Genomic DNA, 230,686 nt, shown 5'->3' with positions numbered 1-230,686 from the left:
TCGCTACTTGGGGCAGGACCTATGCAAACGGCTTCGTCCGCAAAACGCACATGTAGGCTTTCCTCATCCGCTTTGGAATATACCGCTACCGTTTTTATACCCATTTCCTTACAGGTCCTAATAATACGTAGCGCTATCTCCCCCCTATTTGCAATAAGTATTTTCTTAAACATCTTTTGAAATTTTAAATTTGTATTCTAAATTTTAAATGATTCGAAATGACCATATTAAATCGTCATCCGACATTTAGCATTTAAAACTTCTTATGATGGATCTACCAAAAATAATGGCTGATCGAATTCTACGGGTGAACTATCATCTACAAGAACTTTCACAATGGTACCGGAAACTTCGGATTCAATATCATTAAATAGTTTCATTGCCTCTATGACGCAAAGCACATCTCCTTTTGCTATAGTATCCCCTACCTCAACGAATGATGGTTTATCAGGAGAGGGTTTTCTATAAAAAGTTCCAATTATTGGTGATTTTATGGTAATATATTTTGAATTTTCATCAGCTTCCTTTTTTACCTCCACTTCAACAGAAGGAGAACTAGCAGGAGCAGCAGCCATCTGTTGTGGCATATGGCCTCCCATAGGAATTTGTTGTACATAAGTTGGTTCTGCAGTATGACCAGCTGCACCGGTTCGGATGGTGATCTTTATATCTTCCATCTCCAATTTTACTTCACTAGCCCCAGATTTGGCTACAAATTTAATTAAGCTTTGAATTTCTTTAATATCCATAGAGTTCGTATTAGTTTATAGGTTGCTTCAAATTTATGAATTGTATGCCCATTTTAAATATATGGAGCCCCAGGTGAAACCACCACCAAAGGCTGCAAAAACCAAATTATCACCTTTTTTAAGCTGGCTTTCATAGTCGCTCAGCAAAAGTGGGAGGGTCGCGGAAGTAGTGTTTCCGTACCTCTGTATATTCATCATTACCTTGGAATCGTCCAGTCCCATTCTATTGGAAGTGGCATCGATAATTCTTTTGTTGGCTTGATGGGGTACTAACCAACTTACATCATTATGAGACAAATTATTTCGCTCCATTATCTTGGCGGCAGAATCGGCCATATTGGTAACCGCAAATTTAAAGACCGACTTCCCATCCTGATAAATAAAATGTTGTCTATTCTTAACGGTTTCCTCGGAGGCGGGAAGCAAGGAGCCTCCGGCATCCATTTTAAGGAAATTTCTTCCTACACCATCCGATCTTAAATATTCGTCCTGTAGACCTAGACCTTCGTTATTTGGCTCAAAAAGCGCCGCGCCGGCACCATCCCCAAAAATTATACAGGTGGTTCTATCGGTATAGTCTATAATAGAGGACATTTTATCGGCCCCGATAAGCAATACCTTTTTATATCTCCCGGATTCTATATAACTGGCCGCAGTGGACATTCCATACAAAAAACTGGAACATGCCGCTTGCAAATCATAGGCGAAAGCATTAGTTGCCCCAATTTCCGAAGCCACATAGGCAGCTGTTGCGGCAACCATCATATCTGGAGTTGCAGTTGCAACAATAATCAATTCGATCTCCTTGGGATCCAATTTCCGTTTTTCCAGAAGTTGCTCCGCAGCTTTTATGGCAAGATATGATGTTCCCAGGCCCTCACCCTTTAGGATTCTCCTTTCCTTGATACCCGTCCTTGTCGTAATCCACTCATCATTGGTATCTACCAAAGTCTCCAAAATCTTATTCGTCATTACAAAGTCTGGTACATAAGACCCTACAGCGGTAATTGCAGCCGTTGTTTTGCTCATCTAAATTTGATTTTTATCAATAAACCTCCAAAAACAATTGAAAATTTGTGAAAATTAGTGATTTTATATGACTTTAAGTCCAAAAATACCTTGTTTTTGAAATTTACATCGCCTTCATAAAAAAACTCCCACTCTTAAGAAGTGGGAGTCCAAATTATATTGTTCTAGCCTAAATTATGCTACTGCTTCTTCAGTTTTGTCAATCAAAACCTCTCCACGGTAGTATAATTTACCTTCATGCCAATGAGCTCTGTGAAACAAATGCATTTCTCCAGTAGTTGGATCTTGTGCTACAGTAGGAGCTACCGCCTTATAATGCGTTCTTCTCTTGTCTCTTCTGGTTTTGGAAATTTTTCTTTTAGGATGTGCCATTATGAAACTTATTTATCCGTTAATAATTTTTTTAAAGCGTCCCATCTGGGATCAATATCTTCTTTGTTTTCCTTTGTATCTTTTGGTTGGAGTTCTTCCAGCTTGTCCAACACCTCTGATTTTAAACTGCCGTCCAATACCCCAGGGTGAACCTTTTTAAGAGGTACGGCCAACACCAACATCTCATAGACATATTGGGCAATATTGATTTGGTATTCACTGTGTGGAATAATCAATATCTCATCATTGTCGTTGTTGTACTCATCACCAAACTTAACCACCAATTCCAAATCGGCCTTTATTTTTTGGTCATAAGGTTCGCTGGTGAGGTCACAATTAACATTTACTGTTCCCCGTGCCTTCATTTCCAACTCCATCATGGTACTCATTTTATTCAAGGTAACGTCCAATTTAATATTCGCACCGCTGAACTCATCATACTCAAAAGATTCAAAGAACTTATTCTCTATGGTATACTCAAACTCGTGTTTTCCCTGTTTCAGTCCCGAAAAAGGAATAATAAACTCCTTATGCTGCATCATGATCCACACTGGTTTTAACGTACCCGCCGCAATAAAGGCGGGTGCAAAGATACTATTATTTTGTAAAAAGCCAACAAATAGAACGAAATAAATATATTCCGGTAAAATTCACTTAATTCAATGATCCAAAGCCGAGTAGCTACCTAATATTATGGAAACGCTATCCCTGTCTTTTTAGCTTATGTTTTTTTAAAGGATTCCCTGTTAATTCCTTATATTCCTTTCTATTTTTAAATATATGTAGGGCGGTAAATACGGCCTCTTTAAAGGAACTATTGTCCGCAACCCCCTTACCTGCAATTTCATAGGCCGTACCATGGTCTGGCGAAGTGCGCACCTTACTAAGGCCTGCGGTAAAGTTTACCCCTTTCCCAAAGGACAAAGTTTTAAAAGGTATAAGTCCCTGGTCATGATAGGCCGCCAAAATAGCATCGAAATTCTTGTAATTGTCAGACCCAAAAAAACTATCCGCAGAATAAGGCCCAAAAACCAAATGTCCCTTTTCGGACATTTCCTTGATTACCGGCTTTAAAATCTCGTCATCTTCTTTCCCAATTACGCCATTATCACCGCTGTGCGGATTAATTCCCAAAAGTGCAATTTTTGGTTTCCTAATACCAAAATCCATCTTTAAGGAGTTGGAAATAGTGGTAATCTTAGAGCGTATCAATTGAGGTGTAATATGGGCTGCAACATCCTTTACCGCTACATGATCGGTAAGCAAGCCCACCCTTAAACCATCTGTCACCATAAACATTAGGCTTTCCCCTTCCAATTCCTGGGCCAGATAATCTGTATGTCCCGGAAATTTAAAATCCTCCGCCTGTATGTTGTTCTTATTAATCGGTGCCGTAACCAAAACGTCTATCTCGTTATTCTTAAGTGCCGAGACCGCAGCCCTTAAGGACTGTATGGCGTATTTTCCACTCTCTGGAGTTGGCTCCCCAAAATTAACATTGGGGGTTTCCCTCCAAACGTTTACCACGTTTATCTTGCCATCTATGGCCTTGGAGGCATCTTGGATACCATTATAATTTATATCCAATCCCAACTCCGATTTTTGGTGGGAGATGGTTTTGTTGGATGCAAAAATAACTGGTGTGCAGAAATCCAACATTCGGGAATCTTCAAATGTCTTAAGCACCACTTCGCACCCAATCCCATTTAAATCCCCAATGGATATCCCCAATTTTATATTTCCAGTTTCCTGCATTTTGTCTTTTCGTTTAATATGAAATAAACCCCTAAATTTACAACACAAAACTACTTAATTAAAACGAGACATGTTTACTGGGATTATTGAAACTTTGGGAGAAGTAAAAAAATTGGAAAAAGAGGGAGGCAATCTTCATATTACCTTAAGATCTAAGATTACCCAAGAACTAAAAATAGACCAAAGTGTTGCACATAATGGCGTATGTCTTACAGTCGTAAAAATTGCCGATGATCAGTATACCGTAACCGCCATAGAGGAAACCTTGGAAAAAACCAATTTAAACGATCTTAATGAAGGAGATCTTGTAAACTTGGAACGTGCCATGGTGCTTGGAGCCAGGTTGGACGGGCATATTGTACAGGGCCATGTGGACCAAACAGGGGAATGTATCGATATTAAAGAAAAGGATGGTAGTTGGGTTTTTACTTTTAGCTATGATCCGAAACAAAACAACGTTACCATAGAAAAAGGATCCATAACCATAGACGGAACCAGTTTAACGGTCGTGGATTCCCAAAAAAACAGTTTTAGTGTAGCCATAATCCCCTACACTTATGAACATACCCGATTTGGAAGTTACACTATAGGGACAAGGGTTAATCTAGAGTTTGATGTAATTGGCAAGTACGTTTCCAGATTGTTGGAAATCAGACGTTAATAATGCTGTTATTATTTTTAGAATTTCCCGTTTACCAAGACCTATTATTATAAAAATTGTGCTAATTTAATCAACTAGAACACTATAGGGTTTAAAACTTATGCTTTATATAATCATTGGAACTGGCCTGCTATTTATAGCCATGGCATTCCTCGTAACGGAAAACAATTCGAAATATCTTCTTTCTGGCTACAACACCATGAGTGAAGCCGAAAGAACAAAGGTGGATATAAAATCTTACATCCCCTATTTTAAAAAGTTCCACCTGTTTTTGGGAGTTAGCTTTATTGCCATAGGCCTCTTATTGCACTTTGCCATTGGGGAAAGCGCAAGCGGAATTTTCATAGGTGTTTATCCCATTCTAGCCTACATTTATTTCATGAGGGAAAGCAATAAATACTGGAAAGGATCCAGTAGCAAATGGAATAAAATTGGTCTTTATGTTCTAGTGGCGACCTTAATTCTTGTATTTGGGCTCCTAGCCATGGGTTTTAAGGAAAATCAAATAGTCATTGCACCGGATTCTGTCCAATTTCAGGGCAGTTATGGGGAAATCCTAAATGCATCGGAAATACAAACGGTAGCCCTAGTGGACCATTTACCTAAAATAACATCAAAAACCAATGGATTTGCCCTTGGAAGTGTCAAGAAGGGATATTTTAAAACCAAGGAAGGGGAGAAAGTGAAATTGATATTGAACTCGGAAAGTAAAGCATACCTCCTTTTTACAAAAACGAATGGAGAAAAAATTTACTTCTCGGCCAAGGAAAAACCTAGTATTGACCTCTATAATGAGATTAAAAATGTCCACCCAAAAGGACCTGAATAGTAGAAGTATCCCATCAGTGGTTCCTGTATAAACATTGCCAGCGTGATTAAATCCCTATTTACAGCACAATATTATTTTCAAGAATCGTTATACTTGCAAGATTTGAAGTTTTATATATGCAGTTTACGAGCGATTATATTAGTTTAAAAGGCAGTGTTTTTTCCTTCAATTTAGAGAGAAGCGTGGCCTTTAGACTGGTTGCACCTCCAAACTACAGGGAGTCCCAAACGCCATTTTCTGTACTGTTAATGAATGATGGCCAGGATTATGTGGGATTAAATTTAGAAAAAACATTGTCCGATGCCTATAAGGACAAGGAAACCAATCCGTTTATTTTTGTAGGTATAGAAGCCGATCACAATAGACTTTATGAGTATGGCACTTCTATTTCTCCTGATTTTAAAGGTAGGGGCAATAGGGCCCTGCAATATTCCAAATTTATCATAGAGGAATTGATTCCCTTCTTAGGCAAGGAATTTAAGGTTTCCCCTCCCGTACAAAACTGGGTCTATTGTGGCTTTTCCTTAGGAGGCCTTTCCGCCTTTGACATTGCATTCAACAATTCCAAGTTTTTCGGTAAAGTGGGGGTATTTAGCGGTTCCTTTTGGTGGCGCAGAAAAGCATACCAAAAACACGATATGGAGGATAGGAGCAGGATTACTTTGGACATGATCAAGAATTCAAAGCACCGTGCACCCCTGCAATACTTTTTTCAATGCGGTACAGAGGAAGAAACCGATGACCGAAACAACAATGGTGTTATAGATGTAATAGATGACACCTTGGATGTAATAAACGAATTACAGTTAAAAGGGTATTCCTATCCCGGGGACATTTGCTATAAAGAAATTGAAGGAGGAAAGCATGATTTATCCACTTGGGGCTCGGCGCTGCCACAATTTATTAAATGGGCATTCCAAAAGGACTGAATTAGACCTTTATAAATATCTTTTTTCTGTAAAGAATATACCCCAGTAACACATAAAAAGAAACCAATGAGAGCCCATACAACAATGAAGAGGTTTCCATTGCCAAAAAATCCTGTACATAAACAGTATTAAAAAGCCAGGCTTTTAGGGAAGTATCCCCATCTACCTTTACCAAACCCATGATCTTACTGATAAAACTGGAAAGAAAATATAGGACAATGGCATTTGCCCCTGCATATTTAAATATACTGCCAAACTTAATTCCCTTTACATCTGAAAAATAATATATTAGGCCCAAAATAATATTGGCCCAACCAGCTGTTACCATTACAAAACTACTACTCCATAACGCCTTGTTTATGGGGAAAAACAGATCCCAAACATAACCTACGACCAACATTGAAAATCCCATCCCAATAAGCAGCATTTCCTTTTTAGCTCTTTTGGAGCGTAAGATAAGACCTGTAAAAATCCCTAGCAATGCTGTGGCTATCGAAGGCAAGGTACTTAACAAGCCTTCTGGATCATAATCTGCTTTATAGCTGTGGCTCCCAAATACAAGGACATCCAAATAATTGGCCATATTGTTGGGTGCACGCTCAAAGGTAGGTGCCATACCGTTGACCGGCACAAAGCCCATTAACAACCAATACCCAATCAAAAGAAAAGCACAAATACCAACCAGTGTTTTCCAATTGAAATTGATAAATAAAATTGAGGCAAAGAAAAACACTACACCAATACGCTGTAGCACCCCTGGAAATCGAATGTTTTCGAAATCCTTAAAGAACGGAAAGTGAATGGTAAAAGCCCCCAAGAAAAGACCCAGGCCTATTAATTTCAAGGCCCTTATGGCGATTTTTTTATAGGTACTGGCATCTACTGGTTTGTGCTGATACGCAAAAACAATGGAACAGCCCACGATGAACAAGAAAAAGGGAAACACAAGATCTGTTGGGGTATATCCGTGCCAGGGAGCATGTAAAAAAGGAGCGTATACATGAGACCAGGTACCGGGATTATTTACCAAAATCATAAGGACAATGGTAAGTCCCCTAAAGATATCCACGGAAACTATTCTGTTCTGTATATTCATTCCTAGTTTTGCGCCTAGTTACTTTTATAAGACCTTCACCTACAGAATATGATCCTTCATCTTATTCCAAGCCCGGGCCAACAAAAATCCGGACACTGTGGCGACAGCTGTTAGAATTAGTGCACTGGTGGTTTTTCCATAAATCCAATACCCAGTGGCAAACATACATGAGTAGATCAGCACACAACCTAGCAACATGGCGGTGATACCGGCAGGAACACTCCATTTTTCTTTGGTATTCACAATCTCTACGTTTTCATCTTTCGCCTCCTTGATCACTTTGGACCAACCTGGCCCACCCGGCTGAATTTTTTTGTAAAAATCCTGCAATACCTGTTTCGATTCTGGCTGGGTCATATATGTTGCCGTCAACCAAATAACCGTAGTAACCACGACCACAAAGGGATATTCCGCCCAATCTGGGAATACACCAGTTTCAGCAGCAAATAAGAAAGGTCCCACAGCTGTTAATTTTAAGATAATAGAGACAATTCCCGAAGCAAACATGGCTGTAATCTCACTCCATGCGTTAATGCGCCACCAGAACCATCTCAAAATAAAGATCAGTCCAGTTCCCGCACCAAATACCAACAGCACTTCAAACAACTGCAAGGCATTTTGCAAAAGCAGAGCCAAGGCTGCACTGAATACCATTAACACCACCGTGGACAATCTACCAACGGCCACCAACCTTTTCTCGGAGGCATTGGGGTTTATCTGTTGTTTGTAAAAGTCATAAACTATATAGGAAGATCCCCAATTTAATTGGGTAGAAATGGTACTCATATAAGCCGCAATAAGGGAAGCCAATACCAATCCCAATAATCCACTGGGTAATTTGGTCAACATAGCCGAATATGCCAAATCATGACCTAATTTATCTACCGCAACATTTGGGAAGGCCTCATGTATACTGGCAATGTCAGGGTATACTACCAAGGATGCCAAGGCTACCAAAATCCATGGCCATGGACGCAAGGCATAGTGCATAATGTTAAAAAAGAAAGTAGCACCTATGGCATGATTTTCATTTTTAGCCGCCAACATACGCTGGGCAATGTAGCCCCCTCCACCTGGTTCCGCACCGGGATACCAAGAACTCCACCATTGAACTGCCAAAGGGATTATAAATAGTGTGATCAAAGCATTGGTATTGCTAAAGTCTGGCACAATAGCAAGTTTATCCACAACATGTTCATTGGCCATCAATGCCGTTATACCGCCTACTTCTGGAATATTTACCAAATAGTAGGCCGCTCCAATAGCACCGCCCATAGCTACAAAGAACAGTAGAAAATCTGTATAAACCACTCCTTTAAATCCGCCCAAGGCGCTAAAGGTCACGGTAATCAACCCAGCACTTACCACGGTTACCCATGGTTCCAAGCCCAACATAATACCACCTATCTTAATTGCTGCCAAAGTAACGGCAGACATGGTAATCACATTAAATATCACTCCTAAATAAACGGCTCTAAATTTTCTTAAAAAGCTTGCCGGTTTACCACCATAGCGCAGTTCATAAAATTCCAAATCCGTATTTACATTGGATTTCCTCCAAAGTTTGGCATATACAAAGACGGTAAGTAAACCTGTCAATAGAAAAGCCCACCAAACCCAGTTTCCGGAAACTCCGTTGGTACGAACAATATCCGTCACCAAATTGGGCGTATCCGTAGAAAAGGTCGTGGCCACCATAGAGAGGCCCAACAGCCACCAAGGCATGGTTCTACCCGAAAGAAAATATTCCGAAGAACTGGCCCCGGATTTCTTGGATACATAAATTCCGATAAATAAAACAATTGAGAAAAAAACGACAATAAAACTGTAATCGAGGGTACTTAATTCCATCAGTTTGGCTTAGGTTTGAGAATTAAGATCTAAAGATAAATTTTTTTGGGATACTTTTGCCCTTTGTTCGCCAAATGTAACGTATGATACTCTTAACAACACCAGATTTAACCATAACGGCATGGGTACTTGCCTTAACTGCCGCATTTGTGATAGGAATTTCGAAAGCTGGGATTAAGGGAATCGCTATAATCAATGTTACTTTAATGGCATTGGCCTTTGGGGCCAAGGAATCGACTGGATTGATAGTACCCCTACTTGTTGTGGGTGATGCCTTTGCCGTGATTTATTACAACAGACATGCCCAGTGGAAGTATATAGTTGCCTTTTTACCTTGGATGATCCTTGGCATACTCATTGGCACGGCCGTAGGAAAGGATTTGCCGGAAACCAACTTTAAGATTAGCATGTCCGTTATAATTTTGGGAACGGTTATAATGATGTATTGGTGGGACAGAAAAAAATCCAAAAACGTACCTACCCATTGGGCATTTGCCGGATTTATCGGAACCATGGCGGGTATTACCACCATGATAGGTAATTTGGCCGGAGCCTTTTCCAACATTTATTTTTTGGCCATGAGGCTGCCAAAGAACGAATTTATAGGTACGGCAGCATGGCTGTTTTTTATAGTAAATATTTTTAAATTACCCTTTCATATTTTTATATGGAAGACCATTACCCCTGAGACTTTGCTCATAAATTTAAAATTGGTTCCCGGAATTGTTCTCGGAATTATAGTAGGGGTACGTTTGGTGAAAATCATAAAGGAACAATTCTATCGTAAGATGATTTTGGTCCTTACCGCTATTGGGGCCTTCTTAATTCTTTTCAGATAATAAGTAAATAAAAAGCTGGTGCAATGCACCAGCTCTTCAACTAGACTAACTCAAACTAATACTAACTCAAACTTTTCGAGACAAAAATCGTATTAAAAACCCGTCCAGAGGTTAACTAAACTTCAAGCTAACATTACCAAAAATAAAAGCTTAGATACATTACGAAAAGCCGCATCTCCAAACCCTTGGATACCAGGGATATATTTTATCCATTTCCTGATAATTATCATATTCTAAGAACTCATTTCGCCTAAAATTTGTCGATTCATATTTGGACTATACCATTATAAGTAGTTATTCCATAAACGGATACCTCCTGTGTAAATTAGAGAAGTAACACTCTAAGGGTCCAACAAAAAATGAAAAATGAAAAAACATAGCTTTCACATACCGGTTATGGGAATTGGGTTCACCATAGACACACCTCTAAAAGTTTCCCACCTAGGAATAGATTCGGTCATTTCTTTGGTAGATGATATCCTGATTGAAAAATTAAGGAAAATGTACTGCGGAAGATTTGAACTTCCCTACCAGGAAATTTCAGATAAACTTGAAGATTTTAGGGCCAAAAGAATTACAAGTTATCTCAACTTGATCAATGATGTTGCACACATAAAATTTGAGGAATTGATTAATTCTGCCCATAACACTGGTAAAGAGATAAAAGAATACTTAAGTCTCCTGCCAAATGCTTCCCATTTAAAGGAAGAATTTGAAAAACTTACTTCCAACGATCTCAAATCTGCCGAAATTAAAAAATGGTTAAAGGAAAATTTGTCCATGGGCAGCATCGACGTCAATATTATGACCAAAGTGGACAAGGACAATTATACAAAAAATGACAAATTGCCCACCGAATTTAATGATGCACATGCCGCCTTGCGTGGATATGCCAACAGCGAATTAAATTCCTCCGTGATTCTTTCTGCCGGGATGAATCCCCGATTATATAGTTATATGGAAAATTTTGATGATTTTTTTCCTGATGAAAATGGCAATATTAAAAAGAAAATAGTTTTAAAGGTCAGCGATTATAGGTCTGCATTGATCCAAGGCAAATTTTTGGCCAAGAAAGGAATTTGGGTATCAGAGTACAGGATAGAATCTGGGCTAAATTGTGGCGGACATGCCTTTGCTACAGATGGTTATTTAATGGGGCCTATTATGGCAGAGTTTAGGGACAACAGACAGTCCTATATCAATGAAATCCACGAAATTTTAATTCCGGCACTTGCCAACAAGGGCCGCGAGGTACCCAAACAAAATCTATCCTTAAAAATTACTGCCCAGGGAGGTGTTGGTACCGCTGAGGAACACCAATTTCTAATGGATCACTACAAAGTGGATTCTGTAGGCTGGGGGACCCCATTTCTCTTGGTTCCAGAGGCTACTACCGTAGATAAGGCCACCTTGGAGAAATTGGTCGCCGCAAAAGAAGAGGATTTGTACTTGAGCGATATATCCCCATTAGGAGTACCATTCCACAACCTTCGTGGAAACACCAAGGATATGGAAAAACAAAAAAACATAGATAAGGATCGGCCAGGAAGCTCCTGTCCAAAGAAATTTGTAGCCTTAAACAAGGACTATTCGGAAAAAGGGCTATGTACTGCCTCAAGGCAATACCAACATTTAAAAATAAAGGAACTGGATGATCTGGATCTATCCGAAAAGGAATATACCGGAAGATTGAATAAAATAACAGAGAAATCATGTACCTGTGTAGGTTTAGGTACGTCTGCCTTATTGGCCTATGGCCTGGATACTAAAACAGAAGGCAGTGGAGTTTCTATCTGCCCTGGACCCAATATGGCCTATTATCCCAAAATAATGACCTTAAAGGAAATGGTAGACCACATTTACGGGCGTGGCAATGTTATTGTGAGAACCGATAGACCCCATATGTTTATTAAGGAATTGGGGATTTACCTTGATTATCTGAAAAATAAGATTGAGGAATCCAGGGAATCCATGAATAAAAAGCAGGAGAAATACCTATTGACATTTACCCATAATCTAAATGAGGGCATCGCCTATTACCAACAATTATTTGGCAGCCTCAAAGGACAATTTGAAAACGTAAAGGACTCTGTTGTAACAGAATTGACACAAGGATTAAAAACACTGGAAGGTTTTAAAATGGAGATAGAAACGCTTTCTTTATCGGAGGTGTAATCTTACTCTTTTATAAATTATTACACTAGAGTTTGGAATATCAAAGGGCCTTCTCTTGCCGATTGTCCTTCATCGCTATAACCGTTACGCTCTCTTTGTTAAAAATATAATAAACAGTTGTATATTTATGAATAACTGCTCGCCTTAAAAGTTTTTGACTTTTTGATTCAGGATATAATGTAGGGAAATTCGAAACCGTTAATTCAAATTGCCGAAGTAAACCTTCAAATTTGGCGACCTCCTTTACAGTGAACTTTTGAATTAGGTAATGTTTAATGGAAATGGCATTGTGCAATGACCTTTTTGTCCATTCTACCTTATAAGGTTTATCCATTATTTAGACCTTCCCAGAATTCACTGGATTCCATACTTTCACCTTGCTGATAATCCTTGATGCCCCTTAGGATATTAATCCTATCCGTTTCTGTAAGTTCCTCCCACCAGTCCGCAGATTTGTCCTCACTAGACAATTTAACAGAATTAAGGAGACTTAAAATAGAATCATCGGTTAACGATTGAATCCATCCTACAAGCTCTTTTTTGGTTTTGTTTAATTCTGCCGTTCCCATAAAATCATTTTACAATAAAGTTACAAAAACTATGCAATTATGAATTAACTCAAATACCAATAATTTTTTTCTTCGGGTTTGTGACCTAATTTATCCTTAATTTGAAATTTGATCTAAAAAGATAGTCCTAAAATACTCGGTTTTAACATTAATTAGTCTCAAATGTAGCGGTAGTTGACCAGTCGCTCCAATTTAAATTTTGATCCCGGTAACGGACCCTCCAGTAATAGGTAGTGTTGGGTTTTAACCTATTGGTTTTTTCATCGGTAAGGTCATCATCCTTTTGCCTGTTTTCCTTGTAGTACCAATTTTCGAATTGTTTCCAGCTATCAAAAATTGGCTTTTCAAAGTCGTTGCTCTCTGCAATCTGCCATTGGGAGGCTGCATGGAATGCATTGCTGAAGCTGCTATTAAAATCCCCTGCTTTTAGTGTAGTTCCTGTAAAATCAACCTTTTCGTTATTGGGCGAGATAACACTGGGCGCTCCAGGCTTTCTTTCGTTTTTATAAATGACCAGACTGTCCCTAAGTTCATTTTTACGCTCCAACTCTTCGTTCCCCTGACTAATTCGCTTAATGGTAAACTTAGGGTCTTCCTGACTGGCATCAACTTCCACCATCACAAAACCATACTCGTCCTGGGTTACCGTAAATTCATCGTAATCCCTGCCTTCAAATTCCCCCCAATTGTCAATGGCCCCTCCGGCAGAGGCAACATTGATCCATAAGTGCTTATGATCTTTGGACTGACCTCTGGAATAACCGTGGGTATGTCCAAAAAAGTGGATACTGGGCTTCCCCGTCTTAGTGGTAAAGGCTTCCAAAAGCGCTACCACCTTTCCTGTAAAATCCTCTTCTCCGGGAATCCAAAGTTCCGATTTGTGGGGATGGTGCAATTGAGCAAAAACAAAATCTACCTCATCGTTCTGTGCAGTTTCATCCAATAGCTTTTGCAACCACTCATACTGATCCCTACTATTGTTGTATCCATCGTTGGAATTGAGCCCTATAATCCTGGTATTCCCATAGTCCTTATACCACCAGTGTTCCGCAAAGGCTGGCGTGCCGTTTTCCGGCAGACTGAAGTACTTAAAATAAAATACCGAATTTTTTTCGTGGTTCCCCAATACTGGGTAGACCGGTACCTCCGCAAATAATTTTTCGGCGGGATTAAAAAAATGTTCTTTCCACTGGTAATATTTGGTGCCATTCTCCACTAAATCGCCAGGTATCATCACCATGGCCAAATTATTGGGAAGTTTGCCCCCAAACTCCTTTTCCAAATATTGCAATATGCCATCATTGACTACTTCCGAAAACTTATTGGGATTATTATGGTCGATTTGCATATCGCTCATAGCCACAATTTTAAAGGACTCGTGGTCACTGGCAAAGGGTGGGGTCTTAAATTGGAATATGTCCGACACTATCTTTCCCGTTTTCACACGGTAGTAGTATTGCGTAAAACGTTTTAATCCTTCCAATTTAACTTCGTGAATTCTAGATTCACTAAAATTGATATCATAGGCAATGCCCTCGGTCTTTTTACCCAGTTTTGGCGTTAATCCCCATTCCACCATACTTTCCTCCCCCATCGAAGTTTCCCACATAATCTTTATGGAATTGGGCTCTGCATCCTGAAGATAGGGTTGAATTAAAATCTCTCCCGTCACATTTTGGGCACTTCCTACTAAATGAAATGCCATGACAAAAAACAATACTGCTTTAATCCTAATTTTCATTTTTTGATCTATGTATTTTTAATTACGAATGTACAATGGCCAAACTTTCATCCAGAATATTTAGGGCCGAATCCAATTCCTTTCTACTTATGGTTAATGCCGGTGATAATTGAAGTACATTGCCCGCGGAAACCTTATAACTAAGGCCCCTCTTTAGGCATTCGTACATAACCACTTCGGCCTCATTGACAGCCTTTTCCTTTGTTTTTTTATCCAATACCAATTCCACTCCCCAAAGTAATCCCATACCCCTAACATCGCCAATTAAAGGATATTTTAACTGTAAGGCGGCTAGGGAAGATCTTAGGTATTTTTCATCTGCCTTGACCTTGTCCAATATTTTTTCATTTTCCAAAAAGGCAATAGTACCAAGCCCTGCTACGGCGCCCAACGGACTTTTTTCATGGGTATAGTGCCCAAGGGAGATATCCCCAAATTTGTTGTATTCATCCCTGGTAATTATTGCGGCCTGCGGAAAGATACCGCCGCCTAATCCTTTGCCTATACACAATATATCGGGTTCAATATCATAATGTTCAAAAACGAACATTTTACCAGTTCTACCCAAGGCTATCGGAATTTCATCCAAAATCAACAATACCCCGTATTTGTTGCAAAGTTGCCTTGCTTTCTTCCAAAATGTTTTGGAGGGCAATTGTACATCCGTATTCCGGATGGTTTCGGCAATAAATGCCCCTATATCGCCTTCCTTGGAAAACACATATTCCAAATATTCCAAACATTTATCCTCATTGTCCTCAAATATTCCGCGGTAGGTTACTGGCGGTGGAATGCGCTCCACTCCAGGCATTAAAGGCCCCATAGATTCCCTAAAAACGGCTTCCCCACCTACGCTAATGGCATCCAAGGAGGCCCCATGAAAAGAATCCCAGAAGGAAACCACTTTAAATCTTCCTGTAACAGCCCTGGCCAACTTTAAAGCAATCCCTATAGAAGAGCTGCCATTTGGTGTAAGGAGAACCCTATTCAGGTCCGATGGCATCAAAGAGGCCAGTTTTTCGGCAAAATCAATGGCAGGGATGTTGGTATAACGTCTTGGGGAAAAAGGCAAAACCTTTAATTGTTCAATAATTTTTTCTATTAATTGTGGATTGGCGTAGCCCACTTGGTGCACATTATTGCCATGGAAGTCCAGGTATTTCTTTCCCGATATATTTTCAATATAAGGACCCTCGCAACCTTTTAGGACATCCAAACAGGGTGTGGACATGGACTGGTGCAGAAAAAATCTGGCATCCCTTTCCAATAGCTCCTTGGTCTCCTCGTTAATCTGTGAGTCCATCCAGGCAGCCCTTGCCGGAGTAAAATTTATATCCCCTTCGGTCTTTTTGTTTTGGGCATCCGCGCCTAAATTATCGTGCTTCATAAGGTCCATATTTTGCTATTATAAATCGCTTGGGAGGAACCAGAAGATTGAATACTTGGCTTCATTGAAAATCTTCTATCCAACACTACAGATTACTTTAATATTGATGTAGGTAGCACTTGCTTAGGAATGGTATTGGTTTTATAATCCACATTCAACCATCCACTACCACCCCCATTAAACCAAATTACCTCTAAAGGATAGGTCCCTGGTTTTAGGGAAATACTACCATTCTTTTCAATGACACCATGGTCCCCATCATTGTCCACTACCAATTCATTATTTACCCATAATTTACTGCCATCGTCAGAATTGGTATAAAAGGTAAATCTATCCTCGTTTTCAACCTGTAGGGTGGTCCTAAATCTTACTACGGTATTGCTTTTAATTTCTTCCTTTACCTCATCTGATGTAATTTCAAAACAAGTACCCTTGGCATCCGGTCTTTTATTTTCCAAACTAGGAATGCTGGTCAAGTTTTCCAAATAAAACACCTCATAAGAAATGGGTGGGGCCATTGTCTTATTTTTTATTCTAAAAAACGCTTCCGAAACGGTACTGACAATTTTTCCTTTGTTAAAAATAGCGCTTTTAACAACCCCATTTTCGGAAGTCGTAACTGCTTTTGTATATAATTTAGAATTTGCATTGGGCATGGAACCGTCCATGGTGTACCTTATTTCTCCCAAGGTATTGGGGCTCTCCATAACAATAGTCGCAGATTCATCAAATAATCCTCCGGCCCTTTTGTTCAATTCCGCTGCAGGTAATATAACAGGTCCCTTTACCCTTACAGTAGTGGGATAGTCATCGTTAAGATCAAAACCTTCAAAGGCATTTTTTACAGGTTTGCCAATCCAAGCCATAGGTGTTTTTATTCCCAAAGCAAAAGCGACTGTGGCTGCATTGTCGTACTGATAAACCGGATAATTTAGTAAATGGTTCTTCTTGACCAATTTTCCCCATAGGATAAAAGGAATTTCTATTTCCTCTAAAGATTCACCTCCATGACCTTTTCCCAGTCCACCATGATCTGCGCTTATGATAACCAAGGTTTCATCGGCCATTCCAGATGCCTTAATAGCTGCCATGACTTCAGCGAGCAAGGCGTCCGCCTTTTCAACGGATTTAAAGTATTCCGGACTCCCATGACCGTACTCGTGCCCGCCGTGATCCACATGATCAAAATGGATAAAGGTAAAGGTTGGTTTTTTCTCTTTAATATAGGCACTGGCCAAAGCTGCAGTTTCATCTTCGGACTCTGGATTTATATCATAGTCCACCGCCCCTTTTTCAAACAACCTGCCAAATCCCGACCAATGATAAATAGCGCCTATTTCCGCACTTTCCTTTTGGTCATCTATCAATTGAAAGATGCTTGGAAAAAGAAAATCCTCACTCTGAGTAACCGTAGGCAATACAAAATTGTCTTTCTCCCAGCTGTTGGAAGTAATCCCATGCTGCTCCGGACCCGCACCCATAATCATGGAAGCCCAATTGGTACTGGAACTTGTAGGCAGCACCGCTCTGGCATGCATGCTGTAAGCCCCTTCACTCATTACCTTATCGAAGGTTGGGGTTATTGCATTTTTCAATCCGTTGGGACTTAATCCGTCAAAACCAATAACCACCACATGCTTTACAATGGGGGTATTATCATGCCCGCTTTTGGCACAGGACCAAAATGACCCCAAAATAATCATAAATACAATTGTCTTATGCAATAGCTCTCTAGTGAAAACTTTTTGTAGAATGCCCGAATTAGCCGAAAACAAGGTGTTTTTAAGTACAAAATTGGCTGTGTTCATTTTGATTGGTTTTAATTTTTGATTAATGAAGAAGTGCAAATATCATGTGACTAAGTTAAGTTAAAAAGTTAATAATATTAAATTTTTGTAACTATAACTATAATTTATATGTAAAAGTTTAGAATTGCCGACACCGTACAACGCCCATTCACTTTTCTTATACTTGCAGCTACTTAGTTAAATAAAAAGACAAGGCCACAGCAGAAGTTTGCTATGGCCTTGGACAAATTATTGAAGAGATTATGTTTTTATTGCCAAATCAATATTGGCATTTTGCTTCTATGACCTTATTGATGTTGAAAATTATTCCAACCACCAAGTTATTTCACGAATCTTATCGTTCCCAGCTCCAAACTGTCTTTCAATGGCCGCAGCTACATTTGCAGTATTGTTGTTGTACTCAGAATTAGGGTAGATCCATCGGGTTGGAGGCGTGGCTCCCGGTAATTGTGCAAATGCCGGATAACCCGTCCTTAAATGATCAAAATATGCCCTCCACCCTGTTTGCAAAAAGGAAGTAAAATATTTCTGGGTCAGAATGAGCTCCATTTTCTCTGCTGTGGTCAAGCTGTTATCAAAGGCCACCTCCGATCCCAAAAGATAGGTGTCGGCATCCGTTGGCTCTACATAGGTTTCAAAATTCTTGGCATAGGTATTATAAAAATCGAAAGATGATTTTACCCCATTTTCATAATGTTCCTTGGCATCGGTAGCGATCCATCCACGAACAGATGCTTCAGCCAAAATAAACTCCAATTCCCAATACCCCATTAGGTTGTGCGGCTCGGTTGTAGGGTCTGTAGTATATCTCAGGTTTACCTTGGAGACATCACCTGCAGCCGCCTTATCGTTAACCTCGGCATAAGGCGCCAAGGGATCTCCCCCTTCGTAGGCCATAAAATCATCAATGGCCAATCCTGCTTCCTTGGCATTTTTGGTCTGTCCGCAATAAATGAACAGCCTAGGATCCTGTCTGTCCTGAAGCCTTTCAATGAAGGTTGAGGACATGTACATTCCCGACCCGTAACCGCTAGAGTTGAATTCTGTATACCTACTTCCTTCCTCGTCCAAAAAGACCAACTGGCCATTGTCCTCGTTAGACACCATTATAGGTTCATTATTGTAAATACTGGCAAAGGAACTTATTATGTTCAAGTCCGCATCGCCCACCTTTTTGGAAAGGGTCATAAGCACCTTTAATCTAAAGGAATTGACCAATTTTTGCCATTTGGTGGTATTCCCGCCAAAAATTATATCCCCTGCAATTATGTTGGTATTTCCTTCCAAAAGTTCATTGGCTTCCGACAATTCCTTTAATATCCCAACAAAAACTTCTTTTTGGGTATCATACTTGGGCAGATACTGCTCCTCAGTCTCCCCTTTAAGGGCTTCGCTATAAGGTATATCGCCAAATGTAAGGGTCAGGTTATAGAAGTAATATGCCCTAAAAAATTTGGACAAGGCAATATATTCATCGCTTTCTATACGCTCTGCCTCCTGCATCATTTTGGTAACCTCCCCCAACATATTATAGTCATCGAAACTAGCACGGTCCCAGTTATAGTATTGATTGTTGTTTTCCCCATCGGTCTGCACCAAAATACGGGATGCGTACAAGGCCCCGGTACCATCGACCTGAAAAGCATTGCTTGCAATATTGGTCAATAATAATTGTGGGTGTGTTTCACTGACATTATTTGGGTTGTCGTTTAATTCCGTCAGATCTTGACAGCCTGTAAGGGCTATCAATACTGTTAGGCCAAATAAAATTCCTATTTTTTTCATTATGTGTCTTTTACTAAAATTTAACATTAACGCCTATACCAATGTACCTAGTGGAAGGATCCTGTAAATTATTGTCGTTCCCAAAATCCGGATCAATGATATCCGCCTTCTTCCATACCAATAAGTTGTAGCCGCTAAGGGTTACATCAAGATTTTTTACACCGTTGATATTGGCCAGTTCGGTGATATCATATTTAAAGGAAAGGGTCCTCAATTTAAAGAAGCTTCGATCGAAAATATTGGCAAACTTCTCACTTTCCTTGTAGGTCACCGCTGCCCTGTACGGATAGTTCTGCGACCAGGTCTGCCAGCTCACCGCTGTGGTATTCTGGGTGTATGTACGGGTATCGGAAATAACATCCCCATTTACGTCCTGTATCAGGTCACCGCCCGTAACCTGTACCCCGTCCGGCACATATACCGGAACTCCGGCCGCATATTCCGCATCCCTATATTCGGTAGAATTGGGGTGCTTACCGCCCCACCACATTTTCTCAACGGTCAAGGAACGGATCAGACCGCCCCATCCGCCGTCTATTCCAACATTTACGGTAAGGTTCTTATATTTAAAACTATTCTGAAGACCCAGGGTCCAATCTTGATCGTTATGTCCCAAAAGTTGTGGGAAATTATCCCTGATCGGCAATCCATTGGCACCCAAGATTAGATCGCCATCCGCAGACTTCTGCCACACCGTTGCATAGTAGCTATCTGCCCTATCGTTCAACCTTAAATTGTTGTAAGTGGCATTATCCCCGTATATTTCCGTAATTCTCTGAACCTTTCTGCTCCAGTTGGCAGTTAGGTTCCAAATAAAGTCTTCTGTAAGAATCGGTTTGGCATTAAGTACCACTTCCAGACCATTGGTAGTATATTCATTGCCATTTACCTTTCTGTTTTCAAATCCAGATGTGTTTGAAATTGGCAAGTCTATGATCTGGTTGGTGTCCACCACGTTATAATAAGTAAGATCCAATGCCAGCCTGTTCTTTAGAAAAGCAGAACTTAGACCAAGTTCGAACGAGTTGGAACTTTCGGGCTCTATGTTGGAATTTACCAAGCCATTAGGATATTGCAATTTTATATTTCCTCCAAAAACACCACTATTGGTATAATAAGATTCCGTGCTATAAGGATCCAGATCACTGGAAACCTGTGCCCATGATCCATAAAGCTTTAAATAATCCACAGCTTTTGGCATGGTAACAAAATTGGAGACCACCGTACTTAAGGACACGGATGGATAGAAATAGGAGCGGTTCTCCTTGGGAAGTGTTGAAGACCAGTCATTTCTTGCCGCAGCTGTTAAAAACACCGCATTGTATAGGTCCAGTCCCAAAGTGGCATAGACACTATTGGTTGCCCTTTCTTGAAAATATGTACTCGCAGCCACATTGCCACTAGTGTTGTTAAGGCTATACACAAAAGGAACTACAAGGCCATCGGTTGAGTTATATTCCTGTTGATATTTTCTATAAAAAGTAGAAGCACCTGCATTGACGTCGAAGGAGATATCCTCTGTCAGGGATTTGGTATAGGAGGCCAGAATATCATAATCTACTGTTAACCTTTTGGAGTTCCAGGTCTTATAGTCCCCCTCCCTGGCATCGCCATAATTTAAATAGGTCTTAGGACTTTGTCTGTCCTCAAAAATATCCTGTATAACGGCCGAGCCCCTTCCTTGAAGGTTTAAACCCTCGGCTATATTATACTTCAGCACCATCTGTGCATTGATTAGATCGGCATCGTATTTTTGGTTCAATTCATTGGCTGCAAAATACACGTTGTTGTACCAGGCATAGTTAAAGTTGGCCTGTCTATAACCTTCCTGTCCCGGAACGTACATATGTTCTTTTAAATCCTGGCCATCAACATCGTCCCCCATCCAAATTAGAATGGTATACATGTGGTTCTTTGGTCCGTACCCGTGTCTTGGGTAATTGGGAGAATACACCTTATTATAGGAAAGTTTGCTATCCAAAGTAAGTGATTTGGAAAGGTTGGTGGTAGATTTAAAAGTTAAACCCCCTGTTTTAAGACCGGAATTGGGTACCCTATCCTTTTGGTCGGAATAATTTCCTGATAAACGGAAGGAGCCTTTTTCGGATTTACTGGATACAGAGAAATCCGTACTGGAAATATATCCGGTTTCCATGAAATCCTTTAAGTTATTATGATATTCCCAAGGCGTTGGCACTCTGGAATAACGGGATTTATCGTCGTATTGGGTACCATAAACATCTCCCCACCAAGGAATGGTTTCCCCAGTAACGTTATCTAATATAGGACTGTTCCATTGGGAGACCATAACCCCAGGTTCAAACTTGGGACCCCAGATCATATCCCCATCGGAAATACCTCCGTCCTTACCGTCCCAGAATTCATACTTTCCATTGGATCCGTTACCATATTCTGTCTGGGTTTCCGGAAATACGGTAAAGCCTGCGGATACCATAGTATTATGGGACACTGAAATTTCCAATCCGTCTACATTGGCGTTCTTGGTAGTGATCAAAATGGCACCGTTTCTACCCCTAGATCCATAAAGCGCAGAAGCCGTTGTTCCCTTTAGCACGTTTACATTGGCTATGTTATTGGCGGAAACATCATAAAAATCGGTCTCGACAGGAATCCCATCAATTACGATCAATGGCGATTTTCCACGTAGGGAAAATGAAGGCTTTTGAAATAGTCCGGTGGGATTGCTTACACTTAGTCCAGCTACCTGCCCGGTAAATAGATTCCCCACATTGGGGGCATTTATTTCCTCGATTATCTCCACATCCATTTTTTGGGTGGCATAACCAATCTTCTTCTCCGCCCTAGTAATCCCCAAGGCCGTTACCACCACCTCATTCAATTTTTCAGAATCGGGAAGAAGTACTATTTCCGCTGATGTTTTTCCAGAGGTAGTAATTTCGGTTGGAATATATCCTAAATAGGTAACGAGTAGAATATCGTTTGCCGAATTTAATTCAATTTGAAAATTTCCATCAAAATCGGTAGCTACCCCTTTGGAACTACCTTTAATGACCACCGATGCCCCTGGCAAAGGCGCATTGTTTTCATCCAAAACCTTTCCCGTAAATACTCCTTGGGAATGGCCCATGATAAATGCAAAAAAGGCAAATACCATAACAATACTTGTTTTGTTCATTCTTTTTAGTTTGTGATTTTTTAATTATTTAGTGAGCGCAAATATCCTAGGCATAGGTTAACTAAACCCTCAATTAATATTAAAAGATTGCAATGAAATCTGCCTATTTGTTAAAGCAACGTTAACAAAACTATTAGGACAAAAGAATGAGCGCAAAAGTATTTAAGACAAGCCTAAAAAGGCTGATCTCTAGAAGTAGTGAGTAGATGAATGAGGAATAAGCGGGGAATAAATTATGCTTCCGCCAATTGTATTTCCGACTTTTCCACTAATAAATTCTTCTTGTATTTCCTTTTAAAGTAGAAAAGTGAAACTAAAGTAATAATAGACCCCAAAACGGCGATTAAATAAGTGCTGGCCATAAAGAAATTGAGCCAAGAAAGGGTACTCTGACCAAAATTCTTATAAAGCAGTACTCCCATACTGCCCAAATAACCAAAGGCATCCGCAATATATATAAGGTAACCTGCATTGCCCTTAATTCGGAAAGTAGCGATCATGCGATCGAAAAAAATGCAATTAAAAGGTACATAACATATATAGAGTCCAAAGCCAACACTGATCATCCAAAGAATAGGTGAAATTAAAGCCAATTGAAACAACAAGGTAGAAAGTCCAATGGCAATAGTACCAAAAAGCAATAGGTAGTGATAGGAAACAAAGGCCTTATAATTATTTTTGATCACTCCCAAAAATCCTATGATGAGCAATACCAATATGGCGATAGGCAATTCCGAGATGGTATATATGGCAGCATCACCCTCGAAACCTAGGGCATCCCAAATTTCCCTGGAAAAATTATCCCTGAAATCGCGCAAAGCAGTTAAGAAAGTGTAGAAAAAAACCAAAATTATTATTGGAAACAGAAACGTAAGAAAAACCCTTTTTCTGTCCTTCCCTGTCATAGGTTTCCGTTCTGTTCTAAGTTCCTTATCCTCCTCTGTAGGTTGGGGCATCTTATTCAACAACCAGGCAAATAATACAAAAGGAGCCAAAAAAATGCCGCCAGTAACGGATGGCATCCAAAATTGGGATACCTGCCAATTTTCCATAACCAAAAGACCCACCGATTTTACAGCGCCACTGGATACTATAAAGCTGGAACACAAAGCCACTCCCAAAAATTCTGTAAACTTTCTACCTTCCAAATATGAAAAAACAATTCCCCATACCATCCCCAATGGCAGGCCATTTAAAAACATGAATACTATATTATAAGGAGCGGGAGTAAGGGCGAACAAAAGAAGACTTGCCTCAGCGGCAAGAATAAGCCCCAGCAAATAAAATATGCGTTGGTTGGGCTTTAGTTCCGAAATTACCTTAATCCCAATAAATTTTGAAAGCATGTACCCAAGTACTTGGGCAATGATCAAAATTATCTTGTAATCTACCCCCGCAAATGAAAGATCTTCAAATGTAGCTACCGTAAACGGTTTGCGAAATGCATACATGCAGAAATAAGTGCCAAAGGAGGCAAATGCCCCATATAGCAAAAACGAAATATCTTTTTTTACTAGCTTCAAAAGTGTTGGCAGTTTGGTGTAAAATTTCTCAAAAGATAAATATTAATAGACAATATTCACCCCTTTTTATGTTGAAATGAATTATTTAAAGTTATTAGATCGTTATGTAAAGATTAAAATAATAAACCAAGCCATATTTTGTCAATTTTCAAGAAATGCCCAGGTCATGAAATATCGGCATTTCTTAATCTAAGGGCATTTGCAATTACGGAAACCGAACTAAAACTCATGGCCAATGCGGCGATCATAGGTGATAGTAGTAGCCCAAAAAATGGATAGAGCACACCTGCTGCTATAGGTACCCCAAGGGTATTGTAAATAAGTGCAAAAAATAAATTTTGTTTAATATTTCCCATCACTTTTACACTTAGGTTCCTAGCTTTTACAATTCCTTGTAAATCTCCTTTTACCAAAGTAATGGAGGCACTTTCAATAGCTACATCGGTACCTGTTCCCATGGCGATTCCAACCTCACTCTTCGCCAATGCCGGAGCATCGTTTATGCCATCTCCTGCCACCGCAACTTTTTTGCCCTGTTCTTGCAAGCTTTCCACTTCATTCAGCTTGTCCTGGGGAAGCATCCCCGCCTTAAAATCGGTAAGTTCAAGTTCCTCCGCCACAGCCTTTGCCGTATCATAATTATCACCAGTCAACATGATTACGGATATTCCCAAAGATTGCAATGCCGAAATGGCCTTTTTGCTGGTTTCTTTTATTTTATCGGTAATCACAACAAATCCAACAACAGTGCTATCTACAGAAATCATGGAAACCGTTTTGCCAAGCTGCTGTTCAATTTTTACTTTATTCATTAGCCCATTGGACATGGTAGCCTTGACTTCCTCCATCATCCTATCGTTCCCCAATGCCAGTTTAATCTCATTGACAATTCCTGATACACCTTTCCCTGTAACCGAATTAAATTCCGACACCTTCAAAATTTCCGCGCCTTGTTCCTTCCCGTATGCAACCGTTGCCTCCGCTAACGGATGTTTGCTCATTTGATTGAGGGATACAATGTATTGCAACACTTTTTCCTCAGGATAATCATCTGAGGTAACCACCACTTTTTCTACGGATGGCTTTCCCGCAGTAATTGTTCCTGTCTTATCTATAATTAGAGTATCAATTTTATTCATTTTTTCCAAAGCCTCCGCATTTTTGACCAATACCCCGGATTGCGCCCCTTTCCCTATTCCGACCATGACAGACATAGGTGTGGCCAAACCCAAGGCACAAGGACAGGCTATGATCAATACGGCAATAGCATTTACCAAGGCATAGACATATTTGGGTTCGGGACCAAAAATAGCCCAAACGATGAAGGTAATAACAGAGACCAATACCACCACGGGAACAAAATATCCGGAAATCCTATCCGCCAATTTCTGAATGGGAGCCTGACTGCGACTGGCCTTATTGACCATCTCTATAATTTGCGCCAGCAAAGTGTCCGAACCCACCTTTTCTGCCTTCATTACAAAGGATTGGTTTCCATTAATAGTTCCGGAACTCACTTGGTCACCTTCCTTTTTATCTACCGGGATGGGTTCTCCCGTAATCATGGATTCATCCAAGGAGCTCTCCCCTTCATGAATAATGCCATCGACAGGAATTTTATCACCGGGCTTAACCCTCAGCAAATCCCCTATTTTAATTTTATCGATAGCAATGACTTCTTCTTTCCCGTCCACCAGTTTAACAGCCTTATTGGGTGCCAATTTTAACAGCTCCTTCACCGCGTTGTTCGTCTTGCTATGGGCCCGGGCCTCCAAAAGTTGTCCCAATAATACTAGTGTCAGTATTACTGTAGCCGCCTCAAAATACACATGTACGGTACCGTGATGGGTTTTGAACTGGGCCGGGAAAATATCTGGAAAAAGCATTCCGAACACACTAAATAGCCAAGCAACTCCAGATCCGATACCAATAAGGGTAAACATGTTTAAATTCCATGTCTTTATAGAGCGATATGCCCTTTCAAAAAACATCCAAGTAGCATGGAATACCACGGGAAGGGAAAGTCCAAACTGGATCCAGTTCCAATATTTCATACCCAAAATAGTATACAATGGGTTATTGGGCACCATTTCTGACATGGCAATAAGAAAAATAGGCAGCGTAAAGGCAAGGGCTATCCAAAATTTCTTCAATAGCTTTTTATAGTTTTTCTCCTCTGCCGAAATATCTGTCTTTAACGGTACCAGGTCCATTCCACAGATGGGACAGGAACCTGGTTCATCCTGGATAATTTCAGGGTGCATTGGACAGGTATATTGGGTATTACCACCAATATTTGCCTTTACCTCTTCCACCAAATCCATTCCACAAACCGGACAATCTCCCGGCTGATCATAGGTTTTATCCACCTCACAATGCATAGGGCAATAAAAGGTCCCTGTACCCTTACCTCTGGGCTTTTGTTTCTTAGGTCGATGATGCTCGTGTTCTTCTCCTGGCATAGAAATGCCATAGGCGCCGCCATCATCTTCCAAGGCCTTTTTAAAAGCAGAAAGAGGTATATGCCCGTCCATGTCAATTACAGCTTCGGCTTTTTCCAAATCTACAGTTGCATGGGCAACGCCTTCCACTGCATTTAAGGTATGCTCTACATGCGACCTACAACCGTTGCAGGTCATACCGTGTATCTTATAGGTGTGTCTCATATCCATGCATTTTTAATTCGTAAGTAAAAATAGTCATATTGACACGGAACACTTTTTACAATTATGGAGAATCCTTACATAATTTTGTCCAGCGGTTTTCTATCCCATTGTTGTAATTTTTTATATTCTCCCATAGACATGCCAGTGACCGACTTAAACTGTGAGGCCAAATGACTACTGTTCCTGTAATTTAAGGCATATCCTATTTCAGAAAAATTGAGTTCGTTCATTTGGATGAGTTCCTTTGCCCATTCAATTTTTAGATCGATGTAGTATTTCTCAATGGTTACACCTTCCTTTTTACTGAACATTTTACTTAGGATGGAGTAATCTTTATTTAGTTTTTTGGACAAGTAGGAGGACATGTTGCCTGCTATATCATTTTCTCCATTGTTGATTGTATTGATTAATTGGATCTTAATGTTTTCAATGATCATATCAGCTGTATCCTTAACCAATTCGAAGCCGTTATTTTTCAATATGCCTTCTATTATACCTTCCTCATTATCGGCATTTTCCTCATATACGATCTCCCCTAATTTTATAGATGTAATTACAATCCCAGCCTTGGCAAACTCTTGTGCCAAAAGGGTTTTACATCTATCGCAAACCATATTTTTGATTAGGAGCTTTTTCATCTGTTACAGAATTGAATTTTGGGTATAGCCCAACCTTGGTTACGGACTTTACCACAAAACTATCATAAATAAAAATAACAATATTCCCCTTCACAGCTTTGGAAGGGGAATTCATCAACATTCATTGCTCCTTGGTTACATAAGGATTATTACCTGCTACTCTATCATGGAAATCCAATAGCTGTTGACCAGCGCCCTCGGCAGTTTATTATTTGATAGTAGACAAGAAGGAATATTCAATATTTGGCATCAAATTCAATCTGGCATTACCTCTACGATCATTTCGATCTCTACGGCGATATTTCCCGGAAGGGACCCCATACCTACGGCAGCGCGCGCATGTTTTCCCCTTTCTCCAAATACGGCTACCATTAAATCTGAATATCCATTGATCACCTTGGGATGATCGGGAAAATCCGGTCCTGCATTTACCATACCTAAGACCTTGACCACCCTAACTACCTTATTTAAATTTCCCAATTCAGATTTTAAAACGGATAATTGATTAATACCCGTAATTTTGGCGGCCTCATAACCCTCCTCAATGGTTAGCTCTGACCCTACCTTGCCCTCAATATTTTCGCCATTACTCTGAAGTGGCCCTTTTCCAGATAGAAAAATTAGATTTCCAGAGCGAACGGCATTTACGTAATTGGCTACCGGAGCACTGGCTTCCGTTAAGGTTATGCCCAGTTCCTTAAGTTTTTTTTCTGGATCATAGTCGGCTGGAACTACTGGTGTTTCCTTTTTAACAGATGTTCCTACATCTTCCTTTTTTGTGTTGCATGAAATGGTCATTACCACCATTAATGGGATTAAAAAATACTTGAAATTCATACGCTTGCTATTAAAACTAATTCTTATTTATTACTAATTACACATTCTCCAACACTTCCTTAAGGCGTTTGGCCACTATTCTTTCCTGACCCGGATCCATCATCCAGGTAGTTATACCTATAGTTTCCTTGTCACCTACCGTAGCTATGGCAGGATGGCCTTCCATTAACTTTTTCCTGGCGTCCTCTGGACTTATCTTAACCAAATTACTGTCCCATTTAATACGTAGGGAAGGGACATGGTTGGCATAGGGCGGTACATGTATTTCTGTCTGCACCCCTTTTACGGATAAGGCACTATCGCTAATTAATTTAATTTGATTTTCCCAAAGTTCCCATTCCTTTTGATGATCCTTGGCCAAATACATTTCCAAGGCCACCAGAATCCCTAGAACTTCCTCCTTATTTACTTTCATACCCCTTCCAATAGTGCTTCCACGAGGCGGGGTATGTATTCTTGCCGCTTTTATCAGGTCCCTTCTGCCCAACAATAATCCAGCGCTTTGGGGCCCTCTAATTCCTTTTCCTCCAGAAAATGCCACTAAATCGAACCCCATTTTAGTAAATTTAAACAAGTTCTCCACTGGGGGTACATCAGCTGCACAATCTATAAAAGTTGGAATGTTGTGTTTTTTTCCAATAGCGATAAACTCGTCATACTTAATTTCACCATTGTCCGTATTGGCATTTAAAAACCATAGCATGGCCGTATTTTTGTTAATGGCCTTTTCCATTTCCTTCTTTGTTTTTACGGTGACTATTTTGGCGCCGACGTTCAATAGGGCATGGGTATAACCAATATTATGGCCTTCCTGTATTATTACTTCGTGCTTCAATCCTGTGGTATCCGGAAGTTGGGCGGCTATTTCGGAGTCCATTCCAGAAATTACCCCGGCAAGCCCAATGGACATGGCCCCGAAAGCTCCAGAGGATACCGTGGCATATTCGCACTCCAACAATTCTGCTATTCTTTCACCGACCTTATCCTGTAGGTCGTCCAAATCTACATATTCCGTAGCTCCGAATACAATTGCCGAGGTAACCTCCTCGGACATTAAGGAACCTGTCATGGAAGTATAGGTTCCGGCAGCATTGATAAATGTACGTATGCCCAGCTCCTTGAAAAAATTCCGCTTTGCCGGTTGGCTTACTGTAGCACCAAGCAATTGAGGCGTTAATAATCCAGTACCTACCAATCCGCCCACCACTGGTACACTGGATAAGGTTTTTAATAATTTTCTCCTACTTAACATAATTAATTTTTTATAGATTAATCCAATTCAATGCACTTCCCATAGACTATTTTCAATAAACGGGATTACTTTGCATTCCACATAGGTCTGGAAATACCGTTTAGATCCCAAACCACATCTCCCTCCCTTAGGGTTAGCTCACATTCCAATTTTTGGTCGCCCATCATTTTTTTCCCTTGTGTATCAATAAACCCAAAATTCCCTTTTCTAAGGTTCAGAATAGTTAGGTCTGCCACGGCCCCAACAGTCAGGTGTCCTAAATCCGTGCGTTTAATATACTGGGCAGGATTCCAAGTTGCAGTTTCAATTACCTGTTTTACCGGCATGCCCATATTGATGAATTTTGACATTATATTGAGGATATCCTTCATTCCCCCGTTCATACTTCCCGTGTGCAGGTCCGTGCTTATGGAATTAGGTAAAAACCCTTGTTTTATGGCCGGAATGGCTTGCTCGAAGACAAAGCTGCCACCACCATGTCCAACATCAAAAATGATCCCTCGTTTTTGGGCATCAAAGACATATTTCCTAACCTTGCCACTTTCATCCACTACAGGAGTTCTTCCTTTTACATGGGCATAGGCATGGGTAAAGATGTCACCGGGACGAAGTTTTTCCATGAGCAATGTTTCCAATGACAACTCCGGTTCGCTGCCTCCAAAATCGATCATAACCGGGATATCGGCCATAGTCCCCGCTGCAACCACCCTATTTACAGGTTCCCAATCAAAACCACTATAATGGGCCAATTTTACCCCTACTATGGTCCCTTTGTTCTGTGAGGCAACATAGGCCGTTAATTTAGGATTCATATCCTCTATATTCTGCTCAATGGCACCTCCCTTCATGCCCGACCCAATAATATTTAAGAAAGACAATACCCTTGTTTTTGAATTATCTATCGTCTGCGCCTTAAAGGTTTTAAAATTCTTCCACCCAGCACCACCTACATCAACAATAGTGGTAACGCCACTTCTAAAGGTAAAACCATCAGGGGGCAGGGCACTAAAACTGTTACTTAAATACGCATCCTCCTCGGTCCCAAAAAAATTGTGCCCATGTATATCCAAGAGTCCGGGAGCTACAATAAACCCCTTGGCATCTATTACCTTTTTAGCCTGATTTTCGGGAATTTTGGAATCGACTTTTGCAATTTTCCCATCCTTTATGGCTACATCCATTACTTGGTCCAAATTGTTTTTAGTGTCTATCACATGTCCCCCTTTAACCAAGATGTCATAGTCCTGTGCGGTCAAGGAAATAGTTGCCGCTAGCATTAAAATAATAGCCCAATTCCGTTTTTTTAGCATATTTTTCATTTTTAAAAAGTATTAGTTGATCTAAACACCTAGTATGTAAATTTTATAAACTGCTTCTTAGCTTCCTTACTTCTTCTGGTTTTATCTCCCCCGCATCATTCCCAAAATTGGTCCTGATATAGGTCAGGACATCGGCCACTTCCTCATCACTTAAAAAACTATGCTGTGGCATTACCCCGTTGTAAACCTCCCCGTTCACCTCCATGGAGCCTTCCATTCCATTTAAAACAATATTGATCAATCTCTCCTTGTCACCAATTACCCATTCCGTTCCGGTCAAAGGTGGAAATCTACCCGTTGCTCCCCTACCATCCTGTTGATGACAGGTGCTGCAATAGGTATAATAAATCTTTTCACCTCCGGTAAATGCACCTGCCATAAGATTATCCTTGGTTTCATCGGGTGTCCTAATATGGGACAATAGTTTTCTTTTTTCCATTTCCGCCAATTGATCCTGGCCAAAATTATTTTTGTCGCCATGGAATACTATCTTCCATATCCTTCCCTTTACCGAATCTGAAATGTACATACTATCGTCTGCACCGAAAGCAATACCCATAGGCCTATATTCGGCGTCTTTAACACTTACGATGGGGTCTACCCCTGCAAAACCATCCGCAAAAACCTCCCAATCGCCGGAAGGCTTTCCGTCCTTAAAGGGAACAAATCCAACAAAATACCCCGATTGCGGATATGGAGCTCTATTAGTTGATCCATGGAAGGCTATAAAAGCCCCATTTTTATATCGATTTGGCAGCTTATCCCCATCGTAAAAAACCAAATCGTTCGGAGCCCAGTGCCCAGGGAATCCCATTATAGGATCATCAAATTCCTGACATCTCCCGGTTATATTCCCATCACCCCCGTATTCAGGGGCGAGGACCTTTTTTTCCTGTATTTGGTCATAGTAACAATAGGGCCAGCCAAAATTTGAACCTTCGGTTACCCTAATAAATTCTTCCGAGGGGAGCAAGGCACTTTCCCAACCGGAATAGATATTGGGAAATAGTCTCAGCAAATCATCCCGTCCGTGCATTACAATATACAGATTCTCATCCTCAGAATTCCAATCCATTGCCACCACACTGCGTATCCCCGAAGCATATTTGTAACCGTCCTTTTGGGTCTGACCAAGTTTATTGGCCTCGAAACGCCAAACACCGCCATGGTCCTCCAATTGTGGACATGGATCCATGCCCGGAGCCCCAGGGGTTCTTTTAGGGTTTTGACAAGCATTGGAAGGGGCACCAAAGGGAACATACATATACCCCTTGTTATCAAAAGCAATGGGCTTGCCTATATGTTCGTGCTTGCCATGCTCATGATCATCGGTCATGACAATTTCCATTTCCCCTTCAGGTATTAGAGTTCCCGGTTTTAATTTATAGCGATAAATGACCAATTCAGAACTAAAATACAGATAGCCATTATAGATCCTCATGGCTGTGGAATAACTCCATTTTTGAAGGGAACGATACGCTCCAAATTTTTGCATTATCTCTGCCCTGCCATCTTTGTTTTTATCCTGTAGTGCAACTATGCCTCCATTTTCATTGGAATTTCTAAGTTTGCCATACACTATTCCATCGTTGGTCACGGCCAAATGCCGAACCCTTTCCTCTATGCTATCCACGACCACGACTGCCTTGAAACCTTCTGGTAAATAAAGACCTGCGTTAGGTTGTTGTACCTCACAATTCAACAGAGTCCAAACGGGCACTACACCAAAAAGTAATTTTTTGATTCGCGGGGAAATGGGCATTGATCGTATATTAAATAAACCTATAATTGACTCTCCACCATGGGCAATTTTCACCAATACCAATTATTCCCCAAAATATGATTTGGATTGGAATTGTTGTATTACCCTATAATAATATCCTCAGCATGCATGTAGTTCCTGCCTTAAACTTTCTAAGATGTGTTCGAACACATCTTAAATTTAATAATACTTTGGGGAATCTGCCTATTTTATTTCCAATATTTAACAATTATATTGTTCAATTAAAATAAAAGCGCGATTTCTATTGAAAGATTATAAAAAATATCCCTTCAAAATATCTTGTTCCCGAAGTGACTTGGAATCACCCTGTTGTTTATTGAAAAATAAGTTTGCCAAAATATTCCGGCCTGTGATAATCGGGCTTTTCGGTTCCAACCGGATTCCAGGTTAAATAATGACGTTGCGAAGTAGCGTCGCCACACTTATAAAAATTTGCAGTACTCTTTAGGCCCTTTAATTTTATTTCAGGATTATGGGTCAGGATCCCAGCAGGTATTATAATGGTCATTTCCCAAGAAAAATCGCCCGTTCTTTCTGTGAATGTTTGTGATCCTAAAGTACTTTGTACCTCGATCAAATTCCTAATGGTATTTGGGTCAACAAATTGACGCTGCCCTCTTCCAGGTCCATAAGCCAAATGGACGGTGCCAATACAATTGAATTCAAAATTATAATAATTCCCGTTCCCTAAGGGGTCTAAAAAAAATTCCACACAACTATCACGGGCCACTGGGCCATTGGTGTCCCCAACACTGGCCAGAATGTTTTTTTCCTGGACATAATATTTTATCCAAATGGCATTATTGCTGTGCGCAATCCTAAAAGATACATTTGGCCGATAAGAAAATTGACCCCAATTTATTAAGTCGATTGCATGTAATTCAGTATGTTCCTCCAAAAGTTGGGATACCTCTTCCAAATCGGCTTGTCCCTCAAATTCTATTTCTTTTACCTTTAACATTTTCTCCTGACTATGTATTTCAGTGTTACAAGCCATCATAATCCCGCATAGGCACAATATTAAATATTTCCTCTTACTCATATATGGCAAATCTATATAAGTACAAATTAACCAAAATTTGTTATCCAGAATCCATGATACCAAAAATATGACTTTAACAAAGGTAATTTTACTCCTATTTAAGAAGGCCACTCAAAATTTCATAGGAACTTAAACGATCCTGATGATCAAAAATATGGGATACTGCCATTATTTCATTGACCCTCGTTGCTTCAATAAAATTTGTAAGTTGTGCTTTTATGGTTTCCTGGGATCCTACAAAACTATAGTGCATCATCTTTTGTATTTGGACTTTTTCCACCTCATGCCATAATCCGTCCATACTCTTCACAGGTGGTGGTAAAGGTTTTCTAGTATTCCTTATAATTCCCAAAGCCAATTGCTGAAGGCTGGTCTCCAAATACTTGGCCTTTTCATCTGTTTCTGCGGCAATTATATTTACACAGGCAATAGTATAGGGAGCTGTACTTTGTTCCGAAGCTTGAAAATTTTGATGGTACAATCTAAGGGCTTCATGTAAATGGGTTGGTGCAAAATGACTGGCAAAAGCATATGGCAATCCCTTTGCTCCGGCCAATTGGGCACTAAATGTGCTTGAACCCAGTAAATACAAGGGAATATTCAAGCCTTCTCCCGGTATGGCCCGTACTGCAGCATGACTATTTTCTTTAGAGAAATAGGTCTGCAATTCTACTATATCCTTTGGGAAATCGTGCACAGTTTCCGTACGATCCCGTCTTAATGCCTTGGCCGTTAGTTGATCTGTTCCTGGAGCCCTTCCCAAACCCAAGTCAATTCTCCCTGGATAAAGTGTCTCCAAGGTACCAAATTGTTCCGCTACAATTAAAGGGGCGTGGTTGGGCAACATAATTCCACCGGAGCCTACCCTAATGGTCTTGGTGCCTTGGGCAATATGTCCTATTAAAATTGGTGTAGCCGAACTCACCAAACTTTCCATATTATGGTGTTCGGAAATCCAAAATCGTTCAAAGCCCAAAGTTTCTACGTGTTGTGCCAATTCCAGGCTCTTTTGTATAGACTGTAAAGGGGTTGAGCCCTGAGCTACAGGCACCAAATCCAAAACTGAGAATTTGGTATTCTTAATATTACTGTTGATGTTATCCTCCATTTTTTCGATATTTTCTTAATCTGATAATATGGTTTAGTCGAAAAATGATATCTATACTTAAAACAAAAAACAATTATAAATCAGAACTATTATTCCGCTAAAACATTACCAAAATTTAAATATAGCCAGATTAATCTTCTTAGGGAGGTAAGTGATAAAACCAGTAACTCTCCCAATAACTATCGGGAATACAAAAAAAGGCCTAGGTCCATATGACCAGGCAAGTCATTTCAACCTTAAGAGAGAAATCATAACAATGAAACTGCCAAATACGGGCGGTCACCCCTTCCGTCTCCTCAGCCGATAGCTGAAGATCCACCTTCCCCTAGCTAGGGGAAGGAGCCTTTTCTTAAACCTTGTTCCTAAAAATTGAGACATTAAAGATTAGGGATTACCCCTAAAATTGACATACCATGTGCCACCTCATCCATATTGTTCATTGTGAAAATGTATTATCCAATCAGCTTCCAAACTACCAACTCAACCTGGCCAAGATCAGCCTAAAACCATTATATGTGACAATTCTCCCAATAACTATCGGGATTACTAAAAAAGGCCAATGTCCATATGACTGGGCAAGTCATTTCAACCTTAATTAAGAGAGAAATCATAACAATGAAACTGCAAAATACGGGCGGTCACCCCTTCCGTCTCCTCAGCCGATAGCTGAAAAGGCTCCTTCCCCTAGCTAGGGGAAGGAGCCTTTTCTTAAACCTTGTTCCTAAAATTGAGACATTAAAGATTAGGGATTACCCCTAAAATTGACATACTATGTGCCACATCATCCATATTGTTCATTGTGAAAATGTATTATCCAATCAGCTTCCAAACTACCAACTCAACCTGGTCAAGATCTGCCTAAAACCATTATATGCGTCGTCTCTCCCAATAACTATCGGGATTACTAAAAAAGGCCAATGTTCAAATGACTGGGCAAGTCATTTCAACCTTAAGAGAGAAATCATAACAATGAAACTGCTAAATAAGGGCGGTCACCCCTTCCGTCTCCTCAGCCGATAGCTGAAGATCCACCTACCCCTAGCTAGGGGAAGGAGCCATTTCTTAGACCTTGAGCCTAAAAATTGAAACTTTAAATATTTAGGAATTACCCCTAAAATGAATACGGCATAAGCTAAATCGCACAAATAGCTCAAAAACGTTTTGAAAGCCAAGCGTGAAGCAACCACTTCATTAAAAACACAAGCCCCATCATCTATGTTTGGATTAAAGCAAATCCCTTAAATCGGAAATTTTATTTATGTTATGATCTGGATTAGGCACATCGCCAAATCCGTATTTGGCAAAAATAAAAGGGATTTGGTTCCCTATGGCCGCAGTATAGTCCCCCATAGTATCCCCAATATAAATGGGTTTGGAGAGATTGTTTCTTTCAATGACCATTTTTACATTTTCGGTCTTGGACAGTCCGGTATTTCCAGAACATTCGTAATCTTTAAAATACTCCCCCAAACCGTGGTATTCAAAAAAGGCCTCTATATAACCGGCCTGACAATTACTTACTATATATAGATTGTACTTACCCTCTAAGATCTTCAAGGTATCTTCCAATCCATGATACAAAACCCCTCCAGACTCCTTAATGTCGTTCACCTCCTGTACATAGCAACTGTTCATGACCTCGTCTTGCTGTTCTTTGGAAAGATATGGAAACAGTTTTTTTCCTACCAGGTCGTGCTGCATTCCCAGAATACCCTGTATATCTTCCTCTGAAATAGGATTTTTAATACAATCGAAACCATTCAAAGCAGTATGCCAAGCCTTGATACTCATGGGCATAGGATCCCAAAGGGTACCATCCAGGTCAAAAATAATGTTTTCAATATGATGCCTTAATTCACTCAGAGCCATTTTTAAAAGTTTTGAATAGTGCCAGTACTACATTAAATTGACCACTTCTCCTGTTTTGGCCGATTCATAGGCTGCATCTACAATGTCCAGCACCATTTGTCCTTCCATTAAGCCCGGAACAGGTTGTTGCCTGGTTTTGATACAATCCACAAAATACTCCATTTGACGGGTGTAAATAATTTGGTCGCAGTGATCTTCCCTTTTAGGAAGCTCTGGTACTGTTGTTACCGTACCTTCACCTTCCTTCATTTTCAAAAATGTAGGAAACAGATTGGCATAACCCTTTGTTCCAAACAAACTTGTACTGGCTTCCGGCCCGTCCATATGGGGATGCCACCATCCACTTTCAATGATGCTTTCCGTACCATTGTCCCAGGTAATGACCAAGATTCCCGTATCGTCTACATCATAATCTCCAAACTCTGTAGAAATTCTGGCATATACCTTGGCAGGTTTTGGGTCTCCCAAAATATATCTTACGGCGTCAATGGCGTGTACCCCCATATCTGCCAAGGCCCCGCCCCCTGCCAATTCCTTTTTGGTAAACCAGCCAGAGGGACCCCAATTTTCATGTATTCCGTAGCCTTTGGTCTTAAATACACGTCCTATCTTTCCCGAGGCCACGGTATCCTTTATATAACGGGTATCGGTATCAAAACGCCACATATGACCTACCATCACCAATTGGTTATGTTTGTTTGCCACCTCAGCTATTTGTCTTCCTTCATCCCCGCTCATTCCCATAGGTTTTTCAAGAAAAACATCTTTTCCATTTTTCAAAAACTCTATGGCATAGGGAGCGTGAAATTGATTGGGAGTACTTATAATTACGCCGTCCAGATCATCACTTTTTACAAGGGACGAAATATCATTCAAGGCCTCTTTTATATTGTACTTAAGGGCAAATTTTTGGGCATTTTCAAGGTTCTTAGACACCACGGCCACAATTTCAACATCGGTTAAGGTTTGTAGTCCACGAGCATGATAATCCGATATAAATCCTGCACCTATAAGGGCTATTCTGGTTTTCATCTGTTTAATATTTTATAATTGATTAAATAGAAGTAATTACAAAATTTACATAGGGATGTAACCACTTCGTTTTACTCACGTCCTTATTATTTTTTGTGGTCGTGAACCTTTCGGTTTCACATAAACTTAATCATATGCGTATGCTATGCTTAAAAAAGTTTATGTCCATTTCATAATTACTTTTTTATTAAAAGTTCATCAACAATTTCTCCGTCCTGATTGTAGGTTGTGTATTTCAAAGATTTATCGGTCAATGTCATATACTGGTAAAACTGACCGTCCTTGAACCTCTTTTCAGCATAAGGCTCTTCCCCTATATCATCATGATTACCATTTGTCCCAATAGACACTACATACACGGTCCCATCTTTAAACGAGTCCACCACCTTGCCATTATTCATCGGCTTTGAGCGCATGTAATAATGAATATGCCCGGACATGACCATGTCAACATGGTAGGTATCAAAAAGACCTCCCCATTCTTGTTGAATATCCAAATAAGGTTCTTCAAAATTAAAGGGCGGAAAATGAAACATGACGAATTTCCAAGTGGCATTGGAATTTTTCAATTGATTCTCTATCCATTGGGTCTGTGCTTCGTTGGGTTGGGTTGAATCTATCATCAAAAATAAAGCGTTTCCATATTTGAAAGCGTAAGTGCTTTCCGGATCCACTTTTTCAGGTCCGTTTGTGGGCAAACTAAATAATTGATAATACATCCAGGCTCCCAAACCATCCTGCCGATCATGATTTCCAGGAACGGGCATTAAGGGCTTATTGGAGAACACATCTTTTGAATATCCAAAAAACATGTCCCATTCTGTACGGTAAAGTCCCGTAGTCACAATATCGCCTGCAATTGAATAAAATGCAGTTTCCGGATGTCGGAGGTTGGCATCGTTGAGCATTTCTGCCCATTTGGGATCCCTATGCGTATCTCCGAACCAAATAAACGAGAACTCCTTTGTATCCTTCGCTTCGGTTTTAAAATTTTTAACAGAAGACCATGATCCATCTTCCACTGAACCCACGCGATATTCATAAGAGCTTCCAGCCTCCAAGTTGGTCAGATTAGAGGTAAATCGATTTATATATCTATCATTGAACAACATTCTATCTTCCATGCCGGATACCGAGGCATTTAAGGAAATGGTGTCGGATGTATTTTTCTTCCAATACTGAACAGTTCCATCTTTTACGGTAGTATTGGTTCTCCATTGTACATCCATGGAATTTGTGGGATCCGCACTCCAGGTAAGCATAATCTGATCGGGTCGACTGGAAGATGGAAATATCGTTTCCCGAAAAGCTCCTTCTACATGTGCTTCCCGGGCCCTTCCCCTGACGGTAGTGAACAATACCTGACCCTCAAGTTCTTTGGGAAGGTCCGTAATTTTAAGGTCGGACCAGTCATGGTATGTAAAAGCCCCTTTTTTAAACACTTCCAAAGAATATTCCTCAGGATAGCGTTCGCTAATTGTTAATTCCTCATTGGAATTCTGTGGGCCTACCGATATAAAATAGACGACTCTATCCATGTCGAACCCCGGGATACCGAGATTAACCCAACCCGCATCAAAATCCTTTTGCCATACTTCATATTCATAGACTTCATTTTTTACGAGTTCATTAGTCTTTACAAAACCACTTTCCTTAAGCCAAAACGGTACTTCATGATCCAAATGTCTCATCAAAGAAACCGTTACGGGCACATTTACCTTAAAATATTGGTAACGGGTTGCCAGTGTTGTTTTCTCGCTATCGGTCAGAAACTGGAGCATAAAAGTATCGTCAATGGAATCGTAGTCCTTGGGATCCACTTTTTCATACAATCTGGTAATTACACTATCCATTACTCCTTTTACAGAGCCTTGGGTATGTTCTACTTCCTTTTTGGTTTCGGAACAGGAAAAAATTAAAAACAAGATGGAAACTATTAAGTATTTTCTCATTTAATTAGAATGTATTTATTCTTTGGATTTTACCATATTCTGTGATTACTGTTGGGGTGCTTTACCAAGGTGATTAATTCGCTCTTGAAAAAGCATCCAGCATTTTGGACAAACGATCTGTCAAAATAAAATCGACCCCTGCATCCAATAATTCCTTCACACGACCTGCTTCTTCGGAATGAAAATAATTAATGCGAATCCCATTTTCCTTCAGCTTCTTCAAATCTGCCAACATATTTTCATCGTCCCTACTACTTTTTATTTGAAGAAATGTGAAGCCTTTTTCGATGGTTTCATCAATATATTCAGCGCGAGTGGATAATCGCTCCATGTTGCACATCATAATATTGGGATTTACCTGCCTTACCCCTTTGGCAGCCTCATTATTACAAGCAATAACAGCCTGGTGGATTCTGTCTGCAGAAATCACAGCTTCCGCTGTTGCCGCACCCAATTTTTCATCCCCTTTTAAATGGATATTAAGCCAGATGTTTTTCGGCATAATATCCAAGGCCTCCTTTAAGGTGGGAACCCTTTCTTTCTTAAACTCTTTGGATTTCCATTTGCCCGCATCCAACCTTTTTATTTTCCTCAATGTAAGATTCTTTACCAGTCCGCGGCCATTGGTGGTCCTATTTACCTTATCATCGTGCATAATAACCAATTGATTGTCCTTGGTCATCTGAACATCCAACTCTATCATCTGTGCGCCCAATCGAATTGCCTCCTCAAATGCTGCCAAAGTATTCTCCGGATGGGTTTCATTGGCTCCCCTATGCGCACAAATGCCCTTTAAGGGCATACTATAATTTTCCTTGACCAACATGGAATCTTGCCCAACAACAAGATTGGACCAAGTGAAAATAGAAATTAGGCCTATAAGTAATTTCATCTGTTCAAAATAATATTCTGCATAAGTTGCCTAAGTGATGCAACCGATACTTCCTTAGTCCATCAATTCCCCCGCCTGGGTATAAATCTTTTTTATGGCCGTGGCCACCAAATCCATATCCGCTTTTGTTCCCATTAACACCTTGTGATGTACACAAACCGATTCTTCCTTAAAAATACGTTCACAGACCGGTAACGAAAATCTTTTTGGGTCAATGGCCTTCCAATAGGCATCATTTAATTTGTGTCTGGAAGGTTTTGTGTGCGGCACATACAATGAGCAATTATTTAAAGGCTCATAACAAGCATCCACTATTATGCCCAATTCCGCCTCCAGGGCAGACCGGAACTTCTCTATCGGCAAATTCTTGAACTTGCTAGAATCATATCGAAAAGCAAAATTGAAATAAGCCTTTTTAGTTTCCCGATCATCTCTTTTTAAAGGGGTCACCCCTTCTATTTCCTTTAAAAGCGTATTTAAATAAACCCCATTAGCGTCTCTATTTGCATTTTGTTCTGGCAACCTTTTTAAACCCTCTACCAGTATGGCTGCTTGAAATTCGGTAATCCGATAGTTACCGGACTGAATAAAATTACCGTCATCACCATAATCCCCTATCCCTTTGTCCGCACCAATAAGCGAATCTCCTTCAGGTCTGCGACCCACATTTCTTAGGGCATCCATTTTCTCGGCTAAATCGGTATCATTTGTAGTAATAGACCCCCCTTCACCAGCAGTTAAATGTTTTGATAATTGAAAACTGAAACTACCGGCATTACCGATACTTCCCGCTTTTTTACCTTTCCATTCACCTCCGTGCTTATGGGCACAATCCTCTATTACATAAAGATTATGTTTTTTGGCAATGGCCATTATCGCATCCATATCCGCAAAAGCACCGTACAAATGTACTGGCATAATAGCCTTTGTTCTTGGAGTTATGGCCTTTTCAATTTCTTTTGGATCTATACACCAGGTATCCTCACAAATATCTACCAATATGGGAGTAGCATTTACGTCGATTACGGTGGCAGCAGTAGCTTGCCAGGTTAGGCCAGGGACAATAACCTCATCACCAACCCCTATACCCAAGGCTTCCAGCGCAATTTGCATGGTTATGGTACCATTTACAACACAAATAGAATGTTTTGTCCCTGTATATTCCGCAAATAGTTTATTGAACTCCATTTCCTTTGGCCCATTATAGGACCAAACTCCACTATTCAGGACCTCTATGAGAGCAACTTCCTCTTCTTTCCCCCAAACCGGCCATTTAGGCCAGGGATTCTTATTGGTATCGCGACTAGGTATGCCGCCATTTATTGCTAGTTTTTTCATTGTCAATGGTTGTTATAAAGTGATTTCGTTTATAATTTTTCAGGGTCCAATACTACGTGTTTCACGGTCTTTCTATTCCATGTATACACTATATGTATCATTCCGTCAGGGTTTTGAATCAGGGTGGGGTACGAATATTCCTCTCCCTTTTTGTCTGTTGTTGCCGTTAAGGGTTCCAAATCCAACACTCTCTTCCATGTTTTACCGTCCTGGGATAGGCCTACGCTCAAGGGAACCCTATCCTCGGATTCAATGGTGGTAGGATTATAGATCAATACATGCCGACCATCTTTTAGGGTAAGGGCATCAATCCCCGAGTCAGGATTGGGAAGATCCGTAGCAGTCATTTCGCTCCAGCTAAGTCCCCCGTCATAAGACCAATTTTGCCCAATAGTTCCCTGATAGGTTCTACTTAATAATTGGATGGTATCCTTACCGTGATCTAGAATAGCCGGTTGTATGGCCTTAAATGTCTTACCATCGTTCAAAGGGGCCGTTTTGGTCCATGTTTTGCCAAAATCCACACTTCTTTCCAAATGAATTTTATGGCCCTCCGTCTCGCTTTCGGTACTGGAGGGAGATAAAATATCCCCATTGGACAAGGTAACGGGCCTATTCTTTATTGGTCCCAAAATACTGTCTGCCAATCTGCTAGGGGCAGACCAACTAAGCCCATCATCCTCAGAGGTCTTATACATTCCCCACCAATATAATGGATCAGGGCCAACTTTGTAAAAGAGTATCAAAGGCTTATTTTCTGGTTTAAAAAGAACAGGGTTCCAACACGGATATCTAATTCCGTCTTCCTCCACGCCATTGGCTACTTCAACCGGGGTTGTCCATTTATCCTCAATTTTTCTAGAAACCCAAATACCCACGTCATTATTTTTTTCCTCCGTTCCTCCGAACCAGGAAGCTACCAGTGTGCCATTGCTGACATCTATGGTTGGGGCATGACATTGTGGTGTTAGCCCTTGGCCTATGGGGTAAATGTACTCTTCAAGGGTTATGGCAGCATGCTTATCAGCCGTTTCAGATCCATTTACCTTTAGCTGTTCCTTACAGGATCCGACCGATATTAGAAGGGGTATAGCTAGTAAATATTTTGTCCAAATTAGCATAGTGACACTGATTAAATATTAAGTAATCCAAACTAGGAAATGGACAATTAATAAGGGTATTAAATATTCCATCCCTCCACCTTCAATTCTGCCTCGGAAGTCCCTTTAAAATTAGCGCAAACCATGCGTTCTTCCCCTGGTAACAAGTTTATGAAATTATCCTCCCAGAATATGGGCAGTATAAGTTCTCCAGTCTTTTTATCCACTACCTTAAGGTTGATTAAAAATGCTATATGCTCACTGTTGTTCTTAAGTTCTACCTTGATATTTTGTTGTTCTCCGTCCTGCTCAAAATAATGTGACTGCTGCAACTGGGTTTTAGGCAATTCATTCAACTGTGTGAAGTCCGCATATACCTTGCTGGGGGTGTGAAAGGCGAATGGCCCTAAATCGGCCTCATAGTCCAACACCTCTTCTTTGGTGGATAGCCAATAAAAATTATTGGCTATTTCTTCCCCTTTTTTATCCAACAAACGAAGATCTACAAAATAGGTAGTTGTTAGCCCTTTCAGTTCCCCCAATGCCAAAATAGATTTTGATGAATCTGGATCCATGGTAAAATTGACCCTATCTTCAAACAATATTTCGGACCCAATGGAATAAACTCTAATATGGGCAGATAAATTTTCTACCGACCTAAGGTGGTCATTAATGGCATAAATATGTTTGTCACCATAATTGTAAATAAGGCTTAATGGCAAACAAGCCTTTTGGGTAGCATAAAAAGCAGCTGTTGGGTTTAGGTAATAGTCGTACAACTGCCAATACATCTTTGGCCATGCCGCATTCAGCATCCATTGGACAATACCCGTAGATTTCTTTTTATTTACCTGAAAAGCCTCGAACATAGGCCGCATAAGCTCATAGTTCATGGCCTGGGCCTTTTTATCGAACTCTTCCAAAGATTTTGGAGCCCCATATTTTTCCTCAATAGCCTTGTTAAATCTACTGAGATCGGCAAACTCATACCGTCCGCAATGGTAGTTCCAAGCATCCCCCATAGGCCATAATTGCTCCTGAGGAATCATTTTTTTTAAACTTTCCAGTTGTGGTACCTGAGCTCCAGGACCAGTTTCCGTATTGAATCCATAGGCACCACCAAATTTGGTATCGGTAAACCAATAGACCGGGGCAGTATAGGCATAAGGACCCAACATTTTTACGCCGGAAGATCCACTGATCTCACTAATGACATCCTCGCTGCCTATAACATGTTGATCACTTCCCACTCCACCTGTAGAATTTAAATAAGGCCTTGTGGGGTCATATTTTGCGAAAGTATCTATATATTTTTGTTCCAATTCCGTAATCGGCACCTTGTCACTGGCAACGGTCCAAACAAATATACTGGGATGGTTGCGCAACCATATCACCTGATCCTCCCAAGCTTGGGCAACATGGGAAATATGCTCTGGCTTGTATACACCACCGAAACGCTCATTGACGGGTACCCCCATATGGATCTCGTGTTCCCAATGACAGCTCCATCCTACCATTAACAAAATGCCATGTTCATCACAGAGGTCGTAGAGTTTGTGGTCCTTGCCCCAGAAGCCTTCCAAACGAATACAGTTCAGATTCATTTGTTTTACATACTTCACTTGGGCTTCAATGCTTTCATCGGTATCCATTAAAAGCAAATCATCCGTCCAGCCAGCACCTTTAATCAATACCTTTTGCCCGTTTACCTTATATCCTCGATGTATTTCATTTAACCAATAATCCTGTATATCGCGAATTCCAAATCTCAGCTGTGCAGTATCCAAAACCTCCTCCTTGGCCACAAATTTCAAACCCAGATCATACAGATCGGGATTCCCCAAATTAATGGGCCACCAAAGTTTTGGCTCCTTAAAATTAAGACCCACAAACTCCGTACTATCAAAGGTGATCAGCTCTTTCTTCTTTGGCGCTAAGTTTATGCTTTTCTTGAATACTGCAGCACCTATGGTGCCTATTAAATCTCCAGTAATTGCAGTGTTGGAATAATTGATCAATTCTGCCGAAACAGTTATATCGGCCTCTTTCAAGGTTTCAAGATTTACCTTGGTCTGCACAAAGGGTTTTTCAATTTGCACGCCACCATGTAGATGAAGGGTTACAGGCCTAAAAATACCCATATCCCCATCTGGTGGGGAAGGATTCCAATCTACAAAGCCTATACTAAAATCGCCAGGTTGGGGCGGAATTACCTCTATGGCCAAAATATTGGATCCACTTTTGATATTTGTACTTACATCAAAAGAGGTAATACGAAAGGCCCCATCTATAACGGAGGCATCGGCAATGAGTTGTCCATTTAACCAAACATTGGCCTTGTAGTTTATACCATCAAATTTTAGAGTGCCAAACCCGTTGGATTGCTCCTTTGTTAGTTCAAAACTAGTAGTATACCACCAGGATACTTTAAACTGTTCTGTTGGAATGGTCTTTAAATTCTCACCAAAATAGGGGTTTTCGTAAACCTTATTGGCTACCAAAGTGCTCAAAACGGTTGAAGGAACCACTGCAGGAAACCAATTTTCTGAAATTGTGGCCTTAGTGGAGATTTCACTCCCCTTTTCCGAAACTTTATTTGAACTCTGGATTCTCCAATTATCCGATAACTTTATTTGGAAAGACTTCTGCATTCTTTATCTTTTTTATTCCTTCTTGGATTTTAATTTCTTAATGGTACTTTTTGCCTTCCACATCATTCCTCCTCCGATAGATATTAGTATTAATCCTGCAACCATATCGGTCATATGTTCTACAAATGTTTCCGTAAAGATCATGGCAAAAAGTACGATAACCCCAAAAGCCATAATGAAAAATCCAAGAGCATTGTTAATTTGAGCGGCCTTTAATGCCGCATTTATTTCATTTGTCTCCATACTTGTTTTTTAAGGGGTTAAAAATGATTATAGATCGATGCCAAAATACAAAGTACGGCTATAGACCATAGTTTTAAATTATTCCACCAGTGCCGATCTTCCTTGGCAATACCTTGGTAAACATACTCTGTAGGCAATAACAGCACCAATAGACCTATTAAGGCATACAGAGAAAGAAATATCATTTTTGCAGTTTCTTGCGAAACACCGGAAAGCCAGTCAAAATTGAACATATTACAGTTTTTTATTTTCCACTAAAATTTTAGAACTAAACACCAAGCCTTTAAGTTGTTCTTCGGTGTGCTTCTTGGTAAGCAAACTAACTACCACATTAATTATAAATCCTAATAGGAAGGACCACCAGGAAATATAGAGAAAAGGATCTTCTATGGTAAAGAATTGCTCCTTAAATACATTTAGATAAATAGCAAAACCAATACCTATGACCAATGCCGAAAGCCCTCCCCATTCCGTAGTTCGTTTCCAAAAAATACCCAATAGTAGGATGGCGAATATTGGACCTTGGAAATAGGACATAAAGGTTTGTATGGCCACATAAATCCCGGGGAAATCACTGCTAATGGGCGAGGTAGCAACTCCGATGAGCAACAACACCAAGGTCGTGATCTGTCCAACCTTTAAATAATGTTTGTCATCGGCCCCTTTTTTAATAAACGGCTCGTAAATATCCTTTGTAAATAAAGTTGCCGTGGAGTTCAACAAAGAATCCACACTGGACATTAGCCCTGCAAAAAATGCAGCGAACATAAGTCCGACCAAACCAGGAGGCAGAATGGATTTGATCATCATGGGAAGTGCCTGATCCCCATCTTCCAATCCAGGATGTACCACCACTGCCATAAGCCCTGGAAACAACACCAAAATTGGAATAAACATTTTAAGGGCAGATCCAAAAATCATACTCGCCTTGGCGTGCCATTCGTTCTTGGCAGTAAGGCAGCGCTGCACTATAGACTGGTTTCCTATCATATAAGCATTGGCCATAACAAATGTTAGGCCGAACAAAATTCCAGTCCATGGGAAGGGCGATTTAGTATCCTGCGGTTGAATAATATCAAAATGGTTACGATACTCTGGTCCCATTGTGGCGATTTTATCTACCATATTATCCCAACCTCCCACTTCGTAAAGACTAAGAAAAACTAGGGCAAAACCTCCTATGAACATTATAATGAACTGTACCACATCGGTCATAATTACGGCGGTAATACCCCCAAAATAGGTATAAAGACCAACCACGCCCGCTGTTGCAACTATAGAAATCCAGATGGGCCACCCCATAAGTACATTTAATAGCACCGCACTGGCCCAAAAAAGAACTCCCAAATCCAAGGCAAAAAACAGGATCCAGGTAACCGAGGCTATGGTCCTTACCTTTTGGTTATATCTTCTTCCAAGGTATTCCGGTATAGTATACATACCACCTCGCCAGAAATAGGGAATAAAAATAAATGCGGCCAACAACATGGCAGGGACGGAACCTACCCAATCAAAGTTGCCGACAGAAATACCATATCGATAAGCTTGACCGGACACCCCTACAAAATCCAATGCCCCTATATCCGATACAACAATAGACATACCAATAGCCCAAAAGGGTAAGCTTTTGCCTCCTAGAAAATAGTCTTCGGAACTATTGACAAATTTTTTGAAATATAGCCCTAATAACAACATTCCTATTATATAAGCTATTACTATAAAATAATCTATACCTGCTAACATCGTTTGGCATTTTGGTTAATTACCTACAAATTAAATTCAAATAGAGATGATTGAATAAGTAAATCTTATTGCATTTGCATGGTATATTGACATAAGACCAAGTTTTTTAACTTAATTCTTGATAATTAAGTTAAAATTATAGCAGTTTGGACAATAAATAAATATCCCCCAATGAATATAGATAGTACCTAACCATACCTATATATATTATGCTACTACCCATTTAACCCTAAAATAGGTCTCCAGATAATTAAGATCCAATAAGTGAATTTTACGTTAAAGAAACATTCTTGCCCGAAATCAAACATATCTTAACCTAAAATTATCATTATTATAATATTGACCCCTATAGAGGTAATATTCCATAAGTATCTAATAAAATACTATGCTTTTTGTCGATTATTTTACAATAGATTTGTTAACGAAATGCTAATTACTCAACCAATTAATAAAAATGAATATGAAAAAAAGCAGCTTGAAATTTTTGACTTTCCTTTTGTTCAGCATGGTTTCCGGAATCATGTTGGCACAACAAGGTGTAACCGGAGTCGTCAGCAGTGATGATGGCGAATTACTCCCAGGAGTGTCCGTGGTGGTTAAGGGAACTACCACTGGTGTAACCACCGATTTTGATGGAATATACAGTATTACTGTTCCGAACAGTAGTGCTGTTTTGGTATTTTCCTATTTGGGAATGGAAACAAAGGAAGTAGCAGTTGGCAACCAATCTACCCTAAACGTTACCATGGCAACCTCATCCGAACAATTGGAAGAAGTTGTAGTAACCGCTCTTGGTATTTCAAGGGAAAAGAAATCCTTGGGGTATTCTGTAAGTGAAGTAGGTGGTGATGCTCTGGACAATGTTCCCCAAGAGAACGTTTTAAACGCTCTTTCCGGTAAAGTGTCTGGGGTGAATATCAACTCTACCGGTGTTGCAGGTTCTACTGTAAACATTAACGTTAGGGGTGCAGCTTCATTATCCAGTGACAACCAACCATTATTTGTAATCGATGGTTCTCCAGTAATTAATACCGCCAACAACATTACAGAGATAGGTAGGGATAACAAAGTGGATTACGGTAATGCCATTTCTGATATCAATGCAGACGATATTGCCAGTGTCACTGTTCTAAAAGGGGCCAGTGCAGCAGCGCTTTATGGTTCCAGGGCAGGTAACGGGGTTATATTAATTACAACCAAGTCTGGTAAATCTAAAAAAGGATTGGGAGTAACAATTAATTCCAGTACTGTTTTTGATATTCCCAGTCGTTTCTTAGATACCCATACTAGGTTTGCGACAGGTTCTAGACCTTATACCGAAGATAATTTCCCAGCGAATTCTTATGGAGCCATAATCATTGGTGAAACTGCTTCAGCATGGGCAGGTCCTGAGCTGGACAAAGGCATCATGGCAATCCAATGGCCTTATAGCGCAGAGGAAATTGCTAGTGGTGTTCCTGTCCCAAGGGAATTGAAGTCGTACAACAATCCTAAGAATTTCTTTCAAACTGCCATTACAACAACCAATAATATCTCTATCCAAGACAATACGGAAAAGATTAATTACAGGTTGTCCTATTCGGATATGAAAAATAAGGGAAACATCCCAAATACCGATTTAAACAGACATAGCATCAGCCTAAATTCTTCATTAAAGTTAAACGATAAATTTACAGTTAGTACTAGTCTTAACTATACCAAATCTGGTGCGGACAACAGACCTGTTGGTAACCGTGGTGCCAACGCAATGCAGGCAGTTTACGAATTGAACCCGCATATTGATGTGCGCCAAATGAAGGATTACTGGTTGCCAGGTTACGAAGGTATCTTCCAAAATTCGCCTTATAATTTTGGGGACGATCCAACAGAAACCGAATGGAACAACCCTTATTTCCTAGCTTACGAGAATAACAATGGTTTTGAAAGAAACAGGTTTTATGGTAATGTAAAAGGAGAGTACAAGATCACCGACGATCTTACGGCAATGGTTCGTTATAACATGGATGAAATTAACGAAGTAAGAGAAACCAAATTGTCCAAAGGCTACACTGGGGATATGAATGGAGCCTACGGTATCAACAAAATCTTTACAAATGAAACAAATGTCGATTTCCTATTAACTTATGCCAAAAGATTGGAAGGATGGGATTTCTCCATATCTGGAGGAGGTAATAAAAGGGTTTTAAAAGGAAACAATTTGCTAAATTCCACAATAAGTAGAGGATCAGGTCTTTTAACACCAGGATTGTTCACCTTATCCAATATTGCCAACGACAATTTAGTTTATTCTTATAACAGTTACGAAAAACAAGTAAACAGTTTGTACGGAATGGCTAGTATTGGTATTAAAGATATGTTCTATGTAGACGTTACAGGAAGAAATGATTGGTCCAGTACCTTGCCAGATAATAACAATTCCTATTTTTACCCTTCTGTATCCACTAGTTTATTGGTTAATAAACTTCTTGGTTTTGGCAATGGGGTATCCTTACTTAAACTGCGTGCAGGTTATGCCGAAGTAGGTAACGATACTGGAGCATACAACCTACAACCTACTTTAAATGGAGGTACCTCTTGGGGATCAGGATCTTTGCTATCCGTACCTTCTACACTGCTTAACCCAGATTTGAAACCAGAAAGTATTTCATCTTGGGAAGGAGGAGCCGATTTGGCCTTCTTTAACAATAGGTTAAGTATGGATTTCACTTATTATACTGCCGATAACGAAAATCAAATTTTTGGAATTGCTCTTCCTATCTCCTCAGGATATAGTTCCAAGAACACCAATGCCGGTCTATTGAGAAGTACTGGTGTAGAGGCTGGTTTAAATGCTAACATTATAAACTCCAATGATTGGCGTTGGGATATGGGCTTCGTATTTAACAGAAACAGAACCAAAGTAATTGAATTGGCCGAAGGTATGAATTCCATTACCTTTTGGACAGATGCCCGTGGTGGTGCTATAACTTGGGTTGGTGAAGAAATAGGAAATATTTTTGACGCTGCCCTAGTGCGTGTTGAAGATCCAAACTCACCTTATTTTGGCTGGCCTATTATTGATGATTCTGGTTTCGAGAGTAGCGACAGAACTAGAGAAGACGCTGACGGAAATAGAGTTGCCCCAATAATTGGCAACTTTAACCCAGATTTCAATTTAGGGATGACCACATCGGCCTCCTATAAGAACTGGAGCATCTCCATGAATTTTGACTGGAGAAAAGGTGGACAGTTTGTTTCACAAACCCACAGATACGGGGAATCTGATTTACATACCCAAAGATGGATAGATAAGTTGCATAATTTTAATGATATTTCCGATGTTCCTACCTATTTAAGAGAGAATGCAGACCGATTCTTATCGGAAGATGGTGAATTCTATGTATTGGTAGGTGGGCCTACAGCAGCAGATGGTGGTCTTCCTTATACCGAAGGTGGAATTACATTGAACGATGGTGTATTTATGCCAGGTGTACAAGGAGATTATGACGATGATGGCAACTTTATAGCTACAGCGGAAAACCTTGGTGGTCCTGGAACCGTTGTTACTAGATACCAAGATCACTACGGATGGGACTTTACTAGAAATGCAACCTTTGATTCCGATTTCGTAAAATTAAGGGAAATTTCACTTACCTATTCCGTGCCAAGTAAACATATTAAGCGAGTTGGTCTTCAAAATCTAAATATATCCTTATTTAGCCGAAACATTATCCTATGGACCAAGGCGGATATAGGAATCGACCCTGAGATGGCTTTCCAGCACGAATCAAGTACTCAAGGAGGAAGTGGAATCCAATTTAAACAAGGTATAGAGCGATTCAACATTAATCCCTTTACCATTCCAATAGGTTTCAAACTTAACGTAAGTTTCTAATTAGGCACTAAATAAAAAACAAAAGATCATGAGTATAATAAATAAGATATTTAAACTATTTCTCGTAGTTTGTCTACTGTCCGCTACTTCGTGCGACAATGAACTAACAGAAATTAACCAAAACCCCAACGGGGTAGATCCTAGCCAAGGCAATCCAAGTTTTCTATTAACGCAAGTAATGGTAAATACTGCTTTGGACGTAGGTAGTAAGGGCTATAGTGGAGAACTATCTGCCTTTGTTCAATACACCCAAAAAGATTCTTGGGGAAACAACAATTACGATTGGGATGGTAGTGGATGGAACACCTACTACGGAAACCTGCGTAGTGCTAAATTGGCACTACAACGGTCTCAAGAATTAGGTTATACCTTACATGAAGCTATTGCCCAAATATTAATGGCGCAGAACTTTGTTTCTTTGGCAGATTACTATGGAGACGTACCTTATACTGATGCGGTACAAGCTGATGAGGATGTTATTCTACCTACATACGATTCCCAGGAAGCAGTTTATAAAGGGGCTATAGCTGATTTTGTGGCTGCTGCTGCTTCAATATCCAACAATATGGGTAATCTAGAGGCTTTTGGTGCCAGCCAAGATATTTTCTTTGAAGGCGATGCCGAAAAATGGATGAAATATGCCAACTCCATGGCCCTAAGGTATTATATGAGATTGTCCGAAAAAGACCCATCTTATGCCCAAGCTGGGGTAACTGCCACATTGGCGAAACCTTTGATCAGCAGTGTTGATGAGGAGTGCGCTTTGGCCTATATAGGTACATCTGATGCAACTGCCCAGCCAAGTAACAGTTCTACAGGAGGAGCATCTGCCTTCAATCGTGTTAAGCCTTGTACTACTTTTACCGATAGATTACGTGAACTTGATGACCCAAGGGCCAACGTTTGGTTTGCACCTGTTGCAATTCCAATTAAAGTTGTGGCTGCCGCAGACGTTCCTGGTGGAGAAGATGACGTAGTTGTAGATGGAGTACGTTATATCAATGAAGAAACTCTTGCAGATAATGGTTTAAAGATATATGACAAAAATACCTGGAAAGCCGATCGTTTGGCTGGATTAAGTCTAGTAGATACCAGTAGTACCTATGTGGGTATCCCAGTATCGTATCAAGGATCAGAGCCATATACTTATAACCTGAACCCTAACCCTGTACAAGGTGGAGGCAATGTACATGTTTCATTAATGAACGATCAGTTTAAAGAAGCAAGTGGTGAGTTTTTAAAAGCCCGGGTTATGTCCTATGCAGAAGTTTGTTTCTTAAAAGCAGAAGCTGCTCTAAAAGGTTGGGGATCAGATGCTGAAGGAAATTATAACAAAGGAGTACAAGCATCTTTGGACACATGGGGAATTGGTGATGAATATGCAGATTATATAGATAATGCCGAAGTTGCCTATAACGGAACACTGGCCCAGATCATGGAACAAAAATGGATTGCCAACTTTGCTACCGCTTCTGAAGCCTATTTGGATTGGAGAAGAACTGGCTTACCTGATCTTCAGACAGGTCCATTCGCCCTATCTTCAGTAATCCCGGTTCGTTTTCAGTATCCTGATGAAGAAAGGAATATTAATGAGGCCAATTACAATGCAGCATTATCCTCATTGGAAACAACCAGCCATACCAACGATGTGCCTGGAAAATACGAAAACGATACGCCTTGGTCCAAACCATGGATACTACAAGGAGTTACTAAGCCTTGGTAAAAAAGATTGAGTTTTATTTATTGAGTTTTGAGTTAGTTTTAGAATGCCCCGGTTTCCCGGGGCATTTTTTTATATTATAGTTATGGCTAAGCCCACTACGCTGTATGACCCTTATACGGTACAGCTATCCCCTTCCTTTTTTACTCCCAATTTGAACAAAATCTTTTCCATAAGGCACCATTGGGTAAATGCAGATTGGAAAAGGTTTACCCCAACAAAAACGGTAAACCACAACCAATTTATGTTTACGTATACTGCCAAAACAACACTAATAACTACAAAAGCCCCGGCAATTGCCCTGATATATCTATTAATCATAATACTATTTTTTAAAGGTTATTAAATATACTTTTCTATGGGAACCACCGCTGCCCTTATAGGATTGTTGGTTTCCAATTTATTATTGAACGATAAAATGAGTTCAAATAAAATATCAATATTTTCCTCGGAGGTAAAGGAAAAAAACATGGCAGATTCCACACCTCCCTTTTCACTGGGGAACCAGTTTGAAGCCATGAGCACTTGGGCAGGATTTTTATATCCATCAATATCGGAGCCGCTAAAGCTCTCTATATTGGCTTTTTTAAAGAGTTGTAGCGTTTCCTTAGCGTATTCCTCCACAACGGTTACTATGAGTAGTTTCATTACTTTATATTTTAAAATTCAGTTATTAGAATTAGGCCTTTATCCCCAAATACGGTATTGACTAAATTAATCCCCTAGAGGGCTCTCTTCGACTCCGATCAGAGACCCGTCCTTATTTATAGTTCTTCCTTTCTATCATATAATACACCAAAGGCACTACCAACAATGTTAGCACCGTGGATACAATAGTACCTCCCATCAAAGAAATGGCCAGTCCTTGGAAAATGGGGTCGAATAGGATTACAAACGCCCCAATTACAACGGTTCCCGCTGTTAATAGGATAGGGGTAGTCCTTACGGCACCGGCCTCGATGACGGCCAACTTTAAAGGAATACCTTCCTCCAAACGCAGATTAATAAAATCGATCAACAACACCGAATTCCGAACCATAATCCCCGCTAGGGCAATCATTCCTATGAAGGAAGTTGCTGTAAAAAACGCATCCAACATCCAATGGCCCAATACAATTCCGATCAGGGAAAGGGGTATGGCCACCATCATGACCACCGGGGCCTTAAAATTCTGGAACCACCCTACGATCAATATGTATATGATGAAAATTACTCCTAGGAAGGCCAATCCAAGATCCCGGAATACCTCCAAGGTAATCTGCCATTCCCCATCCCATTTTACGGTGTAATTATCCTCAAAATCGGGTTGCTTTATATACAGTTCATCAATGGAATAACCCTTTGGCAAATTCATGGCCTTTAACTTATCGGTCATTCCTAAAATAGCATAGACCGGACTTTCCAAATCCCCTGCCATATCGGCCAGTACATAGACCACCCTCTTTTGGTTTTTTCTATAAATGCTCTTGGCCCTGGTGGTTTGCTCTATAGTGACCAAATCTGCAATAGGAACCATATTGCCATTTCCTTGTTGGGATTTTACCTTCAATTGGGCAATATCCTGAATAGTGGATTTCTCCTTTTCCTCCAAAGCCAATATTAAACCTATTTGATTGGAAGCATTTTCATCATATAGATTGGTCACCGCCCTTTCCGATAGGGCCATGTTCATAGTATGGGCAATTTGTTGTGGTGCCACACCGTAAAGCATTGCCTTTTCCTTGTCTATGATAAATTGATATTCCACTTGATCAGCTTCTACCATCCAATCCACATCCACTACATCCGGAGTGTTTTTAAGAATCTGCTGTACCTGGTCCGCAATATCCATCTGTGTATCGTAATCAGGGCCATATATTTCCCCAACAATGGTAGATAGCACTGGAGGTCCAGGTGGCACCTCTACAATCTTGACATTGGCATTAAATTTCTCCCCAATACGTTGGATCTCTGGACGTAATAAACTGGCAATCTCGTGACTTTGGGCACTTCTATCGCCCTTGTCCAATAAATTCACCTGAATATCTGCCATATTACTTCCGCCCCTCATATCGTAATGACGTACAAGACCGTTGAACGTTATTGGAGCCGAAGTACCTACATAACTTTGGTAGTTTACCACTTCCGGACGGGTGTTCAAGTATTGGGCAATCTCCCTGGCCACTACTCCCGTACGTTCCAAGGTAGTACCTTCGGGCATGTCTATGACCACCTGAAACTCGTTCTTATTGTCGAACGGTAACATTTTTACAGCCACCGATTTGGTAAAGAACATTCCTATGGAACCCAATAGCAACAAGAAGGTAATTCCCAAGAACAGCCAACGTTTCTTTTTGTTTTCTATCAAAGGGTTTTCAAACTTATGGTACATCTTGTAGATAAAGGTACTCTCCAAAGGTTTCTCTACCTTTTCCTCTCCTTTTTTATCCTTCTCCCTAAGAAATATATACCCTAAATAAGGTGTAATCGTCAAGGCAACAAAAAGGGACAACAACATCGCAATAGAAGCTCCAATAGGCATTGGCGACATATAGGGCCCCATTAGACCGGAGACAAAAGCCATGGGCAATACGGAAGCAATTACCGTAAAAGTGGCCAATATAGTTGGGTTGCCCACCTCATTAATGGCATACAATGCAGCCTGTTTAAACGGCAGGCGTTTCATTTTAAAATGCCGGTGCATATTTTCAGCAATAATAATGGAGTCGTCCACCACAATACCCGTTACAAAAACCAAAGCAAACAAGGTGATACGGTTCAGGGTATAGTCCAGTAAATAATAACTCAACAGGGTCAAGGCAAAGGTGATGGGTACCGATAGAAACACCACCAATCCTCCACGCCATCCCATGGCCAACATTACTACAAAGGTTACCGCTATTATGGCGCCAATAAGGTGCATCAATAATTCCGATACCTTATGGGAAGCTGTTTCCCCGTAGTTTCGGGTCACCTCCACATGCACATCATCCGGAATTAGATTCTTTTTTAAATGATCTACTTTATCCAAAATAATATCCGAAATATTCATGGCGTCCGCACCTTTGCGCTTGGCTATGGAAATGGTAACGGCAGGATATTCGGACTTATAGGTTTCCCCCTTTTCACTCCCCTTCCCAAAACCAAGGGATACGTATTCCTTGGGAATTTCGGGTCCGTCCTGTATGCTGGCAATTTGCTTTAAATAAATGGGACGGTTCTGTTGTACGCCTACCACCAAATTTTCCACATCCGTAGCAGTTTCCAGAAACTTACCAGTGGTCACCATAAATTCGGTATCGTTCTTATCAAAAGTACCTCCACTAATTTGTTGGTTATTGGCCTTGATCATTTCGGCAACGGTAAGAAAATCCAATCCGCTTTCCGCCAATTTATCCTTGTCCAATACCACCCTCAATTGACGGTTACGGCCACCTATTCTCTGGGTGGCGGACACATCGTTTACCTTTTCAATTTCATCCGTAAGTTCCTGGGCAATTTGCTTTAATTGGTAATCGTCGTATTTCTCGCTCCATAAGGTAAGTCCCAACATAGGAACATCATCTATGGCCCTGGTTTTTATTAAAGGGAAGGTAACGCCTTGCGGCATTTCGTCCATATGCTTATTGATCTCGTTCTGGAGTTTAACAAACGAACGTTCAATGTCCTCACCTACATAAAACTGCACTATAACCATTCCCTGCTCCTCCATGGAAGTGGAATACACATATTCTACCCCCTTAATATTGGAAATTAACTTTTCAAGGGGTTTGGTTACCCTGCTTTCCACTTCGGTGGGACTTGCCCCGGGGTAACCCACAAAGATATCGGCCATGGGCACATCTATCTGAGGCTCTTCCTCCCGTGGAATCAGGAACGAACTGTACACCCCAATGACCATGAACACGATCATTAAAAGGACCGTTAACTTGGATCCTATAAATGCTTTGGCAATTTTGCCTGCTAATCCTTCTTTCATCTTTATCTTTTATTTTTTATTTGGGCGTTACCTTCGCCAATTCTTGTCTTTGTCTTGAATGTTCTTTATACTTTTAACGTCTTTTTTATACCTACAAGGTCTTGGAGACCTTGCAGGAAAATCATTCAAGAATGCTCAGGTTGGGCTTTCCACTTTTACGCCAGCTACATTTTAGCCTAAATCAGCTAAAAAGATCTGTGGTAATCACTGCAATCCCCGCATACCTGCAGGCAGGCTTAACGCAAATCCGTTTTTTAAAACTTCAGTTATTGGATACTTATTTTGGCTCCATTGAACAACTTCCCCTCGGCCGATACTATATATTGTTCCTCGCTGGAAAGTCCTGACAATACCTCTACACTGTCGCCATAAGTCCTGCCCAATCGCAGCCAGCGTAAAAGTGCCGTACTGCTTTCACTTACCGTATACACCCCGGATAATTGTCCATTGTGCACCAGAGCTTCTTTAGGAATAAGCACTCTATTGGTACCCGTATTTTTAGCGGTTGGAAACTGCACAGTGGCGTACATTCCAGAAAGTAGATTAGACTTGGACTCGTTCAACATTACTTTAACCATATATTGTCCACCAGTATTTTTGGCCGATGTACTCACTTCGGCTACTGTTCCCTTAAAGGATTCGTCCAAAGTCTTGATCAAAACTTCTACTTCCGATCCCGATTGGATCTGAAGGATTTCCGATTCCGGTACCATGGCCAATACCTGAAAATTGCCCGGGCTTTCTACTTCCATTAAGGGCATTCCTGGATTTGCCATATCCCCAACCTTTATAAATTTGTTGGTGACCACTCCGTTAAAGGGAGCACGTATATTGCTATAGGAAAATTGGGCGTTCACCTCGTTCTTCATTTGTTTGGCCCCTTCCAATCTGGCCTTGGCCATGTTGTAGTTGGCCGTAATATCGTCCAGTTCCTTTTGGGAAGCACTGTTCTCGTTAAACAAGGCTGTATACCTTTTATAATCCTTTTCTGCATTTGTAAAAGCAGCCGTTGCTTCAGTAATACCGGCATTTACCTGGGCCAATTTGGCGGATATATCTGCATTGTTAATACTTATCAATTGCTGCCCCTTACTAACTTTATCCCCGACCTGTACATAAATTTTATCAACATATCCCATCATTCGCGTACTGATATTGGCACTGTTCACCGCCTCTATCTTTCCGCTGGCGGAAAGGAACGGACTGCCGTTCTCTTCGGAAACCGTGCTCACTTCAACGGCCACGGCATGGGAATTGTCCGCCACATTTTTTTTATCATCGCTCCCACAACTGGAAATAGTTATGACTAGGGTGATGAGTGCTGCTATGTATAATTTTGTTTGCATGTTTTCTTTTAATTTTTAGTACTGGATGTAAATATTCCTTTTTATGGTTTCCTATAATGATTAACTGTATGCTATTATTCCTTGGTTAAAAACTTAACATAGGCCAAGGCGTAATTATAATTGAAAATAGTGGTGTAATATTCCAATTTCTTCTGTGAAAATTGGGTTTCGGTATTTAATAGGTCGGTCGTTTTCTCCAAGCCTTGTTTAAACCTATTGGTACGTATGCGGAGGGATTCTTCCGACTGTTGCAATGCCAAGGACGTAAGCTCCAAATTGTTTTTGGCATCTTGAAGCAAACGCATGGCCCTATTCAACTCTACCTGACTCTCTGCCTTATACTGATTCAGTTCCAATTTGGATTTTTCAAATTCGGCCCTACTTTTCTGGACCTTTCCAAAACGTTTGCTGCCTTCAAAAATGTTCCATTTTAATTCTGCCCCGATCAGATATCCATTGGCGTTTCCCTGAAAAACTTGATCATCATGCAATTCATAGGTTCCAAAGGCATTTAAGCTTGGAAGGAAACTCATTTTATCTGCCCTGTACATTTGTTGGTATGCCTCACTGGACAAGGACATGGCTTGTAGGTCCTTTCTATTCTCTGGCAATCCTTCCGTATAAATGTCACTGACCACTAGGGTCAAGGAGTCCGATGGTTGTAAAACAGCATAGCTGTTATCATTCATCAAGACGGATAAGTAATTAGAGACATTATGGATATTGCTCTTGGCATACTGTAACTGATTGTCTATTTCCGTTAGCCTAACCTCCACGGCCAAGACATCCGATTTTTGCAGATACCCCTGCTTAAAACTATTATCGGCCAAACGTTTATTTTCCATAGCCGCCTTTTTTGCCTCTTGCAAAACATTTACGGCCTTATAGGCCAATTGTAATTGCATATAGGCCTTTTCCACCTCCAAGTCCATATAATCATTGGTCCTATCCGCTTTTAACTCCACAGCATTTAATTTGGCCTTTGCTGCCTTGCGCTGAAAAATTCCATCCAGATTTACCAAAGGCTGCTGCACTACTATACGCGTGGCATAATCCTCGATCTGACTGGGATTGTTTAATAAAAGGGGGTCAAAATCCGACTGGGTCAAAATTTCCTGGTTTAATTTGGAACCAAATGCCATAAGGGGGTTAGTAGTGGCCATGGCCGTATGGGAGACGCTTATATTGGGCAAAATCACTGCATTGGACTGATTAAAATCTCCTTTGGCGGCCAACACATCCTGTTGTGACATTTTTAGGGTATTGTTGTTCTCCTTCACTTTGGTCAACACTTCCTCCTTGCTGATCAACACCCTTTCCTGAGCGTACATAAAGGACAAGGTTCCCAAAAAAGACAGTATATAAATGATATTCTTCATCGTTCAAATTATTTAAGACAAAATTAGGGGGAGTAAAAGGATTGCACAGTAACTAATGTTACCAACGTAAAGGAGCGTCAGTTGTTCGAAAAACTTGGGTTAGCGCCCACATTGTTCCTGACTATCATTGATCATTAGGGTATAGTCTTCCAGGGTTAAATACTGGGGCTCATAGGTGTTTCCTGAAACTTCAATGGCAGTGACAATGCTCCTGAGGTGGTTTCGGCTACCACATTGTAGACTTTCAAAAACTTTTATCATGGCGCTGTTGGTAGTGGCATCAATAAAGTTGGCCAAATCCACAATATCCAGATCTTCAATATTGGCACCAACCTCCAAGGCATTTGCCCTATTCTCGCTGCCGTAATCTATAAACTGATCATAAAGCGTTTGAATGTCCGGGTTATTAAACTCCCCATAGGATAAAAGGGTATAGGCAATATTATATTGGTCCAAAAGGCCAATAACGGCATCCATATGACTTTGTTCACTTTTCTTAATGTTTGAAAACTGATTTATTTCCCATAAATCCTCCAAATAGGTATAGGTATCCCTTGCCAGCTTTTCCTCTTCCAACATAAACAGTAATGCAGCACTGTCTTCATTAGTGAGGTTTGTATTATCCAGATCCGTAACGTATGAATCATCATTGTTACAGGAGAACACTGCCAAAAGGAACGGTAAACCAAAAATGAATAAATTGGCTCTTATTTGTCTAAAAAGTTTCATTGCTAGTAGTTTTACGTTACATAAGCAATTTCCAACATATTAAACACCTACACAGCCACTTAAGTTACACAGGCCATGGGTTTTGAAACATAAGGAAGACTAAATTGTTTTGGTAGATGCTCTTAATTCCTATCAATAGTTAAGGGGATTATAATAATCTGAGCTTTATCGGAGAGATTTTGGTAAAAATGAGGAACCTTCTTATTCTTCCCCAAACCACCAACTAGGACGCTGCGGTTTTTTAACTAATTTAAACCTTTGAATAGCATGGGTTTTAATGTGTTCTACCATCTCCACCACAGAATCGGTTACGAACAACAACTCCATGTCTTTTGGGCTTATACTTTCGTTCTCCGCCATAATCCTTATGTGTTCACAGAGCTCCTTATGGTATTCAGACCCAAAAATGACCACGGGGAAATTTTGGATCATCTTCGTTTGAATCAAAGTAATGGATTCAAAAAGCTCATCCAAGGTGCCCATGCCACCGGGCATAACCACAAAGGCGTAGGAGTACTTTATCAACAGGAACTTCCGGACAAAAAAATATCTTATGTTGATCCATTTATGTAGATAGGGGTTTGGTTTTTGTTCAAAGGGCAAAATTATATTACATCCTACAGAATAACCACCCGCTTCATAAGCGCCTTTATTGGCAGCTTCCATAATACCTGGACCTCCGCCCGTCATCACCGTAAAGCCCATATTGGCCAAAGCGGCACCTACCTCTTCTGCCTTTTTGTAAAAAGGATTGGTAACGTCAAATCTGGCCGATCCAAAAACCGTTACGCAGGGACCTATAAAGTGCATTTTCCGAAAAGCCCTAATAAAGCTGTATTGTACCTTAAAGGTGAAAAGCAGTTCTTTAAACCTGGAACGAGGCCCACTTAGAAAACGTGACTCTTCTGGTTGTAAATGGTTGTTATGGTGGTTGTTTTCCATTGGCTAATTTTTTATTACGAATAGCTGCCAGGACATTCAATTAGATAGTAAACACCAAGTTTTTTGTTAGCTGTGTATAAATATCCGAAATACCAGCGCCATTAAGCAGTACCACTCTCGTAAACTCCACAAATCAATTGACAGGTTTAAATTTCACTATAACTTGATAGCCCTAGGGCATTCTTTCAATCGAACAAAAAGAACTACTACTTGTTTTTATCAAAAACCACACTCCATATTCCACGAACCTCATTTACATCGTAACCAACGGCCTTATCTTCCGGGTATAATTTTCTTAAAGTGGCCATAGTAGTAGGCTTCACCTGGTCTTTGGGTTTCCCATGGCATTGGAGGCACATGGCATTTGTAGTTATAGGATAATATACCGTTACTTCTTCGTTACCGGGAATTACTATGGGATCAACTTCCAAACCGGATGCAACCTGCTCCTTAAAAGTAGCAATATATCCCAGTTCCTCTCCATTGGCCTTATTGATTGGGTTTCTGGGTTTATCGGAAACCCGCTTGATCTGGGCATTGTTCATCACTGAAATACTATCCGTCAATTCTATGGCCCGGAGGTTACAAAATGCTACCGCCCCATCCGTTCCTTTTTCCTGTATGGCCTTCATTAGATTTTTCCCCAGCGAAGCTTTTGTAGCCAAGGCATAACCAAGTCCTATATCCCCATAATCCGTTTGTACTCCATGTTTGGGACCATTGCCCATTCCTTTTCCTTTGCCCAGTCTTATACCATGCTCCCTCTGAAAGTGATCATCGAACCATTCTGGTTGTGCAATTTCATAGTCATACATGTATTCGGCAATCAGGCTAATGGTTTCTTCGGGATAGGGTTGATAGGGCATTATCCCAAATCGATTTAGTGCTCCAGGCATTTTGGATTTTTCTTCTTGCGGATCATTAATCCAATCTACCATAGCTTTTATGAATTGTTCCTTGGTAGTGGTTGAATCTATATAGTGCTTTTTTATGGCCACCATGGGAGGCGCAATCATACTGACTTCCGATGCCTTAGGATTGTGACATAAATAGCACTCTGTCTCAATAATCTTCTTGCCTGGATGTATCTTTTCCTGTTCAGAAGATGCGCTTTCTAGCTTTGTGTCCACAGGTTTAGTTTCTGCATTTTTAGCCTCCTTACAGCTTACTAGGGTCATTAAAAGGATGGTAAAGAAAGATAGATACTTCATAAAGCTAATATTTTTGGATTTATTCCTTCATCATCCTTCCGGCTGCACAGCTAAGAAAGGATTTGGCCCTATCTCCCAAGCCGTTTTTGGCATCAACCGTAGGATAGCCCATAGCTTTAAGAGAGTCCCTTAGTCTTTGGGTGGACTCAACGTTCTTGGATTCAAAAGAAACCGTTCCGGAATTTACATCCACCATAACCTCTTTAATATTATCCAATTCCGATAATTTGGTGGTAATTGTTTTAGCACAACCCGCACATTTAATATTTTGAACAATTAGGGATAATTTCATAGCGTTTACATAGCGCTTATTTAAAGCTAATTTATAAATTCCTGTTATCTACGAAATTATCTCCAAGACATGTAGCCACCTTTCAGGTCATATACTTTTTCAAAACCCATGCCGATCAATTTACGTGCTGCTTTCTGACTCCTGGCACCCGAACGACAATATAGGTACACGGGTTTATCCTTGGACATTTTTTCGCAATATTTTTCAAAGCCCGATGTATTAAAAAAATCAACATTTACGGCATTTTTTATGTGCCCACCACCATATTCATTAGGTGTACGAACATCTATAAGCTGTACTTTTTTACCAGCTATGGCCGCTGAATAGTCAGCTTTATTCAATATTTCAATTTTATCCGATTTCTCTTGGCTTGTTCCGAAAAGTGTACTAAAAATAGACATAATAATTCTTTTTTGAGTTATTCCAAGGTAGTTGTTTAAAAAAGGAAACCGCCACCTTTTACAATGACCGTTTCCTTATACAACCAACCAAAACATTTATAGTGTAAAGATAGGACAGGCTTTTAATGTCTACAGCAACTTTTGTTACACTTGGCCTTTTTCCATCAAAAATATTCCATTCTTAATACATTAACTTCCAGATAGTTTAAAACCAAAAAAGCCTCCGGGGAACAACAAAGGGGTTCAAAATATAAACTCCAAATGGGAGCCGAAATTTCCACGGTTCCACAGTCCTAGGCTTATTAGAAGTACACTTTGCAATTGTCATATAATATATATTACTTAATATACATTATATATTACCCCAATCTAATATTTAATTGGTTTTATTGATTAAAATGAGTTAATATTATTGCATTAATGGAATGAAAAAAGAATAAATGCGCTTAATGCCCCTTATTAATGAACAACCTAGGGAATAGAGGGCCGTATGGAATTCAGGATAAAATCAATTTAAACCAAAAACATAAATACTCACAAATAGGAACTAGCCATGTTTAAATATTCTTTATTGCCCTTGGTTTCGGTTTTCATTTTTATAAACCATGGCCTGCTTGCCCAAAAAGTAAATGAATTTCCAAAGAAAACAGACCCCCTGTACAAAAAGGTGGAAATGTTTGACAGGTTGATGCTTGGAAACCATTGGAACGAAGGCGCCATAATGCAACACGTCATTTTCCCCCCTGCCGGACTGGAGCGGCCCATTGTAGGTTCCCAGGCCGATTGCCTTGATCCCACTTCCGAAATGCTGGCTGCCTACTCCCATAAGTATGCTATCACCGGAGACCCAAAGGACAGGAAAATAGCCAATGACATCTTCGAGGCTATATTAAAACTGGAAAAAGTAACCGGTGTTGAAGGATTGGTAGCCCGCAGTTTCAATAGGACCAACGAACCCCTTTGGCACGAAGAAGTTTTTTGGTACCATGAATGGCACCAATCGTCATCCATGCCCGGTTACCGATGGCTGGGCGATTTAAGCGCCGATAAGTTTACTTCCATCTTCTATGGTGTGGGAACTTTCTGGGAGCTATGTGCGGATGACGAGTATAAGAAGAAAGCAGCAGGCCTCCTGGATAGATTTATAGGACGGGTAGTAGACAACAATTTTAAACTTACGGACCTAGATGGAAAAATGACCTTGTGGGGCAACTTTTGCCCCAACCTTCCGCACCAAGAACTCAACTCATTGGAAATGTTGGCCGCGCTTAAGGTAACCCATCATATTACGGGAAAGGAACGTTACAATGCCGCCTACCATATGCTCATAGACCGCTATCATTATGACGACCACCAGATTAATTCCAAAATACTATTCCCTAAAGAATGGCGGAATGTAGGGGACGACTACCACGCGGCCCGTTCCCTCTATATGATTATGCGTTTAGAGACCGATCCCAATCTACTCAACAAATACCGAATGAACCTAAACAGACATTGGTACGATTGGAAGGATTTGGAATTTACTTGGGAAAGTAATATCTGGTTTTTAATGGTCTATAAGGTACTCACTGGGGAGGACATTTTTACCGAAGAGAAAAAGCAGGGCATTAAGGACATGTGGGGATTTGAACGCAATACCAGGGAATTCAAAATTCCCCAGAAAGATGGCAGTTTTAAATTGGTTCGTTCAGAGGAAGAGCGAACTGCCGCCGCCATGATCCGAAATTACTGGTTTGGTAGGTATTACGGTATTATTGATGAAAAATGGTAATAACAAATAATAGGAAGCGAATGAAATCTGGTTTAACACTCCTAACTTTTTTTGTACATATTCTTTATCTAACAGGGCAAGAAACACCAACTCCCCCCGAGGGAATGGTTTATGTTCCCGCCGGCGAATTCATTATGGGCAGTACCTATGGCGATCCGGATGAACGGCCCCGACAAATTGCAAGTACAAAAGCATACTTTATAGACAAATACGAGGTGAGCAATTCAGAGTTTGCCAAATTTGATCCTACTTTTAAATTTCCTCCGGAAAAAAAGAACAATGCCGCGGTAGTAACATGGTCTAAAGCGGATGCCTATGCTAAATGGGCAGGTAAACGTTTGCCCACGGAAAAAGAATGGGAAAAGGCGGCTCGCGGTATCGACGGCCGCGTATTTCCTTGGGGAGATACCTATGACAACACCTATGTTGTGTGGGACCAAAAAGAAACTCGCGGAACTTCCATTGCCAAACCTGCGAGTCCCTACGGTTGCTATGATATGGCCGGGAGTGTGTGGGAATGGACATCGGACTGGTATAAACCCTACCCCGGCAACGAGGTGCCTATGGAACAATATGGCGAAACCTACAAGGTAATGCGGGGCGGATCCAATTTTAACAACCACTCCTTTATTCGTACCTCACAACGCTATTATGTGTTACCGGAAAAAATACACGTTTATCCCGTGGGAATACGATGTGTAAAGGACATAGATTAGCACAACGCCCCTATAAAAATTATTATTATAAAAATGTCGTACAAGATGAAAAGACAATTAAGATTTTGGCTGGTATTGATTGGAATTGGCAGTATGCTGTCTTGCGAAAAGGAACAGCCTAAAACCTTGGACCTTTCCCAAGCAAACATTGTGATATCGGCCCAGATTAAATCTCCGATCCAAGAAACGGCGGCTAACATCCTAATCGAAGAAATTAAAAAACGAACCGATCTTCAACTTGGATTAAACAATAATTGGGATTCCAATACTACCATTGCCTTGGCCTTGGCCAATGAAAAGGAATTGTTCGGAACAAAAGTACCCACACCTGAGGGTGATAATGCCTCCGAATTAAAAAAAGAAGGCTATCGTATTTTCCATGAACACCAAGGGGACAAGAATACTCTTTGGGTTATTGGTGCGGACACTAGGGGCATTCTTTTTGGCATTGGCAAACTATTACGAACGGCCAAAATGGAAAATGGCAAAATTACGCTGAACCCCAATATTGATTTTTCGGAATCCCCGGAATATGCGCTTCGCGGACACCAGTTCGGCTACAGGAATACCGCCAATTCCTGGGACGCTTGGACCGTGGAGCAGTTTGATCAACATTTTAGGGAACAAGTGCTTTTTGGGGCCAACAGTTTTGAAAATATTCCATTTCAGGAAGCAAATTCCAGTCCCCACTTTAAGGTAGATCCCCAGATCATGGAAGTGGAACTAAGCAAAATATGTGAAAAATACGACGCCGATTATTGGGTCTGGACACCGGCACCGCATGACCTGACCATAAAAAATGCGCATGAGGACGGACTTGCAGAACAAGAGGCCTTTTATGCAAAATGTCCAAGATTGGACGGAGTGTTTGTTCCGGGCGGAGATCCAGGGGAAAACCATCCTGCCCAGCTCATACCCTATTTAAACGCCTTATCGGAAATACTGCACAAATACCATCCAAATGCTGGCATATGGGTTTCACTCCAAGGTTTTAATAAGGAAAAAGTAGACTATTTTTTTAATTACCTAGACAAAGAAAGTCCGGATTGGCTTAAAGGTGTGGTTTACGGACCAAGTAGCCCCCCTATTGACCTGGAGCGCGAAATGTTACCGAAAAAATATCTGCACCGCTTTTATCCAGACATAACCCACACTGTTAGATGTCATTATCCAGTAGATAACTGGGATCAAGCCTATGCATTGACCTTGGGAAGGGAGCCTATCAATCCACAACCACTTATGTACACCCAACTTTTTAACAGGGATACCAAATATACCGATGGATTTATTACCTATTCCGATGGTTCACATGACGATGTTAATAAAGTATTATGGAGCCAATTGGGTTGGGATTCCAAGAAAAATCCCAAAGATATTATCTATGAATACGCGCAATTCTTCTTTGGCCCTAAGGTGGCCGAAGATGCGGCCCAAGGCATATTCGCCTTGGAAAAAAATTGGTTTGGGCCTATTTTGGAAAATAATTCCATAAAAGAGACCTTGGCTTTATGGAAAGGCTTGGAAGAAAACAACCCCGATCTGGCAAATAATTGGAGGTGGCAGCAATTAATTATGCGGGCCTATTACGACGCTTATATTCAAGACCGACTTGCCTATGAAAAAAGGCTGGAGGCCGAGGCATATGAAATACTGGCCAAGGCCAATACCATTGGGGCGGATAAGGCTATGAACGATGCCCTTCAACACATTAATAAAGCAGATGCCGAATTGGTTTCCCAGGACCTAAAGGAAAAGGTTTTTGAATATGGCGAAAAACTATTTCAATCTATAGGAGCACAGACCAGCGTGGAAAAATATCAGGCACGTAGTGCTGAACGAGGGGCCATTTTGGATTTTATAGATTACCCCTTGAACAATAGATGGTGGCTGGAAGACGAATTTAATAAAATTGGCGAATTTAAGTCGGAAGCCGAAAAGCTAGCGCGATTGGAATTTATTAAAAATTATGAATCTCCCGGAGAAGGCAGTTTTTATGACAATATTTCCAGTGCCGATGCCAAGCATGTCACCTCAAAAACCGATGATGCCATAGATTTTCTATGGGAAAATGATGGTATAAGCAGAAAGCGGCTCTCTACCCAATTGTTCCAATTTACCCCTACCTTGGAATACAATGATCTGGATCCCGATTCCAATTATTTAATTCGTGTTTCAGGTTATGGAGAGGCCCTATTAAGAGCCAATGGAGAACGCCTAAAACCTACCAAATATGAAAAAGGTTTTGAGGAGTTTAAGGAATTTCCCCTACCTAAAAATCTGATCAAGGATGGCAAATTAAATATCAGCTTTGACAAGCCCGATGAGGAACACCTCAACTGGAGAAAACAATCACGGGTAACCGATGTCTGGCTTATTAAACAAAAATAGCATGTTGGCCCAAAAAAAGCTCTTCCCACTAAAAGGAATTGTTACCGTGCTCAATACGCCCTTTACCAAAGAGGATACCATTGACCATAAAGCCCTAAAGAACAATGTTGAAGAAGCATTAAAGGCCGGAGTTGCGGGTATATTGGTGCCGGCAATGGCCGCAGAAGTATATAAATTATCCCATTCGGAAAGATTGGAAATGCTATCGACAGTATTGGAAACCGTAGGGGATAGGATCCCAGTTATTGGAGGTGCAGGGGAAACGGATCTAAATAAAAGCAAGGAACTTCTAAAGGCCTATATACAACTGGGCTGTAAGAATGTTCTATTCCAGATTCCTTATATAGAGGAGAACCAGTTCAAGAATCATTTTATGGAATTGGCGGCGCTTGATCCAGAAGTGATTATGCTACAAGATTGGGATGCTACCGGTTATGGCCTGTCGGATGAACTTATAGTAGATTTATTTGAAAAAGTGGCTACATTCCAATGTTTAAAAATTGAAACCGTCCCAGCGGGTCCGAAATATTCAAGAATTTTAGAACTTACCCAAGGGAAATTGAACGTTAGCGGGGGCTGGGCCGTTACCCAAATGATGGAAGGACTCCAAAGAGGTGTACATGCCTTTATGCCCACTGGAATGCATTTCATTTACACCAGCATCTACCGTATGTATATAGAAGGTAGGACGGAGGATGCCGAGGCCCTTTTCGGGAAAATTATTCCTGTGCTGACCTTTTCCAATCAACACCTGGATATTTCCATACATTTCTTTAAACGCCTATTGTATCGACAAGGAATATACAACACGCCCAATGTTCGCCATCCTATCCTTCACTTTGATGCCGTACATAAAAAATTGGCGGACCAACACATAGATACAATAATTAAGCTCGAAAACCAGCTTAAGGCCCAAAGGTCCAACATTTATTGACCTTGATAAATGCGGCCTAAACAATTTCTGACAAAACTTTGGGATAAAAGACACAAGGGTCAATATATTATCTGTTTTAAATAATATAGTTGTGGTACACCCTTGCCTTTTAAATTTACTTTGTTCCAACTAAAGAAAATATATGGCATTAGAATTAAAAGGGATCATTCCCCCAATGGTCACCCCTCTCAACGCAGACGGTGGTTTAGATGAAAAAGGATTGGAAAAGCTTATAGAGCACCTTATTACTGGCGGTATACACGGCATATTCCTTTTAGGCACCAACGGGGAAGCTCCCAGTCTTAGTTATGCATTGCGCAAAGAGCTAATTACAAAGGCTTGTAAATATATCCGTGGTAGGGTTCCTGTACTGGTTGGAATAACCGATACCTCCTTTAACGGTTCCCTGGACATTGCAGCCCACTCCAAAGACGCTGGTGCAGATGCAGTGGTGGTAGCCCCTCCGTATTATCTTCCCATTTCCCAAGAAGAAATGATCGACTATTTGGAGCGTTTAATTCCACAATTGTCTTTGCCGGTTATGATGTACAATATGCCAAGCTGTACCAAACTTCACCTTTCCCTGGAAACGGTAAAAAGGGCTAAGGAATTAGGTGCCATAGGTATCAAGGACAGCTCGGGTGATATGTCCTATTTCTACTCGCTTATTGAAGCTTTTAAGGAAACTCCAGAATTTTCCATCATTGTAGGTACAGAATTGTTTTTACCGGAAACTATAATTTATGGTGGTCATGGAGCCGTAGCGGGAGGAGCAAATTTCCTACCAGAGTTATTTGTTGATCTATATAATGCCTCTGTGGCAAACAATTTAGAAGATATAAAAATACTTCGCAATAAGGTGGCCTTTGTTAACAGTAGTATTTATTGCGTGGGCAAGAATGCTTCTAGAATAACCAAGGGCATCAAATGTGCCCTTTCGGTAATGGATATCTGCGAGGACCATATGGCCCTTCCATTAAGAAAATTTGAAAATAGGGAAAGGGAAAAGGTGAAGGAATATTTAGACCAGTTCGCAGGGTCACAGGTCGCATAAAAAAGTATGGGCAAAAAACTTAAATGGGGAATTTTGGGCACTGCCCATATTGCAACGGAGCACGTAATACCGGCTATGCTCAACTGCCAATATGGTGAGGTTTATGCTATTGCATCCAGAAATTTGGAAAAGGCCAAAGCCATATCCAAGCCATTTAAAATAGAAAAACCATACGGTTCCTATGAGGAATTATTGGCCAATAAGGAAGTAGATGCCGTCTATATACCATTGCCCAATCATCTGCACGTGCAATGGGCCATTAAGGCTTTGGAGGCGAACAAACATGTTCTAGTTGAAAAACCTATTGGTCTATCTAGCCAAGAAGCCCAAAAATTGTTGCAGGAAGCCAAAAAGTACCCGCACTTAAAGGTTATGGAAGCCTTTATGTATAGACATCATCCCCAATGGATAAAGGTTAAGGAATTAGTGGACCAAAAAGTTATTGGTGACATTAAAACCATTCAATCTTCTTTCTCCTTTTATGAAGATGACCCCAATAGCATTGTAAACAATAAGGAGTTCGGGGGTGGTAGTTTAATGGATATTGGATGCTATCCAATTTCCCTCTCCCGTTTTTTGTTCAATTCGGAACCTAAAAGCATTTCTTCGGTAATCGAATACCATCCCGAATTTAAGGTAGATGTCCTAGCCTCCGGAATACTGGAGTTTGAAGCTGGTACATCGGTATTTTTTAGCGCTACACAATTGGCGGACAATCAACAAGCACAAATTTTCGGCACCAAAGGAAATATAAAATTTGAACTGCCCTTTAATCCGCCCATAGACAGGCCTTCCAAAATATGGGTCACTATAGGCGAAGAATGCCAAACCATTGAATTTGAGACCTGCAATCAATACACCATTCAGGCCGATCTTTTCGCCTTGGCCGCAAAAGATAACACCCCAGTACCTACCCCCTTGGAGGATGCCGTTAAAAATATGATCGTTATAGAAAAATTGGAGGAAAGTAATTTAAAGGGGCAACGGATACTTATGTAGCCTCCTTTTGCCCCTTTTATACTAGTTCAATAATTCCTTTAATGTCCAATAGTTTTTCCTGTCCGAATTTTTTGCCCTTATCTCACCTACTTCTTTTCCGCGGACCATAGAAGCACTGTTCATGGCACGGATGTAAGTAGCTACTTGACCGATCCACTCATCGTCATTGGAGCCCATTGGAAGCATAATGCCATATTCCTTACCTTCTATTGGACCCGTTAATCCGTTCAATAGGATACTTACAAGTACATCCTTATCACCCGTTACCCTAGGTGACCCTATTAATGGCGGTGCTATCAAGGAATTTTCACCATTTGGAACCCCTTTTAAATCAGGACCATGACAGGTAACACAGGTCTGCCTGTAAATGTCATATCCGGCCAAGGCCGTTATTTTATGAATTCTACTACTGTTGGCAATTCTTTCCTTGAATTTTAGAAAATCTGAATCCTTGGCCTTTATTCCCAGGCCAATGGAAGCCGTGACCATTTCATTGTCCTCGTATTGCTTTCCTATGGAGCTGGATAGTTCTTCGGCTTCCGCACTTTTGGAATATCGTAAACTTAGTGCCAACTGATTTACCACATTAATATCCTCATCATTTTGCAAAGGGGCCAATGCCTTCAAAATTCCTTGATCGTCCTTCTTCAAAAATTCCTCGCTCAAGCGGACAGCTGCTATACGGACCCTGTAATCCTCATCGTTGAACTTTTCGAGTACCAAGTTTCTGTCTACAACTCCGAGCCCCTCCAATGTCCAAAGAGCATGAACCCTTTGGAGTGCATAATCCTGGTCCCCAAAGTTATTTGTCCAAAAGGACTCGTTATCCAGGGCTATTTCCTTTAGTTTGGGAACAACCCCCATATCTCCTTTTATTATAATTAGCTTTTGTGCCGTATTCCTATACCATCCGTTGGGATGTCCTAAATAATCCACTAGTTCAGCTGCGGATTTATCCAAAAGATTTGGTTTTCCTGCCGGTTTAATGTCTTCATGGACTATACGGTATATTCTTCCCCTACCTATGTTCTTGTCCAATCCTTTGCGAAGAATAACCGGTCTTAAATGACTTCCTTCCCTGGTCCAATTTCCTTCCTGGATTATGCCACGGTACATATCCACAATATAAAGACTCCCATCCGGTCCTGTTTGTGCCTGTACAGGTCTAAAGTTCAAATCTGTAGATGCCAAGAACTCGGCCTCGTCATATGCATTGTACAGCACTTTTTTCCCGTTCTCATTTTTTACTTTCGCCCTACGTACCAATCTGCCCACAGGTTCCGGAATAAAAAGGTCCCCATAGGTTGAAGGAGGCAATTTATCGCCCCTAAATATCTCTTGTCCGGCAACCCCGGTAAATTTATTAAGGGTGCCATCTGGCTTTAACCTTAATTCTGCACCTCCTTGAACATCAGGTGTACCAACCACTGGCCAAGGCTCCATAAATCCCTCTGAAATCTGTCCCTCAGGGTTTAAATCACCATATATTGGAGGTATTTGAAAATTATATGCTGCTATTTCGGATCCAGCGGAAGAATAATACATATTCCCCAAATCGTCCTGGGTTAGGCCCCATTGTCCGCTAGAACCGCCTACCAAGGAATCCACTTGAACACCGTCTTTGTTAAACCTGAACCGCAGGGGGTTATAGGTCGTGTACACCCAATTATCCAAGTTCCAAACCAAACCACTCTGTTGGTGTTCCAGGTTGCCTCCCCTTCTCTTTGGATTTTCATAAACCCTGATCTTTTCGTCCGCCACACCATCGTTATCGGTATCCCTATAACTCCATAGATCATAGGAGTAGGTTTCATTTACAATAAGTCGGTCATCGAGGGGCAAAATCATCCTGGGTAATAAAAGACTGTCGATAAAGACGGTACTCTTGTCCATTTTTCCATCCCCATCCAGGTCTACCAGAAGTTTTATCTGACTGATAGGTTCATCTTCACCAATGGCATCCACATTTTGCATATAGGTGTCCATTTGGGCCACATACATCTTGCCGTTTCCGTCCCAAGCTATAGCCACCGGTTCGTTTACCATAGGTTCGGATGCCACCAGTTCTATCTTATATCCTTCGGGCAGATAAAACTTTTCAAGACTTTCCTCGGGAGAAAGAAAATCTGACGGAGCTTCCCTTACAATTTCTGGTTTTACATAAATCTTATCCTTGTATTCCTTCTTACCACAACCAACTATCACCAATAGTAGTAAGCACCCATAAATTTTACTCATAATCAATCAACTTGTAATTCAAATATTTCTAGTTGGGCCAAATTTAACTTTAATATTTGAATCAATGTCCCTCTTTTGGAGGTCTCTTGTGCCAGTAGGAAGCTAAAATAGATCCGGTTATATTCATTAGTGGTCCAAATACCGCCGGTGCCAGACCCATTGTGGCTATCTTACCCAATGAATTTGCGATGCCCGAAGCAAGGCCTCCGTTCTGCATCCCCACCTCCAAAGCAATGGTTCGTGAATCCTGCTCATTCAATCTCAATAGTCGGGCATACCAATACCCTAGCATATAGCCGAATAAATTATGGATCAGTACCAATAACATTAAGATTCCGCCAATATCCAAAAGGCTATCCCTTCCCGCTGCCGTTATTACCACAATTATAAGACCGATCCCCAACATAGAAATTACGGGAAGAGCCTTGTCCAACCATTTCCCCTTATCCCCCCTCAAACGGTTTAGCAGAAGTCCGGCACCCAAGGGCAGTATAATCATCTTTACAATACTCCACATCATGTCCAGTACATCAATTTCTATAAATTCGCCTGCCAACAATTTCATTAATAGCGGGGTAACAAAGGGGGCTAAAAGTGTTGAGATAGAGGTTATAGTGATGGAGAGGGCCAGGTTGGCCTTGGCCAAATAGGCCATTACATTGGACGCTACCCCACTGGGGGAACACCCTATCAACACAATTCCAGCGGCTATCTCCGGTGGAAAATTGCTAAATTTAGCCAGTGCAAAGCCCATAATCGGCATAATCCCCAACTGTGCGGTGACCCCGACCATAACGCCTTTGGGAGACTTGATAACTTCCGCAAAATCACTAATCCTCATGGAGGTTCCCATGCCGAACATGATCAGCTGGATCAAGGGTATAATTAAGGCCGTGAGCTTAAAATCGCCTATTTGCAGAAAGTATTGTGGATAATATAGGGCAAGGGCTACCCCAGCAAATATGGAGGCAGTAAAAACATAACTGTTCAAAGATTTATAACCACTGAAGCCAACGGCCAGAAGTGCAAAAAAGGCCATTATTAAAAGACCTGCATTTTCTAGGTTATGTGTAAGGATCATGCCCAGAACAACTAGCAGCAATATAGCAGCCACGCCAAGGCATATGGAATAAATAGTTGGTTTTTTCAAAATTGGTCGGTTTAGGTAGTTTAGTTAGTTTGGCAATTTATAGGCCTGTCTGGCCAAAAGCTTAAGTTTACCCTGCTTGTCTTTTTGGTATACCTGTACATTGCCTATACGGACATCCGCAGCCTCCCCGGCATTGGTGCCCTTGGCCAGGAAAATATGGCGGACTATGGCTGTATTGCCCGAAATGTGGATCGACTGATCTGCAGCTTCCAATGACAAAAAATCGAATGGCCCGTTAACAATATCGTCTATAAATTCTGCCTTGTTCTGGATAAGTCCACTGGAATGCCCGTAAGTAAGCTCGTCCGCACATAGGCCGTCCATGAGTTCCACCGTAGGATTCACCATAGCTTCATTAAAAATGGACACGGCCTGTTGAACTTCATCGATGGTAATTTGAACTTGTTCCTCCCCCATAACCTTAGTTGGGCTTTGATCCACTTTTTGCTTACAGCCAATCAAAACTATCAAGGGGATAACGGCCATGATACAGCAGCTCTTAATACTTATGATTAAATTGCGTGCTTGGACTACCATGTTCTTTTACTTAAAATCTTGTTCAAAGTCTCCTTGGACATTTTTATCAATTCCGGGTGTTTGTCCAACCATTCAAAGAATTCCGCTTTTAGCTTTTCGTTCCAATCACTATCTATCTCTCCTGTAGAATATTTCTTAGTCTTTACCATTTCAAAACCAAACTGGTCCTTAAGGGCCACAAATTCGGCGGTACCCACTACCTGTTCGGCCAAATGGGCAGGAATGAAGAGTACGCCTTCCCTCTTTGCCAAAACAAGGTCTCCCGGCAAAACCATTACCTGACCAATACGTATTGGGGTATTGAGACCCATAAGTACTTCTTCCTCCAAAAAAGACGGGTGAAAATCGCGGACAAAGGCATTAAATCCTTTGATCTGGCTTATACTTTCCAAATCCCTTGCGCTACCGTTAAAAACTACTCCATTGCCGGACTTACTGTAAATGGAAGTTGCCAGGGTAGCACCAATGAGGGTACCCGCATCGATCTTGCCAAAACTATCTGCCACATAAACGTCTCCTTTGGTAAGTACCTCTATAGGCCATGAATTGGTGTTGCCCTTCCTCCCTTGGGAATTTATTCCTCTTTCCTTGATGTTCTTCTCCACATCGGGCCTGCTGGGCATAAACAGGGCAGTAAGTGCCCTGCCTACCACAGGAACCTCATCATGCACCATTTTCCAATTGCCTTCGAACTGATTTTTATATCCTTCGTTTTCCAGGACGGTCCATGCATCATCTATCCCAATTTTTTTTGCCCGTTCCAAAAGATCGTCCGGAATTTTTGGGCGACCGTCATCAAAGCGTTCCCCTTTCCATTCGGAGGTCAGAAAAATTAGTTCCTCCTTGGGAAGGGTCTGTCCGAAAACGACGGAATTCAAAGCAAAAAAACAAAGGAACCGTAAAATAAAATTGAACTTCATAATCCTTATATGTTTATACATCTTTTAGTCCAAGGCAGCTATACAGTCCATTTCAACCAAAGAATTTCCAGGTACGCCCCCATAGGTAGCCACGGTGGTCCTTACAGGAGGATTTGGTCCAAAACGCCCCCTGAATACTTCGTTCATTCCCTTATAATCGGCCAAATCTGCCAAATACACATTTACTTTGAGCACCTTTTCCATGGAAGAGCCATGCTTTTTCAGCTCTTTTTCCAACTCCTGTAAAACAATCTCGGTATGTGCCTTGATCTCAAAAGGTTCCACATGTGCGCCTTTACCCGCTATATATAGGGTATTTCCATGTTTTACCCCACCGGAAAACAAAGGGATGTCCTGATCCATAACGATGTCTCCCACTACCTCCTTTTTTGGTTTTGAACCTCCTTCCATTGCCCTAGAAGCCGTGCCTATTCCAAATATAGCAGCCAAGCCCATTCCTAATTTTTTAAATGATGCCCTTCTTGATGTTGTTTTGTTTTCCATGGTTTAAAAATTTATGATTATCTGTGTTCTAAATTGAAATTCTGATTTGCGGCCAATGATACTCGAAACCTTCTAAAAGCTTGTTTTTTAACTGTCTATTGCCGGAAACATGAATATATGAAAATTTCTCCATCCTAAAATAGTTGCCCATACAATTGTTGAACCAACTATAGGAAACCGGAATTCTAGAGCCTTGGCAGAAACTGCCAAAACAATTTTACATTGGTATTACTGTATATTGAATGCCTAAAATCTACTTATTCATTACAAATTCCCTTCCTGGATGTTCTGTGTCGAAAGTTTCAAAATTACCATTGTCTTGAAGTGTTACAAAGGCCATAGTACCATCTTTACCTCCAAAGGCAATATTGGAAGAGGTTTTGCCCTTTAATTGCACTTCCTTTAGAATTTCACCTTTGGGCGACACCTTTACCACTGTCCCTTTTCCATGCCTTGTGATGTACAGATTACCTTGCACATCGGTGCGCATGCCATCCATTCCGAAATCCTCAAATTTGATCAGTAGGCGTTTTTTGCTTATATCCCCAGTTGGTGAAAGATCGTAGGCCCATACATTGCGTTGCACCGATTCGTTAACGTAAAGTGTTTTGTTGTCTGGACTAACTTCTATCCCATTGGTGGTTCCCATATTCCCTTCTAACAGACTTATTGTACCATCGGTGTCTATCCTCCATATTTGTCCCTTCGAATTTTTCCAATCGGGATCACTGGCGAAAAGTATATCATTGTCCATTATGGCAACATCATTCGGCTGGTTCATATCAGCGTTATGGGCAAACACGCTTATTTCTTTGGTATCCATATCCACCTTTAAAATATTGTGCATGGTATAATCGGCTATAAACATATCTCCCTTGCTATTAAAACGGATCCCATTACCAATACTACCCTCGGGGAGATTAACAAATAAGGAAGCTTTGCCATTGGAATCAACTTTGCCAATGGTTCCAGTACTGTCAAAATTAACGGCATACAAAATTCCGTTGGCATCCACCGCAGGTCCCTCTATTCCAGACGGAAAGAGGGCAGGTTTGGTAAATTCCGTACTTTGGTACAATCCTTTTTTTTGCTCAATACTAATATCCTCGGATCCATTTATATCGGTATTTTCCCGCTTTTCCTTACATCCTACTATACTTAGTACTAAGCCAAGGCCTATTAGTTGACATTTAAACAATGAACTTGTCTTATAATTCATGCCCATTTAATTAAAGAATGACTATTGCTTTTATATATTCCTTTAAACAAAATCCTTCACCAAAAAAGCAAGGAAATGAAAGTCCATAAAAGTTGGAGGCCACATTCCCAAATGCAAAACCAGCATTGATCCCAGAAAATATACTTTTAAATATACATATTAAATTTAGATTGTACCTCTCTGCAAATAGCTTAAAAAAAATGCCGTAAATTTAACCGGTGGTAGTGCCTTTTCCGTTTTGCATACTGGTAGGAGGGAATAGTTAAGTAGTTATAAATGATCTCAAATGAAACTCTAAACGTTCATATTTTAGGACTGGTTTGTTGCCCCAAAGGAAACCCCTAAATTTGACCATGCCCTTTAATCCTTTGTTTTGAACAATGCCATTGTAATAAAACAGTATGTTCGTTTAATATAGGTATATTTAATTGTGCTTATATTGTAGCCTGGAACTTGTAGTACACCCCCTTGTAATTACGATACAAATATCTCAAATTCATAGGTCTTGACCAGTAGTTTTAAACAATCAATTGTAAGCAATGATCCTACGCGTATATGCAATTATTTTGGCTTGTTTTTTATCCCATTCCTTAGTGGGCCAATTCAACAATCTCAAATTTGAAAATCTAAATACTATAGATGGACTTTCCAGCAGTACCTGTGCGGCCATTTTTCAGGATAGCGACGGATTTATGTGGTTCGGAACCATTGATGGTCTAAATAAATATGACGGTTATGGGTTTGAAATTTACCGGTCTGTCTTAAACGATTCCACCTCAATAAGTAATAATAGAATTAATGCCATAAGCGAGGACAAATTTGGGAATCTTTGGGTGGGTACGAGCAACGGTCTCAATTACTTGGATAAAAAGACCAATAGGTTTCATCGTATCAACTTATACGGTGAACAATCACTGTCCAAAAGCCCTAGAAAAATAATAAACGATCTCTGGTATGAATTGGCCACCAATACCCTGTGGGTAGCCACCAATAATGGGGTCATTAAAATTGATTTACAGGATAACCCGAGTGATGGCAAGAAGTTGAGTTTCTCCTATTATTCCAATATAGCCTCTAACCCTAACTCCCTGGACAACAACAGTGTAAATTTCATAATAAAGGATAGACAAAATGCCCTATGGTTTGTGACCAACGGGCAATATCTAAATCGATACGATCCAGAAACGGATAATTTTAATAGAACCTACATCAATGTCCCCGAGCCCTATGAGCTAAACCATTTACCCAAAAATGTATACATAGACTCCAATAACGATTTTTGGATCGGCAATAACTTATCCAACATAATACTTTGGACCAAAAAGGATAATCAATTTACTCCTCTCTCCTTGGTGGAAGGTGATGTTCCCATTAGGGATTTTTACCAAGATAAAAACGGGATTGTATGGGTATCAACGGACGGTCATGGAATATTCCTTTTTGAAAAGGGCAATATAAACCCCATCCAAAATATTTTAAACGATCCTTTTGATCCATTTTCGATACCCAATGATAAACCCTCGGTTATCTACGAAGACAAGAATGATATTTTATGGATAGGAAGTTATGACAAGGGGGTTAGCAAATTAGACCCCACAAAATATTTCTTCGGCCATTATTATTATCAGCCAAATAACCCTAAGGGGCTCAACGAAAAGATAATCCAAGCAGTATTACAGGATTCGAAGGAAAGAATTTGGCTCAGCGCCTATAACGGCGGACTTAACCTATTTGATGAGAAGAATTTAACCTATACCCACTATAGCCATGAGCCCAAGAATCCCAATTCCCTAAGCTCCAATAAAATACTGTATACTTTTGAATCGTCCAGCGGCCATATTTGGGTATGTACCTTGGATGGGGGGGTAAATAAATTTGATCCTGAACTCAAGACTTTCAAACAGTATCTCCATAATTCATCGGACCCCAATTCTATTGGCGAAAGCTCTGTTTGGACAGGGGTCGAGGACAACAGACATAGACTTTGGTTTGGACTCAGAACAGAGGGCTTAAGTTTGTTGGACCCCAGTACCGGACAATTTAAGAACTATAAAAATACGGCATATATAGAGAATGGACTTGCCAGTAATTTTGTGTTTTGTCTCTTTATCGATTCTAAAAATCGTTTGCTGATTGGTACATCTCTTGGATTAAATTATTTAGAGCTGGATAAACTGGAAGAATTAGCTCCAGATGAAATGGAATTCTCGGTAATAAAAGAAAATGGTATTGAAGGAACTGGAATAAATTATATAACCGAGGACCATTTGGGAAATATTTGGTTGGGAACGGACAATGGAATCTTTAAACTTGATGAAGATCTAAAAACAATAAGGCCTTATACTACCCAAAACGAACTCCCTAATAATTTGGTTGTAGGAATCAAGGAAGATAACAACCATAATTTTTGGATAACCACAAAAAGTGGGCTGTCCTTATTGAATCCCATTACGCATCAATTTAGAAATTTTAACGAACACGATGGTCTTCAGGGCTTGGAATACCAAAGTAAATCCATAGAAAAGACCAAGGACGGGCGCATTATAATTGGAGGCATTAACGGTTTTAATATTTTCGATCCCAACAATTTTGAGCTACAATCGGTAACAAAGCTTAGTCCGTACATAACGAGTTTTAAGCTTAATAACACAAAAATCTATCCAAGCGATTCCGTGAACGGAAGGGTGCTCCTTAACAAAGCGATCAACGAAGTGGGGGAAATCACTTTGAAGTACGATGAAAATTATATTTCCTTCGAGTTTGTTGCGCTCAATTATGAAAATCCAGAATTGGTACAATATGCCTATAAAATGGATGGATTGGATGATGATTTTATAGATACAGGGAACAACAGGGTAGTAAACCTCTCCAATCTAAAACCCGGGGATTATTCCTTTGAGGTGAAAGCTTCATTGGACGGCCAATGGGAAAATGCCGAATCCTCGAGAATTGATATCAAAATCTTGCCTCCTTTTTGGCAGACTTGGTGGATGAAAATTATTTACATCATTGCTGGGGGACTCCTATTTTGGACACTTATTAATTTTTATACGTTAAGGGTAAAGGCCTCCCAGAGAAGGGAACTTGATAAAACCAAACTGGAATTCTTCGTAAATGTCTCCCACGAGTTTAGAACGCCATTAACATTGATCTTAAATCCGGTAGATAAAATTCTATCCAGTGTTCCAGATTCCGATGCCGTTAAATCTTCGGCATTGACCATTCAACGTAGTGCCCGGAGACTATTACACCTTGTAAACCAATTATTGGATTATAGAAAAATGGATGTGGGCATGTCCCCCTTGCAATTGGAAAAAGGTAATATTGCCAAATTCTGCGAAGACATTTTCTCCCTTTTCGAAACATTGGCTACGAGAAAAGACTTGAACTATAGTTTTGAGGCCGATTCCCCAAATTTGACTACCCTATTTGATTTTGACAAAGTAGAAAAAATAATTACCAATTTAATTTCCAATGCTATAAAATTTACGGAAAGAGGAGGCTCCATTAAGGTTTCGGTAAACAAAAGATCATCCACGGATAAAAGAAAGCAAAGGTTTTGGTCCAAAAAGGAGAGTCTGGAAGAATATGTTGAGATAATTATTTCCGACAGTGGGGTGGGCTTGGACAAGGAACAGCTAAAAAATATTTTTAGTAGGTTCTATCACCCGGATAGTACAACATCTGGCACCGGAATAGGATTGAATTTTACCAAGGCTTTGGTTGGTATCCACAAAGGTGAAATAACGGTGGAAAGTCAACGTAAGAAGGGAACCAAATTCACCGTAAAACTGCCTTTAAACTATGATTTGGAACCGGAAAACGTTGAGAATATAAAAAACGAATTCCTTATCAACTCTATGAATGCGGTGGAATATGAAATGAGTATTGCTGGTAGTGACCCAACCCCAATAACAAAAAAAGTTAAGGACAAAAATACAAAATTGCCTACCGTGCTAATCGTAGAGGACAATAATGAATTGCGTAGGCACCTTGCTTCCGATCTACAGGATGAATACGACATTAAAGAAGCGGAAAATGGTAGAAAAGGGTTGAAAATTGCCAAAAAAATCTTTCCAGATCTAATTATTAGCGATGTCATGATGCCCAAAATGGATGGCTTTGAACTATGTAAGGAAATAAAAAAGGATTTCGATACCTGCCATATTCCTGTACTTCTGCTAACGGCAAGAAGCTTGGACAACGATCGGATAGAAGGATATGAAAGTGGTGCCGATGGCTATCTGGCCAAACCCTTTGTAACCAGTGTGTTGAAGGCCAGGATCAGCAATTTACTGGCGACCAAAAATAGGTTAAGGGAACGTTTTGCGGAAATTGGAGGTTTGTTTCCATCTTCGGAGGTAACATCAAATAATATAGACGAGGTGTTTTTGGACAAGGCCACGAAGACCATCATCAAGAATATCAGTAACATGGATTTTAAGCAAGAAGACCTCTCCAAAGAATTGGGTGTTGGCAGATCCCAACTCTACCGAAAAATAAATTCGCTAACGGGTAATAACCCCAGCCACTTTATACGTACCATAAGATTAAGGTACGCCTCCGAATTATTACAGAACAACCAATACTCCATAAAGGAGGTGACCTATATGAGCGGTTTTAATTCCACGGCCTATTTTAGCAAGACCTTTCGGGAACTGTTTAACATGACCCCTACCGAATTTATGGAACAGAAATCCAACGTTAGGCAAAATTAAGGAAGGCACAGTGCTTGGTTTAGGCCCCTTCACCCTTCTTGGACGAAAAGCTTTTTCAAACCAATGTATTCCAAAAAAGAGCAGCCATAACATAATGCTATGGCTGCCTTCAACAAACTAACTAAAACTACTATTTTTTAATATCCGGGGTTTTGAAGTAACTTATCATTTAAACCGGTCTGGGATGTAGGTATTGGGAATAAATAATTATCCCTGGAAAAGTTACGAATTGATGATGGCTGTACTATAAGACATCTTCTTTCCCCAACCCCTGTTGTGGTGGTTGCTTCTCCAAAACCATATGCTCCCGGATTATACAAAGCAGGGTTTCCTTCATAAGCAGTACCTTCTATAACTGCGCCATAAATGGTCTCCCCTAATTCATCTTCGGCAATACCCCATCTTTTTAGGTCGTTAAACCTTGTTGCACTCTCCGCATAAAGCTCAATGGTACGTTCTCTACGAATTTCGGTTCCTATATCCATGCCGTGAGTCGTTAGAAAAGTATTGCTAATAGGTGGTAATCCAGCCCTGGCCTTAACCAAGTTGATCGACTCGTTCATTTCCGCGTCCGTTAGACTTCCATTTAACTCATACAAACCTTCGGCATACATTAAATATACTTCGGCAAGGCGTATAAAAGGCATGTCATAGGCTTCGGTCGTTGTTGCCCTATAAGCAATATCCGTTCCCCAATTCCAGCTCATAAACTTAGAGTTGAAGTAACCAAAGTTATTTGTCCCGTTTAAAAGCACGTCTCCAGTTTCAGGAATTTCACCAAGATTTTTATGATAGGTAAAATAAGCTCTCATTCTTAAATCCCTGTTTTGAAACTCATCTTGTGTATTTGCATATCCCCTAAACCTTAAAGACTGATTTATTGGTAAACCGTCATCGCATAAAAACATATCCATCATTTTTCTACTGGGTTTTACCCTACCTTCGAAAACGTGACTTACCAGTGTCCCAGCCTGTCTAAAAGTAAAATCATATTTGTTGTAAAAAATAAACTCCTTGTTAGACGCCTTGTCCAGTCCGCCTGGATTGGATCCACCGTCTTCCAGGTTGAACAAGAAATTGGAACTCAAATTATCCAGGGCATCGTTATAATTCCAAAGCTCGTAACCGCCTTGATCCATAACCGTTTTTGTTAAAGTAACAACCTGCTGTAAATAGGTATTTATTTTACCTGTATCATATCCGGCGCTTCCAGCTCCAGAACTAATGCCATCACCATCTGTACTATCACCCACATATTTCATCCAGGTTGCCTCATGTAACAAAACTTCAGCTTTAAAAGCCATGGCAGCCCATTTGCTTATTTTTCCCTTATCAGAAGAGCTAATTTCCTGCTCTGTAGGTAACCCAGCAATAGCATCATCCAAGTCTGCAATAATTTGGGCAACAACTTCATATCTACTATTACGTGGCCCATATAATTCTTCAGAATCAACATCTAAAGGTTCGGTTACCAAAGTAACACCTCCAAAGCGTTGTACTAAAAAGAAATATTGCCAAGCTCTATGAAATTTAGTTGCGGCTACATATGCTTCAATACTTCCTTCTCCATCATAAGTCTCAGCTCTTGCAAGTAAAAGGTTCATGTCTCTAATAGCCGAATAGGCGTTGGTATAATAAGCATCAGCTTCAGGTGCTTGAGTATCCCCTCTACTGTATTCCTGCATCCCACCATCTTCCGTATATCCTACCAAATCGGAACCGTGATCTGCGTAAATACCTTGATCGCTCCATCCTATTAAGTTTGTATAAAACCTATTGGAGCCTGTTAAAAAATGCTCCGCCTCGGTATAATAAACCTCGTCCGTGATTGATGCCGGAGGTGTTAAGTCTATAAATTCGTCTGCACAAGAGGCAAAGAGTACCATAACACATGGCAATACTTTATATATTACTTTTTTCATTTGAATGTTTTTTAATTTAAATATTAAATATCTATACCCTACAGCGATACCTTTAAGCCCAATGCCCAAGTACGCATAAATGGATAGGCACTGTTATTTGTACTACGCTGAAATTCTGGATCGTAACCATCCTTTACACTTGTAAACTCAAACAAATCATTTCCTGAAAAATAAATACGCACTGTATTAATAGGTGTATTCCCAATTTGTAATCCTTTAAAATTATAGCCAACAATCAGGGATTTTAATCTAACGTATTTATTATTTTGTAAAATGTGGTCCTTACTTCTATAGTTCCAAGCAGATAGCCCTCGTTGGGTGGTCAACCTAGGGAACTCTGCATTGCGGTTATCCTCTGTCCATGTTCTACCCAACCAAGTATTGGATTGGTTCTGCCATTCTGCTTGAAAAGGCTGCGCGAAATAACCTTCCCTATATATTTGATGGTCTAGAGCACCTTGAAAAAAGGCACTTACATCAAAATTCTTGTATTTTAAATCAAAATTAAATCCATAAACATAATGTACGGCAGCATCTCCTTGGTAGGTTAAATCTTCGTTATCAAGGTTGCCATCCCCATTGGAATCCACAACAATCATATCTCCTGGTCGCAAAGCATCGTTTGAGCTTTGTGATGGCAATATACCTCCTGGATTAAGACTGGCATAATAGGCATCTACTTCGGCTTGGGAGTCAAAATAACCATCCGTTTCCCATAGATAAAACGAGTTGATTGGTTTGCCCAAAATGTTTCGGGACCTATCAGTATCATTTAGGTTTTCATAAATTGTTTGAGCTCCTTCATATTTTGTAATTTCATTTCTGGAATCACTCATATTGGCACTTAAGCTAAAGTCCAATTCCCCAACTTTACCTTGCCAACCCAACATTGCTTCCCAACCTTTAGTCTCTAAAGTACCTATATTGGTAAACGGAGTTGCCGTTCCTAGAACATCTGGGGTAATCCCTCTAACAAGCATTCCCACATTGTCTTTCTGATAAAGATCCAATGAACCGAATACCTTGTTATTAAATAGTCTAAAGTCTAAACCAATCTCTTTTGAAATAATACGTTCCCATGTTGTAGTACTACTAAATAAACTACTGGCTCTTGAAGTTGCTTGCTGATTTGCATTTGTTTCACCAAAAACGGTAGTACCAAAACCAACAGTTGATAAATATCCGAAGTTACCGATACCAGAGGTACTTCCTACTTCCCCATAACCCCCTCGCAATTTTAAAAATGATATAAAATTGCTGTCTAAAAGAAATTCTTCCGAACTTAAAACCCAACCACCGGAAACACTACCGTAGTTAGACCATTTAGCGCCATCTGCAAATCTTGAAGATCCATCACGTCTACCTTGGAACTCTAATAAATATTTCCCCTTATAGTCGTAATTTAAACGTCCAATATATCCAAAGAAGCCCCAAGCATTACCCCCTCCAGCGGTTGTCACCAGTTGGTCGGTAGCACCTAGGTCAATATCGTATACGCCATAATCTACAAAGCCATTTCTTCTAATTCTATATTCATTTAATTCATTTTTCTCTGCTTCTATTGCCAATAATCCAGAAATATTATGATTCCCAAAGCTATTGGTATAATTTAAAGCTCCTTTGTAATTCTTATAGGTAATGTTACCATCATTACTGTCCGGTCCTGTTCCTTCTTCAATATAACTTGTATTATTTATATTATTGGAGAAACCGCCATCCCAACTATATAGTGGTACAGAAACGGCATACGCCTGATATTCACTGTTTTGCCTACTAATAGCATAAGATCCGGTAAAGTTTAAATGGTCTGTAAATTTATAGGTAGCCTGTGCAGCTATTTTAAACTGCTCAACAGCTTTATTTTCACGACCACCATCTTTTACTTGTGCTACTGCGTTTCTATCGCCTGTAATATTAACACCCCCAAAATTTGCATAATATTGTCCATCGGGGTTATAAGTCGGGAATAAAGGTGCATCCCATGTAGCGGCCTCCCTAGCCAATCCTGAGGTTGGTCCGGAAAATTTATTATGTAAATAACTGATATTTGTATTAAGGCTTAGTTTATCACTTATATCTACACCATAATTTATAGAGAAATTATATCTATCGGCACTGTCATCCGCTACCTTTAAACCACCAACATTTTCGTCATAGCCGGCAGAAATACGGAAATTACTTTTTTCAGTACCCCCGGATACACTTATGTTATGTTGGCTAGAATAAGAATTGCCGAACATTTCATCAAATCTAGGAGCATTACCAAGCCATATTCTACCATTTATAGGTAAATCGTAATATCCTTCTTCCCCCGCAGCTATTCTATCTACGGTTTCAAGATCGTTCCAAAAGAAATAACGAGGTGGTTTTCCAGAAGCTAAATCTTCACGAGCTGCCGCTGCATATAGTTGTCCATATTGAGACATCGTTGGTGATGGTGGGCGAATGCCTATGGTACCCATACGGGTTATAGTACTTATATCTACCTTAACATCTCCTTTTCCTTTTTTAGTGGTTACCAAAATTACCCCACCAGCGGCCCGAGAACCGTATACGGATGCAGACCCACCTTTTAAAACACTTATGTTTTCAATATCATTTGGGTTCATATCATTAAAAGAGGACGAATTTATAGCAGGAATACCGTCTATTACAATAAGAGGCTCTATACCATTTATAGAAGAGGCACCTCTAATAAGAAAATTAACACCTTCTTCACCTGGTCTTGAAGAGGTACGGGTCACAACCAGACCAGGAGTTCTTCCCTGTAGTGCCAAAGCCGGACTACCTACAGCCAAATCTTCAAAGGCTTCAGCCTTTACCTGCTCAATAGAACCTGTAAGTGTTTCCTTTTTTGCTGAACCATAACCTACCACCACTACCTCATCAAGAGCACTTACATCGGTATCCAATGACACGTTTATTACCCTATTGGACCCTACCACAACTTCTTTGGTAGCATAACCCACAGAGGAAAATACAAGGACACTGTTGCTCGAAGGAACGTTAATGGCATAATTTCCATCAAAATCCGAGGTGGTACCAGTATTGGTACCCTTCAAAATTACATTGACAGCCGGAATTGGCATTCCGTCTTCGGAACTGGTCACCGTTCCAGTGATGGTCAAATCCTGGTCCTCGTCCAATTCTAATATTGGCACTCCGAAAACACTATTTGTGCCGGCTGCCATTAACCCAGTTGACCCACCGAGCAATAACCCTACTATTACCATTAATGCGGTAACATACTTTAAACTAAATTGTTTGTTTTTTTGAGTAATCATAAAAGTTTCATTTAAATGGTTGTTTATTGGTTAATCGTGATTGAATTTGCCAACAAATTAATACCTCGTATTCGGCGTTAATATTTGTTAAGGCAATGTTAAAAAGAATTCCAGGCCCAAGGTTTAAATTATGATTCAAAGGGTATAAATTATCACTCCTTTGCCGCCCAAAATGGTAAAATCTGTCCCTAAAAGCCTTCAATAATGAATAAGCCCCCTACATTTTTAAGCTCTATAATGTCCCCATAGCAAGCATAGATTTTCCTTTAACAATGCAGATATCCCTTACTGGACCGTAAAGGGACCGCGTTAGTGTAGTTCTTATAGGTCTTCCTGGAGAATCCCTGAGCTTGGAACGGTCTTTTTTAAGAGCATTCCAGTGATTCTGAAAATTGATAAGTTTATGGGGAAATAACTATTGCATATAGTAGAATGGCCGTAGACAGGAGAAAAAAGCCCCTAAAGGATCATAATTTATACCCTTTGAACCATGCTTTATGCTTACTTTTTAAAACTCTATCTAAAATTGTATGACAAGAAAGTCCAGTGCTTTTAGGAAAAGAACAGGGTACAAATAAGTCGCCGTTAAACAACGGATTTTTGCCTTTAGCGCCATTGGGTATTGGACAGGAAACATTTAATATGAGGCTCCCAACTATGGAGTAATTGAAATATTATTATATGAGAATTTTTGTATTTGCCTTGGGGATTTTTTCCTTAATAATAACATCTTGCAAATCTACCCCAAATTCCGTGAAGGTAGTTGACAAGTCCAGGCCCAACATTATTGTGCTGCTTTGCGACGACCTAGGTTATGGAGACCTTTCCTCCTATGGCCACCCCATTATTAAAACCCCCAATCTGGATAAATTGGCCGAGACTGGTATAAAGCTTACCAATTTTTATTCTGCAGCACCCGTTTGCTCCCCTTCCAGGGTGGGATTATTAACAGGTAGAAATCCAAATAGGGCCGGCCTGTACGATTTTATTGTTGGCGGCAATAAGCAAAGGGACGATTTAAAGGATCTGGTGCATTTGCAAGCCGATGAGGAAACCATACCGCAACTCCTTAAATCTGCTGGTTACAGCACTTGTTTGGTGGGTAAATGGCACGGCAGTTCTATGTTCAATTCCGAAGAACAGCCACAACCGGACCACTTTGGATTCCAGCATTGGTTTGCTACCCATAACAATGCTTCTCCAAGTCATAAAAACCCAAAAAACTTTGTGCGCAATGGAACCGAAGTGGGTAAATTGGAAGGATATAGCAGTCAGCTTATTGTTGATGAAGCTATGCAGTGGCTCGATAGAAAAGAGGGGGGAAATCCTTTCTTTTTGGAAGTTGCCTTTCATGAGCCCCACGAACCTATCGCATCTCCGGAAGCCTTGGTAGAAAAATACCTTCAATTTACCAATACGCTGGAAGAAGCTGAATATTTTGCAAACGTAGAAAACGTAGATATTGCTATTGGCCGATTGCTGACCTATTTAAAAAATAACAGCTTGGATAAAAACACCCTCGTAGTATTTACTTCGGACAACGGACCTGAAACCCTGTTGAGGTATAGCCGTGCAAAACGTTCCTATGGTTCCCCAGGCAATTTAAAAGGAATGAAATTATGGACCAACGAAGCCGGCATTAGAGTGCCTTGTATCATAAATTGGTTGGGCAAGGAGACCTATATCGGAACTTCGGATGCGGTAGTTTCCGCTTTGGATTTTCTACCCACTTTTTCGGAACTGGCAAGGGCCGGTCTACCCCATAAGGAATTGGATGGTCAATCTATAACCACATTCTTAAGCACGGGAACTGTTGCACGTAACAAACCCTTGTTATGGGGTTTTTACAATGCCCTGAACCAACATGTAATCGCCATGCGCAGTGGTGATTGGAAAATTATGGCCCGATTGAAGAACGAAGATGGATATCTCCCGAAAATCCTAAATGTTCATCGCGGCAACGAGGCTTTGGTGAAAAATGCCATCCTTACGGATTTCGTGCTGTATAACCTTAAGCAGGATGTAGCGGAAACACAGGAACTATCTACAAAACATCCTGAGGTTCTGGAAAGGTTGAAAAAAGAACTTCAGCAAGAATATAATTCCCTATTAAACGATAGTCACATTTGGGAAAGAAAACAGGACAGCAAATAAAATATATGGGAAATAGAATTTTTGTTTTAGCTACGATCGTCTTCCTATGCAATTGTGAATTGGCATTTGCACAATTCCTGTTTCCCGATTCCATAGAAAGGGCGCATCCACGCATGTTGGCCCCACATTTAAACAGGGACAATATCCTAGGGAAAATTGAAAATTCTGAAGAAATTAGGTCCGACTACAAGGCATTTAAAAATAGAATTATAAAATATGTGGACCAATACAAGACGGACCCGGAGTGGTTGTCTTCCCGGCTTCAAATGTATTGGAAGTCGCATGCCACCGATGTGTTCGTGGATGGGGAGTTTTATTCCCATGCTAAAGGTCGTGCCCCAGTTCCCACTGTAAGGTTTACCGGGCAAAGAGATTATGTTACGGCCTATAAAACTCCGGAACTACAGGATATAAAACCCTATTTGGAAGACGAAAGAGGCTTGTTTTTACAAAACAAGAATACCGACGAATGGGAATGGGTACCCCCCTCCAAAACGGGTAGGATCATTGAGAACACCAATGAGAAAATCATGAAAATAGCCCGCGATGCGGCCATAGTATACTTTATTGAACGCGATGAAGCGTATGCACAATTAGCGGCCCATCTCTTTGATGTATACATGAAAGGGCTGTATTATAGGAATGAGGTTATAGATCTTCAGCATGGGAATGTACAGCGAATCATTGGTCTCACATCTTTCCAGGTCATCAAAGAAAACATTGTAGACGAACTGGCGGAAACCTATGAATTTCTCTATGATTTTATTCAGGCGAAGAAAAAATCTATGGTTCCCATATATACGGGGTCTTTAAAAAAATTGGCGGAAATAATCATAAAAAATGGGGTGCCAGACAATAACTGGAACCTCCATCAGGCCAATTTTGTAATACAACTGGCCCTAGCTTTGGATAATGATAAGGATTATGAAGACGGCAAGGGCTGTCAATACTACCTGCATCGTGTATTTAACGAGACAGAAGCCAGACAATGGTCGGTTTCCGATGTATTGGCCTATGGTTATGATCAGGATAATGGGGTTTGGAATGAAAGTGCGGGCTATGGCCTAAGTGTCGCCAAAGGGTATACCCATATGGCTAGGGTGATTCAAGAAGCCCTTGGGGTAGATATTATGCTGGCCATGCCCATAATTCCCAATGCTGTAGAGGTAATGCCGCAGTATTTGTTCCCCAACAAACATATAGCGGCCTTTGGCGACTCGCACTATGGGACCTTGGAAATTGAGCCTTTCCTAGATCTGGTGGCCAATGCCCAAATGTTTGGCAAACCACAGCAAGAGGAAAAATTTACTTCCATGCTGTATATGCTTAACGGCAAGCAGGACAAGTTGAAGGAAAAAAGAATAAAAGATCCGTTTTTAGATTTTCTATTTAACACGGAAGTGGTGCTGGATTCGGGCATCGCCGCTGCAAAACAAGACAATTTTATGACCCAAACCTTTTATGCACCTACCGTTAGTTGGCTGGCCATGAGAAACGGCCATGACACCGAAAACGGCCTTATGATATCACAGGTAGCATCCTTGGGCAACCATGCGCACTCCAACGGTTTGGCCATGGAACTTTATGGCAAAGGGTATATCCTGGCACCTGAAAGCGGTAGGGGCTCCAGTTATTTTCAGCCCGACTATCGCGAATACTATTCCCAATTTCCTGCGCATAACACGGTTTCCGTAAATGGGAAATCGCAATACGAAAAAATGCGGAGCTATTACCCTTTTCAGGTGAATGACCTATACCCAAAAAGCGGGAGAAAAACGGGGTACTACCCCAATATTAGCTTTTCCGATCTCTATTTCAATGAACCCAGTACCAATTCTGATCAAAACCGGGTAATGGCTATTGTGCGGACAGGGGAAAAGACAGGATACTACGTAGATATTTTCAGATCTAGAACCAAAACCAATAATGCCGATTATCACGACTATTTTTACCATAATTTAGGGCAGGAATTACATTATACCACCTTAGATAATCAACCCTTAACATTAAAGGCTTCATCAAAACTTAACTCAAAGTCGGGCAACATAAAAGCATATGACTATCTGTATGATGAGGCATCCTTAAGAATGGACAATTCATTTAAAGCGACATATAATTTATCTATCAACAATGAAATGGTAAAGATGAATATGTGGATGAACGGGAATGATAATCGTGAACTTTTTACGGTAAAATCGCCCCACTCCGAGGCCTTCAGGAACATACTTCCAGAAAAAATAGAAAAAGCACCATTGCTGACTACCGTGGTTAGGCAATATGGCGAAGCTTGGAAAAGACCTTTTGTTGCGGTTTACGAACCTTCTACAGGCAAAGAGCCGGCAACCATTACAGCAATAAAACCATTTGCAGTCGCCAATGATAGGGCAAGTTTTGTAGGCCTACAAATTAATAGTAAAACTGCTAGAACGGATTATGTGTTTTCTTCCGATGTTTTGGATTCCTATCAACATAACGGCATTGAATTTACTGGAACTTTTGGGATGTTGACCCAAGAGGGTAATTCTACCACACTTTTTATTGGAGCTGGCAAAGAAATGAGGTTTAAAGGCTATTCCATTGAAATATTAGGAAAAAAATCGAGCTCGGCCACCTTGGTTACAGGCCAGCAATTGAAGTTAACTTGTAACGACCCAATTTTTTTGACCGTACCAGACAATCATAAGGAAGGCGAGGTGGTTCTAAATATCGGTTTTAAGGAGTTGCGAGGCGCAAGAAAAAATATAAAGGGTAAAAAAGTAGTACAATTTAAAATACCACCAACAAATTTTCAAAATATTTCAATTGAACTAAAACCATAAATTAATGAACCAATTTTTAAAAAAATGTAGGGTTGTACTCTTACTAATATTAAGTTTCAGTAGTTGTAAACAAACAGAAGTTATTGCATTGACCTCACCGGACGGATCTAAAAAAATAGTGTTTTTGGACGATGAGAATCAAAACTCCCTTACTTTTTCGGTCTATTATGATAACAAGGAAGTCATTCAAACCTCAGTTTTGGAATTACTTTCAGAAGAATTGCATTTTTCGGGAAACGTCACTGTAGAAAAAATAGAATATACTACGGAAAATGCCACTTGGAACTCAAAATTTAGTGAATTGAGTACCATTCCAAATCATTACAATCAAACAAAAATATACTTACAGCAGGGAGAGGCGAAACTTAATATAATTGCAAGGGCTTTTGATGAAGGGATTGCCTTTGCCTATGAAGTTCCTGAGCAAATGGGATTGGAAGAAATAGGTTTAAGTGAAAATATTCACTACAATTTTTCTGAAGATTATCCGGTTTGGTCCACCCCAAAACGTGAAAAAGGAGTACTTACCGCGCAAGGGGAATATAGAAAAATTCCAATAACTGAATTACAAGAAGGGGCAGAACGTCCTTTGTTGATTGAAATTAGTGATAGTGTAAAAATTGCCTTGGCGGAAGCACGTTTGGTGGATTATGGTCGATTGAGTTTTAATAAAGGTAGTTCATCCAAATACAGTATAGTGTCTTCGCTTGATGGTAAGACAGGAGAGCAAAAACAAGACACCATAACGGGAGCTGTGATTGCCGAAAGTAAAATTGAAGGCGCTAAAGTGCATAAAAAACTACCTTTTCAATCACCATGGCGCGTGGTCATGATGGGAAGTAGTTATGGACAATTACTTGAAAATAATTACATAATTCAAAATTTAAATCCCCCGTCGGAGATAGAAGATGAAACTTGGATTACCCCAGGAAAGGTTCTTCGTGAAAGCACCTTAACCACTCAAGGTGGTTTGGCAGCCATCGATTTTGTAGCCAGCCATAATATGCAATATGTGCATTTTGATGCCGGATGGTATGGCAACGAGATGGACACTGCTTCCGATGCCACAACGGTTACTTTAGACCCCAAACGTTCCAAAGGTCCGTTTGACATTGAGGCCATCTGTAAATATGCCAAAGAAAAAGGAGTTAAGGTTATGCTGTATGTAAACCGTAGAGCTTTGGAAAAACAATTGGACGAAATTTTACCATTGTTTAAGGAATGGGGTGTTTCCGGGATTAAATTTGGCTTTGTACGAGTGGGCGACCAAGATGCAACGACCTGGATGCATGAAGCCATAAAAAAAGCGGCCGAATTTGAAATGGTTGTAGATGTGCACGATGAATATAGACCCACGGGCTTTTCTAGAACCTATCCCAATCTGCTGACCCAGGAAGGTATTCGTGGCGACGAGGAAACCGTACCCAATGAACACACGTTAATTACTATGTTTACCAGAATGTTGGCAGGAGCAGCGGATAATACAGTGTGCTATTATAATACACGTGTCTATAAAATGGGCTCGCACGCCTCTCAATTAGCGAAAACGGTTTGCATTTTTAGTCCACTACAGTTTTTATACTGGTACGATAAAGCTCCGTCAGCTCCTATTAAAGACGATGGGCTTTGGGGCGATACCAAGACCATTGGAAATGAACCAGAGTTGGAGTTCTTCAATAATGTACCAACCACTTGGGACGAAACCAAAGTATTACAAGCTGAAATCGGACAAATTGGTGTGATAGCCCGGAGAAAAGGAAACAATTGGTTCGTGGGAGGCATCAATGGCAATACCACAAGGCAAATAGAAATAGATTTCTCATTTTTAGAATCCGGTGCCACATATAATGCAAAAGTGTACACAGATGATGAAATGGTAAAAACCAGAACTCAAGTTAAAATTGAAGCAATAGAAGTTAGCAACGATTCTAAATTACACCTAGACCTGAAAAGCAACAATGGATTTGTGATGCATATTACTAAGTTATAATCAAAACTAAAGCGATGAATAATATTTCACCAATGTAATTAATGACCCCCCTTTCCAAGCAATAGGAATGGTCTGTTGAAAATGAATGGAAGCACAGAAAAAGGAGCAAGAAGGCACCCCGAAAGGACCATTTTTATATAAGTAAGGGAGAAATACCTGGCCACTTAATTAAATGACCCCTAAAGAATCATAATTTATACCCTTTGAATCATATTTTATGCCTTCTATGATGCAATCTAGGTAAACTTGTAACGGAATATTTATTTGATCGTAAACAACAGGTATCCATCCTGCAAAGCACAAAAATTATAAACAATTTAACCATAGGGACTGAGTTCCAAGATAAAAAACCAAGAAAACGCATGATATTAAATGGTCCTGCAGTCCTAATCAGGAGCTATGTATTAATAGCCCTAGTAGCCATTTCCTGTAATGGTAAAACCGCTGATAAACAATTGGTAGTTCAGGTAAAAAACGAACTGGATTTTTCCAGATCCGAAGTAGTTACATTATCTACCCAACAATTGAAAAATTTTCTAGAGAACCATAAAAAGGAAGAACTTAGAATACGTAAGGAAGGTAACGCCAATTATCTTAGAACCCAATGGATCGATTACGACCAGGATGGGCATGATGACGAACTATTGTTTCAGGCAGACGCGGAGCCCAATTCGGTATCCACCTACCTAATAGTCATGGACAGCAGCGTGGTGGTCCCGGAAAGTGAGGTGGTAGCCTACTCCCGATTGGTACCGGAGCGTACGGACGACTATACCTGGGAAAACGATAAAGTAGCTTTCCGTACTTACGGCCCTACCGGCCAAAAAGAGGCCTTGGAAGGGGTGCCGGGCAGTACACTTTCCAGCGGTATAGACCTATGGCTAAAGCGAACGGATAAATCAATCATTAACAAATGGTATGCGGAGCATTTAAAAACTCCTGGCTACTACCACATTGATCATGGGGAAGGCTATGATCCCTATCATGTAGGTGGAAGTAGAGGTACTGGTGGTATAGGTATATTTGAAAACGACAGCCTATATGTTTCCCAAAACTTTATGTCAGCAAGAACCATAGCTGCTGGGCCACCACGTACTGTATTTGAACTGGACTATGCTTCTTGGAGCGATTATGGATTAAAGGAAACAAAAAGAATAACCCTGGATCTGGGCAGCAATTTTTCAAAATTTGAAATCGTATTTTCATCTGAAAGGGAAGTACCCAATATTGCCGTAGGCATTACGCTTCATGAAAACAAAGGGGACGCCAAACTCAACGGGCAAGAGGGCTGGTTCCGGCATTGGGAAACCATGGACAGCACTAATTTGGGGGAAGGTTTAGTCCTGAACCCTACTGATATAGTCACTGCACTTGTACACAAAACTGAAATACGCGATCAAAGCAATTTGTTGGTCATCACCAAACCCAAGAACAATTTAACCTATTACGCAGGTTTTGCATGGGAATTGAGCGGGCAGATTACAGGCATTAATGATTGGGATGCCATGCTCTCCCAGCAAGCTAAAATAATTGCCAACCCAATGTTGGTCTCCATAAAGAAATAACCAAAAAACCTGCCGATTAATTATGCAATAAAAAAATGAAACCAATAATTACAGTATACAATTCATATCCCATTATTGATCCCGCTGTACCACATGAATAACAATAGAATATCAAAAATGATTAACCCTTAAATAATGACCAATAAAATACCAATATTAGCATCCTTAATTTTGTTGTGCCTTACCCTAGGTTGCGGCAATAAGAACTCTAAAAAAAGCAATACTTATATCTTCGATATAGATAAGGAACTAGCTTATTGTGAGCAACAAGCTACCAAGACCTTAACACTCATCCCCGAAGATGGCAAGAGCCTTCCCAGAAACATAGCCCCAGATAGCCAGGAATGGCGATTTATAAATTACAAGGATTGGACCAGTGGGTTTTGGCCTGGAACACTCTGGTACCTATATGAAGGTACGGGCAAAAAAAAATGGATAGCATCGGCCAATACCTATAGCAGGTATCTCACCCCTCTTTCGGTTACTCCAGCACTGGACCATGATCTTGGTTTTCAGGTCTTCAACAGCTTTGGAAATGGGTATAGACTTACTGGAAATCCCGAATACAAGGAAATTATACTTAAAACCGCGGATACCTTGGCTACCTTGTTCAACCCCAATGTAGGTACTATCCTATCCTGGCCCCGTGAGGTACCCAATATGGAATGGCCCCAGCACAATACCATTATAGATAACATGATCAATCTGGAACTTTTGTTTTGGGCCTCAAAAAATGGTGGGGACAAGTCCCTATATGATATTGCGGTGAGTCATGCCGATGTAACTATGAAAAATCATTTTAGACCAGATTACACCTCTTATCATGCGGTGGTTTACGACCGGGAAACCGGCCAAAAAATTAAAGGGGTTACCCATCAAGGTTTTGCCGACGATAGTATGTGGGCAAGGGGACAGGGATGGGCCATATATGGCTATACCATGGTATATAGGGAAACAAACGATCCCAAGTATCTGGACTTTGCCCAAAAGACCGCAAAGATATATCTGGATAAGCTGCCCGAAGATTTAATTCCCTACTGGGATTTTAATGCTCCCAACATCCCCGATGAACCTAGGGATGCCTCAGCTGCGGCATTGGTGGCATCAGCACTTATTGAGCTTTCTACCTTTGCCAAAGATTCCAATCTTTCTAAAAATTATGTGGACAACGCAGAAAAAATGCTTGCGGAACTATCCCAAAACTATCAAAGCAGAGATGCCAATTCTGCCTTTTTACTGCACTCTACAGGCCATAAACCCAATGGCAGCGAAATTGACTACTCCATTAATTATGCAGATTATTACTATTTGGAAGCATTGCTAAGGCTAAAAAAGCTTAAGGCTGGTATTCCTTTTACCAAACCTCTACCAGCCACCATCAAACAAAAAGATTAAAATACAAAACCAAACATATGAACCGTAAACTAATATATACTTCCTTTGTGGTGGCCATGGCCGGGTTTCTTTTTGGCTTTGACACCGTTGTTATTTCAGGTGCCGACCAACAATTACAAGAGTTATGGAAAACATCGGATTTGTTCCATGGTACCTTTGTGATGTCCATGGCCCTATGGGGAACTGTAATAGGCGCCATATTTGCACACATACCCTGTAATGGGATCGGAAGAAAAAAAACCCTGTTCTGGATCGGGGTTCTCTATTTGATCTCGGCTTTGGGTTCCGGTCTTGCAACCGACCCCTATACTTTTTCAATCTTTCGCTTTTTGGGAGGCCTAGGGGTCGGAGCCTCAACAGTAGCAGCACCCACCTATGTTTCAGAAATTGCTCCAGCCAAAAATCGTGGTAAATTGGTAGTACTTTACCAATTAAACATAGTGCTGGGAATCTTAATTGCATTTATATCCAATTATTTGCTGCAAAATACCGGGGCACAACCATGGCGTTGGATGGTAGGAATAGAGGCGCTCCCAGCTTTTATCTATGTTTTGGCCATTAGCAGCATTCCAGAAAGTCCAAGGTGGCTTTTGGATAAAAAAGGAGAGGTGGAAAAGGCAAAGGAAATATATCTGGAGCTCACAGGTACGGAAATGGATCTAAGCCTGTGGTCAGCCACCGAGCCCACCCAAAAACCGAAGAAACCACTTTTCGATAAAAAGTACCGATTTCCTTTAATCCTGGCCTTTCTTATTGCATTTTTCAACCAACTTTCAGGCATAAATGCATTCCTATACTATGCCCCTAGAATATTTGAGTCCGCCGGTTTGGAGGCAAGTGCTTCCTTATTGAGCAGTATAGGAATTGGTGTTACCAATCTATTGTTTACCCTTTTAGGTCTGTACTTAATTGATAGGTTAGGCAGAAAAACACTTATGTATATCGGTTCCTTTGGATATATCATCTCCTTGTTCCTGGTTGCAATGGCATTTTTACTGGAATGGGAAGGAATAATGGTGCCTATTTTCCTATTTCTGTTTATAGCTGCCCATGCTATTGGCCAAGGCTCCGTAATCTGGGTATTCATATCAGAGATATTTCCAACGGAAGTCAGGGCCCAAGGTCAGTCCTTTGGAAGTTCAACCCACTGGGTTCTGGCCGCCCTGATTACCCTGTTTATGCCAGTGGCTATGGCTGGCCTTTCCAGTCCTGGCTATGTATTCTTATTTTTTGCGGCAATGATGTTCCTACAATTATTGTTCGTAATTTTTATGATGCCGGAAACCAAAGGCAAAACCTTGGAGGAGCTACAAGAAAGCATATTGAAATAACACATAATATTAAAACACTGAAAATGAAAACTATAAAAAATATATTGATCGCTACCATCATATTTATGGCGGTAATTAACCTAAGCTATTCCCAGAATGCAACCGAAACAAAAAAGTTATCCGATGATGAACGGATGGCTTGGTGGCGTGAAGCTAAGTTTGGAATGTTTATTCACTGGGGTGCATATTCCATAATAGGTGGTGAACGAGGAGAACAAATTGCCGGTGGCGGCGCCGAATGGGCCATGGATAAATTGGACTACACCATAGAAGAATATGAAAAATTCCCTAAAATGTTCAACCCTGAATTGTTCAATGCGGATGATTGGGTAAAAATGGCCAAGGATGCCGGTATGAAGTATATCGTTATCACCTCTAAACATCATGATGGCTTTTGTCTTTGGGATTCAGAAGTTACAGACTACGACATCATGGACACCGCTCCATTTAAGCGTGATATTATAAGGGAATTGGCAGAAGCGTCAAGAAAACAGGGGATTAAATTTGGAGTATATCATTCTATAGTAGATTGGCACCACCCCCAGGCACAGGGGAATTTATTTCCGAATTACAATGCCGGACAAAAAGACCAGACGGTGGTTAATCCTGAATTTCCCGAATATTATAAAAACTACCTAAAACCACAGGTAAAGGAGTTGCTTACCAACTATGGGGATATTGATGTGGTTTGGTTCGATGGGGATTGGATTGCCGATTATACCACCGAAATGGGAAAGGATATGTATAGTTTTATTCGAGATATCCAACCTAATACAATCGTTAACAATCGTGTAGATAAAGGACGAAAGGGAATGGAAGGTATGGATATGGAAGGCAATTTTGCCGGAGATTTTGGTACTCCCGAACAAGAAATTCCGGCTACGGGAATCGATGAAGATTGGGAATCCTGTATGACCATGAACGGTACTTGGGGATATAAACCGGACGACACCAAGTGGAAAAGTAGCGAAGACCTTACTCAAAAATTGGTGGATATTGTATCCAAAGGCGGTAATTTTTTATTGAATATAGGTCCCGACGGATATGGTAGGTTTCCTGCTCAAAGTATTAGAAGGTTAAAAGCTATGGGAGAATGGACCAAGGCCAATTCAGAAGCAATTTATGGCGCCACGGCCAGTCCATACGATATGCCCGAATGGGGAAGATATACCAAAAAGGATGGTGTAGTTTATGCCCATGTTTTCGATTGGCCAATAGATGGGAAATTATTGATCAACAAGAATATTAAGTTGAAGAAAGCCTCTCTCTTGATGGCTTCCGACAAGGAAATCAGTTCCAGAAATTCAGCAAATGGTACTGTTTTGCAATTGCCTAAAGAAGCCCCGGACAAAATGGTAAGTGTAATAAAGTTGGAATTGCAATAAACCACAATGCCCATAGTCCAAAGTGAATTTACCCAGGGCAAGCTATGGAGCCATAAATCTCACTTAGTGAGTAAATGAGATCTTATTAAAATTAGACGAATTAGCATGTTTTCAAAAACTTATAGCGCTATTACAAATTCAGTAAAGACTTATGCTTTTGCTGTTGGCTTATGTCTACTAACTTCTTCGGGAAGTTCGCAAAATAGTGTTGATATTCCCTTGCCATCCAATTTGGAGCAGGGATACCCAAGGTTGTACATAACCCAATCCGAGAAAAAAGATCTACAAAAGACCATCCAAAAAGAGCAGTGGGCAAAAGAGGTCTTGCAGGGTATCCATGAGCGCATTGACGGTCATGTAGAACGCCATGTTACAGATCCGGAGTGGATGGTCTCCCGCTTACAAATGCACTGGAAAACCAAGGCGACCAACATATATGTTGAGGGAATTAACTATTCCCATGCTGATGGAGAGGCTCCGGTTCCTACGGTGCGATTTGTTGGATCAAGGGATTATACCACACCCTATGGAAAGCCAAAACTGGAAGATATTTTGCCGTATATGGATGACCCTAGAGGTTTGTATTTGCCTAACCGATCCAAAGAGGGCAACCCTTTTGAATGGGCAGAACAGTCCAAAACCGGCCGTATTGTTTATTCCATTAATGAAGAAATAATTGGACTTGCCCGAGATGCCGCCTTTGTTTATTGGCTTGAAAATGAGAAGGAATATGCTAAATTTTCATTCGATGTTTTTCATACCTATATGGAAGGCATGTCCTATAGAAACGAACCCATCGACCTGTTAAATGGCCACATTCAAACATTGGTGGGATTTACCAATTTTCAGGTGATCCATGAAAATGTGCTGATCGATATAGCCGAACTCTATGATTTTTTACACCCATATATCGAAGCAAATTATCCACAGCACATTGCTATGTACGATACCACCATCAAACGATGGACAGATCAAATCATTAAAAACGGAGTACCACAGAATAATTGGAACCTGCATCAGGCCAAGATTATTTTAAAGGCAGCTATGGTCCTAAAAAGCAACGAATTTTATGCGGACAAAAAAGGGCGGGAATACTACATCAACTATATCTTGAATGTCACCTCGGCCCGCCAATGGTCGCTGAGCAAATTCTTGGATTATGGTTATGATAAAGACAATGGTGTTTGGGCCGAATGTCCGGGCTATTCCATTGGAGTTACCAAAGATCTCACAAACTTTATAGAGGACTTTAACAACACCTTCAATCACAATATACTGCCCTATATGCCTGTAATGGAAAAGGCGGTTAAAATGTTGCCGCAATATCTATTTCCCAACGGGCAAACGGTAGCTTTTGGGGATAGCAATTATGGTCCATTAAGCACAGAGCCCATAAGCGACATGATTCGTATAGCCCAAAAAAACAACAATAAAGAACTGGAAGAAGACTTTACCGCTTTGTACCGCTTGTTCGCGGATGGTGAACAGACCGAACAAACAGGAAAACCGAGGGCAGATATCAAATCTTTTTTTGCAAGTAAGCCCTTATCCATAAATTCCAAGTACAAAAAGGGCGATATGGATGATTATATCACCCAAACATTTTACGCCCCCAATGTAAGTTGGCATGTACAACGCATGGGGACCGGTAAAAATGGTATGATGGCTTCTTTGAACGCCTCTTTGGGCAACCATATGCATGCCAACGGCATAAACCTTGAACTTTATGGAAAAGGTTTCGTACAAGGGGCCGACCCTGGCAAAGGCGCGGGATATTTACAACCCATTTATTTGGAGTATTACTCACAGTTTCCAGCACATAATACCGTGATGGTTGATGGCGTATCTTCCTATACCGAAATGTTAAGTTACCACGCTTTTGACCTTTTGGGACAATATCCACAATCGGGACAAAAGGAAGGTTATTATCCGGACATTACCTATTCTGATGTCTATTTTTTGGAGCCTGAAACCCGCAGTGACCAATCCCGTTTGGTGAGCATTGTAAAAACCGGAGCTGAAACGGGCTATTATGTGGATATATTTCGATCCAAAAAACAGCGAAAGGGAGATAAGTTCCATGATTATTATTATCACAACCTGGGGCAGCGTATGGCAATTATGGACGCCGATGGGAATCCTCTGGAACTCACGCCAAGTGAAGAAATGGCTTTTGCCGGTGGCCACCTGTATGCGTTGGATTATATGTGGGATAAAAAAGCGATAAAGCTTGAAGATGACTATCAAGCGGAATGGAAGATAGATATGCCTGAAGGGCAAGATGATGTTTTTATGAATTTATGGATGAAAGGAACAGCAGGTCGTGAAGTGTTCTCCATCAAATCACCCCCAAACAAAGCTTTTAAGGGAGACCACGGCCTACCTTACGAAGTTGACGAGGAACCCTATTTAACCTTTGCTGCCAGACAACATGGTGCGGCCTGGGAGAGTCCGTTCGTTTCCGTTTACGAACCTTTTACCTCTGCCGAAGGAAAAAGTATTGAAGAGATTTCAAGTTTTGAAGACGAAAATGGAAATACGGAATTTGTGGGACTTAACATTACGCATAAATCGGGCCGTGAAGATTTGGTTTTTTCTTCAGCCAACCATCAAAATGTAAAATACAAAGATATGTCAACCGATGCTACATATACCTTGATCGCCAACGAGAAGAGTGGGGATTGGGTGATTTTTATAGGTAATGGTAAAGAAGTTACTGCCAAAGGATATACTATTTCGGCTCCTGAGGTAACAAATGTGGTGTTGGAGTTTAAGGAAGGTGTACTTCTATTGAATAACGAACTACCTGTAACCATCACCGGCAACAATTCAGTAAAGAAATTTGGGGCTGGGGCATTGCGTAAAATTGTACTGCAATAAATAAAGAACCATGAAAAAAGAAAAGTTATTTCGGATTCAGTCAATTAAAACACTAAGCCTTGTTTACTGTTTACTCGCCCTAAGCTTTTGTTCTTACGGGCAACAAAAATCATCACTGGCTATTAGTGATGGTTCCCATTTTAAATCAAAGACCTATTTTCCAAAATTTAGTTGGGAAACAACACCTATGTACTATCATTTTGGTGATATTGACCGGATATTGTTACCGGAAGAGGTTAAGTTTATTGCAGAAAAAACAGGTTTTATATGTATAGAAAAATCACATGCATTTAACATGCTTGGTGACGCAGTACTGGGAACAAAGCACGAAGTGGAAGCGTTTCATAACATAAAACCCGAGTCCAAAGTATTATTCTATTACAATTCTTACGTTGCATGGCCCTTTACACAATTCAATAAAGATCTTACCCCTCAAGGCATCACTAAAAACAAAGAATTGGCCAAATTTTTGGCCGTAGATCCAGAGACCGGGAAACTCCTTGAAAAAACTAATGGCCCAGCATTTTCGTACTATTTTGATGCATTAAATCCTGAATTTCGGAAATGGTGGGTGGCATCGGCTGTTGAAGGTGTTCAAATCTCCGGAGCAGATGGTATTTTTATTGATCGTATGAACGTGGATGATAATGCCGATTACCCTAAAGAGGACTTGGCAGAAATATCAAAAGCCAAAGGTGAAATGATGGCCGCCTTGAAAGAACAAATGGGACCCGATAAAATATTGGTCGGTAACAATGCAGCCGACACCAAAGATGTTTTTCCCTACTGTGATGCCTTTATGTTTGAGCATTACAATGCAACCGTTACCAATAAAGAGAATCTTCTAAAAGAATGGGACGATATGATTAGAATTGCCAAGGCGGGAAAAATATCTATTTATCGTTTCGGTGCCAAAGGAAAAGGACAAAACGATATAACAATTGGAGCCACAAAAACAGATGGAATTGAAAAAAAGTCTAAGGATCAATTGGAATATTACCATGCCTGCTTCCTTATTGGGGCACAGCCTTATTCATATTTTCAGTGGAATTGGGGTTGGAATTTGGAGGATGGAAACCTAGTAGACTATCCTGCCTTACAAAAGCCACTGGGGAGCCCAAAAGGAGCCTATAAACGGGAAAAACCTGATGGATGGATATTCACACGTGAATTTGAGCACGCGAGCGTTTGGGTTAATACGGAGACAAAGAAAGCTAAAATTACCTGGTATTAGAAAACCTTTCTGGGAACTATTGCTGGAACAAAATGTTGTCCTGGACGAACCTTACAGTTTGTTGGGTCTAAAATGCACTTGGAACATAAAACCAATAACTATATAATTTTATGAAACAAACTATCCTATCATTTATGCTGATTATGTTGCTCTCCGAGGCTTTTTGCCAAAAAGCAAAGGATGTAGTGATCGGTGATACCCTTTTTGTTGGAGCGACATTGCTCTATGAGGAAAATTTCGAAAACGGATTGGAGCATTGGAAAGTGGAGCAAATGCCGGGAGGTATCGTTACCAGAACCGATGGCAAACTGGAAATTACCGATGTGGCAGGCTGCACCATTTGGTTTAAAAAGCAATTGGAAGGTCCCATAATGATCCAATATGATGCTTGTGTAATAGAAGAAGGCGGCCCCCAAGATCGTGTCTCGGACCTCAACTGTTTTTGGATGGCCAAAGATCCTGAAAACCTGGATAACCTCTTTGCCAATTCAGAAAAGCGAGGCGGTAAATTTAGTAATTATGACGGACTACGGCTATACTATATGGGAGTTGGTGGACATGACAATAGCAAAACCCGCTTTAGAAGATATCTGGGCAATGGTGATAGGCCGTTATTACCAGAACATGACCTTTCGGAATCCAAATACCTGATAACGCCAAATAAGATTACAAAGATCAAGATTATAGCGTATAACGGAATTATTCAATATTACCGCGATGACCAATGTATCATCAATTTTTATGACCCGCAGCCCTATACCAGCGGACACTTTGGTCTACGCACCGTAAACAACCATATGACCGTGGATAATTTTAAAGTCTTCCGATTGGAGGAAAAAAAATAAGACCCACAACCCAATTACACAGCATTCTTTATCCCCTAGAGCGTATTTCCCGCTTCATGAAAACCATATAGGAAAGCAGAAAACAAAGCAATGTAAGTGCCAATAATCCCGTAAACTGTGGCCAAACCAACATAATGCTCTGTCCCAATGGCAGGGAACTCGGGATGGCCCCTTGCAATTGCTCCATGCTAAGCGGCCCCAAACTACGTACGGAAGGCACCAAAATGGCGGAGGTAATCCCATCAAACAACTCATTTGGCATGATCTGTCCCAGATAGAACTTCAGTTTTTCATAGAAGTAAATGGCTTTGGGGGAGGCGAATTTTGAGGGTTCATATGCCTTTATGATCATGTTGGCTAACAAAGGATAAAATATGGTGCAAAACAACCATACCGCTATCCCCAACAAAGCGGAGGTGGCAGATTGTTTAAAACGGACCGAAAACAAAATAGCAAGGTTTAACCAAAAGGATACATAGACAATGCTAAGTACGGTATACACCATTATCCGCATAAACTCTTCTGCTGTGGGCGGTATTCCTATGGCTATGAGCCCCGAGCCCAATACCAGAAAGCTCAATGTAAAAAACATAACACTGATCACGATTATCCCTGCCAGAAATTTGGCATTAAGAATACTATCCCTAGGAACTGGTTGCGCCATAATCCTACTCAGGGTTCCCCTTTGCTGTTCAGAACTAATGGCATCGAACCCCAAACTTATTCCAAACAAAGGGCCGAGGAATCCCACAAATCCAAAAAAAGGCGGCAGGGTACCATTGGATTTTGTAAATAAATTCAAGAAAAAAAAGCTATTTCCCGAACTATCTACAACAATGGCCTTCATGCCATCGGCCAAAGTGGCAAATAATGTTCCCATACAGGCCATCGAAATAATAGCAAATAGTATTATAAAGCGCCAGTTCCTAAAATGATCGGAAATTTCCTTTTGAACCATCGCCTTAAAGGGTCCCCAAGGAAAATCACCTTTACTGGCTCCTGCATCCTCATCCCTAAACACCAAGGAGTGCAGGTTTGAGGTCCAATCGCTCATGGTCAATGCGTTTAATTTTGATATCCCTGTCCTTAAAACTTTATTTTTCATCTGTTTTTATCTTCTTGAAAATATTGATAATAAATGTCGTCCAAACCGTATTCCTTTTTCCTTAGAAAATTAAGTCCGTATCCCGACTTTACAACTAGTCTGGACAAATCAGCGGATACATCCTTATTGGATTCTACTACAAATCCATTGTCCCCCAATTCCACATTTGCAACCTCTGGTATCGCCTTCATTTTTTGGACCATCTCCTTTAATGGCAGAGGTGGTTCTACATCCTCTGTCAAAGTGGATATGCCCCCTTCCAGGGTAAAGGCATTTTTGGAAAACAACTGTTGCGCCAAGGAGCTAATTTTACCTTCAGCCAGCATTTTACCCTTTACAAATATCCCCACCCGATCACATACCTGTTGAATCTGGTGCAAATGATGGGAGGAGAACAGCACGGTAATGCCTTTTTTTCTACTAAGGCGAACAATGAGCTGTAGAAACTTTTTTACCCCTTCTGGATCAAGTCCCAGGGTAGGCTCGTCCAATATAATTACCTCTGGGTTTTTAATCAGCACATCGGCCAGGCCAAGGCGCTGTCTCATTCCTCGGGAATAGCTGGCTACCTTACTATCCTTGACATCTTCCAAACCTACCTCTTGCAATATCTCCAAAGCCGCCTTTTTGGCCTCTTCTTGCGGGATGTCGTTTAAGCGGGCCACATACATAAGATTCTGTAATCCGGTATAATCGTTGTAAAAACCCACATCTTCCGGTAGATATCCTACTTTTCTTTTCACCTCCAGCGGGTACCTGCTACTGTCTATTCCACACACATTTACGCTCCCCGAATCCACTTCGGTGAGTCCAAGGATCATAAGAATTGTTGTTGATTTGCCCGCCCCGTTGGGTCCTAAGAGACCAAATATTTCGCCTTTTTCTATAGTGAGGTTTAAATTGTTAACCGCTATATGCTCGCCGTATTTTTTGGTCAATCCCTTTATATCTATACTCTTTTCCGCCATTACCTCCTACCGTATTTTCTAAACAGATAATAAATTCCCCCCAAGGTCCCCAAAATGATAAAGATTCCTAGCCAGCCCCATAATAAAGGTGTCTTTACCATAATCCTAAAAGAAGCAGTTGAAGTGGCCTCTGGGGTCTTGGCCGTAATCTTGGGCAGGTAGTCCCCGGGAATGGCCTTGTCGGAAGATTTAATGGTAGCCTGTACCTTTGTACTGCCCCCGGCCTGAATTACTGGAATAGTATCCGGCTCAATTGAAATTTCCCAATCCTTGGGTTTTGAAGAGCTAAAGCTAACATTTCTCAATTCGCTGGTTCCAGTATTTCTCAGCAGCAGATCCAATTGCTTTTCCCTTCCCGAAGTAACATTGGCACTCAATAATCCCGTTGGGGTGGTAAGCTCCAAATCATAAGACCCCTTTATGACCACCTCCAATTCCAGATCGGCCGTACTGTACTTGTTGGTAGCCTTTATCGGAATTTTAAAAGATCCGGATGTTACTTGTGGGGAAGGCTGTACCTCCACCGTAATATTGGTGGTTTTACCCGCTTCTATCTCCACTGCCGTGGCCTGCCTATCATTGGGCTTAAAGGCCACGTTCCAACCCCGTGGCGGTAGCGCCAACAAAGAGTACAACTGCTTTTCACTAGTATGATTTTTTAATTTTGTGGAAAAGTTAAAATTGGATTTGGAATGCCCTTCCATATTGATCTGGTCCGAGCTGAATTCGGTCTTAAAGGTGCCCTCTTCCGAAACGTTGACAACAATGGGCAGCACATCGTAATTCTTGGCAACAAGCCTTATATTATATTTCCCCTTTTCTACCTTCAAGGGTACATTTAGGGTCAAGGATACCGTTTTTTTCTCGCCTGGTAGAACAGCTATACGCTTAATGGAATAACCCCCGGCCTTTAAGGAAGAATTCCATTCGTCTGGTAAGCCGGAAAGATCAATTTCCACATCCTTCACCTGACTACCATAGTTTTTAACCTCAACGGTATAGTCAATGGATTCTCCCGGCGGTACCGTAATGTAGGTATAGGGGGTATAGAGTATTATTCCGTTCCCGGCCTTGGCGCCATGGCTATAAAAGAATAATAAGGTAAACAAAAAGAGTACACTTTTTAAGTAAGGTTTATTGGATTTCATAAAATATGGTTTATAATTTATAAAAGGTTAACAAGTTTGGGCCGAGCCAACGGCCGGTCTATTATATATTCATTCAAAATCAATTTGGATCTATTCCCTTTTTACTAAAATTCCCCTGTAATTACTATTCAATGTATTTATAGCCCCGTCCGGGAGCCTTAGGTACTGTATATTTTCCTTGTATACATTCATATGGAATTCATTTCTATTTAAACAGGTTAAACAATTTAAAGTCTAACGGAGGTATAGGTCTCCTATTAACCGCTGGTCCGCCAAAAGGTCTTTAATGCCGTATGGATGAAGTAGTTCGATTGTACATTGTTGAAGGTTCCACATACCTTATTCCATCTCTTGACCCTTGCCGATCACTTAGGTGAATTTTCAGGGAACCGTTCTGATAGCGAACGGATTTTATATGCCTGAACTTTTTGTGGGGCAAACTAATTTGAAAATCCATGTCCTTATATTGGTCCTTTTGTGAAATGGAATCCATGGCATACCCAAACAGACCTGTGGCCTGCTTTATTTTTAGGTGCAGAATACCATTCTGTATTCTCATGGAATGGTTGCCTTTTTTAAGAAAATTGGCCGAAATGAGGATATGGACCCCAAAATTGTCCATTTTCATTTGGAATTTCTTGAATTTCAACGGGGGAAGGGACTTAAGTCTTCTATGGTAGTTTTTTTTCTTAGCGGTCTTTATTGCTTCCATAACTATTTATTTAAATTATACTTTACTATTAGCAAGTAATCGTCTAAAGAAACAGAACGAAAAATGATTTTTTTGGGTTAAAGGGAATTCCCATTTTAACCCATTTCAGTTAGTGGGTATTTGGAACAGTCCCTGCTGCAACTAAGGGACAAGATACCTTCATCTGTAAAACTTGAATTCGAAAAAATTGCTCCCGGAAAGAAAATCGGGAAGGAAGTGTTGAAACCGGCTCCTTATGAAAAAAGGTTCCGTATAATGCCCACTTTTTATTCTATTAGACAATAGATTGATAGTTATTCTTTCAATTGACCAAACAGAAAACGTGGGCGAAAAATCGTCTTCTCGTTTAATAAATTGCATGTTATCGCTATTTCAAATTTTGAATAAAAATAAAAATTCGCGGAAAATACTAAAAGTTAAAAAATGTGAAAATATAGACTTCTTTCACTGTTCAATCCTTCAAGTGAACTCTGAAAAAGAAGCCAATAACATTTTTCCTAAACAGCAAGTTCAACATATTCCTCTAAGCCTATGTGCTGTAATTGCTAAAGGAAAATATTGATTGTTAAAATGGACCCATAGAAGTAATTCCACAAGTCCATTTGTCTTTCTAATTTACAAGTTTTAGGGTTTCTCTCTCCTTAGAAAAACAATTTTCAGGTGCTGCAATTGGTAGGGAACTTTGAAAAGCCTCGAGTTTGTAGGTGAGCTCCTTGAGCTTCTCAGGATTATCAGCCGACACATCTGTCTGCTCCGCCCAATCGGAAGCAATATTGTATAGTTCTACCTTTCCTAATTCATCATTGGTCATAAGTTTCCAGTTGCCCTCTTGAACAGCGGCACTAGGCCAAAAATCGGGCCTGTCACTGGAAAAGCGCCAATCCCAATAAATGGGCTTTTGTCTAATAAAGGATTCGCCCCTTATGGCGGAAGCGATGCTTACTCCATCGGCTTGGTAATTCTCGGGATAGCTTGCCCCAGCCAATTCCAAAAATGTTGGCAGCAAATCTACAGTGGCCAATTCGGTAGTTTTATCAACCACTCCGGCAGGCGCATTAGATGGCCAGCGTACCAAGAAGGGTATACGGACACCTCCTGCAAAAAGGGAGCGCTTACGTCCTTTAAGCTCTCCTGTTTCCCCAACGGAATAATAAGTCCCTAAACCAGGTCCGGTAGAATTATCCTCTGTAATTTTATTTTTACCGGTTATTTCGGGACCATTATCAGAAGAAAAGACAACCAAGGTGTTCTCATCTATTCCCAAAATTTTTAAAGTGGAAAACAATTCCCCTATACGGGCATCATACTCGGCCACAACAGCAGCATACACCTGTTGCTGTTCGTCCAAATGTGCAAATTGTTGCATGTACTCCTCTTTGGGGTAATGGGGAGTATGCGTTGCATGGATCCAAGCATTAATAAAAAAAGGTTTGTCCTTATGGCGCTTTACAAAATCAATAGTTTTATATATAGTAGAATCCGCATGCATTTGATGTAAGTTACTCGGTAAATTAAATGCTCCATACTCATCGTATCCATACTCCAAGGGGGAAGGTGCATCTTCAACATGGGTATTGGACAAATGCCATTTACCAAAATGGGCCGTGGAATATCCAGCTTCCTTTAACATTTTGGGAAGTAAGGGGGCTTGTGGATTCAACCAATCTGGCATATTTCTTTTTATATGCGATTCTACGGACGCAAAATGCCCGTGTACACTTTGGCGGGCAGGGTATTGCCCTGTCATTACCGCCACCCTACTGGGTGAGCAAACAGGATTAACTACAGAGAAGTTCTGAAAATCGATGCCTTCGGCAGCCATTTTATCCAGGTTGGGGGTTTTGCAAAAGGTACTTCCATGGATTCCCAAATCTGCATATCCCCAATCATCGGCAAATATGAATATGATATTCGGTTGGGTTTTTTCCTCTGCAATTGGTTCTTTTTTTGTTTCTTGCTTACCTCCGCAGGAAAGCAGGATTAAAGTGAATAGACTAAGAACAATACTTCTGGCAGTAACTTTCATTCTTTTAATTTTTGGATAGTAATTTTCAAAACAGGATATAACTAGTTCAATCAATACAAGAAAATGTCCAGGGTACAAACCTAATGCCTAACCCAAAAAATGTATTTCTCTGCTAGACCATATTTTTGCTGTATTTGACCAAAATTAGGGGATATGACTCCTATTGTCCCTTAAGATTAGGATTTGATCCATGAAGGCAAATCCCAATTCTCCTTAACATACCCTTGAGGCATTCCGGCCGTTGTTCTTCCGTCCTTAATGATATTGCTTATCTTTTTGGTAAGTCTTTTTACTACATCGGGATGCTCAAAATAAAGGTTGGTAGTTTCGCTTGGATCCGTTTCCATATTATAAAGTTCAAAGACGGCTTCCCCTTCTTTAGGTTGAATAAATCTAGGTTCCAGAGAACCCCCGGATCCACGAAACATATTTAATTTCCATTTTCCTTCGCGAATGGCAAAATCCCCCGATACCGAATGGTGGATTACCGCTCCCCTAACCATTTTATCATCATCCTTTCCTTGTAAAATGGGCAGTAGGCTATAACTGTCCTCGCCTGCATTATCCGGAAGCTTTACACCAATAATTGCTGCAATGGTAGCCAGATAATCTGTTTGGCACACCGGTACATCCGATTTTAGACCAGCCTTGATTTGTGTCGGCCAACGCATTAGGAAGGGCACGCGGTGCCCACCCTCGTATATGTCGCGCTTACCGCCTTTAAAATTAAAACTACTGTAGTGCCCATATACATCGCGTTGATAAACGTAGTTGGTTTCAGCGCCGTTATCGGAAGAAAAGATCACCAAGGTGTTGTCATCAATACCATTGTCTTTTAAGGCTTTCAATACCTGCCCCACCCTATAATCGGTTTCTTCCATAAAATCGCCATAATTGCCACAGTTGCTTCGGCCTTGAAAATCGGGGTGGGTACTATGGGGCAAATGGGGACTGTTCAAGGGAAGGTATAAAAAGAATGGCTTGCCGTTTTTTGCCTCTTTGGTTTTTTCATCAATATACTCCACTGCTTTGTTCGTCAGGGTTTCAAGCACCAACTCATCATTGAAGGATGGCGCTACCTCTACCCAGCCCCTGCCACCTTCTTTTTCATAGGGCGGGGTCATTCTATAGGGCTTAGGGGTAATGTCATCGCTAAAGGTTCTGGGGTTGGTGGCCGGCTTCTTTTTAGTCCATAAGACCGGAGGATCCAAAACCCTATCATTTTCCAAATAGGTAAGTATGCCGTAGTTCATGGATGCGGGAATCCCGAAAAAATAGTCGAACCCCTTTTCAATAGGACCATCGGTAAAGGGTTTGGACCAGTCACGATCCTTGCCCAGACTTCCTTCAAACTCCATTTGAAGGTGCCATTTCCCTACCATAGCGGTGTTATAGCCATTATCCCTTAGCAAGGAGGCAATGGTCATCCTATCCTTCTCTATCAAACAGGGTCCATCGGCTTCAAGGACTCCTTTTTTTAAGGAGGTCCTCCAACTATATCGCCCGGTTAATAAAGAATATCTAGAAGGGGTACAGACCGCATCACTACTATGCCCATCCGTAAAGATAATCCCCTCATTGGCCAATATGTCCATGTTGGGAGTCTTAAATTTAGCATCGGGGTTAAGAGCTGCTACATCCCCATAACCCTGGTCATCGGTATAAATAATGATGATATTTGGTTTTCGAATGCTTTGTGCCGCTGTAGTTATTGAAAATAACAGAAGTAAAATCTTAAATAACTGTTTAAATAAATGCATAGTCTCTTTTAAATTCATTTGTATAAAATCTATTTCCCGCGGATAGCCTTACTAACCTTTCGCAATAATGCCCTAGACTCCGGTGATACCGAACCATCCTCGTACATTTCAAGATTTATGGAAAGTGGATATCGATTTTCTTGCGCATGTTTTATTCTGCCAATGAGATCATCAAGGGAATGTTTTGGACTGGCTATGGTAGTATTCTTATCGATGTGCCCCCACCTTTTTTCCAAAGTAAAACAGCTATGTGCCTGCAAGCCCTTATAATTTCCTTCTGGAAATACACCGTCATCCAGTCCCGTAAATTGTTTTAGGCCCTCCCCGGCATAATAATCCTGATACTCCGTAACCTTGGGTAAAATCCAAGAATTATATGAAATTATACGTTGCCCGTTATTGGTTTTGGCGGCCTTACTTATCTCCTTAAAATTGGCCGTGGAAATTCCACCGGAACTACCATCAAAATGGGTGTCATAATAGCGCTGAGCCCCGTCAAAAAACCACCCGTTCAATTTTTTTCCATATCTATTGCCCACCTCTGCCACAATGTTCTTTAGGTTCCCGTAGAATTCCGTTTTATCTGCCTTATAGCCTCCAGAGGCCTCCATCCATTTGGAATCTATGGAATGGTAGCAATCATAACCATAGTGATAATAGAATATCAATTTGATTCCTTTTGCATAAAGTAGATCTGCCATTTCACCTAGTAGATCGCGTTCAGTGGTTCGTCCTTTCAATACCTTATCCAAGGATGTAATGGGCGCGGAAATATATTGTTGCCCCCAGGTTATGGACCAAATAACGTAAGCCGCCCCTGAGTCCTCCACCAAATCCACAAACTCCTCGACATCAAAATCATTGACCTTGTCTTCCCAGGCCTTGATGGTATCCCCTTTTTCCGGTGTTGCCCTATTGGTCCACTGAAACATTAAACCGTATCCGGCATCCTTGAACCAATCTGCTTTTTGCCTCAATTTCAGGGCCTCTTCATCTGTTTTGGCCGCAAAAGATGGGGCTGTCAATTCCAAGGCGGAAAGTTTAAATTTCTCGGCCGTATTAATTTCCAGCTCCAAAGTGTTGATTCCTTCTTTTAATGATATAGTTCCCAGTGCAATTTGGGACCAGTCCTTTTCATTACTTTTAAACGGAATACTTTTTCCATTGCAGGATAATGTCCCATTTATATTGGCTCCTAATATCCTAGCAACTACCTCGTAATTCTCCTCTGTAGACGATTCCAATTGCCATTTCATGAGATATGGCCCTGGTGCTTCGGACTCTATCCATTGGAACATATAATTTAAAACCGTTGTTTTAAAGTTGAATCCTGTTTCAGCGAGACCCCCGGAAAGCACATTAATCTCCTTGTTGCTGATAACTATAGGTTCTATAGTCGTTTTTGTATTGCTACTACCCGTCTCAGCGTAAGGGTCGGGAGCATCCTGGGCAATTAGTGGTATTGCCAATAGAAATATCAGAAGCATTGACCATCTACTTTTTAAACTGTCTTTTACTACATTGCCCATATTATACTTGTCTGTTTAGAATCCCACTATTATCCGTCAAAGGTCTAAAACCAAACACCTCTTTAAATTTATTCATCAATAGGAATCACATTATCCGTTCTGAAGGGATAGGCAGGTAAATCTGCACTATTGACCAAATTTACATCCGGTTTTCCGGCAAAGGCATACCTAACAAATTTGGGGTCTTTAATGTCACCATGGGACAGCATTACTGTTTCCCCAACAATTTTCGCTTCTGCCTTATGCCATTGCATAGATCCATCAGAAATCCAGAATCCCACAGGGGCGTTTCCATCCACCGTTTTTAACCCATGGGCATTCTTAAAATAAACTACAAGTGTATTGTTTAGTGGCTTTACTTCCTTAAAGATAGGGCCTTCCGCCACCACATCCTTATCAAGGGTATATTTTTCCGCAGCTAGTGCCAGTCTAATTCCTATAGGGAGTTTATCCACAGGGTGAACGTTCTTTTCGTCCCCTAGATCAATGGTGTTGACAACACTGGTATAAGGAAGTTCCAATACCTTCATTTGCGACTCGCGCATCCATGCCCAGGACATGGCCGATGGACTCGTGGGATCGATATCCGGGTTATTGTTCGTGCCTTTTCCATAACCAGGAAGCATTACTACGGAGAAGTGCATCTTATCATTATTCCATTCCCTTCTGTATCGCCTGATCCAAGATTGTAGCACATCGCCATATTCCTTCATCCCTATCACCCTGTGGAACCAATTGTCCCCGCTTACCTCCGGTACCCCGGAATAATAACGAGTGTTGCGTTCTCCTTGGTACCATACCAAGCCTCTACAGGCATAAGGAGCCAAAGGCTTCATCATGGCATTATACAGAATATTGGGTTGCCTACGCATAAATATATCCTCTTGATTAGACCAACCTTCAGAGGAAGTAATCGCGGTGTTGATTCTATTCCTCGTTAAAGTATCGGCATCAAAGTCGTCCATTATATCCCTGAAATAGGGAAACTCTTTTGCCATATCGCGCGGCATCCAGGCTTCCAGGGAAGAACTGCCCCAAGAGGCATGTATTATTCCAATAGGAATATCGGCGGACTTCTCGAGGAAATATGCAAAACCAAATGCTACCGCACTGCTTGGGGGGGCATCTTGCCATTTTCCATTAACATTGTCTTCTTCTTTAAAGGAAACCGTTCTCTTCACCTCAAAACTTCTGATGTTTTCTGAAGAAGCCAACAGTGCTTTTGTTTCAGGGACGTTGTTCACCGAAAATTGCATATTGGATTGTCCGGAACATATCCATACTTCACCCACTACTACATTGGATAATACTATTTCCGTAATTCCAGTAATGGCCATTTCCCTAGGTGTTTTTGACACCTCCAAAGGTGCTAATGCAACCATCCACTTACCATCTTTCCCAGCTTTTGTTGAGACCTTTTGGCCAGCAAATCTTACCGTTATCCTTTCCTTGGGCGCTGCGATTCCCCATACAGGGACTTCGGTACCTCGTTGCAATACCATATTATCGCAAAATAAATTGGCTAACTTTAATTCTTGGGAATATGCTATTGCCGTATTAAAAAATAGAAAAATAAAGAGTGTTAAGATGAACGGCTGTTTCGTCATTATTATAAATTATCTGTTTTATTCCATACTTGCGGCAGGGGTCAATCGGATTTCTTTAAGGCTGGCACTTTTCCTATTTCCGTCTACCAAAGTAACCGTTATGGTATGTTCTCCCGGCGTTTCAAATTTTAAAAGCCCCATTTCATAATAATTATAGACCTCCGATGAGTTCTGCTGATTCTGTATAACCTTTCCTTCTTCCGAAGTAATTCTCCATACCAAGCGGCCAGATCCAGCATAATTCAGTTCCGTTTGGTAATCACCGGGCTCCTTCACCATTACCTTCCAAGTCACCTTACCCTTGTCTGTCCAATCTTGGGCCTGTTCAATATGTTTCCACTCCCCGAACTTTTCCATCCACCTTTTTTCGGTGATGGCTGCACCTTCTGCCTTGGCAAAATCCACTGGAAGCTCTGTAGCAAAAACAGGGTCTAAACTAAGTCTGCCATCCACTTCTGGGCGCCCCTCTACCTCAAGCTCGATTACGGAAATCAATCTTTCTGGACGCTTGGCCGGAAGGCTTATCACGGCCCAATCCCCCTCCTTGGAGGTCTCCAATGCTATAGACTCCCCGTTTACCAATAGCTTTGCGAAGATAATATTATTTTTTAGGCCTGGAAGCCATAATTTACCATCCAAAGGCCATTCGTACACGCAGAGATTCAACTTGCCATCCGCTGCTATGGTAACATCTCCCCAGGGTAACTTTCGGCCCCATGGCGAAGAACCGGTCTTATAGACCACCTGCGGGTACTTGTTGATCCATTCCCCTGAAGCCCTTAAGGATTCCTGTGCCTCAGTTGGAATACTGCCATCCGGCGCAGGCCCAACATTCAACATATAGGTACCTCCCCTGGCAACCGTAGAAATTATACTCTTTAAAATACGTTTGGGACCCTTCCAATTCTCATCGTACCAGGCATATCCCCAAGAGTCGTTGGTAACATCTACCGTCTCCCATAGTCCCCCTATATTTTTAACGGGAATGTTCATATCGCCTAGGGATTTATAATCTCCCAATCCGTGGCCCGCCCTTCCAGAAATCATGGCGTTCGGTTGGTGCTTGCGGACTACATCCACCAATTCAGCTACATATTTTTTCTCCATATTGCCGGGAGTATCAAACCAGACCATGGCAATATCCCCATATTCGGTCACGATCTCCTTTACCTGCGGAAGACATTTTTTCTTAAAGTAATAATCGAAATCTACCTCTTTACCTTTTTCATTGACCTTGGGTCCGCCATTGCCCCCCGGAAAGGTCCAGTCCTGATTGTGGGAATAATAAAAACCGAATCCAAGCCCCAATTCTTTACAGGCCTTGGACAATTCTTTCATGGGATCCCTGGCAAAGGGAGTAGCCTTTACAATATTGAAATCATTGCTTTTGGAATTATACATGGCAAAACCGTCATGGTGCTTGCTGGTAACAACAACATATTTCATTCCTGCATCCTTGGCCAGTTGCGCAATAGCCTTGGCATCAAAATTTACCGGGTTGAAGTTTTTTGCCTCTGCGATATATTCATCTACCGGAATATTGGCCCTTCTAGGATTCATGATCCACTCACTTATGCCGTAATAGGTACTATCCTTCCATTTGTTGGCAATGTTGGAGTAAATACCCCAATGGATGAACATGGCGTAATTGCCATCATCAAATAGTGCCGTCCTGGAGGCGGGGGCATCCGCTCCCAAAGTGTTCTGTTCGCCCCACATTTCGTCCATTGACTTTCCATTTTGCTTTTCTTGTCCCAAAATAGTACCAACGTGCAGTACAAGTGCCATCAATAGCAATATGGATTGCCTCTTCCCAATTTTTAAATTCATTGTTTGCTGTTATTAATAGATTTATGTTTATTTACTTAGGTCCAATATCTTATATGCGAATTTGCTAGTAACTATTTTTCTTGACCATTCGCATGGGAGAACTATATATATGCCCTTTAGAATCAATGATGTTGACAAAATAGGCCTGTGCATTTTTGGGCAATGTTGCCGAAATTATTTTCTTGGAATCGGAAAAACGCATGCTAATTGGCTGCCATGTATAATTGTCCCTACCCCAATCCGCCGTATCGGAGGTAGTATATAGAACAGCTTCCGTTACTTTTCCATTATACCCATATACCAATTCGTTATTTCTCTTTAGCCTCTTAAACTTTGGCTTTAAGAAGCGCTCACCCTTCTTTACAACATAATCTGCAAAAGCGTAAATTTCTTCCGGTTCCCAACCAGGGCTATGCCCGTGTTTCATATTATGTTCAACATAGAGGTACTTTTCGTTTTTGGAAGCTAGATACGTTTTAGTGAAGCTGTTCATAGTGAAATGAAAATCATTGGTGCCGTTAACAAATAAGGTAGGTTGCTCCTGTAATGGGATGTACAAAGAAGGCTCCCAATTTTGAAGGTAGAACTGCTGTTGTTCCTTACTCAAAAGGGTTAAGAGGTGGCTATAATGTGGAGTTTCATGCAAAAAACCGCAACCGTATACCGGAATGGCAAAGGCATAACGGTCATCAATGCCCGTAATCACATTTGTAAGAATGCCTCCCCAAGAAATTCCGCTAATACCTATGCTCTTGGCATCTACTTCCGGAAAACTTTTAAGTAAACTGGTGGCCAGCATTACGTCTCCAACGGCGTGATAAAACCATTGGTCCTGCAACTTTTTAATAACAACATCCTCAAAAAATCCTATTCTTCGCGGTCCGGAAAATTCATGGCCGGGCCATAGTTTTTCCCCACTAGTATGTTCCATTTTTTCACCAGGAACCTGGCCCTCCAAAGCTACCGCAATAGCGATATACCCTCTATCTGTCCATTCCTTGACCCATTCCGGAAAAGCGGTACCGCCACCACCATGAACCAAGACCACAGCTGGTCTTTTTTCCCCTTTTGAAAGTCCATTGGGCACCCCGTACCAGCAAAATACCTTGGTCTGATTTCCATTATAATCCAACCCTTTAAAAAAAAGGCCTTTTATATTTGAAAACTGTTTGTACGCTTCAAAATCATTGGTAAAATCAAAACTTGGGGTATTCCATACCCCGGCTTTTGCAAGTTCTGTTTTTACCCCAAGTGGTCCATATAGAGCATTGGATTGACCTTCCGCTCTATTGCAAATAGCCAAAAACAATAGAAGGAACCCTAAAATATGCCTTTTAACGGGAAGCCTATATTGTACCAGGAATGTATATACAAAATATCGCATTATTGATTTTAAAACCTTTTGAAAACCGTGACCCAATAAATTTGGTGCGTAGTTCTTAATTAGGTCAAATCTAATTAGGGAATTGCGAGAAGGCCTTCTCTTTTCGACCAATCCTTTGCTTATTTCAACCAATCCACTTGTATTGAAACCATAGGATAAAACCATATCACCAAAACAACCTTCAAAAACTAGGTTATTGTTGATATTGATTTATATGACCTACCCAAAAAGTGAGCCGACAATATTATTCCATGTATAGAATCATCATCAATTTGTCTTGGTAAATTCGGAAGGAGAAACCCCGTGGAGTTTTTTAAAAGCTGTGGAAAAATAGGAATTGGATTCTATACCAATTTGATACATAACCTCGGCCACGTTATAGCCTTCGTTATGGCCTAAGAGTTCCGCTGCTCTTTGTAGTCTAAAATTTCTTAAATAGACATTGGGAGCCTGACCGGTAAGCTGTTTAAGGCGTCGATAGAAGTGCGAGGTACTAAGTCCTATTTCCTGGGCGAGCTCTTCGACCCCAAAATTGGAATCCGAAATATTTTTTTCCATGATGGCAATGGTATTGCCCAAAAATTCCTTATCCCTGGTCGAAATTCCGACAGCATTCTTGGGAAGCTTGCTATTCTTTGAAAAATACTCCTTTAAGCGTTCTCTGGTCTCAATCAATTTTTCGATCCTTAGCTCAAGGTGTCTCAATGAAAAAGGTTTGCCAATATATTCATCGGCTCCAAATTCGAGTCCTTTGATCATATCTTCGTTCTCGTTCAATGCCGTTAAGAGCAACACGCGAATATGGCTGAGATCAGGATCGGATTTTATTTTCTCGCACAACTCAAAACCGTCCATCCCGGGCATCATTACATCGCTAATGACCAGATCTGGCTCATTACTTTTTATTTTTTCGAGCCCTTCGATCCCATTGTTTGCTACTTCAATATTATATTTTTCCGAAAGAGTACCCTTTAAAAAGGTCTGTACATCCACTTCATTTTCCACCAACAAAATTGAATATTTCCTTTTGCTACCATTATTACTTGGCGAAGCTAAGTTATCCTCAGTAATTTTGGAGGACAGGGGAATCCAATCATCCACAAAGGACTTTTTGGAAAAATCTATTTCGTCCTCCTTGTATTCCTTTAGGGATTTGGAAGGTAATATGACCGAAAAGCGGGTCTCTACCCCAGGATTACTTTTTACGGAAATCTCACCATCCAGTAAATTCACCAAGGATTTGCAAAATGATAGGCCTATTCCACCACCGCTAACCTTATCGGTCCTATTTCCCAATTGATAGAACCGTTCGAAAATATTTTCCAGATCTTCTTCAGGAATTCCCTTACCGCTATCTACCACATCTATAAATATCATTTTTTGCCCCGAGGTATAATCAATTTTCGATTCGATACCTATAGTGCCAAAGGCGGGTGTATTCTTAAAGGAGTTGGATAGTAGATTGAAGATAATCCGTTCTGTCTTTTCTACATCAATGATGATCTCTTCGTCCGGGGAACCAATTTTATAAGTAAAATTGATGTCTTTTTCAATGGCATAATTTTCAAATGCCTCAATGGTGGGGTTAATAAAGGCACCTAAGGTCTCCTTCCTTAAATTCAATTTCAGTCGACCTTGTTCCGCTTGTTGAAAAGTGATTAATTGATCCGCAAGGCTCAAAAGCCTTTTGGTGTTTTTCTGTATAAGTGCCAAATATTTATTGTTTTCTGGATCTGTGTTTCGGGTAAGCAACCGCTCCAAAGGGCCTGCAATTAATGTTAACGGTGTTCTAAATTCATGGGACATGTTGGTGAAATACTGAAATTTTCCCTGATTGATGGTATGCACCCGCTCTTTGTCCAATTCTTCAAATTTCAACCGTTGCTTTAATTTCTCATGTTGCGAAAAATAGATGACAATGCCAATACCTATACCCACAGTGAGCAAGGTAAACAGCAAATAGCTCCACCATGTCCGGTACCAAGGGGGCAATATTTTCAGGTTCAAGGTTTTGGTCTCCGTACTCCAAATACCGTCACCATTGGCTGCCCTTACCTTAAATACATAACTCCTGGCGGGCAAATTGGTATAGGTAACCGTAGTCTTGCCCTCGTTGACGGTTACCCAGTCCTCATTAAAACCCTCCAATTTATAGGCCACTTTATTTTTGGAAGGCGTTGAAGTATGTTCCACGGCAAGATCAAAGGCAATAAATTGTTCCTTTTGGCTTACGGCAATATTGGTGGTCTCTGAAATGGACCTATCGAGGATTACCCTGTTATTCAGTTTTTCCCCAATACTTACACGTTCGTTGTTTACCAGAAGGTCGGTGATCAAAACCTTTGGAGGTTGATCGTTAAGTTTAATATCCTCCGGCCTAAAAATGGTCAGCCCATTCAATCCGCCAAAATAAAAATACCCGGATCCTCCCTTAAAAAAAGCCCCTTGTCTAAAGTTGTTCTGGGCAAGACCATCGCGCACATCAAATACATCTATAGTGTTGTCCTTTAAATGAAATCTCAATAGTCCCATATCGGAACTTAACCATAAATAATTATCCCCTTCTGGTAAAATGCCGTAGATGGCATCGTCCGGCAAGACATCATTTTTGCGGAAAAACTCTATTTTGGAAGGTTTTCCGGAACTATCTATAGTGATTCTGTTGAGTCCGCCACCAAAGGTACCTACCCAGATATTTCCCGAATTATCTTCAAATAGGGAGAAAACATTCTCATAGCTCAAGCTTATTTCATCATTCCTGTCGTGCGAGTACTTATGGTGGATCTTAATTTCCTCGCCGTTATAACTTGCATGTACCAACCCTTTTTTGGTGCCGATCCACCATGAACCATTACCTGACTTTAGGAAAATATGGCCAATTTCATTTTCCAAAGAAATGCTGGACCTCAACTCGAGAACCGGGTTTTTATTGCGGTCTATTATCTCCCAAGGATTTTGCACAACCGTGAGCTGGCTACCCAATAGAAGAATTTCATTTTCCGAAATCTGGGAAATACTTCTAATTCCGTTGTTTAATAGTGGTATGCCATCTCTAGCCAAGCTTAGCTTTTTAAATTGATCATTCAAGGGGTTGTACACTACAAGGGAATAGTCGGTGCCAAACCATAAATATCCTTTATTGTCCTCATAGATGCTCCGAACAATATCCATATCGGAAATAGGAAATCTATTTTCCAAATTTTCAAACTTTAGCGAGTTTGAGGTTTGACCGTTCACTGCAGTTGTACTTCTGAAAAGTGGAGTGTTGTAACCGGACAACCATAACCTTCCCTTTCTGTCCTCGAGAATCGCCGTCAATAAATTATCTGTCAAGGACTGCGGCTCATAAGGATTGTTGGAGTAGCTCATAAATTGTTTCTGGCTTAGGTCCAATTTATTTATTCCGCCTTGGGCCGTACCCACCCACAACACATTAAAATCGTCCTGAAAAAGGGCATTTATATTTTGACTGCTTATGCCAAAAGTATTTCGGGGATCGTAGGCAAAGTGTTGAAAACTGTCACCATCCTCTATATATCTAAAGAGACCGTTATCTGTTGTGCCGATCCACACGCTGCCGGAATGGTCTTCAAAAATAACGTCTACCATAATGATAGCGCTTTTGGAATTTAATTTTTTATCGGTATCAAAATTGGTGATAATATGTGCCTTTTCCCCCTCAAAAGATGCCTTGTACAAGCCTTTTTCGGTACCGATCCAAAAAATATTATTTCTATTCATGAGGCAGGAAACGACCTCATTTTCCAAAGTTATAAATTGGGTCAAATCCCTGATTTCCATATCAGCACCGGAAACACCAGTGGCAAGGGATAAATTCCACAAGCCCCTGGAAGTAGCTAGCACCAAAGAATTTTTATCCCTAAAACCAAAATCGTTTAGGTAAGGAACTTGAGGATATGGCGCAAGGATGTTATGAGAAACCTGGAAGACGCCATTCTGTATATCCGTAAGCTGGCAAACATATAACTCATTTTCACCGGAAAACCAGATTTTGCCATCCGGTCCGGAACTAATCTTAGTAATACTAAGCCTATGGTTTAGGGGTACTGTTAGGAATTTTTCGAGTGATGGAATATAAACATTAAGGCCAAGGGTAGTTCCTATCCACAATAACCCATCCTTATCCTTAAATAACTGTTTAACGTCGTTGCTAAGAATATTTCCGTTACTCTCGGATTGGGTGGTAAAGGTTTTAAATTCATAGCCATCATGCCTAATGAGTCCGTTCGGCGTACCAAACCATAGAAATCCGTACCGATCCTGTACTATGGAATTAATGGTATTCTGGTTAAAACCTTGCTGGTTGGAAAACCTTTCAAACTTTTGGGAATACCCGGAGAATGGGGCCGTAAGGCTAAAAATTACGACTCCCCAAAAAAACAGTAAACCTACTTGCTTATAATTTCCTCTCATTCCTTTGGTTACATCTTTGCAGAATACTGGCATCCAATACCTTTTGTTACAGGATATAAGCAAATATAAATGTGTTGGGTCATAAAGCCTAATTTATTCAAAGGACCCCCTTTTCACAAATCGCAGGCGCATTGAAATACGATTTTTTTAATTTTAATCTAGGATCGATTATATAGGGCCTGCATGCCTGCTGGCAGGCGCGGAGCAAGTTATATATGGTGCTGAAGTATAGACAACCAAGCAAACAGCAGAAAAAGGTTACCAACAATTCAACGCCCCAAAATCAATATTATAGATTGAAAAAAATAAAATATTAACCTTAAGTTTCTAATAATTATGGTGATGGCCTAGTGCTTTTCATAGGAGCCATTGTTACCCACAGTTTAATTTCTTTTATAAAAAGGTATTGTTTTACCTATGAAGTAGTCTGAAATGCCACCTTTGTTGTCAATTTGAATAAAGTCAACTATTTCATTTTTCATGAACTTTTCGGCAAGTGGTCCAGCCTCATTTGTAATTGATGACATATCATCTTCAATGTCAATAGCTATGATTAGATGAGGTAGTTCCTCAGTTTTATCCATTTTTATTGAAGCTAAATAAGCCGCCTTAATTGTGTCTTTCCTCTTGAATAATATTTTTAAAGCGTTTACAAAGTCAGTAGGATAATTTGCTGGTTGACCAATTTGTACTTCTGTTTCTTTTTCTATCGTCATTTCATTGTTTTGGTCAAAAATTGATCCATCTAACAAGTTTTCAATTTCATTTGGGACCAGTTCCTTACCGTAGTCGGAATATGGATTGAGGATAAATGTTGCTCCTTTAGTTAAACTGAACAAACTCTGACCCTTCAAAGCAATAAATGGCACCTCTTCATTAATTACTCCTTTGTCAAAAATTCTATTTGTTGACGTAAATACGGGAATTTTACCATTTTCGAATGTTACAAATTGAATTTTAGTATCTTTTTCTAAAGTTCTATATCCTTCTTGAGAATTATCGTGACCAATGGTTAACACGATTAGCTCATTCCACAATAGTTTTAGATAGAATTCATGTCTTGCTGAAGCATCGGTTGTTGCCTGCATTAGTGTTTTTTCCAGCTCATTTTCTGGAAACGTAGAGGCGGTTTTCTTTTTTTTAAATATGTCAAATATTCCCATTTATCATTTTTTAAATAGTGGGTAACGTGTTTGTATAAGGAAAGTTCCGGGTTTGCATGCGAGGATTTTCCGACTTGTGACGCCATTTGGCGTTAAGTAAAATCAGACGTAGCAAACGTACAACGACCTTTGTTTTAGCACAACACCAGCAATTTTTTATTTACAGTGTTGGCAGTTGTTATTTTTTGTGAGTTCCAAATTCAAGTTGACGCTTATATTCTTTGTTGTCAAAATAACCTTTTGATTCTTGGATTAATCCATCATCATTTAATGTCCATTCTTCAAATCCACTAATTTTAACTTTCTTACCAGTTCCATTTGGTACGTCATTTGTTCCAGTCAGGGTCCAATAGAATCGTGTTTTGTCCGATTTAGTAATTAGACTATCCATTGAAACAACCATATCCGGAAAAGTGTTCATAAATCCTTTCGCAACATTTGTTATTGCTTCAGTACCTACTGCTGGTTCCCCTTCATTTATCTGTAGAACTCCTTCTTCAGCAAAAAAGGACGATACAAAATTGGGTCTTTGGCTGCACCAAACTTGTGCATAACTCTTGGCAAAAACCTCTATATCAAATTTTTGTAGTTCTTCTGGTAAAGCCGTATTAGTGAATGAGATATTAATGAATTTCCATTCACCATCTTCCTTGATTAAGGTGAAATTGTCTACGTTATTTGTCCGTGGGACGCCAAATTTATGTAGCGTAGCATCAGCCCAAATAAAAGCAATTTGACTCTTGTTTATAAGAAATTTGTATTCATTCACGGGTTCGTAAAAGGGTTGCCGTTCTCGTTTTTTTTGAGATTCAAAATATTCGCCAATTGTGATGACGGAATTTTTAGAGACTTCATCTCTAACTATTGCACTTGCCAAGTTTGCCTTTTTTGAAACGATGGATTCCAAAGTCTGCCAATCAGAATTACCTACAGCAAACAATAGCTTTTCTACAAGGGCTTTTAATTCTTTTTCTTCTGGATTTAGCGTTTTTACTTCTTCAATAGCCTTTTCGGTCAATTTAGTTTTATTGTGATTGGACTGACAACTAAAAAATAAGCTAGAAACAATTACAAGAGATAATATTTTAATACTCAATGCTCTTTTCATTATTGGATTTTTTAATTGCTGCCAACAATTGGATAGCATCATTGATGATATCCCATTTATAAAAACTAAGATAATGAATACCAGATAAGAAATTCCATTATGGAAATTAAAGTATCTTAATTTGAACTATTAGGATAGGGATTTTACTCATAACGCGAATCTGTAAAACACAAAACCAATTTAAGCATTTTCGTCCCAAGATTCGTCCCCTAGAAAGAATAAAGCCCCGTAAACGTAGTGTTTACAGGGCTTATCAACCGTTTTCCGTGGTCCCACTTGGGTTAGCTCGCAGTGCTCGTGGACTGGGAGATCGAAAACTGCCAATTTATGTAACTATTTTCAAAAAAATTGAAATCAAAAATATATTCCACTCCTTACCAAATTTAAGCTTAAATTATAAAATTAGTTTTGCTAAAGTTTTCATTAAACCATTGCTTTTGTTAAAACTAATTAATAACATTGTATAATATAGTTCTATTTCTCCGTTTAGTACAATAAATAGTGCTTAACAATATATAGTGTCAATGGCCCACATAACTAAAATTGAACCTGACAACATTAAAGATTCAGTTGTCGAAATTCGATATGAATCTAAAATGCCTTTCCCTCTGGTAGTAGGAGTTGTTTTTGACAAATTAAAAAATACTTTTCAATTAGTTAATCAAAACCCCAATAGTGGAAGCTTTAAGTTCCCAATTAATAATGAATCCCAAATTCAAATTGAACAAAGCGAAACTATTTTACATGACAATGTAATAACTATAAAATTAAATCCGGGCACTATTATTTTTAATTGTTTGAATGCATATCCATTATGGCCGACATATTTCTCAAAAATTAGAGAGGTTTTAGAGATAATATATGAAGCTCAAATTTTTGCTTCGGTAAATAGAATCGGATTAAGATATATAAATGAATATCTTGATCAAAAAATTGAAGATATTGTAAATTTGGAATTCAAATTTGGAATTCCTGATGCTACCTCACATTTAGTAAATATTAAAACCGAGTTTAATTTTCAGAATCATTTAGTTATATTAACTTTAATTAAAACTGCTGGCACCAAAAAAGTATCAGAGGATAAAACTGTTATACCTGTTAGCTATGTCGACATAGATGTAATTCAACAAAATCTAGACTTGAAAAATTTAGATGAGGTTTTACAAATAATTGATGAAGCGCATAATGTTGAAAAAATATTATTTTTCAATAGATTATTGAAAAAAGAACATTTAAGCAATTTAAAAATAACTTCAAATGAATAGTGTTTTGAATTTACAAGAATTTTCAAGCAACACAGATTATTGTTATGCTCTAAATCCATCTCAAGAACAATCATCAGATTTCCATGGTGATTTTGTTAACAATAATAAATTTGGAAGAAAAATAATAATACATCACTATAATAAAAACAGGAGTAGAGCATCAACAAGTTACTTTAATTTATGGGATTCAAAAGAATACGATAGAGATAGAATTAATATACAGTCGAGAGAAACCTTTAAAAACCAATTAAAGCACTATTTGCCATTTTATGAACAGCACGATTTCAATAAAGATTATCTGATGTTCTATTTTAACAAAACAATTCAGGAAGTTTTATCAATTTCCCCTGAAAAATTGAATGTTGAATTAACTTATGATCTTAGTATTTTTTACTCCATATTTAAAAATGGCCATAAAGCATATTTGGAATTTTTCCTAGTAGATGAAGAAGATACTGAGAATGCTATGTTAACAATCACAACATATGATGGCGAGTCAAAATCATTTTCCGGTACAATTACAAGTATTTTGGAAAAACTTACTAAAGAATTTAAATCTCCATCTCAAACAAGGTTTTTCTATTATAAATAGACCACGCTATCCTGAAAAGCTATTGCCTAAAATCAACTATAAATTGATTGAAAGTGATTTGTCTGATAGATACTTAATTCGTCGATTCAATGATCTAGAAACAATACCAGTAACAGACAATCTTGGAGGAATTAGTTTAGTATATATTTGTGATCCTACAAGTCAAATAATTGATTTGTCTACTAACCTATTAGGGATATTTAAAAAGAATCACTTTTGCTATTTAATAACCAAAAATGGACAAATCAGTGGGCTTACTGAATATTGGGATTTAATTTCAAAAACAAGAAGACCACATTTTCCAGTAGAATTTGAGATTAATAACAATTATAATTGCTGGTCGTTACCTATAAAAAAATTATCCGGTCTTACGGTACCTTTCTTCACAGGTCTAGGCTCCAAGGACGAAAAAAAATATGAGGTAGAATGTAAAGTAATACATACCCCAACGCGTTCAAATTTTTGGCATTTTTCTTTAAGATGGTTTTTGGACGGGGAAGATGTAAATACTTTAATTGCCAATAATCAGTTAAAAAGTAAAAGTGCAATTGTCCGTTGGTTAAGTCACGCTGCTAAAGCAAAAATTAAAGAATTGGTTGAGTTAGATGTGCCTAAGGCCGAAACAATTCCCAAAAAATATTATAAAAATTAACATATAGTAATGTGAATCCCATGTTAGTGGTCATGAAAATTTGTTCCACAAATACAACAACCGCCCTTAAATAAGGGTTTTATCTTTGATGTTGTCCCACTTCGCTTTCGCGAACCATTTTTTCTTTACCTGTCGAAACCTCGGGCACGCCCAGCTTCCTTCCCGGAAATGAAAAACCCACGCTGAGCGTGGGTTTTCTGCTTGATGTGGTCCCACCTGGACCCCCGATATTTTGATGCTATTTTATCACATTTTATTGTATACTAGGCTTTTAACCCCTATAAGCAGTACATTTAATTATAATCCGTTACAAGCCAAAAACAAACCAAATTAAAATTATTCCGCCCCTGTCTACGCCCCTATATTTATTTTTTGATATATATTAGCACCATGGCAAAAGCAAAATTCAAACTTAAAGAACCTAATTCCAAGACTGAAACTTTAATCTATTTGAATTATTATTATAACTACAAAAGATTTAAGTATTCCACAGGTGAAAAGATAAATCCCAAATTTTGGAATCCTACTGGGCAACGAGCAAAAGAAAGCAAACAATTTCCTCAATATCCTGAATTCAATTCAAGATTGGATATACTTCAAAATGGTATTAATACCGCTTATCGAAGATTACTTAATGACGGGATTCAACCAAATAACGAAATCTTAAAAAAAGCCCTTGAAGCTGAATTATCTGGTAACATATTACAAACAAATAAAAAGACCTTTTTTGATTTTATTGAGGGCTATATTGAAGAGAGTAAACTTAACAAGAAATTAGGAACAATTAAAGTATACAATACCACTTTCAAGTACTTAAAAGAGTATGCAAAAAAGATAAACAAGAGTATAGATTTTGAATCTATCAACCTAGAATTTTATAATCAATATACTTCGTATTTGGCAGTTGATTCGAATCTATCCGCCAATACGGTTGGCAAGCATATAAAGACAATTAAATCTTTTATGAATGAAGCTACCGAAAGAGGTTATAATGAAAATCTGGAATTCAAAAAACGAAAATTTAAAACCTTAAGGGAAGAAGCGGATACTATTTACTTAAATGTAGACGAACTAAAAGCAATGGCAGATATAGACTTATCATCTAGCCCAAGATTAGAAAAAGTAAGGGATTTATTTTTAGTTGGCTGTTATACAGGATTGCGGTTTTCAGATTTTACACAGATTAAACCCGAAAACATTATTTCAGATAAATCCATGCTCCAAATAAGAACACAAAAAACAGGAGAAAGGGTTTCTATTCCACTTCATCAAACGGTAAAAAACATCCTGAAAAAATACAATAATACTCTTCCTACGGCGTATACTAATCAGGTTATGAATAGATACCTCAAAGATGTCGCAAGTTTGGCACAATTAAAGGATGAAGTTGAAACAACCATTACCAAAGGCGGTGTAATGAAAAAAGAAGCTGTAAAGAAGTTCAACTTAGTTACAACACACACAGCACGGAGGAGTTTTGCTACTAATTTATTTTTGGCAGATATTCCCGCAATATCCATCATGAAGATAACAGGACATAAAACAGAGCGTTCCTTTATGCAGTACATCAGAGTAACACAGGAACAAAATGCAGATAAATTATTAAATCATCCATTTTTCAACTAATGAAAGTTAGAAACCTCCGAGAATTACAAGAGATATTCAATGTTAGATATGAGAAAATCAAGAATAAGATTCTTCTAATTGAAGATGAATTAAAACAAATTGATGAATTTTTTAAAACAGAAGGCAAAAATATTTATAGACCTGATATCGTTGATTTTTTAAGTAATAACAACATTGTCCCTAATTCTGTTTTCAATACACACTGGATTTACCCACCCACTGGTTATTTTCCTTATTTCAAATACTATTATGAAGGATATGTATATGAAGAAATCGAACATCAACTTCCAGAAAGCAAAGCAACTGACAAATTTACCCAAACTGAAATGGCCAGTTATTTGGAAGGCGTGAAACCTGTAAGATTACAAGCAATTGAACTCGCCAAGTATACTATTTGGTTAAAGGAATTGAAGATCAATCCTTCCGTAAAAGCACCAATTAGTAAATCGGATCTATCACTAAAACAAAGAATCCTTGCCCTTCATTATTTGGGATTGGATTTCAACAAATACAATCAAACTGCATTGGGTGACGTCTTGAGTTTGGTCATTGATAAAAACGATTCCAACACAAGATCTGCTATAAATGAACTGCTATCCGCTAAAAACGAAAACAAAATAAAATCAAATGAAAATCTTCTTAAAATGCTAGAAGTATTTGATAACAAGGCCTATACAAATATAAAATTGAAAATTAACAAAGACCTTGAAAAATTTGGGGTACCTGATTGAGGTTACCACAACCGAATAATTGAATACCCGATAATTCATATTTGTGCCATTGTTTAATTAAATAGAACAAAATAATGGCAAAATTAATGCTGAGTACCTTGGAACTTTCCGACATCAAAAAAATTGTTGAGGAAGTTATTGAAAACAAGTTAAAGAACTTTAACCCACAGCCTGAAAAGGAAGAACTAAAACTCTTATCAAGGAAAGAAACGGCAAAACTTCTCTGTATTTCCTTGCCTACGCTCCACGATTGGACAAAAACTGGGATAGTCAAGGCCCACAGAATAGGGAACAGAGTTCTCTATAAACTGGAAGAGGTCAACGGTGCTTTGAACATGATTCAAACATCCAAAAATGGAAGGGGGCCAAAATGTTAAAGAAGAAAAATGATTACTCCGTCATCGTATTCTTTGAACAAGGAAGTACACCCAAAAAATGGAACTATGTCCACAAACTGAACGGCTTTTCCATGTTCCTTAAAAAGAAGCACCCTGATTGGCAATACATGAACGTTTACAATAGGCGGTCTGGTGCCTTCATGCGCAGATTCCAAAGGGACAGTTTCATTCCCCCATTCATCACCGAGTAGATTTCTTTTTTTTAACCTTTAAAAAGTAGCACCTTCAATTACTACCTTTAATAATTGACCTTTTAATGGTTTTAAAGGAAATGCTCAATAAAATCTTCAACCACCTTACCCCTATATCTAGCATTCCCGCAAACTCCGCTTATCCTTGGTGCTACATTGTCGCACACTACAGGAAGTTAATATTTCATCTCCGTCAAACCTTTCCTGTCCATATCATTTAAAATTTATACTAACCTATAAATTTGAAGTATTAACATTCTTCTTCTTTATCCACATTGCCATAGCATTGCCAATGTTCTTAATTGGCGAAAATTAGTTCACAGTAAATAACATATCGTCAAAGCTTTTCCTTATTATGACAAAAAGTCAACAAGGACATGAAATCCAAGTTTACATTACTTGTCTGGATCTTGTTAATTATACACCTTGAGTATATTTCCTTATATGTCCCTGAGAGGGTGGTATAAATAGGAAGGTTTTATCATTGATCCCAATATACCAACCCGTGCGGGCACTTAAACCCGCTCCCAATGAAATAACACACCGTCCCTAAGTTTCCGTCTTATTGGTTTAGCTTTACCCCTAACATATGGATAAAAAAGATAGCGGAAAGGAAGACCCTTTTGCGCTGTTCATAAAATTGCAATGCACTACTAATTACTCAAAAAACGGCTGTTGATAACTTTTTCAGGACCTTTTTGCCTTGGAACGATAAAAACTCAAATAGTGCGTTCTGACGCTCTTTTTTCCATGACAGGTACCAAAGGAGGGGGTAAGGCCTTAGTTTCTTAATTAGGGCGCATTTAACGCAGCGAAGGCATTACCTTCTCCGGTTCCCGACACCTCTCCCAAGGCAAAAATCCGTTGACGTCCTTGCTTGAAAAAAAACACGGGTGCTGAGTTAGTAACACCCGCACCCGTATTGCAGTTGTGCAAAGTTCAATTCGACCTTAGCCCCCGTGTTTATTGGCCGCACCCCGAATTACGTTAACAAAAACTTAACATTTGTTTTTTTTGACCAAAAATTACACTTAAACACTTCAAAATCAACAAGTTACAAGCTTAAAAAGTTAACTAATTCAAAATCAGTTAGTTACAAATTACTTATTGAGCCAAAAGCTCCTTTTTTGATGTAATTATTTGATTTACATTTAGTTACAAAATTAAAATCATAACCACTTGATAATCAGTGTGTAGGCAAATTGTTAATAACTTTCTTTAAAAATGCTCTTTTTCATTTTTGGCACACAATTTTTTTAATGAAAAAGCAAAAAATGAATAAGCGGGTATTGTATATAACGGCCAGTTATAGCCTTCCCAAAAATTAACTCATAGTATGTTTACCTTCTTGCCAACCTTCCACGCTTGGTGTCTCCCCCATCCAACAATAAAGCTTTGCACTATACACAGTATTGTGTATACGTATTTCATTTTTACTCAATATATGGCTTTAGCATTGGTTATCCAATTTGCTTATATCTTTTCGACCTCATATTAAATGCTTGTTCACTACCCTCCATGACATCACAAATTTCTTTCTTAATCTCTGCCTGCTCCACTGTACCTTCATTTAATATTTTTAATTTTTTGCTTTCAGTATCCATAGAAATGATATACTCAGCATCCCCATTTACTGGAATGTTTGCATTGTGTGTAACTACAATTAACTGTCTGTTTTCTTTTGCCTTTTTCAATCTATCAACTATTAAGTCATAAACAAGGCGATTATCTAAATCATCTTCAGGTTGGTCAAGAATTAAAGGAACTCTACCATAAGAAAGGATAAATGTTAAAATAGCAGTTGTCTTTTGCCCCGCTGATGCAGTTGAAAGAGATTTGAAAGGAGCTGTTGCAGTTGGTTTGTATTGTATTTCTATTTCATCTTCTGGTAATAAAAGTTCAATTTCATCTATTTGTCCGTCATTTAAGGATTTAACCAAGTTCACAAAATGACCAGAAACAAGTTGACTTACATCTTCGTCTTTTTTGATTTTTAAAAAGACATCACGCACTGCTTTGATTTTTTGCTCTACATTTCCTAGAAAACACAAATTAGACAGGCTATCAATATCTTCTTGAAACGTGAAATTTTCTCTTTGAATAATTCTTCTCAATCTCAATTCAAAGTCCATTTTATTGCGGAAGGGATTAATATTGATTTTAACCTTATCATCTTTTAAAATTCCAGAAACAAATTCCTTTCTTTTCGATGTCAATTCTTTGCATTTGTTTAGATGTTCTTCTCGCAATCTCTCTTTCTCTGCAAGGTCAACTATACGAATGAGAGCTTTAGCATTAATATTTGCTAATTCCTTTTCTAAATCCGATTTTTCTTGTGTTAATTTTTCAAAATTCTCTATGTCGTTTATACCATCCTTTTCTAATTCAAGTTTTTTAGATGTAAAATCTTTGGTGTTTGCATTATAATCAGTTTTCCATACAGAATTTGTAACTGACCTCTCAAAACCTTCTCTTAACTTCTTAAGACTTTCGTTCTGTTTAACTAGTTCCTTTTTAATACCTGCTAAACTGTCAATTGTTGTTTTAGAAATAGGTTGTAAAGTATTTTTATGAACATCCGTAAAATCTGCATATTCAATATCAGATATTTCGAACTCTCGAATTAATGCGCTTAGGAGAGTTTCTTTAGATTCTATGTCGTTTTTGAAATGATTAATTATTGCTTCTTCTTTCGCAAACTTTTCTTTCGCCGTAAGTAGAGCAGCAATACCACTTTGTTGCAATTTTTTTATACTACTATCAAGATCTTTTATTCTTGTTTCAATTTTCCCCTTCCCTGCAAGTAATTGGTCTATAGTCCTTATTCCAGCTGACTTTTCAAAGAATTGACTTTTTATTATATCACGCTCAGATTTAATTCTTTCTACATCTTCAATCGCATTATCAATTCTTTCTCGCAATGCATTTGGTTCCTGTGCAATTTCGTAGATCTGTTTTTGGGAATATTGTTCAAATTCTAAGAAATCAATGTAGCCCTCATCAGTTATTGTTTCCCAAATGGAAGTTTGTTCATCAAATCTTTCAATTTTAATTTCTTGCTGTGATGAATCCTTAATCTTTGATGCTATAACTTTATGAAGTGAATTGTCTCTTACAATTTCAATTTCGATGATTGAATCGTCATTTAAAACTCCTTTTTTGGGACGACCAGTTTCAACTCTGTAAAATTCTTGGTGGTCTTTTATAATATCGTTCAATCCATCTAAATCAAATACCTTATTAAAAACACCTCTGATAAACCTTAATACACTTGATTTTCCACTACCTCTACCTCCAATAATTGCATTCAGTTGAGGATTAAAATGAAGTTTTAGCGGAGTTGAATCACTTGTAATAACTGTGTTCGAAATGGATATCGATTTAATCCAAATATTAGGAGTATTATAGGGTAATTTCGGACTTTCAAATTCATTTTTTATTCTAAATTCTGGTAATAAAAAAGCTTGTCTTAAGCCTTCAAGTGTTGGCGATTTATCCATTTTAATCCATGTGTAATGACTACCAATTCCCCATAATCCGTGTTGAGAATTTTTTGGTCCATGTGGGTTATCCGAAAATGTAAGAAGAGCAACATTTGCTTCTAGGGCATATTTTGTAGAAGTGAACCATTTTTTTACAGTTGAATCATCAATTGAGGGAGTTGGATTAGCATAGTAATCATTCAACTTTGTTTTTAGCTCATCATTATTTGCAACTTGTAAATCTCTATTTAAAAAATCCTTATGAACTATTTGAACCGCATTTATATTATAACTTGAAAAGAATTTTTTCAGGTTATCAACACTTATATCTCCAAGTCCGTTATACTCGTCAATATGTGCTGGAATAACGATTGCACCATCTTTGTTAGCCAAATCAGCAATCTCAAATATGCTTTTTACTGTTGACGCGTTTTGTTTTCCAAAATCATCACGCTTTATATCTGAACGAACTAAAAAATCACTGATATCTGAAGAAGTTTTTGTGACATCAAATAATATAAGTAAATGAACTTTTGCTGAATCGCATGTAATCTCAACACCTGGGAAAACTGTAAGATTTTTATATTTTGCAGCTTCTTTGATTGCATCTATACTTTTCCCTGTATTATGGTCTGTAATCGCAACACAATTTAAACCTTGTTCAATTGCTCTGTCAACCCACTGTTCAGCAGTTACAGTTTCATCTTGAAAACATTTACTTGCAACTGTATGTAAATGTAAATCACATTTGTACCAGCGCGTACCTTTATATTCTAAATGTTCTTGCATATATACTCTATTTCAATTCTATCAATTTCTTTCATAATTCTATAGGTTTCAAAAAGTGCAACTTTTATTCTTTAATAGTTCAAAATATGATCATATAGAGAAATTCATTCTCTATGAAGTTATAACGAAACAATCAAAAAAGTCATATGAACAAAAAGTTAAATTGGAAAGATAAATAGAAAAGATGGTAAACTTTATATTGTATATTTATTTGTGATAAAGATTTTTAATTAAGCCAACCAAACAATTGACAATGTATAAAGAATGTTTTCAGTCTGGACTAACTGTACGCCAATATGCTGGAATTTCGTTAAACTATGATAGCGATATTATCAGTTTACTTGCTCAAAAATTCTCAAGAAATTTTAAGGCAAAAACAAAATTGAGAATAGATGAATATAATTATTTATGTGAAAAAATTTTTGGAAATGAAACCAAATTTATTGACGATTGTTATGGAAAATTTTTGAATTGGGAAGCTGTAAAATTGGAGATAGCCAAAAAAAATCATGAAATCAGATTAAAACAATTGCATCGCAAATGCTTGCTAGAGGATATAGATAGTGAAACTAAAATATTTAGCCCCAAATACCTAGACATAACAAAGTTACTTCCATTTTTTGAAACAAAGTTTGTAGCAAGTTTCCGTTCCAAGCCTGGAGAAGAGCAAATGGCATATGTAGCATATATAACGGAATTCGGCGACAATAAATTTAAGAAGGTGCTCATGGACGACTATTCTTTAACAGGTGTATACGATGAGTATTCCAAGTATAAAGAAAATGAGGCTGAATATATAAAAGACATTCCCCGTATTAAAATCGAGCTAATTCAAGGGTTGTTATTATGCAAAGAATTGAACAAGAACATTAAATGTTTTGAGGAATTATATAAAAAAGCCTATAATGTAAAGAAACTCAAATTAAATTATGATATAATTAAAGAGCAAGCCCGAACGATAATTGACAATGTTTTATTACCAGACTTTGATATAACTTTCTCCTATTATTTCATGGCAAGAGAATCAATAAGTACAGACTATAACGTTCGGAAAGGTAGCAAATTTGGTATAACATCTCATGATGTATCTCAATATGGCTTGAACAAAATCAATGAGTTATGACCTTCTTTGACAAATATTGACTTCATTATATTAATAATAAAAAGAAAATTTATAGAATTCCAATATACAACCCCGTTTAAAATAGATTCAAAGAGCTAATTCAATCAAAGGAAATGATGAATATGCTAAACGATAAAATTTATTAAAGTACAGAACTGCAATAGACTTTTAAATTCTATATAACATCATGTATGGTGGGATTTAAGACGCTAAACAATCAGCCTTATTTTTAGTTTTAAATCGTCAATATTCAAAGTACTTATTTCCTTATGTAGCATTCTATGACAATTGGCACAAACCAAGGCAAGGTCAGAAAGTTTTGTTTCTGTGTTGGGCTCCAATTCTGAAAGGGGTTTCTTGTGGTGGCACTCTATAAAACCTTTTCCTAGTTCACCATATTTCAAATAGAAATCAAAACCGCACACTTCACAGTCCAACTTTCCATTGGTTTTAAAATATCTGTCTTTTTTAGACCTAATAATTTTTGAATTACGTTCTCGGTATTTATGTAGTTTATATATTACCTGACCTTCCTTAACAGTATTAACTTCTTCCTCATTTTCAACACTAAATAGCCTTAAATTTAAGCTTGAAGAATTAACTGTGGATTTAATTTGATTAGCAATTTTAGATAATTCAGTTTTTCCATTTACAAACTCTTCGAAAATTTCCTTATCTAATCGACTATGAGCCTGCATGCCCTTTCTACGGCTGTCAGGGTCAATCGCCAAAAAATTACTAAGTTTAAGACTTACTCCATTTTGGTTTCTAAACTTTAAGACATCGGGCCTTTCCTCGTGTATAGGCAATTTGTTTAGTACTTCAGACAATGCAATCACCTCAGGATTCTTTGTATGGATTTGACCAGGTTCAATTTTAAAGTATAAATCTAAAGCCAGTATTATTTCATCTCGATGCCATTTTGGATTTCTCATCTAAAAAATTTTCTGAATAATTTCTAAATTATCAATAAGTTGATATTCAAGTATAAATATCAATAAACATACGTTTAAATTCAATTCATATCGTTGTAATACGCATATCCAATGAAAAAACAATTGGAAAAAATTAATCAATTTGTATATTTGTTGTATAATGTTGTATAATGTTGGTTAATATTTTTTTATGGATAATTATTTAACAGTAAGTCAGGCAGCTGATGTAATTGGTGTAAGTTCGGCCACATTGCGACGATGGGACAAAGCGGGGAAATTTGAAAGTTTCAGACACCCAATAAATAATTATAGAGTATATGATGAAGCCAGTGTTAATGCACTTAAAACCAAAATAAATCAAGATTCAATTAGCCTAAACAAGGATATAAAGTTAAACGATTTTACTCCTTTTTTTCAAACTCAAAGAGGCCAACTATTTAAAATTGATGCCATAGAGTTTTTACAGAGTCTTGAAAGTGAATCAGTAGATATGATTTTTGCAGACCCTCCGTACAATATAAAAAAAGCAGAATGGGACACTTTTTCCTCACAAAAAGAATATGTTGATTGGAGTTTGCGTTGGATAAAAGAGGCGCATAGAGTTTTGACCAAAAATGGGACACTTTATATCTGCGGGTTTTCAGAAATTTTAGCCGACTTAAAATGGGCTTCTAGCGGGCTATTTCCCGGTTGTAAGTGGCTAGTTTGGTTTTATAGAAATAAAGGAAATTTAGGTAAAGATTGGGGCAGGTCACATGAGAGTATTTTGCATTTAAGAAAAAGTAAATCTTTTACTTTTAATATTGATGAAATTAGGATTCCTTATAACGAACATACCACTAAATACCCTTCCAGGAAACAAGCTGAAAGCTCACAGTTCGCAAATGGTAAAAAAAACAAATATGTATGGACCCCAAACCCATTAGGAGCAAAACCAAAAGACGTTATAGAAATACCTACAATTTCAAATGGTTCTTGGGAAAAAACAACTCATAATACCCAAAAACCGGTTGAGTTATTGAGGAAAGTAATACTTTCATCATCTAATGAAAACGATTTAATATTAGACCCTTTTGGAGGTTCTGGAACTACATTTGCTGTTGCGGAAGCCTATAATCGAAGGTGGATTGGTACAGAATTGGAATTAAATTATTGCAATATAATTAAAGAACGCTTATCCGATAGAGAACAGTTGCATAGAATTAATTCTAGTAAAGACACTGTTGAATCGCAAAAAAGAAGGTTAAAGTTAAGAGGATAAAATTTTCCAAATGTCTATTGCCACTAATCTCGAAAAAGGGGCCATATGTTTATTAAATGGCGGTATTAAGGCATTAGGAGGTGGGTCTAAATAATATACACCTTCCAATTCTGTTAAAAATTGAGTGTAAACCATGAACAAATTTGAAACCAAAGTAAAAGAAATATTATCATCTTTCTTTCTTTGGACATCATTCAAAAATATTCCTATTACTTTTTGATTATGACTAACAAATTTCTCTAATAATATTTTATCTATAAACATTTTTCCCATCCTATCTTTGGAAGTGGTTTTCACGGATACAACAATTTCATCAATGTCTAAATGACTGTTAGAGGACTTAACTTTATCAAAAGGAGACAGAATTAAATCATTTTCACATTTATAAACTTTGTTTCCCTCATCAGTAAAATAAGGTATACTTAAAACCTGACGTTTATTTGAAATTTTGATTTCATTGAAAACCGATTTAATTAATTCCTCGAACCTATTACCCACATGTTTTCGTGAACTGTTTGGAGTAGAAAGTAAATCAAAACCACATCCGATAGCCTGTTGTATAGTATACAATACACTGTCGATTAGAAATAATTCCCTTGTAGTACAGCTACTTCCATTTGCTTTTAAAGTTGGTAGAAGCAGAAAAAGTTCATCAAATTTGGTAGAAAAGTCATCCGGTTTATAAATAAACAGAATTTGATTAATTGGGCGTAATGATTTTGTTAACCCAGCGGAATTAGAAATATGTAATTTATAATTATTCTTAACCTTAAACCCGGTTAAGACGTTAGGTAAATGATTTAATACCCTAATCGTTATTTCTTTAAATTCTATCAGGGTCCTTTTAGGTGTCCGTAGGTCTAATTCTAATGGTAGCATAGTTAGTGATAATTAACGAATTTAATATTTGAATTCTAATTATCTATAAGGTTTATGTATTTAAATCTAAAATAATAATTATTACGCCCCTGATTACGCCCCTAGAAAAGAAAAAGCCCCGTAAACTTAGTGTTTACAGGGCTTATCAACCGTTTTACGTGGTCCCACCTGGGCTCGAACCAGGGACCACCTGATTATGAGAATCTTAATATTGTCTTCATTAGGTATCATTTATTTTATTATAGTCTGATTATCAATATTTTATGATATTTTGTTTTGTAACAAATTGCATTTATTTTACCTTTAAAGGGCCATTTGTTGTACCTATGTTGTACCCAAATTTAGAATGAAATGATAAATGTCAAGACAGTTTTGCGGAAAAAGAAACTCTCAACGGGAACGTTTCCAATATGCCTCAGAATTACCAAAGATCGCCAAACAAAATATTTCAAAACTCTTTTTAATGCCACTGAAATTGAATGGGACGCCCAAGCAGGTAAGTTTAACAAACGAAATCAGAATTATCTACAAAACAACCGTTTAATAAATAAGTTCCAAGATAGGGCATTAAAAATTATTGGTGAACTTGAGTTAGAACAGGACGATTATACCTTGGAAGATATTGAAAAAAAATATCGTATCGAATCCAATCCTATAAAGAATAATGTATTCGAGTTTTGGGATGAAATAATAGAAGAAATGCTTTTGGCCGGAAGAACAGGGAATGCACAAGTAAATAAAGACGCCCGACATATCGTCAAATTATTTCATAATTCACTAAAACTGACATTTAAGGAGGTTACTCCGGCTTTCCTGCAGAAATTTGAAGTCTATTTAAGGTCTAGAGGAGGTACGGATGGTGGAATTGGTGTAAAAATGAGAGCTATTAGAGCACTTTACAACCTTGCAATTGAACGCAACCTTGTTAAGGAAGAGTTCTACCCATTCAAAACATATAAGGTTTCCAAATTGAAGGGTAAAAGTCCTAAAAAGGCATTGACTATAGAGCAAGTCAAGAAAATAGTTGACCTTGACTTGTTGAAATATCCTTCTTTCACCAATACCAGAAATTATTTTGTCTTTAGCTTTTATACAAGGGGAATGAACTTTACCGACATGATGAAGCTGGAATGGAAGGCAATTGATGACAACAATATTTTCTATACCCGTTCGAAAACCAAAGGAAATTTTATGATCAAGATATTACCTCCGGTTCGGGAAATTTTAGATTATTATCAAGAAAACTCCTTGGGAACGAAATATGTATTCCCCATTCTGTTAAAGGATGAATTAACCCCATTACAACTCGAAAATAGAAAGCATAAAACCCTTCAACGTTACAATAAAGAACTAAAAGAAATTGCAAAAATCTGTGGAATAGATAAACCTTTGAGTAGTTACGTTGCACGACATAGTTATGCCAACTGCTTAAAGCAAAAAGGAGTTGCTACAGATGTTATCAGTGAATCTATGGGGCATCAAAATTTGGCAGTTACACAGGCTTATTTAAAAGAATTGGATAACTCAGTTTTGGACGAGGCCACAGCATTATTATTATAGGTAGCACATAATAAAACAAATCTTAAGATAGTCAGAGGACATTGACTTAATTAAAATATTTTTCTTTTCAAAATATTCTAATACAATAGCACCTTGATCATTATCGTTGAACTTATCCGTTATTTCTATCTCGATTTGTAAATCCATATTCAAGTTATTATGAAGTTTCGTTTTGGCATTAGTTGGACCAAATAAGGGGACGTGTTTGTATTCTCAATTGTTTTCCATTATTTTAGCACTTCATTTTCTTCTTCCATGCCCCAAATAATATAGTATTATTATTATTATGAGAATTGGTATCAACCACATTCCCAACCCATTCCCCAATTCCTGTTGCTAACGTGCATGATTTTAATTGATTTTGGCTGTAGTTGAATTCATTTTCATGACCCTGCTCCACATTTCAGGATTGCCTTTAATCATTTATATCATGGTGTTAAACATTGTTGAATCTGAAGCTGCCATACTAACCAAATTATCCATCGTACCTTACATTTTTATATAGTCTCTCATCATGACGCGCATCCCTATCCCTTCTGGATTTTCCATCAATTTTTGACCCTACAATTTACTGCAACTGTCATTACCTATCATCGCGCTCACCAATTCCGTTCGACAAGGTTAGTCTAAGATTAATAAGGTCATAATCCCAGAACGCTGCGAATCATTTTCAAGTAATCTATTTCGGGGTTGTTTGGAATCGCATGCCGTAAATAAAAACATAGCTGTGGTGGCATCAAGCAAACAAGTAATCACTAATTTTTCATTTCATTTATCTTATAAAATTTATATTAGTCTAAATGCAGAGAAGATGCTGTACGCCAAATCATTCTACCCGAGATTGCATATTGGTTTGAAGATGTTTCTGCCTAGATAAGACCTTAAATAGTTGAATTGTGTTCAAAAGAAGCTACGTTGTTTTTCCTTTTATCTTTTACCAATTATTTTCACGACCAAACTACACTAAGAAGCAATTATATAGACAACAAAAAGAATGAAACATTTTCTCATAATAGTTTATTATTAATTATTAAAGTATTGTCCACAATTTGGGCATTTGAGCTCAGGTGACTATAGGTTATTTCTATTTGCGTTGATTCTAGTTGTAAATAGAGCGATAGCTTTTAGTTCCTGTCCAACTTTGGCCAGGTAGAAAATTGGATACGCTGACCATCTAATTAAATAAATAATGCTTTTTAAGTTGGGACGCTGTCATCCTTGTTATTTATTAGCTTAATGTTTTTGAGTTCGAGCAAAACAGCTTGTAGGGATTTGGCAGTATCCCTCTCCTTGGAAGTAACGGAACTCCCATTATAAAATATCGGTCTAAGTATACGTCTTAATTTTCCAGGAATTCTAGAAAGTAAATTACTCCTCTTCCATCTATTCATATCTTCTTATTATAAGGTTAATGACTAATTCAATAGCATACAAAGTTGAGAAGGGGCTATGGAAAAATCACTATATTATTTTCCAATAACATTACATATATCACAGGTTGTTAGACTTGCTTGCTGTTTTGAAATACCTTTAGCTGTGCCTTTAGAAATGCGCTATATGCTTCAAATTCTGAATCTGAAATATCGTTGTGTTCATAGCTCAAAAAAAGTGGTGTTTCGGTTAAATTGTTGTATATTACAGGAAACTCCCTTTGAAAGGAAAGGGTTAGGTCAAAAATCTCCTTATTAAGCTGATTTTCGATTTTTTTACTCATCATGGCCTTATATCATTATTATACGCTATAAGTTAAGTATATATTTCTGTAGTTTTTTTACATGATTTTGAGAAAGAATTGCATAAATCCCACTTCCATGTTTTCGGTCATCGGTTAATTTAACTATCAATAATTCAATGTCTCATGCTTATTTACGTGAAATACATGGTTAGTTTGCGCTGTAAAATGGTAGTAAAGCAGGAGCTGCAAAAGATGGGCTTAAATTATGTCAACGTAGACCTTGGAACAATAGAAATCTTGGAAAATATCACAGATTTCCAAAAAGGACAACTACGTACCAACCTTAAAAGGTTTGGACTCGAATTGTTGGACGACAAGCGGAAAATTATGATTGAAAAAATCAAAGCCGTAATTATTGAAATGGTCCATTATTCCGATGAATTGCCAAAAGTGAACTATTCGAACTACATCAGTGAGAAACTGGGTTATGATTATACGTATTTGGCAAATACATTTTGTGAAGTAAAGGGAATCACTATTCAGCAGTTCATCATTCTAAACAAAATTGAAAGGGTAAAAGAACTGTTGCTTTATGACGAGTTGAGTTTAAAGGAAATATCATATAAGTTACATTATAGTAGCGTTTCACATTTATCCCATCAGTTTAAAAAAATTACGGGGCTTACGCCATCGTATTATAAAAAACTAAAGGTAAAACGGTTTGGGAATTTAGAAGATTTATAGTCCATAGTTAAACTGTGCCATTTAAAGTCTACTATTAAACTATTGGACTTTTTTAACCTCCAAATATCAATAATGTGAGAATGTTATAACTTTTAAGCTTTCGTATGTAATGCATTATCGGCAATAAATCCTCAACTTGAAGCTCAGGTATCTTGAAATAAATTGAGTACCCTAAGCTATAAGCCCATACCTATGGAAAATACGGAGGTAGAAAAATCAAAAACCTTTATTATTGTAGAAATTATTGAATATGTCCCCAATGCGGTGGTTATAAAAACCATCATAAAAAAAACGACGGGTAACGTAACCGCAGTTTCTGTTGATACAGGCGAAAACATAACAGAAAAAATATCCCCTTACGATAGGTTTGTCCAAATCATCGAAGGGCGTGCCGAAATCGTGATTGACAACAATTCGCAGACCTTGGAAACGGGGCAGTCTATCATCATTCCAGCCAACTCTAAAAATACCATAAAGGCCAATGAGCGGTTCAAAATGATTTCAACCATCATTAAAAGCGGCTATGAGTAGCAGATACCCTATAATCTTATAGTTAAGTTATAAATACACCTGTAATTATTTGCTTCTATATAATTACAGGCTATGATACAAGGTTCCACGTTATTCCTTCCCAGCTTTAATCGGTTTGCATCTATTTAAATTTAAGAAACGAGACTACGGTTAAAAAAGGCCCTTATTGCTCTTATGACCAAAGACAGTATTGGCAAACTGGACGATTATGCTGAAAAAACACCCTTAAAAAAATTAATATAAAAACTATTGGTCTCTTTACTTAAGCTTGAAAAATTAAGTGATTGATCACGTTTAAAACTAATCAAATAATACACATTCAAAAACAAAAATTCATGAACAAATTACCAAAATTTGCAATACCTGGGATAATCATACTTATTGTCCTGGTTGTTTTAATAATAAAATCTGCCGTTACGATCGATTCTGGACAAGCAGGCGTTTTGTATAAAACTTTTAGTGGAGGCGTTGTGACCGACGAGCTACCTATGGGCGAAGGTTTTCATATCGTGGCACCCTGGAACAAGGTTTTTATATATGAGGTTAGACAGCAGGAAGTATTTGAAAAAATGCAGGTACTTTCTTCCAACGGATTGGAGATAAAATTGGACGCCTCTGCCTGGTTTGAACCAAAGCGGGAATTTTTAGGAAAGCTTCACCAAGAAAAAGGGTCGGAATACATTCAAAGGGTACTATTGCCTACGATTAGATCCGCGGCAAGAAGCGTTGTGGGGCGGTATACTCCAGAGCAATTGTATTCCAGTAAGCGCGATGCGATACAGGCCGAGATTTATGAAGAAACTAAAAAAATTGTTGACGGACAGTACATTCAGCTAAATGAGATATTAGTACGGGATGTCACTTTGCCAGGCACCATCAAAGAAGCTATCGAGCGTAAACTAAAGCAAGAGCAAGAGTCATTGGAATACCAGTTTAGATTGGTTACGGCCAAAAAGGAAGCTGAAAAGGTAACCATTGAAGCACAGGGAAAGGCAGATGCGAATAGAATATTAAGTGCTTCCTTGACCGATAAGATATTGCTTGACAAGGGTATCGACGCAACATTGGAACTAGCGAAGTCACCAAATTCAAAGGTAGTCATAGTTGGTAGTGGCGATACGGGATTACCATTGATATTGGGCAGTAATTAATTATTGTTCTTGTATGATGGAATAAAAAGTTAAGACGAAAACAACTTCAAATGAACAGGAACTTAAAAATAATGTGGATGTTCCTGCCTAATGGAATAATTAACAAAAACTAAAAAGATGTTCAAAATTCAATTAAACACTGATAAAAATAAATCGGGAGACAAAAAGCTTGAAAGATGTTTGAGTTCGGTAATATAAGATGAGCTTTCTCTTTTTAGTGATGATATAAGGAGGGTTGAAATTCATCGGGCAGATGAAAATAATCATAAAAGAAGAGAGTATAACAAACGGTGTATGCTTGAGGCCAGGCTCAAAAACAGGCAACCAATTGCCGTTACTAGCCATGCAAACTCTGTGGAGAAAGCTTTGAACGACGCTCTAGATAAAGTAATTGCTTCAATGGAAACAATATATGGCCGGTCAAAGGATCACCCCAACTATTAATGGGAAAAGGTTATGAAAGTAAAAGCTCGCAAACTGTAATGGTTTAAAATATAATAAGTTAACTAAAGGAAGAGGCCCTAAAGTAGTTTATCAATCAACACTAGAATTAGGTTTCCCCAATAGGGTTTACAGCTAATACCTTAACTGAAAAAAATGCTGGAGCAAAACTTGAAGGCTTTAACTTTCAAATAATACTAAAATATTATACAATGAACACAACAGATTATAGAAAAGAACTTTCGAATCAGGATCATGATTTACTATTGAAATTTCCGGCATACATATCTTTATTGGCGGCCAATGCAGATGGTACCCTTGATAAGGATGAGTTATTTGCCGCCAATGAATTGGCCCGTATTAAAAACTTTTCATGTCATCTGATACTTGAAGACTTTTATAAGGAAGTGACCCTTAATTTTGAGTCCACTTTACTTAATCTCGATAAATCCCTGCCTATTGGCAAAGATGGTAGATTTGTCGCTATCAAAACTGAACTTGTGAACATCGAAAAGATTATGCTTAAGTTGGGTGATGAATATACGAGCATCATGCACAAAAGTATGAGGGCATTTAAGGAACATGTTTCTAACGCGCACCATAATGTGTTAGTCGATTTTATATTCCCAATTCCAATTAAAGGATTGAGTTATTAACAAGGAAAAGGTTTGCGCTGGGGATGCTATTTGTAAAACCAATGGGATTTTAGAATAATGAAATGAAAAGAGGGCTATCGCCCCTTTTCCTTTATTATCCTGGTTAAAGAAAACCATTTTGAAACTAAGGCAGTATGCCTACAGCAATCTTTTTCCAAACCTGCGATAGATTAATGTTAATTCTATGCTTTTGTCACTATCATTTTATAATTCTATTTTTTACTTTGATTTTCATCTATAGTTTTTTTGTCAATGTCAAAATTCTTATTCTTGACTCTGGTTCCACCAGCTGGATTGGTAGGGTTTGATTGTTCTACTTTTCTATTAAATTTTCTTTTATCCTGCGTAACTCCCATGATTTTTGTTTTTAATATTCGTATTCAATGTAAAGGCTAGAGCTTCGAATATCCAATTAAATTAGCCAAACCTTTGTTAAATCGTATATTTCGAGATATTTATCACTCCTAGACAGCTTTGAGACTTTTTGCCTCTATGCCATTAGGTTATTGCCGCATGGGGAAGAGGCACTGTTGGATGATCTTAACCATTATTATAGAGAAGAGAAATTAATAGAAGGATTAAACTAATAAAATATAAGTCCGTCTTATTTCAAAAAATTCCTCGACACTTACCATTAATCACGGCATGGTCCCAAAATCTTACCATAACTAACCTGCGCATGGATCCTAATTCGATTTTATAGCGTACGGGCGGATAAGCGTTAAATAAAATCGAATTAGGGCGCATTGTGCTATGGTTTAGGAGGACAATGCCAATACTTTTATTAAACTGATATTCCGTAATACGTTTGTTTACAATTAATTCCAATCACCCGGTATGGTCATTCAATTAGGTTAAGTTGCTCTATCGAGTATAATTGGGTCATATCATATCAATGTTCATAGGCATTGGATGACTTATTGACCCAATGGAACAAAATCCATCAGACTTTTAAAATTCAAGGCTTTGAATACTGGCGAGTACTAATAGGACATTATTTACAGTAAAAACTTCAATGATCATAGGGGTTTCGAGATGATTTACATTAAAAATAGGACAATGTCCCGAATTTAATCTTTCAACATAGCACTAAAAACCAACATTTTAACATCCGTAACACCGCCTTGGCGTGTTACCCTCTTGCTATTCCAAACCTTAAACGCTACGCATCCGGTTTTCGAATACTCTTCTTGTACTTTTCCATAGACCTTCAAATTTTGTTTTTCTTTTCACCAGCTACTTTCTCCGACTGGGGCCGTCCAACTTTAACAGGTTGAACATCCTTACGAACCGATCCGAGATCTGCCTCCCGTACCGGTCCTCTATTTGGGAAGAGTTCAGATTGGTGGTGATGTGCGTTTTTGTCCCAAGGTCCTCAAAATTTCGGTAACGGTTGAGCAGGATCCTGACGAATATATCCTCCTTTCCATACTGGTAAACATTGTTCGCCACCGTTTCCGATCCCAGGTCATCGAACAGAAAGGTTCCCTTGGAATAGTAGTCTATGACATCGTCCTTGTTCTTCTCGGCATTGTACTTGTCCACAACTTCCTGGGCACTGATGGATGGGAACCAAAGCGCCCTGAGACCATATTGTCTCGACATGTTCTGGATGATCTTAAAACTCGATGTCTTTCCGGTTCCATAGGAACCGAAGACCATCAATCCCTTCCTCAGGGAGATATTTTCCAAAAGTTCGAATGCAGGGTCCTGGTTCCAGTACCTGCAGAAATGTCCAAGGAAATTTTTGTTGGTCCCGTCCACTTCAAAGTCGAGGTCCATGCGGGCATAAAATTCCTGTGCCGCCCTATAAAAAACTTTTTTAAAATTTTCCGGGGCGCATAACGGTCTTGGTTGCGTTTCCTTTCTCCGAAATTGTTCCGACCATCCCTTTTCCATAGCGATCACTCCAATATTGGACTTCTATTTTTATTTCCTTCTTTTAAAAAGGTAAATTCTTTTTTTTCTTGTTTTGTTACTTGTTTAGTATACTCGACATTTTTGTCCATGCTGCCTGGACATTTTTGTCTAGGCAGCCCGGACACTCTTGTCGGGGCAGGGTCGCCCATTTTAAACCCAAAACGGAGCAGACTTCTCAGGTATCGCTTCCTTCCGTTGAAGGAGGTCTCCTCTATCCAGCCCAGGGATTTCAGTTCGGAAATGTACCTGCTGACCTGTCGTTCGGAAATATGCAGGAAGGAGGCGATGTACCTGTTGGACATATAGCATTCCCTCCCATTTTCCGTAAAGCTGTGTATCTCCAAGAAAAGGATCTTGGCATACCAGTTCACCTCCTTGTTCAGGTAGATCGATCTAGGTATCCAGATGCCCTGAAAATTCCTTTCCGTGGGTTCCATGTCGATGGACATCCGGTTACTTCCTGTTCCTCAACAACGACTCGTTGAAACGGTGTTCCAAGGTCTCATCGGAAAGATCGGGCTCCCCCAGGAGCCAGGCGTCAATGGTATCCTTGTCGAAGAATTTCTGGCGTATATGGGGGTTGTTCCCCATGGGGATGAGCCGCTGTTGGGTAAGTTTATATATCTTGCTCTTTGAAAGACCGGTGTAACGTGCCAGGTCATCCACATTTAGCGTTTTTTTGTTGTGGGCCAATAGCCCCTTGATCTGTGTAAGTAGTGTTACCACATCCTGTTGATTTTCCATTATCGTATTTTTAGGATTTTGAAGAATGTGCAACCGGCCGATCGCTCTTTTGTACGGGACAAACATATGGCAACAGATATGCACATGTCAATACGATAATCGGGGTTTGGGAAGGATTATGCTATAATTATGCTTTGCCCAGCATCTGTTTTACCAATTTCCGTTGGTTCTTGGAATTTGTCTTTTCCTGATCGGCCTTCCAAGAGGAGAAACTGGACTTTAGGGTATTGGGGTTGATCGGTTCACCGTTCATCACAAAGGAATTTTGCAGAAATTGGAAGAATTCCTGTTTCCGTTCTCCGGTAATCTCGGTAATTCCCCCGACAATGATCTCATCGAACAGGACAAAAAGTAAACGGTGGTTTGCAGATTCCCCACTTTTGTTGCCCATGGTAAAATTGATCTTGGTAAGGACATTCCTGCCCAAGAGTATGCGTTCCATTTCCTTTCGCCCATCGGGGTCCAGATCCAGAAGATGGAACTTCATCCTTGACCTTTTCAACCGCTCCATTGTAAAACCATGTCCGTCCTTGGCCATATGGGATTCGGACTCATAAAAAACGGCCACCCAAAGTATGGCCAGAACCAAGGCCAATAACAACCCAAGGTATATCTGATAATGGTCGATAAGCGATCTAAAATTGATTACGGCCGAAACAAGAAGTATGAACAGGATATATACGCAAACAAGGAAAAAAATAAGGTTCCTCCTATTGCCACCGATCCGTTCGTTCAGAAAATCATTGGTGGCGGTCCGTACCCTGGCAAGTGCCCTACCGGCGTTTTGGATGAATTTTTCCATTGAGATCCAATCTTCCTACCAATAAATATAATCAAAAGTGAAGAAATGGAACGGAAAATAAATGTTGTACCTATGTTGTACCCGTTACGAACAAAAAAGCCCTCCCGTCTGGGAAGGCTTGATTTTACTAGTGGTCCCACCTGGGCTCGAACCAGGGACCACCTGATTATGAGTCAGGTGCTCTAACCAACTGAGCTATAGGACCATTTCCTTTTTTGCCTCTAACTTCAAATACGCTTATTTGAAAAAGCAATCGGGAACCGCAATTTGCGGATGCAATATTACTACTTATTTTTCAACGCTGCAAACAAATTAGGAAGCATAATTTAGCGCTTAGGCAACAACTTCGCCTTTAAACTCCCTACTGTGGTAATTCTTCCCCCAGATCTGGAACTTCCTGACAGAGCTCTATCAACACCCCATTAGTGCCCTTGGGATGCAAAAAAGCGACCAGTTTGTTATCCGCTCCCTTCTTGGGAGTTGTATTTAAAACCGAAAATCCTTCCTGGACCAAACGTTCTATTTCCGCCACAATATCATCTACCGCAAAGGCTATATGGTGTATGCCCTCTCCCCTTTTCTCCAAAAATTTGGCTATGGGGCTATTGTCATCAATGGCTTGCAACAGTTCTATCTTATTGGGACCGGCTTTAAAAAAAGAGGTTCTTACCCCTTCTGACGCTACTTCCTCAATTTTATAATGGGGAACCCCCATTAATTTTTCAAACAAGGCATTGGAAGCCTCCAAATCATGTACTGCTATACCTAAATGTTCAATTTTGTTCATATTCACCATATTTGGCCCCTAACAATTTCTATGGGCCCTGTCTTTCATGGCCACAACCCAACCAATTATCGGATTCTTATTGGGCTTAACCACCCCTTCTCTCAAAAATACTACATTCCACATAATCTAAGGCTATTCCATACCCAATCATAGAATCTATATAAATATATCGTATTTTTGTGCCATGGAGACACAAAGACAGAAGAAAATAGGCGGGGTTATACAAAAGGATATCGCGGATATTTTACAACGTGCTGCTACCGACGGCGGACTAAAAGGTACGCTAATTTCGGTATCCAAAGTGTCGGTCACCACAGACCTTTCCATCGCCAAAATATATGTGAGTATTTTTCCGGCCAACAAGGGCAAGGAATTATTGGAAGGAATTAAATCCAACCAGCCGATGATTAAGCACGAACTGGCGCAACGTACTAGGCATCAGTTAAGAAGGGTTCCAGAACTTCTATTCTTCCTGGACGATTCCTTGGAATATATAGATGGCATTGAAAAATCGCTCAAGGGTGAAGAAAACCCAGTTAAGAATCCTGATTTGTTGGAAAAAAGGAAAAAATCATAAGATTGAACTTCCCTTTATACATAGCAAAGCGGTACTTACGTTCCAAGAGTAGCCAAAATGCCGTAAACATCATCAATTTTATTACATTTCTGGTCATCGTTATTGGATCGGCAGCCCTTTTTATTGTGCTCTCCGGTTTTGCCGGACTAAAAACCTTTAGCCTTTCCTATACCAACATGGTAGATCCGGATCTTAAGGCATTGCCACTTACAGGTAAATTCTTTAGCGTGTCCGAATCCCAGGACCAGGCACTTCAACAACTGAAGGATGTAGCAGCCTATTCCAAGGAAATTGAGGAAAAGGTCTACCTGACCCATGACCAAAAGGCCCATATTGCCTATATAAAAGGAATAGATTCTACTTTTACAAAAACTACGCCCATAGATAGTAGCCTGTACTTTTATGGAGATTGGTCCATTAACAGCTTACAAGGGGTTGTAGGGCAGGGAATCGTTAACCTGTTAGGATTAAACATCAACAATTTCCGGAGTCCCCTGGTCATTCGTGTCCCTAAACCGGGAAAAGGCCTTTTGGGCCAACGTTTATTAAAGGACAGTTATAACGAGACCAACCTGGTCGTAAGTGGTATATACCAAATTGAGGAGGAGCTGGACAGAAAATATGTCTTCGCAGACCTGCCTATGGTACAGGCCCTGTTGGAAAAGGATAGTACCCAGATATCCGGAATAAACTTTAAACTCAAGGAAGGGGCCAATATTCCTGACCTGAGGCAACAAATTGAAAATATTTTACCTGGTCAGGTCATTCTAAAGGACCGTAGGGAATTGAACAGTACGCTACATAGAATGTTAAATACGGAGAACCTTGCAACCTATCTTATTTTTACCTTGGTACTCATTATTGCCCTTTTTAATGTAGTGGGTGCCATTATCATGATGATATTGGACAAACAACAGAATTCCAAGACCTTGTACAATCTGGGTACGACCATTAAGTCACTTCGGAAAATTTACTTTGTACAGGGCATACTGGTAACAGGATTGGGTGGCTTGATAGGTGTATTTTTGGGTTCTTTGTTAATATGGTCCCAATTGGCCTTTGGATGGTTAAAAATAACACCTTCCCTATCCTATCCCGTGGAATACAGCTTCATCAATGTTTTTATAGTATTGGCCACCATTATTGTCCTGGGCATAATTGCCTCCTTAATAGCCAGCAGTAGGATCAATAAAAAATTAATAGCACACTAGCCTACAAATTCGAAATCCCCGAATTTTTCCATTACCTCATCAAAGGCCTCGAATACATCTACCGAGTGGTCACTGGTGACCATCTTCATACGGTACTCCTTAAAATTGGGTATTCCCTTAAAATAATTGGTATAATGCCTGCGGGTTTCAAATACGCCCAACTGTTCCCCTTTCCAATCTATGGCCATTTGCAAATGACGACGGGCGGCATTAACGCGCTCCTCCATAGTAGGTGGGGCGGCATGGGCCCCTGTTTTAAAATAGTGCTTCACTTCTTTAAAGAACCAAGGATACCCTATACTGGCTCTACCTATCATGGCTCCGTCCAAGCCATATTCGTCCCTCATTTTCATAGCCATTTCAGGACTGTCCACATCTCCATTCCCAAAAACCGGAATGTGCATACGCTGGTTGTTCTTTACCTCAGCTATGGGTCCCCAATCGGCTTCTCCCTTGTACATCTGTACCCTAGTTCTGCCGTGTATGGAAATGGCCTTACAACCTACGTCCTGTAGACGCTCCGCAACCTCAACAATTTTAATGGAATCGGAATCCCAACCCAAACGTGTTTTTACGGTGACGGGAAGTTTGGTGTGCTCTACCATGGCCTTGGTCAAGGACACCATTAAGTCTATATCCTTAAGGATTCCGGCCCCGGCCCCTTTACAGACCACTTTTTTTACCGGACAACCAAAGTTGATATCGATAATATCCGGCCCGGACTTTTCCACTATCTCCACAGATTGAAGCATAGAGTCCAGGTTGGCCCCAAAAATCTGTATCCCTACAGGACGTTCCTTTTCATAAATATCCAATTTCATGACACTTTTGGCAGCATCACGAATAAGTCCTTCTGAGGAAATAAATTCGGTATACACCACATCAGCGCCCTGCTCCTTGCACAAGGCACGGAAAGGTGGGTCACTAACATCTTCCATTGGTGCAAGCAGCAATGGGAAATCCGGCAATTGAATGTCTCCTATTTTAGGCACAGTATATATCCTTTAATTTTTGGGACTGCAAAATTACAGAAAAATTATATAATCCTAAATTTCAAGGGATAAGAATAGTTTAACAGCTAAACAAAGCCAATAACAAAGTTCAATTTTAGATATATTTCGATCTTAATAATGCATTGGGAAGTTTAATTATAAAGTAAATTAGCCCTTATGTTATCTCTCATATTTCTGCCATACGAGCCAATTCTGTTTGGAATAAAAGTCAATATTCACTTGGTATTGGAATATTTGGCTTTTTTTGTTGGGTTTCAATATTACCTCTATTTAAGAAAACGCACAACGGATACCATCTCCACCAATAACCGTTTATCCATCATTATTGGCGCCATATTTGGTGCTTTATTTTTTTCCCGATTAATGGCCTTTTTAGAAAATCCGCCCCTACACTTCTCCCAGGGCATACTATTATTCCTTAATAACAAAACCATTATGGGCGGACTCTTTGGTGGGCTGTTGGGCGTAGAGTTGGTAAAAAAGGTAATTGGGGAAAAACAGTCTTCCGGGGACCTGTTTACCTTGCCAATAATTCTGGGAATCGCCATTGGAAGGTTGGGCTGCTTTTTGGCAGGAACAAAGGAATTTACCTTCGGGAAAGAAACTTCATTCTTCTTGGGTATGGATTTGGGCGACGGACTTTCCAGGCACCCGATAGCGCTTTATGAAATAGTATTTTTAGTAGGTCTCTTCTTCCTGATCCGACAACTTCAGAAATCTGCCCTGCCCCTTAAAAATGGAAGCTATTTTAAAATCTTTATGATCGGCTACTTTACTTTTAGGTTTATGATAGAATTTTTAAAGCCGAATACCTATTTCTTATTAGGTTTAAGCAGCATTCAATTTTTATGTTTACTTTGTTTGCTGTATTATTATAAATCCATTGGAGAAGCCATTAATTATGCCCGCAAAAAACTATACCTACTATGATTTTACCCTGAGTCTTTGCCCTGAATGCCTTAGGCGGGTAGATGCCAAGATCGTCTTTGAAGATGACAAGGTATACATGCTAAAAAATTGCAGGGAGCATGGAAAATCAAAAGTGATCATTGCCGATGATATTGAGTATTACAAAAATATTCGCAACTACAATAAGGCTTCCGAATATCCCAAGACCTTTAATACCAAAACCCATTATGGTTGCCCTTATGATTGTGGGCTTTGCCCCGACCATGAGCAACACTCCTGCCTTACGGTAGTTGAAGTTACGGATCGCTGCAACCTTAGCTGCCCTACCTGCTATGCTTCCTCCTCGCCCCACTATGGTAGACATAGAACCCTGGAAGAAATAAAAAAGATGTTGGATGTTATCGTAAAAAACGAAGGTGAACCAGACGTGGTCCAGATCAGCGGCGGTGAACCTACCATACATCCACAGTTTTTTGAAATATTGGATTATGCCAAATCGTTGCCCATTAGGCATCTTATGGTAAATACAAACGGTATTGAAATTGCCAAGGATTTTGCCTTTGCGAAAAGGCTGGCCACCTATGCTCCCGATTTTGAAATTTATCTTCAGTTCGACTCCTTGGATGATAAGGTTCTAAGAACGCTACGCGGTGCCGATTTAAAACAGACCAGACTAAAGGCTCTTGATCATCTTAATGCACTTAACCTGTCCACCACCTTGGTAGTTACCTTGCAGAAAGGTTTGAACGACCTTGAAATGGGCTCCACCATAGACTTTGCACTGAAACAAAAATGCGTTCGGGGAGTTACTTTTCAGCCTACACAAATTGCAGGAAGACTGGAGAATTTCCAGGTCGATGAAAATAGGATTACCCTAACCGAGGTTAGACGCAAAATTTTGGAGCAATCCCCTATTTTTGAGCCGGACGACCTAATTCCCGTTCCTTGTAACCCTGATGCCCTGGTCATGGCATATGCCTTAAAGATTGGGAATGAGGTAACGCCCTTAACGCGGTATATAAATCCGGACGACTTGCTAAATAGCGGGAAGAATACCATTATCTATGAACAGGACGAACAGCTACATGAAAAAATGATACAGCTATTCAGCACCGGGAACTCAGTAGAGAAAGCTTCCGAGAATTTAAAATCCATCATGTGCTGCCTCCCGGAGATCGATGCCCCCAATATGGGCTACGACAATTTATTCAGAATCATTATCATGCAATTTATAGATGCCTACAATTTTGACGTTAGGGCCATTAAAAAATCCTGCGTTCACATCGTTAACAAAGATTATAAGATTATACCCTTCGAAACCATGAACCTCTTCTATAGGGACGATAAAATAAAACGTCTCAACGAACTAAAAGCAGAAGTGGAACACCACCTATAATTCATTGATCCAAGACTCCATATCCTTCGTAAACCCATATTCCTTGGTTAAGGATAAAGTGGATTGGGCGTTATATCCAAATCACCTAGACACAACGTTACCCCATTTTTCTCCCAGGCCTATTATAATTTTATGGTATATTTAATCTTCAATTTTAGCTATGTATATTTTATCCCTTCCTTTAGAAGTAGGTAACTTGGGCGGACTAGTGGCAATCCTTTTTTTGATTATGTTCGGTCCGGCCATTCTATTATTGGTTATAGGCTTAATATTGAGGTCAAAGCGGAAGAAAAAAGCCGGCAAAATTTTAATTATTTTGGCCGGAGTCTATATGCTGGTTAGCCTAGGGGTTTGTGGAGCCTTGGTGGGTGGATATTAAAGCCTATCCCGTTCATCCGTGTCTTTGGATTTGTAGTTATCCCTAATCTTCATATTGCCAAAGTTATACCTAAACCCAAGCGAAAATATTCTCGCGTCAGGTTTATAGATGGAGATATTAAATTGATTGTCATATTTTCGGGTGTTCCGTAATTTAAATTGCCTAAATACATCGGTTACCCCCATAGTGACGGTTCCTTTTTTACCCCAAACGTTTTTCTTCAGTGTAATGCCCCATTCGTTATAGAATTCCTGTCTGGAATTACCGGTGATGACAGGTGAAACATAGGAGAAATCTATATTGGCCGTCAGGGATCTATCCTCTAAAAAGGTCAGGTTATTACTAAACTGTAACAGCAAGGTCCAAAGGCCCTGGTCTATCTTGTTCTGCGATTGAATATCCGTAAAACGCTCTGCACCATAAAAATAAGAGGAAAGAAAATAGGTGTCCCAAAACCTTGTAACATCTTTGCGATAAATAAAATCCAACCCATAGGCCAATTCCCTATCCACATTATTCGTAATAAATCGCAACAATTTACTTTCATTGTCCTGAAAGGTCAGCAATCTCATAATATCCCTATGGTACCTATAAAAAAGCTCAAAGGTGTAATCCTTGTTATAGCTATAGGAGAAAATTACCGAATTCTTAAAAGAGGGTTTTAGGTTTACATTACCTTCTACTACGGAACTATTGCTCTGAAAGACCTGGATCGGGTTTATTTTACTATAACTAGGTCGTATGATACTTCTTTTATAATTAAACCCAAACCTATGTTTTCTATTGGGGTTGAACTGCAAAAATAACGTTGGAAAAAATTCCAAATAATGATTTTTGATCTTTTCCTCTGTATGACTGTAATCCCCTTTGGTTTCTGTATACTCCGCCCTTAATCCGGATTTCAATGACCATTTGTTCCATTTGGCGTCAACGCTTGCATAACTGGCTAAAATTCCCTCATCATACAAAAATAACCCGTCCTCGGTAGGTTCTATACCCTCCTGCTCCCTATCAAACCCTTCTTGGGTTATATAGCTTTCAGAATCTATGAGTGCATATTTTATGCCGGTCTCAAAATTGGCGCTCTCCCCTAAAGGCGAAACAAAATCTGACTGTACACTGTACAAATGGGTGTGCTGATGATTAAAGGTGTTAAAATTATTCTCCCCGACTATGACCCTGTTACTATCGTAAAAATCGGTTTCCAATTCCTGATCTTTATCATAGTCATAATGGGTATAATGCAAATTCACTGCCAGATTGGAGCCCTGGTCGTTAAATTTGTGCTTATAATCCAGATAAAAAGCCGCGTTGATCGACTCGAATTTGGCATCGTTCAATGTAAGAAACCCTGATGTATTGCTACCATTGGCATCCTGTATTTTTGTATCTGAAAAATCCCTGCTGAGGTAAGAAGGGGTAAGGGTCGCTAATGCCGAAAAACTTAGGTTGTTGTTATCATTAATGGCATAATCCAAAAAAGCACTGGTATTGTGCTTCTTACTTCTATAGATGACCTCCAGATCTGAAGTCCAAGTGTCCGTAATCTCACCTTCCTCGATAAAATTGGTGATATCCGTATAATTCGTCAATATCTTGTTCTGAGTAAAGCTGTAATTAACAGATAATTCCAGCTTCTTCCCCTTAAAATAATGATTAGTTCCTAGCATTTGTCGGGGAAATACCCCTTGACTATATCTATTGTAAACGGAACCATTGTAGCCCGCCACCAAATTCTTCTTCATTTTAATATTGATCAAGGTCCCGCCTTCAGCATCATATTTCGCCGGCGGTGTAGTTATTACCTCAATGGACTCGACTCCTTTTGCCGAAGTGCCACTTAAAAGATTAAGAATATCCTCCGGTGGAAGGTTCACTTTCTTATCGTTTATCATTATCTGAACCCCTCTTTCCCCTTTCACCGTAATCTCATCGTTCATAACAAATACAGTGGGTGTACTCTTAAGAACATCCCATAAATCCGAATCCGAAAGCGCTGTGTTCTCAATATTAAAGACCAACCGATCTACCTTTTGTTCCAACGATGGTTTTTGGGAGACTACGACCACCTCGTTCAATTCCTGGCCCTTATTGTCTATATAGAGCGGACCTATGTCCAGATCGGAGTTTACCTCTACCATTGTATAAGGGGAATGGTTCCCTATATAACTGGCACGTATCAAATATTGGTTGTGGATTATATTGTCGAAAGAAAAAAAACCTTTTTCATCAGATGCGGCTCCTTTAAAAAAACTGGTATCGGATACCTTGTAAAGCAGTATATTTGCAAAAGCCACCTCAGTACCATCTGTTTGCTTAACATGGCCTGAAACCTTGTATTCTTGACCCATTGCAGGGATACAGATTAAGAGAAAGAATAGGGTCGAAACCTTTAGCATTGTCACAAACAGTGGCATATCCGTTATAAAATTTTTAAAGTTAACTTTTTATTAACACCCCACAATGGTTTCTCCAAAATTTGTAGTAAAAATCTACAAACCGTCCATTTAACACTAGAAATTCCCTAATATGATCTACCAAATTATATCCCTGTAGCAGCATAAAAACCACTCTGGAGATTTTTACTTTAAAAATCATGGATAAAGCCTATCTTTGCAGTTGCTTTGATCTGCATTGGATTACAATGAAATGCCGATCACGGGAAAAGGGATACTGAAACGCATTTTTATATTACAAATTCAGTACAGGTAAATTAGGCATACATGAAAAACATACGGAATTTCTGCATTATTGCACATATTGATCACGGCAAGAGCACCTTGGCTGATAGGTTGTTAGACTTTACTGGTTCGGTAACGGAACGGGAAAAGCAGGACCAGCTGTTGGATAGTATGGATCTTGAACGCGAGCGTGGGATTACCATTAAAAGCCATGCCATTCAAATGGATTATGAGTATAATGGCGAGAAATATGTACTCAATCTTATAGATACTCCGGGACATGTGGATTTTTCATATGAAGTATCTCGTTCCATAGCAGCCTGTGAAGGTGCCCTATTGGTGGTAGACGCTGCCCAAAGTATACAGGCCCAGACCATTTCAAATCTTTATTTGGCTCTGGAAAACGATCTTGAGATTATTCCTGTATTGAATAAAGTAGACCTGCCCAGTGCCAACCCAGAAGAAGTTACCGATGACATTGTTGATTTATTGGGTTGTAAACCAGAGGACGTTATCCCGGCAAGTGCTAAGACGGGCTTAGGAATCCAAGAAATTTTGACGGCCATTATAGAACGTATACCAGCGCCCAAAGGCAATCCGGATGAATCCCTACAGGCTTTGGTGTTCGATTCCGTTTACAATCCGTTTAGAGGGGTAGAAACCTATTTCAGGGTTATTAACGGGGAAATAAAAAAGGGTCAAAAAATAAAATTTGTAGCCACGGACAAAAACTATTACGCGGATGAGGTGGGAACCCTAAAATTGGTGCAACATCCAAAGCAAAGTATAAAGGCCGGAGATGTTGGCTATCTTATTACTGGTATAAAGGATGCTAGGGAAGTAAAAGTAGGGGACACCATTACTGATGCGGCAAGCCCAACCAAAAATCCTATCGGAGGATTTGAGGATGTTAAGCCAATGGTATTTGCCGGTATTTATCCGGTGGATACGGAAGATTATGAAGAACTGCGTTCCTCCATGGAAAAATTGCAGCTAAATGATGCCTCTTTGGTCTTTACACCAGAAAGCAGTGCAGCACTTGGATTTGGTTTTCGTTGCGGTTTCCTTGGAATGCTGCACATGGAAATCATTCAGGAGCGTTTGGAGCGGGAGTTCGATATGACGGTAATCACCACCGTACCCAACGTTAGTTACCATGCCTTTACCCGCAAGAATCCAGATGTACCTATTATCGTCAATAATCCATCCGATCTACCGGATCCATCAACTTTAGATCACGTAGAGGAGCCATACATTAAGGCAACGATTATAACAAAGGCCGATTTTGTTGGTAACGTTATGTCCTTATGTATAGATAAAAGAGGGCAGATTACCAACCAGACCTATTTGACCACGGAAAGGGTAGAATTGAATTTTGATATGCCGCTGGCAGAAATTGTATTCGACTTTTACGATAGGTTAAAAACGGTTTCCAAAGGATATGCCTCCTTTGATTATGCACCTATAGGTATGCGCACCTCCAAATTGGTAAGGGTAGATATATTGCTAAACGCACAACCTGTTGATGCCTTGTCCGCTTTAATACATGCCGACAACGCTGCCAATATTGGAAAAAAAATGTGCGAGAAGCTACGCGAACTGATTCCAAGGCAACAATTTGATATTCCCATCCAAGCTGCGATCGGGGCCAAAATAATTTCCAGGGAAACCATTAAGGCCTTAAGAAAGGATGTTACCGCCAAATGTTATGGTGGTGATATCTCGCGAAAGAGAAAATTGTTGGAAAAGCAGAAGAAGGGTAAAAAACGTATGCGCCAAGTTGGAAACGTAGAAATACCCCAGCAGGCATTTATGGCGGTGCTTAAACTAAACGACTAATCAGAATATTTAGGACTGGAATATTGCCCAAGATTATTCTATTGGCATCACCTTGCCAATAATTGCATATAGATTTTATATTTGAAGGATTTCCCAATAGAATTCTATCCTATTGGGATTTGGCGGTTTCTCCCTTGCGTTTTACCAATAACAATCCCAATATGGTAAGTCCGGCATTGACCGCTATATTGATAAATCCAAAATCGAAATTAAAGGATTGGGCAAAGTAGATACTCAATAAATAGGTAAGTACCGGAGCCAACACACAAATGAAGGGTACCCATTTATCCTTAACGGCAACTTTGGTAAACATCCCCAACATATAAAGGCCCAATAACGGGCCATAGGTATACCCGGCTACTTTGAATATAAGCGATACCACATCTCCCCTGCTGTTTGCAAAGAGCATTATTATTAAAAACAATACCCCTGAAAACCCAAGTAGAACCCAGTTTTTAAGCCTTTTTTTATCAGCACTGGATTTATGTGAGATATCCAGAAAATCATAGGTAAAGGAAGTGGTTAGCGCAGTAAGGGACGAATCCACACTGGAAAATGATGCCGCAATGATTCCCAGCAAAAAACTGATCCCGGCAAAAACACCAAGGTGGTTCAATGCCAAATCGGGAAACAGGTTATCGGTATCCAAAAGTGCTCCATTTTCGCCTACGGCCAACGTGATACCATTATTCTCCGCATATATATATAATAGGATTCCCAACCCCAAAAACAAGAATTGGGTGATGGCCAAAATTAAACTGTAGGTCAAAGTATTCTTTTGTGCGTCCCATTGATTCTTACAGGTCAATGTTTTTTGCATCATGTTCTGATCCAATCCTATCATGGCGATGGCCACAAGAATACCAGCAATAAACTGTTTGAAAAAATTATTGCTCGATTTGTTTTCCCAATTGAAAACTTCAAAATACTTATGTTCCGTAACCTGTTGAATGGCTCCTGAAAACGATAGATTTAAGGAGGAAGTAATGGTATAAATCGTAATTATGGCGCCCAATACCAAGAAGGTCGTCTGTAAGGTATCTGTCCAAACAATGGTCTTTATTCCAGACTTATTGGTGTACAACCAAACCAACAGCAAGATGATGATTACCGTTATGGGAAACGGAATATTGAGTTGATCAAATAAGGCAAATTGAAGAATTTTTGAGGCCAACAGTAACCGCAAGGCTGCCCCAAAGGATTGTGACACTAAAAAGAACAGCGACCCAGTCTTATACGTCTTTACGCCATATCTCTGATCCAAATAACCATAAATGGATACCAGCCTTAATCTGTAGTACAATGGAATCAGCACAAAGGTAATGAAGAGATAGCCCACAACATTCCCAAGAATAAATTGGTAGAAATAGAAATTGTTATTGCCTACCATCCCTGGAAGGGATACAAAGGTTACTCCTGAAAGCCCTGCCCCCACCATTCCAAAGGCCACCAAAAACCAAGGCGATTGCCGGTCCCCCGTAAAGTAAGACTCGTCACTTCTATTCTTTGAAGTGAAATACGAAATGGTCATTAACAAAACAAAATAAATGGAAATGATCGCTAAAACTAGAAGTGGATTCAATGCAGCTGGATTAAATTATAACTTAAAGTATTCTTTCTATTTGGTATTATTCAACAATTATTTTTGGAAAGGCCATATGGGCTACACGCCCATGTATTGTAACTGGCCACTTAAATTTTCTGTTTCTTATCATGCTTGTCAGCCTCCAATAACTTTCCAAGATACACCAACTTACTGCCTTCCTTAATATCCTCAAAATTTTTACTAAAGGAAGAAATAATTTTTAAATCCCCGTCCAAGGTCTTTATAAAAATTGGAACAATATCCTTATCCGCTTTGGTAATTTCTATAAGGCCCTCATAATGTTCCTTGCTCTTTAATTCTATTTCATGAATTACAGGATTGCTTCTAGCGGCTTCGGTCAGGGTAATAAAGTCATCGGTATGGGAAAAAAGACCTTCCATTGGATTATTTTCAGGGTCGTTCATTTCATCCGAATTCACTAGTCTAAATGAACCCTGTTCCCCGAATTCCTTCTTAAAGGTTTCAATAGCGTATTCGTTGATGTCCGAGTTACCCGTCAATGCCATTAAATATCCAACATCGTTCAATTCTATATTGTCCGTTAGGGCATCGGAATAGATATTGGCCACAAAGGCCTCGAGCCCAAGGTTTTTAGCCTTTTCTATATTGTTTTGGTTATTGTCTATCAATACCACGTGCCTATTATTCTTCTTAAGATAACTGGCTATTAATCTAGGCACCTTGGAAGCACCTATAATGAGAATGCCTTCGGACTTTTCCAAGAATACCCCGAGCAATTTGGCCATGAACCTTGCGGTTGATGCATTGAGAAGTACGGTTCCCAAAACGATCATAAATACCAGTGGAGTAATATATTCCGCTCCAGGTTCCCCTCGCAAGATTAATTTGGAACCAAATAATGAGGCAATCCCTGCAGCAACAATCCCCCTGGGACCAACCCAGCTTATAAACAATTTTTCCCTAAAATTAAGATTGGAACGCATGGTGCTCAAAAACACCCCCAAAGGTCTTACCACAAAAACTACAATAGCAAAAAGTATAAGCGTATTAGGGCTGTACAACAGTTCCAGTTCGGGTAAATTCATACTTGCCGAAAGCAAAATGAAAAGCATAGAAATCAAAAGTATGCTAAGCGACTCCTTAAAATAGAGCAGCTCCTTAATATTGGGCAGTTGTGTATTCCCCATGACCATACCCATGACCACCACGGCGAGTAGCCCGGATTCATGTGCGAAAAGCTCGGAAATAACAAAAACCGAAAGCACAACGGACAAGGATACCACATTTAACAAATAATGGGGTACGTAATTTTTTTTAATAGCCAAGGTCAGGGCATGTGCAAAGGAGAAACCAAAGGTAAACCCTAGTAACAACACCTTTACAAACTCCAAAAGACCGGTCTGGGTATAGCCTGTCCCCTCCCCGATACTGATAAACTCAAAGACCAATACCGCTACAAGGGCACCAATGGGATCTATCAAAATACCTTCCCATTTCAATACCGCCGATAGATCTTTTTTCAAAGGAATATTTCTAAGAATAGGGGTAATCACCGTTGGTCCTGTAACAATTATGAGCGCCGAGAACAAAAAGGAGATTTGCCAAGGTAAATCAAATATAAAATGTGCAGCTGTACCTGCTAAAAAAAAGGTAACTGCACTACCCAAGGTAATCAACTTGGTAATCACCGGGCCTACTCTAGTTACCTCGGAACGTTTCAGGGTAAGTCCGCCCTCAAATAGTATTACACCTATGGCCAAGGACACAAAATGGTATAGGCTCTCCCCCAGAAACAAACCTTCGGTCTTATTCCAAATGGGTCTTATTAATTTGGTACCGTCCTCCGTAAACAAAGTAGATATAGGTCCTACCAATAAACCTATAAGAATTAGGGGCAAAATGGCCGGTAATTTAAAGCGCCATGCCACCCATTGTGCAATGATACCAAGAACAATTATTCCCGCTAGTTCTACCATAAGAAAATTTGAAGCAAGATAAGTTTTAATATAGAAAAAATCCATCTATGGTAAAAAAACCTTGGCTCCCGATTAAAAATTGCCAATTTTCCCTATTTGGAAAAGGCAATTCATTACAGGGAATAGGTCAAAAGCACCAACTTTTAGGGACAATAATATAAAGTTTCCAGTTTCTTTGGGATTAACCAATTTTTAGGTATTTTATCATCGGTTTTCCCTCCAATAAATTACTACTATGGTAGAACTGAATATAGTAAACCTGTTGATGGTATTGGCCGCTGCCTGGCTTGGGGGGATTCTGGCCAAACGTATGGGTTTCCCCGCCATTTTGGGGGAACTTTTGATTGGAATAATTTTGGGCCCTGCCTTGTTGGCCGTATTGGAAACCTCGACTGACCTCGACATTTTGGCGGAAGTGGGGATTCTTTTCCTCATGGCCTATATTGGCATGGAAATTAACTTTAAGGATCTGGGGAAAGCCTCATGGGCAGGCCTGCTTGCTGCCATTGGTGGATTCGTTGTTCCTTTTGGGCTTGGTTATTACACCATTTTACATTTTGGGGGAACCCATATTGCCGGACTCTTTGTTGGGATTGCTGTTGGGGTCACTTCCTTGGCCACCAAGAGTAGAATTCTTGTAGACCTTAAACTTCTGGATACGCGAATTGCTTATGTGCTTATGGCGGGAGCCCTGATATCGGACACCTTGGCGCTTATTATTTTTGCTGGAATTATAGGTTATGTAGAAGCTGGAAGTATTGATACCGCAGGGCTCGCATTGGTGGCAGGGAAAGCAATCCTTTTTTTCTGCATTGCCATGTTAATCGGCATCTATTTATTTCCGCTTTTGGGTAAATTGCTCACAAAGGCCAAGCTAACAAGCCGGACAGTACTCGTTACCATTTTAATCATAATGGTGCTTGGTTTTTCTGAGTTGGCCGAACTTGCCGGACTTCATGGTATTTTGGGAAGTTTTATGGCCGGACTCTTTATTAGGGATAGTGTTTTTTCCAGACAGATTCTCAAAGATGTTTCAGCTGTCTTTCATGATATCTCCATAGGTTTTCTAGCGCCCATTTTTTTTGTTACAGCCGGCTTTCATGTTACTTTGGATGTCTTTCAAACAGACCTGGCCCTTCTGATATGTGTCATTGTAGGTGCCGTTGTAGGAAAGATATTGGGAACCACACTTTTTTATCTGCCCAGCGGATACGGTTGGCGGGAAGGGTTTACTATTGGTACCGGTATGAACGGAAGAGGGGCCGTAGAAATAATTATTGCAGGAATAGGCCTTCAGATGAACATTATTTCACAGGAAATTTTTTCAATATTGGTGTTTATGGCCATTTCTACCACCCTTACGGTACCAGTGTTCCTAACTTGGACCACCAATTGGCTCAAAAAGCTCGGGGAGCTGGTAAAACAGGACGCTCGTAATGGTTACCTGATACTTGGCGCAAATCCTTTGGGGCTTTATATTGCCAAGCAACTAGCCGAACAAAACGAAGTTATCCTAATAGACTACAATAAGGATTTGGTAAACGAAGCCAAGGCACAGGGCTTAAAGGCAATCTATGGAAACGGACTTAGGGAGGACGCGTTTGAAGAGGCGAACGCCTTAAATAAAAATACCTTTATAGCACTAACGGGCAATAGCGAGATTAATCTTCTTTCCGCACAATTGGCCTATAACTCCTTTTACATCCCAAACAGAATAGTACTGGTCTCCCCGGTTGAAAATGGGGTAGGACTAAATCTATTGGAACACATGGATGCCTCTTCCCTGTTTGCCAACAAAACAGATATGGTGCCTTGGTCCTACAAAATAACCACGAACAATTTTGAGCAAAGGACAGAAAAGATAGAAAAGGAAATCTCCACCAGAAATTGGTTTAAAAACAATGCCAAAAATAAGGACATCCTACCCATTTTAATTCTCGATGAAAATGGCCAAAAACGACCATTTCATTATAAGGACATTATAAAGTCCAAGGAAAGTGTTGTTTACCTTCAATAGCCAAACACCAATGATAAAATGCTGATAAAGTGTTAAAAAACCACTAATAAAATCAAGTTTCAAGAAATATCCTTGGTGCTTTTGTTAATTTGCACCGTCTATACACTAGGTTATCTATGAAATTATACCCTATTGAATCTGGAAATTTTAAGTTGGATGGAGGGGCCATGTTCGGTGTGGTACCAAAATCAATATGGAACAGGACCAATCCGGCAGATTCAAATAATATGATAGATATGGCCGCAAGGTGTCTATTAATTGAGAATGGCGACCGACTTACCTTGATAGATACCGGGATGGGCAATAAACAATCCGATAAATTCTTTGGGTATTACTATAGGTGGGGAGACCAATCCTTGGATAAATCCCTAAAAAAATATGGCTTTCACAGGGATGATATTACAGATGTTTTCCTGACCCATTTGCATTTTGACCATTGTGGGGGAAGCATACAATGGAACAAGGATAGAACCGGTTACGAACCCGCTTTTAAAAATGCCGTTTTTTGGACCAACGAAGCCCATTGGCAATGGGCCACGGAACCAAATGCTCGGGAAAAAGCCTCCTTTTTAACAGAAAACCTGATACCCATGCAGGAAAGTGGGCAGTTGCGGTTTGTTGAAAGAACGGGAAACCCTTTCGCGGAAAAATCGGAATTGGATTTTGGAATTTTGTTTGTGGACGGACATACGGAAAAACAGATGATACCCCATATTAACTATAAGAATAAGACTCTGGTATTTGCAGCGGACCTACTCCCCACCGCTGGCCATATTCCACTGCCCTATGTTATGGGCTATGATACAAGGCCGCTATTGACTCTTTCAGAAAAAGCGCTTTTTTTGGATAAGGCCGTCAAAGACGATTATTATCTGTTCTTGGAACACGATGCCCATAACCAAATCTGTACCCTACAAACAACGGACAAGGGAATACGTTTAAAAGAAATACATACCTTTGCCCAGCTTTTTGAATAATATGATAAATAATAGACTCCTATTTATAGCAGACCATGGCTTCATGGAAAGCTTTCAAACAAAATTTTCTGGAAATCAATTTAATAAGACATTCTAATCTAACACTATAAATAAATGACAATAACATTGAACAGAACTATTTTGGCCGTGTCGGCCTCTATTTTACTTTATGGCTGTGGTAGTACAGCGCTAGTTTCCACCCCAATTGAAAATATTGATACCGTACCTTTAAAAATATCGGAATTAACCGAAGCTGAAAAAAAGAATTGGGGACACACGGATTTGCTTACCGACACCATTCCAGGGATGAGCGTGGACAAGGCCTACTCCGAAATAATCGGGAATAAAAAAGGGGAAACAGTAATTGTTGCCGTGTTGGATTCAGGAATGGACCTTACCCATGAGGATTTGGTAGACGTACTTTGGGTGAATAAGGGAGAAATTCCGGGAAACAATAAGGACGATGACAACAATGGTTATATAGACGATATACACGGTTACAACTTTTTAGGGGAATCCTACAACGAGCAATTGGAAATGGCAAGAATTGTGGGCAAAAAACTAGGGGATGCCTCCCTTCAGGCCAAGGCCAAAAGCGACCTGGACAAGGATTATCAAAAAGCCCTTCAAAACAAAGGACAGTACGAACAAATACTGCAAGCAGTCCAAAATGCAGATGAAGAGGTTAAGGAACTTTTGGGGAAAGACAGTTATACCAAAAAAGACCTGACCGAAATTGAATCCAATGACGAAAGCATGCAGAGAAACGTTAGTATTTTAATGCAAATGTTGAGCATAAAGGATACCATACCAGAGGTTATTTCAGAACTTAAGGATGGTATTAAACATTTTTCCGATCAACTTAACTATAATCTTAATGTGGATTTTGATGGCAGAAAAATAGTAGGGGATGATCCTTATAACTTCGATGATAGGGGCTACGGAAACGGAAATCCTAAAAACAGGGTCGATGATGAAAGCCATGGTACCCATGTTGCCGGTATTATTGCCGCAAAAAGAAATAATGGTCTAGGAGCCAACGGGGTTGCGGACAATGTAGAAATTATGAGTATCAGGGCAGTACCCAATGGAGATGAATACGATAAGGATATTGCTTTGGGAATACGTTATGCCGTAGATAACGGCGCCAAAATTATCAATGGAAGTTTTGGAAAAGCTTATTCTCCAAATGCCGAGTGGGTTTACGAAGCCATTAAATATGCAGCGGACAATGATGTTCTTTTTGTACATGCGGCAGGAAACTCCGGCGAAGACCTTGATGACCCAAATAATCCAAATTTCCCCAACGATCAAATCAATAATGGTCCAGAAATAGCGGATAACGTAATTACTGTGGGCGCATTGACAAGCAAATATGGTTCCGAAATGGTGGCCTCATTTTCCAATTATGGCCTTATAAACGTAGATGTTTTTGCCCCTGGTGATGATATCTATTCCACCATGCCCAACAATGAATACGATTTTCAGGGAGGTACTTCCATGGCCGCGCCTGCTGTTGCAGGAGTTGCCGCCCTTGTAAGATCTTTTTATCCAAAATTATCAGCTTCCCAAGTAAAGGCGATATTGTTGAATTCCGGACTTACTACCAAATCCAAAGTAGTGGTAGATGGTGATGCCTCAAAGGCAATGGATTTTCAAAAAATCTCAAAATCCGGTAAAATGGTCAACGCTTACAATGCCTTAATTATGGCAGATGCCGTTTCCAGAGGGAAAATAAAACTATAATGAATAAGTAAAACTCATTGGACAGCCTAAAAATATAGGCAGCCCATGAACTTAAAAAAATAGATTATTCAAATTGAAGGTATGAGACATAACAAAGGACTTTTTTTTGGATTGGTGATTGCCATTCTCAGCTTAACTGCGCAATTGGAAGCGCAGAACAATACTTCCTATTGGCAGCAGCATGTGGAATATTCCATGGATGTAAACGTCGACGTTGACAATTATCAATACAAGGGAACCCAAAAATTGGTCTATACCAATAACTCCCCGGATGAACTGAGCAGAGTGTATTATCACCTTTTTTTCAATGCCTTTCAACCTGGTAGTGAAATGGATATGCGCTTACAAAGCATTGCCGATCCGGACGGTAGAATGATGGCAAATGGGAAAAGTAGGATTGCAAGCCTGAACCCTGAAGAAATAGGATATCTCAGGGTTACTTCCCTAACTCAGGACAACCAAGCCGTTTCCTTTGTGGAGGAAGGAACAATTTTGGTTGTTGAATTAAATGAACCCATTCCCGCTGGTGGAAAAACCACCTTTGAAATGACATTCAATGGGCAAATACCGTTACAAATAAGGCGAAGCGGTAGAAACAGCAGTGAAGGGGTAGCGCTCTCCATGAGTCAGTGGTACCCAAAATTGGCTGAATACGATTTTGAAGGTTGGCATGCGGATCCCTATATTGCCCGAGAATTTCATGGAGTATGGGGCGATTTTGATGTTAAGCTTACCTTGGACAAAAAATATGTGGTAGGGGGAACCGGTTATTTACAGAACCCCGAAGAAATAGGTCATGGCTACGAAACTCCTGGAACAAAAATAAAAAAGACCAAGGGCAAAACCCTTACCTGGCATTTTAAGGCCCCAATGGTGCATGATTTTATGTGGGCCGCCGATCCGGACTATCTTCACGATACCCTAAAGGTTGAAAATGGGCCAATGCTTCATTTTTTATATAAGAACGATAAGGAAATTATAGAAAATTGGAAAAAGCTTCAGCCTAAAACGGCCGAGGCCATGCAGTTTTTCAATAAAAATATTGGCGATTATCCCTATGAACAATATTCGGTGATACAAGGAGGCGATGGTGGTATGGAATACGCCATGAGTACCCTTATCACTGGTGGTAGAAATTATGGAAGCCTGGTTGGGGTTATGGTGCATGAATTGGCACATTCCTGGTTCCAACATGTGCTGGCGAGCAACGAATCCAAACACGAATGGATGGATGAAGGCTTTACCTCCTTTATCTCCAGTCTGTGTATGGACCAGATCATGGACCAAAAAAAGGAAAATCCCTTTGCAAGCTCCTATCAAGGATATTATAATTTGGTGGCTTCCGGTAAAGAACAGCCCCAAACCACCCATTCCGATAGATATGAGCTAAATTTTGCCTATGGGGTTGCCGCCTATAGCAAAGGAGCCATTTTCCTATCGCAGTTGGGATATATCATAGGTCAGGATAAACTTATGGAAACCCTCAGGAAATATTATCAGGACTTTAAATTTAAACACCCTACCCCAAACGATATTAAAAGAACTGCCGAAAAGGTTTCCGGGATGGAGTTGGACTGGTACCTTACTGATTGGACCCAAACGACAAACACCATAGATTACGGTATTAAAACGGTAGAGGCAGAGGGACAAAAAACCAAGGTAAGCTTGGAACGAATTGGTCTTATGCCCATGCCCTTAGATATTTTGGTGCTGTACAATGATGGTACCCAAGAAACATTTTACGCTCCCTTGCGTATGATGTATGGCGAAAAAGAGAATCCATATCCCCATTTAAAAAGAACCGTATTGCAAGATTGGCCCTGGGCATATTCCAATTACGAATTTATCTTGGATAAGGAACTCAATAACATTAAGGCCATTGTATTGGACCCATCCCAACTAATGGCAGATATAAATGAGGAAAACAATGTTTGGCAGGCCCAAGAGTAAAAATTATTAAATGTTTAAATCCGTTTAAGATGGCATAACATAGCTATTTTAAACGGTTTTTTTATTTCGATACCACCAGGTTTCCTTGTACATGCTGTTCTTGGCGGTAGCTTCCCTACTGGTCATTAATATTTCACTTTTATTGATTACCCTATTTCTATACCCCAATAGGTGGAAAAGAGGTTTTGCCATAAATCTGGCAGTTCTTTCATTCACCAATAAAGTACCATTGTTCTTATTTGCCCACGAAACCCCGGGCAAAATTGGCAACAAAGCTGGCATTCTTATTTTTCTGAATAGAACGGATAACCACAAGGCGAACTTAGGCGTCTTGCGAATCAGAAAAAACCCATCCTCACCTTGACTTTGGTATAGAGGCATAAAAATACTCGATTTTTGCTGCGCCAATACCGCTCTATCGTTGTGTTCGGCCAGTACTTTTCCTTTGTTTACAATATCAAAACTCTGGAATCCGGGCTGCATTTGAAATTTCTCCCCGGATTCTATAGGATGCCTGTAAATTATCTCAAAAAAGCTGGCGTTCTCCTTGGCCGAATTTTTAAGCTGGCGGTAATATCCCTCAAACCCAACAATATCTGTACTTTTAAGAGCACCTCCATACGCCAGGGCCAACCACATAAATGCTATACTGTTATCTACCGCTTCCCTTGCGGTATGCTGGCCAGATTCAAAACCAACGGACAAGTAGCCCTGTTCGTTGATATAACTAAGTAGGGGTCCCTCTAAATACTCTTCTATCCCCAAAATTATCGGCACAGGAAAAAGCTTAGAAAATTTCCTGTTGATCATGGCATCATTAATGGTAATAAAAGGCAGGGTCTTGCTGGAAGTAGTATGGAAATCTATAAAATAGTAAGGCCCGGATTCTGTTTTCAGGATATCCGACAGGATTTGATAAATGGATAACAACTCCTTGTCCTCGTTAAGCAGTTCATTTTTTGATTTGGCTTTAATTTTTTCAATTTTTTCTTCGGTCCATAACCGGTTCAAATCCCGATCCAAAAATCTTTTCCCAGCCAAAAGTGCTGCAACGTTGCCCCGAATCCCATAGATGTTACCATTTACAGAAATTCCATTTTCCGCTATCCCTTTGAAGACTTCTTGTATTGCCTGCTCACCAGAAGGCTCATTACCGTGAATGCCCCCGAAAAATATCATGGTAGGTCCAACTTTGCCACCTTTTAAATGACCAATGGTTCGGCTCCTGCCTATTTGGTCCTCCATTATAATCATAGGTCCTTGGTTGTGATAATACCTATCAATTTCTTTCCGTGTACAACCGGCAGACAATTTATACCTTTGGATTCCATTAGGACCTTCGCCCGCTTAGTGCTTTCCTCCTCTGTTGTGGTAATCAGTTCCGTTTTCATAATATCCTTAATAGGCCCTTCAAATTTGTCCGGATTCTTTAAATACGCTTTTAGGTCTGTCCAAGTCAACAAACCAACCAGGTCCAAATCATCGTTTAGAATGGGTACATGGTGTATATTTTTCCATTGCATCATTTTCAACACCAATTCCGAACTATCACTATCCTGGGCAGTTACGGTATGTACGTTCATTATCTGGTACACCTTTCTCTCATTTTCGTCAATTACAAATTCATCACCTCTTGGCAATTCCCAAGCATCAACGGAGTAACCCTTTTGCTGACCTTGGTACATTTTGGCCGTTAATATGGTTAGGGCATCTGGAAGTTTAAACTCCTTTCTAAGTTTTCTATAACTTTGAATCGTCCACCGTGAACCGTTGTAGGTGGCAATCCTCCTTTCTATAATTTTCAAGTAATGCTCTGCATCTTTTGGTGCTACCCCCATACTGTACAATCCCTTAAAGGCCATTGGCAAGAAGTGATCCAACAATAACTGTTGACTAGAGATTAGTTGTCCATCCCAATAAAATTGAGCTGCCATACCATATCTGGCCGCATTGAAAAAATTGCTTTTTGCATCCTTAAAGTCCATTTTGCTATGAATGGCATTAAACTTTTTAGGCCTTCCCATCATTACTCCCACCCAAAGCATCATATTGGCAATTTCATCCTCGGTAGTGGGTCCGGATGGGATATATCTGTTCTCAATCCTAATATGGGGCCTGCCATTGGTAATACCATAGCAGACTCGGTTCCAGGTATACACGGTTCCGTTATGGAGTGACAAAGCTTTTAATTTGGGCGTTTTTCCCTGTTCCAGTTCGCTTAAACTATCAACATTGGAATCGGAAGTAAGTAAGCTCCTAAATCCTGTAATGGAATCTTTAAAATAATCCACAACCGATCCTTTTGCCCAACTATTTCCGAAGTTCACACGGGGTTCACTTTCGTTCAATAGAAAGTTACTGGCCCTCGTATCCACACTTTGCGTAAATAGGGCTATTCTGGTCTCCTCCCACAATTCCCGTCCAAAGAGCATGGGGGAGTTGGTACAAATGGACAGGATGGGCCCGGCAATGGCCTGGGACCAATTGTAGGTATCCTTAAAATCATATGGGTCTATCTGCAGATGCGATTGAAAGCTGGTATTGCATCCTTCGTACAGCACGGAATCATGCCTAATATTCAATTCATCTACCCCTTTAATATGAATTTCTATATCATTATTTCTTATTTCCTTTATAACCTCGTTCAAAATCTTATATCGGGGAATAGGAGTCAAATATTCCAAATTAAGATGCCTTTTAGAAATGGTCGGCAAAATTCCACATAGAATAATTTTGGTAGCAGATTTCTCGGCAACCTTATTGGCCATGGCCAACAAATGATCAAACTGTAAATGCATTTCAGAAAAGCAATTCCCGGATAATGGAATGGGATCCAAATTAATTTCCAGGTTATATAGGGCCAATTCGGTAGTGAAATGGGGGTCATCTATATTTTCAAGAACTTCCAAAGCCTTATTGGATGGCTGCCAAAATTCGTCCACCAAACAAAATTCCTGTTCGGCACCGATCCTAATCGGACTTAGTTCGAACATCTTTTTATCCAGTATTTGTTCCAAGGCCGCAATATCTACCAACAATTGTTTAATATACCTGGCCTTAAGTGGATTGTTCCTCAATTTTTGAACTTTCAATTCTCCCATAAATCCCTTATTTATAGTTTTGTAAAAAATATAACCCAAGATAATGGCTAATGGGATTTTGAACTATGATGATTGTCATATCCCATAACTGTGGTTTTTATTTTACATTTACGGCAAAATGTCATTTAGCTTCCCAAAAAAAGAAAAACTAAAGAGCAAAAAACTAATTGAACAGTTGTTTGCGGAAGGAATTGGTGTTACCAATTATCCTATAAAACTTGTTTATCTCAAAACGAGCTTCGAAGATGATTCCAAATACAAGGTCGGGGTAACCGCTTCCAAAAGGAATTTTAAAAGTGCCGTAAAAAGAAATCGAATCAAAAGATTGATGCGGGAAAGCTATAGGCTGAACAAACACCTAATTTTTAACAACATAGAAGGTAACTTTGCGTTTATGTTTTTATATCTTGGTAAGGAGATGCCCTCGCAATCCAAAATTACAGATGCCATGATTCCTTTGATGCGGAAATTTATCGATGAAATTGCAAAGGCCAGCAAATAATTTATGAACAGATGAAAGAGATAGTAAAAAAGCGGGTACTTATTCCCATTATCGCCATAGCCCTACTAATTGCAGGTAGTAGTTTTAAGGGCGATTTTTTTGAGATTGCCAAACAGATCGAAATTTTTACCACCTTGTTCAAAGAATTGAACATGAACTATGTGGATGAAACCAATCCTGCAGAATTAATGGATACGGCCATTAAGAACATGTTGGAAGACTTGGATCCCTATACCAAATTCCTTAATGAGCAAGACGTTGAATCCTTTAAAATAAATAATGCAGGCGAATATTCGGGTATCGGGGCCGTGGTACGGACTTACAAGGATAAAGTAGTTATTATTGAACCTTACAAAGGTTATCCAGCAGATAAGGCGGGCCTTAAAGCCGGGGATGAAATTATTAAGATCGGTGATATTGCCATAGCGGATATTAAAGATGACGCCGACGAGCTTTTGAAAGGAGCCAATAACACTAGCGTAAATATTACTTATGTTAGGCAGGGCGAAACCAAGTCTACCACAGTGAACAGGGAATCTATTGAAGTAGATGCCGTTCCCTATTATAAGATGATCAAAGAAAATACCGGTTATATTGTATTGGCAAAATTCAATAAAAAGGCCACGGAACAAACCAAGGAAGCTCTTCTCAACTTAAAAAACGATGGCGCCAAAAAAATTATTTTGGACCTAAGGGATAATCCTGGCGGATTGTTGACCGAAGCTATTAATGTAACCAATCTCTTTATTCCAAAAGGAGAACTGGTAGTAACCACCAAATCCAAGGTCAAAAAATTCAATAGGGAATATAAAACTACCAACCAACCCGTGGACACTGAAATACCATTGGTGGTATTGGTCAATGGTAGAAGTGCCTCGGCCAGTGAAATTGTCTCTGGAAGCCTCCAGGATTTGGACCGCGCCGTTATAGTGGGTGCAAGAAGTTTTGGCAAGGGGTTGGTACAACGCCCTTTAAAACTAACCTACGGTACGCAATTAAAGGTAACGATCTCCAGATATTATACAGCATCGGGCAGGTGTATACAATCCTTGGATTATTGGAATAGGGATGAGAACGGAAATGCAGTTAAAAATACCCAATTTAGGGATTTTAAGACCAAGAATGGACGAAAAGTACAAGATGGTGGAGGTGTTTTGCCAGATATAGAAATTGCCGCTGCCAAAACAAATCCTCTTACCCAGGCCCTATTATCCGATAATGTAATTTTCGACTACGCAACCGATTTCTATTACAATAACAAGGTGGAGAATGTATTGGACTTCAGTTATAAGGATAGTGATTTTGCATCTTTTAAAAACTATGTCTCCAAAAGTAATTTTGATTTTGAAACAAAGGCCGAAAAGGCCCTAAAAGAGGTTATGTCCGGGGAGGATAGCACTATTTTTGGCAATGAGGTCACGGAACAGTATAAAGCCCTGTTGTTGGAGATGGAAAAAAATAAACTGAAGGCATTGGATAAATACAAGGTGGAAATCCAAAAGAATTTGGAGGATGAAATTCTTAAACGCTTTTTCTACAGGGAAGGTCTTTATGATTATCATTTACAAAATGACGAAGCCATTATGACCGCTACCGCTCTATTGAATGACAATGGCAAATATGCGAACATTCTAAAATAAAAGAATAACGGTCAAATACCCCCCAGGTATTGAATTGCTATATCTTAAAGTAAACCTTCTTCTGATCCAAGAAATAGGTAATATACCAAAACATAAAGAGTACAAACAAGGAATTTATAACCAATATTAATCCTTTGTCCAAGCCAATGGGAGCTAATATTCCTTCGGTAAAAATTAGACCAAAATCCCTGAACCATTGAGACCCAACAGTTTCGGCAAACAAATAAATAAATATGGAGTTTGTCCCTACCACAGAAAAGATCTTCAGCCAATTGCTTTTATGGCCTTTAATATCTATCCACCAATAGAACAAGGCCAACGCCAACAAAGCCCATCCTCCTGAAGCCAAAGTAAACGAAGTGGTAGCTATTCTTTTAATAATTGGGGTTATTCCTAATAAATCCATCCCATAGCCCACTACAAGTAAGGCTGCTCCCCACATTAATAGGGGACTCAACTTTTCCTTAGCCGTTTTGTTGGAAATCAACAATTGACCACAAATCACACCCATTATTGTATGGACCGCAGTAGGCAGAAAATTGATAAAAACCCAGCCGCCACCGTTTATTTTACCCATTACCAACATATCTACCCAAGACCCAAAACTTTGTCCCTGATTATAGGGATCCTGTGGGTTATAGGCCCTATAGAGGATCTCGGTAAGTACCAAAATTCCCAAGCAAATAAATATCTGTATACGGTGGGGAAGATTCATGATAGCGTAAGCGATAAGAATGGTGAAAGCCAATTGAACCAAAACGTTCCAAAGTTCCCAAACCAACGCATGGCTATACACACAGTGCAGCAATACCCCAAAACTAAAAAGCAAAAAACATCTTCTTAAAATATGTTTGGTAGCGGCGGTACGAGTTCCGCTCGCCAAGCGCTTTCTCAAGGAAAATGGCATGGCCACACCCACTATAAACATAAAGAAAGGTTGAATAAGATCCCAAAACCGCAACCCGTTCCAAGGATGATGGTGCAACTGTTCCGCCAATGGGTGTAAAATGGCGTTGTTCTCTGTAAGGTCCCCAAAGCTACCATGAAACCCGGCAGCTTCCGCAATAAGTAAAAACATGGTCAATCCCCGAAATACGTCCAAGGAAAATAACCTCTTGGATAGGTTGGTAGATTCGTTTGTCATTTTGTATGTGGTTGATTATTTGGCAATAACAATGTAGTGATTTTCTCTAGACATTCATAAAATATTGTGATTGATGGATAATTATCCAATCCCGGTTATTGGCCAAGTTGGTTTTTCACTAAGCAAAAAATACGGGCATTATGGCAACCCCAGCATTCCCTTTCTAAAATTTTTAATTATTTTTCACTCTTGTAAAAATTAAAAGCATGAATAACAAATTTTACCTTCTAATAGCCTTATGTATTTTTCTTTGCCTGGGATACAAACCCAAAGAGCCCAAAATATTAATTATAGGCGACTCTATTTCTATAGGTTATTTTTCAAAGGTAAAAGAGGCAATGACCCCTAAGGCAATAGTAATGCACAATCCTGGAAATGCTCAACATACCGGAACGGGACTAGAGAAAATCAAGGATTGGATAGGTAATGAGGATTGGGATATTATTCAATTTAATTGGGGCTTATGGGATCTTTGTTACCGTCATCCAGATTCCAAAGTTTATGGAAATAGGGATAAAATTAAGGGTACCATAACCTATGACCTACAAACTTATAGACAAAATCTGGAAGAATTGGTGAGTATCCTCAAAGCCAGTACCTCGGCAAAATTGATATTTGTAACAACCACCTATGTTCCTGTTAATGAAGCCGGAAGATTTACTGAGGATGTACCCAAATACAATGCAATTGCAAAAGCCGTAATGAAAAAGAATGGGGTAATCATCAACGATATCTACAAAAAATCCATTGCCATCCACCACAAAAATGGTGTGGGAGACAATGACGTTCATTATAACAAGGAAGGATATAAAGAACTTGGAGAACTAATTGTTCCTGTGCTCAATAAAACCTTAAAAAAGTTATAGTGTAAACAACCATTCCTTTTCTCCAACCCAAACCATTGGGCTTCTGGGGTGTTTGAAGAATTAGGGAAACAACGATCGTTTCCCGGTCAAAAAAAATATAAGATGAAACTACAGGCCCTTAGTTCTTAGAAATTAATTAATTTAAGCGATAAAACTACCACCAATGTCGCTTAATAGCACAAAGTATTTATCAATAATAACCTTAGCGGCAATTTGTCTATTAAGTTGTAAACTTGATAGTTCCGCCAAAACCGACTCCAAGAGATACAAGACTTGGAGTTCCTATTTAGGTGGGCCAGATCGCAACCATTATTCCACCCTATCACAAATTACCTTGGACAATGTAACGCAGCTTAAGGTGGCTTGGTCCTACTCTGCTCCTGATAGTGGTCAAATGCAAATGAATCCAATAGTGGTGGACACCATTCTGTACGGGGTTACGGCGGCCTTAAGGGCGGTGGCATTGCACGCTGGAACTGGGAAGGAAATATGGAGATTTGGGGATTCACTACAACTAACAAATAGCACTAGTAGAGGTGTGGCATATTGGGCAAAGAGCAATGATAAACGTATTCTGTTCACCCAAGGACCCAATCTTTTTGCCCTTAATGCCATAACAGGTAAGCCAATTTCTTCCTTCGGGGAAAATGGAAAAATTGATCTCCGATCCGGATTGCCAACCAGCGCAAAGAATAAATTTGTAGTCTCCAACACCCCAGGAACCATTTACCGGGATTTAATTGTAATGCCCATTCGCCTCTCGGAAGGTAGCGGTGCTGCACCGGGAGATATTATGGCTTTTAATGTAATAACTGGCCAATTGGAATGGTCTTTCCACACCATTCCCTATCCAGGAGAGCCCGGAAACGAAACCTGGGAAAATCCTGATAGCTATAAAAGTGAAACTGTTGGTGCTGCCAACAATTGGGCGGGTATGGCATTGGACGAAAAAACGGGAATCCTATACGTGCCAACGGGTTCAGCAGCCCCAGATTTTTATGGTGGCGACAGAAAGGGCAGTAATCTTTATGCCAATACGCTATTGGCTTTGGACGCACAAACAGGAAAACTGCTTTGGCATTATCAATTTACCCATCACGACTTATGGGATAGGGATCCTCCGGCGCCTCCCAACCTTTTGACTATTACCAGAGCGGGGAAAAAAATACCTGCCGTGGCTCAAGTAACCAAACAAGGGTATGTTTTTCTTTTTAACAGAATTACGGGAGCGCCATTGTTTGATATTGAGGAGATAACTGTACCTCCATCTACATTGGAAGGAGAAAAAACATGGGCAACCCAACCATTTCCCACCAAGCCCAAGCCTTTTGCAAGACAATCCCATTTATTGACTGAAAAAGACCTTAGTCCCTATGCCGAAAACAAGGAGGAATTATTGGCCCAATTCAATGAAGCAGACAAAAGAATCTATGCACCGCCCAGTCTAGATCCTGTGCTTCTACTTCCTGGGTATGATGGCGCTGCGGAATGGGGAGGAGCCGCCGCCGATCCCGAAGATGGCGTTTTGTACGTAAATTCCAATGAAATGGCGTGGTTCCTTCAAATGGACAAGGATACCCTAAACACAAGCGTGGCTCCAGGGGAATATGCCTACAACAAATATTGTGTTGTATGCCATCAAAAGGACCGTAAGGGTAATGTGGCAAGTGGATATCCATCCCTATTGAACCTAAAATCGACCTATAGTAAAGAGACCGTTGCCCAGACCATAAAAAAAGGAAAAGGTATGATGACAGGTTTCCCTCAAATTGAAAAAACGGAAATGGAAGCTTTGATACAGTTTTTATACAGGGAAGAAGTTGGACCAATGGTTACCGAGAACAATACAAAACCCATAAAAACAACCTATAAACACCGCGGTTATAAAAAATTTCTGGACAATAACGGGCTTCCGGCCATTTCCCCGCCATGGGGTACATTACATGCTATAGACCTCAATTCTGGGGATTACCTATGGTCCATTCCCTTCGGGGAAACATTGAGCTTGAAAGAACAGGGATTCCCTCAGACAGGCTCGGAAAACTATGGCGGGGCTATAGTTACCGAAAACGGACTATTGTTTATAGGGGCCACAAAAGACGGATATTTTAGAGCCTTTAATAAAATTAACGGCAAGCTACTCTGGGAATATGAACTCCCTGCTGCTGCATTTGCAACGCCCGCCATGTATGAAGTTAACGGCAAACAGTATATTGCCATTGCCTGTGGTGGCGAAAAATTAGGAACAGAAAAAGGGAACAAGATCCTTGCCTTTTCCCTCGAATAAAAAAATTAAGAAATATTATACCTTAGGACTATGAACAAACTAAAAACCCTTGTTGTAGGTTGTGGAAATATGGGTATTTCCCATGCCAGAGCCTATCACCAACTCAGTGAATTTGAAATTGTAGGGCTGGTAAGCCGAAAACCTGAAAGTAGGGAAAAGTTATCCAAGGAATTGGGAGGATTGCCTACCTATGCCGATTTTGATACCGCCTTGAAGGAATCCGAACCAGATGTAGTATCCATTAATACCTATCCGGATACCCATGCCGACTATGTTAGAAAAAGTCTGAACGCAGGAGCACATGTATTCGTAGAAAAACCGCTTGCCCTCACGGTAGAAGAGGCCGAGGAACTAGTGGCGTTGGCAAAGGAAAAAAACAGAAAAATGGTGGTCGGTTATATTCTAAGGGTACATCCGTCGTGGACCAAGTTCGTGGAAGTTGCCCGTACCCTTGGCAATCCCTTGGTAATGCGCATGAACTTAAACCAACAAAGTTCCGGGGACAAATGGTATACCCATAAGCAGTTAATGAATAGCATGTCCCCTATAGTGGATTGCGGTGTTCATTATGTAGATATTATGTGTTTAATGACCCAATCCGTTCCGGTTAGTGTCAGCGCCATAGGAGCCAATTTGAGCCAGGAAATTGACGACAAAATGTACAACTATGGTCAATTACAAGTACGTTTTAAAGACGGCTCCGTAGGATGGTATGAGGCTGGATGGGGACCAATGATGAGTGAAACAGCGGTCTTTATCAAGGATGTTATTGGCCCTAAGGGAGCGGTTTCCATTTCGGACAAACCTAAAGATAGTTCCCAAGATATAGAGGGACATACAAAAACGGGCAGTCTACAACTTCATTATAGCGAATTGACCAAAGAAGGGAATTTCCTTAAAAAAGATGAGTTTATTGGAACCGAAGATGAGCCGGATCATGACGGACTCTGTCTATTGGAACAGGAGTATTTGTTGAACGCCATTAAGAACAATGTTGATCTGTCAGCACATTTACGGGATGCCATAAATAGTCTAAAAATTGTACTGGCTGCCGATGAATCCGTAAGAACTGGTAAGACTGTTATACTTTAGTTTAGACTGTTTAAAAACTCCAAGAATCTTAATATTCATAACAATTAGTTATATTTATTCCTTATGCCTTTGATTTCGAGGATTTAGAAAAAGACATTGATTTACATAAATACCAACCCAAAAGTAATTTTGAAGACCCATCAAGGGCTATAGAATTAGTAAAAGCATTATGAAGGAACAACTTATTATCGAAAAAATTGAACTTTTTAAGGTCCCACCAAGGTGGCTTTTTGTTAAGGTTACCACCAAAGAGGGGATTATTGGCTGGGGCGAACCCGTTGTGGAAGGAAAGGCAGATACGGTGGCCGCCTGTGTCATGGAACTACAGCAACATATCATTGGTAAATCGGCCGCAAATATTGAAGATATTTGGCAAATACTCTATCGTGGAGGATTTTATAGAGGTGGTCCCATACTCATGAGCGCCATATCCGGTATTGATCAGGCACTATGGGACATAAAGGGAAAATTTCTGGGTGTTCCTGTCTACGATTTATTGGGTGGGGCGGTTCGCCATAAAATGAAAATGTACTGCTGGATTGGAGGAGATCACCCAGAGGTTATTTTGGAACAGGCCCACGAAAAGGTAAAGGCAGGTTTCCAAGCTGTAAAAATGAACGCTACCGGTGGTATGGACTGGATTTCATCTTTGAAAGATGTGAAAGAGGTGTCCAACAACATTAGAGTATTAAGGGAGGAATTCGGTAACGATCTGGACATAGGACTGGATTTTCATGGGCGTGTACATAAAGGCATGGTAAAAAGGCTTATAGATGAGCTTGCTCCTTATGAACCCATGTTTATTGAAGAACCGGTACTTAGCGAAAACAATGATGCCTTAAGGCATATTTACCCCTACACCAGTATTCCAATCGCTACCGGGGAAAGAATGTTCTCCCGTTGGGATTTTAAGAAAATTCTGGAAGAAGGGGTAGTCGATATTATCCAGCCAGATCTTAGTCACGCAGGAGGAATTTCCGAGGTGAGGCGAATTGCTACCTTGGCCGAAGCCTATGATGTAGCTTTGGCCCCCCACTGTCCGCTTGGGCCCATTTCCCTGGCTTCTGCATTACATGTCGACTTTGTTTCTGCCAATGCCGTTATTCAGGAAAACAGTATAGGTATCCATTATAATCAAGGATTTGATTTACTGGATTATGTCCTTAATCCTGAAATTTTTGATATCAAGGATGGTTATATAGAGTTGTTTCAAAAACCAGGCTTGGGGGTTGAAATGAATGAAGAAAAATTAAGGGAAGGCCAAAAAATTGGCCATAATTGGTCCAACCCTATATGGCGAGGACCCGATGGAAACTTTACAGAATGGTAAAATAATAATCGAATAATACCAATAACCAACCAAAAAAAACCATGACTTACCTTATCGCCTTAGTACTTTCCCTTGCCCTATTGATTATTGGCATCATCAAATTTAAAGTACATCCCTTTTTTGTTCTCCTTTTTTCGGCCATCGCCTACGGCTTTATGACCGGGATGGATATAGAATCCATAATCAGTTCCATAAATAATGGATTTGGGGATATTATGGGCAAAATAGGACTTATAATCTTGTTTGGGGTTACCATAGGCAAGGTACTGGAAAAGTCTGGTGGTGCCTTTGTTATCGCCTCCAAAATTTTACAACTAATAGGAGCAAAATCTATCCATTTGGCCATGCTCCTTACAGGATATATACTTTCTATTCCAGTATTTGCAGATAGTGCACTTTTAATAATGAACCCTCTAAACAAGGTACTCTCCTCCAAAGCGGGTGTATCCTTTGCAGGTACCACTGCGGCACTTGCACTGGGACTTACAGCTTCGCATACCATGGTGCCACCAACCCCGGGACCTATTGCCGCCGCCGGTATCTTAGGAGCAGATTTGGGAAGTGTTATGATATGGGGCTTGCTTATCAGTAGCATTTCACTAATTGCCTGTTATTTCTTTGCTACCAAATTCGCATCCCGAATTCATGTTCCAATAATCCTCGAAGAAGTGACTACCAAACAGGAACAACCGGCCCTATGGAAATCCTTATTGGCCATTGTAATTCCTATTGTACTCATCATCTTTAAGTCCGTTATGGATTATCCGGAATTTACTTTCGAACCTTCCCCGTTCAAAACGATTATTTCATTTTTGGGCACGCCTGTAATTGCTCTTTTGGTAGGGGTTTTATTATCCCTTGTTTTACCCAAAAAATTGGATGAAAAGATTTTCTCCGCAACAGGTTGGTTTGGGGAATCGTTAAGGGAAGCGGCCCCCATAATTTTTATAACCGGGGCTGGAGGGATTTTTGGAAAGATGTTGCAGAATTCGGGAATTGCAGATACCATTACCTCAGAATTTACCGGTATGGAATTGGGCTTGTTCCTACCCTTTTTATTGGCCGCCTGTCTAAAGACTACACAGGGTTCATCTACAGTGGCCTTGGTAACAACAGCCTCCATAATAGCCCCTTTAATGCCCGCCTTGGGTCTTAACGACCCCTTTATGGCTACTATGACGGTTTTGTCTATTGGTGCAGGAGCTTCTGTAGTATCGCACGTAAACGATAGTTTCTTTTGGGTACTCACCCAACTTACAGGAATGAACGTAAAACAAGGCTATCAAATCCAATCGGCAGGTACATTCGTACTCGGAGGCACTGCCATGACCGTTATTACTATAATCGTTAAAATAATGCACTAAAATGAAAAAATTGACATGTATTATCGTTGCTTCCATTCTACTCTTTGGGGCCTCCTGTAAAGAATCCAGTAAAAAATCGGTACCCGCAGAAGGTATTGCTTCTCCATTTTCAATTGAAATTTTGGATGATGAAGCACTTCAGATCATAGATCCGAAATCTAAAATTGAAATCCTAGCCAGCGGCTTTGCCTGGACAGAGGGACCCCTATGGATAAAAGAAGGCAATTATTTATTATTTTCAGATATCCCAAATAACAAGGTTTATAAGTTGGATCCAAAAAACAACGATACGGTCACCTACTTGCATCCCTCAGGATTTTCAGGAACTAGTTTTACAGGTGAAGAACCGGGTTCCAATGGACTTTTGCTTAATAAAGATGGCGAGTTGGTGCTCATGCAACACGGAAATCGACAAATAGCCAAAATGAATGCACCCCTAAATGCTCCTTCATCTGAATTTACTATCCTGGTGGATTCCTATATGGGCAAGAAATTGAACAGCCCCAATGATGCCACATTCGATAAAAACGGCAACCTTTATTTTACAGATCCACCCTATGGCCTACCAAAAAGAATGGATGATGAAGGCAAGGAATTGGATTTTCAAGGAATTTATTGCCTTATGACTAGCGGGGAATTAATACTGCTCGACTCCATTTCCCGACCTAACGGAATAGGAATATCCCCGGATGGCAATGTCCTTTACGTTGCAAATTCAGATCCGGAACATGCCGTGTGGTACCAATATAAGCTTCCGGAACCTGGAAAGGTCACCGATAAAAAACTATTTTTTGAAGTAACGAATCTTATTGGAAAAGAAGGTCAACAAGGCTTGCCAGATGGATTAAAAGTAAACAATAACGGAATCCTATTTGCTACTGGACCCGGTGGCGTTTGGATCTTTGATTCCCACGGAAAGGCCTTGGCCAGAATCCATACCGGACAGGCTACGGCCAATTGTGCATTTGATACCGATCAAAAAAGGTTGTATATCACTGCGGATGATTATATAATGGCTGTGGACCTAAAATAAGTCTAGGCTAGTCCTTAAATACAGGTGTTTTGGCAAGCTCGATCAATCCGTCCTTGGTTTCCTTAAGATAACGATTGGAACGTAAATATCTGTTTAGGTTGTACTCGTCAAAATTTGGAGCGTCTTTGTCCACACTGCTTATATGTACCCTCCCGGCAGAATGGATAAATTCATTATTACCTATCCACATTCCTACATGGATTACGCGTTCCTTTGTGGTATCTGTTGCCGGTTTTCCAAAAAACAATAAATCTCCCGGTTCCAACTTATCAAAATCCTTAACAGCATCTATCTCCCTGCCCGTATGTATTTGCTGGGAAGCGTCCCTTGGTAATACAATGCCATTCAAAAAATAAATGGTTTTGGTAAATCCACTACAATCCACTCCTTTGGTAGAAGTACCCCCCCATAAATATGGGACGCCCATTAAGGTTTTGGAAGTACTTACCAAGGATTCCTGATCGGGGTCCAATGCTGCCAGCCAAGTGTCATAATCCATGGCCTCTGTTTTAAGTACATAAGCCTTTCTACCATCCGGAAATGCCACAAAATAATACTCCTTTTCTTGACCTATCTGTTCCAAAACACCACCGGCAACCATATCGGAAACGACTTGGGAACCCTTGTTGGGCTCTGTAAAAGAATGACCTATGGTATTGGTATAAATAACCTTTTGGGTGGATTTCCACTGGGTATATTTGTCTGTTGACAGCGGTATTATTCCTCCCCTATCTACCCAGGACAAATATTTATCCGGAGTCTGAATCAAGTACCAACCATCCTCTTCTTTAAAAATCTTGACAGGGGTACCCAAAGTGGCCTGGGTCACCAATTCCGAGGAATGGGCGGGTTTACCACGCAAATTGGCCACGGATATGGTAATAAGACCTTGGGTAAAACCATTTGAACTGGATGAAGGCAACAATTGAATACTGTCTATATAATCTATTTTATGCTGCGCCAGCTTTTCCTTAAAGCTGTTAACGGCCTCAGGAAGGTTGGACTCTCCCTTAATGATAGTTTCATTACCCTTGCTAACATATTCTATATCAAAAAGGGCTACCCTTTTGTCCGGGGCAAATTCCTGTTTTACCTCTTCCATCAAGCTTGTAAAGGTAAGCTCATCCCTATCAAGCTTTTGTTTACAGGACAAGGATAGAAAAACTCCTGTAATAAGTATAAAAATTGTTCCTTTTTGGCAGTAATTCATGAAAAAAATCTATGACAGTTAATATAAAATCTTGTTTGGAACTTGGAAAATTATAAAAATTTAAGGAATGCCTGGCTAGCACCGTTATTTAATTTAATTTAACCACTTATTTTTTCTTTTTTTTTGGCCACGGCAATAGGATGGCCAATGGGTAGTTGGACTTCCATTCCTTGATTATTCCGAGGCCAAATTCCAAAAGACATATGTTGCCCACACTTATAAAAACATCGATGTTTAATCTCAATTATAGTAACCCTTTTAGGAATCGTTTCCTTAAAACCCTTTATTACGTTAAAATTCACTTAAATATCTGTTAATCAGCGTATTTATTTGCTTTTTATCGATTTTTTTTATACATTACGATTATGATAAAAATTGAAAAATCAGCAAACGAAGATTTCATAAAGAAGTCCATTTCCCACTTGGAAGCGCACGGTTTTGAAAAAATCAAGGCGGATATTGATGGTTATGATTGTCCAAAATCCTATTTAAAGAGAGGTAGCGACACCAAAATTACCCCAGATATTGTGGCAATTAAGAATGGCAAAAAATACTATTTCGAGATTAGTTTAAAATCTGATAGGCCATTGTTATTGAAATCCAAATGGTTGTTTTTGGATACCTTGAGTAGAATGAATTCCAATCGTTTTAAAATCATTACCACTAAAGGGCACTATAAGTTTACCGATAATATGTTGGAGGATATCAATTTAAGTGATAAAACCCCTATTAAAATATAAACTTAAAATAATCGTATCAATAATATTTGGAGCTGTTTATTACAGCTCTTTTTTTTGGAATGAATTAAAAAATTGAATTTTGATTTGTTATTTCTTGACCATCCCTACATGCGGAATACCATCTTCTAAATATTCCTCACCAATCATTGCAAATCCAAGGGAATTATAGAACTTGGTCAAATATTTCTGGGCTGAAATATGTATAGGCACAATACCAAAATTTTTATGAATTGTTTCAATGGAAGCACGCATTATCTCCAATCCATATCCATACTTACGTTCAGATCTACGTACCACTACCCTCCCTATACTTGCTTCCTTAAAATAATCCCCAGGTTTAAATACTCTGGTATAAGCTACTATTTTATTGTTCTTATATCCCATTATATGTAGGGCAAGCTGATCTTTATCGTCCATATCCTGGTATACGCAATCCTGTTCCACTACAAATACTTCGCTGCGTAATTGTAAAACATCATATAGCTCCTGTATATCAAGTTCATTGAATTTTTTTATTTCAATTCTCATAGCTTCTTTATCAACAATACCATAAGTAGTCTATCATCTTAAAAAACCAGACATAATATTTACCAAGCAATTTAGAGATTACAAAATATACCTACATCATTAAGCCATGATCCCGATATAAAAATGTTTTACAATACTCCCCGTAACTAAGGGTTTTGAAGTAATTATTTTACTTACAGGGGATTTTCTCTATTCTTCTTTCGTGACGACCGCCTTCAAAGGAAGTATTTAAAAAAGTTTTCACCATTTCCAAGGCCTGTGGCAAAGAAATAAATCTAGCTGGTAAACTTAAAATATTGGCGTCATTGTGTTCTTTGGCCAATTGAACTATTTCAGTTGTCCAACATAAAGCTGCCCTTATTTTTTGATGTTTGTTGGCCGTCATTGAAACCCCGTTGCCACTACCGCAAATAATAATGCCCAAATCTGCATTTCCTTCCTCCACATCTATTGCCACAGGATGTACAAAATCGGCATAATCAACACTATCGGAACCATCGGTACCGTGATTTATTACTTCTGAACCCATAGATTTCAACAATCCAATAATGGCAAGTTTATATTCTGTACCTGCATGGTCATTACCTATAGCTATTTTCATTGTTTAAGGAGTCTTATTAATGAATAAAGTAAAATAAAAATTATATTATAAGTAGTTCTAATCACACAAATGTACAAATACCTAGGGTTTCACCACAGAAACTGGGTTATTAACAACATAAATTTTAAAAAAACCAAAAACCATTGTTATTTAGTCGTTTAGTAATAATGGCTTATTGTTAACAAACTACTTATAAAAAGTAAAGATTAAATTTTTATTATCCACCTGAATTTTGCTTTACAAAATGTTATTGTAAAAGAATAATTTACTTCTTAGATTATTGTAGAAAGATATCAAATAATTAAAAGGAGTAATTAACACTCCCATAACATTAACTTTTCAATAATTTTATGTTGATATAGGTTGTCAACAAATATTAATAACCCATTTAAAGGCTTGATTTATAATATTTACTCTCTGTATAAATTGTCAATAAACTTATTTAATGGTTTAAAGCAAGTTTAAAGGTAAATTTTTATATCCACTATAAACAAGCCATCATAATCATCATTTTATTTTAAATTTTAGAAAAAAGAAAACATATATATAATATAAATGTTGATAACAATAATTATTGAAGAAGAAGGAAACTTAAAATTGGAATCCAAGTACAATGGATTATAATTCGTAATTTTCCAAAAATAAAAGTGTTAATGTCAAAGAATAACAAGAGAAACAAAAATCAAAGAAAAAACGAAATAACCAGAGGTATTTTCACGGTTCTTGAAAAGGAGCCGGAAAAATCTTTTAATTATAAGCAAATTGCTGCTAAAATTGGAGTTGTAGATTCCAATGATAGGAATACCTTAATCAAAAGATTGGTAGAATTAAAGGAAAAGAAACGAATATTGGAAGAAGGAAGAGGTTCATATAAAGCTGTGGCTTCCACTAAGACTTACCATACTGGAACAGTTGATATCACTGGAAGGGGAAATGCCTACATAGTAGTTGAAGGTTTGGATGACGATGTTTTTGTTCCATTCAATAAATTAAAAAAAGCTTTTCACAGAGATGTTGTGGAAGTGTATATTTTTCCAAGAAGAAAAGGAAAAAAATTGGAAGGGGAGATTACTAAAGTGATTTCAAGGGATAAGACGTCATTTGTAGGTATTGTAGATATGCAAAAGGATTTTGCGTTTGTACGGCCAACAGATTATAGAATGTATACGGATATCTTTGTACCAAAGAATAAATTTTCGACTGCAGAGGATGGTGATAAGGTAATTGTAGAAATTAATGAATGGCCGGATAATGCGGATTCCCCTTTTGGGACCATTACCCAAGTATTGGGAAAACCTGGGGAACACAATACTGAAATACATTCCATATTGGCCCAGTACGGTTTGCCATATGAATTTCCTGTGGAAGTGGATATGTTTGCCAATACCTTGGATACCAGTATAAAAGAGGAAGAAATAGCTAAAAGAAGGGATCTTAGGGAAACCTTGACTTTTACGATTGATCCCAAGGATGCCAAAGATTTTGATGATGCCCTTTCCTTTAAAATATTGGAAAATGGCAATTATGAAATCGGGATTCATATTGCAGATGTTTCGCATTACCTATTACCCGATACCATTTTGGAAGATGAAGCCTATGATAGGGCTACATCGGTTTATTTGGTGGACCGGGTTGTACCCATGTTACCAGAGGTATTATCCAATAATGCCTGTTCCCTTCGTCCTAATGAAGAGAAATATACTTTTTCTGCCATTTTTGAAATTGATGAAAAGGCCGTTATAAAGAATGAATGGTTTGGCCGTACAGTAATTAATTCGGATCAAAGATTTGCCTATGAAGAGGCACAACATATTATAGAGACTGGGAAGGGATTAATTCCTTTGGAACTATCCATAAGGGAAGGGGCTTATACCGTTGGCGATGAGATTGTTGATGCTACCTTGACTATGGATAGACTAGCCAAGATAATGAGGGAAAAACGTATGCAACAGGGAGCTATTTCTTTCGATAAAATTGAGGTACGTTTTAATCTCAACGAAAAAATGGAGCCCGAAGGCGTTTATTTTAAGGAGTCTAAGGATGCCAACAAGCTTATTGAAGAGTTTATGCTATTGGCCAATAGAAGGGTAGCGCAATTTATTGGAAAGCAAAAACCGGTTAAAACCTTTGTTTACAGGGTTCATGATGAACCGGATGAGGATAAATTAATGGCCCTTAACGGTATAATATCACGTTTTGGACATAAGCTTGACTTTAAGGATAAGAAATCAATTAGTAATTCCTTGAATCAACTTTTAGAGGATGTAAAAGGAAAGAAGGAACAGAACCTGGTAGATACTCTGGCTATACGTAGTATGAGTAAAGCAATTTACACAGTTGACAATATTGGTCATTACGGTCTGGCCTTTGATTACTATACTCATTTTACCTCTCCCATCAGAAGGTATCCGGATGTAATGGTACACCGTTTATTACAACATTATTTGGACGGTGGGGAGACTCCAAAAACAGAACCATATGAAATAAAATGTAAGCATTCTTCCGATATGGAAAGTCTGGCGGCAAATGCCGAACGGGATTCCATAAAATATATGCAGATAAAATTTATGGAAGATCATCAGGATCAGGAGTTTGTGGGAGTAATTTCTGGGGTTACGGAATGGGGTCTATATGTGGAGATCATCGAGAATAAGTGCGAAGGTATGGTGAGAATTAGGGATATAAAGGATGATTATTATACCTTTGATGAAAAGGAGTACGCCATAGTTGGTGAAAAAAACAAGAAAACCTATCAATTGGGAGATGAAGTTGTTGTGATGGTTAAGAGTACAGATTTGATAAAGCGCCATTTGGATTTTTCCTTAATTGGAAAAAACGCCTAAATTTTTGTTTTGGAACGGAATTTGTTTAATACAACGAGGTAACTCCAAATATTAAACAAAAAGTTGCCATGACATAAATATGTGTTACGGAAGTATTCCGGAAAATATGTTTATTGGACAATGATTATTGTCCAATAGACTATAGCTCTAAAATAATGGATCAAAAACTAATAGTAATATTTTTGTTACTGGTTGCTACCAACTCACTAAGGTCGCAAAATGAAAAGGTAACTCAGAATTTACAACCGTTCAAGGAAGTTAAGGCTTTTGATGGATTGTCCGTGAACCTAATAAAATCAGATGTTAACAAGGCTGTAATTACTGGTGCCAATACCGGCAATGTTGCTATTGTAAATAATGATGGTGTTCTTAAGATAAGAATGGAGGTTACTAAACTGTTTAGTGGTTATAGAACCTTTGTAGATGTCCATTATACGGAAAAACTTGTGGTTATTGATACTAATGAGGATGCCAGGATTTCGGCAAAAGATCCCATAAGACAGGATATTTTGGAATTGAAGGCTCAGGAAGGTGGAGAGTTGATCATTAATGCCCAAGTAGATCAAATGCTAATAAAAAGTGTTACTGGAGGTATTATCTCTGCTTCAGGTTCTTCAAATATTCAAGATGTACAGATAAATACTGGCGGGGTATATAAGGGTAAGGATTTCAAAACTAAATTTAGTACTATCAATGTAAATGCCGGTTCTAGGGCAGAGGTGTTTGCAAGTGATTATGTAAAGGCGGCGGTAAAGGCAGGCGGAGAGGTGATGGTATACGGAAATCCTGCCAAAATGGAAGAGAAAACGGTTTTCGGAGGTAAAATTACCAGAATGTAAGTAATTAAAATTTATGATCGAGGATATTCAGGCAGCTATTCCATTGGGCTTATTATTGAGCTTTATGATAGGGCCTGTTTTTTTTGTGCTTCTCGAAACCAGTGCTATTAAAGGGTTTAGGGCAGCCCTATGTTTTGATGTTGGTGTAATTGTTGCCGATATTGTTTTTATTTCCTTGGCCTATTTCAGTAGTTTCCAGTTGTTGGAAAACCTTAGTAACCATCCTGGCCTTTATGTCTTTGGAGGAACTATTTTATTGGTTTATGGACTCACCAATGTCTTTAAGAAAGAGTCTGTAAAACAGGAAACTAAAATAAGGATTACCAAAGGGGATTATTTTAGTTTGTGTATCAAGGGATTCTTGCTGAATTTTATAAATATTGGTGTTTTGGTGTTTTGGTTGGGCATCATCATTGTTGTAGGACCTAGTCTGGATAATGATCCCAATAGAATCATAATTTTCTTCTCCGCTATGATTCTTGCCTATTTTATTACAGATATCTTTAAAATATTATTGGCCAAACAATTGCGTAAAAAGTTGACCAAAAGAAGAATTCTTCTAGTCAAAAAAGCGATTGGCATAGTTCTGGTTATTTGTGGAATTGTTCTGATTATTAAAGGTTTTCTCCCTAAAGATCAATTAAATATAGAAAAGGGAATAGAACTTATAAAGTAGTGAAATAATAGAATTTAGAATTAAGTATTGAGATTCTAGAGCTTAGAACATAGTAAGATACAGAACATCGTTACCCATTTGTAAAAGATAAAATAAACGATCAAAAAATATAGTAATTAATTTACATATACGGTACATTAAGATAAACTGTTTTTTGTCAAACAAATGTACATTGCTTCCATAACCTAAAAATAAAGTTATGAAAATTATGTACTGGCAAATTTTTATGATCTTATTATTGTTTGGTATTGTTTATCTCTTTTATCGTGTTTTAAGGAAATGGTTTGATAAAAATAAAGTATTGATACTTTGTTTAGTCTCTTTTACTTCAAGGTTTTTATAATGCGAGATTCTAAATGACAACATTTTAAAATCCGATAACAGGATAAAAATATAAGTAACGTATACAAAAAAATATCGATTAATTAATATCCTAATTATTGATTATGGAGAACAATTGATTATGTTCTTTGTTATAGTTTGCTTACGGAACAAAAAAACCTTCATCTGTTAAGATGAAGGTTTTGGAGGCATCGAGCGGATTCGAACCGCTGTACAAGCTTTTGCAGAGCTCTGCCTAGCCACTCGGCCACAATGCCTTTTTGCAGTGCAAAGGTAATACTTTTTTTATGTTTCAAAAATTAAAAGCTTTATCTTTTGGATTTAAGTATTATGGTCACTTCTTGGACATCCCCACCAATTGGGGGGTTGATTTTGGAGACCGCAACTTTCACTTTTTTTGCTATGGGTATTTCGGAAAATATTCTGTTTAGAATGCGCTGTGCCACGTGTTCCAGTAGTTTGGAAGGAATGGACATTTCTTCTTTTACAATATGATTTATATGTACATAATCAACCGTTTCCAAAAGTTCATCGGTTTGTGATGCCTTTTTTAAATCAGCATCCACTTCAACATTTACTTGATAATCGCTTCCAATAATAGTCTCCTCCTTAAGACAACCATGATTGGCATAAACTTTAATATTGCTTACCCTTACTTTCCCCAACACATTAATAATTTGTACAAAATTAAATCAATCCAAACTTAAAAGAAGTGATTTTATAAATATTTTAGGGTTCAATTTGCCCAAGGCATGGTGTTAATAGGTACATCTACAATTACTAATTCCCTGGAAAAGGTCCACCCCAATGGTTACCACGTGGGTACCTGTACTATAGCCTAATATTTCATTAAGAATGATCTGATAGGAATATCCGAAATAGAAATTGCTTTTTTTGAGTCCGGCCAAAGGAGCAATGTACAATGGCCGTCCTATCTGGTCATTTAAAAAACGGTAGGTAACACCTGCATAATAGTAATCTTCAAAATCATACCATCTAAATTTTAGGTTTAAATCCGCTTCGGACCTACCATCACTTTCAAATATTTTATATAAAAGTGAGGGTTCTATTTCCATATTACTGCTTCTGGATTTTTTATATCGGTATCCAGTATAGGCATAAAAGTTTCTAAGTTTGTTTGGTTCGTAGATAGGATCGAAGATATAAACGTCCTTATTGATAACGTTGGAGGCATTTACACTGAAATAAAACGAATTCTTTCGGTATAAAAGACCTACGTCAAAGTTATGGTTGGATGTGGATCTATCATCCGTTACTCCTGGATCAAAACCGGCATCTATAAATTCTTCTACGTCCAATCTAAATTGGTTAAAATTATAGGAGATACCAAAGGATAAAAATTCGTCCTCATAGCGGTTCAGCGTTAAATGGTGGGCAAAGGATATACGCGCACCCTGCTGTTTTGTATATCCATTTGAATCGTTGTAAAGAAATAATCCTATTCCCGATTTTTCCCCTAACCTCATATCGGCTGCCAAGGATTGTGTTCTTGGGGCATCCTTAATTCCGACCCATTGCGCAAGACCGTTCAACCTAATTTTCACATGGTCGCCAATACCCGCATATGTTGGCGAAAGCACAAAAGGGTTGTCGGCGAGATATTGTGAAAGCTGGGGTGAATTAAGTTCTTGGCCACTGGTGATCAAGGTACTTAAAAGCAACACAAAAGTTAATAGTTTACTGCGCATTGTGGTTATGGTTAAGTTTTTTATCTATATAATGTAAAATGTCCAACAAACTCCCTATCATCTTCCTCTCCTTTTAGTTTTATGATATACCAGTAATCTCCTGTTGGAAGTTCGGTATTGTGATACATCCCATCCCATCCTTGGTCATTGAGACCCATTCGGTAAACCTCCCTACCATAACGGTCAAATATTATGGTTAGTATCTTTGGGAAGCCTTCTTGATTTCTAGGTTTCCAGAAATCATTTTGTCCATCACCGTCAGGGGTAAAGAAATTAGGGATTGCAATATCAATGAACTCCATAAAGATTTCCGCAATGGCTTCACATCCGTTCTCATCTACTACCCTTACGGTATGGGTCTTTGTCTCTGTAATGTAATGGGTGTTATCCGTACCATTGTCCTTGTCGTTAAAATAGAAGGTATACTCTTGTTGTCCTCCTGTGGCGACAGCCGAGATTTCGTTGATATTCCCTGGTGCCAAGGTAAGTACCAAAGGTTCAAAGTTTTCTATTTCAAAATCTATGGTCAATACACAACCATTGGCATGGGCTATGGCAATGTAGTGGGCTCCTGGAGCAATATTGGCAAAATTAGGTTCCAAGACCATGTCATTTGGATCTGTGGAGTCCAGTGCATACATTACATCCGGGGCAACCGTTGGGTCTTCCAGTACCAGGTCTATTGAATTGTTAGGGATGTTACCCGTACATTCATAGATAGGGGTAGCTGTGGCATTCAAGTTTACACCGGGATCAATGGTTACGGCCATGTTGATCATACAGCCTTGTGAATCTTTTATAAATACAGCATAAGTTCCGGCAGCCAAATTGGTAAACATGGTTCTGTCAAGGACAAAATCGCTATCTGCAGTAGAATTTATACTAGTACTATATGGTGCGGTTCCTCCTGAAATGCTCAAGGAAATTGTACCATCCTCACTACCAATACATATTTCCGGTGTGGTTGTAGGTACAGCAGTTATAATGGCCGGTTCTGTTATGGTATATCTCAATTGCTCAAAACATCCATTTATATCCTGTGCAATTACAGTATAGTTGCCTGGAGCTAGATTTGTAAATGTATTTACCGTATCAAATTTGTCCAAATTGGGTGAAATGGCATATTGATATCCTCCGGAACCACCGCTTAGGGAAACGGTTATACTACCATCACTGGCGCCATTACAGCTAACGTTCGTAAAGGAATCGTCAACAACCAATGGAGTTGGTTCTGTTATCCTGTTTTCTGTGGATACTACTACACAATCATCACTTGTTACCCTAACCCAATAACTGCCAACTGTAAGGTTGCTGAACTGACGGCTTGTTTGTGGTCCGGCAATACTGTTGGTCAATGCAGCATCCGTGAACAATTCATAACGGTAGTTACCCAATCCTCCATCTGCCTTGGCAATCAACATAGCGGTATTATCACCATTACAATTAATTACTGCTGCAGAGGTATCTATAGTGACCGTTAATGGTTCAATGGCATCTTCCTTGATTTGATTGGACAAAGTGGAATTACATCCAAATGAATCCCTGACATAGTATCTATAAGTTCCTGCAGATACTGTGAAAGTATGTGTGTTACCACCACTCATTGGAAAATAATTGATATCGTCCACACTATATTCATAAGGACCTGTGCCACCGTACGCTGTTAACAGCAATTCTGCGTCGTTTAAGCAAGTTAATGGACTTGTCCTTATTAAAGAGGCATAAACTTCCGTAGGATCTATTATAGTGGCCTGTACGGTTTCCACATCGCATCCCCAACCATCGGAAACGGTAATTGTATAGATACCGGACTTTAGGTTGTTGAATATTGGACTAACTTGTCCGCCGGAGGTATATACAATGTTGCTACCTGAGGAATCATAAACATTCAATTGGTATTGGTATATACCCTCACCTCCAGCCATGTTAATGGCAGTCAATGCACCATCACTATCTCCATAGCAATCCAATGTTGTGGATATTGGAGTAATGTCAGCTGTAATCGGAGAAGGTTGTACCAAGGTTTCCGTATCGTTTAGGATACAGCCATTGGAATCTGTAATCTGCACAGTGTAATTCCCAGCAGAAAGTCTGTTGAATACCATTACATTAACATCGGTGGCATTGTATACCTGTGAAGTTGTGGTATTGGTAAGTACAATATCATAAGGACCATAACCTCCACTTGGGTCGACTATTATTTCACCTTGATCATTGGAACAGGTAACGTTGGCTATTGGATCCACAATGGCGGTGAGTGCTCTGTCAGGAGAAATTATTTTTACTGTATTGGAAGCCTCAGAACATAATGGGGCATTGGTCTCGGTAACCCTTACATAATAATTTCCTCCCGTTAGTCCAGTAATGGTCAATGGGTTGGTGGATGTGTTGGCCGATCCCGTAATTGCAGTGGCTACTCCTGCACTGGTATATACCGTATAGTTATAAGGACCGGAATAGCCGCTTACATTTATTTGTAAGGCACCGTTATTGTCGCCAAAACAGGTTACAGGCGTTATAGCTGTAGCACTCACCTTGATCAAATCATAAGGAGCAATGGTATATGTGGCAGTATCCACATAACATCCGGTTGTGGTGTCGGTAACCCTAAAGGTATAACTTCCCACAGCAGTTAAATTAAAGGTGGCACTGTTATAAGTTGGATTTCCTGTTAGTGTGGCATTGGTATTGCCAACAGGTAACAACTGATAGGTATACACATTGGCGGCATTGCCATTGTCGTTTACAGTTATTGTTACTTGCTCAGGTCCTGCACAGGATATGGCCGCATTCTGGGCCAAGGTAGCAGTAAACTTGTTCAAGGCAGGAATATTCACTATGGTAACATCTGTACAGCCGTTATCATCCTTGACAGTAACCGTTATAGTCCTATCAAACCCGTTATCAGTAATATTAAAGGTATTGGAACTAAAGAAGTTCACACCATTTATACTATAGGTATACGGAGCCGTTCCACCTGTTCCCACTGCTGTTATTACAGCCTGTGAAGCCTTGTTGTTGGCATTACAGGCAAAACTGGTGGAAGTTGCGGATACGTCTACAGGTGTAGGTTCATCAATGGTTACGCTCTGGGTAGTAAAGCAGCCCCTGTCGGAGGTTACGGTAATGTCGTAGGTACCCGCGGCCAGGCCTGTGAACAGGTTGCCGTTCTGCGTGGTGGGCGGATTGGTCCCGTCGTTGATGGTAAAGGTATATGGCGGGTTGTCGTTGGAAGCATCCAGGATGACCTGTATGGATCCGTCGGCACCCCCGTTACAGGATACGTCCTCTTTGGTATATGTAAACACTACCGGGGTTGGAGTTTCCAGGGAAACGGGCACCTGTGCGTTACAATTGGATCCCGAGGTATCGTATACCATGGCGGTATAGTTTCCAGGGGCCAGTCCGTTGAACACGTTGGAAGCCTGTGGGGCACCAACCACGCTTATTCCGCTACTATTCAATAGGTCGTACTCGTAGTTTCCTGCACCTGCCCCACCGCTTGCGGTGATGGTGATCACGCCATCGTCCACTGGACATGATGGCTGGGTTGTTGCCACTGCTGCTGCGCCCAATGGGGGCAGTATGGCAATGGTATCGGTAACGGTACACCCGTTGGCGTCACGTACGGTCACGGTATAGGTTCCCGGAGCGGATACGGTAAATGTGCCGCTGCTCTGGAATCCGTTGCCTATGCTATATTTTATTGGGGCCACACCTGTACCTGTTGCGGTAAAGGTATAGGATGTCCCGTTTGAGGTACACTGGTCGTCGGCATAGGCCGGAAGGCTAACCGTCGGCATAGGATCTGCGGCAATCACCACATCGATCTTATAGGTACAGTCCATGGCATCCTTCACCCAAACGTCCCAATTGAGGTTGGTGGAAGGATCAAGGACATCACTGGCACTAGGGGTATAATCACCTGGGTTCACGGCCGCACCGTCCTCTACAAAGGCATAGGTATACCCACCGTTCCCGCCAGAGGCAGAGACGGTCACCTGTGCACCGATGTTACAGTTGGCATTGATATTTTTGGTCACTGTCAGGTCTAGGTCCGCCGCTGGCGATACAATGGTCACGGTGTTCGTGGTATCATCGCAGAAGGGGGTATCGGTAGCGGTAATTACCACATAGAAGTTCCCTGCGGGCAATCCTGAAATGGTCCTTGGGTTGGAAGAGGTATCCGTACTTATAACTGCTGTAACGTTGGTACCGCTACTGTTGAACACCTGATAATCGTAATTGCCCAAATAGTTGTTTACCTGGATCTCTAGTTCCCCGTCGGTATCTCCGAAACAGGTCACCGGGGTAACGGCCGTGGCCACCACTTCTATCAGGTCGTAAGGCGCCACGTTATATGGAGCTGTGGTGAAATAACATCCGGTCACGTTGTCGGTCACCCTAAAGGTATAGGACCCTGGGGCGGTCAATGTAAAGTCGGCTGTTTGGCTCACCAAGCTCTGGGTCGGGACACTTCCCGTTGGCAAAAGCTCAAAGGTAAAGTCGCCCGAACCTCCTGTCACGGTCACCCTGGCCACCTCGTCGTTGTTACAGGTAATGGCGGTCTGTTGACCAACGGTAACATCCGTAATGGTGGGCAATGGGTTTATGGTTATAGTATCGGTATCGGTACAACCGTTGGCATCACGCACAGTTACGGTGAAATTTTGAACTGCACCAGTATCGTTGATGTTAAAAGTATTGGTAGTAAAGAAGTTGGTGCCATCTATACTGTACACATATGGTGCAGTTCCCGTTGTTGGAATATCCGCTGTTATTACAGCTTGGGCTACAGAATTATCAGCGGCACAGGCAAAATCGGTGGCAGTTGCACTGGCCACTAAAGCACTAGGCTCGTTGATAGTAAATGGAATATCTGTTTTACAGAACCTTGCCGATCTTATCGTTACAATATAATCGCCCTGAGATAATCCAGTAAAGACATTGGAGGATTGTGGTAACAAGGTTATTGGAATAGTTCCGGTACTATCGAATAATTGATAGGTATAAGGGGGATTATCCATGCCCGGATCTAGTGTTACGACTATAGAACCATCACTGGCACCGTTACAACTAATATCCTTTTTCTCTCCTATGGCAGCAACTACAGCCGTTGGTACGTCCAGGGTGATGTCTATAAATGCATCACAACCAGTAGCTAAATTGTCATAAACATAAATTCTATAAGTTCCTGGGGTAAGGTTAGAGAAAGTATCCGGAATCTGTTTTGGTCTAATGATATTGTCCGAGGTATCCCTAAGCTCATACCTGTAATTGAATAGTGATCCACCATATGCTTTTACCTTAATCTCACCATCGTCTTGTAACACTGCATTACACGATGGGGTTACCACAACTTCGGCCGACAAGGAGGTTGGGGTGTAAATATCTATATTTTCGTTATTACCGCAACCATTGGCATCCCTTATTTCTACGGTATGGTTTCCTGAACTTAGTCCTGTGAAATCATAAGTTGCTGGGCCACCGGTAAAGGTCACTGCCTGAAATGCACCTCCGTCCAAACTTAGGAAATAGGGTTGCATGCCAGGGGTGTCCAAAGTAACTTGGATGGTAAAATTACCTTCGGTTGTAGCACATTGATTCGGTACAGTAAGACTGATTGCCGGTGTTGGATCTTCTGCCACAGTAACTGCAACAGATCGTATACAATCGTTGGCGTCCTTTACATAAACAATGTAATCTTCGGCATTGGCATTGAAGAATCCAGAGGTATTGGTTCCCGTCCAGGTGCCTACTGTAGGAGCTGTTGCGGAGGCCAATTCCAACTGGAATAAATAAGGGGCCTTACCATAACGTGCATTGGCGGTTATGGTACCTGCATTGGGCACACAATTGTCATTGGTTGAAGTAGCCGTTATCTCCAACAAGGCTGGCGACTGTTCTATAACAAAAGGATCCGATGCGTTGACACATCCAGGATTGCTTCCGTCTATTTCCGTAAAGAGTATGTAATATTCACCTGGTACCAAACCGGCCAAGGAATCAGAATATGGTGCTCCTGAAAGTCCAGTGGCGCTTCCGGTTATACCGGTGGTATTGTTGGTAACAAAGGTGTATATCTCGTAATCTACCCGGGTTCCGGTATAACTATCAAATGTAAAGTCTACAGAACCATCCACAGAGCCAAAGCAACTAACATTTGTAGTAGCGTCTACTGTTGATGATAATGTTGAACTTGTTAATACAGGAACAGTGGCTTCCTGTGTAAACTCACATCCAGTATCTGTGTCATATACTACAAAAGTATAGGTAACCCCTGGGGTCAAGCCTATAAAATTATGGCTGTTAGGAGGGGCTGGAAGAGCATCTTCAGAAGACCAAAGTGGATCGGCAGCATTAAATGCTGGTGCTGGATAAATAGCAAAATAGAAATTCCCGACCCCAAGGTATCCATTGGAAGCGTCAGCTGTAACGAGCATTTCCCCGCTACCTGGTGTACAACCGGCTATACCTTGGGTTGTAATTAGGATATCTGGTCCCGTAGTTATGGTTACAGTATTTTGAATTTCACAGCCATTACTATCAATAATTCTTACGGTATAATCACCAAAAGTCAGTCCCGTAAATGTATGATCATTTGTGCCGGTAGAAGTGTCATATGTTCCCGAATAAGAATAATCGCTATTAAAAATTTCATAGGTGTATGTGGCTAAGCCTCCTGACGCATCAACAGTAATGGTTCCCAAATCGTTACCGACTCCACTAGTACAGGAATAATCCGTTTTGGTAATATTGCCATTTATAGCAGTGGGTTCTGTTATAGTTTCAGTAGTGGTAACAAAACATCCTTTGTCATCGGTCAATGTTATTTGATAATTCCCGGCCGGTAATCCTGAGGTCTGACTACCATAATTCGTGCCCGAACCAGTTTCAACTATCGTAATGGTATATGGAGCAACCCCTACACTGGTATCCACAACGATATCCAAGGATCCGGAGTTATCCCCGTAGCAAAGAACATGAGTTGGGTTAACACTCGTAATAACTGGCGTTTCGGCCGGTGTAACGGTTACTACATTACTCTCAGTAATACAACCCTGGGAATCCGTTATTCTAAATCTATACGTACCTGCATTGGGAGTAGTATAAGGGAAGGCTCCGGCATATGCTACATAAGCTCCACCGTTAAATGCTACTTCATAGGTATAGGCAGGATAACCTCCATTAATGCTCAAATTGATTTCAGCATTTGTACTAACGGAACAATCCAAATCCTTGCTTAAAACTGCGTTAGCCGTAAGCTCCGGTTCTATGGTAAATTGAACAGTATCTGTACATCCATTGCTATCAGTTACATGAAAGTCATAGGTAGCAGGCGTTAAGTCCACAAACGTATTGGAGGTTTGGGTAGGACCTGCATTCAAACTATAATAATAAGGGGCCAGTCCGCCTGTGGCGCCTACTACAATTGTTGCTAGTCCAGTTGAGGTATAGCATAAACTAGAGGCTGCCATGTCAATACTGGCTGTAGGATTGGTAGGGGTAACAATATCAAAGGTATCTGTTACGGTACATCCACCGGCATCGGTAACACTTATGGTATAGGTTCCCAGTTTGTTGAGTTCGTTAAAAACATTACTGGCCTGTGGGCCTTTAACATTCGTGTCGGGTTCGGTAAGTTGATAAACATATCCACCCCATCCGTCTGTTGCGGTAATGGTTACCGATCCATCAGCGGCACAGGTCAATGGGCTTAAATTAAAAGTAAATGCCAAAGGAGCTGCAGGTTCGTTTACGGTCACAGTGGCCGTATCGGTACAATTGGTAGTATCGTCCGTAACGGTGATGGTATAATCCCCAGCCAAAAGACCGCTAAAATTCAATGGGTTGGTGTTTATTCCAGATTGTGGGGCTATGGCCGTTGGCCCAGCTACGGTAAAGCTATAATTGCCGCTAAATCCGGTTATGTTGTATTGTATGGCCCCATCCGTACTTCCCTGACAGGATACGTTCTGTGTCAATGTACCCAGCACATTTATCTTGGTAACAGGGTTTAGGGTATAGTTTTCGTCATAGGAGCATCCTTTGGCGTCAGTAATTCTAAACGTATAGGTGTCGGGATCAAGTCCTGTAAAAATTCCTGTTGCATTGGAGGCCACTGCGGCCGCCGGTGCTAAAATTTCAAAAGTGATTGCACCGCTTCCTCCAGTTGGGGTTAAAGTGATATCAGAAGTCTCGGCTGGACAGTTGGCAGCCGTGGCACTAAAGGCGATGTCTGTTGGAGGTGTTAACGGATCAATGGTGATGGGGCTAGTGGCAGTACAACCATTGGCATCCTTAACGGTAAGCGTATAATTACCGTCCTTAAGTCCGGAAAAACTATTGGCTCCAAAATTGATGCCGTCTATACTATACGTATATGGAGAAGTACCTCCAATTACGTTCTGGGCCTCCACACTAGCATCCTGTAGACAGGTATATTCTTGTATGATAGCGGTATCGAAAGTGATAGCGGCAGGCTCTCCTACGGTAACCAAATTGGTTACGGTACATTCCTTGGCATCTTGAACGGTATAGGAATAGGTTCCTGCGGCCAGGCCGGAATAAGTAGTATTGTTGCTAAGTCCACCTCCATCAAAATTTACTTGGTAAGGCGCAGTTCCAAAATTGGCATCCAGTACAATTTCCACGACACCATCACTACCACCATTACAGCTCACGTCGGTCACCGTTTCGGAGGCCTGTGGGCTGCTGGTTGGATCTATTGTGATTTCTGTTGTTTGGACGGTACAGCCTTCGTTGTCAGTAATTTCGAAAACATAGGTTCCAGCTGTAGTTGCGGTGTAGTTAAAGTTAGTCACTCCGGCACCCAAGGCGGTTGAAGCTCCATATCCTGCAGCGTCAATATCTACTCTGTAACTATAATCAGCATATCCGCCATTTATCGTAATTTCTATTGTGGCATCTGGGCTTAGGGTACAATCCAATTCTTTTGTGACAGCGCTTGATACACTAAGCTGTGGCTCAATAGTAATAATATTTGTAGTAACATTACAACCATAGGCATCCCATACCTCTACGGAATAAGTTCCTGGGGCTAGGTTATTGAATACATTTCCGTTTTGTGCCGGTGCCCCGTTAAGACTATAAGTATAAGGAGCAATTCCCCCAGCCGCGGTTGCGGTAAGGCTAACTCCTGTTCCGGGAACGTAACAAAGGTCTGTGGTTGCAGCCAAAGTTGCTGTAGGACTTGCGGGTGCTACTATATCAAAGGTATCTGTTACGGTACATCCACCTGCATCGGTAACGCTGATAATATAAGTGCCATTCTGACTTAGGCTGCCAAATGAATTGCTTCCCTGTGGCCCCAAAATGCTGGTATCTGGTTGCTCAATTTGATAGGTGTATCCTCCCCATCCGTTTGTTGCGGTTATGGTTACCGATCCATCAGTAGCACATGTCAATGGGCTTAACACAAAGGTAAAGGCCAATGGATCTGCAGGCTCATTTACGGTTACAGTGGCCGTATCGGTACAATTGGTAGTATCGTCGGTAACGGTGATGGTATAATCACCTGCCAAAAGACCGCTAAAGGTTAATGGGTTGGTATTTATTCCAGATTGTGGGGCAATTGCGGTTGGTCCAGTTACGGTAAAGCTATAATTGCCACTAAATCCTGATATATTGTATTGTATGGCTCCATCGGCACTACCCTGGCAGGACACATTTTGGGTTAAAGTGCCCAATGCATCTATTTTACTTACTGGGTTTACCGTATAATTTTCGTCATATGAGCAGCCTTTTGCATCTGTAACCCTAAAGGTGTAGGTGTCCGGATCCAGATTGTTGAATACTCCTGTTGCGTTTGTTGCGATTGAGGCTGCAGGTGCAATAATTTCATACGTTATTGCTCCACTTCCACCTATGGCTGTTAAGGTTACATTTGATGTCTCGGACGGACAGTTGGCCGCGGTACTACTAAAAGTAATATCGGTTGGTGGATCTAAGGCCGGAACATTTATGGGTAAGGTAACAAAAGTACATCCACTGGCGTCACGAACGGTGATCGTATAATCTCCATCGGTAAGTCCGGTAAAAGTATCCCCTGCTACAAAATTAATTCCGTCTATACTATAGGTATATCCAGGCGTACCCCCAGTTATATTTTGAACTTGTATACTGGCAGTTTGCAAACAGGTATAAGCTTGTGTTAATACCGCATCCGCAGTAATGGCATTGGGCGCTGTCAAGATTGCGCTACCATTGAAAATACAACCTTTACTGTCTTGTATTACATAGTTGTAAGTTCCTGAAGCAAGTCCTGAATAGGTGGTCTGATTGCTTAGCCCCGCTCCATTGAAGTTTACCTGGAAAGGTGCAGTTCCAAAATTTGGATCTATGACAATTTCAACACTACCGTTAGCGGCACTATCACAATTTGGATTCGTAATATTATTGGTTGCAACTGGATTGGTAATGGGGTCTACAACAACAGTGGTTTGTGCTGTACAGCCTTCACTATCCGTAATTAAGAAGGTGAAACTACCATCTACGGCAGTGGTATAAGTTATGGCATTACCTACTACAGCAGTACTTGTTCCGCCGTTTATTTGATAGCTATATGCGGCATACCCACCATTTATGGTAATATCAATTATCGCTTCGGGAGAGGCGGAACAATCCAATTCTTTGGTAATAACATTGGACACTGTCAGTTGTGGCTCAATAGTTATTGAATTAGTAGTAACACTACAGCCATAAGCATCCCTTACAACAACGGAATAGTTGCCAGGAGCGAGGTTGTTAAACACATTGCCATTCTGTGCCGGGGCACCATTTAGGCTATAGGTGTAAGGTGCAATTCCGCCTGCTGCTGTAGCAGTTAGGCTAACTCCCGTACCAGGAACATAACATAGGTCCGTTGTGGCATCTAGAGTTGCAGTAGGATTAGCCGGGGCTAAAAGATCAAAGGTGTCGGTAACCTTACATCCTCCGGCATCGGTAACGCTAATGGTATAGGTTCCAGTTTGACTAAGACCTGAAAACACATTGCTTCCCTGAGGACCTAAAATGTTATTATCGGGCTGTTCAAGTTCATAGGAGTATCCTCCCCATCCATTGGTTGCTGTTATGGTAACCGATCCATCGGCGCTGCAAGTTAATGGAGTTGTACTAAAGGTAATACCTAAGGCAGTTGCCGGTTCACTTACAGTAATCGTGTTGGTATCGGTACAGTTAGTAGTTTCATCGGTAACTACTATGGTATAGTCTCCAGCTACCAGACTGGTTAAATTAATCGTGTTGGCAGACTGTCCCGTAATGGCGGTTGCGCCATTAACGGAATAGCTATAGGTAGTGCTAAAATCGTTAATTTCAAAGTCTATGGCTCCATCGGCATTTCCTATACAACTTACGTTGTTGATCAAAGTACCAACAGCGGTAATAGGATCGACAGGAGTAATGGTGTATGTTTCGTCATAGGAACAACCTTTACTATCCGTAACCCTAAAGGTGTAGGTGTCCGGATTAAGGTTATTAAAAGTTGCCGTTTTACCAGTTATGGAATTTGATGCAATTGCTGAAGGGGCAATAATCTCTATGGTCAATGGATCAATACCGTTTACTGCGGTTACCGTAACATTGGATGTTTGGGTAGGGCAGTTTGGCGCTGTTGAGGTAAAGGTTAAGTCGGTTGGCTCATCAAGCGGATCAATTACTATGGTATTGGTAACAAAGGTACAAAGTGTTGCATCCCTAATCGTAATACTATAACTTCCACTCGTAAGATTGGAAAAAGTTTCTGCACCTGGGCCTGAAACAAAGTTTACCCCGTCAATACTATAAGCGTAGGGAGCGGTTCCACCAGTAACATTTTGCGCCTCTATGATACCGTCTTGTAGGCAAGTATAATCCTGTATTAAGGCTGCATCACCTGAGACGCCGTCTGCGGGACCACCAATGGTGAAATCTTGAACGAAATCGCAACTTGCCCCTCCTTTGGATTGGGTAAGTGTTACGGTATAATTGCCTTGAGGTAGTCCAGTAAAAGTTCCTGAGGAATTGATTACGTCATCAGTGTCGGGATCTTCGTAGGTTAAGGTATACTCAACCTTATAGCCGTTGGTATTAGTCATATTATAGACTATACTACCGTCTTCCGCTCCAAAACAACTTTCATCAGTGACCGAGGTGGTGAATTCCACTGCCGGAACCAAATTTATGGTAACGGTGTTGGAAAAGGAATAGCAATTATTCCGATCTACTACCACAAAGGTATAATCTCCCGGGTCTAGAATATCGAAAATTTGGCTGGTTTGAAAGTTACCTGGAGGTATAGAGGTTACATTTGGATAGGAGGTAACAGTATTGCCACCTTCATCCACATAGGACCAAATGGCATAGGTATGAGGTGTTTTTCCACCACTGGAATCCATAAGGATATTACCTTCCTTACAACTAATATGTTGGGAAATCCTTGCGGTTAAGTCAAGATCGGCCTCACTGATGACAGTGACCTTTTCCTCTAGGAAACAACCATCATCTGTACGTACACGGATTATATAGTTGCCAGCATTTAAATTTTCAAAAGTAAAGTTATTATCAGGTTGTGCTGTTTCGTTGTCCAACAGTGTACCGTTGCCGCCGTTACTACCATCATCTATTCTAATCTCATATTCGTAATTTGCCTCAGCATTCATTGCTTGAATGTTTATGCTGCCTAGCGTGCTACATGTAGCTGCCGTTGTTGTAATGTTGAGTTGGAAATTTCGATTTCTAATGCCTATATCCGGGGTGGTAAATTCACAGGATCCATCTATTGGCTCCCCGGTAACATTATCCAATTGTGTAATACCCACCCTATAGGCACCATTGGTACTAATATCAAAGCTTGGACCGTTATTGGCGCTATAAGGCACTACAATGGTGCCGTTGGCAACATCATACAGTTGATAGCCATAGCCCAAACCTAGATTTGTAATGGTAATATTACCCGGAGTAGTACAAATAATATCGTTGGCATTGTACTGTATATCCAAATTGTTCTGGAAGACGTTAAAATAGAAGCGGCTAAAACAACCATTTTGGTAATTGACTACCAATCTGAATTTTCCGGCACTATTTGCCGTAAAACTTGGACCTATAGACACTTGGTTCCAGGTACAGGTGGCATTTTTGTTACCACAATCGTCCCCTGAATCCGTACAACTACCTTCAACCAACTGCTCCCAAACCATACTATCGGCGTCGGCAATATTGACTTGTATTAACTGAGTGTCATTAACGCCACAAAGAAAAATCTTGGGTAGGAGGCTGCCATCTACGGAACAACTTACAATTTCCCCCTGTACATCATTGGTAGGATCGGCATCATTGTTACTGTTGTTGAAAAAATCAACAATAGGGTTTGTTTGTGTGGCACCAAAACGCTCCACAACCAATATTTCCTTAAATCCTTTACATGGGTCGGCAACGATCTTGTCTACAATATAGGTGCCTATGGCGCTAACCACAAAGGTACTAGGGTCGTTATCGGAATCCCCATCGGTTATTAGGGTGTCGGCGGCATCCAATTCTTGGTTTCCGTTTTCATCCTTATACCATATATAATCGTCAAAGCCATTGCCGGCATCCAAAAGTACTTGATCACCACAAAGTTGAACGGTTCTGATAAAGTTACAATCGGCCAAATCGTCCAAAAGGAAGTTGGTGGCACCAGGTATAACGAATCCACAATTATCGAAGTCAGTTACACTGGGGTCATCGCTTATTTGGTTGCTGTTTAGTACTCCACGATATGTAGAATAAGCCAGGTTTTGGATAAGATCCGAACAGGCATCCACAAAATCGAAGCAGTTTTCCGCCACCTTGACCCTCATACGTATAGCGTAACTGGGATCGTTTTTCTCCACCAAGCTGTTTGGAATAGAAAACAGAACCGTACGGGTAGGCTCGTCATAGGTATAAGTCACCCCTGTAGGAAGGGTAAAGTTGGTTTCGTCCAAAGTAACATTAATAGGAAGTATATCCTTAATCGTATAATTATCAGCACTATCGTTACCAACGTTTCGGAAGGTTAGCACATAGTCCAAGGTCTGGCCAAGGTTTACGCCTTGTCCAGTAATGTCGTTACCGGCAATATCTTCAACGGTTTTAGTTAAGTTTATGACTGGTTCAATAATTTCAACGTCAAAAGAGGTAAAGAAAATATCGTATTTATCCTGTGAGGAGCTTGCCCTTAAAATAGCCCCCGTTTCATTGTTGGGAATAACGCCGTTAAGGGGGTTGTTGATATTAAAAAAGTCAACATCCCAACCCAAGGTATTTATGGAGTTGGGGTTTCTGTCCATGACTATGGCATTGGACCTGGTAATATTACTATTAAAGAAATTATTGGTAGGGTTTACAGTATTCCCTAATGCGGTATAGGTTAGGTTGCTATTGGCCTTAATGGAAAGTCCGTCACCACCAATTCTATTATCTCCCTCCAGGGTGCCTACCCCAAGTTGGGCGATTACTGGAAATGGAGCGGGTAAAGTAGTAAACCCGTTTACTGGTATATCAACAGTTTCTCCCGACTTAATACCTGCGTAACCATCAAAAGTGGTAATATATTTTCCTGGTAAATTGGGATCTTCATAAACTACTACCATTTTCCATCCTCCGGAAACACCCCCTGAAATACTGCTTCCAGAACTTGCCCTTATGTTGGCTGCGAAATATTCCCCATTGGGGTCGGCCATTCCGGCAACTATTGAGGTAACATCCTTATAACAGGCGTATGGGCTGTAATAGCCAAAATCGGCGTCTCCTGCGCCGTCAAACAATATTTCATCTGCCGTTAAGTCTTGATAAGTACCACCGGGAATCTTAAACTTAAGCTGGTTAAATCCCGTTCTGTTACTTGCACTGAATACTGCCGACCAATATAGTCCGGCGTAACGAACTTTGGCACAATCGGGGTTGGGAACGGTTAAAGTGGCACTACTGGAACTAAAGGTTGAGGCATCTCCATCGATATCGATATACTGCATATCGAGGTCGTCGTTGTATTCCGAGGAGCTCCCCGTGTCATTATAGGGATCGTTGGGGTTTTCTCCAGGTACCCATTCTTTATTCTTGCCTTTTCCCTTCCAATAGCCATCAGTTTGCCTGTTGACGATATTGTTGGCTATAAAGGTTATATCACCACGCAGTTCATTTTCATAACGAACATCAAAATTGTTTTTTACTTGAGAATAGGCAGAGAAGATGCCTAATAGTAAAAAACAGGTCAGCAGTAATTTTTTAGTATTTTTTGATCCCATTAGGTTAATTAGTTTGGTATGGCATACATTATTAAGTGATTTGGGTCGCTTATAATGTCTACTTGGAAGGTTGATTTTTGGGATCTTTACCGAAAATTGTTAAAAACATTCTTGATAAGTTTCCAAAAACCTAACATTCATAACAAATATTAATCTTAATAATGAGGTGTGGAATTTAATGTTGTAGGGGTGTTGTATTATGTTGTGAAATGCTTTTATATGATGGTTAGCCATTTTTTTAAAAGCAGCTTGTAAGAATTTAATTTTGAAGCAACTATCAATTATTGCTAGTTAAACCCCTGCTTAGCCGGTATCAAATAGGACCTATTGGATACTGGAATATTGAACAGTGAGCATGGCCTTACCTTAAGGGAGTATATTTTTAATAATCGGTTTGTTGTCAAAATCGACAAACCCAATATCAATGTTTTGAACTTAATTGGGTCTGGCAGGGTTACTTTGGGGTAAATGTTGAGTGCCGGAATTGAATTACCTCTTTGGGTTTAAGGTTAATAGGACACAGGTTGGTATAACATTTGCCCAGATTTCATTAGGATTGATATTCCTGTTTGCTATGCTCTTTAATGATTCATTTTATTAATAATTCCAATCTTATTCGAAGTTTTGGAAGTTTGATCACAGAGGTTTTCCGATCATCAAATTTGAAATCTTTTATTTAGGACAATGGTAAATTGATTGGATTGGTTATTCCATTTTTTAGAAAAGAGACCCACCCGATCACGTCATTTGATTTGGCGTTACCCGCATGATCCACATTTTATCGTTGTAAGTATCGTTGATCTTAGAGTAATAGGAAACCAATGCGTTGTTCCAGGATTCGTGTCTCTTAAGGTATACATAACGATAGTTATTTTCTGGGTTAATAAAATAGCTGGCGCTTAGCCCTTGGGCATTTAACATTTTTACAAACTTGTTGGCATTGTTAGCATTGGCAAATACATTGGCAATGATGTAGTAACCTGTTCCCAAACCGTTTATCTTGTAAACTTTGGCCGTAGGGTCATTGGAGGTTACATTGTCTTTTACCACAACATTTTTCTGAAGTTTGTCCAGGGCATATTGCGATGATTTTTCTTTGATTTTATTAACGTTGTCTACATAGGCCTTGTCAGCGTCAGTATAACGTGTGTTGTCCACATTCATTATCCACATATCCTGGGCATAGGTACCATTGATATTGGATTTATGGGCGGCCAGTGCCTCCTGCCAGGTATCGTACCTTTCTAGGTATACATATTTAAGGCCATTGTTGGAATTTTCGAAATAGTCTGCCTTAACTCCCTTATTGGCAAGTTCTGTTACAAATTTATTGAGGTACTTTTCACCTTTATATACATTGGCTACAACATAGTAGCCGTCCGCTACCCCATCCAAATTCCTGAATTTTCTACTTTTAATATTGTTTTGTTGCGCTACCCTTGTAAACTCATCCTCAGCATCATCTTCTGTCTTTACTTTAGGGGCTATTTTGGTTTCAACATTCCTAGTGGCTATAGCATCCTTTGGTTTGGCAACAGGGTTTATAACGTTCGGTTTATTTTCCTGTGGGCTTGGTTTGGAATTGTTGACCAACCCACCGTTTTCATTGTTTACGAGGTACATCTTTTTGGCTTTTTCCTCAATGTCCGGACGCTTGCCCTGAGTTTCTTCGCGGACCATTTTCATTACCATTTCGAACCTGCGTTCCAAATCTTTTTGACGGTTGGTTTCCGATGAATCTTGACGGAACATTAGCTCGGCCAATATGGCATCATTTTCCGCCAAGGCTTTCTTTAGTTTTTCTATTTCCAGCTGTTGTGCAGTAAGGGTATCTTCCTGTTCTTCTTCATTTTCCGCCAATTCCTCATAACCTTCTTCCAGCATTACACGATCTTCTGTAAGATTCGGGGTTATGGAGTAGGCAAAGGATATCTCATGGGTTAGTCCAAAATTGTCAAAATTATTGGACAAACCTTTTTCCATGGTATAGCCCAAAGAAAGTCTACGGTTTATGTTAAAACCAATACCTGCGGACGCACCGTAGAAACTGTCATAACCACCTTGTAGCCAACCTAATTTGGGTAGGTCCAAGATTAGACTTCCACCTAGGACTACCTCTTCGTTCCCAATTTTTCGAACCCTTGCCAATGGCATTAAACGGCCTGCTTCAAAGATACCGGTTCCATTTTCAAACTGATGGGTATATTGTAAATGTCCCGAGAAGGTTTTATCGCCAAAATCGGTAATGGTCTCACTGCTCTTTAGGTTGTAATCAAATAGGTTTTCTGCAAAGACACCAAAATCGAACTTGCCATAAGAAATATTGAATCCAGGTTGAAAAGACAGTAGATTGGAATCCTGCAGTCCATTTAAAGCGGGATCATTTGGATCCAAGGCATTGGCTCGGTTCCTGTCAAATCCACTGTTGTAATAAGCCATGTTGGCACCAAAGGTAAAATTGCTCTTGTCGCTTAATTTAATGCCATAGGCATAGTTGGCCATCACTCCATAGTTGGATATTAATCCTTCCCTTTGCGTATATAGGCTTAGTCCCAAACCGCTACGGTCATTAACACGACCACTGTAACTTAGGAAATAGTCCTGGTTGTTATCATTAAAAGATACCGATTGGTTTCTGTGTAATAGGTTTATATAGGATTTATCTTCCCTTACCGTAGAAAAGGTGGGGTTAATTAAAAATCTATTGAATTTAAGGAGGTTCTGCGAGGGAACGTCGTAAGATACAAACGGACTCTCTTCCTGTCCAGTAACCTTGGAAAGGCAGAGTAAAATAAAGATTATATATAAATAGTTTTTCTTAAACATGGTGCATTAACGTATTACTGTAATAGTACCTTTCTTCAAAGTTTCCTTGGCATTTTTTATGGTATAATAAAACACCATGTTTTGCTTCGGAAATTTCATGGAAGCTTCTGGCCAATTATTTTTGTATTGTTTTTGGCTAAGTACTTCCTCCCCTTTATCATTATAGATAATAACTGAGATATTGGGGTCTTTAGTATATGTATTGGGAATAATCCATTGATCGTTATAGCCGTCCCCGTTGGCAGTGATTACATTTGGTATACCAAAAGTGTCTTGATAGGAGGCGGTAAATGATTTGGAAACCTCGCAATTGTTTATAGTTGCGGTTACCATATAACTACCTTCCTGCGTAATGGAAACGGTGTCCGTATCACTTAGCAAAACATTGTTTTGGTCGTACCATTTATAGCTTGTGGCCCCACTGGCTGAGATAATTTTACTTCCTCCTTCGGGAAATACCACTTCATTGTTGGTGGTACTAAGTGCTATCAAGGAATCGTCCAAGGGAGAAATAACGATTTCATTGGATCTAAGATCACAACCGTTTTTCTGTACTACTAGTTGATAGGTTCCTGCTGCGCTAACCGACAATGATTCGCTTGTGGTATTTAAATTAACCCCATCTTTAAACCAATCAAAGCTTTCACCAGTTAGTGCAGTGGTGGTTGAAATGTCTATAGTCTCGCTTGAATTACAGATTATGGTACCAGTAGATGATATGGTTAAGGTTTCGTTGGTCAACAAACGCACGGCTAAGGCATTGGAAGTAGAAGTAAAACTGTCCAGCGTACCTTGAACTCTATATTCTCCGTTTTCACTGGTATTGGTTAAACTGATATTGCTTCCATTGGCAGTTGGTATATTGGCACCGTCCTTAGTCCATTGGTAGGAGAAATTGGTTTTTAAATCTGCAGTGACATCGGTTTTGGTGCCATCCGATAATACGGCATTGATTCTACCGACCTCTATGGCCACGCTTGTATTAATACAATCGGTATATTCTGTGGTATAATTGGTGATTAATTCGAAGGAATCAGGGTGTAACACCGTAGTTGTTTCTGTGTTTTTGGTTGCAGAGGTACAGGCACCGCCACTTAGGGTTACTTCCGCATAATAGTTACCTACTGCATTTGCCGTATAGTTGCTACTTGTTGCCCCAGGAATTAAGGTGTTGTCTTTATACCATTGGTAGGTTACAGAAGTAGCATCTGAAGATGCCATTAAATTGGCAGTTGCTCCGGGTAAGATGACCATATTGGCCGGGTTGTCCCTGGAGACGGTAAAAAGTCCGGCATTGGTAATGCTTATGGCATTGGAAGTTTCTGTACAAATACCATCTCCCTGTATTTTTACAGAATAGTCGCCAGGAAAATTGGCATCATTGGTATCTATGTTGTAGGTATAGGCTCCTAAGGTACTTGGTTGAATTATGGTGGATCCTTTGTACCAGGTGTAGGCAAGGTCCGGATAGTTCATGTTGGCCTCAAGGGGCGCATAAGTCTCTCCTGAACATAAGGCGGTTTCCGCAGGTGGATTTAAGGCCAAGCCTACGCTGGTTCCAATTTCGACCTCAATGGAGAGCGATTGGGTATTGGCCGATCCTGAACAGGTGGACCCGTAATCCAATTCTACAACGTAATAGCCACTCTCGGAGACTTCAATGGAGGATCCGCTTCCACTACTAGTAAAGGGCGATGTGTTTTTATACCAATTAAACCGATAGGTTTCTGGGTTGGGTACATTATATACTTCCAAGGTGGTTGTACCTCCATTACAGAGTTGTATTTTCTGTGCAGGTGGTGCTCCAGTGTCGCCCAATTCCCTGATGGCCAGTGTAGAGTTGAAGTCTATATAATACATTTCAAAGGCATCCGAAACTGGACTTGTTTTTGCCGGACTGGTACTCCTCACCCTAAATCTGTAGGCATCTCCCCTAGTATCTGTAGGCAGTGCAAATGAAAATTCAAAGTCAAAATCGGAATTCTTATCCGCTACCCTGGCCAATTCCTTGGGAGTGCCAAAGGAACCAGTGGCATCGGATAATTCCAACACAAATTCATTGTCACTGTTTACGTTAGGTAGCCATGTGAAGTTTATGTAGTATTCGTTAAAAGTTGCAGATGCACAGGCAGCTGTCCAAACCGAATTGCCCGCTAGATTTGGGTTGTCGGCAGGAGTAGGTTTGTTCAGGGTCTGGGCTAAAATTGAGTTTGTACCCAACAGCATCAAGGTAAGAACGAAAATTAGTAGGTTATTTTTTTTGTTCGGGTTCATGAGATGTTGTAGTTAGGGGTTACTACCAGCTTTTATTGTTGATAATTGTCAGATAACTTTTTTCAAGTTTTGGCAATACATTGAGTTACAAAGTATTCAAATACAAATATGTTATATAATTATAATACTGGAAATTTAAAGTTGTAAGGGTATTTAAATCTGTTGTGAAACCCACTTTATTGTATGCTATGCGCATTTTATCATCGGCTTTACCCGCATTTTGCCTACATTTGCGCATCAAAAAGGAGAATATGAGTGAAGCACTAAAATCACTGAATTTCATTGAGCATATCGTTGAGGAGGATTTAAGGAACGGCTTTCCAAAGGAGAAGCTAAGATTTAGATTTCCACCTGAGCCAAATGGCTATTTACACATTGGTCATGCGAGCTCAATTTGCCTTAATTTCGGTTTGGGTTTAAGGTATGGGGCTCCTGTTAATTTACGTTTTGATGATACCAATCCGGCAAAGGAGGAACAGGAATATGTAGATGCCATTAAGGAGGATGTAGAGTGGCTTGGTTATGAATGGGATACGGAGTGTTTTGCTTCGGATTACTTTCAACAGCTTTATGATTGGGCTGTTGAGTTAATAAAAATGGGCAAGGCCTATGTGGATAGCCAAACCTCAGAGGAAATTGCCGTCCAAAAGGGAACTCCCACAGAGGCGGGAACTCCAAGTCCGTTTCGTAACCGTTCCATAGAGGAAAACCTACAGCTGTTTCAAGGGATGAAGGAGGGTAAGTTTAAGGAAGGGGAGCATGTTTTAAGAGCAAAAGTGGATATGGCTTCTTCCAATATGTTGATGCGCGATCCCATAATGTACCGCATTTTGTATAGGGCTCACCACAGAACAAATACCGATTGGTGTATTTATCCTATGTATGATTGGACACATGGGGAGAGCGACTATATTGAGCAGGTTTCGCATTCCTTATGTACGCTGGAATTTGCTATGCACCGGGAGCTTTATGATTGGTTTTTGGACCAAGTGGTAGATAAGGATTTGGTCCGGCCAAAACAAAGGGAGTTCGCCAGGAGAAATTTTAGCCATACCGTTGTGAGTAAGCGCAAGTTGCTTCAATTGGTGGAACAGGGATTTGTAAAAGGTTGGGACGATCCCAGAATGCCTACGATTTCTGGATTGAGAAGAAGAGGCTATACCCCTGAGTCCATCAGAAATTTTGCGGATACTATTGGTATCGCCAAAAGGGACAACGTTGTGGATGTTTCTTTGTTGGAATTTCATGTTCGGGAACATTTGAATAAAATTGCACCTAGGGTTATGGGTGTTTTAAATCCGTTAAAGGTTGTATTAACGAATTATCCTGAAGGGGAAGAAGAATGGCTGGAAGCAGAAAATAACCCTGAGGATGAGGCAGCTGGCTATAGACAACTACCATTTTCAAGGGAATTGTATATTGAACAGGAAGATTTTAAGGAGGAGGCAAATAGAAAATTCTTTAGACTAAAGCTCGGTGGTGAGGTGCGATTAAAGAATGGATATATCATAAAGGCCGATTCCTGCACTAAAGATACCGATGGGAATATTATTGAGGTGCAATGTACCTATGACCCCAAGAGCAAGAGTGGAAGCGGTTCGGAAGAAAGCCTAAGAAAGGTTAAGGGAACTTTGCACTGGGTTTCTGCAAAGCATGCCCTTAGCGCAGAAGTAAGGTTGTATGATCGCCTTTTTACGGATGAAACGCCGGATGCATATAAAGACAAGAATTTCTTGGATTTTATTAATCCCGATTCGTTGCAGATTATCTCGGCCTTTGTTGAACCTAGTTTGGCAGATGCAAAAATTGGGGATCGCTTTCAATTTCAACGAATGGGTTATTTTAATTTGGACCCGGATAGCAAATCGGAAAAATTGGTTTTTAACAGAACCGTTGGTCTAAGGGATACTTGGGCCAAAATTCAGGAAAAAAATTAATATCGATTTAGCTTATACCTTTTGATATAACAATTGGTATTTTCTATAAAAATTGAAGACCACAGCTCGTGTATGCTGTGGTTTTTTTTTGGGCGAAGGTGATTCTATAACAATTGGTATTTTGGAGTGCTGTAGGGCCTTTAATTAGTTTTTGGTTGAAATATTGTCCATTTGGGCAGTTTGGATCAAAAGTTTGATGGATAGCGTCAATTAGCGGTCCTACTTTCCATTAACTTTGGGTTTTACGCCCTGAGTAAAATTTCAGCACACAGAATTTCAATTATGGATGTTTTCATCAATTTTGAAAAATAGAAGCAATGGAAATTTAAATGGGGTACCTTAATATATTATTAATAACAACATAAAAATATAATTATGACAAACGATAGTGGGAATACTTTATTAGCTTTATTAACAGGTGCTGCCATAGGTGCAGGAATTGGAATTTTGTATGCACCTGATAAAGGGACCAAAACTAGAAAAAGGATCAAGAAGAAGGCCATGGAGACAACCGATGATCTAACTAGTAGAATATCCCATGCAAAAGAGGAGCTTACCAAAACGGCGGAGGCCAAGAAAGTGGACTTCGAGCAAAAGTTGGAAGATACTATTTCCAATATGAGCTACAAGGCAGACGATATCATAAGTGCCTTGGAAAAGAAGTTGGCCGATCTTAAGAATAAGAATGCGCAACTGCAAAAATAAGGAAGCACTATATGGCCTTAGAGGAAATTAGGGAAAATCTTTCTGAAGTTGATGGGGATATCCGATCCTATTTAGAAAATACCGGGGAGTATTATAAGCTTCAGGGGTTTAAAATAGGGATGCGGAGTATGACCTCTTTTGCCAAGATGTTAATGTTGGGAAGTATTGCCTTACTTGCCTTATTTATGTTGTCCTGTGCGGCGGCATATGGCATTGGAGTTTGGTTGGAAAATACTTTTTTAGGTTTTTTGTTCGTGGGACTGTTTTATAGTTTGGTTGGAATTATATTTTATTTATACAGAGATCTAATGGACAAGCCTATGCTAAAGAAGTTTTCGGAATATTATTTTGATTGATAGATTATGGCAAAGCAGGTTTTTACTTCTTTTGATGAAATAGATCAAAGGTTGGCTATTTTAAAATTACAGAGGGAAATTGACAAGGAGCAGTTGAGACTGCACGTCAATAGGACAAAGGCTAATTTTTATCCTACCAATTTGTTGGGGGGGGTTAGTGGAATTGCCCAGAAATTAATTATCTCCTTCGTGGCAAAGAAAATATTGAAGAGATTTAGCTAGTTCCCTTTATTAGGCTAAGTAAAAAACCTTTTACGACTTGTATTATACAAATTGTAAAAGGTTTTTTTATTGATGTGTTAGTCTATTTATACTATTTGGGGTCTTTCTTTTTGTTTTGCGTTTTCATTGATTCCCCAATCATGTTACTGGCCGTAAAGGAGGCTACCATATTGTTTAGCATGTCGCTTCCCGCCTGTGGCGAATTGGGTAACAGTATTAAATTGGTGTTGGTAGCTTCCCCAATAGATTGCAGTGTATCATAATGCTGTGTAACTACTATTAGGGCAGAGGCTTCTTGGGAGTTTATACCCACTTTGTTCAGTACTTCTACAGATTCCTCCAGTCCACGTGCAATTTCCCTACGTTGATCCGCAATTCCTTGTCCTTGCAATCTTTTGCTTTCAGCTTCGGCCTTTGCCTTTTCAACGATTAGGATACGTGCCGCATCACCTTCAAACTGTGCTGCAATTTTTTCCCTTTCGGAGGCATTAATACGGTTCATGGCTTCTTTTACCTGAGCATCCGGGTCAATATCCGTTACCAAAGTCTTTATAATATCATAACCATAATCCAACATGGCATCTTGAAGCTCTGTTTTTACAGCTATGGCGATATCATCTTTTTTTACGAAAACATCATCCAGCTTCATTTTGGGAACTTCCGCACGGACAACATCGAAGACGTAGGAGGTTATTTGATCATGAGGATATTCCAATTGATAAAAGGCTTCATATACTTTGTTCTTAAGAACAACATATTGGACGGATATTTTAAGTTTTACAAATACATCGTCCAAAGTTTTGGTCTCAACAATCACATCCAATTGTTGAATTTTAAGCCCAACACGGGCTACAATGCGGTCTACCAGCGGAATTTTCATGCCTAAACCGGAAGTTCTCACGCTATTGAATTTACCAAAGCGCTCGATGATAACAGCTGTTTGTTGTTTTACCGTAAAGAAGGAAGAAAATAGAATAACAAAACCGATAAGTAATAACGGTATCAGTAAAAATGAACCCATGATTTAGTGTTTAAGATTAGCTAATGAATTTACAAAAGACTTTGTTGATATGTTGCAATTTTGGCAAATATGTTACAAATCTGATGATATACACTAAAATAGTACTCTACTTATTTACTAAATATATTGGGCAGATTACTGTATCGTTTATTTTAAAGCACTGTGATGGCTGTTTTAATTCTATTGATACAATCTTTTTTTCCTATTAGGGCCATAATGTCGAAAATATGGGGTCCTTTCATTTCGCCAACAATGACCAGTCTGAGCGGGGGCATTACTTTTCCAAAGGACAGCTCATTTTCTGTAATCCATTGTTTTACCTGGGTTTCAAGGTTTTGGGACCCAAAGTCCTCCAACCCCTCCAAAAGGGAAAGCAATTGGCCCATAATACTTGCAGTATCATCTTTCCATTGCTTTTTAACTGCTTTTTCATCATATTCACTTGGAGCTAATAAGAAGTAATTTCCCAATTCCCAAAAATCGTTTACAAAGGTGGCACGTTCTTTAATTAGGGCAATCACTTGTTTTACATATTCGGCATTATTTTTATCGTTTGGGAGGGTTGTCCCTTTAGTTTTCAAGTTCAGCATAAAAGCATTGGCAAGTACTGTATTGTCCTGAATTTGCATATAGTGCTGATTATACCATTTGGTTTTGTCTGGATCAAAGCGTGCTCCTGATTTGTTGACCCTCTCCAAGCTAAAGGTGGAAATTAGTTCTTCTAAGGAAAATATTTCCTGTTCCGTACCTGGATTCCAGCCCAATAGGGCCAAGAAGTTGGTAACAGCTTCAGGAAAATACCCTGCTTCCCTATATCCTATGGAATCGTTCCATGTAAGCGGAAATACCGGAAATCCCATTTTCTCCCCATCCCTTTTGCTAAGTTTTCCTTTGCCCACTGGTTTCATGATTAGGGGCAAATGGGCAAATTTTGGGGCCTCCCAACCAAAGGCATCGTATAGTTGCTGGTGTAGTGCCAAAGAAGGTAACCATTCTTCTCCGCGAATAACATGGGTAATGTCCATTAAATGGTCATCCACTATATTGGCCAAGTGGTAGGTGGGCATCCCGTCGCTTTTAAACAACACCTTATCATCCAAAGTGTTGGTATCTATTTTAATATCGCCCCTTATAAGATCGGTTAAATGTAATTCTGAGTCCTGAGGTGTTTTAAATCTTATTACATATTCTTCCCCGGCTTGTAGTTTGGCTTTAGTTTCCTCTGGACTTAAGGACAATGAATTGGAAAGCTTTAACCTATTGTGATAATTGTATATGAAGGTTTTTCCCTTTTCTTCATGGTCTTTTCTATGAAAATCCAGTTTTTCACTGGTATCGAAGGCGTAATAGGCATGGCCCTTTTGGATAAGGCTATCCGCATATTTTTGATATAGCTCTTTTCTTTCGCTTTGCCTGTAGGGGCCATATCCACCATCTTTTCCTGGGCCTTCATCGTAAGGTATATTACACCAATTTAAGGCGTCTATTATATATTGTTCTGCCCCTTCTACATACCTATTTTGATCGGTATCCTCAATTCTTAGAATAAAGTCGCCCTTATGCTTTTTGGCGTACAAATAATTGAATAAGGCGGTTCTAACACCGCCAATATGTAGAGGTCCTGTTGGACTGGGAGCAAAGCGAACTCTTACTTTCTTGGTCATGAAGTATTATTTTTGCGCAAAGATACATAAAGCGTTCTATTTTGGGATTCGGTTTTGAGTGCTTTGGGACTAGGTGGCTTTTTCGTACCTTGGTTATAAAATGATCTATTTTGGATAATTATAATAAAATATTATATAAGCTTAATGCCTTTATTGCAAAGTTCTATACCAAGATGTTGCTTAAGGGGTTACTACTTTTTTTAGCTTTTGGGTTGCTTTTCTTTTTTGCGGTTGTTGGAATAGAGTATTTTTTGTGGTTGAGTTCTACTGGGAGATTGCTGCTTTTAGTGCTATTTGTTGGTGTTGAATTGTACTTGTTGTGGAAATTTATTATTACTCCTTTATCTTTCTTATTAAGATGGAAGCGGGGCTTAAGTAATAAGGAAGCCTCTCTTCTTATTGGCAAACATTTTCCAGAGGTGGAGGATAAGCTTTTTAACCTATTGGATTTAGCCGAAAGTAATTCTAAGTCGGAATTGCTGTTGGCCAGTATTCAACAAAGATCTATGGATTTGAGTGTTGTTCCTTTCGTAAAGGCTATTGATCTTAAGGAAAATATAGGATACGCCAAATATTTATTATTACCTCTTTTTATTTTCGCTATAATATGGATATCTGGGGATGTGGTTTCCTATTTCAGTTCTTATAAAAGGGTTGTTAATTACGATTTGGCCTATGAGCCGCCCGCTCCTTTTACCTTTAGATTATTGACTTCTAGTTTGGATGTACTTGAGGGCAAATCCTTAACGGTTTCGTTAACAACGGAAGGGCGGGTTAAACCGGAAAGTGTTTCCATTGTGGTAGATGGTAAGGAGTTCCTTTTGCAATTCAAAGAGGGGCTGTACCAATACGAATTTACCCGTCCTTTAAAGAGTACTTCCTTCTATTTTGTATCTAATGGGTTTAGGTCAAAAGATTATTTTTTAAATGTACTCTCGGCTCCAAGTATAGTTGATTTTGAAATGTTTTTGGACTATCCGGATTACACTGAAAGGGAGGATGAGGTAATTAAAAGTACTGGTAATGCCGTTTTTCCTGAAGGAACAAGTGTTTCATGGAGGATGAAGACCCGGACTACGGATGAGGTTCTTTTTAATGTAGGGGATAGTATTCAGAAGTTTCAAAGGGTGGGGGACATTTTTAATTTTAGAAAGCGGGTTTATTCTGATTTGGACTATGAATTGTCCATTTCTAATGTAAATGTGACTAGCTATGAAAAGTTGGGTTATCGCTTTAATGTTATAAGGGATGCATTTCCAAGTTTACGGGTAGAGCAGGTTCTAGATTCCTTAAATCCTAATCTGTCATATTATATAGGGGAGGCGACAGATGATTATAGGTTGAATACTGTTAGATTGATCTATTTTAAGAAAGGTCAGGAGAATAAAAAGGTTTTGGTGTTGTCCAATCCAAATGTGAATTATAATAAGTTTTATTACACCTTTCCTTCTGGTTTGGATTTGGAGGAAGGTGAGGTTTATGATTTCTATTTTGAAGTTGTGGATAATGATGCCATTCATAATGGAAAGGTTACTAAGAGTCAAGTCTTTAGTTCGGTTTTCCTGAGCGATAATCAACTGAAATACAGGGAATTAGTGTTTCAAAAGTCTATTCTCAAGAATCTGGACAAATCTTTGGAAATGTCAAAGGAACAGCAGGAAAATTTAAAGGAGATTAATAGGCAGGACAGGGAAAATAGTGTACTTAGTTTTTCAGATCAAAATAGGATCAAGGATTTTTTAAAGCAGCAGGAGGTGCAGGAGGATTTAATGAAAAAATTCAGTGGGCAATTGAAGGATAATCTTAAGAAGTCCGAGGAAGATAGTAAATTAAAGAAACTTCTAGAAGAACGTTTGGAAAGGCAGGAATTGGAGGCTAAGAAGAATGAAAGGTTGTTGGAGGAGCTGAATAAGTTGGCAGAGAAGTTGGACAAGGATGAATTGGCTAAGCGGTTGGAGGAACTAGGTAAGAAGCAAAGAAATGCAGATCGTAATTTAGAACAGTTATTGGAGCTTACCAAGCGATATTATATTCAACAAAAGGCGGATCAGTTAAGTGACAATTTGATGAAATTGTCCAAGGAACAAGAGGCTTTGGTAGATAAGGATGTGGGTTTAGATGAACAGCAAAAGGAACAAGATAGTTTAGGTTCTAAATTTGAAGAGATAAGTAAAGAGGTAGATGAATTGTTGAAGGATATTGCTAGTCTTAAGAAACCTATTGACTTAAAGGTTGATATGGGTAAGATGGAGGATATTAAGAAGGATCAACGTGGTGCTATGGAAGAAATTTCCAAGCAACCTAAAGGCGATAAGTCTACATCTGATAAAGCTAAGTCTAAACAAAAGTCGGCTGCAAAAAAGATGAAAGAACTAGCGGACGATTTATTGGCGGCTAATTCTGGTGGAGGAGGGGGTTCTTCTACTGCGGAAGATGCAGAGATGTTAAGGCAATTGTTGGATAATTTGATCACTTTTTCTTTTAAACAGGAAGGATTGTATAAGACTTTGGGTCAAACGGAATTGTCAGGCACGGTTAACAGTGCAGGTATTAAAAGACAACAAGAATTAAGGGAATTGTTCAAACATGTAGATGATAGTTTGTTTGCTTTATCCTTGAGACAGGCTGAACTCTCAGAATTCGTAAATGAACAAATTACAGAAGTATATTATAATTTGGATAAAGCTTTGGAGAGTATGGCGGAGAGTGAAATGTATCAAGGAGCTTCTTATCAAAAATATGTTCTCAACGCAGCTAATAATCTAAACGATTTTTTGGCCAATGTTTTGGAGAACTTACAGCAGAGTATGAGTCCAAGTATGGGTAAGGGGGAGGGAGAAGGTTTTCAATTACCGGATATTATTTTGGGCCAGGAAAAGTTGGGTGAGAAATTGGGAGAGATGGGAAAAAAGGGCTCTGAAGGCGGTAGTTCTGGCGAGGGAAAGAAAGGCAAAGGAGAAGAAGGTAATTCTGGGAAGAATGGAAATGATGGTAAAGATGGTGATGGAGGGGCAGGAGATAATGGTAAAGAAGGCGCTAATGGCAAGGGGAAGGGTTCTAAGGAAGGGCAAGGATCTGAAACCGGCCAGGGTACCGGAGGTGGAAGCGAGGGTGGTTCTGGTGGCAGTCAGTCGGGGCCTAGTGAAGAGGAACTAAATGAATTATATGAGATTTACAAAGAACAACAACTATTGCGTGAACAATTTGAGGATCAATTAAAGAACCTTATCAATAACGATGATCGTAAGCTGGGTGAAAAATTGGTGAAGCAGATGGAGGATTTTCAAAATGATTTATTAAGAAATGGCATTACCCAGCAAACTATTAATAAGATGAACAATATTAATAGGGAAATGTTGAAGTTGGATAATGCCGCCATTAAGCAGGGTAAGTCCAAGGAGAGGGAAAGCAAGAGTAATGGTAATTTCTTTGAGAATCCTATTCTTACTAGGCCCTCAATATTAGATAATTATCGTAATGATGTGGAGATTTTAAATAGACAAGCATTACCTTTGCAGCAAAATTTTCAAATAAGGGTGAAAGAATATTTTAGGATTGATGATTGATTTCCATTACGAAACAGATTTTAGTATTGATGATGAAGCCAAGTTTACCGATTGGATTAGTAGGATAATCTTTTCCGAGGATAAGGTTTATAGCCAATTGGATTTTATATTTTGTGATGATGAGTATCTGCTAAAGATAAATCAGGACTATCTTGATCATGATACCTACACGGATATTATTACTTTCCCTTATGAGGATATGAGTGGTATAGCTGGTGATATTTTTATATCTGTAGAACGAGTGAAGGAAAATGCAATGGATTTTGGTGTTGAATTTTACTTGGAATTAAAGAGAGTTATGGCGCATGGGGTTCTTCACCTTTTGGGATATGGCGATAAAAGCGAAGAGGAGACCGTGCAAATGAGGTTAAAGGAAGATGAAAAAATTAAATTGTTCCACGTGGAACATTGAAAATTATGTTTGAAAAGGAATACGATGTTATAGTGGTTGGAGCTGGTCATGCTGGAGCGGAAGCTGCTGCTGCTTCTGCCAATTTGGGTTCTAAGACCTTATTGGTTACAATGAACTTACAGACCATTGGACAGATGTCCTGTAATCCTGCCATGGGCGGAATTGCTAAGGGACAGATTGTTCGGGAAATAGATGCTCTTGGTGGATATAGTGGAATTGTTAGTGACAAGAGTGCCATACAGTTTAAGATGCTCAATAAAAGTAAAGGTCCAGCCATGTGGAGTCCTAGGACTCAAAATGATAGGATGCGGTTTGCTGAGGAATGGCGCATGGCTTTGGAGAATACTCCAAATGTGGATTTTTATCAGGAAATGGTGTCTGGTCTATTGGTAGAAAATGGTCGTGCCGTAGGGGTGAAGACTTCTCTTGGATTAGATATTAGATCAAGATCTGTAGTGCTAACCAACGGTACCTTCTTAAATGGATTAATTCACATTGGGGACAAACAGTTTGGTGGGGGAAGGGCTGGTGAAAAGGCCGCTACTGGCATTACAGAACAATTAGTGGAATTGGGTTTTGAAAGTGGTAGAATGAAGACTGGTACACCTCCGCGTGTAGATGGTCGTTCCTTGGATTATTCTGTTATGATCCCACAACCTGGTGATGTGGTTCCTGAGAAATTTTCATATTCCGACACCAAGGCTTTGACCCATCAGAGGGATTGTTATATGACCCATACTAGTCTTTTGGTTCATGATTTGCTAAGGGAAGGTTTTGATCGCTCCCCTATGTTCAATGGAAGAATTAAGAGTTTGGGGCCTAGATATTGTCCTTCTATTGAAGATAAAATCAATAGGTTTGCTGATAAGGATAGTCATCAACTTTTTGTAGAGCCGGAGGGGTGGAATACCGTGGAGGTCTACGTTAATGGATTTTCTACTTCCTTGCCAGAGGATGTTCAGTACAAAGCTTTGAAATCTGTCAAGGGTTTTGAGAATGTAAAATTCTTTAGACCGGGTTATGCCATCGAATATGACTATTTTCCGCCTACACAGTTGAAGCATACATTAGAAACCAAACTTATAGATAACTTGTATTTTGCCGGTCAGATTAATGGAACAACGGGCTATGAGGAGGCTGCCTCACAAGGTTTAATGGCGGGAATAAATGCACATTTAAAAATCAACGATAAGGAATCTTTTATTCTAAATAGAGACGAGGCTTATATTGGAGTTTTGGTTGATGATCTTATAACCAAGGGTACTGAGGAGCCTTATAGGATGTTTACTTCCAGGGCGGAATACAGAACTCTTTTACGTCAGGATAATGCCGATTTGAGACTTACGCCCAGGAGTTATGAGATGGGATTGGCTAAAAAAGATAGGCTGGATAAAATGGAGGAGAAGGAGAGAAAGTCCAATGCTTTTATTGAATTTTTCCGGGAAACAAGTTTTAAGCCAGATGATATTAATCCTATTTTAGAGAGTGTAGATTCCTCTAAAGTTAGGCAACCCGACAAGATGTTTAAGGTGTTTTCTAGACCTAGAGTAACTATGGATCATATGTTGCAATTGGAGGAGGTTTCGGCCTTTGTTTCGGAGAATAATTTGGATAGGGAGATATTGGAGCAGGCGGAAATTCAGGTTAAATATTCGGGTTATATCGCCAAGGAAAAGAATAATGCCGATAAGCTACAGCGGCTTGAGAATATTAAAATTCCCAAGGGATTTGACTACAGTAAGCTTAAATCACTTTCTTATGAAGCTAGGGAAAAGCTAAAGGCAATACAGCCTGTAACTATATCCCAGGCCTCTAGAATTAGTGGGGTTTCTCCAAGCGATATTAGTGTATTGCTGGTCTATATGGGACGATAAATTTGGATTGAATACTATATGTTCCACGTGGAACATGGGTTAATTTCATGCGTTTTAATGACTATTTAGGGAACTAAAGATTTGGTTTTACAGAGAGGTGTTTGTCAAGATAAATTGCCAAGCACCTTTTTTTTGTGCTTCTATGGTATATGCTGTTTGGGCTAAGAAAATTAATTAAAGGCTAAAGCTACTGTTGAATATTACCTCAGAAATATCTAAGTACGATCATGCTATTATTTGTATTTTCTGACTTGGGATTAGCTCGTAAAAATGACATTTAGGGGTTGCAGATTTATACGTGTAATTAATTTATTTGTACTATTATTTTTAGAGGTTTAAAATTTATGTTGTGGTCATATTAATGTTATTTGAAGCAAGAAAGAGAGAATATGAATTTGATATTTTTTAAATCTTTTGGAAACTTTTCGGACCAAGTTGATTTTAAATTTGTTTTCACCTTTAGACTATTTAGGATCGAAAATTTTAGTTATAAAGTTTGTTTTAAATGGAAGTTAATCAACATTTTTTTGGGTTAGGGTAGTGCAGTTATAATAACTAAAATCTTCCTGGCGATTCACTTTTATAGACTACGGTTTTGAAGTATCTTCGTTGCTTATTAAAATAATTATTATCGGCCTAACAGAATTATGAAGCTTTATTTGGAAACCAAGGATTATACCCTCACTGGAGAGTCGTTTAAATTGTTGCATGATCCGGTTTTGGATATGTTGATTACAGAACCACAACCTGATAATCTTGGGCGGTATTATGAAAGCGAAGATTATATTTCCCATACCGATGCCAAGAAGTCCTTGGTGGATAAAATGTATCATACGGTAAAAGGTTACAATCTTAAAAGTAAGCTTTCGCTAATTAATTCCTATGCGAGTACGGATAAAACAATTTTGGATGTAGGAGCCGGTACTGGAGATTTTTTGGTAAGAGCAAAACATGATGGCTGGAAAATTTACGGTATTGAACCTAATGGTTTGGCAAGGCTTAAAGCAGAGGAAAAGGGTGTTATGCTTTTAGATGATTTAAACACTTTACCAATGGGTCAAAAATTTGAGGTTATAACCCTTTGGCATGTTTTGGAACATTTACCTAATCTAGAATCTCAGGTTTCCAAATTGGTCGGACTCCTAACTGAATCCGGAACCTTAGTTATTGCGGTTCCCAACTTTAAATCTTATGACGCCGAATACTATAAAGAGTTTTGGGCGGCTTTTGATGTGCCAAGACATCTTTGGCATTTTTCCCAAAAGAGTATTCAAAATATCTTTGGAAAATATGGAATGAAATTGGTACGGACCAAGCCCATGTTTTTTGACGCCTTCTATGTTGCTCTTCTTTCCGAAAAATATAAGAATAGCAAACAAAACTTTATAAAGGCCTTTTTAATTGGATTAATCTCCAATCTCCGTGCTTTGAGATCTAAGGAGTATTCTTCCTTGATTTATGTGATTAAAAGGCGCTAAAACACATTTTAAAGACTTTTAAGAGCAGTTGTACTACCCAAACGATAAATGGCATTAGGCCTTTGAGAAATGCTTTTTCTGGCCAATTTAAGAGGGCCGATAGAATAGTTATTTTTGATTGTTTTAGTTTTTATAATCAATTTAAATTATCGTATAAATATGCAGTGGTTTTATCTGTTGAAATGAGTATTTGGTGGGGTATTTGAATTAAGGGGTTACTATTATGAATAATAGTAATTTTTCTCTTATTGTAAAAAAGCTTTTCTATTTTTGCCCAAATTTAAACTAAAGAGAAAATGAAAAAATTAGTTTTGGCGTTGGTATTCATTGGAGCAATATCTTGCCAGCAAGAAAAAATAGCTTTTGTGGATAATGTGAAGTTAATGGACACTTATCAGGAGAAAGTGGATATTGAGGCTAAATTCAAAACAAGGAGTGACGCTTTTGGTAAAAAGAGGGACAGTATATCCCAGGCCTTTCAGATAGAGGCGCAGGCTTTTCAGGCAAAGGCCCAAAAAATGGCACAGGCCAAGGCTCAAGAGGAATACGGTCAATTACAGCAACGCAGTCAGTTTATAGGGCAACAGTTGCAGCAGGAGGAACAGCAATTGCAGATGCAGGGGCAAACGGAGATGGATAGTTTGGTATCCAAGGTAAAAAAGGAAATTAAGGCTTTTGGAGAATCAAATGGTTATTCCTTTATTTTAACCGGTGGAGACGGTGGAAGTGTGCTTTACGGTAAAGAGGCACATAACGTTACGGATGCTATCGTTAAAATTTTAAACGATAAATACAAAAAGGAGTAAAGTATTAGAGGTGCTATACATAAGGAATTATATTTAAAAAAACCTTCGAATTAAACTTCGAAGGTTTTTTTTTGATTTGTAAGTTACGTTTTCCATTATGAATCATTTTTAGATATGCCGCCATATTGTGTGGTGCAATATTAGTGTTGTATAGGTAGCAATCTCTTGGGGATTCGTTTATCTATTCTGTAGCGGGTAAGAAGGATTATCTTTAAAACGCTCCACGGGCTGATTCCATATTCGGATTTATTAATAATCCCGTAAAAATGAATATTCATTTAATTATATACTCTTATTTCATTTCTGTAGGAAGTGTCTATTTTCAAACCGAGGTAAATAGGGATATTGAATTTTATTTCTGGATTTTCCTAAAAATTAAAACTAGGTTCTCCCTTAATTGCTTTGGTCAATGAATGCTGCATAGGCAGTTAATCAGTTAGTTTTTTATAGAGTTGTGTATATTCTATTTAGCCGAAGTATATGCATGGTTCAGGCATTATATCCTATAAAATCCAATTCAATCACCTACCCTTAAGTCGGTTTTATTTATTTACAAGGTCACAGGAGTTCATTTATGGATTTTCAGCGATGGTATTGGTCACTTTACGTGCATTTTTTGATTGGAAAGTCTACTATTCGGGATAGATAACCGACTTATTAGTTTAATTTTGAATAAAAGGAAGATCCGATTTCATGCTTGCCGTAATGAAATTGTATGTTCATCGACTAAGCAAAGGTGTAGGTTTTTAGCTAAGATTATGCAACTTTAGTATTAATGCAGGAACATTGTAGAATAAATAGTAACGCAATTCTGATTTTTGCCAATTCCTCCAAGGAGGAATTGAAACATAAGCGTATGCCCAAGGGTGGTGTATTATTTCAAAGCTTAACGGAACATTCAATAAATACGGCAAAAAAAACAGGACTTCCCCATTTTCTTATTACCGAAAAGGAG

Annotated in this window: 161 protein-coding genes and 2 tRNA genes (2 of these 163 running past the window's edge); 69 read left to right on the top strand and 94 right to left on the bottom strand. The window is 39.7% G+C overall.

Features of this window, described 5'->3' with window-relative positions; all coding sequences use genetic code 11:
* From accC to pdxA, 6 genes are all read right to left on the bottom strand, one after another.
* Positions 1 to 173 carry the beginning of an acetyl-CoA carboxylase biotin carboxylase subunit gene (gene accC / locus BUA60_RS03110; protein ID WP_072860255.1) on the bottom strand. The gene continues 1,180 nt to the left of window position 1, outside the view, so only the first 173 of its 1,353 coding nucleotides appear in the window; its start codon is at positions 171 to 173; its stop codon lies off the left edge, out of view.
* Positions 174 to 263: 90 nt separating this feature from the next.
* Entirely contained in the window at positions 264 to 749 is a 486-nt protein-coding gene (gene accB / locus BUA60_RS03105) for an acetyl-CoA carboxylase biotin carboxyl carrier protein (protein ID WP_072860254.1), read from the bottom strand.
* 33 nt (positions 750 to 782) lie between these two features.
* Positions 783 to 1,778, bottom strand: coding sequence for a beta-ketoacyl-ACP synthase III (locus tag BUA60_RS03100; protein WP_072860253.1), 996 nt, complete (start codon positions 1,776 to 1,778; stop codon positions 783 to 785).
* Between the two features lie 174 nt (positions 1,779 to 1,952).
* Positions 1,953 to 2,150, bottom strand: coding sequence for a 50S ribosomal protein L32 (gene rpmF, locus BUA60_RS03095; RefSeq protein WP_031445940.1), 198 nt, complete (start codon positions 2,148 to 2,150; stop codon positions 1,953 to 1,955).
* A gap of 8 nt (positions 2,151 to 2,158) precedes the next feature.
* Positions 2,159 to 2,692, bottom strand: coding sequence for a YceD family protein (locus BUA60_RS03090; protein ID WP_072860252.1), 534 nt, complete (start codon positions 2,690 to 2,692; stop codon positions 2,159 to 2,161).
* Between the two features lie 160 nt (positions 2,693 to 2,852).
* The gene (gene pdxA / locus BUA60_RS03085; protein ID WP_072860251.1) at positions 2,853 to 3,905 is read right to left on the bottom strand and encodes a 4-hydroxythreonine-4-phosphate dehydrogenase PdxA; all 1,053 of its coding nucleotides are present in this window, start codon (positions 3,903 to 3,905) and stop codon (positions 2,853 to 2,855) included.
* A 70-nt stretch (positions 3,906 to 3,975) separates the two neighbouring features.
* Between pdxA and BUA60_RS03080 the strand changes: the two genes are divergently transcribed.
* The 3 genes from BUA60_RS03080 (at position 3,976) to BUA60_RS03070 (ending at position 6,324) form a co-directional block, all read left to right on the top strand.
* Entirely contained in the window at positions 3,976 to 4,566 is a 591-nt protein-coding gene (locus BUA60_RS03080) for a riboflavin synthase (protein ID WP_072860250.1), read from the top strand.
* 100 nt (positions 4,567 to 4,666) lie between these two features.
* Positions 4,667 to 5,395: a DUF3784 domain-containing protein gene (locus BUA60_RS03075; RefSeq protein ID WP_072860249.1), complete on the top strand. Its 729-nt coding sequence runs from the start codon at positions 4,667 to 4,669 to the stop codon at positions 5,393 to 5,395.
* A gap of 116 nt (positions 5,396 to 5,511) precedes the next feature.
* Positions 5,512 to 6,324, top strand: a complete 813-nt coding sequence (locus BUA60_RS03070) for an alpha/beta hydrolase (protein ID WP_072860248.1) — start codon at positions 5,512 to 5,514, stop codon at positions 6,322 to 6,324.
* A gap of 1 nt (position 6,325) precedes the next feature.
* Here the strand turns inward: BUA60_RS03070 and BUA60_RS03065 are convergent, their stop codons facing one another.
* Positions 6,326 to 7,420 carry an acyltransferase family protein gene (locus tag BUA60_RS03065; protein WP_072860247.1) on the bottom strand — a complete coding sequence of 365 codons (1,095 nt, stop codon included), beginning with the start codon at positions 7,418 to 7,420 and terminating at the stop codon, positions 6,326 to 6,328.
* Positions 7,421 to 7,459: 39 nt separating this feature from the next.
* Entirely contained in the window at positions 7,460 to 9,271 is a 1,812-nt protein-coding gene (locus BUA60_RS03060) for a sodium:solute symporter family protein (protein WP_072860246.1), read from the bottom strand.
* A gap of 83 nt (positions 9,272 to 9,354) precedes the next feature.
* Here BUA60_RS03060 and BUA60_RS03055 point away from each other — a divergent pair, with 83 nt between their 5' ends.
* Entirely contained in the window at positions 9,355 to 10,110 is a 756-nt protein-coding gene (locus tag BUA60_RS03055) for a sulfite exporter TauE/SafE family protein (RefSeq protein WP_072860245.1), read from the top strand.
* A gap of 366 nt (positions 10,111 to 10,476) precedes the next feature.
* On the top strand, positions 10,477 to 12,285 hold the full coding sequence (locus tag BUA60_RS03050; RefSeq protein WP_072860244.1) for a hypothetical protein: 1,809 nt from the start codon (positions 10,477 to 10,479) through the stop codon (positions 12,283 to 12,285).
* Positions 12,286 to 12,611: 326 nt separating this feature from the next.
* Here the strand turns inward: BUA60_RS03050 and BUA60_RS03040 are convergent, their stop codons facing one another.
* The 25 genes from BUA60_RS03040 to BUA60_RS02925 all read right to left on the bottom strand — a co-directional run bounded on the left by BUA60_RS03040 (position 12,612) and on the right by BUA60_RS02925 (position 47,720).
* The gene (locus BUA60_RS03040; RefSeq protein ID WP_072860242.1) at positions 12,612 to 12,854 is read right to left on the bottom strand and encodes a hypothetical protein; all 243 of its coding nucleotides are present in this window, start codon (positions 12,852 to 12,854) and stop codon (positions 12,612 to 12,614) included.
* Between the two features lie 148 nt (positions 12,855 to 13,002).
* The gene (locus BUA60_RS03035; RefSeq protein WP_072860241.1) at positions 13,003 to 14,595 is read right to left on the bottom strand and encodes a fibronectin type III domain-containing protein; all 1,593 of its coding nucleotides are present in this window, start codon (positions 14,593 to 14,595) and stop codon (positions 13,003 to 13,005) included.
* Between the two features lie 22 nt (positions 14,596 to 14,617).
* Positions 14,618 to 15,982, bottom strand: coding sequence for a (R)-1-hydroxy-2-aminoethylphosphonate ammonia-lyase (gene pbfA / locus BUA60_RS03030; protein WP_072860834.1), 1,365 nt, complete (start codon positions 15,980 to 15,982; stop codon positions 14,618 to 14,620).
* A 92-nt stretch (positions 15,983 to 16,074) separates the two neighbouring features.
* Positions 16,075 to 17,790 (bottom strand): alkaline phosphatase family protein, encoded by a 1,716-nt coding sequence (locus BUA60_RS03025; protein WP_084532467.1) that lies wholly within the window; start codon positions 17,788 to 17,790, stop codon positions 16,075 to 16,077.
* A gap of 303 nt (positions 17,791 to 18,093) precedes the next feature.
* A complete protein-coding gene (locus tag BUA60_RS03020) occupies positions 18,094 to 19,575 on the bottom strand; it encodes a SusD/RagB family nutrient-binding outer membrane lipoprotein (RefSeq protein WP_072860832.1) in 1,482 nt (493 codons plus the stop codon).
* 13 nt (positions 19,576 to 19,588) lie between these two features.
* Positions 19,589 to 22,732, bottom strand: coding sequence for a SusC/RagA family TonB-linked outer membrane protein (locus BUA60_RS03015; RefSeq protein ID WP_072860240.1), 3,144 nt, complete (start codon positions 22,730 to 22,732; stop codon positions 19,589 to 19,591).
* Positions 22,733 to 22,965: 233 nt separating this feature from the next.
* Complete coding sequence (locus BUA60_RS03010; protein ID WP_072860239.1) at positions 22,966 to 24,255, bottom strand: DUF5690 family protein; 1,290 nt, start codon at positions 24,253 to 24,255, stop codon at positions 22,966 to 22,968.
* 164 nt (positions 24,256 to 24,419) lie between these two features.
* Complete coding sequence (locus BUA60_RS03005; protein ID WP_072860831.1) at positions 24,420 to 26,921, bottom strand: heavy metal translocating P-type ATPase; 2,502 nt, start codon at positions 26,919 to 26,921, stop codon at positions 24,420 to 24,422.
* 74 nt (positions 26,922 to 26,995) lie between these two features.
* The gene (locus BUA60_RS03000; protein ID WP_072860238.1) at positions 26,996 to 27,559 is read right to left on the bottom strand and encodes a helix-turn-helix domain-containing protein; all 564 of its coding nucleotides are present in this window, start codon (positions 27,557 to 27,559) and stop codon (positions 26,996 to 26,998) included.
* A gap of 255 nt (positions 27,560 to 27,814) precedes the next feature.
* A complete protein-coding gene (locus tag BUA60_RS02995) occupies positions 27,815 to 28,396 on the bottom strand; it encodes a RidA family protein (protein WP_072860237.1) in 582 nt (193 codons plus the stop codon).
* A 37-nt stretch (positions 28,397 to 28,433) separates the two neighbouring features.
* Positions 28,434 to 29,648, bottom strand: a complete 1,215-nt coding sequence (locus BUA60_RS02990; protein ID WP_072860236.1) for a selenocysteine synthase — start codon at positions 29,646 to 29,648, stop codon at positions 28,434 to 28,436.
* Positions 29,649 to 29,713: 65 nt separating this feature from the next.
* A complete protein-coding gene (locus BUA60_RS02985) occupies positions 29,714 to 30,967 on the bottom strand; it encodes an amidohydrolase/deacetylase family metallohydrolase (RefSeq protein WP_245802489.1) in 1,254 nt (417 codons plus the stop codon).
* A 43-nt stretch (positions 30,968 to 31,010) separates the two neighbouring features.
* Positions 31,011 to 32,729 carry a PQQ-dependent sugar dehydrogenase gene (locus tag BUA60_RS02980; RefSeq protein WP_072860235.1) on the bottom strand — a complete coding sequence of 573 codons (1,719 nt, stop codon included), beginning with the start codon at positions 32,727 to 32,729 and terminating at the stop codon, positions 31,011 to 31,013.
* A 334-nt stretch (positions 32,730 to 33,063) separates the two neighbouring features.
* Positions 33,064 to 33,792, bottom strand: coding sequence for a carbohydrate-binding family 9-like protein (locus BUA60_RS02975; RefSeq protein ID WP_143153112.1), 729 nt, complete (start codon positions 33,790 to 33,792; stop codon positions 33,064 to 33,066).
* Between the two features lie 94 nt (positions 33,793 to 33,886).
* A complete protein-coding gene (locus tag BUA60_RS02970) occupies positions 33,887 to 34,900 on the bottom strand; it encodes an LLM class flavin-dependent oxidoreductase (RefSeq protein ID WP_072860234.1) in 1,014 nt (337 codons plus the stop codon).
* 1,224 nt (positions 34,901 to 36,124) lie between these two features.
* A complete protein-coding gene (locus tag BUA60_RS02965) occupies positions 36,125 to 36,769 on the bottom strand; it encodes an HAD family hydrolase (RefSeq protein WP_072860233.1) in 645 nt (214 codons plus the stop codon).
* A 27-nt stretch (positions 36,770 to 36,796) separates the two neighbouring features.
* Entirely contained in the window at positions 36,797 to 37,801 is a 1,005-nt protein-coding gene (locus BUA60_RS02960) for a Gfo/Idh/MocA family protein (protein WP_072860232.1), read from the bottom strand.
* Positions 37,802 to 37,977: 176 nt separating this feature from the next.
* Positions 37,978 to 39,753, bottom strand: a complete 1,776-nt coding sequence (locus BUA60_RS02955) for a purple acid phosphatase family protein (RefSeq protein WP_072860231.1) — start codon at positions 39,751 to 39,753, stop codon at positions 37,978 to 37,980.
* A gap of 73 nt (positions 39,754 to 39,826) precedes the next feature.
* Positions 39,827 to 40,645, bottom strand: a complete 819-nt coding sequence (locus BUA60_RS02950) for a glycerophosphodiester phosphodiesterase (RefSeq protein WP_072860230.1) — start codon at positions 40,643 to 40,645, stop codon at positions 39,827 to 39,829.
* Positions 40,646 to 40,699: 54 nt separating this feature from the next.
* On the bottom strand, positions 40,700 to 41,983 hold the full coding sequence (locus BUA60_RS02945; protein WP_072860229.1) for a DegT/DnrJ/EryC1/StrS family aminotransferase: 1,284 nt from the start codon (positions 41,981 to 41,983) through the stop codon (positions 40,700 to 40,702).
* 29 nt (positions 41,984 to 42,012) lie between these two features.
* Positions 42,013 to 43,104, bottom strand: a complete 1,092-nt coding sequence (locus tag BUA60_RS02940) for a sialidase family protein (RefSeq protein WP_072860228.1) — start codon at positions 43,102 to 43,104, stop codon at positions 42,013 to 42,015.
* A gap of 59 nt (positions 43,105 to 43,163) precedes the next feature.
* On the bottom strand, positions 43,164 to 45,734 hold the full coding sequence (locus tag BUA60_RS02935; RefSeq protein WP_084532465.1) for a glycosyl hydrolase 2 galactose-binding domain-containing protein: 2,571 nt from the start codon (positions 45,732 to 45,734) through the stop codon (positions 43,164 to 43,166).
* Positions 45,735 to 45,746: 12 nt separating this feature from the next.
* A complete protein-coding gene (locus tag BUA60_RS22735; RefSeq protein ID WP_084532464.1) occupies positions 45,747 to 45,977 on the bottom strand; it encodes a hypothetical protein in 231 nt (76 codons plus the stop codon).
* A gap of 17 nt (positions 45,978 to 45,994) precedes the next feature.
* Positions 45,995 to 46,210, bottom strand: a complete 216-nt coding sequence (locus BUA60_RS02930; protein ID WP_031445978.1) for a hypothetical protein — start codon at positions 46,208 to 46,210, stop codon at positions 45,995 to 45,997.
* Between the two features lies 1 nt (position 46,211).
* Positions 46,212 to 47,720 carry a sodium:solute symporter family protein gene (locus BUA60_RS02925; RefSeq protein WP_072860227.1) on the bottom strand — a complete coding sequence of 503 codons (1,509 nt, stop codon included), beginning with the start codon at positions 47,718 to 47,720 and terminating at the stop codon, positions 46,212 to 46,214.
* A 460-nt stretch (positions 47,721 to 48,180) separates the two neighbouring features.
* On the opposite strand from BUA60_RS02925, the gene BUA60_RS02920 reads away from it, so the two are divergent.
* Entirely contained in the window at positions 48,181 to 51,594 is a 3,414-nt protein-coding gene (locus BUA60_RS02920) for a SusC/RagA family TonB-linked outer membrane protein (protein WP_084532504.1), read from the top strand.
* A 28-nt stretch (positions 51,595 to 51,622) separates the two neighbouring features.
* Complete coding sequence (locus BUA60_RS02915; RefSeq protein WP_072860226.1) at positions 51,623 to 53,317, top strand: SusD/RagB family nutrient-binding outer membrane lipoprotein; 1,695 nt, start codon at positions 51,623 to 51,625, stop codon at positions 53,315 to 53,317.
* Positions 53,318 to 53,428: 111 nt separating this feature from the next.
* Here BUA60_RS02915 and BUA60_RS02910 read toward each other — a convergent pair whose 3' ends face one another.
* From BUA60_RS02910 to BUA60_RS02865, 10 genes are all read right to left on the bottom strand, one after another.
* Entirely contained in the window at positions 53,429 to 53,635 is a 207-nt protein-coding gene (locus tag BUA60_RS02910; protein ID WP_031445982.1) for a YgaP family membrane protein, read from the bottom strand.
* 21 nt (positions 53,636 to 53,656) lie between these two features.
* On the bottom strand, positions 53,657 to 53,962 hold the full coding sequence (locus BUA60_RS02905; RefSeq protein WP_072860225.1) for a hypothetical protein: 306 nt from the start codon (positions 53,960 to 53,962) through the stop codon (positions 53,657 to 53,659).
* Between the two features lie 112 nt (positions 53,963 to 54,074).
* Complete coding sequence (locus tag BUA60_RS02900; RefSeq protein ID WP_072860224.1) at positions 54,075 to 57,272, bottom strand: efflux RND transporter permease subunit; 3,198 nt, start codon at positions 57,270 to 57,272, stop codon at positions 54,075 to 54,077.
* 266 nt (positions 57,273 to 57,538) lie between these two features.
* The gene (locus BUA60_RS02895; protein WP_072860223.1) at positions 57,539 to 58,618 is read right to left on the bottom strand and encodes an efflux RND transporter periplasmic adaptor subunit; all 1,080 of its coding nucleotides are present in this window, start codon (positions 58,616 to 58,618) and stop codon (positions 57,539 to 57,541) included.
* 74 nt (positions 58,619 to 58,692) lie between these two features.
* Entirely contained in the window at positions 58,693 to 59,997 is a 1,305-nt protein-coding gene (locus tag BUA60_RS02890; protein WP_072860222.1) for a TolC family protein, read from the bottom strand.
* A 99-nt stretch (positions 59,998 to 60,096) separates the two neighbouring features.
* The gene (locus BUA60_RS02885; protein ID WP_084532463.1) at positions 60,097 to 60,726 is read right to left on the bottom strand and encodes a DUF2202 domain-containing protein; all 630 of its coding nucleotides are present in this window, start codon (positions 60,724 to 60,726) and stop codon (positions 60,097 to 60,099) included.
* A gap of 201 nt (positions 60,727 to 60,927) precedes the next feature.
* Positions 60,928 to 61,668: an LOG family protein gene (locus tag BUA60_RS02880; RefSeq protein ID WP_072860221.1), complete on the bottom strand. Its 741-nt coding sequence runs from the start codon at positions 61,666 to 61,668 to the stop codon at positions 60,928 to 60,930.
* Between the two features lie 206 nt (positions 61,669 to 61,874).
* Positions 61,875 to 62,879: a c-type heme family protein gene (locus BUA60_RS02875; RefSeq protein WP_072860220.1), complete on the bottom strand. Its 1,005-nt coding sequence runs from the start codon at positions 62,877 to 62,879 to the stop codon at positions 61,875 to 61,877.
* 19 nt (positions 62,880 to 62,898) lie between these two features.
* Positions 62,899 to 63,171 carry a heavy-metal-associated domain-containing protein gene (locus tag BUA60_RS02870; RefSeq protein ID WP_072860219.1) on the bottom strand — a complete coding sequence of 91 codons (273 nt, stop codon included), beginning with the start codon at positions 63,169 to 63,171 and terminating at the stop codon, positions 62,899 to 62,901.
* Between the two features lie 56 nt (positions 63,172 to 63,227).
* Positions 63,228 to 63,572, bottom strand: a complete 345-nt coding sequence (locus BUA60_RS02865) for a rhodanese-like domain-containing protein (protein WP_072860218.1) — start codon at positions 63,570 to 63,572, stop codon at positions 63,228 to 63,230.
* 553 nt (positions 63,573 to 64,125) lie between these two features.
* Here BUA60_RS02865 and BUA60_RS02860 point away from each other — a divergent pair.
* From BUA60_RS02860 to BUA60_RS02835, 6 genes are all read left to right on the top strand, one after another.
* On the top strand, positions 64,126 to 65,346 hold the full coding sequence (locus BUA60_RS02860) for a hypothetical protein (protein WP_072860217.1): 1,221 nt from the start codon (positions 64,126 to 64,128) through the stop codon (positions 65,344 to 65,346).
* Positions 65,347 to 65,366: 20 nt separating this feature from the next.
* Positions 65,367 to 66,062 carry a formylglycine-generating enzyme family protein gene (locus BUA60_RS02855; protein ID WP_178346955.1) on the top strand — a complete coding sequence of 232 codons (696 nt, stop codon included), beginning with the start codon at positions 65,367 to 65,369 and terminating at the stop codon, positions 66,060 to 66,062.
* A 45-nt stretch (positions 66,063 to 66,107) separates the two neighbouring features.
* Complete coding sequence (locus BUA60_RS02850; RefSeq protein ID WP_072860215.1) at positions 66,108 to 68,450, top strand: hypothetical protein; 2,343 nt, start codon at positions 66,108 to 66,110, stop codon at positions 68,448 to 68,450.
* A 1-nt stretch (position 68,451) separates the two neighbouring features.
* Positions 68,452 to 69,384 (top strand): dihydrodipicolinate synthase family protein, encoded by a 933-nt coding sequence (locus tag BUA60_RS02845; RefSeq protein WP_072860214.1) that lies wholly within the window; start codon positions 68,452 to 68,454, stop codon positions 69,382 to 69,384.
* A 142-nt stretch (positions 69,385 to 69,526) separates the two neighbouring features.
* On the top strand, positions 69,527 to 70,438 hold the full coding sequence (locus tag BUA60_RS02840; protein WP_072860213.1) for a dihydrodipicolinate synthase family protein: 912 nt from the start codon (positions 69,527 to 69,529) through the stop codon (positions 70,436 to 70,438).
* Positions 70,439 to 70,444: 6 nt separating this feature from the next.
* Positions 70,445 to 71,437, top strand: a complete 993-nt coding sequence (locus BUA60_RS02835; RefSeq protein ID WP_072860212.1) for a Gfo/Idh/MocA family protein — start codon at positions 70,445 to 70,447, stop codon at positions 71,435 to 71,437.
* Positions 71,438 to 71,458: 21 nt separating this feature from the next.
* Here the strand turns inward: BUA60_RS02835 and BUA60_RS02830 are convergent, their stop codons facing one another.
* From BUA60_RS02830 to BUA60_RS02805, 6 genes are all read right to left on the bottom strand, one after another.
* Positions 71,459 to 73,675 carry a DUF7133 domain-containing protein gene (locus BUA60_RS02830; protein WP_072860211.1) on the bottom strand — a complete coding sequence of 739 codons (2,217 nt, stop codon included), beginning with the start codon at positions 73,673 to 73,675 and terminating at the stop codon, positions 71,459 to 71,461.
* 61 nt (positions 73,676 to 73,736) lie between these two features.
* Positions 73,737 to 74,825 (bottom strand): bile acid:sodium symporter family protein, encoded by a 1,089-nt coding sequence (locus BUA60_RS02825; protein WP_245802488.1) that lies wholly within the window; start codon positions 74,823 to 74,825, stop codon positions 73,737 to 73,739.
* Between the two features lie 24 nt (positions 74,826 to 74,849).
* Positions 74,850 to 75,311, bottom strand: a complete 462-nt coding sequence (locus BUA60_RS02820; RefSeq protein WP_072860209.1) for a nuclear transport factor 2 family protein — start codon at positions 75,309 to 75,311, stop codon at positions 74,850 to 74,852.
* A gap of 44 nt (positions 75,312 to 75,355) precedes the next feature.
* The gene (locus tag BUA60_RS02815; RefSeq protein WP_072860826.1) at positions 75,356 to 76,282 is read right to left on the bottom strand and encodes an RraA family protein; all 927 of its coding nucleotides are present in this window, start codon (positions 76,280 to 76,282) and stop codon (positions 75,356 to 75,358) included.
* 24 nt (positions 76,283 to 76,306) lie between these two features.
* The gene (locus BUA60_RS02810) at positions 76,307 to 76,786 is read right to left on the bottom strand and encodes a RidA family protein (protein ID WP_072860208.1); all 480 of its coding nucleotides are present in this window, start codon (positions 76,784 to 76,786) and stop codon (positions 76,307 to 76,309) included.
* A gap of 253 nt (positions 76,787 to 77,039) precedes the next feature.
* On the bottom strand, positions 77,040 to 78,005 hold the full coding sequence (locus BUA60_RS02805; RefSeq protein WP_084532503.1) for an SMP-30/gluconolactonase/LRE family protein: 966 nt from the start codon (positions 78,003 to 78,005) through the stop codon (positions 77,040 to 77,042).
* A 539-nt stretch (positions 78,006 to 78,544) separates the two neighbouring features.
* On the opposite strand from BUA60_RS02805, the gene BUA60_RS02800 reads away from it, so the two are divergent.
* Entirely contained in the window at positions 78,545 to 82,723 is a 4,179-nt protein-coding gene (locus tag BUA60_RS02800) for a hybrid sensor histidine kinase/response regulator transcription factor (RefSeq protein WP_072860207.1), read from the top strand.
* Positions 82,724 to 82,860: 137 nt separating this feature from the next.
* On the opposite strand, the gene BUA60_RS02795 is transcribed toward BUA60_RS02800, so the two are convergent.
* Positions 82,861 to 84,645 carry a RagB/SusD family nutrient uptake outer membrane protein gene (locus BUA60_RS02795; protein WP_072860206.1) on the bottom strand — a complete coding sequence of 595 codons (1,785 nt, stop codon included), beginning with the start codon at positions 84,643 to 84,645 and terminating at the stop codon, positions 82,861 to 82,863.
* Positions 84,646 to 84,683: 38 nt separating this feature from the next.
* Entirely contained in the window at positions 84,684 to 87,929 is a 3,246-nt protein-coding gene (locus tag BUA60_RS02790) for a SusC/RagA family TonB-linked outer membrane protein (RefSeq protein WP_072860205.1), read from the bottom strand.
* 681 nt (positions 87,930 to 88,610) lie between these two features.
* Here BUA60_RS02790 and BUA60_RS02780 point away from each other — a divergent pair.
* From BUA60_RS02780 to BUA60_RS02735, 10 genes are all read left to right on the top strand, one after another.
* Positions 88,611 to 90,083, top strand: a complete 1,473-nt coding sequence (locus BUA60_RS02780; protein WP_072860203.1) for a sulfatase-like hydrolase/transferase — start codon at positions 88,611 to 88,613, stop codon at positions 90,081 to 90,083.
* A gap of 5 nt (positions 90,084 to 90,088) precedes the next feature.
* Positions 90,089 to 92,902 carry an endo-acting ulvan lysase-like protein gene (locus BUA60_RS02775; protein WP_072860202.1) on the top strand — a complete coding sequence of 938 codons (2,814 nt, stop codon included), beginning with the start codon at positions 90,089 to 90,091 and terminating at the stop codon, positions 92,900 to 92,902.
* 4 nt (positions 92,903 to 92,906) lie between these two features.
* Positions 92,907 to 94,892: a glycoside hydrolase family 97 protein gene (locus BUA60_RS02770; RefSeq protein ID WP_072860201.1), complete on the top strand. Its 1,986-nt coding sequence runs from the start codon at positions 92,907 to 92,909 to the stop codon at positions 94,890 to 94,892.
* A 362-nt stretch (positions 94,893 to 95,254) separates the two neighbouring features.
* Positions 95,255 to 96,457 carry a DUF4861 family protein gene (locus BUA60_RS02765; protein WP_072860200.1) on the top strand — a complete coding sequence of 401 codons (1,203 nt, stop codon included), beginning with the start codon at positions 95,255 to 95,257 and terminating at the stop codon, positions 96,455 to 96,457.
* Between the two features lie 135 nt (positions 96,458 to 96,592).
* On the top strand, positions 96,593 to 97,852 hold the full coding sequence (locus BUA60_RS02760; protein WP_072860199.1) for a glycoside hydrolase family 88 protein: 1,260 nt from the start codon (positions 96,593 to 96,595) through the stop codon (positions 97,850 to 97,852).
* Positions 97,853 to 97,869: 17 nt separating this feature from the next.
* The gene (locus BUA60_RS02755) at positions 97,870 to 99,183 is read left to right on the top strand and encodes a sugar porter family MFS transporter (protein WP_072860198.1); all 1,314 of its coding nucleotides are present in this window, start codon (positions 97,870 to 97,872) and stop codon (positions 99,181 to 99,183) included.
* Positions 99,184 to 99,206: 23 nt separating this feature from the next.
* Positions 99,207 to 100,568, top strand: a complete 1,362-nt coding sequence (locus BUA60_RS02750; protein ID WP_072860197.1) for an alpha-L-fucosidase — start codon at positions 99,207 to 99,209, stop codon at positions 100,566 to 100,568.
* 105 nt (positions 100,569 to 100,673) lie between these two features.
* A complete protein-coding gene (locus BUA60_RS02745; protein WP_072860196.1) occupies positions 100,674 to 103,448 on the top strand; it encodes an endo-acting ulvan lysase-like protein in 2,775 nt (924 codons plus the stop codon).
* A gap of 10 nt (positions 103,449 to 103,458) precedes the next feature.
* Positions 103,459 to 104,682, top strand: a complete 1,224-nt coding sequence (locus BUA60_RS02740) for a putative glycoside hydrolase (RefSeq protein WP_072860195.1) — start codon at positions 103,459 to 103,461, stop codon at positions 104,680 to 104,682.
* 110 nt (positions 104,683 to 104,792) lie between these two features.
* Positions 104,793 to 105,527, top strand: a complete 735-nt coding sequence (locus BUA60_RS02735; protein WP_143153111.1) for a DUF6250 domain-containing protein — start codon at positions 104,793 to 104,795, stop codon at positions 105,525 to 105,527.
* Positions 105,528 to 105,555: 28 nt separating this feature from the next.
* Here BUA60_RS02735 and BUA60_RS02730 read toward each other — a convergent pair whose 3' ends face one another.
* The 13 genes from BUA60_RS02730 to BUA60_RS22730 form a co-directional block, all read right to left on the bottom strand.
* Positions 105,556 to 106,632 carry an ABC transporter permease gene (locus BUA60_RS02730; RefSeq protein WP_218587881.1) on the bottom strand — a complete coding sequence of 359 codons (1,077 nt, stop codon included), beginning with the start codon at positions 106,630 to 106,632 and terminating at the stop codon, positions 105,556 to 105,558.
* Positions 106,629 to 107,600 (bottom strand): ABC transporter ATP-binding protein, encoded by a 972-nt coding sequence (locus BUA60_RS02725; RefSeq protein ID WP_072860193.1) that lies wholly within the window; start codon positions 107,598 to 107,600, stop codon positions 106,629 to 106,631. The genes BUA60_RS02730 and BUA60_RS02725 overlap by 4 nt, the downstream gene beginning before the upstream one ends.
* Positions 107,600 to 108,748 (bottom strand): COG1470 family protein, encoded by a 1,149-nt coding sequence (locus tag BUA60_RS02720; RefSeq protein WP_072860192.1) that lies wholly within the window; start codon positions 108,746 to 108,748, stop codon positions 107,600 to 107,602. The genes BUA60_RS02725 and BUA60_RS02720 overlap by 1 nt, the downstream gene beginning before the upstream one ends.
* A gap of 283 nt (positions 108,749 to 109,031) precedes the next feature.
* Positions 109,032 to 109,460 (bottom strand): hypothetical protein, encoded by a 429-nt coding sequence (locus BUA60_RS02715; protein WP_072860191.1) that lies wholly within the window; start codon positions 109,458 to 109,460, stop codon positions 109,032 to 109,034.
* 610 nt (positions 109,461 to 110,070) lie between these two features.
* The gene (locus tag BUA60_RS02705) at positions 110,071 to 111,486 is read right to left on the bottom strand and encodes a sulfatase-like hydrolase/transferase (RefSeq protein ID WP_084532460.1); all 1,416 of its coding nucleotides are present in this window, start codon (positions 111,484 to 111,486) and stop codon (positions 110,071 to 110,073) included.
* Between the two features lie 176 nt (positions 111,487 to 111,662).
* Positions 111,663 to 113,246 carry a sulfatase family protein gene (locus BUA60_RS02700; RefSeq protein WP_072860822.1) on the bottom strand — a complete coding sequence of 528 codons (1,584 nt, stop codon included), beginning with the start codon at positions 113,244 to 113,246 and terminating at the stop codon, positions 111,663 to 111,665.
* A 29-nt stretch (positions 113,247 to 113,275) separates the two neighbouring features.
* On the bottom strand, positions 113,276 to 114,775 hold the full coding sequence (locus BUA60_RS02695) for an alpha-L-fucosidase (protein ID WP_084532458.1): 1,500 nt from the start codon (positions 114,773 to 114,775) through the stop codon (positions 113,276 to 113,278).
* 68 nt (positions 114,776 to 114,843) lie between these two features.
* Positions 114,844 to 116,382: a sialate O-acetylesterase gene (locus BUA60_RS02690; RefSeq protein WP_072860188.1), complete on the bottom strand. Its 1,539-nt coding sequence runs from the start codon at positions 116,380 to 116,382 to the stop codon at positions 114,844 to 114,846.
* Positions 116,383 to 116,400: 18 nt separating this feature from the next.
* Positions 116,401 to 118,212: an alpha-L-fucosidase gene (locus BUA60_RS02685; protein WP_218587880.1), complete on the bottom strand. Its 1,812-nt coding sequence runs from the start codon at positions 118,210 to 118,212 to the stop codon at positions 116,401 to 116,403.
* A 64-nt stretch (positions 118,213 to 118,276) separates the two neighbouring features.
* Entirely contained in the window at positions 118,277 to 119,596 is a 1,320-nt protein-coding gene (locus BUA60_RS02680; protein WP_178346954.1) for an alpha/beta hydrolase family protein, read from the bottom strand.
* A gap of 267 nt (positions 119,597 to 119,863) precedes the next feature.
* Positions 119,864 to 124,063 carry a hybrid sensor histidine kinase/response regulator transcription factor gene (locus BUA60_RS02675; protein WP_072860186.1) on the bottom strand — a complete coding sequence of 1,400 codons (4,200 nt, stop codon included), beginning with the start codon at positions 124,061 to 124,063 and terminating at the stop codon, positions 119,864 to 119,866.
* A gap of 350 nt (positions 124,064 to 124,413) precedes the next feature.
* On the bottom strand, positions 124,414 to 125,193 hold the full coding sequence (locus BUA60_RS02670) for an enhanced serine sensitivity protein SseB C-terminal domain-containing protein (protein WP_072860185.1): 780 nt from the start codon (positions 125,191 to 125,193) through the stop codon (positions 124,414 to 124,416).
* A 178-nt stretch (positions 125,194 to 125,371) separates the two neighbouring features.
* A complete protein-coding gene (locus BUA60_RS22730; protein WP_084532498.1) occupies positions 125,372 to 126,301 on the bottom strand; it encodes an ester cyclase in 930 nt (309 codons plus the stop codon).
* A gap of 524 nt (positions 126,302 to 126,825) precedes the next feature.
* On the opposite strand from BUA60_RS22730, the gene BUA60_RS02660 reads away from it, so the two are divergent.
* The 7 genes from BUA60_RS02660 to BUA60_RS02630 all read left to right on the top strand — a co-directional run bounded on the left by BUA60_RS02660 (position 126,826) and on the right by BUA60_RS02630 (position 131,756).
* Positions 126,826 to 127,566 (top strand): TIGR04255 family protein, encoded by a 741-nt coding sequence (locus tag BUA60_RS02660; protein WP_072860184.1) that lies wholly within the window; start codon positions 126,826 to 126,828, stop codon positions 127,564 to 127,566.
* Entirely contained in the window at positions 127,559 to 128,158 is a 600-nt protein-coding gene (locus tag BUA60_RS02655) for a hypothetical protein (RefSeq protein WP_072860183.1), read from the top strand. Before BUA60_RS02660 ends, BUA60_RS02655 begins: the two co-directional genes overlap by 8 nt.
* The gene (locus tag BUA60_RS02650; protein WP_178346953.1) at positions 128,052 to 128,810 is read left to right on the top strand and encodes a hypothetical protein; all 759 of its coding nucleotides are present in this window, start codon (positions 128,052 to 128,054) and stop codon (positions 128,808 to 128,810) included. Before BUA60_RS02655 ends, BUA60_RS02650 begins: the two co-directional genes overlap by 107 nt.
* A 390-nt stretch (positions 128,811 to 129,200) precedes the next feature.
* On the top strand, positions 129,201 to 130,436 hold the full coding sequence (locus BUA60_RS02645) for a tyrosine-type recombinase/integrase (RefSeq protein ID WP_072860181.1): 1,236 nt from the start codon (positions 129,201 to 129,203) through the stop codon (positions 130,434 to 130,436).
* The gene (locus BUA60_RS02640) at positions 130,436 to 131,167 is read left to right on the top strand and encodes a hypothetical protein (protein WP_072860180.1); all 732 of its coding nucleotides are present in this window, start codon (positions 130,436 to 130,438) and stop codon (positions 131,165 to 131,167) included. Before BUA60_RS02645 ends, BUA60_RS02640 begins: the two co-directional genes overlap by 1 nt.
* A 74-nt stretch (positions 131,168 to 131,241) precedes the next feature.
* Entirely contained in the window at positions 131,242 to 131,544 is a 303-nt protein-coding gene (locus tag BUA60_RS02635) for a helix-turn-helix domain-containing protein (RefSeq protein WP_072860179.1), read from the top strand.
* Positions 131,538 to 131,756 carry a hypothetical protein gene (locus BUA60_RS02630; RefSeq protein ID WP_072860178.1) on the top strand — a complete coding sequence of 73 codons (219 nt, stop codon included), beginning with the start codon at positions 131,538 to 131,540 and terminating at the stop codon, positions 131,754 to 131,756. Before BUA60_RS02635 ends, BUA60_RS02630 begins: the two co-directional genes overlap by 7 nt.
* Positions 131,757 to 133,216: 1,460 nt before the next feature.
* Here the strand turns inward: BUA60_RS02630 and BUA60_RS02625 are convergent.
* Positions 133,217 to 136,027 (bottom strand): TrlF family AAA-like ATPase, encoded by a 2,811-nt coding sequence (locus BUA60_RS02625; protein ID WP_072860177.1) that lies wholly within the window; start codon positions 136,025 to 136,027, stop codon positions 133,217 to 133,219.
* Positions 136,028 to 136,280: 253 nt separating this feature from the next.
* Between BUA60_RS02625 and BUA60_RS02620 the strand changes: the two genes are divergently transcribed.
* Entirely contained in the window at positions 136,281 to 137,150 is an 870-nt protein-coding gene (locus BUA60_RS02620; protein ID WP_072860176.1) for a hypothetical protein, read from the top strand.
* Between the two features lie 209 nt (positions 137,151 to 137,359).
* Here BUA60_RS02620 and BUA60_RS02615 read toward each other — a convergent pair whose 3' ends face one another.
* A complete protein-coding gene (locus BUA60_RS02615; protein ID WP_072860175.1) occupies positions 137,360 to 138,085 on the bottom strand; it encodes an HNH endonuclease in 726 nt (241 codons plus the stop codon).
* A gap of 190 nt (positions 138,086 to 138,275) precedes the next feature.
* On the opposite strand from BUA60_RS02615, the gene BUA60_RS02610 reads away from it, so the two are divergent.
* Positions 138,276 to 139,346: a DNA methyltransferase gene (locus BUA60_RS02610; RefSeq protein ID WP_072860174.1), complete on the top strand. Its 1,071-nt coding sequence runs from the start codon at positions 138,276 to 138,278 to the stop codon at positions 139,344 to 139,346.
* Here BUA60_RS02610 and BUA60_RS02605 read toward each other — a convergent pair.
* Positions 139,335 to 140,225: a hypothetical protein gene (locus BUA60_RS02605; RefSeq protein WP_072860173.1), complete on the bottom strand. Its 891-nt coding sequence runs from the start codon at positions 140,223 to 140,225 to the stop codon at positions 139,335 to 139,337. The two genes, BUA60_RS02610 and BUA60_RS02605, sit on opposite strands and share 12 nt — an antisense overlap.
* A gap of 351 nt (positions 140,226 to 140,576) precedes the next feature.
* On the opposite strand from BUA60_RS02605, the gene BUA60_RS02600 reads away from it, so the two are divergent.
* Positions 140,577 to 141,785, top strand: a complete 1,209-nt coding sequence (locus tag BUA60_RS02600; RefSeq protein ID WP_072860172.1) for a site-specific integrase — start codon at positions 140,577 to 140,579, stop codon at positions 141,783 to 141,785.
* 1,196 nt (positions 141,786 to 142,981) lie between these two features.
* Here BUA60_RS02600 and BUA60_RS22820 read toward each other — a convergent pair.
* Complete coding sequence (locus BUA60_RS22820) at positions 142,982 to 143,176, bottom strand: hypothetical protein (RefSeq protein WP_143153108.1); 195 nt, start codon at positions 143,174 to 143,176, stop codon at positions 142,982 to 142,984.
* Positions 143,177 to 143,286: 110 nt separating this feature from the next.
* Positions 143,287 to 143,502 carry a hypothetical protein gene (locus BUA60_RS02595; RefSeq protein ID WP_139827292.1) on the bottom strand — a complete coding sequence of 72 codons (216 nt, stop codon included), beginning with the start codon at positions 143,500 to 143,502 and terminating at the stop codon, positions 143,287 to 143,289.
* Positions 143,503 to 143,643: 141 nt separating this feature from the next.
* Between BUA60_RS02595 and BUA60_RS02590 the strand changes: the two genes are divergently transcribed.
* The 4 genes from BUA60_RS02590 to BUA60_RS02570 all read left to right on the top strand — a co-directional run bounded on the left by BUA60_RS02590 (position 143,644) and on the right by BUA60_RS02570 (position 146,983).
* The gene (locus BUA60_RS02590) at positions 143,644 to 144,204 is read left to right on the top strand and encodes a helix-turn-helix domain-containing protein (protein ID WP_217807544.1); all 561 of its coding nucleotides are present in this window, start codon (positions 143,644 to 143,646) and stop codon (positions 144,202 to 144,204) included.
* 192 nt (positions 144,205 to 144,396) lie between these two features.
* Positions 144,397 to 144,735 (top strand): cupin domain-containing protein, encoded by a 339-nt coding sequence (locus BUA60_RS02585; RefSeq protein ID WP_072860170.1) that lies wholly within the window; start codon positions 144,397 to 144,399, stop codon positions 144,733 to 144,735.
* A gap of 335 nt (positions 144,736 to 145,070) precedes the next feature.
* A complete protein-coding gene (locus BUA60_RS02580) occupies positions 145,071 to 145,886 on the top strand; it encodes a prohibitin family protein (RefSeq protein WP_072860169.1) in 816 nt (271 codons plus the stop codon).
* Between the two features lie 653 nt (positions 145,887 to 146,539).
* Positions 146,540 to 146,983, top strand: coding sequence for a hypothetical protein (locus BUA60_RS02570; RefSeq protein WP_072860168.1), 444 nt, complete (start codon positions 146,540 to 146,542; stop codon positions 146,981 to 146,983).
* A gap of 212 nt (positions 146,984 to 147,195) precedes the next feature.
* Here the strand turns inward: BUA60_RS02570 and BUA60_RS22950 are convergent, their stop codons facing one another.
* The 7 genes from BUA60_RS22950 to mce all read right to left on the bottom strand — a co-directional run bounded on the left by BUA60_RS22950 (position 147,196) and on the right by mce (position 151,236).
* A complete protein-coding gene (locus BUA60_RS22950; protein WP_176225682.1) occupies positions 147,196 to 147,339 on the bottom strand; it encodes a hypothetical protein in 144 nt (47 codons plus the stop codon).
* Positions 147,340 to 148,219: 880 nt separating this feature from the next.
* Positions 148,220 to 148,882 (bottom strand): P-loop NTPase family protein, encoded by a 663-nt coding sequence (locus tag BUA60_RS02565; protein WP_072860167.1) that lies wholly within the window; start codon positions 148,880 to 148,882, stop codon positions 148,220 to 148,222.
* 5 nt (positions 148,883 to 148,887) lie between these two features.
* Positions 148,888 to 149,352: a helix-turn-helix domain-containing protein gene (locus BUA60_RS02560; protein ID WP_072860166.1), complete on the bottom strand. Its 465-nt coding sequence runs from the start codon at positions 149,350 to 149,352 to the stop codon at positions 148,888 to 148,890.
* A gap of 4 nt (positions 149,353 to 149,356) precedes the next feature.
* Positions 149,357 to 149,647: a helix-turn-helix transcriptional regulator gene (locus BUA60_RS02555; RefSeq protein ID WP_072860165.1), complete on the bottom strand. Its 291-nt coding sequence runs from the start codon at positions 149,645 to 149,647 to the stop codon at positions 149,357 to 149,359.
* A 127-nt stretch (positions 149,648 to 149,774) separates the two neighbouring features.
* Positions 149,775 to 150,449: a hypothetical protein gene (locus tag BUA60_RS02550; protein WP_072860164.1), complete on the bottom strand. Its 675-nt coding sequence runs from the start codon at positions 150,447 to 150,449 to the stop codon at positions 149,775 to 149,777.
* A 131-nt stretch (positions 150,450 to 150,580) separates the two neighbouring features.
* Positions 150,581 to 150,654: transfer RNA gene (locus BUA60_RS02545), tRNA-Ile, on the bottom strand.
* A 156-nt stretch (positions 150,655 to 150,810) separates the two neighbouring features.
* Entirely contained in the window at positions 150,811 to 151,236 is a 426-nt protein-coding gene (gene mce, locus BUA60_RS02540; RefSeq protein WP_072860163.1) for a methylmalonyl-CoA epimerase, read from the bottom strand.
* A 184-nt stretch (positions 151,237 to 151,420) separates the two neighbouring features.
* Between mce and rbfA the strand changes: the two genes are divergently transcribed.
* The gene (rbfA, locus tag BUA60_RS02535) at positions 151,421 to 151,813 is read left to right on the top strand and encodes a 30S ribosome-binding factor RbfA (protein ID WP_072860162.1); all 393 of its coding nucleotides are present in this window, start codon (positions 151,421 to 151,423) and stop codon (positions 151,811 to 151,813) included.
* 2 nt (positions 151,814 to 151,815) lie between these two features.
* Positions 151,816 to 153,024, top strand: coding sequence for an ABC transporter permease (locus BUA60_RS02530; protein WP_072860161.1), 1,209 nt, complete (start codon positions 151,816 to 151,818; stop codon positions 153,022 to 153,024).
* On the opposite strand, the gene dusB is transcribed toward BUA60_RS02530, so the two are convergent.
* Positions 153,021 to 154,016, bottom strand: coding sequence for a tRNA dihydrouridine synthase DusB (dusB, locus tag BUA60_RS02525; protein ID WP_072860160.1), 996 nt, complete (start codon positions 154,014 to 154,016; stop codon positions 153,021 to 153,023). The two genes, BUA60_RS02530 and dusB, sit on opposite strands and share 4 nt — an antisense overlap.
* Positions 154,017 to 154,193: 177 nt before the next feature.
* On the opposite strand from dusB, the gene BUA60_RS02520 reads away from it, so the two are divergent.
* Positions 154,194 to 154,967 carry a prolipoprotein diacylglyceryl transferase gene (locus tag BUA60_RS02520; protein ID WP_072860159.1) on the top strand — a complete coding sequence of 258 codons (774 nt, stop codon included), beginning with the start codon at positions 154,194 to 154,196 and terminating at the stop codon, positions 154,965 to 154,967.
* The gene (locus BUA60_RS02515) at positions 154,939 to 156,342 is read left to right on the top strand and encodes a radical SAM protein (protein WP_072860158.1); all 1,404 of its coding nucleotides are present in this window, start codon (positions 154,939 to 154,941) and stop codon (positions 156,340 to 156,342) included. The genes BUA60_RS02520 and BUA60_RS02515 overlap by 29 nt, the downstream gene beginning before the upstream one ends.
* 375 nt (positions 156,343 to 156,717) lie before the next feature.
* Here BUA60_RS02515 and BUA60_RS02505 read toward each other — a convergent pair whose 3' ends face one another.
* The gene (locus tag BUA60_RS02505; RefSeq protein WP_218587879.1) at positions 156,718 to 159,072 is read right to left on the bottom strand and encodes an outer membrane beta-barrel family protein; all 2,355 of its coding nucleotides are present in this window, start codon (positions 159,070 to 159,072) and stop codon (positions 156,718 to 156,720) included.
* A gap of 372 nt (positions 159,073 to 159,444) precedes the next feature.
* Between BUA60_RS02505 and lepA the strand changes: the two genes are divergently transcribed.
* Positions 159,445 to 161,241: a translation elongation factor 4 gene (gene lepA / locus BUA60_RS02500; RefSeq protein WP_072860155.1), complete on the top strand. Its 1,797-nt coding sequence runs from the start codon at positions 159,445 to 159,447 to the stop codon at positions 161,239 to 161,241.
* Positions 161,242 to 161,350: 109 nt separating this feature from the next.
* Here lepA and BUA60_RS02495 read toward each other — a convergent pair whose 3' ends face one another.
* A complete protein-coding gene (locus tag BUA60_RS02495) occupies positions 161,351 to 162,823 on the bottom strand; it encodes a sodium:solute symporter (protein ID WP_072860154.1) in 1,473 nt (490 codons plus the stop codon).
* A gap of 110 nt (positions 162,824 to 162,933) precedes the next feature.
* On the bottom strand, positions 162,934 to 164,784 hold the full coding sequence (locus BUA60_RS02490) for a cation:proton antiporter (RefSeq protein ID WP_072860818.1): 1,851 nt from the start codon (positions 164,782 to 164,784) through the stop codon (positions 162,934 to 162,936).
* A 235-nt stretch (positions 164,785 to 165,019) separates the two neighbouring features.
* On the opposite strand from BUA60_RS02490, the gene BUA60_RS02485 reads away from it, so the two are divergent.
* From BUA60_RS02485 to BUA60_RS02470, 4 genes are all read left to right on the top strand, one after another.
* Positions 165,020 to 166,801: a cation:proton antiporter gene (locus BUA60_RS02485; protein WP_072860153.1), complete on the top strand. Its 1,782-nt coding sequence runs from the start codon at positions 165,020 to 165,022 to the stop codon at positions 166,799 to 166,801.
* A 116-nt stretch (positions 166,802 to 166,917) separates the two neighbouring features.
* Positions 166,918 to 167,778, top strand: coding sequence for an MBL fold metallo-hydrolase (locus BUA60_RS02480; RefSeq protein ID WP_072860152.1), 861 nt, complete (start codon positions 166,918 to 166,920; stop codon positions 167,776 to 167,778).
* 114 nt (positions 167,779 to 167,892) lie between these two features.
* Complete coding sequence (locus tag BUA60_RS02475; protein WP_072860151.1) at positions 167,893 to 169,524, top strand: S8 family peptidase; 1,632 nt, start codon at positions 167,893 to 167,895, stop codon at positions 169,522 to 169,524.
* 81 nt (positions 169,525 to 169,605) lie between these two features.
* Positions 169,606 to 171,474, top strand: a complete 1,869-nt coding sequence (locus BUA60_RS02470) for a M1 family metallopeptidase (RefSeq protein ID WP_072860150.1) — start codon at positions 169,606 to 169,608, stop codon at positions 171,472 to 171,474.
* Between the two features lie 48 nt (positions 171,475 to 171,522).
* On the opposite strand, the gene BUA60_RS02465 is transcribed toward BUA60_RS02470, so the two are convergent.
* Positions 171,523 to 172,728 carry a succinylglutamate desuccinylase/aspartoacylase family protein gene (locus BUA60_RS02465; RefSeq protein WP_072860149.1) on the bottom strand — a complete coding sequence of 402 codons (1,206 nt, stop codon included), beginning with the start codon at positions 172,726 to 172,728 and terminating at the stop codon, positions 171,523 to 171,525.
* Positions 172,725 to 174,575, bottom strand: a complete 1,851-nt coding sequence (locus BUA60_RS02460) for a CBS domain-containing protein (protein ID WP_072860148.1) — start codon at positions 174,573 to 174,575, stop codon at positions 172,725 to 172,727. The genes BUA60_RS02465 and BUA60_RS02460 overlap by 4 nt, the downstream gene beginning before the upstream one ends.
* Before the next feature lie 118 nt (positions 174,576 to 174,693).
* Here BUA60_RS02460 and rnpA point away from each other — a divergent pair, with 118 nt between their 5' ends.
* Positions 174,694 to 175,077, top strand: coding sequence for a ribonuclease P protein component (rnpA, locus tag BUA60_RS02455; protein WP_072860147.1), 384 nt, complete (start codon positions 174,694 to 174,696; stop codon positions 175,075 to 175,077).
* An 11-nt stretch (positions 175,078 to 175,088) separates the two neighbouring features.
* Positions 175,089 to 176,717 carry a S41 family peptidase gene (locus BUA60_RS02450; RefSeq protein WP_072860146.1) on the top strand — a complete coding sequence of 543 codons (1,629 nt, stop codon included), beginning with the start codon at positions 175,089 to 175,091 and terminating at the stop codon, positions 176,715 to 176,717.
* A gap of 37 nt (positions 176,718 to 176,754) precedes the next feature.
* On the opposite strand, the gene BUA60_RS02445 is transcribed toward BUA60_RS02450, so the two are convergent.
* Positions 176,755 to 177,861: an acyltransferase family protein gene (locus BUA60_RS02445; protein ID WP_072860145.1), complete on the bottom strand. Its 1,107-nt coding sequence runs from the start codon at positions 177,859 to 177,861 to the stop codon at positions 176,755 to 176,757.
* A gap of 206 nt (positions 177,862 to 178,067) precedes the next feature.
* Here BUA60_RS02445 and BUA60_RS02440 point away from each other — a divergent pair, with 206 nt between their 5' ends.
* The 6 genes from BUA60_RS02440 (at position 178,068) to BUA60_RS02415 (ending at position 185,833) form a co-directional block, all read left to right on the top strand.
* Positions 178,068 to 178,727: an SGNH/GDSL hydrolase family protein gene (locus tag BUA60_RS02440; protein ID WP_072860144.1), complete on the top strand. Its 660-nt coding sequence runs from the start codon at positions 178,068 to 178,070 to the stop codon at positions 178,725 to 178,727.
* Between the two features lie 163 nt (positions 178,728 to 178,890).
* The gene (locus tag BUA60_RS02435) at positions 178,891 to 181,014 is read left to right on the top strand and encodes an outer membrane protein assembly factor BamB family protein (protein ID WP_072860143.1); all 2,124 of its coding nucleotides are present in this window, start codon (positions 178,891 to 178,893) and stop codon (positions 181,012 to 181,014) included.
* Between the two features lie 30 nt (positions 181,015 to 181,044).
* Entirely contained in the window at positions 181,045 to 182,106 is a 1,062-nt protein-coding gene (locus BUA60_RS02430) for a Gfo/Idh/MocA family protein (protein WP_072860142.1), read from the top strand.
* A gap of 169 nt (positions 182,107 to 182,275) precedes the next feature.
* Complete coding sequence (gene dgoD, locus BUA60_RS02425; RefSeq protein WP_072860141.1) at positions 182,276 to 183,436, top strand: galactonate dehydratase; 1,161 nt, start codon at positions 182,276 to 182,278, stop codon at positions 183,434 to 183,436.
* Between the two features lie 41 nt (positions 183,437 to 183,477).
* The gene (locus tag BUA60_RS02420) at positions 183,478 to 184,800 is read left to right on the top strand and encodes a GntP family permease (RefSeq protein WP_072860140.1); all 1,323 of its coding nucleotides are present in this window, start codon (positions 183,478 to 183,480) and stop codon (positions 184,798 to 184,800) included.
* Position 184,801: 1 nt separating this feature from the next.
* Entirely contained in the window at positions 184,802 to 185,833 is a 1,032-nt protein-coding gene (locus BUA60_RS02415) for an SMP-30/gluconolactonase/LRE family protein (protein WP_072860139.1), read from the top strand.
* A gap of 7 nt (positions 185,834 to 185,840) precedes the next feature.
* On the opposite strand, the gene BUA60_RS02410 is transcribed toward BUA60_RS02415, so the two are convergent.
* Entirely contained in the window at positions 185,841 to 187,043 is a 1,203-nt protein-coding gene (locus tag BUA60_RS02410) for an SH3 domain-containing C40 family peptidase (protein WP_072860138.1), read from the bottom strand.
* 365 nt (positions 187,044 to 187,408) lie between these two features.
* Here BUA60_RS02410 and BUA60_RS02405 point away from each other — a divergent pair, with 365 nt between their 5' ends.
* The gene (locus BUA60_RS02405; RefSeq protein ID WP_072860137.1) at positions 187,409 to 187,783 is read left to right on the top strand and encodes a hypothetical protein; all 375 of its coding nucleotides are present in this window, start codon (positions 187,409 to 187,411) and stop codon (positions 187,781 to 187,783) included.
* 87 nt (positions 187,784 to 187,870) lie between these two features.
* Here BUA60_RS02405 and BUA60_RS02400 read toward each other — a convergent pair whose 3' ends face one another.
* Together BUA60_RS02400 and BUA60_RS02395 are read right to left on the bottom strand one after the other, a co-directional pair.
* Entirely contained in the window at positions 187,871 to 188,311 is a 441-nt protein-coding gene (locus BUA60_RS02400; protein ID WP_072860136.1) for a GNAT family N-acetyltransferase, read from the bottom strand.
* A gap of 169 nt (positions 188,312 to 188,480) precedes the next feature.
* Positions 188,481 to 188,912: an RpiB/LacA/LacB family sugar-phosphate isomerase gene (locus BUA60_RS02395; protein ID WP_072860135.1), complete on the bottom strand. Its 432-nt coding sequence runs from the start codon at positions 188,910 to 188,912 to the stop codon at positions 188,481 to 188,483.
* A gap of 653 nt (positions 188,913 to 189,565) precedes the next feature.
* Here BUA60_RS02395 and rnr point away from each other — a divergent pair.
* The 3 genes from rnr to BUA60_RS02380 all read left to right on the top strand — a co-directional run bounded on the left by rnr (position 189,566) and on the right by BUA60_RS02380 (position 193,270).
* Complete coding sequence (gene rnr / locus BUA60_RS02390; RefSeq protein ID WP_072860134.1) at positions 189,566 to 191,755, top strand: ribonuclease R; 2,190 nt, start codon at positions 189,566 to 189,568, stop codon at positions 191,753 to 191,755.
* A 155-nt stretch (positions 191,756 to 191,910) separates the two neighbouring features.
* Positions 191,911 to 192,594 (top strand): head GIN domain-containing protein, encoded by a 684-nt coding sequence (locus BUA60_RS02385; RefSeq protein WP_072860133.1) that lies wholly within the window; start codon positions 191,911 to 191,913, stop codon positions 192,592 to 192,594.
* Positions 192,595 to 192,607: 13 nt separating this feature from the next.
* A complete protein-coding gene (locus BUA60_RS02380) occupies positions 192,608 to 193,270 on the top strand; it encodes a LysE family translocator (protein ID WP_072860132.1) in 663 nt (220 codons plus the stop codon).
* 525 nt (positions 193,271 to 193,795) lie between these two features.
* Here BUA60_RS02380 and BUA60_RS02375 read toward each other — a convergent pair.
* From BUA60_RS02375 to BUA60_RS02350, 6 genes are all read right to left on the bottom strand, one after another.
* Positions 193,796 to 193,869 (bottom strand) — tRNA-Cys (locus BUA60_RS02375).
* Positions 193,870 to 193,920: 51 nt separating this feature from the next.
* Complete coding sequence (gene folB / locus BUA60_RS02370) at positions 193,921 to 194,277, bottom strand: dihydroneopterin aldolase (RefSeq protein WP_072860817.1); 357 nt, start codon at positions 194,275 to 194,277, stop codon at positions 193,921 to 193,923.
* A 93-nt stretch (positions 194,278 to 194,370) separates the two neighbouring features.
* A complete protein-coding gene (locus tag BUA60_RS02365; RefSeq protein WP_072860131.1) occupies positions 194,371 to 195,321 on the bottom strand; it encodes a PorP/SprF family type IX secretion system membrane protein in 951 nt (316 codons plus the stop codon).
* A gap of 20 nt (positions 195,322 to 195,341) precedes the next feature.
* On the bottom strand, positions 195,342 to 210,590 hold the full coding sequence (locus BUA60_RS02360) for a T9SS type B sorting domain-containing protein (protein ID WP_072860130.1): 15,249 nt from the start codon (positions 210,588 to 210,590) through the stop codon (positions 195,342 to 195,344).
* 738 nt (positions 210,591 to 211,328) lie between these two features.
* The gene (locus BUA60_RS02355) at positions 211,329 to 213,416 is read right to left on the bottom strand and encodes a PorP/SprF family type IX secretion system membrane protein (protein ID WP_072860129.1); all 2,088 of its coding nucleotides are present in this window, start codon (positions 213,414 to 213,416) and stop codon (positions 211,329 to 211,331) included.
* 6 nt (positions 213,417 to 213,422) lie between these two features.
* Positions 213,423 to 215,690: a T9SS type B sorting domain-containing protein gene (locus BUA60_RS02350; protein ID WP_084532455.1), complete on the bottom strand. Its 2,268-nt coding sequence runs from the start codon at positions 215,688 to 215,690 to the stop codon at positions 213,423 to 213,425.
* Positions 215,691 to 215,941: 251 nt separating this feature from the next.
* On the opposite strand from BUA60_RS02350, the gene BUA60_RS02345 reads away from it, so the two are divergent.
* The 4 genes from BUA60_RS02345 to BUA60_RS02330 all read left to right on the top strand — a co-directional run bounded on the left by BUA60_RS02345 (position 215,942) and on the right by BUA60_RS02330 (position 218,910).
* The gene (locus BUA60_RS02345) at positions 215,942 to 217,627 is read left to right on the top strand and encodes a glutamine--tRNA ligase/YqeY domain fusion protein (RefSeq protein ID WP_072860127.1); all 1,686 of its coding nucleotides are present in this window, start codon (positions 215,942 to 215,944) and stop codon (positions 217,625 to 217,627) included.
* Between the two features lie 375 nt (positions 217,628 to 218,002).
* The gene (locus BUA60_RS02340) at positions 218,003 to 218,332 is read left to right on the top strand and encodes a YtxH domain-containing protein (protein ID WP_072860126.1); all 330 of its coding nucleotides are present in this window, start codon (positions 218,003 to 218,005) and stop codon (positions 218,330 to 218,332) included.
* An 11-nt stretch (positions 218,333 to 218,343) separates the two neighbouring features.
* Positions 218,344 to 218,688 (top strand): phage holin family protein, encoded by a 345-nt coding sequence (locus BUA60_RS02335; RefSeq protein WP_072860125.1) that lies wholly within the window; start codon positions 218,344 to 218,346, stop codon positions 218,686 to 218,688.
* Between the two features lie 6 nt (positions 218,689 to 218,694).
* The gene (locus BUA60_RS02330) at positions 218,695 to 218,910 is read left to right on the top strand and encodes a DUF6327 family protein (RefSeq protein ID WP_072860124.1); all 216 of its coding nucleotides are present in this window, start codon (positions 218,695 to 218,697) and stop codon (positions 218,908 to 218,910) included.
* Positions 218,911 to 219,001: 91 nt separating this feature from the next.
* Here BUA60_RS02330 and BUA60_RS02325 read toward each other — a convergent pair whose 3' ends face one another.
* Both BUA60_RS02325 and gltX read right to left on the bottom strand, forming a co-directional pair.
* Entirely contained in the window at positions 219,002 to 219,931 is a 930-nt protein-coding gene (locus BUA60_RS02325) for an SPFH domain-containing protein (RefSeq protein ID WP_031446110.1), read from the bottom strand.
* Between the two features lie 152 nt (positions 219,932 to 220,083).
* Entirely contained in the window at positions 220,084 to 221,595 is a 1,512-nt protein-coding gene (gene gltX, locus BUA60_RS02320; RefSeq protein ID WP_072860123.1) for a glutamate--tRNA ligase, read from the bottom strand.
* A gap of 110 nt (positions 221,596 to 221,705) precedes the next feature.
* Here gltX and BUA60_RS02315 point away from each other — a divergent pair, with 110 nt between their 5' ends.
* From BUA60_RS02315 to BUA60_RS02290, 6 genes are all read left to right on the top strand, one after another.
* On the top strand, positions 221,706 to 225,161 hold the full coding sequence (locus tag BUA60_RS02315) for a hypothetical protein (RefSeq protein WP_072860122.1): 3,456 nt from the start codon (positions 221,706 to 221,708) through the stop codon (positions 225,159 to 225,161).
* Complete coding sequence (gene ybeY / locus BUA60_RS02310) at positions 225,154 to 225,573, top strand: rRNA maturation RNase YbeY (protein ID WP_072860121.1); 420 nt, start codon at positions 225,154 to 225,156, stop codon at positions 225,571 to 225,573. Before BUA60_RS02315 ends, ybeY begins: the two co-directional genes overlap by 8 nt.
* A gap of 5 nt (positions 225,574 to 225,578) precedes the next feature.
* The gene (gene mnmG / locus BUA60_RS02305; protein ID WP_072860120.1) at positions 225,579 to 227,447 is read left to right on the top strand and encodes a tRNA uridine-5-carboxymethylaminomethyl(34) synthesis enzyme MnmG; all 1,869 of its coding nucleotides are present in this window, start codon (positions 225,579 to 225,581) and stop codon (positions 227,445 to 227,447) included.
* A gap of 647 nt (positions 227,448 to 228,094) precedes the next feature.
* Complete coding sequence (locus BUA60_RS02300; RefSeq protein WP_072860119.1) at positions 228,095 to 228,925, top strand: class I SAM-dependent methyltransferase; 831 nt, start codon at positions 228,095 to 228,097, stop codon at positions 228,923 to 228,925.
* Positions 228,926 to 229,221: 296 nt separating this feature from the next.
* Positions 229,222 to 229,731: an OmpH/Skp family outer membrane protein gene (locus BUA60_RS02295; RefSeq protein ID WP_072860118.1), complete on the top strand. Its 510-nt coding sequence runs from the start codon at positions 229,222 to 229,224 to the stop codon at positions 229,729 to 229,731.
* 775 nt (positions 229,732 to 230,506) lie between these two features.
* Positions 230,507 to 230,686, top strand: the 5' end (the start) of a protein-coding gene (locus tag BUA60_RS02290) for a TIGR04282 family arsenosugar biosynthesis glycosyltransferase (protein WP_072860117.1). The gene runs 516 nt beyond the window's last position; the window shows 180 of its 696 coding nt (coding positions 1-180); its start codon is at positions 230,507 to 230,509; its stop codon lies beyond the right edge, outside the window.

The organism is Arenibacter palladensis (assembly GCF_900129275.1).
GTDB classification, from domain to species: Bacteria; Bacteroidota; Bacteroidia; order Flavobacteriales; family Flavobacteriaceae; genus Arenibacter; species Arenibacter palladensis.
This window is presented reverse-complemented; position numbering and strand designations above follow the sequence as displayed.

Bases quoted from the DNA above. Each gene is read 5' to 3' on its own strand.
- accB (WP_072860254.1), bottom strand. From the start codon at position 749: ATGGATATTAAAGAAATTCAAAGCTTAATTAAATTTGTAGCCAAATCT.
- BUA60_RS03100 (WP_072860253.1), bottom strand. From the start codon at position 1,778: ATGAGCAAAACAACGGCTGCAATTACCGCTGTAGGGTCTTATGTACCA.
- rpmF (WP_031445940.1), bottom strand. From the start codon at position 2,150: ATGGCACATCCTAAAAGAAAAATTTCCAAAACCAGAAGAGACAAGAGA.
- BUA60_RS03090 (WP_072860252.1), bottom strand. From the start codon at position 2,692: ATGATGCAGCATAAGGAGTTTATTATTCCTTTTTCGGGACTGAAACAG.
- pdxA (WP_072860251.1), bottom strand. From the start codon at position 3,905: ATGCAGGAAACTGGAAATATAAAATTGGGGATATCCATTGGGGATTTA.
- BUA60_RS03080 (WP_072860250.1), top strand. From the start codon at position 3,976: ATGTTTACTGGGATTATTGAAACTTTGGGAGAAGTAAAAAAATTGGAA.
- BUA60_RS03075 (WP_072860249.1), top strand. From the start codon at position 4,667: ATGCTTTATATAATCATTGGAACTGGCCTGCTATTTATAGCCATGGCA.
- BUA60_RS03070 (WP_072860248.1), top strand. From the start codon at position 5,512: ATGCAGTTTACGAGCGATTATATTAGTTTAAAAGGCAGTGTTTTTTCC.
- BUA60_RS03065 (WP_072860247.1), bottom strand. From the start codon at position 7,420: ATGAATATACAGAACAGAATAGTTTCCGTGGATATCTTTAGGGGACTT.
- BUA60_RS03060 (WP_072860246.1), bottom strand. From the start codon at position 9,271: ATGGAATTAAGTACCCTCGATTACAGTTTTATTGTCGTTTTTTTCTCA.
- BUA60_RS03055 (WP_072860245.1), top strand. From the start codon at position 9,355: ATGATACTCTTAACAACACCAGATTTAACCATAACGGCATGGGTACTT.
- BUA60_RS03050 (WP_072860244.1), top strand. From the start codon at position 10,477: ATGAAAAAACATAGCTTTCACATACCGGTTATGGGAATTGGGTTCACC.
- BUA60_RS03040 (WP_072860242.1), bottom strand. From the start codon at position 12,854: ATGGGAACGGCAGAATTAAACAAAACCAAAAAAGAGCTTGTAGGATGG.
- BUA60_RS03035 (WP_072860241.1), bottom strand. From the start codon at position 14,595: ATGAAAATTAGGATTAAAGCAGTATTGTTTTTTGTCATGGCATTTCAT.
- pbfA (WP_072860834.1), bottom strand. From the start codon at position 15,982: ATGAAGCACGATAATTTAGGCGCGGATGCCCAAAACAAAAAGACCGAA.
- BUA60_RS03025 (WP_084532467.1), bottom strand. From the start codon at position 17,790: ATGAACACAGCCAATTTTGTACTTAAAAACACCTTGTTTTCGGCTAAT.
- BUA60_RS03020 (WP_072860832.1), bottom strand. From the start codon at position 19,575: ATGAAAAAAATAGGAATTTTATTTGGCCTAACAGTATTGATAGCCCTT.
- BUA60_RS03015 (WP_072860240.1), bottom strand. From the start codon at position 22,732: ATGAACAAAACAAGTATTGTTATGGTATTTGCCTTTTTTGCATTTATC.
- BUA60_RS03005 (WP_072860831.1), bottom strand. From the start codon at position 26,921: ATGAGACACACCTATAAGATACACGGTATGACCTGCAACGGTTGTAGG.
- BUA60_RS03000 (WP_072860238.1), bottom strand. From the start codon at position 27,559: ATGAAAAAGCTCCTAATCAAAAATATGGTTTGCGATAGATGTAAAACC.
- BUA60_RS02995 (WP_072860237.1), bottom strand. From the start codon at position 28,396: ATGAATTTCAAGTATTTTTTAATCCCATTAATGGTGGTAATGACCATT.
- BUA60_RS02990 (WP_072860236.1), bottom strand. From the start codon at position 29,648: ATGTTAAGTAGGAGAAAATTATTAAAAACCTTATCCAGTGTACCAGTG.
- BUA60_RS02985 (WP_245802489.1), bottom strand. From the start codon at position 30,967: ATGAAAAATATGCTAAAAAAACGGAATTGGGCTATTATTTTAATGCTA.
- BUA60_RS02980 (WP_072860235.1), bottom strand. From the start codon at position 32,729: ATGCCCATTTCCCCGCGAATCAAAAAATTACTTTTTGGTGTAGTGCCC.
- BUA60_RS02975 (WP_143153112.1), bottom strand. From the start codon at position 33,792: ATGAGTAAGAGGAAATATTTAATATTGTGCCTATGCGGGATTATGATG.
- BUA60_RS02970 (WP_072860234.1), bottom strand. From the start codon at position 34,900: ATGGAGGATAACATCAACAGTAATATTAAGAATACCAAATTCTCAGTT.
- BUA60_RS02965 (WP_072860233.1), bottom strand. From the start codon at position 36,769: ATGGCTCTGAGTGAATTAAGGCATCATATTGAAAACATTATTTTTGAC.
- BUA60_RS02960 (WP_072860232.1), bottom strand. From the start codon at position 37,801: ATGAAAACCAGAATAGCCCTTATAGGTGCAGGATTTATATCGGATTAT.
- BUA60_RS02955 (WP_072860231.1), bottom strand. From the start codon at position 39,753: ATGAGAAAATACTTAATAGTTTCCATCTTGTTTTTAATTTTTTCCTGT.
- BUA60_RS02950 (WP_072860230.1), bottom strand. From the start codon at position 40,645: ATGAAATTACTTATAGGCCTAATTTCTATTTTCACTTGGTCCAATCTT.
- BUA60_RS02945 (WP_072860229.1), bottom strand. From the start codon at position 41,983: ATGAAAAAACTAGCAATAAATGGCGGCATACCTAGTCGCGATACCAAT.
- BUA60_RS02940 (WP_072860228.1), bottom strand. From the start codon at position 43,104: ATGCTAATTTGGACAAAATATTTACTAGCTATACCCCTTCTAATATCG.
- BUA60_RS02935 (WP_084532465.1), bottom strand. From the start codon at position 45,734: ATGCAGAAGTCTTTCCAAATAAAGTTATCGGATAATTGGAGAATCCAG.
- BUA60_RS22735 (WP_084532464.1), bottom strand. From the start codon at position 45,977: ATGGAGACAAATGAAATAAATGCGGCATTAAAGGCCGCTCAAATTAAC.
- BUA60_RS02930 (WP_031445978.1), bottom strand. From the start codon at position 46,210: ATGTTCAATTTTGACTGGCTTTCCGGTGTTTCGCAAGAAACTGCAAAA.
- BUA60_RS02925 (WP_072860227.1), bottom strand. From the start codon at position 47,720: ATGTTAGCAGGTATAGATTATTTTATAGTAATAGCTTATATAATAGGA.
- BUA60_RS02920 (WP_084532504.1), top strand. From the start codon at position 48,181: ATGAAAAAAAGCAGCTTGAAATTTTTGACTTTCCTTTTGTTCAGCATG.
- BUA60_RS02915 (WP_072860226.1), top strand. From the start codon at position 51,623: ATGAGTATAATAAATAAGATATTTAAACTATTTCTCGTAGTTTGTCTA.
- BUA60_RS02910 (WP_031445982.1), bottom strand. From the start codon at position 53,635: ATGATTAATAGATATATCAGGGCAATTGCCGGGGCTTTTGTAGTTATT.
- BUA60_RS02905 (WP_072860225.1), bottom strand. From the start codon at position 53,962: ATGAAACTACTCATAGTAACCGTTGTGGAGGAATACGCTAAGGAAACG.
- BUA60_RS02900 (WP_072860224.1), bottom strand. From the start codon at position 57,272: ATGAAAGAAGGATTAGCAGGCAAAATTGCCAAAGCATTTATAGGATCC.
- BUA60_RS02895 (WP_072860223.1), bottom strand. From the start codon at position 58,618: ATGCAAACAAAATTATACATAGCAGCACTCATCACCCTAGTCATAACT.
- BUA60_RS02890 (WP_072860222.1), bottom strand. From the start codon at position 59,997: ATGAAGAATATCATTTATATACTGTCTTTTTTGGGAACCTTGTCCTTT.
- BUA60_RS02885 (WP_084532463.1), bottom strand. From the start codon at position 60,726: ATGAAACTTTTTAGACAAATAAGAGCCAATTTATTCATTTTTGGTTTA.
- BUA60_RS02880 (WP_072860221.1), bottom strand. From the start codon at position 61,668: ATGGAAAACAACCACCATAACAACCATTTACAACCAGAAGAGTCACGT.
- BUA60_RS02875 (WP_072860220.1), bottom strand. From the start codon at position 62,879: ATGAAGTATCTATCTTTCTTTACCATCCTTTTAATGACCCTAGTAAGC.
- BUA60_RS02870 (WP_072860219.1), bottom strand. From the start codon at position 63,171: ATGAAATTATCCCTAATTGTTCAAAATATTAAATGTGCGGGTTGTGCT.
- BUA60_RS02865 (WP_072860218.1), bottom strand. From the start codon at position 63,572: ATGTCTATTTTTAGTACACTTTTCGGAACAAGCCAAGAGAAATCGGAT.
- BUA60_RS02860 (WP_072860217.1), top strand. From the start codon at position 64,126: ATGTTTAAATATTCTTTATTGCCCTTGGTTTCGGTTTTCATTTTTATA.
- BUA60_RS02855 (WP_178346955.1), top strand. From the start codon at position 65,367: ATGAAATCTGGTTTAACACTCCTAACTTTTTTTGTACATATTCTTTAT.
- BUA60_RS02850 (WP_072860215.1), top strand. From the start codon at position 66,108: ATGAAAAGACAATTAAGATTTTGGCTGGTATTGATTGGAATTGGCAGT.
- BUA60_RS02845 (WP_072860214.1), top strand. From the start codon at position 68,452: ATGTTGGCCCAAAAAAAGCTCTTCCCACTAAAAGGAATTGTTACCGTG.
- BUA60_RS02840 (WP_072860213.1), top strand. From the start codon at position 69,527: ATGGCATTAGAATTAAAAGGGATCATTCCCCCAATGGTCACCCCTCTC.
- BUA60_RS02835 (WP_072860212.1), top strand. From the start codon at position 70,445: ATGGGCAAAAAACTTAAATGGGGAATTTTGGGCACTGCCCATATTGCA.
- BUA60_RS02830 (WP_072860211.1), bottom strand. From the start codon at position 73,675: ATGAGTAAAATTTATGGGTGCTTACTACTATTGGTGATAGTTGGTTGT.
- BUA60_RS02820 (WP_072860209.1), bottom strand. From the start codon at position 75,311: ATGGCCGTTATCCCCTTGATAGTTTTGATTGGCTGTAAGCAAAAAGTG.
- BUA60_RS02815 (WP_072860826.1), bottom strand. From the start codon at position 76,282: ATGAAGTTCAATTTTATTTTACGGTTCCTTTGTTTTTTTGCTTTGAAT.
- BUA60_RS02810 (WP_072860208.1), bottom strand. From the start codon at position 76,786: ATGGAAAACAAAACAACATCAAGAAGGGCATCATTTAAAAAATTAGGA.
- BUA60_RS02805 (WP_084532503.1), bottom strand. From the start codon at position 78,005: ATGAATTATAAGACAAGTTCATTGTTTAAATGTCAACTAATAGGCCTT.
- BUA60_RS02800 (WP_072860207.1), top strand. From the start codon at position 78,545: ATGATCCTACGCGTATATGCAATTATTTTGGCTTGTTTTTTATCCCAT.
- BUA60_RS02795 (WP_072860206.1), bottom strand. From the start codon at position 84,645: ATGAAAAAAGTAATATATAAAGTATTGCCATGTGTTATGGTACTCTTT.
- BUA60_RS02790 (WP_072860205.1), bottom strand. From the start codon at position 87,929: ATGATTACTCAAAAAAACAAACAATTTAGTTTAAAGTATGTTACCGCA.
- BUA60_RS02780 (WP_072860203.1), top strand. From the start codon at position 88,611: ATGAGAATTTTTGTATTTGCCTTGGGGATTTTTTCCTTAATAATAACA.
- BUA60_RS02775 (WP_072860202.1), top strand. From the start codon at position 90,089: ATGGGAAATAGAATTTTTGTTTTAGCTACGATCGTCTTCCTATGCAAT.
- BUA60_RS02770 (WP_072860201.1), top strand. From the start codon at position 92,907: ATGAACCAATTTTTAAAAAAATGTAGGGTTGTACTCTTACTAATATTA.
- BUA60_RS02765 (WP_072860200.1), top strand. From the start codon at position 95,255: ATGATATTAAATGGTCCTGCAGTCCTAATCAGGAGCTATGTATTAATA.
- BUA60_RS02760 (WP_072860199.1), top strand. From the start codon at position 96,593: ATGACCAATAAAATACCAATATTAGCATCCTTAATTTTGTTGTGCCTT.
- BUA60_RS02755 (WP_072860198.1), top strand. From the start codon at position 97,870: ATGAACCGTAAACTAATATATACTTCCTTTGTGGTGGCCATGGCCGGG.
- BUA60_RS02750 (WP_072860197.1), top strand. From the start codon at position 99,207: ATGAAAACTATAAAAAATATATTGATCGCTACCATCATATTTATGGCG.
- BUA60_RS02745 (WP_072860196.1), top strand. From the start codon at position 100,674: ATGTTTTCAAAAACTTATAGCGCTATTACAAATTCAGTAAAGACTTAT.
- BUA60_RS02740 (WP_072860195.1), top strand. From the start codon at position 103,459: ATGAAAAAAGAAAAGTTATTTCGGATTCAGTCAATTAAAACACTAAGC.
- BUA60_RS02735 (WP_143153111.1), top strand. From the start codon at position 104,793: ATGAAACAAACTATCCTATCATTTATGCTGATTATGTTGCTCTCCGAG.
- BUA60_RS02730 (WP_218587881.1), bottom strand. From the start codon at position 106,632: ATGAAAAATAAAGTTTTAAGGACAGGGATATCAAAATTAAACGCATTG.
- BUA60_RS02725 (WP_072860193.1), bottom strand. From the start codon at position 107,600: ATGGCGGAAAAGAGTATAGATATAAAGGGATTGACCAAAAAATACGGC.
- BUA60_RS02720 (WP_072860192.1), bottom strand. From the start codon at position 108,748: ATGAAATCCAATAAACCTTACTTAAAAAGTGTACTCTTTTTGTTTACC.
- BUA60_RS02715 (WP_072860191.1), bottom strand. From the start codon at position 109,460: ATGGAAGCAATAAAGACCGCTAAGAAAAAAAACTACCATAGAAGACTT.
- BUA60_RS02705 (WP_084532460.1), bottom strand. From the start codon at position 111,486: ATGAAAGTTACTGCCAGAAGTATTGTTCTTAGTCTATTCACTTTAATC.
- BUA60_RS02700 (WP_072860822.1), bottom strand. From the start codon at position 113,246: ATGCATTTATTTAAACAGTTATTTAAGATTTTACTTCTGTTATTTTCA.
- BUA60_RS02695 (WP_084532458.1), bottom strand. From the start codon at position 114,775: ATGGGCAATGTAGTAAAAGACAGTTTAAAAAGTAGATGGTCAATGCTT.
- BUA60_RS02690 (WP_072860188.1), bottom strand. From the start codon at position 116,382: ATGACGAAACAGCCGTTCATCTTAACACTCTTTATTTTTCTATTTTTT.
- BUA60_RS02685 (WP_218587880.1), bottom strand. From the start codon at position 118,212: ATGAATTTAAAAATTGGGAAGAGGCAATCCATATTGCTATTGATGGCA.
- BUA60_RS02680 (WP_178346954.1), bottom strand. From the start codon at position 119,596: ATGCGATATTTTGTATATACATTCCTGGTACAATATAGGCTTCCCGTT.
- BUA60_RS02675 (WP_072860186.1), bottom strand. From the start codon at position 124,063: ATGCCAGTATTCTGCAAAGATGTAACCAAAGGAATGAGAGGAAATTAT.
- BUA60_RS02670 (WP_072860185.1), bottom strand. From the start codon at position 125,193: ATGGGAATATTTGACATATTTAAAAAAAAGAAAACCGCCTCTACGTTT.
- BUA60_RS22730 (WP_084532498.1), bottom strand. From the start codon at position 126,301: ATGAAAAGAGCATTGAGTATTAAAATATTATCTCTTGTAATTGTTTCT.
- BUA60_RS02660 (WP_072860184.1), top strand. From the start codon at position 126,826: ATGGCCCACATAACTAAAATTGAACCTGACAACATTAAAGATTCAGTT.
- BUA60_RS02655 (WP_072860183.1), top strand. From the start codon at position 127,559: ATGAATAGTGTTTTGAATTTACAAGAATTTTCAAGCAACACAGATTAT.
- BUA60_RS02650 (WP_178346953.1), top strand. From the start codon at position 128,052: ATGATGGCGAGTCAAAATCATTTTCCGGTACAATTACAAGTATTTTGG.
- BUA60_RS02645 (WP_072860181.1), top strand. From the start codon at position 129,201: ATGGCAAAAGCAAAATTCAAACTTAAAGAACCTAATTCCAAGACTGAA.
- BUA60_RS02640 (WP_072860180.1), top strand. From the start codon at position 130,436: ATGAAAGTTAGAAACCTCCGAGAATTACAAGAGATATTCAATGTTAGA.
- BUA60_RS02635 (WP_072860179.1), top strand. From the start codon at position 131,242: ATGGCAAAATTAATGCTGAGTACCTTGGAACTTTCCGACATCAAAAAA.
- BUA60_RS02630 (WP_072860178.1), top strand. From the start codon at position 131,538: ATGTTAAAGAAGAAAAATGATTACTCCGTCATCGTATTCTTTGAACAA.
- BUA60_RS02625 (WP_072860177.1), bottom strand. From the start codon at position 136,027: ATGCAAGAACATTTAGAATATAAAGGTACGCGCTGGTACAAATGTGAT.
- BUA60_RS02620 (WP_072860176.1), top strand. From the start codon at position 136,281: ATGTATAAAGAATGTTTTCAGTCTGGACTAACTGTACGCCAATATGCT.
- BUA60_RS02615 (WP_072860175.1), bottom strand. From the start codon at position 138,085: ATGAGAAATCCAAAATGGCATCGAGATGAAATAATACTGGCTTTAGAT.
- BUA60_RS02610 (WP_072860174.1), top strand. From the start codon at position 138,276: ATGGATAATTATTTAACAGTAAGTCAGGCAGCTGATGTAATTGGTGTA.
- BUA60_RS02605 (WP_072860173.1), bottom strand. From the start codon at position 140,225: ATGCTACCATTAGAATTAGACCTACGGACACCTAAAAGGACCCTGATA.
- BUA60_RS02600 (WP_072860172.1), top strand. From the start codon at position 140,577: ATGATAAATGTCAAGACAGTTTTGCGGAAAAAGAAACTCTCAACGGGA.
- BUA60_RS22820 (WP_143153108.1), bottom strand. From the start codon at position 143,176: ATGAATAGATGGAAGAGGAGTAATTTACTTTCTAGAATTCCTGGAAAA.
- BUA60_RS02595 (WP_139827292.1), bottom strand. From the start codon at position 143,502: ATGATGAGTAAAAAAATCGAAAATCAGCTTAATAAGGAGATTTTTGAC.
- BUA60_RS02590 (WP_217807544.1), top strand. From the start codon at position 143,644: ATGCTTATTTACGTGAAATACATGGTTAGTTTGCGCTGTAAAATGGTA.
- BUA60_RS02585 (WP_072860170.1), top strand. From the start codon at position 144,397: ATGGAAAATACGGAGGTAGAAAAATCAAAAACCTTTATTATTGTAGAA.
- BUA60_RS02580 (WP_072860169.1), top strand. From the start codon at position 145,071: ATGAACAAATTACCAAAATTTGCAATACCTGGGATAATCATACTTATT.
- BUA60_RS02570 (WP_072860168.1), top strand. From the start codon at position 146,540: ATGAACACAACAGATTATAGAAAAGAACTTTCGAATCAGGATCATGAT.
- BUA60_RS22950 (WP_176225682.1), bottom strand. From the start codon at position 147,339: ATGGGAGTTACGCAGGATAAAAGAAAATTTAATAGAAAAGTAGAACAA.
- BUA60_RS02565 (WP_072860167.1), bottom strand. From the start codon at position 148,882: ATGGAAAAGGGATGGTCGGAACAATTTCGGAGAAAGGAAACGCAACCA.
- BUA60_RS02560 (WP_072860166.1), bottom strand. From the start codon at position 149,352: ATGTCCATCGACATGGAACCCACGGAAAGGAATTTTCAGGGCATCTGG.
- BUA60_RS02555 (WP_072860165.1), bottom strand. From the start codon at position 149,647: ATGGAAAATCAACAGGATGTGGTAACACTACTTACACAGATCAAGGGG.
- BUA60_RS02550 (WP_072860164.1), bottom strand. From the start codon at position 150,449: ATGGAAAAATTCATCCAAAACGCCGGTAGGGCACTTGCCAGGGTACGG.
- mce (WP_072860163.1), bottom strand. From the start codon at position 151,236: ATGAACAAAATTGAACATTTAGGTATAGCAGTACATGATTTGGAGGCT.
- rbfA (WP_072860162.1), top strand. From the start codon at position 151,421: ATGGAGACACAAAGACAGAAGAAAATAGGCGGGGTTATACAAAAGGAT.
- BUA60_RS02520 (WP_072860159.1), top strand. From the start codon at position 154,194: ATGTTATCTCTCATATTTCTGCCATACGAGCCAATTCTGTTTGGAATA.
- BUA60_RS02515 (WP_072860158.1), top strand. From the start codon at position 154,939: ATGCCCGCAAAAAACTATACCTACTATGATTTTACCCTGAGTCTTTGC.
- BUA60_RS02505 (WP_218587879.1), bottom strand. From the start codon at position 159,072: ATGGGTCAAGAATACAAGGTTTCAGGCCATGTTAAGCAAACAGATGGT.
- lepA (WP_072860155.1), top strand. From the start codon at position 159,445: ATGAAAAACATACGGAATTTCTGCATTATTGCACATATTGATCACGGC.
- BUA60_RS02490 (WP_072860818.1), bottom strand. From the start codon at position 164,784: ATGGTAGAACTAGCGGGAATAATTGTTCTTGGTATCATTGCACAATGG.
- BUA60_RS02485 (WP_072860153.1), top strand. From the start codon at position 165,020: ATGGTAGAACTGAATATAGTAAACCTGTTGATGGTATTGGCCGCTGCC.
- BUA60_RS02480 (WP_072860152.1), top strand. From the start codon at position 166,918: ATGAAATTATACCCTATTGAATCTGGAAATTTTAAGTTGGATGGAGGG.
- BUA60_RS02475 (WP_072860151.1), top strand. From the start codon at position 167,893: ATGACAATAACATTGAACAGAACTATTTTGGCCGTGTCGGCCTCTATT.
- BUA60_RS02470 (WP_072860150.1), top strand. From the start codon at position 169,606: ATGAGACATAACAAAGGACTTTTTTTTGGATTGGTGATTGCCATTCTC.
- BUA60_RS02465 (WP_072860149.1), bottom strand. From the start codon at position 172,728: ATGATTATAATGGAGGACCAAATAGGCAGGAGCCGAACCATTGGTCAT.
- BUA60_RS02460 (WP_072860148.1), bottom strand. From the start codon at position 174,575: ATGGGAGAATTGAAAGTTCAAAAATTGAGGAACAATCCACTTAAGGCC.
- rnpA (WP_072860147.1), top strand. From the start codon at position 174,694: ATGTCATTTAGCTTCCCAAAAAAAGAAAAACTAAAGAGCAAAAAACTA.
- BUA60_RS02450 (WP_072860146.1), top strand. From the start codon at position 175,089: ATGAAAGAGATAGTAAAAAAGCGGGTACTTATTCCCATTATCGCCATA.
- BUA60_RS02445 (WP_072860145.1), bottom strand. From the start codon at position 177,861: ATGACAAACGAATCTACCAACCTATCCAAGAGGTTATTTTCCTTGGAC.
- BUA60_RS02440 (WP_072860144.1), top strand. From the start codon at position 178,068: ATGAATAACAAATTTTACCTTCTAATAGCCTTATGTATTTTTCTTTGC.
- BUA60_RS02435 (WP_072860143.1), top strand. From the start codon at position 178,891: ATGTCGCTTAATAGCACAAAGTATTTATCAATAATAACCTTAGCGGCA.
- BUA60_RS02430 (WP_072860142.1), top strand. From the start codon at position 181,045: ATGAACAAACTAAAAACCCTTGTTGTAGGTTGTGGAAATATGGGTATT.
- dgoD (WP_072860141.1), top strand. From the start codon at position 182,276: ATGAAGGAACAACTTATTATCGAAAAAATTGAACTTTTTAAGGTCCCA.
- BUA60_RS02420 (WP_072860140.1), top strand. From the start codon at position 183,478: ATGACTTACCTTATCGCCTTAGTACTTTCCCTTGCCCTATTGATTATT.
- BUA60_RS02415 (WP_072860139.1), top strand. From the start codon at position 184,802: ATGAAAAAATTGACATGTATTATCGTTGCTTCCATTCTACTCTTTGGG.
- BUA60_RS02410 (WP_072860138.1), bottom strand. From the start codon at position 187,043: ATGAATTACTGCCAAAAAGGAACAATTTTTATACTTATTACAGGAGTT.
- BUA60_RS02405 (WP_072860137.1), top strand. From the start codon at position 187,409: ATGATAAAAATTGAAAAATCAGCAAACGAAGATTTCATAAAGAAGTCC.
- BUA60_RS02400 (WP_072860136.1), bottom strand. From the start codon at position 188,311: ATGAGAATTGAAATAAAAAAATTCAATGAACTTGATATACAGGAGCTA.
- BUA60_RS02395 (WP_072860135.1), bottom strand. From the start codon at position 188,912: ATGAAAATAGCTATAGGTAATGACCATGCAGGTACAGAATATAAACTT.
- rnr (WP_072860134.1), top strand. From the start codon at position 189,566: ATGTCAAAGAATAACAAGAGAAACAAAAATCAAAGAAAAAACGAAATA.
- BUA60_RS02385 (WP_072860133.1), top strand. From the start codon at position 191,911: ATGGATCAAAAACTAATAGTAATATTTTTGTTACTGGTTGCTACCAAC.
- BUA60_RS02380 (WP_072860132.1), top strand. From the start codon at position 192,608: ATGATCGAGGATATTCAGGCAGCTATTCCATTGGGCTTATTATTGAGC.
- BUA60_RS02365 (WP_072860131.1), bottom strand. From the start codon at position 195,321: ATGCGCAGTAAACTATTAACTTTTGTGTTGCTTTTAAGTACCTTGATC.
- BUA60_RS02360 (WP_072860130.1), bottom strand. From the start codon at position 210,590: ATGGGATCAAAAAATACTAAAAAATTACTGCTGACCTGTTTTTTACTA.
- BUA60_RS02355 (WP_072860129.1), bottom strand. From the start codon at position 213,416: ATGTTTAAGAAAAACTATTTATATATAATCTTTATTTTACTCTGCCTT.
- BUA60_RS02350 (WP_084532455.1), bottom strand. From the start codon at position 215,690: ATGAACCCGAACAAAAAAAATAACCTACTAATTTTCGTTCTTACCTTG.
- BUA60_RS02345 (WP_072860127.1), top strand. From the start codon at position 215,942: ATGAGTGAAGCACTAAAATCACTGAATTTCATTGAGCATATCGTTGAG.
- BUA60_RS02340 (WP_072860126.1), top strand. From the start codon at position 218,003: ATGACAAACGATAGTGGGAATACTTTATTAGCTTTATTAACAGGTGCT.
- BUA60_RS02335 (WP_072860125.1), top strand. From the start codon at position 218,344: ATGGCCTTAGAGGAAATTAGGGAAAATCTTTCTGAAGTTGATGGGGAT.
- BUA60_RS02330 (WP_072860124.1), top strand. From the start codon at position 218,695: ATGGCAAAGCAGGTTTTTACTTCTTTTGATGAAATAGATCAAAGGTTG.
- BUA60_RS02325 (WP_031446110.1), bottom strand. From the start codon at position 219,931: ATGGGTTCATTTTTACTGATACCGTTATTACTTATCGGTTTTGTTATT.
- gltX (WP_072860123.1), bottom strand. From the start codon at position 221,595: ATGACCAAGAAAGTAAGAGTTCGCTTTGCTCCCAGTCCAACAGGACCT.
- ybeY (WP_072860121.1), top strand. From the start codon at position 225,154: ATGATTGATTTCCATTACGAAACAGATTTTAGTATTGATGATGAAGCC.
- mnmG (WP_072860120.1), top strand. From the start codon at position 225,579: ATGTTTGAAAAGGAATACGATGTTATAGTGGTTGGAGCTGGTCATGCT.
- BUA60_RS02300 (WP_072860119.1), top strand. From the start codon at position 228,095: ATGAAGCTTTATTTGGAAACCAAGGATTATACCCTCACTGGAGAGTCG.
- BUA60_RS02295 (WP_072860118.1), top strand. From the start codon at position 229,222: ATGAAAAAATTAGTTTTGGCGTTGGTATTCATTGGAGCAATATCTTGC.